229 protein-coding genes, 1 tRNA gene, 1 pseudogene and 1 riboswitch (2 of these 232 cut by a window edge) are annotated in these 222,285 nt (G+C 72.0%); of the genes and pseudogenes, 138 read left to right on the top strand and 93 right to left on the bottom strand.

Features of this window, described 5'->3' with window-relative positions:
- Positions 1 to 27, bottom strand: the 5' portion of a protein-coding gene (locus tag VA596_RS29915) for a hypothetical protein (protein ID WP_323331516.1). 621 nt of this gene lie to the left of the window's left edge; the window shows 27 of its 648 coding nt (coding positions 1-27); it begins with the start codon at positions 25 to 27; the stop codon falls past the left edge of the window.
- Positions 28 to 104: 77 nt separating this feature from the next.
- Between VA596_RS29915 and VA596_RS29910 the strand changes: the two genes are divergently transcribed.
- A complete protein-coding gene (locus VA596_RS29910) occupies positions 105 to 1,067 on the top strand; it encodes a hypothetical protein (protein WP_323331515.1) in 963 nt (320 codons plus the stop codon).
- A 378-nt stretch (positions 1,068 to 1,445) separates the two neighbouring features.
- Here the strand turns inward: VA596_RS29910 and VA596_RS29905 are convergent, their stop codons facing one another.
- Positions 1,446 to 1,718 (bottom strand): hypothetical protein, encoded by a 273-nt coding sequence (locus VA596_RS29905; protein WP_323331514.1) that lies wholly within the window; start codon positions 1,716 to 1,718, stop codon positions 1,446 to 1,448.
- A gap of 189 nt (positions 1,719 to 1,907) precedes the next feature.
- Here VA596_RS29905 and VA596_RS29900 point away from each other — a divergent pair.
- Positions 1,908 to 1,981: transfer RNA gene (locus VA596_RS29900), tRNA-Ile, on the top strand.
- 139 nt (positions 1,982 to 2,120) lie between these two features.
- Here the strand turns inward: VA596_RS29900 and VA596_RS29895 are convergent.
- Entirely contained in the window at positions 2,121 to 3,086 is a 966-nt protein-coding gene (locus tag VA596_RS29895; RefSeq protein WP_323331513.1) for a bile acid:sodium symporter family protein, read from the bottom strand.
- Positions 3,087 to 3,182: 96 nt separating this feature from the next.
- On the opposite strand from VA596_RS29895, the gene VA596_RS29890 reads away from it, so the two are divergent.
- The gene (locus VA596_RS29890; RefSeq protein WP_323331512.1) at positions 3,183 to 4,016 is read left to right on the top strand and encodes a LysR family transcriptional regulator; all 834 of its coding nucleotides are present in this window, start codon (positions 3,183 to 3,185) and stop codon (positions 4,014 to 4,016) included.
- Here VA596_RS29890 and shbA read toward each other — a convergent pair whose 3' ends face one another.
- Together shbA and VA596_RS29880 are read right to left on the bottom strand one after the other, a co-directional pair.
- Positions 4,017 to 4,613 (bottom strand): RNA polymerase sigma factor ShbA, encoded by a 597-nt coding sequence (gene shbA, locus VA596_RS29885; protein WP_323331645.1) that lies wholly within the window; start codon positions 4,611 to 4,613, stop codon positions 4,017 to 4,019. It abuts the gene before it with no gap.
- 147 nt (positions 4,614 to 4,760) lie between these two features.
- Entirely contained in the window at positions 4,761 to 5,252 is a 492-nt protein-coding gene (locus VA596_RS29880; RefSeq protein ID WP_323331511.1) for an RNA polymerase sigma factor, read from the bottom strand.
- 575 nt (positions 5,253 to 5,827) lie between these two features.
- On the opposite strand from VA596_RS29880, the gene VA596_RS29875 reads away from it, so the two are divergent.
- Complete coding sequence (locus tag VA596_RS29875; protein WP_323331510.1) at positions 5,828 to 6,091, top strand: WhiB family transcriptional regulator; 264 nt, start codon at positions 5,828 to 5,830, stop codon at positions 6,089 to 6,091.
- Between the two features lie 352 nt (positions 6,092 to 6,443).
- Here VA596_RS29875 and VA596_RS29870 read toward each other — a convergent pair whose 3' ends face one another.
- Genes VA596_RS29870 through VA596_RS29860 form a run of 3 tightly spaced genes read right to left on the bottom strand, consistent with a single transcriptional unit; the run spans position 6,444 to position 9,640 of the window.
- Positions 6,444 to 7,412: an RNA polymerase subunit sigma-70 gene (locus VA596_RS29870; RefSeq protein ID WP_323331509.1), complete on the bottom strand. Its 969-nt coding sequence runs from the start codon at positions 7,410 to 7,412 to the stop codon at positions 6,444 to 6,446.
- 9 nt (positions 7,413 to 7,421) lie between these two features.
- Entirely contained in the window at positions 7,422 to 8,984 is a 1,563-nt protein-coding gene (locus VA596_RS29865; RefSeq protein ID WP_323331508.1) for an MDR family MFS transporter, read from the bottom strand.
- Positions 8,985 to 9,019: 35 nt separating this feature from the next.
- Positions 9,020 to 9,640, bottom strand: coding sequence for a TetR/AcrR family transcriptional regulator (locus VA596_RS29860; protein WP_323331507.1), 621 nt, complete (start codon positions 9,638 to 9,640; stop codon positions 9,020 to 9,022).
- Positions 9,641 to 9,736: 96 nt separating this feature from the next.
- Here VA596_RS29860 and VA596_RS29855 point away from each other — a divergent pair, with 96 nt between their 5' ends.
- On the top strand, positions 9,737 to 10,480 hold the full coding sequence (locus VA596_RS29855) for an SDR family NAD(P)-dependent oxidoreductase (RefSeq protein ID WP_323331506.1): 744 nt from the start codon (positions 9,737 to 9,739) through the stop codon (positions 10,478 to 10,480).
- A 208-nt stretch (positions 10,481 to 10,688) separates the two neighbouring features.
- Positions 10,689 to 11,903: an LCP family protein gene (locus VA596_RS29850; RefSeq protein ID WP_323331505.1), complete on the top strand. Its 1,215-nt coding sequence runs from the start codon at positions 10,689 to 10,691 to the stop codon at positions 11,901 to 11,903.
- Positions 11,904 to 11,909: 6 nt separating this feature from the next.
- Here the strand turns inward: VA596_RS29850 and VA596_RS29845 are convergent, their stop codons facing one another.
- From VA596_RS29845 to VA596_RS29815, 7 genes are all read right to left on the bottom strand, one after another.
- On the bottom strand, positions 11,910 to 13,100 hold the full coding sequence (locus tag VA596_RS29845) for an acyl-CoA dehydrogenase family protein (protein WP_323331504.1): 1,191 nt from the start codon (positions 13,098 to 13,100) through the stop codon (positions 11,910 to 11,912).
- 1 nt (position 13,101) lies between these two features.
- Complete coding sequence (locus VA596_RS29840) at positions 13,102 to 14,007, bottom strand: 3-hydroxyacyl-CoA dehydrogenase NAD-binding domain-containing protein (RefSeq protein ID WP_323331503.1); 906 nt, start codon at positions 14,005 to 14,007, stop codon at positions 13,102 to 13,104.
- Complete coding sequence (locus tag VA596_RS29835) at positions 14,004 to 14,750, bottom strand: acetoacetate decarboxylase (protein ID WP_323331502.1); 747 nt, start codon at positions 14,748 to 14,750, stop codon at positions 14,004 to 14,006. Before VA596_RS29835 ends, VA596_RS29840 begins: the two co-directional genes overlap by 4 nt.
- Position 14,751: 1 nt before the next feature.
- Positions 14,752 to 15,495 carry a crotonase/enoyl-CoA hydratase family protein gene (locus tag VA596_RS29830; RefSeq protein WP_323331501.1) on the bottom strand — a complete coding sequence of 248 codons (744 nt, stop codon included), beginning with the start codon at positions 15,493 to 15,495 and terminating at the stop codon, positions 14,752 to 14,754.
- 15 nt (positions 15,496 to 15,510) lie between these two features.
- Entirely contained in the window at positions 15,511 to 16,656 is a 1,146-nt protein-coding gene (locus tag VA596_RS29825; RefSeq protein WP_323331500.1) for a CaiB/BaiF CoA transferase family protein, read from the bottom strand.
- Positions 16,657 to 16,772: 116 nt separating this feature from the next.
- The gene (locus VA596_RS29820; RefSeq protein WP_323331499.1) at positions 16,773 to 17,669 is read right to left on the bottom strand and encodes a LysR family transcriptional regulator; all 897 of its coding nucleotides are present in this window, start codon (positions 17,667 to 17,669) and stop codon (positions 16,773 to 16,775) included.
- 357 nt (positions 17,670 to 18,026) lie between these two features.
- Entirely contained in the window at positions 18,027 to 18,563 is a 537-nt protein-coding gene (locus VA596_RS29815) for a TetR/AcrR family transcriptional regulator (RefSeq protein ID WP_323331498.1), read from the bottom strand.
- A gap of 81 nt (positions 18,564 to 18,644) precedes the next feature.
- Here VA596_RS29815 and VA596_RS29810 point away from each other — a divergent pair, with 81 nt between their 5' ends.
- Positions 18,645 to 19,049, top strand: coding sequence for an ester cyclase (locus tag VA596_RS29810; protein ID WP_323331497.1), 405 nt, complete (start codon positions 18,645 to 18,647; stop codon positions 19,047 to 19,049).
- A gap of 208 nt (positions 19,050 to 19,257) precedes the next feature.
- Here VA596_RS29810 and VA596_RS29805 read toward each other — a convergent pair whose 3' ends face one another.
- The 5 genes from VA596_RS29805 to VA596_RS29785 all read right to left on the bottom strand — a co-directional run bounded on the left by VA596_RS29805 (position 19,258) and on the right by VA596_RS29785 (position 22,603).
- The gene (locus VA596_RS29805; RefSeq protein WP_323331496.1) at positions 19,258 to 20,646 is read right to left on the bottom strand and encodes a sensor histidine kinase; all 1,389 of its coding nucleotides are present in this window, start codon (positions 20,644 to 20,646) and stop codon (positions 19,258 to 19,260) included.
- A complete protein-coding gene (locus tag VA596_RS29800; RefSeq protein WP_323331495.1) occupies positions 20,643 to 21,329 on the bottom strand; it encodes a response regulator transcription factor in 687 nt (228 codons plus the stop codon). Before VA596_RS29800 ends, VA596_RS29805 begins: the two co-directional genes overlap by 4 nt.
- 45 nt (positions 21,330 to 21,374) lie before the next feature.
- On the bottom strand, positions 21,375 to 21,563 hold the full coding sequence (locus VA596_RS29795; RefSeq protein WP_323331494.1) for a hypothetical protein: 189 nt from the start codon (positions 21,561 to 21,563) through the stop codon (positions 21,375 to 21,377).
- The gene (locus VA596_RS29790) at positions 21,560 to 21,982 is read right to left on the bottom strand and encodes a hypothetical protein (protein WP_323331493.1); all 423 of its coding nucleotides are present in this window, start codon (positions 21,980 to 21,982) and stop codon (positions 21,560 to 21,562) included. The genes VA596_RS29795 and VA596_RS29790 overlap by 4 nt, the downstream gene beginning before the upstream one ends.
- Positions 21,983 to 22,075: 93 nt before the next feature.
- Positions 22,076 to 22,603: a TetR/AcrR family transcriptional regulator gene (locus VA596_RS29785; RefSeq protein WP_323331492.1), complete on the bottom strand. Its 528-nt coding sequence runs from the start codon at positions 22,601 to 22,603 to the stop codon at positions 22,076 to 22,078.
- 23 nt (positions 22,604 to 22,626) lie between these two features.
- On the opposite strand from VA596_RS29785, the gene VA596_RS29780 reads away from it, so the two are divergent.
- The 4 genes from VA596_RS29780 (at position 22,627) to VA596_RS29765 (ending at position 24,939) form a co-directional block, all read left to right on the top strand.
- Entirely contained in the window at positions 22,627 to 23,067 is a 441-nt protein-coding gene (locus VA596_RS29780; RefSeq protein WP_323331491.1) for an SRPBCC family protein, read from the top strand.
- Between the two features lie 66 nt (positions 23,068 to 23,133).
- Positions 23,134 to 23,709: a TetR/AcrR family transcriptional regulator gene (locus VA596_RS29775; protein ID WP_323331644.1), complete on the top strand. Its 576-nt coding sequence runs from the start codon at positions 23,134 to 23,136 to the stop codon at positions 23,707 to 23,709.
- Between the two features lie 40 nt (positions 23,710 to 23,749).
- Positions 23,750 to 24,121, top strand: coding sequence for a winged helix-turn-helix transcriptional regulator (locus VA596_RS29770; protein WP_323331490.1), 372 nt, complete (start codon positions 23,750 to 23,752; stop codon positions 24,119 to 24,121).
- 101 nt (positions 24,122 to 24,222) lie between these two features.
- Complete coding sequence (locus tag VA596_RS29765; RefSeq protein ID WP_323331489.1) at positions 24,223 to 24,939, top strand: M50 family metallopeptidase; 717 nt, start codon at positions 24,223 to 24,225, stop codon at positions 24,937 to 24,939.
- Here VA596_RS29765 and VA596_RS29760 read toward each other — a convergent pair.
- Together VA596_RS29760 and VA596_RS29755 are read right to left on the bottom strand one after the other, a co-directional pair.
- Positions 24,936 to 25,586 carry a response regulator transcription factor gene (locus tag VA596_RS29760; protein WP_323331488.1) on the bottom strand — a complete coding sequence of 217 codons (651 nt, stop codon included), beginning with the start codon at positions 25,584 to 25,586 and terminating at the stop codon, positions 24,936 to 24,938. The two genes, VA596_RS29765 and VA596_RS29760, sit on opposite strands and share 4 nt — an antisense overlap.
- Positions 25,561 to 26,796, bottom strand: coding sequence for a sensor histidine kinase (locus VA596_RS29755; RefSeq protein ID WP_323331487.1), 1,236 nt, complete (start codon positions 26,794 to 26,796; stop codon positions 25,561 to 25,563). The genes VA596_RS29760 and VA596_RS29755 overlap by 26 nt, the downstream gene beginning before the upstream one ends.
- 165 nt (positions 26,797 to 26,961) lie before the next feature.
- Between VA596_RS29755 and VA596_RS29750 the strand changes: the two genes are divergently transcribed.
- The 5 genes from VA596_RS29750 (at position 26,962) to VA596_RS29730 (ending at position 31,970) form a co-directional block, all read left to right on the top strand.
- Positions 26,962 to 28,413, top strand: a complete 1,452-nt coding sequence (locus VA596_RS29750; RefSeq protein WP_323331486.1) for an ArnT family glycosyltransferase — start codon at positions 26,962 to 26,964, stop codon at positions 28,411 to 28,413.
- Positions 28,414 to 28,423: 10 nt separating this feature from the next.
- Positions 28,424 to 29,089: a GOLPH3/VPS74 family protein gene (locus VA596_RS29745; protein ID WP_323331485.1), complete on the top strand. Its 666-nt coding sequence runs from the start codon at positions 28,424 to 28,426 to the stop codon at positions 29,087 to 29,089.
- A 367-nt stretch (positions 29,090 to 29,456) separates the two neighbouring features.
- The gene (locus VA596_RS29740; RefSeq protein ID WP_323331484.1) at positions 29,457 to 30,221 is read left to right on the top strand and encodes an isocitrate lyase/PEP mutase family protein; all 765 of its coding nucleotides are present in this window, start codon (positions 29,457 to 29,459) and stop codon (positions 30,219 to 30,221) included.
- A 32-nt stretch (positions 30,222 to 30,253) separates the two neighbouring features.
- Positions 30,254 to 31,264 carry an aminotransferase class V-fold PLP-dependent enzyme gene (locus VA596_RS29735; protein ID WP_323331483.1) on the top strand — a complete coding sequence of 337 codons (1,011 nt, stop codon included), beginning with the start codon at positions 30,254 to 30,256 and terminating at the stop codon, positions 31,262 to 31,264.
- A 112-nt stretch (positions 31,265 to 31,376) separates the two neighbouring features.
- Positions 31,377 to 31,970 carry a hypothetical protein gene (locus tag VA596_RS29730; protein ID WP_323331643.1) on the top strand — a complete coding sequence of 198 codons (594 nt, stop codon included), beginning with the start codon at positions 31,377 to 31,379 and terminating at the stop codon, positions 31,968 to 31,970.
- 27 nt (positions 31,971 to 31,997) lie between these two features.
- On the opposite strand, the gene VA596_RS29725 is transcribed toward VA596_RS29730, so the two are convergent.
- A complete protein-coding gene (locus VA596_RS29725) occupies positions 31,998 to 32,939 on the bottom strand; it encodes a ferritin-like domain-containing protein (protein ID WP_323331482.1) in 942 nt (313 codons plus the stop codon).
- A 128-nt stretch (positions 32,940 to 33,067) separates the two neighbouring features.
- On the opposite strand from VA596_RS29725, the gene rimP reads away from it, so the two are divergent.
- From rimP to VA596_RS29690, 7 genes are all read left to right on the top strand, one after another.
- The gene (gene rimP, locus VA596_RS29720) at positions 33,068 to 33,601 is read left to right on the top strand and encodes a ribosome maturation factor RimP (protein WP_323331481.1); all 534 of its coding nucleotides are present in this window, start codon (positions 33,068 to 33,070) and stop codon (positions 33,599 to 33,601) included.
- Complete coding sequence (gene nusA / locus VA596_RS29715) at positions 33,598 to 34,644, top strand: transcription termination factor NusA (RefSeq protein WP_323331480.1); 1,047 nt, start codon at positions 33,598 to 33,600, stop codon at positions 34,642 to 34,644. The genes rimP and nusA overlap by 4 nt, the downstream gene beginning before the upstream one ends.
- Positions 34,641 to 35,036, top strand: coding sequence for a YlxR family protein (locus tag VA596_RS29710; RefSeq protein WP_323331479.1), 396 nt, complete (start codon positions 34,641 to 34,643; stop codon positions 35,034 to 35,036). The genes nusA and VA596_RS29710 overlap by 4 nt, the downstream gene beginning before the upstream one ends.
- A gap of 78 nt (positions 35,037 to 35,114) precedes the next feature.
- On the top strand, positions 35,115 to 38,132 hold the full coding sequence (infB, locus tag VA596_RS29705) for a translation initiation factor IF-2 (RefSeq protein WP_323331478.1): 3,018 nt from the start codon (positions 35,115 to 35,117) through the stop codon (positions 38,130 to 38,132).
- 80 nt (positions 38,133 to 38,212) lie between these two features.
- Positions 38,213 to 38,506 carry a DUF503 domain-containing protein gene (locus tag VA596_RS29700; RefSeq protein WP_323331477.1) on the top strand — a complete coding sequence of 98 codons (294 nt, stop codon included), beginning with the start codon at positions 38,213 to 38,215 and terminating at the stop codon, positions 38,504 to 38,506.
- A gap of 19 nt (positions 38,507 to 38,525) precedes the next feature.
- On the top strand, positions 38,526 to 39,002 hold the full coding sequence (gene rbfA, locus VA596_RS29695; protein ID WP_323331476.1) for a 30S ribosome-binding factor RbfA: 477 nt from the start codon (positions 38,526 to 38,528) through the stop codon (positions 39,000 to 39,002).
- A 3-nt stretch (positions 39,003 to 39,005) separates the two neighbouring features.
- Positions 39,006 to 39,839 (top strand): alpha/beta hydrolase, encoded by an 834-nt coding sequence (locus tag VA596_RS29690; protein ID WP_323331475.1) that lies wholly within the window; start codon positions 39,006 to 39,008, stop codon positions 39,837 to 39,839.
- Here the strand turns inward: VA596_RS29690 and VA596_RS29685 are convergent.
- The 4 genes from VA596_RS29685 to VA596_RS29670 are packed head-to-tail and all read right to left on the bottom strand — an operon-like array spanning position 39,823 to position 41,898.
- Positions 39,823 to 40,233, bottom strand: coding sequence for a VOC family protein (locus tag VA596_RS29685; protein ID WP_323331474.1), 411 nt, complete (start codon positions 40,231 to 40,233; stop codon positions 39,823 to 39,825). The genes VA596_RS29690 and VA596_RS29685 overlap by 17 nt on opposite strands.
- A gap of 5 nt (positions 40,234 to 40,238) precedes the next feature.
- Complete coding sequence (locus tag VA596_RS29680; protein ID WP_323331473.1) at positions 40,239 to 40,682, bottom strand: helix-turn-helix transcriptional regulator; 444 nt, start codon at positions 40,680 to 40,682, stop codon at positions 40,239 to 40,241.
- A 26-nt stretch (positions 40,683 to 40,708) separates the two neighbouring features.
- Complete coding sequence (locus VA596_RS29675) at positions 40,709 to 41,341, bottom strand: class I SAM-dependent DNA methyltransferase (protein ID WP_323331472.1); 633 nt, start codon at positions 41,339 to 41,341, stop codon at positions 40,709 to 40,711.
- On the bottom strand, positions 41,338 to 41,898 hold the full coding sequence (locus VA596_RS29670; protein ID WP_323331471.1) for a TetR/AcrR family transcriptional regulator: 561 nt from the start codon (positions 41,896 to 41,898) through the stop codon (positions 41,338 to 41,340). The genes VA596_RS29675 and VA596_RS29670 overlap by 4 nt, the downstream gene beginning before the upstream one ends.
- A 135-nt stretch (positions 41,899 to 42,033) precedes the next feature.
- Here VA596_RS29670 and VA596_RS29665 point away from each other — a divergent pair, with 135 nt between their 5' ends.
- Positions 42,034 to 42,273: a hypothetical protein gene (locus VA596_RS29665; RefSeq protein WP_323331470.1), complete on the top strand. Its 240-nt coding sequence runs from the start codon at positions 42,034 to 42,036 to the stop codon at positions 42,271 to 42,273.
- 20 nt (positions 42,274 to 42,293) lie between these two features.
- Positions 42,294 to 43,457 carry an SPFH domain-containing protein gene (locus VA596_RS29660; protein WP_323331469.1) on the top strand — a complete coding sequence of 388 codons (1,164 nt, stop codon included), beginning with the start codon at positions 42,294 to 42,296 and terminating at the stop codon, positions 43,455 to 43,457.
- Here VA596_RS29660 and VA596_RS29655 read toward each other — a convergent pair.
- On the bottom strand, positions 43,454 to 44,485 hold the full coding sequence (locus tag VA596_RS29655; protein WP_323331468.1) for a TRM11 family SAM-dependent methyltransferase: 1,032 nt from the start codon (positions 44,483 to 44,485) through the stop codon (positions 43,454 to 43,456). The two genes, VA596_RS29660 and VA596_RS29655, sit on opposite strands and share 4 nt — an antisense overlap.
- Before the next feature lie 25 nt (positions 44,486 to 44,510).
- Between VA596_RS29655 and VA596_RS29650 the strand changes: the two genes are divergently transcribed.
- From VA596_RS29650 to VA596_RS29640, 3 genes are all read left to right on the top strand, one after another.
- A complete protein-coding gene (locus VA596_RS29650) occupies positions 44,511 to 45,500 on the top strand; it encodes a DHH family phosphoesterase (protein ID WP_323331467.1) in 990 nt (329 codons plus the stop codon).
- Between the two features lie 81 nt (positions 45,501 to 45,581).
- Positions 45,582 to 46,901: an MATE family efflux transporter gene (locus tag VA596_RS29645; RefSeq protein WP_323331642.1), complete on the top strand. Its 1,320-nt coding sequence runs from the start codon at positions 45,582 to 45,584 to the stop codon at positions 46,899 to 46,901.
- 322 nt (positions 46,902 to 47,223) lie between these two features.
- On the top strand, positions 47,224 to 48,549 hold the full coding sequence (locus tag VA596_RS29640) for an MFS transporter (protein ID WP_323331466.1): 1,326 nt from the start codon (positions 47,224 to 47,226) through the stop codon (positions 48,547 to 48,549).
- On the opposite strand, the gene VA596_RS29635 is transcribed toward VA596_RS29640, so the two are convergent.
- Complete coding sequence (locus VA596_RS29635; protein WP_323331465.1) at positions 48,520 to 49,017, bottom strand: GNAT family N-acetyltransferase; 498 nt, start codon at positions 49,015 to 49,017, stop codon at positions 48,520 to 48,522. The two genes, VA596_RS29640 and VA596_RS29635, sit on opposite strands and share 30 nt — an antisense overlap.
- Before the next feature lie 123 nt (positions 49,018 to 49,140).
- On the opposite strand from VA596_RS29635, the gene truB reads away from it, so the two are divergent.
- The 10 genes from truB to VA596_RS29585 all read left to right on the top strand — a co-directional run bounded on the left by truB (position 49,141) and on the right by VA596_RS29585 (position 58,487).
- Positions 49,141 to 50,046: a tRNA pseudouridine(55) synthase TruB gene (gene truB / locus VA596_RS29630; protein WP_323331464.1), complete on the top strand. Its 906-nt coding sequence runs from the start codon at positions 49,141 to 49,143 to the stop codon at positions 50,044 to 50,046.
- Positions 50,047 to 50,074: 28 nt separating this feature from the next.
- Positions 50,075 to 51,037 carry a bifunctional riboflavin kinase/FAD synthetase gene (locus VA596_RS29625; RefSeq protein ID WP_323331463.1) on the top strand — a complete coding sequence of 321 codons (963 nt, stop codon included), beginning with the start codon at positions 50,075 to 50,077 and terminating at the stop codon, positions 51,035 to 51,037.
- A gap of 120 nt (positions 51,038 to 51,157) precedes the next feature.
- Positions 51,158 to 51,631, top strand: a complete 474-nt coding sequence (locus VA596_RS29620; protein ID WP_323331462.1) for a helix-turn-helix transcriptional regulator — start codon at positions 51,158 to 51,160, stop codon at positions 51,629 to 51,631.
- Positions 51,631 to 52,134, top strand: a complete 504-nt coding sequence (locus tag VA596_RS29615) for a 2'-5' RNA ligase family protein (protein WP_323331461.1) — start codon at positions 51,631 to 51,633, stop codon at positions 52,132 to 52,134. Before VA596_RS29620 ends, VA596_RS29615 begins: the two co-directional genes overlap by 1 nt.
- Positions 52,135 to 52,277: 143 nt before the next feature.
- A complete protein-coding gene (gene rpsO / locus VA596_RS29610; protein ID WP_003084034.1) occupies positions 52,278 to 52,547 on the top strand; it encodes a 30S ribosomal protein S15 in 270 nt (89 codons plus the stop codon).
- A 249-nt stretch (positions 52,548 to 52,796) separates the two neighbouring features.
- Complete coding sequence (locus VA596_RS29605; RefSeq protein ID WP_323331460.1) at positions 52,797 to 55,043, top strand: polyribonucleotide nucleotidyltransferase; 2,247 nt, start codon at positions 52,797 to 52,799, stop codon at positions 55,041 to 55,043.
- 97 nt (positions 55,044 to 55,140) lie between these two features.
- Entirely contained in the window at positions 55,141 to 56,505 is a 1,365-nt protein-coding gene (locus VA596_RS29600; RefSeq protein WP_323331459.1) for a M16 family metallopeptidase, read from the top strand.
- A complete protein-coding gene (dapB, locus tag VA596_RS29595; protein ID WP_323331458.1) occupies positions 56,502 to 57,242 on the top strand; it encodes a 4-hydroxy-tetrahydrodipicolinate reductase in 741 nt (246 codons plus the stop codon). Before VA596_RS29600 ends, dapB begins: the two co-directional genes overlap by 4 nt.
- On the top strand, positions 57,239 to 57,685 hold the full coding sequence (locus VA596_RS29590) for a tetratricopeptide repeat protein (protein WP_323331457.1): 447 nt from the start codon (positions 57,239 to 57,241) through the stop codon (positions 57,683 to 57,685). Before dapB ends, VA596_RS29590 begins: the two co-directional genes overlap by 4 nt.
- 19 nt (positions 57,686 to 57,704) lie before the next feature.
- Positions 57,705 to 58,487 carry a hypothetical protein gene (locus VA596_RS29585; protein WP_323331456.1) on the top strand — a complete coding sequence of 261 codons (783 nt, stop codon included), beginning with the start codon at positions 57,705 to 57,707 and terminating at the stop codon, positions 58,485 to 58,487.
- Here VA596_RS29585 and VA596_RS29580 read toward each other — a convergent pair.
- Complete coding sequence (locus VA596_RS29580; RefSeq protein WP_323331455.1) at positions 58,435 to 58,953, bottom strand: hypothetical protein; 519 nt, start codon at positions 58,951 to 58,953, stop codon at positions 58,435 to 58,437. The two genes, VA596_RS29585 and VA596_RS29580, sit on opposite strands and share 53 nt — an antisense overlap.
- Here VA596_RS29580 and VA596_RS29575 point away from each other — a divergent pair.
- Positions 58,907 to 59,548 (top strand): annotated as a pseudogene (locus VA596_RS29575) (GtrA family protein); the annotation flags it as partial. The gene VA596_RS29580 and the pseudogene VA596_RS29575 overlap by 47 nt on opposite strands.
- 18 nt (positions 59,549 to 59,566) lie before the next feature.
- Here VA596_RS29575 and VA596_RS29570 read toward each other — a convergent pair.
- Positions 59,567 to 60,124 (bottom strand): GNAT family N-acetyltransferase, encoded by a 558-nt coding sequence (locus VA596_RS29570; protein WP_323331454.1) that lies wholly within the window; start codon positions 60,122 to 60,124, stop codon positions 59,567 to 59,569.
- 57 nt (positions 60,125 to 60,181) lie between these two features.
- On the opposite strand from VA596_RS29570, the gene VA596_RS29565 reads away from it, so the two are divergent.
- Positions 60,182 to 61,396: a winged helix-turn-helix domain-containing protein gene (locus tag VA596_RS29565; RefSeq protein WP_323331453.1), complete on the top strand. Its 1,215-nt coding sequence runs from the start codon at positions 60,182 to 60,184 to the stop codon at positions 61,394 to 61,396.
- Positions 61,397 to 61,468: 72 nt separating this feature from the next.
- Here VA596_RS29565 and VA596_RS29560 read toward each other — a convergent pair whose 3' ends face one another.
- From VA596_RS29560 to VA596_RS29550, 3 genes are all read right to left on the bottom strand, one after another.
- Positions 61,469 to 62,554, bottom strand: a complete 1,086-nt coding sequence (locus tag VA596_RS29560; protein WP_323331452.1) for an ADP-ribosylglycohydrolase family protein — start codon at positions 62,552 to 62,554, stop codon at positions 61,469 to 61,471.
- Positions 62,555 to 62,637: 83 nt separating this feature from the next.
- Positions 62,638 to 63,603, bottom strand: coding sequence for a DUF4097 family beta strand repeat-containing protein (locus tag VA596_RS29555; RefSeq protein ID WP_323331451.1), 966 nt, complete (start codon positions 63,601 to 63,603; stop codon positions 62,638 to 62,640).
- A gap of 12 nt (positions 63,604 to 63,615) precedes the next feature.
- Positions 63,616 to 64,134: a toxin-antitoxin system HicB family antitoxin gene (locus VA596_RS29550; RefSeq protein WP_323331450.1), complete on the bottom strand. Its 519-nt coding sequence runs from the start codon at positions 64,132 to 64,134 to the stop codon at positions 63,616 to 63,618.
- A gap of 132 nt (positions 64,135 to 64,266) precedes the next feature.
- On the opposite strand from VA596_RS29550, the gene thyX reads away from it, so the two are divergent.
- From thyX to VA596_RS29510, 8 genes are all read left to right on the top strand, one after another.
- On the top strand, positions 64,267 to 65,019 hold the full coding sequence (gene thyX, locus VA596_RS29545) for an FAD-dependent thymidylate synthase (protein ID WP_323331449.1): 753 nt from the start codon (positions 64,267 to 64,269) through the stop codon (positions 65,017 to 65,019).
- Entirely contained in the window at positions 65,019 to 65,417 is a 399-nt protein-coding gene (locus tag VA596_RS29540) for an ACT domain-containing protein (protein ID WP_323331448.1), read from the top strand. The genes thyX and VA596_RS29540 overlap by 1 nt, the downstream gene beginning before the upstream one ends.
- 169 nt (positions 65,418 to 65,586) lie before the next feature.
- Entirely contained in the window at positions 65,587 to 66,828 is a 1,242-nt protein-coding gene (locus VA596_RS29535; protein WP_323331447.1) for an Nramp family divalent metal transporter, read from the top strand.
- 25 nt (positions 66,829 to 66,853) lie between these two features.
- Entirely contained in the window at positions 66,854 to 67,294 is a 441-nt protein-coding gene (locus tag VA596_RS29530) for a hypothetical protein (protein ID WP_323331446.1), read from the top strand.
- 77 nt (positions 67,295 to 67,371) lie between these two features.
- Positions 67,372 to 68,853 carry a serine/threonine-protein kinase gene (locus tag VA596_RS29525; protein ID WP_323331445.1) on the top strand — a complete coding sequence of 494 codons (1,482 nt, stop codon included), beginning with the start codon at positions 67,372 to 67,374 and terminating at the stop codon, positions 68,851 to 68,853.
- Positions 68,854 to 68,954: 101 nt separating this feature from the next.
- On the top strand, positions 68,955 to 69,968 hold the full coding sequence (gene dapA, locus VA596_RS29520; RefSeq protein ID WP_323331444.1) for a 4-hydroxy-tetrahydrodipicolinate synthase: 1,014 nt from the start codon (positions 68,955 to 68,957) through the stop codon (positions 69,966 to 69,968).
- Entirely contained in the window at positions 69,965 to 71,662 is a 1,698-nt protein-coding gene (locus VA596_RS29515; RefSeq protein ID WP_323331443.1) for a ribonuclease J, read from the top strand. Before dapA ends, VA596_RS29515 begins: the two co-directional genes overlap by 4 nt.
- Positions 71,663 to 72,024: 362 nt before the next feature.
- Entirely contained in the window at positions 72,025 to 73,677 is a 1,653-nt protein-coding gene (locus VA596_RS29510; RefSeq protein WP_323331442.1) for a VWA domain-containing protein, read from the top strand.
- On the opposite strand, the gene VA596_RS29505 is transcribed toward VA596_RS29510, so the two are convergent.
- The 4 genes from VA596_RS29505 to VA596_RS29490 form a co-directional block, all read right to left on the bottom strand.
- On the bottom strand, positions 73,631 to 74,944 hold the full coding sequence (locus tag VA596_RS29505; protein ID WP_323331641.1) for an amino acid permease: 1,314 nt from the start codon (positions 74,942 to 74,944) through the stop codon (positions 73,631 to 73,633). The genes VA596_RS29510 and VA596_RS29505 overlap by 47 nt on opposite strands.
- Before the next feature lie 120 nt (positions 74,945 to 75,064).
- Positions 75,065 to 76,012: an EamA family transporter gene (locus tag VA596_RS29500; RefSeq protein ID WP_323331441.1), complete on the bottom strand. Its 948-nt coding sequence runs from the start codon at positions 76,010 to 76,012 to the stop codon at positions 75,065 to 75,067.
- Positions 76,013 to 76,061: 49 nt separating this feature from the next.
- Positions 76,062 to 76,679, bottom strand: a complete 618-nt coding sequence (gene wrbA, locus VA596_RS29495; RefSeq protein ID WP_323331440.1) for an NAD(P)H:quinone oxidoreductase — start codon at positions 76,677 to 76,679, stop codon at positions 76,062 to 76,064.
- A 32-nt stretch (positions 76,680 to 76,711) separates the two neighbouring features.
- Positions 76,712 to 77,527 (bottom strand): lysophospholipid acyltransferase family protein, encoded by an 816-nt coding sequence (locus VA596_RS29490; protein ID WP_323331439.1) that lies wholly within the window; start codon positions 77,525 to 77,527, stop codon positions 76,712 to 76,714.
- A gap of 126 nt (positions 77,528 to 77,653) precedes the next feature.
- Here VA596_RS29490 and VA596_RS29485 point away from each other — a divergent pair, with 126 nt between their 5' ends.
- From VA596_RS29485 to VA596_RS29470, 4 genes are all read left to right on the top strand, one after another.
- Positions 77,654 to 80,134 carry a DNA translocase FtsK gene (locus VA596_RS29485; protein WP_323331438.1) on the top strand — a complete coding sequence of 827 codons (2,481 nt, stop codon included), beginning with the start codon at positions 77,654 to 77,656 and terminating at the stop codon, positions 80,132 to 80,134.
- A gap of 86 nt (positions 80,135 to 80,220) precedes the next feature.
- A complete protein-coding gene (locus VA596_RS29480; protein ID WP_323331437.1) occupies positions 80,221 to 81,438 on the top strand; it encodes an AAA family ATPase in 1,218 nt (405 codons plus the stop codon).
- Positions 81,435 to 81,998, top strand: coding sequence for an RloB family protein (locus VA596_RS29475; protein ID WP_323331436.1), 564 nt, complete (start codon positions 81,435 to 81,437; stop codon positions 81,996 to 81,998). Before VA596_RS29480 ends, VA596_RS29475 begins: the two co-directional genes overlap by 4 nt.
- A 41-nt stretch (positions 81,999 to 82,039) precedes the next feature.
- Positions 82,040 to 82,468, top strand: coding sequence for a hypothetical protein (locus tag VA596_RS29470; RefSeq protein WP_323331435.1), 429 nt, complete (start codon positions 82,040 to 82,042; stop codon positions 82,466 to 82,468).
- On the opposite strand, the gene VA596_RS29465 is transcribed toward VA596_RS29470, so the two are convergent.
- From VA596_RS29465 to VA596_RS29455, 3 genes are all read right to left on the bottom strand, one after another.
- Positions 82,461 to 83,081, bottom strand: a complete 621-nt coding sequence (locus VA596_RS29465) for a nitroreductase family protein (protein WP_323331434.1) — start codon at positions 83,079 to 83,081, stop codon at positions 82,461 to 82,463. The genes VA596_RS29470 and VA596_RS29465 overlap by 8 nt on opposite strands.
- Before the next feature lie 46 nt (positions 83,082 to 83,127).
- Complete coding sequence (locus tag VA596_RS29460) at positions 83,128 to 83,562, bottom strand: phospholipase (RefSeq protein ID WP_323331433.1); 435 nt, start codon at positions 83,560 to 83,562, stop codon at positions 83,128 to 83,130.
- A gap of 158 nt (positions 83,563 to 83,720) precedes the next feature.
- A complete protein-coding gene (locus VA596_RS29455) occupies positions 83,721 to 84,239 on the bottom strand; it encodes an amino-acid N-acetyltransferase (RefSeq protein ID WP_392762851.1) in 519 nt (172 codons plus the stop codon).
- Positions 84,240 to 84,326: 87 nt separating this feature from the next.
- Here VA596_RS29455 and rimO point away from each other — a divergent pair, with 87 nt between their 5' ends.
- The 7 genes from rimO to atzF all read left to right on the top strand — a co-directional run bounded on the left by rimO (position 84,327) and on the right by atzF (position 92,033).
- Positions 84,327 to 85,763 carry a 30S ribosomal protein S12 methylthiotransferase RimO gene (rimO, locus tag VA596_RS29450; RefSeq protein ID WP_323331432.1) on the top strand — a complete coding sequence of 479 codons (1,437 nt, stop codon included), beginning with the start codon at positions 84,327 to 84,329 and terminating at the stop codon, positions 85,761 to 85,763.
- A complete protein-coding gene (gene pgsA, locus VA596_RS29445) occupies positions 85,760 to 86,416 on the top strand; it encodes a CDP-diacylglycerol--glycerol-3-phosphate 3-phosphatidyltransferase (RefSeq protein ID WP_323331431.1) in 657 nt (218 codons plus the stop codon). The genes rimO and pgsA overlap by 4 nt, the downstream gene beginning before the upstream one ends.
- A 2-nt stretch (positions 86,417 to 86,418) precedes the next feature.
- Positions 86,419 to 86,880 carry a CinA family protein gene (locus tag VA596_RS29440; RefSeq protein ID WP_323331430.1) on the top strand — a complete coding sequence of 154 codons (462 nt, stop codon included), beginning with the start codon at positions 86,419 to 86,421 and terminating at the stop codon, positions 86,878 to 86,880.
- Between the two features lie 98 nt (positions 86,881 to 86,978).
- Positions 86,979 to 87,446, top strand: a complete 468-nt coding sequence (locus tag VA596_RS29435) for a helix-turn-helix domain-containing protein (protein ID WP_323331429.1) — start codon at positions 86,979 to 86,981, stop codon at positions 87,444 to 87,446.
- 246 nt (positions 87,447 to 87,692) lie between these two features.
- The gene (locus VA596_RS29430; protein WP_323331428.1) at positions 87,693 to 88,538 is read left to right on the top strand and encodes a PspA/IM30 family protein; all 846 of its coding nucleotides are present in this window, start codon (positions 87,693 to 87,695) and stop codon (positions 88,536 to 88,538) included.
- A gap of 32 nt (positions 88,539 to 88,570) precedes the next feature.
- Positions 88,571 to 89,560, top strand: a complete 990-nt coding sequence (gene pspM / locus VA596_RS29425; RefSeq protein WP_323331427.1) for a phage shock envelope stress response protein PspM — start codon at positions 88,571 to 88,573, stop codon at positions 89,558 to 89,560.
- Positions 89,561 to 90,278: 718 nt separating this feature from the next.
- Complete coding sequence (atzF, locus tag VA596_RS29420) at positions 90,279 to 92,033, top strand: allophanate hydrolase (protein ID WP_323331426.1); 1,755 nt, start codon at positions 90,279 to 90,281, stop codon at positions 92,031 to 92,033.
- Here atzF and VA596_RS29415 read toward each other — a convergent pair.
- The 5 genes from VA596_RS29415 to VA596_RS29395 form a co-directional block, all read right to left on the bottom strand.
- The gene (locus VA596_RS29415) at positions 92,005 to 93,042 is read right to left on the bottom strand and encodes a quinone-dependent dihydroorotate dehydrogenase (RefSeq protein ID WP_323331425.1); all 1,038 of its coding nucleotides are present in this window, start codon (positions 93,040 to 93,042) and stop codon (positions 92,005 to 92,007) included. The two genes, atzF and VA596_RS29415, sit on opposite strands and share 29 nt — an antisense overlap.
- A gap of 65 nt (positions 93,043 to 93,107) precedes the next feature.
- Positions 93,108 to 93,668 carry a GNAT family N-acetyltransferase gene (locus tag VA596_RS29410; protein ID WP_323331424.1) on the bottom strand — a complete coding sequence of 187 codons (561 nt, stop codon included), beginning with the start codon at positions 93,666 to 93,668 and terminating at the stop codon, positions 93,108 to 93,110.
- Between the two features lie 442 nt (positions 93,669 to 94,110).
- The gene (locus tag VA596_RS29405; RefSeq protein WP_323331423.1) at positions 94,111 to 94,950 is read right to left on the bottom strand and encodes an adenosine deaminase family protein; all 840 of its coding nucleotides are present in this window, start codon (positions 94,948 to 94,950) and stop codon (positions 94,111 to 94,113) included.
- Positions 94,951 to 95,047: 97 nt separating this feature from the next.
- Positions 95,048 to 95,857 carry a DNA-formamidopyrimidine glycosylase family protein gene (locus VA596_RS29400; RefSeq protein ID WP_323331422.1) on the bottom strand — a complete coding sequence of 270 codons (810 nt, stop codon included), beginning with the start codon at positions 95,855 to 95,857 and terminating at the stop codon, positions 95,048 to 95,050.
- A 3-nt stretch (positions 95,858 to 95,860) separates the two neighbouring features.
- A complete protein-coding gene (locus VA596_RS29395; protein ID WP_323331421.1) occupies positions 95,861 to 96,754 on the bottom strand; it encodes a ParA family protein in 894 nt (297 codons plus the stop codon).
- Between the two features lie 115 nt (positions 96,755 to 96,869).
- Here VA596_RS29395 and VA596_RS29390 point away from each other — a divergent pair, with 115 nt between their 5' ends.
- The 3 genes from VA596_RS29390 (at position 96,870) to VA596_RS29380 (ending at position 99,570) form a co-directional block, all read left to right on the top strand.
- A complete protein-coding gene (locus tag VA596_RS29390; protein WP_323331420.1) occupies positions 96,870 to 97,598 on the top strand; it encodes a class I SAM-dependent methyltransferase in 729 nt (242 codons plus the stop codon).
- Between the two features lie 146 nt (positions 97,599 to 97,744).
- Positions 97,745 to 98,959 (top strand): DNA polymerase IV, encoded by a 1,215-nt coding sequence (gene dinB / locus VA596_RS29385; protein WP_323331639.1) that lies wholly within the window; start codon positions 97,745 to 97,747, stop codon positions 98,957 to 98,959.
- A 206-nt stretch (positions 98,960 to 99,165) separates the two neighbouring features.
- A complete protein-coding gene (locus tag VA596_RS29380) occupies positions 99,166 to 99,570 on the top strand; it encodes a DUF3040 domain-containing protein (protein WP_323331419.1) in 405 nt (134 codons plus the stop codon).
- A gap of 291 nt (positions 99,571 to 99,861) precedes the next feature.
- Here VA596_RS29380 and VA596_RS29375 read toward each other — a convergent pair whose 3' ends face one another.
- From VA596_RS29375 to VA596_RS29365, 3 genes are read right to left on the bottom strand one after another with little or no spacing between them, the layout of a single operon-like run.
- The gene (locus VA596_RS29375; protein ID WP_323331418.1) at positions 99,862 to 102,351 is read right to left on the bottom strand and encodes a transglutaminase family protein; all 2,490 of its coding nucleotides are present in this window, start codon (positions 102,349 to 102,351) and stop codon (positions 99,862 to 99,864) included.
- Positions 102,348 to 103,622, bottom strand: coding sequence for a DUF58 domain-containing protein (locus VA596_RS29370; RefSeq protein ID WP_323331417.1), 1,275 nt, complete (start codon positions 103,620 to 103,622; stop codon positions 102,348 to 102,350). Before VA596_RS29370 ends, VA596_RS29375 begins: the two co-directional genes overlap by 4 nt.
- Positions 103,623 to 103,650: 28 nt before the next feature.
- Positions 103,651 to 104,724 carry an AAA family ATPase gene (locus tag VA596_RS29365; RefSeq protein ID WP_323331416.1) on the bottom strand — a complete coding sequence of 358 codons (1,074 nt, stop codon included), beginning with the start codon at positions 104,722 to 104,724 and terminating at the stop codon, positions 103,651 to 103,653.
- 304 nt (positions 104,725 to 105,028) lie between these two features.
- On the opposite strand from VA596_RS29365, the gene VA596_RS29360 reads away from it, so the two are divergent.
- From VA596_RS29360 to VA596_RS29280, 17 genes are all read left to right on the top strand, one after another.
- On the top strand, positions 105,029 to 105,379 hold the full coding sequence (locus tag VA596_RS29360) for a hypothetical protein (RefSeq protein WP_323331415.1): 351 nt from the start codon (positions 105,029 to 105,031) through the stop codon (positions 105,377 to 105,379).
- Positions 105,372 to 105,923 carry a DUF3558 domain-containing protein gene (locus VA596_RS29355; protein WP_323331414.1) on the top strand — a complete coding sequence of 184 codons (552 nt, stop codon included), beginning with the start codon at positions 105,372 to 105,374 and terminating at the stop codon, positions 105,921 to 105,923. The genes VA596_RS29360 and VA596_RS29355 overlap by 8 nt, the downstream gene beginning before the upstream one ends.
- 83 nt (positions 105,924 to 106,006) lie before the next feature.
- Positions 106,007 to 106,510: a PPE domain-containing protein gene (locus VA596_RS29350; RefSeq protein WP_323331638.1), complete on the top strand. Its 504-nt coding sequence runs from the start codon at positions 106,007 to 106,009 to the stop codon at positions 106,508 to 106,510.
- Positions 106,507 to 107,280 carry an ESX secretion-associated protein EspG gene (locus tag VA596_RS29345; protein ID WP_323331413.1) on the top strand — a complete coding sequence of 258 codons (774 nt, stop codon included), beginning with the start codon at positions 106,507 to 106,509 and terminating at the stop codon, positions 107,278 to 107,280. Before VA596_RS29350 ends, VA596_RS29345 begins: the two co-directional genes overlap by 4 nt.
- Before the next feature lie 595 nt (positions 107,281 to 107,875).
- Positions 107,876 to 108,307 carry a division/cell wall cluster transcriptional repressor MraZ gene (gene mraZ / locus VA596_RS29340; protein WP_247054593.1) on the top strand — a complete coding sequence of 144 codons (432 nt, stop codon included), beginning with the start codon at positions 107,876 to 107,878 and terminating at the stop codon, positions 108,305 to 108,307.
- A gap of 211 nt (positions 108,308 to 108,518) precedes the next feature.
- Complete coding sequence (gene rsmH / locus VA596_RS29335; RefSeq protein WP_323331412.1) at positions 108,519 to 109,472, top strand: 16S rRNA (cytosine(1402)-N(4))-methyltransferase RsmH; 954 nt, start codon at positions 108,519 to 108,521, stop codon at positions 109,470 to 109,472.
- Complete coding sequence (locus VA596_RS29330) at positions 109,469 to 110,218, top strand: hypothetical protein (protein ID WP_323331411.1); 750 nt, start codon at positions 109,469 to 109,471, stop codon at positions 110,216 to 110,218. Before rsmH ends, VA596_RS29330 begins: the two co-directional genes overlap by 4 nt.
- On the top strand, positions 110,218 to 112,143 hold the full coding sequence (locus VA596_RS29325) for a peptidoglycan D,D-transpeptidase FtsI family protein (protein WP_323331410.1): 1,926 nt from the start codon (positions 110,218 to 110,220) through the stop codon (positions 112,141 to 112,143). Before VA596_RS29330 ends, VA596_RS29325 begins: the two co-directional genes overlap by 1 nt.
- A gap of 286 nt (positions 112,144 to 112,429) precedes the next feature.
- On the top strand, positions 112,430 to 113,974 hold the full coding sequence (locus tag VA596_RS29320) for a UDP-N-acetylmuramoyl-L-alanyl-D-glutamate--2,6-diaminopimelate ligase (protein WP_323331637.1): 1,545 nt from the start codon (positions 112,430 to 112,432) through the stop codon (positions 113,972 to 113,974).
- A complete protein-coding gene (locus VA596_RS29315; protein ID WP_323331409.1) occupies positions 113,971 to 115,473 on the top strand; it encodes a UDP-N-acetylmuramoyl-tripeptide--D-alanyl-D-alanine ligase in 1,503 nt (500 codons plus the stop codon). Before VA596_RS29320 ends, VA596_RS29315 begins: the two co-directional genes overlap by 4 nt.
- A complete protein-coding gene (mraY, locus tag VA596_RS29310; RefSeq protein ID WP_323331408.1) occupies positions 115,470 to 116,546 on the top strand; it encodes a phospho-N-acetylmuramoyl-pentapeptide-transferase in 1,077 nt (358 codons plus the stop codon). Before VA596_RS29315 ends, mraY begins: the two co-directional genes overlap by 4 nt.
- Before the next feature lies 1 nt (position 116,547).
- Positions 116,548 to 117,954, top strand: coding sequence for a UDP-N-acetylmuramoyl-L-alanine--D-glutamate ligase (gene murD / locus VA596_RS29305; RefSeq protein WP_323331407.1), 1,407 nt, complete (start codon positions 116,548 to 116,550; stop codon positions 117,952 to 117,954).
- Positions 117,941 to 119,440 carry a putative lipid II flippase FtsW gene (ftsW, locus tag VA596_RS29300; RefSeq protein WP_323331406.1) on the top strand — a complete coding sequence of 500 codons (1,500 nt, stop codon included), beginning with the start codon at positions 117,941 to 117,943 and terminating at the stop codon, positions 119,438 to 119,440. Before murD ends, ftsW begins: the two co-directional genes overlap by 14 nt.
- On the top strand, positions 119,437 to 120,561 hold the full coding sequence (gene murG, locus VA596_RS29295; protein ID WP_323331405.1) for an undecaprenyldiphospho-muramoylpentapeptide beta-N-acetylglucosaminyltransferase: 1,125 nt from the start codon (positions 119,437 to 119,439) through the stop codon (positions 120,559 to 120,561). The genes ftsW and murG overlap by 4 nt, the downstream gene beginning before the upstream one ends.
- Positions 120,554 to 121,951: a UDP-N-acetylmuramate--L-alanine ligase gene (gene murC, locus VA596_RS29290; protein WP_323331404.1), complete on the top strand. Its 1,398-nt coding sequence runs from the start codon at positions 120,554 to 120,556 to the stop codon at positions 121,949 to 121,951. Before murG ends, murC begins: the two co-directional genes overlap by 8 nt.
- 4 nt (positions 121,952 to 121,955) lie before the next feature.
- On the top strand, positions 121,956 to 122,786 hold the full coding sequence (locus VA596_RS29285; RefSeq protein WP_323331403.1) for a cell division protein FtsQ/DivIB: 831 nt from the start codon (positions 121,956 to 121,958) through the stop codon (positions 122,784 to 122,786).
- A 322-nt stretch (positions 122,787 to 123,108) separates the two neighbouring features.
- Positions 123,109 to 123,933, top strand: coding sequence for an NAD(P)H-binding protein (locus tag VA596_RS29280; protein ID WP_323331402.1), 825 nt, complete (start codon positions 123,109 to 123,111; stop codon positions 123,931 to 123,933).
- Here VA596_RS29280 and VA596_RS29275 read toward each other — a convergent pair.
- From VA596_RS29275 to VA596_RS29260, 4 genes are all read right to left on the bottom strand, one after another.
- Positions 123,930 to 124,076: a hypothetical protein gene (locus VA596_RS29275; protein ID WP_323331401.1), complete on the bottom strand. Its 147-nt coding sequence runs from the start codon at positions 124,074 to 124,076 to the stop codon at positions 123,930 to 123,932. The genes VA596_RS29280 and VA596_RS29275 overlap by 4 nt on opposite strands.
- Before the next feature lie 77 nt (positions 124,077 to 124,153).
- Positions 124,154 to 125,137 (bottom strand): LuxR C-terminal-related transcriptional regulator, encoded by a 984-nt coding sequence (locus tag VA596_RS29270; RefSeq protein ID WP_323331400.1) that lies wholly within the window; start codon positions 125,135 to 125,137, stop codon positions 124,154 to 124,156.
- A 116-nt stretch (positions 125,138 to 125,253) separates the two neighbouring features.
- Entirely contained in the window at positions 125,254 to 125,982 is a 729-nt protein-coding gene (locus VA596_RS29265; RefSeq protein ID WP_323331399.1) for a hypothetical protein, read from the bottom strand.
- 89 nt (positions 125,983 to 126,071) lie between these two features.
- Positions 126,072 to 127,247 carry an MFS transporter gene (locus VA596_RS29260; protein WP_323331398.1) on the bottom strand — a complete coding sequence of 392 codons (1,176 nt, stop codon included), beginning with the start codon at positions 127,245 to 127,247 and terminating at the stop codon, positions 126,072 to 126,074.
- Between the two features lie 81 nt (positions 127,248 to 127,328).
- Between VA596_RS29260 and VA596_RS29255 the strand changes: the two genes are divergently transcribed.
- From VA596_RS29255 to VA596_RS29240, 4 genes are all read left to right on the top strand, one after another.
- Positions 127,329 to 127,868 (top strand): CGNR zinc finger domain-containing protein, encoded by a 540-nt coding sequence (locus VA596_RS29255; RefSeq protein WP_323331397.1) that lies wholly within the window; start codon positions 127,329 to 127,331, stop codon positions 127,866 to 127,868.
- Positions 127,869 to 127,943: 75 nt separating this feature from the next.
- Complete coding sequence (locus VA596_RS29250; RefSeq protein WP_323331396.1) at positions 127,944 to 128,108, top strand: hypothetical protein; 165 nt, start codon at positions 127,944 to 127,946, stop codon at positions 128,106 to 128,108.
- Positions 128,105 to 128,629, top strand: coding sequence for a DUF6879 family protein (locus VA596_RS29245; protein ID WP_323331395.1), 525 nt, complete (start codon positions 128,105 to 128,107; stop codon positions 128,627 to 128,629). The genes VA596_RS29250 and VA596_RS29245 overlap by 4 nt, the downstream gene beginning before the upstream one ends.
- Complete coding sequence (locus VA596_RS29240) at positions 128,595 to 129,467, top strand: helix-turn-helix domain-containing protein (RefSeq protein WP_323331394.1); 873 nt, start codon at positions 128,595 to 128,597, stop codon at positions 129,465 to 129,467. Before VA596_RS29245 ends, VA596_RS29240 begins: the two co-directional genes overlap by 35 nt.
- Positions 129,468 to 129,978: 511 nt before the next feature.
- Here the strand turns inward: VA596_RS29240 and VA596_RS29235 are convergent.
- Entirely contained in the window at positions 129,979 to 130,413 is a 435-nt protein-coding gene (locus tag VA596_RS29235) for an OsmC family peroxiredoxin (RefSeq protein WP_323331393.1), read from the bottom strand.
- Entirely contained in the window at positions 130,400 to 130,858 is a 459-nt protein-coding gene (locus VA596_RS29230; RefSeq protein WP_323331392.1) for a MarR family winged helix-turn-helix transcriptional regulator, read from the bottom strand. The genes VA596_RS29235 and VA596_RS29230 overlap by 14 nt, the downstream gene beginning before the upstream one ends.
- Positions 130,859 to 130,940: 82 nt before the next feature.
- Here VA596_RS29230 and VA596_RS29225 point away from each other — a divergent pair, with 82 nt between their 5' ends.
- A complete protein-coding gene (locus tag VA596_RS29225; protein WP_323331391.1) occupies positions 130,941 to 131,447 on the top strand; it encodes a DinB family protein in 507 nt (168 codons plus the stop codon).
- Here the strand turns inward: VA596_RS29225 and VA596_RS29220 are convergent.
- Positions 131,434 to 132,210, bottom strand: coding sequence for a DUF1295 domain-containing protein (locus tag VA596_RS29220; protein WP_323331390.1), 777 nt, complete (start codon positions 132,208 to 132,210; stop codon positions 131,434 to 131,436). The two genes, VA596_RS29225 and VA596_RS29220, sit on opposite strands and share 14 nt — an antisense overlap.
- Positions 132,210 to 133,481: a cyclopropane-fatty-acyl-phospholipid synthase family protein gene (locus tag VA596_RS29215; protein ID WP_323331389.1), complete on the bottom strand. Its 1,272-nt coding sequence runs from the start codon at positions 133,479 to 133,481 to the stop codon at positions 132,210 to 132,212. Before VA596_RS29215 ends, VA596_RS29220 begins: the two co-directional genes overlap by 1 nt.
- A gap of 82 nt (positions 133,482 to 133,563) precedes the next feature.
- On the opposite strand from VA596_RS29215, the gene VA596_RS29210 reads away from it, so the two are divergent.
- From VA596_RS29210 to VA596_RS29160, 11 genes are all read left to right on the top strand, one after another.
- Positions 133,564 to 134,832: an NAD(P)/FAD-dependent oxidoreductase gene (locus VA596_RS29210; protein ID WP_323331388.1), complete on the top strand. Its 1,269-nt coding sequence runs from the start codon at positions 133,564 to 133,566 to the stop codon at positions 134,830 to 134,832.
- A complete protein-coding gene (locus VA596_RS29205; protein ID WP_323331636.1) occupies positions 134,826 to 135,560 on the top strand; it encodes a DUF1365 domain-containing protein in 735 nt (244 codons plus the stop codon). Before VA596_RS29210 ends, VA596_RS29205 begins: the two co-directional genes overlap by 7 nt.
- Positions 135,553 to 136,161: an ECF RNA polymerase sigma factor SigK gene (gene sigK, locus VA596_RS29200; RefSeq protein ID WP_323331387.1), complete on the top strand. Its 609-nt coding sequence runs from the start codon at positions 135,553 to 135,555 to the stop codon at positions 136,159 to 136,161. The genes VA596_RS29205 and sigK overlap by 8 nt, the downstream gene beginning before the upstream one ends.
- Complete coding sequence (locus VA596_RS29195) at positions 136,158 to 136,922, top strand: anti-sigma factor (RefSeq protein ID WP_458364020.1); 765 nt, start codon at positions 136,158 to 136,160, stop codon at positions 136,920 to 136,922. The genes sigK and VA596_RS29195 overlap by 4 nt, the downstream gene beginning before the upstream one ends.
- 253 nt (positions 136,923 to 137,175) lie before the next feature.
- Positions 137,176 to 138,480, top strand: a complete 1,305-nt coding sequence (gene ftsZ / locus VA596_RS29190) for a cell division protein FtsZ (protein ID WP_323331386.1) — start codon at positions 137,176 to 137,178, stop codon at positions 138,478 to 138,480.
- An 84-nt stretch (positions 138,481 to 138,564) separates the two neighbouring features.
- A complete protein-coding gene (pgeF, locus tag VA596_RS29185; protein WP_323331385.1) occupies positions 138,565 to 139,272 on the top strand; it encodes a peptidoglycan editing factor PgeF in 708 nt (235 codons plus the stop codon).
- Positions 139,269 to 140,003 carry a YggS family pyridoxal phosphate-dependent enzyme gene (locus tag VA596_RS29180; protein ID WP_323331384.1) on the top strand — a complete coding sequence of 245 codons (735 nt, stop codon included), beginning with the start codon at positions 139,269 to 139,271 and terminating at the stop codon, positions 140,001 to 140,003. Before pgeF ends, VA596_RS29180 begins: the two co-directional genes overlap by 4 nt.
- A 97-nt stretch (positions 140,004 to 140,100) precedes the next feature.
- Positions 140,101 to 140,700: a cell division protein SepF gene (locus VA596_RS29175; protein ID WP_323331383.1), complete on the top strand. Its 600-nt coding sequence runs from the start codon at positions 140,101 to 140,103 to the stop codon at positions 140,698 to 140,700.
- Positions 140,701 to 140,815: 115 nt separating this feature from the next.
- Complete coding sequence (locus VA596_RS29170; protein ID WP_013224824.1) at positions 140,816 to 141,091, top strand: YggT family protein; 276 nt, start codon at positions 140,816 to 140,818, stop codon at positions 141,089 to 141,091.
- Between the two features lie 52 nt (positions 141,092 to 141,143).
- On the top strand, positions 141,144 to 141,989 hold the full coding sequence (gene wag31 / locus VA596_RS29165; protein WP_323331382.1) for a DivIVA-like cell division protein Wag31: 846 nt from the start codon (positions 141,144 to 141,146) through the stop codon (positions 141,987 to 141,989).
- A 135-nt stretch (positions 141,990 to 142,124) separates the two neighbouring features.
- Positions 142,125 to 142,766, top strand: coding sequence for a hypothetical protein (locus tag VA596_RS29160; protein ID WP_323331381.1), 642 nt, complete (start codon positions 142,125 to 142,127; stop codon positions 142,764 to 142,766).
- Positions 142,767 to 143,017: 251 nt separating this feature from the next.
- On the opposite strand, the gene VA596_RS29155 is transcribed toward VA596_RS29160, so the two are convergent.
- Positions 143,018 to 145,720 carry a hypothetical protein gene (locus tag VA596_RS29155; RefSeq protein ID WP_323331380.1) on the bottom strand — a complete coding sequence of 901 codons (2,703 nt, stop codon included), beginning with the start codon at positions 145,718 to 145,720 and terminating at the stop codon, positions 143,018 to 143,020.
- Positions 145,717 to 147,489: an HSP90 family protein gene (locus VA596_RS29150; RefSeq protein ID WP_323331379.1), complete on the bottom strand. Its 1,773-nt coding sequence runs from the start codon at positions 147,487 to 147,489 to the stop codon at positions 145,717 to 145,719. The genes VA596_RS29155 and VA596_RS29150 overlap by 4 nt, the downstream gene beginning before the upstream one ends.
- A gap of 376 nt (positions 147,490 to 147,865) precedes the next feature.
- On the opposite strand from VA596_RS29150, the gene ileS reads away from it, so the two are divergent.
- From ileS to VA596_RS29100, 10 genes are all read left to right on the top strand, one after another.
- A complete protein-coding gene (gene ileS / locus VA596_RS29145; protein WP_323331378.1) occupies positions 147,866 to 151,033 on the top strand; it encodes an isoleucine--tRNA ligase in 3,168 nt (1,055 codons plus the stop codon).
- A 131-nt stretch (positions 151,034 to 151,164) separates the two neighbouring features.
- Positions 151,165 to 152,793, top strand: a complete 1,629-nt coding sequence (locus VA596_RS29140; RefSeq protein WP_323331377.1) for a penicillin-binding transpeptidase domain-containing protein — start codon at positions 151,165 to 151,167, stop codon at positions 152,791 to 152,793.
- Between the two features lie 173 nt (positions 152,794 to 152,966).
- On the top strand, positions 152,967 to 153,647 hold the full coding sequence (locus VA596_RS29135; RefSeq protein ID WP_323331376.1) for an ArsR/SmtB family transcription factor: 681 nt from the start codon (positions 152,967 to 152,969) through the stop codon (positions 153,645 to 153,647).
- Positions 153,648 to 153,744: 97 nt separating this feature from the next.
- Positions 153,745 to 155,223 (top strand): potassium/proton antiporter, encoded by a 1,479-nt coding sequence (locus VA596_RS29130; RefSeq protein WP_323331375.1) that lies wholly within the window; start codon positions 153,745 to 153,747, stop codon positions 155,221 to 155,223.
- A 167-nt stretch (positions 155,224 to 155,390) separates the two neighbouring features.
- Positions 155,391 to 156,047: a M23 family metallopeptidase gene (locus VA596_RS29125; protein ID WP_323331374.1), complete on the top strand. Its 657-nt coding sequence runs from the start codon at positions 155,391 to 155,393 to the stop codon at positions 156,045 to 156,047.
- A gap of 93 nt (positions 156,048 to 156,140) precedes the next feature.
- A riboswitch (SAM riboswitch) is annotated at positions 156,141 to 156,255 on the top strand.
- Positions 156,256 to 156,292: 37 nt separating this feature from the next.
- Complete coding sequence (locus VA596_RS29120; RefSeq protein WP_323331373.1) at positions 156,293 to 157,630, top strand: aminotransferase class V-fold PLP-dependent enzyme; 1,338 nt, start codon at positions 156,293 to 156,295, stop codon at positions 157,628 to 157,630.
- 16 nt (positions 157,631 to 157,646) lie between these two features.
- Positions 157,647 to 158,282 carry a hypothetical protein gene (locus VA596_RS29115; RefSeq protein ID WP_323331372.1) on the top strand — a complete coding sequence of 212 codons (636 nt, stop codon included), beginning with the start codon at positions 157,647 to 157,649 and terminating at the stop codon, positions 158,280 to 158,282.
- Positions 158,222 to 158,863 (top strand): hypothetical protein, encoded by a 642-nt coding sequence (locus VA596_RS29110; RefSeq protein ID WP_323331371.1) that lies wholly within the window; start codon positions 158,222 to 158,224, stop codon positions 158,861 to 158,863. The genes VA596_RS29115 and VA596_RS29110 overlap by 61 nt, the downstream gene beginning before the upstream one ends.
- An 87-nt stretch (positions 158,864 to 158,950) precedes the next feature.
- Positions 158,951 to 159,511, top strand: a complete 561-nt coding sequence (lspA, locus tag VA596_RS29105; RefSeq protein ID WP_323331634.1) for a signal peptidase II — start codon at positions 158,951 to 158,953, stop codon at positions 159,509 to 159,511.
- On the top strand, positions 159,508 to 160,437 hold the full coding sequence (locus VA596_RS29100; RefSeq protein WP_323331370.1) for an RluA family pseudouridine synthase: 930 nt from the start codon (positions 159,508 to 159,510) through the stop codon (positions 160,435 to 160,437). Before lspA ends, VA596_RS29100 begins: the two co-directional genes overlap by 4 nt.
- On the opposite strand, the gene VA596_RS29095 is transcribed toward VA596_RS29100, so the two are convergent.
- Positions 160,434 to 161,387, bottom strand: a complete 954-nt coding sequence (locus VA596_RS29095; protein WP_323331369.1) for an AsnC family transcriptional regulator — start codon at positions 161,385 to 161,387, stop codon at positions 160,434 to 160,436. The genes VA596_RS29100 and VA596_RS29095 overlap by 4 nt on opposite strands.
- A gap of 134 nt (positions 161,388 to 161,521) precedes the next feature.
- Between VA596_RS29095 and VA596_RS29090 the strand changes: the two genes are divergently transcribed.
- The 4 genes from VA596_RS29090 (at position 161,522) to VA596_RS29075 (ending at position 170,136) form a co-directional block, all read left to right on the top strand.
- Entirely contained in the window at positions 161,522 to 166,504 is a 4,983-nt protein-coding gene (locus VA596_RS29090; protein WP_323331368.1) for a DUF885 domain-containing protein, read from the top strand.
- A 3-nt stretch (positions 166,505 to 166,507) separates the two neighbouring features.
- A complete protein-coding gene (gene fahA / locus VA596_RS29085; RefSeq protein ID WP_323331367.1) occupies positions 166,508 to 167,719 on the top strand; it encodes a fumarylacetoacetase in 1,212 nt (403 codons plus the stop codon).
- A 390-nt stretch (positions 167,720 to 168,109) separates the two neighbouring features.
- The gene (locus tag VA596_RS29080; protein WP_323331366.1) at positions 168,110 to 169,054 is read left to right on the top strand and encodes a YihY/virulence factor BrkB family protein; all 945 of its coding nucleotides are present in this window, start codon (positions 168,110 to 168,112) and stop codon (positions 169,052 to 169,054) included.
- A 41-nt stretch (positions 169,055 to 169,095) separates the two neighbouring features.
- Complete coding sequence (locus VA596_RS29075) at positions 169,096 to 170,136, top strand: LLM class F420-dependent oxidoreductase (RefSeq protein ID WP_323331365.1); 1,041 nt, start codon at positions 169,096 to 169,098, stop codon at positions 170,134 to 170,136.
- 3 nt (positions 170,137 to 170,139) lie between these two features.
- On the opposite strand, the gene VA596_RS29070 is transcribed toward VA596_RS29075, so the two are convergent.
- On the bottom strand, positions 170,140 to 170,745 hold the full coding sequence (locus tag VA596_RS29070) for a class F sortase (protein WP_323331364.1): 606 nt from the start codon (positions 170,743 to 170,745) through the stop codon (positions 170,140 to 170,142).
- Between the two features lie 252 nt (positions 170,746 to 170,997).
- Here VA596_RS29070 and VA596_RS29065 point away from each other — a divergent pair, with 252 nt between their 5' ends.
- Both VA596_RS29065 and VA596_RS29060 read left to right on the top strand, forming a co-directional pair.
- On the top strand, positions 170,998 to 171,948 hold the full coding sequence (locus tag VA596_RS29065) for a Ppx/GppA phosphatase family protein (RefSeq protein ID WP_323331363.1): 951 nt from the start codon (positions 170,998 to 171,000) through the stop codon (positions 171,946 to 171,948).
- Positions 171,949 to 171,997: 49 nt separating this feature from the next.
- The gene (locus VA596_RS29060; protein WP_323331362.1) at positions 171,998 to 172,180 is read left to right on the top strand and encodes a hypothetical protein; all 183 of its coding nucleotides are present in this window, start codon (positions 171,998 to 172,000) and stop codon (positions 172,178 to 172,180) included.
- A 10-nt stretch (positions 172,181 to 172,190) separates the two neighbouring features.
- Here the strand turns inward: VA596_RS29060 and VA596_RS29055 are convergent, their stop codons facing one another.
- The 3 genes from VA596_RS29055 to VA596_RS29045 are packed head-to-tail and all read right to left on the bottom strand — an operon-like array spanning position 172,191 to position 175,726.
- On the bottom strand, positions 172,191 to 174,590 hold the full coding sequence (locus VA596_RS29055; protein ID WP_323331361.1) for a glycoside hydrolase family 65 protein: 2,400 nt from the start codon (positions 174,588 to 174,590) through the stop codon (positions 172,191 to 172,193).
- Complete coding sequence (locus VA596_RS29050; protein ID WP_323331360.1) at positions 174,587 to 175,318, bottom strand: HAD family hydrolase; 732 nt, start codon at positions 175,316 to 175,318, stop codon at positions 174,587 to 174,589. The genes VA596_RS29055 and VA596_RS29050 overlap by 4 nt, the downstream gene beginning before the upstream one ends.
- Positions 175,319 to 175,327: 9 nt before the next feature.
- Positions 175,328 to 175,726: an ArsR/SmtB family transcription factor gene (locus VA596_RS29045; protein WP_323331359.1), complete on the bottom strand. Its 399-nt coding sequence runs from the start codon at positions 175,724 to 175,726 to the stop codon at positions 175,328 to 175,330.
- Positions 175,727 to 175,852: 126 nt separating this feature from the next.
- Between VA596_RS29045 and VA596_RS29040 the strand changes: the two genes are divergently transcribed.
- Positions 175,853 to 176,356 (top strand): PaaI family thioesterase, encoded by a 504-nt coding sequence (locus VA596_RS29040; RefSeq protein ID WP_323331358.1) that lies wholly within the window; start codon positions 175,853 to 175,855, stop codon positions 176,354 to 176,356.
- Here VA596_RS29040 and VA596_RS29035 read toward each other — a convergent pair.
- On the bottom strand, positions 176,353 to 176,682 hold the full coding sequence (locus tag VA596_RS29035; RefSeq protein ID WP_323331357.1) for a nuclear transport factor 2 family protein: 330 nt from the start codon (positions 176,680 to 176,682) through the stop codon (positions 176,353 to 176,355). The genes VA596_RS29040 and VA596_RS29035 overlap by 4 nt on opposite strands.
- A gap of 51 nt (positions 176,683 to 176,733) precedes the next feature.
- Positions 176,734 to 177,216: a MarR family winged helix-turn-helix transcriptional regulator gene (locus tag VA596_RS29030; RefSeq protein WP_323331356.1), complete on the bottom strand. Its 483-nt coding sequence runs from the start codon at positions 177,214 to 177,216 to the stop codon at positions 176,734 to 176,736.
- Here VA596_RS29030 and VA596_RS29025 point away from each other — a divergent pair.
- On the top strand, positions 177,215 to 177,676 hold the full coding sequence (locus VA596_RS29025; RefSeq protein ID WP_323331355.1) for a pyridoxamine 5'-phosphate oxidase family protein: 462 nt from the start codon (positions 177,215 to 177,217) through the stop codon (positions 177,674 to 177,676). The two genes, VA596_RS29030 and VA596_RS29025, sit on opposite strands and share 2 nt — an antisense overlap.
- 19 nt (positions 177,677 to 177,695) lie before the next feature.
- On the opposite strand, the gene VA596_RS29020 is transcribed toward VA596_RS29025, so the two are convergent.
- Positions 177,696 to 178,895 (bottom strand): ROK family protein, encoded by a 1,200-nt coding sequence (locus VA596_RS29020; RefSeq protein WP_323331354.1) that lies wholly within the window; start codon positions 178,893 to 178,895, stop codon positions 177,696 to 177,698.
- An 87-nt stretch (positions 178,896 to 178,982) separates the two neighbouring features.
- Between VA596_RS29020 and VA596_RS29015 the strand changes: the two genes are divergently transcribed.
- Positions 178,983 to 179,723, top strand: coding sequence for a DUF427 domain-containing protein (locus VA596_RS29015; protein ID WP_323331353.1), 741 nt, complete (start codon positions 178,983 to 178,985; stop codon positions 179,721 to 179,723).
- A gap of 4 nt (positions 179,724 to 179,727) precedes the next feature.
- On the opposite strand, the gene VA596_RS29010 is transcribed toward VA596_RS29015, so the two are convergent.
- Both VA596_RS29010 and VA596_RS29005 read right to left on the bottom strand, forming a co-directional pair.
- Positions 179,728 to 181,026 (bottom strand): carotenoid oxygenase family protein, encoded by a 1,299-nt coding sequence (locus VA596_RS29010; RefSeq protein ID WP_323331352.1) that lies wholly within the window; start codon positions 181,024 to 181,026, stop codon positions 179,728 to 179,730.
- A 4-nt stretch (positions 181,027 to 181,030) separates the two neighbouring features.
- Positions 181,031 to 181,591, bottom strand: a complete 561-nt coding sequence (locus tag VA596_RS29005; RefSeq protein ID WP_323331351.1) for a hypothetical protein — start codon at positions 181,589 to 181,591, stop codon at positions 181,031 to 181,033.
- A gap of 90 nt (positions 181,592 to 181,681) precedes the next feature.
- Here VA596_RS29005 and VA596_RS29000 point away from each other — a divergent pair, with 90 nt between their 5' ends.
- Entirely contained in the window at positions 181,682 to 182,194 is a 513-nt protein-coding gene (locus VA596_RS29000) for a PadR family transcriptional regulator (RefSeq protein ID WP_323331350.1), read from the top strand.
- Between the two features lie 369 nt (positions 182,195 to 182,563).
- On the opposite strand, the gene VA596_RS28995 is transcribed toward VA596_RS29000, so the two are convergent.
- Entirely contained in the window at positions 182,564 to 183,265 is a 702-nt protein-coding gene (locus VA596_RS28995) for a zf-HC2 domain-containing protein (RefSeq protein ID WP_323331349.1), read from the bottom strand.
- A gap of 58 nt (positions 183,266 to 183,323) precedes the next feature.
- On the opposite strand from VA596_RS28995, the gene VA596_RS28990 reads away from it, so the two are divergent.
- The 5 genes from VA596_RS28990 to VA596_RS28970 all read left to right on the top strand — a co-directional run bounded on the left by VA596_RS28990 (position 183,324) and on the right by VA596_RS28970 (position 189,000).
- Positions 183,324 to 183,881: a sigma-70 family RNA polymerase sigma factor gene (locus VA596_RS28990; protein ID WP_323331348.1), complete on the top strand. Its 558-nt coding sequence runs from the start codon at positions 183,324 to 183,326 to the stop codon at positions 183,879 to 183,881.
- 230 nt (positions 183,882 to 184,111) lie between these two features.
- Positions 184,112 to 186,349: a xanthine dehydrogenase family protein molybdopterin-binding subunit gene (locus VA596_RS28985; RefSeq protein ID WP_323331347.1), complete on the top strand. Its 2,238-nt coding sequence runs from the start codon at positions 184,112 to 184,114 to the stop codon at positions 186,347 to 186,349.
- An 8-nt stretch (positions 186,350 to 186,357) separates the two neighbouring features.
- Positions 186,358 to 186,813, top strand: coding sequence for a (2Fe-2S)-binding protein (locus VA596_RS28980; RefSeq protein WP_323331346.1), 456 nt, complete (start codon positions 186,358 to 186,360; stop codon positions 186,811 to 186,813).
- Positions 186,814 to 186,952: 139 nt separating this feature from the next.
- On the top strand, positions 186,953 to 188,182 hold the full coding sequence (locus tag VA596_RS28975) for a PucR family transcriptional regulator (RefSeq protein WP_323331345.1): 1,230 nt from the start codon (positions 186,953 to 186,955) through the stop codon (positions 188,180 to 188,182).
- A gap of 98 nt (positions 188,183 to 188,280) precedes the next feature.
- The gene (locus VA596_RS28970; protein ID WP_323331344.1) at positions 188,281 to 189,000 is read left to right on the top strand and encodes a G1 family glutamic endopeptidase; all 720 of its coding nucleotides are present in this window, start codon (positions 188,281 to 188,283) and stop codon (positions 188,998 to 189,000) included.
- 38 nt (positions 189,001 to 189,038) lie between these two features.
- On the opposite strand, the gene VA596_RS28965 is transcribed toward VA596_RS28970, so the two are convergent.
- From VA596_RS28965 to mgrA, 4 genes are all read right to left on the bottom strand, one after another.
- The gene (locus VA596_RS28965; protein WP_323331633.1) at positions 189,039 to 189,236 is read right to left on the bottom strand and encodes a cyclic-phosphate processing receiver domain-containing protein; all 198 of its coding nucleotides are present in this window, start codon (positions 189,234 to 189,236) and stop codon (positions 189,039 to 189,041) included.
- 65 nt (positions 189,237 to 189,301) lie between these two features.
- Entirely contained in the window at positions 189,302 to 190,171 is an 870-nt protein-coding gene (locus VA596_RS28960; protein ID WP_323331343.1) for a TIGR03564 family F420-dependent LLM class oxidoreductase, read from the bottom strand.
- A gap of 14 nt (positions 190,172 to 190,185) precedes the next feature.
- On the bottom strand, positions 190,186 to 190,851 hold the full coding sequence (locus tag VA596_RS28955) for a TetR/AcrR family transcriptional regulator (RefSeq protein WP_323331342.1): 666 nt from the start codon (positions 190,849 to 190,851) through the stop codon (positions 190,186 to 190,188).
- An 89-nt stretch (positions 190,852 to 190,940) separates the two neighbouring features.
- The gene (gene mgrA, locus VA596_RS28950) at positions 190,941 to 191,969 is read right to left on the bottom strand and encodes an L-glyceraldehyde 3-phosphate reductase (protein WP_323331341.1); all 1,029 of its coding nucleotides are present in this window, start codon (positions 191,967 to 191,969) and stop codon (positions 190,941 to 190,943) included.
- A 78-nt stretch (positions 191,970 to 192,047) separates the two neighbouring features.
- Between mgrA and VA596_RS28945 the strand changes: the two genes are divergently transcribed.
- Both VA596_RS28945 and VA596_RS28940 read left to right on the top strand, forming a co-directional pair.
- The gene (locus tag VA596_RS28945) at positions 192,048 to 192,929 is read left to right on the top strand and encodes an AAA family ATPase (protein WP_323331340.1); all 882 of its coding nucleotides are present in this window, start codon (positions 192,048 to 192,050) and stop codon (positions 192,927 to 192,929) included.
- Entirely contained in the window at positions 192,926 to 194,287 is a 1,362-nt protein-coding gene (locus VA596_RS28940) for a vWA domain-containing protein (protein ID WP_323331339.1), read from the top strand. The genes VA596_RS28945 and VA596_RS28940 overlap by 4 nt, the downstream gene beginning before the upstream one ends.
- Here the strand turns inward: VA596_RS28940 and add are convergent.
- Positions 194,265 to 195,239, bottom strand: coding sequence for an adenosine deaminase (gene add / locus VA596_RS28935; RefSeq protein WP_323331338.1), 975 nt, complete (start codon positions 195,237 to 195,239; stop codon positions 194,265 to 194,267). The genes VA596_RS28940 and add overlap by 23 nt on opposite strands.
- A 132-nt stretch (positions 195,240 to 195,371) precedes the next feature.
- On the opposite strand from add, the gene VA596_RS28930 reads away from it, so the two are divergent.
- The 3 genes from VA596_RS28930 (at position 195,372) to VA596_RS28920 (ending at position 197,164) form a co-directional block, all read left to right on the top strand.
- A complete protein-coding gene (locus VA596_RS28930) occupies positions 195,372 to 195,827 on the top strand; it encodes an SRPBCC domain-containing protein (RefSeq protein WP_323331337.1) in 456 nt (151 codons plus the stop codon).
- Positions 195,824 to 196,159 (top strand): ArsR/SmtB family transcription factor, encoded by a 336-nt coding sequence (locus VA596_RS28925; RefSeq protein WP_323331336.1) that lies wholly within the window; start codon positions 195,824 to 195,826, stop codon positions 196,157 to 196,159. Before VA596_RS28930 ends, VA596_RS28925 begins: the two co-directional genes overlap by 4 nt.
- Positions 196,160 to 196,939: 780 nt before the next feature.
- A complete protein-coding gene (locus VA596_RS28920; RefSeq protein WP_410171935.1) occupies positions 196,940 to 197,164 on the top strand; it encodes an antitoxin in 225 nt (74 codons plus the stop codon).
- Between the two features lies 1 nt (position 197,165).
- On the opposite strand, the gene recQ is transcribed toward VA596_RS28920, so the two are convergent.
- Positions 197,166 to 199,004 (bottom strand): DNA helicase RecQ, encoded by a 1,839-nt coding sequence (gene recQ / locus VA596_RS28915; protein WP_323331334.1) that lies wholly within the window; start codon positions 199,002 to 199,004, stop codon positions 197,166 to 197,168.
- A gap of 82 nt (positions 199,005 to 199,086) precedes the next feature.
- Between recQ and VA596_RS28910 the strand changes: the two genes are divergently transcribed.
- Positions 199,087 to 199,527 carry a DUF6314 family protein gene (locus tag VA596_RS28910; RefSeq protein WP_323331333.1) on the top strand — a complete coding sequence of 147 codons (441 nt, stop codon included), beginning with the start codon at positions 199,087 to 199,089 and terminating at the stop codon, positions 199,525 to 199,527.
- Here VA596_RS28910 and VA596_RS28905 read toward each other — a convergent pair.
- Both VA596_RS28905 and VA596_RS28900 read right to left on the bottom strand, forming a co-directional pair.
- Entirely contained in the window at positions 199,508 to 200,401 is an 894-nt protein-coding gene (locus VA596_RS28905) for an SDR family oxidoreductase (protein WP_323331332.1), read from the bottom strand. The genes VA596_RS28910 and VA596_RS28905 overlap by 20 nt on opposite strands.
- A 28-nt stretch (positions 200,402 to 200,429) precedes the next feature.
- Positions 200,430 to 201,170 (bottom strand): SDR family oxidoreductase, encoded by a 741-nt coding sequence (locus VA596_RS28900; RefSeq protein ID WP_323331331.1) that lies wholly within the window; start codon positions 201,168 to 201,170, stop codon positions 200,430 to 200,432.
- Between the two features lie 257 nt (positions 201,171 to 201,427).
- Between VA596_RS28900 and VA596_RS28895 the strand changes: the two genes are divergently transcribed.
- The 3 genes from VA596_RS28895 (at position 201,428) to VA596_RS28885 (ending at position 203,414) form a co-directional block, all read left to right on the top strand.
- Entirely contained in the window at positions 201,428 to 202,210 is a 783-nt protein-coding gene (locus VA596_RS28895) for a hypothetical protein (protein WP_323331330.1), read from the top strand.
- A 2-nt stretch (positions 202,211 to 202,212) separates the two neighbouring features.
- Positions 202,213 to 202,824, top strand: a complete 612-nt coding sequence (locus VA596_RS28890) for a hypothetical protein (RefSeq protein ID WP_323331329.1) — start codon at positions 202,213 to 202,215, stop codon at positions 202,822 to 202,824.
- Positions 202,825 to 202,898: 74 nt separating this feature from the next.
- Positions 202,899 to 203,414: a mycothiol transferase gene (locus tag VA596_RS28885; RefSeq protein WP_323331328.1), complete on the top strand. Its 516-nt coding sequence runs from the start codon at positions 202,899 to 202,901 to the stop codon at positions 203,412 to 203,414.
- On the opposite strand, the gene soxR is transcribed toward VA596_RS28885, so the two are convergent.
- Positions 203,402 to 203,881 (bottom strand): redox-sensitive transcriptional activator SoxR, encoded by a 480-nt coding sequence (gene soxR, locus VA596_RS28880; protein WP_323331327.1) that lies wholly within the window; start codon positions 203,879 to 203,881, stop codon positions 203,402 to 203,404. The genes VA596_RS28885 and soxR overlap by 13 nt on opposite strands.
- 97 nt (positions 203,882 to 203,978) lie before the next feature.
- Between soxR and VA596_RS28875 the strand changes: the two genes are divergently transcribed.
- Complete coding sequence (locus VA596_RS28875) at positions 203,979 to 204,536, top strand: NADPH-dependent FMN reductase (RefSeq protein ID WP_323331326.1); 558 nt, start codon at positions 203,979 to 203,981, stop codon at positions 204,534 to 204,536.
- 146 nt (positions 204,537 to 204,682) lie between these two features.
- Entirely contained in the window at positions 204,683 to 204,910 is a 228-nt protein-coding gene (locus tag VA596_RS28870) for a hypothetical protein (protein WP_323331325.1), read from the top strand.
- On the opposite strand, the gene VA596_RS28865 is transcribed toward VA596_RS28870, so the two are convergent.
- From VA596_RS28865 to VA596_RS28855, 3 genes are all read right to left on the bottom strand, one after another.
- Positions 204,898 to 205,386: a hypothetical protein gene (locus tag VA596_RS28865; RefSeq protein WP_323331324.1), complete on the bottom strand. Its 489-nt coding sequence runs from the start codon at positions 205,384 to 205,386 to the stop codon at positions 204,898 to 204,900. The two genes, VA596_RS28870 and VA596_RS28865, sit on opposite strands and share 13 nt — an antisense overlap.
- Positions 205,383 to 206,723: an ATP-binding protein gene (locus VA596_RS28860; RefSeq protein ID WP_410171938.1), complete on the bottom strand. Its 1,341-nt coding sequence runs from the start codon at positions 206,721 to 206,723 to the stop codon at positions 205,383 to 205,385. Before VA596_RS28860 ends, VA596_RS28865 begins: the two co-directional genes overlap by 4 nt.
- Positions 206,724 to 206,788: 65 nt before the next feature.
- On the bottom strand, positions 206,789 to 207,478 hold the full coding sequence (locus VA596_RS28855) for a response regulator transcription factor (protein ID WP_323331322.1): 690 nt from the start codon (positions 207,476 to 207,478) through the stop codon (positions 206,789 to 206,791).
- 110 nt (positions 207,479 to 207,588) lie between these two features.
- Here VA596_RS28855 and VA596_RS28850 point away from each other — a divergent pair, with 110 nt between their 5' ends.
- Both VA596_RS28850 and VA596_RS28845 read left to right on the top strand, forming a co-directional pair.
- A complete protein-coding gene (locus VA596_RS28850) occupies positions 207,589 to 208,494 on the top strand; it encodes a phosphatase PAP2 family protein (RefSeq protein ID WP_323331321.1) in 906 nt (301 codons plus the stop codon).
- Positions 208,495 to 209,312: 818 nt separating this feature from the next.
- Positions 209,313 to 210,458, top strand: a complete 1,146-nt coding sequence (locus VA596_RS28845; protein WP_323331320.1) for a pyridoxal phosphate-dependent decarboxylase family protein — start codon at positions 209,313 to 209,315, stop codon at positions 210,456 to 210,458.
- Here the strand turns inward: VA596_RS28845 and VA596_RS28840 are convergent.
- Positions 210,455 to 212,113, bottom strand: coding sequence for a thiamine pyrophosphate-dependent enzyme (locus tag VA596_RS28840; protein ID WP_323331319.1), 1,659 nt, complete (start codon positions 212,111 to 212,113; stop codon positions 210,455 to 210,457). The two genes, VA596_RS28845 and VA596_RS28840, sit on opposite strands and share 4 nt — an antisense overlap.
- 2 nt (positions 212,114 to 212,115) lie before the next feature.
- On the opposite strand from VA596_RS28840, the gene VA596_RS28835 reads away from it, so the two are divergent.
- The gene (locus VA596_RS28835) at positions 212,116 to 212,805 is read left to right on the top strand and encodes a GntR family transcriptional regulator (protein ID WP_323331318.1); all 690 of its coding nucleotides are present in this window, start codon (positions 212,116 to 212,118) and stop codon (positions 212,803 to 212,805) included.
- Between the two features lie 201 nt (positions 212,806 to 213,006).
- Here the strand turns inward: VA596_RS28835 and VA596_RS28830 are convergent, their stop codons facing one another.
- The 3 genes from VA596_RS28830 to VA596_RS28820 all read right to left on the bottom strand — a co-directional run bounded on the left by VA596_RS28830 (position 213,007) and on the right by VA596_RS28820 (position 214,972).
- Positions 213,007 to 213,996, bottom strand: a complete 990-nt coding sequence (locus VA596_RS28830) for a pirin family protein (protein WP_323331317.1) — start codon at positions 213,994 to 213,996, stop codon at positions 213,007 to 213,009.
- Between the two features lie 65 nt (positions 213,997 to 214,061).
- Positions 214,062 to 214,352, bottom strand: a complete 291-nt coding sequence (locus tag VA596_RS28825) for a hypothetical protein (RefSeq protein WP_323331316.1) — start codon at positions 214,350 to 214,352, stop codon at positions 214,062 to 214,064.
- Positions 214,353 to 214,531: 179 nt separating this feature from the next.
- Positions 214,532 to 214,972, bottom strand: a complete 441-nt coding sequence (locus VA596_RS28820; protein ID WP_323331315.1) for a single-stranded DNA-binding protein — start codon at positions 214,970 to 214,972, stop codon at positions 214,532 to 214,534.
- Between the two features lie 125 nt (positions 214,973 to 215,097).
- On the opposite strand from VA596_RS28820, the gene VA596_RS28815 reads away from it, so the two are divergent.
- Positions 215,098 to 215,682 carry a phosphate uptake regulator PhoU gene (locus tag VA596_RS28815; RefSeq protein WP_323331314.1) on the top strand — a complete coding sequence of 195 codons (585 nt, stop codon included), beginning with the start codon at positions 215,098 to 215,100 and terminating at the stop codon, positions 215,680 to 215,682.
- 3 nt (positions 215,683 to 215,685) lie between these two features.
- Here VA596_RS28815 and VA596_RS28810 read toward each other — a convergent pair whose 3' ends face one another.
- The gene (locus tag VA596_RS28810) at positions 215,686 to 216,096 is read right to left on the bottom strand and encodes a zinc-ribbon domain-containing protein (RefSeq protein ID WP_323331313.1); all 411 of its coding nucleotides are present in this window, start codon (positions 216,094 to 216,096) and stop codon (positions 215,686 to 215,688) included.
- Positions 216,097 to 216,256: 160 nt separating this feature from the next.
- On the opposite strand from VA596_RS28810, the gene VA596_RS28805 reads away from it, so the two are divergent.
- Positions 216,257 to 216,685: a nitroreductase/quinone reductase family protein gene (locus VA596_RS28805; RefSeq protein ID WP_323331312.1), complete on the top strand. Its 429-nt coding sequence runs from the start codon at positions 216,257 to 216,259 to the stop codon at positions 216,683 to 216,685.
- A gap of 6 nt (positions 216,686 to 216,691) precedes the next feature.
- On the opposite strand, the gene VA596_RS28800 is transcribed toward VA596_RS28805, so the two are convergent.
- Entirely contained in the window at positions 216,692 to 216,817 is a 126-nt protein-coding gene (locus VA596_RS28800; protein ID WP_323331311.1) for a hypothetical protein, read from the bottom strand.
- Between the two features lie 50 nt (positions 216,818 to 216,867).
- Here VA596_RS28800 and VA596_RS28795 point away from each other — a divergent pair, with 50 nt between their 5' ends.
- On the top strand, positions 216,868 to 217,284 hold the full coding sequence (locus tag VA596_RS28795; RefSeq protein ID WP_323331310.1) for a hypothetical protein: 417 nt from the start codon (positions 216,868 to 216,870) through the stop codon (positions 217,282 to 217,284).
- A 4-nt stretch (positions 217,285 to 217,288) separates the two neighbouring features.
- Here the strand turns inward: VA596_RS28795 and VA596_RS28790 are convergent, their stop codons facing one another.
- The 5 genes from VA596_RS28790 to VA596_RS28770 form a co-directional block, all read right to left on the bottom strand.
- Positions 217,289 to 219,319 carry a transglycosylase domain-containing protein gene (locus VA596_RS28790; RefSeq protein ID WP_323331309.1) on the bottom strand — a complete coding sequence of 677 codons (2,031 nt, stop codon included), beginning with the start codon at positions 219,317 to 219,319 and terminating at the stop codon, positions 217,289 to 217,291.
- A 126-nt stretch (positions 219,320 to 219,445) separates the two neighbouring features.
- On the bottom strand, positions 219,446 to 220,267 hold the full coding sequence (locus VA596_RS28785) for an ABC transporter permease (protein WP_323331308.1): 822 nt from the start codon (positions 220,265 to 220,267) through the stop codon (positions 219,446 to 219,448).
- Entirely contained in the window at positions 220,227 to 221,030 is an 804-nt protein-coding gene (locus VA596_RS28780) for an ABC transporter ATP-binding protein (protein WP_323331307.1), read from the bottom strand. The genes VA596_RS28785 and VA596_RS28780 overlap by 41 nt, the downstream gene beginning before the upstream one ends.
- Positions 221,027 to 221,467, bottom strand: coding sequence for a MarR family winged helix-turn-helix transcriptional regulator (locus tag VA596_RS28775; protein ID WP_323331306.1), 441 nt, complete (start codon positions 221,465 to 221,467; stop codon positions 221,027 to 221,029). The genes VA596_RS28780 and VA596_RS28775 overlap by 4 nt, the downstream gene beginning before the upstream one ends.
- Before the next feature lie 79 nt (positions 221,468 to 221,546).
- On the bottom strand, positions 221,547 to 221,873 hold the full coding sequence (locus VA596_RS28770; protein WP_323331305.1) for an ArsR/SmtB family transcription factor: 327 nt from the start codon (positions 221,871 to 221,873) through the stop codon (positions 221,547 to 221,549).
- An 81-nt stretch (positions 221,874 to 221,954) separates the two neighbouring features.
- Between VA596_RS28770 and VA596_RS28765 the strand changes: the two genes are divergently transcribed.
- Positions 221,955 to 222,285, top strand: the 5' portion of a protein-coding gene (locus VA596_RS28765) for a zinc-dependent alcohol dehydrogenase family protein (protein ID WP_323331304.1). Its footprint extends 674 nt past the window's final position; 331 of the gene's 1,005 nt are visible here — the first part of the coding sequence; the start codon lies at positions 221,955 to 221,957; its stop codon lies off the right edge, out of view.

Below are 222,285 nucleotides of genomic sequence, written 5' to 3'. Positions count from 1 at the left end.
GCCGCGCCGCTTCCGGTGCGCGTCCACGGTCGCCCGGAACCACCTGTTCGGTCCAGCGAATACGACCGATCGCGCGGAAGTCCGCGTGCCACAATCGGTTTCCGATGGCACATGACGGCGGCCTGAGCCGCGAACTGACCGCGCTGCGGCGGGGCTGGGGGCTGGAGACCGAGGGCCTCCGGGGCCGCGTCGGCCCGCTGCTGTCCGCCTGGTGCGAGCTGCACCGCACGAAGAACGACCGGGAGGCGCGGCGCGTCCTGCGCGACGCGGTCGAGGCCGCGATCAAGGACTTCCCCGAGGGCGACCAGCTGGCGGTCCGGTTCGCGCTGTGCATCGAGCCGGGCGCGCAGCACCCGCAGCTGAGCGACCGCGTCGAGGTCCTGAGGGGACGCCTGCGCGTCGCCGAGCGCACGGCCCGGCGGCGCATCGACCGCGCCTTCGCCCGGCTGGCCGCCGAGATCGAGGCGGAGACGCAGTGCGACCCGGCCGAGCCGGACCCGGACAAGGGCTGGTTCGTCCGGCGGCTCAAGGCCGTCGTCCAGCTGGACAAGCCGGTGCCGACGCTGGTCGAGGAACGCCTGATCGTCGCGACCCGCGACGGCCTGAGCCGGATTTCCGCGCAGTTCACCGTGCCCCGCACCGAAGACGTCCGCGACGCCGAGCGCCACGTCGCCGCCGGCGTCCAGTACGGCGTCCGCATGGGCGAGCCGATCCGCGAGGGCCAGCGGCACTTCCGCTGGCTCCTCGATCTGCCGCGCCCGCTTGACAAGGGCGAGCAGCACTCGTACGCCCTGGAGTTCCAGGTCGACGACGGCCTGCCGATCCGCTCGTCGTACGCGTTCATCCCCCTGGTGACGTGCGAGTCGTGCTCGGTCCGCGTCCGCTTCCACCCGGACCGCCTGCCACGCGTGGTCTGGCGGCTGGACAAGGTCCCGCAGTCGGTCCTGTCCGACCCACCCCAACCGGGCGCGGCCCTGCCCCTCGACGGAACGTTCGAGGTGAAGCAGGACTTCGTAGCCCCCCAGCTCGGCTACGCCTACGGCATCCGCTGGCTGCCGCACCCGTAACAGGGTGCTCGCTTACGGCAACGGTTCTGCACGCGATCGGCCCGTCATGGAAACAGGCATCGGCCCGCGCCGGCCGATGCATCGGTGGTGGCCGCGGGCGTGTGGTCTCCGCAGGCGCCGATCGGTCAGGCGGTACCGTCCGGCTGCCCGACTGACGGCAACGGTTTCTGCACCCACAAAGCGACCACGTTCCAGGTGCGCAATGTCCGCCCGGACGACGCCGAAGACCTTCGGCCAGATCTGGTTCACCGATGCCGCATACGGTTCCCCGGCACCCACCTCGTCGGACTTCCTGTTTCCGACCACCAGCACACCGGCAGGTGGTTGATCGGCACTGCGGAATCCGGGGCGAAACCCTTGCCCGGCAACGACCTCAGGTCACCTCGGCCGCGGCGACGGCTTGTCCCGCAGTTCCTCGGCGAAGATGGCGTCGACGCGTGAGCCGGCGCGCAGCAGGACTCGCGCCGCCGCGCGGATGCCGTAGCCCAGGGCGAACAGCAGCAGCAGGCCCAGGCCGATGGCCGCGGAGTTCGCCACGAGCGCCTCCCGGTACTGGTGCGCGAGGTAGCCGAGGCCGGCTCCCGCGATCAGGGCGTCGAGCAGGGCCAGCTGGAGCGCTCGCGACGGCACGGCCTGGAGTGCAATGGCCATCGGGTCACCCTCCGCCGGGGCCGTTCAGCGGCAACGTCCTTGCAACTTAGACGAGCGTGCCCCCGTCCGGCAGCCACGACAACCTGTTTGGCCTACCGGATCAGCCCGGATGGCCGCTGTGATAACTTGAACCGAACTGGGTCTTCTTTGCAACAGCAAATCCCCGTGCCGTCACGCGCACCGGGGCCGGGGGCGGTAGCTCAGTTGGTTAGAGCAGGGGACTCATAATCCCTTGGCCGCGGGTTCGAGCCCCGCCCGCCCCACGAGGTGGGTCTTGCTGTTCGCAAGCCCCTTCGGGACTTACTCCCGGTGCCCGCGGTATCTACCCGGGGGGCGACCCCCGGACCCCCGGTGCGCAAACGCGTGTCACCTAAGGCGGCGCTGACTGTCCACAATGGACCTTTAGGCGGCGACTAGTTCTTCGGCGGCGTAGCGGCGGGCCATTGTTGCGCAGATGATCAGCTGTAGCTGGTGGAACAGCATTAGGGGGAGCACGATCAGGCCTACCTGGGCGTGCCCGAACAGCACTGTTGCCATCGGGAGGCCGCTGGCCAGGCTCTTCTTCGAGCCGCAGAACACTATGGTGATCCGGTCGGCGCGCGCGAAACCGAGCAGCTTCGCGCCCCAGCCGGTCGCCCACAGCACCGCCGCGAGCATCACGACGCACACCGCCGCCAGCACCAGCAGGTGACCGACGTCGAGCCGGTGCCAGATGCCCTCGGTCATGCCCGCGCTGAACGCCGTGTAGACCACCAGCAGGATCGACCCGCGGTCGAACAGCTTGAGCGGCGCGGAGTTCCGGGTGATCCAGTCGCCGATCCAGCGCCGCGCCAGCTGACCCGCGACGAACGGCGCGAGCAGCTGCAGCACGATCCCGAGCACGGCCGAGCCGTCGACACCGGCGCCGTCACCGGACAGCAACAGCGCCACCAGGACCGGCGTCAGCACGATCCCGGCCAGGTTGGACAGCGACGCGCTGCAGATCGCGGCCGCGACGTTGCCCCGCGCGATCGACGTGAACGCGATCGACGACTGCACCGTCGAGGGCAGCACGGACAGGAACAGCACCCCGGCGGCGAGCTGCCCGGGCAGCACCGACGACGGCAGCAGCGTCACGGCCAGGCCGAGCAGCGGGAACAACACGAACGTCGAGGCGAGCACGACCGAGTGCAGCCGCCAGTGCCGCAGCCCCTCGAGAGCCTCCTGCGTGGACAGCCGGGCGCCGTAGAGGAAGAACAGCAGCCCGACGGCGACCGTCGTGGCGGTGCCGAACCCGCTGGCCACGGCCCCCGAAGCGGGCAGCAGCGTGGCGACGCCGACGGTGGCGAGGATGGCGACGATGAACGGGTCGAGACGCAAGCGGGACATGGATCTCCTTCCACGGCCATTCTCGAACGCCCCGCGCTCATAGTGAACCCCGATGACCGGACTGACTGTCATCGCGAATCGCGATAAAGTGACCCGATGCTGGACCCGCGGCTGTGCCGTTCCTTCCTCGCCGTCGCCGAGACGCGCAGCTTCACCGCGGCCGCGCGCCGGCTCGGCGTCGGCCAGCCGACCGTCAGCCAGCACGTCCGGCGGCTGGAGCGCGACGCCGGGGGGACGCTGTTCGCCCGCGACACCCACACCGTCGAGCTCACCGCGCGCGGGCAGGCGATGGTGGGGTTCGCGCAGACCATCGTGGACACCGAAGAGCGCGCGCAGCGGCACTTCCGCGGGGCCGGGCTGCGCGGCCGCGTCCGCTTCGGGGTGTCCGAGGACTTCGCGCTGGGCGAGCTGCCGGAGATCCTGCACCGGCTGCGCCGCAGTCACCCGCTGGTCGACGTCGAGCTGACCGTCGAGCTGTCGGACGTCCTGGCGCAGCGGCTGCGGGCCGGGCAGCTGGACCTCGTCCTCGGCAAGCGCCGCCCGGGCGCGCACCACGGCCGGCTGCTGTGGCGGGAACCGCTGGTGTGGATCGGTTCGGCGGCCACCGCGCTGGAGCCGGGGGAGCCGGTGCCGCTGGTGCAGTACCCGATGCCGTCGATCACCCGGCAGCTCGCGGTGGAGTGCCTCGAGCGCGCCGGCCTGGAGTGGCGGGCCGCCTGCCAGACCTCGAGCCTGACCGGCCTGCGGGCCGCGGCGGCGGCCGGGCTCGGCGTCACGCTGCACGCGCGCAGCCTCGTCCCGGCCGACCTCGTCGAGCTCGACGGCCTGCCCGAGCCCGGCGACATCGAGTTCATGCTGCTGGCCCGCGAGTCGATGGAGGAGCCCGCGGCGGCCCTGGCGGAGTTCGTCCTGGACCGCGTGGGACGCTGACTACTCTTCGTCACCGGTCAGCAGGCGCCGGAGCCGGGCCAGCGCGCGGTGCTGCGCGACGCGGACCGCGCCCGGCGTCGAGCCGACCACGCCGGCCGTCTCCTCCGCCGACAGGCCGACGACCACCCGCAGCACGACGATCTCGCGCTGCTTCTCCGGCAGGATCTCCATCAGCCGCGTGAGCCGCTCGTTGAGCTCGAACTGGAGCGCCCGCTGCTCCGGCCCGGCGGTCTCGGCGACGCCGTCGGGGACGTCGGCCACCGGGTCGGTGCGGTTGCGGGCCGCGGCGCGGTGCGCGTCGGCGACCTTGTGCTGGGCGATGCCGTAGACGAAGGCGAGGAACGGGCGGCCCTGGTCGCGGTAGGACGGCAGCGCGGTCAGCACCGCGAGGCAGACCTCCTGGGCGACGTCGTCGGCCGAGGCGAAGGTCCGCTCGTTGCGCCCGACGCGGGCCCGGCAGTAGCGCACCACCAGCGGCCGGATCGTCGCGAGCAGCCGGGCGATCGCGGCGTCGTCGCCGGCGATCGCGTCGGCGACCGGCTCGTCGTGCCGTCGCCAGTGGGACGGGAACTCGGCGGCCGGTTGCGCCGCGGCTATCTCCCGGACCAGCGCCCGGCCGCGGACCCGCAGCAGCGTGCCCTCCACGTCGAGGCCGACGCGCAGCGAGTCGTGCAGCGCGGCGTTCGACTCCCGCAGCTGCTCGGTGATCGCGCGATCCCCGTACTCGGTTGCCGGCATTTCAGCTCACCTTCCCCTGTCCCGCTGATCTTCGGGTGGTGCGGCCCGGTGACGCCGGAGGCGTTCCCGTACGTGGCGGAGGTTCGAGCGCACGGTCGCCGGGGCGACCCGGAGCGCCTTCGCGATCTGCGCGGGGGTGAACCCGTCGAGCGACCACGCGAGGACCAGCCGCTGCTGGCCGGGGAGCGTCGCGAGCAGCTCGATGAGGTCGCCGTGCGGCTCCACCAGCGCGGACAGCTTTTCGTCGTCCCGAGGGTCGGCGATCGGGGCCCAGTCCACGCGCGCCTCGGGGTCCGGCGTGCCGATCAGCCGCCCGGCGACGCGGCGCACCCAGGCCCGCGGTTCCTCGATGGCCGGCCACTCCTCGAGCGCGTGCAGCATCGCCTCGGCGGCCACGTCACGCGCGGTTTCGACCTCGAACCCGGCCTTGCACAGGAACGCCACGAGTGGCGGGAAGTCGGCGCGGAAGAACGCGTCGAACTCGTCTCGACCGCACACGGCCGTCTCACCACCCCTCGCCTCCACAGGGACAGGTGCGGTGAGGTGACCGCTACGTGTAACGATTCGATCACGACTACACGGTAGGAGTAATGCGGTGCGCCATCCGGGTCACGGAAAGTGACGGGTTAGCCCGGCGATCTTGGGTACCCGGCCGGGATGAGTCACGGAGACCGAAACCACGGGCGCCCCGGCTCCAGCCGAAGACGCACCCGCGAACGGTGACTTCCGGTCACCGGCCGGCGACCGCGCGTCCCGGTGCGCGGCCGTCGCGGCCGAGCCGGAAGTCGTTGCCGTCGCGGGAAACCGGCGTCGGTGATGGGGCCCGGGCGCGGGGGTGCAAGGGGACGCGCCGGGGCCGGTGCCGTCGATCGGGTGACGTGATCGACATCGAGATCCCCGGAAGAAAGGCGTACTCTCACGTGTTGCAGTCTTGGTTGCCCGGAGGGTGAGCCGGGGACCGACGCCAAAACCCCCTTGACCCACGCGGATACGCTTGCGCGCCCGCGGCGGTCAAGTCGGTTGACGCGCCATGACAATGGGAAACAAGAGAGCTAGGGAGGTGAACGAAGGAAATGGAAGCCACGATGACGGGCTGGGCGGAACTCGCGGCCTGCAAGGACGAGGACCCGGAACTGTTCTTCCCGATCTCCGAGGTCGGTCCGGGCGCCCGGCAGACGTCCCACGCGAAGGCGGTGTGCGGTCGCTGCCCGGTACGCGCCGAGTGCCTCGGCTACGCGCTGGACAACGGCCTGGACCACGGCGTCTTCGGCGGGTACACCGCAGTCGAACGCCGGCAGCTGGTGCGCACGGCGCCCCAGCGGGACCGAGTGGCCTGACCGCCGCCCGGTGACCTCTTCCCGGCGGCCTGAAAGCAAACACCGAATCCGGAGAAACGAATACCGGATGTGCGTGCGCCCGGGTGGGTGATTCCCGCGGGAATCACCCACCCGGGCATTTCTTTTGCCTGGTGTGGGTGACGCATTGTCGGCGCCCCATTCACGGCGTTTCCGGCCTCACCGCGGGATCCGCGATCGTGCCCTGCGCGGGCACTCCGGGAGACCCGGCACACTTCCGCGCGACCCGAGCCGTGACTCGCGTGACGGAAGCCGGGTCGCGCGAGTCCCGTCCCGAGCACGCGAGCCATGGGCCCGGACACGCGGGATCCGCGTTCGTGCTCTCCCAGCGGGCTTACTCCGGAGTCGGGAAGCCCTCCGCGGGCCAGGTTTCCGGCAGGCCCCACGGCGCCGGCGAGGAGGCCTCGAAGGCCGCCATCGCCGCGACCAGGCCGCGTTCGACGGTCAGCAGCGTCACGCCGAACCAGCGGTAGCCGTCTTCGCCGGGGCGGCGCAGGTACGTCGCCACCGCGGGCTGGCGGTTGGCGTGGATCGGTAGCATCCGGAACCGGCCGACGCACGTCGGCGCGGCCGGGTCCAGGCTGAGCGAGAGGGCCCGGACGATCGCGTCGCGCGAGCCGAACCACAGCGTGTACGGCGGCATGATCGCCTGCGCGTCCTCGTGCAGCAGCCGCGCCACGGCGTTCGGGTCACCCTGCTCGTACGCCGCGACGAACCGCTTGAGCAGCGCGGCCTCCTCGGCCGTCGGATCACCCGCGGACCACTCGGCCCGGCGAGCGGGCAGCCGCTCGCGCAGCGTCGTCCGGGCCCGCTGGAGCGCGCTGTTCGCCGACGCGACGGTCGTTTCCAGCACCGACGCCGTCTCCTTCGCCGGCCAGCCGAGCACGTCCCGCAGCATGAGCACCGCCCGCTGCCGCGGCGGCAGGTACTGCACGGCGGCGAGGAACGCCAGCTCGATGGTCTCGCGCTCGACGACCAGGTCGTCGAGCAGCCGGTCCGGGTACGGCTCCAGCCACGGCAGGTCGGCCGACGCGAGGGGCCCGTCCGGTTCCCCGGACGGGCCCAGCTGGTCGGGCAGCACCCGCCGCGGACGGCGGGCGAGCGTGTCGAGGCACGCGTTCGTCGCGATCCGGTAGAGCCAGGTGCGCACGCTCGCGCGGCCTTCGAACCCGTCGCGGCTCTTCCACGCCCGCAGGAACGTCTCCTGCGTGAGGTCCTCGGCGTCGCTCAGCGAACCGAGCATCCGGTAGCAGTGCACCTGGATCTCCCGGCGGTGGCGCTCGACGACGCTTTCGAAGTCCACCCGGGCAAGCTAGCGCACCGCGGGCTCCTCGTCCGCCAGCCGCTCCAGGCCGCTCTGCGTCTTGAGCGGCAGGTGCTTGAGGAACGCCACCGCGACGACCACCAGCAGCGCGATCGGCGCCGCGATCAGGAACAGGTCGCTGGTCGCCGTGCCGTACGCCTCGCGGATCACTCTCGCCACCGGCTCGGGCAGCGTCGCCAGGTTCGGCACCGTCTCCGAGCTGCCGCCGCCCGGCAGCGGGCCGAGGCCCGCCGTGATCAGCGTCGTCACGCGGTCGGCGAGCACCGCGCCGAGCGCGCTCACCCCGATCGAGCCGCCGAGGCTGCGGAAGAACGACAGCGTGGACGTCGCCGCGCCGAGGTCGTGCGCCGGGACGTCGTTCTGGGCAACGAGCACCAGGTTCTGCATCAGCATGCCGACGCCGACGCCGAGCACCACCATGAACAGGCTCAGCATGAGCACGCTCGTGTGCGCGTCGATCGTGCCGAGCAGCCCGAGCCCGGCCGCCAGCAGGATGGCGCCGAGGACCAGGTGCGCCTTCCACTTGCCCGTCCGGCTGATCAGCTGGCCCGACACGGTCGAGGAGACGAGCAGGCCGAAGATCATCGGCAGGCTCATCAGCCCGGCCACCGTCGGCGACTTGCCCAGCGCCAGCTGGAAGTACTGCGACAGGAACACCGTGCCGCCGAACATCGCGACGCCGACCAGGAAGCTGGCCACCGTGGTCAGCGTGATCGTGCGGTTGCGGAACAGGCCCAGCGGCAGGATCGGCTCGCGCACCTTCGCCTCGACCAGCACGGCCAGCGCCAGCACGACCAGGCCGGTGGTCACCAGCACGGCGGTCTGCCAGGAGCCCCAGGCGAACTGGTGCCCGGCCAGCGACGACCAGACCAGCAGCGTCGAAACCCCGGCCATGATGAGGAACGCGCCCAGGTAGTCGACCTTCACGTCCCGGCGCACCGTCGGCAGCTTCAACGTCCGCTGCAGCAGCAGGATCGCGGCGACGGCGAACGGCACGCCGAGGAAGAAGCACCAGCGCCAGCCGAGCCACGACGTGTCGACCAGGACGCCGCCGATCAGCGGGCCGGCGACGGTGCCGACGGCGAACACGCCGCCGAAGATCCCGGAGAACTTGCCCAGCTCACGCGGCGACACGATGGCGGCCATGATCACCTGGGCGAGCGCGGTGAGCCCGCCGCCGCCGATGCCCTGCGCGACCCGGCTGGCGATCAGCACCTCGATGTTGCCGGCGAACCCGGCCACGAGCGAGCCGACCACGAACAGCGCCAGCGAAACCTGGATCAGCAGCTTCTTGTTGTAGAGGTCGGAAAGCTTGCCCCACAACGGGACCGTCGCCGTCATCGCCAGCAGCTCGGTGGTGACCACCCAGGTGTAGGACGACTGCGAGCCGCCCAGCTCGCTGACGATCCGCGGCAGCGCGTTGGCCACCACGGTCGAGGCCAGGATGGCGACGAAGATGCCCATCATCAGCCCGGACATGGCTTCGAGCACCTGCCGGCGGCTCATCGGGCCGGCCGTCGTCGTCTGCGGTGGGTCGGCGGTCGTGGACATGGGTGTCCCCCCCTGGGTGTCGGATCCGGACCGGGTCAGCGGGTCCGTGGCGGGTCGGGCAGGCCGGCGGCGACGCTCGCCACGGCCTCGTCGAAGAGCTCGGTGACCGTGGTGTCCTTGCCGTCCAGCTCACGCCACCGCAGCAGCGCGGCGCTCATCGCGCCACCGACCACGGCCAGCAGCAGCGACGGGAACAGGTCACCCTGCTCGCACCCGGCGCGCCGGGCGATCGCCGCGGTCAACGGCTCGGCCTGCTGGGCGTTCATGGTCACCGCGCGGTGGAACAGGGCCGGGTTCTTCTTGATCGCGGTCATCCGGGCCAGCCACTCCCGCGGGTTTTCCCCGACGTCGGCGACCTCTTCGCGCATGACGGCGACCAGTGCGTCCATTGTGGACAGCTCGGCCGGCTGGGCGAGGAACCGCTCGACGGCGCGCTCGGTGCGTTCGAGGTGGTCCGGGAAGGCGATCACCACCGCGTCCTCTTTGGACGCGAAGTAGTTGAAGAACGTGCGGACCGAGACGCCGGCCGCGGCCGCGATGTCCTCCACCGTGACGGCGTCGAGGCCGCGCTCGGCGACGAGTTCGACGGCGGCGACGGCCAGCGCGCGGTGCGTTTCGTACTTCTTGCGCTCACGCAGGCCGGGAGGTGGGGGCACGTCACTACGGTAGCGGAACTTGCACGTCATGCAAAGTTGCATCTCGTGCACCGACCTGCCTTCGCGGGTGGTGGTCCCGGCTGGGAGACTGCCCGGGTGAGCGGAACGGTGCTGGTGCTCGGTGGACGCAGCGAGATCGGGCTGGCCGTGGCGAAACGCCTGGTCAACGGGGACACGCGGCGGTTCGTGCTGGCCGCGCGGCCGGGCGCCGACCTGGCCGCGGAGGTCGCCGCGCTGCGTGAAGCGGGTGCCGAAACCGTCGAAACGGCCGAGTTCGACGCCGACGACCTCGCCGCACACGGCGCATTCCTGGAGAAGGTCGCGGCCGGCCACGGGCCCCTGGACGTCGTCGTGCTCGCCTTCGGCATCCTCGGCGACCAGGAGCGTGCGGAGGCCGACGCCGCCCACGCCGCCGCGATCGTCCACACCGACTACGTCGCCCAGGTCGGCGTCTTGACCCACGCGGCGAACCTGCTGCGCGCGCAGGGGCACGGCCGTCTCGTCGTGTTCTCCTCGGTGGCGGGGGTGCGGGTGCGCCGCGCGAACTACGTCTACGGCTCGGCGAAGGCCGGCCTCGACGGTTTCGCCAGCGGCCTCGCCGACGCGCTGCACGGCTCCGGCGTCCACCTGCTGCTGGTGCGCCCGGGCTTCGTGATCGGGCGGATGACCGAGGGCATGTCCCCGGCGCCGTTCTCGAGCACGCCGGATCAGGTCGCGGACGCGACGGTCGCCGCGCTGCGCCGTGGGCGCGGGGTCGTCTGGGTGCCGGGAGTACTCCGTCCGGTCTTCTTCGGAATGCGCTTGCTGCCCCGCGCGATCTGGCGCAGGATGCCGCGTTGACCCGGTAACCGGGACGTGTGTGGCAGGCGCCACAGCACTTTCCCGTGCCCGCTCCGGCACGGTGCGTCGCGAAATCGGCCGATGGGCTCGTTCTCGCTCGGCCGATCGGGCAGCGTCACAAGCTTTCAACAAGTTTCTCAGGTAATTCCCAGCTAGCGCGGTGATCCTCGAAGACAGGGGCTCATCGAGGGAAGCAGGGGAAACTGTCGTGCTGTGGTCGTCCCGGGGGAGCCGCGTCGGCGGCCGCGTGGTGCTCGGCGTCGTGTCGACGCTGGTGCTCGCCGCGACCGGGTACGCGTGGTCGCAGCTGAGCAAGCTGGACGAGGGCATCGTCACGGCCAACGTCATCCCGCCCGCCGCCCAGATCGACGCCGAAGACACCCCGCCCGGCGAACCGCTCAAGGTCGCCCAGAACATCCTGCTCGCCGGGATCGACGCGCGGACCGACGCGTACGGCAACCCGTTGCCGCAGAACGTTCTCGACGCCCTGCACGCGGGCAGCAGCGACGACGGCGGCGACACCACGGACACGATCATCGTGGTGCACATCCCGGCCGGCGGCGCCGCGGCGACCGCGATCTCGATCCCGCGCGACTCCTATGTGGACATCGCGGGCGGCTACGGCAAGCACAAGATCAACTCGGCGTACAGCCGCGGCAAGAACGCCTCGATGTCCGGTCTGCGGGCTCAGGGGCTGTCCGGCGCGCAGCTGGAGGTGGCGGCGAACGAGGCCGGCGCGAAGACCACCATCCAGACCGTCGAGAAGTTCACCGGCCTGACGATCAACCACTACGCGTCGATCAACCTCGCCGGGTTCGACGCGCTGTCGCAGGCCGTCGGCGGCGTCGAGGTCTGCCTCAAGGCGCCGGTGCACGACACCTACTCCGGCGCGGACTTCCCGGCCGGGCCGCAGACGCTGTCCGGCGCCCAGGCGCTCGCGTTCGTCCGGCAGCGCCACGGCCTGCTCAACGGCGACCTCGACCGCATCGCGCGGCAGCAGGCGTTCCTGTCCGGGATGGCGAAGAACATCCTCAGCGCGGGCACGTTCACCGACCCGGCGAAGCTGAACGCGCTGGTCAGCGCGGTGCAGGGCGCGGTGGTGCTGGACCGCGGCTGGGACGTGCTGAGCTTCGCGCAGCAGCTGCGGGGGATGACGTCGGGCGCGATCGGGTTCGCCACGATCCCGGTGCAGAGCCTCTCGCTGGCGACGCCGTCCGACGGCGACGCGGTGAAGGTCGACCCGGGCCAGGTCCAGCAGTTCGTGCGCACGGCGATCAGCACCCCGTCGGTGCAGGCGTCGGGTGACGCGGCGGCCGGTGTCCGCCCGGTCGCCGCGACCGGGACGACGACACCCACGCCGGGCGCTCTGGCCTCCACGCAGAAGCAGCCGGCGACCTCGACGGCCGCCGGCTGCGTGAACTGAGCGTCTTTACACGAATGCGGACTGCCCGGTGATCGCCTTGCCGACGATCAGCGTGTTCATCTCGCGCGTGCCTTCGAACGAGTAGATCGCCTCCGCGTCGGCGAAGAACCGCGCGACGTCGTAGCCGAGGACGATCCCGTTGCCGCCGAAGATCTCCCGGCTCCAGGCGACGACCTCGCGCATCCGGGACGTCACGAACGCCTTGGCCAGCGACGAGTGCTCGTCCTTGAAGATCCCGGCGTCCTGCAGGCGGGCGAGCTGCACGAGCATGCCCCACGACGCGGTGATGTTGCCGAGGCTCTTCACGAGCAGGTCCTGCACCAGCTGGAAGCGGGCGATCGGCCGGCCGAACTGCTGCCGCTCCTGGGCGTAGGCGAGCGCGGCTTCGTAGGCGCCGATGGCCACGCCGAGCGCCTGCCAGGCGACACCGCCGCGGGTGGCGCGCAGGATCTCCGCGACGTCGCGGAAGCCGTTGATGCCCTGCAGGCGGTTGGCCTCCGGCACCCGGACGTCGGTCAGGGTGATCTCGGCGTTCTCGACGATCCGGAACGCGATCTTGCCCTCGATCTTCTCCGGCACGAATCCCGGCATGTCCTTCTCGACGACGAAACCCTTGACGTGGTTGTCGTCGACGTCCCGCGCCCAGACGACGATGTAGTCCGCGAAGGTCGCGTTGCCGATCCACTTCTTGGCGCCGTTGAGGATCCAGCTGTCGCCGTCACGCTTGGCGGTGGTGCGCATGCCGCCCGCGACGTCTGAACCGCCGAGCGGCTCGGTCATCGCGAACGCGCCGATCTTGTCCATCGCGGCCATCTCCGGGAGCCAGCGGTCACGCTGCTCCTGGCTTCCTCCGCTGTAGATCGAGTACATCGCGAGTCCGTTGTGGACACCGAAGAACGTCGCGACCGAAGCGTCGGTGCGGCTCATCTCCATCGCCATCATGCCGGTGAGCAGGTGGCTGACCGCGGGCTTGTGCTCGCCGTAACCCTCGTAGGGCAGGCCCGCGAGCCCGCTCTCGCGGAACATCCCGATCAGTTCCTTCGGGAAGGTGCCCTTCTCCCAGTTCTCGTTCACCAGCGGCTTCACGTCGTTCCGCATGAACTCGCGGGCCTGGACGAGCAGCTTGCGCTCGTCGTCCGGGAGCAGCGCTTCGAAGTCGTAGAAGTCGGCGGTCAACTTGTCCTTGAGCGGTTCCATGTCAGTTCTCCTCCACTGCGTGCAGAACGGCGAGCTGCTTGCGGTCGCGCGTCTCGGCGAGTTCCGAGTACGTGGAGGAGCCGTAAGCCTTTTCGACGGCTTCGATCAGCCGTTCCTGCTCTTCGGGGCTCTGGCTGGGGTTGCCCAGCCCGGCCCACATCTTCTTCATGGACTTGCCGATGTGCTCGGCCATGTGCCGGTACCCGCCGGGACCGCCACCGAGGTGCGAGCCGAGGAACGGCCCGACGGTGGCCCAGCGGATGCCCAGCGAGTTCGTGATCACCTTGTCGAGGTCTTCTGGCGTCACGACACCCTGCTCGACGAGGTAGATCGCCTCGCGGCTCAGCGCGTTCTGCAGCCGGTTGCCGACGAACCCGGGGATCTCCTTGCGCTCCACGACCGGCGTCCGGCCGAGGGAGGTGTAGAAGGCGACGGCGGTTTCGACGCTTTGCTCGCTGGTGCGCTCGCCGGGGACGACCTCGACCAGCGGGATCAGGTGCGGCGGGTTGAACGGGTGTCCGATGAGGACCCTGCTTGCGTCGATCTCGCCGGTGAACGCGGTCGACGGGATCGCGCTCGACGAACTCAGCAGCAGGGCGTGCTGGGGGGCTTCCGCGACGAGCTGCTTGAAGAGGTCCTTTTTGAACTCGACGTTCTCGGGACCGTTCTCCTGCACGACATCCGCGTCCTTCACGGCTTCGGTGACGTCGGCGGCGACGTGCACCCGGCTCGCCAGCTCGCCGGCGGTCGTGCCGAGGTGCGGGGCGAACGTCTCGAGCGCGTCGGTGATGGCCTCGGCGAGGTCGGGTCGCGGGTCGGTGACCCGGACGGTCAGGCCGTGGTGGGCGAACAGCGCCGTCCAGGACAGGCCGATGGTGCCGGCGCCGATGACTGCTGCGTTCTTCATGACTGGGTCTCCTTCAAGTAGTCGAAGACCGGCTTGACCGGAGCGAGCGTCAGGTCGGTGAGGATGTGGCTGGCCGACACGACCTCCAGCACGGGCAGGTCGGCCAGCGGCGCCAGGACGTGCTGGAACAGCTGCAGCCGCGCGGGGCCGGTGTAGGCCTCCTTGACCACGACGTCGGTGATCTCGGTGCGGACCAGCTCCTGCACCCGCGGGGTGCCGTCGTAGTCCGGGATGGTCTTGAACATGAACGTCGGGACCGTGATCTGCTTCTCGGCCTCGCGGACGTCCAGCTCGTGGTGCTTGTAGCCCATGGTCGCGGTCGCCACCCGGAGCGTCCCGTAGTCCAGCGTGCCCACCAGGACGCCGTTGTCGACATACAGACTCGGGCTGCCGACCGTCTTCGGGTACGCGCTGACCTCGCGCCCGGACGCCGTGGCCGGGAAGTTGTCGAGGTACATCGCGTGCAGGTACTCGCCGCGTTCGCCGTCGAAGGTGACCTCGATCGCCTGGCCGGACTCGGTGTACGGGCCGTAGCCGGAGACGTCGCCCATCTTCATGACCTCGAAGCGCACCAACGGTTCTTCGACCTGGAGCGGCTCCGGCACGACGGCGCGCAGGGCGTCGGCGTCGGTGCGGTAGACGATGTTCAGGTACTCGCGGTTGGTGAACCTCGGGACCACGGGCGCGAACGCCGGGGCGGTCAGAGGCGTCGTCACGTGCTGGCGGACTTCGTCGATCTTCATGTCACTCACCGGTCCACTTCGGACTGCGGCGCTCGGCGAAGGCGGTCATGCCCTCGCGGACGTCGTGGGACTGCATCAGTTTCTGGATTTCTTCGCGCTGTACGGCTGCGGGATCCGCGGCACGCACGATCTTCTTGACGGCGGCCAGCGCCAGGGGCGCGTTCTCCGCCAGCTTCTCGGCCAGCTGCAGCGCGACGGCGGCGGCGTCGCCACTCGGCGTCACGCGGTTGACCAGGCCCAGCTCACCCGCGCGGCGGCCGGTGACCGGCTCGCCGGTGAGCAGGAACTCCATCGCGAGGTGGTGCGGGATCCGCTTCGGCAGCCGGATGACGCCACCGCCGGCGGCGATCAGGCCGCGCTTCACTTCCGGAAGGCCGAACTTGGCGTCTTCGGCGGCGACGATCAGGTCGCAGCCCAGGGCCAGTTCGAACCCGCCGCCCATGGCGAACCCCTCGACGGCGGCGATCAGCGGCTTGGCCAGCTCGGCTTCGGTCAGGCCGCCGAACCCGCGTCCCGGGATCTCCGGCGACTCGCCCTTGAGCGCGGCCTTGAGGTCCATCCCGGCGCTGAAGGTGTTGTCGGCGCCGGTCAGGACGCCCGCCCGCAGCGTCGGGTCGGCTTCCAGCTCGTCCAGCGCGGCGGCCAGCTGCGTCGCGACGGCGGCGTTGACCGCGTTGCGGGCCTGCGGCCGGTCGATCGTGATCAGCAGGGTGCTGCCGATCCGCTCAGTACGTACTTCGCTCATGGTGCTGCTTCTTTCTCAGAGTTCCGCGAGGACTTCGGCGGTGTCCTGGCCGGCCAGCGGGGCCAGGCGGCGGATCGAGCCGGGCGTCGCGGAGAACTTGACCGGGATGCCGACGGTGCGGATGGTGCCCTCGCTCGGGTGCTCGACGGTGTCGAGCAGGTGGCCTTCGCGGACGTAGCCGTCCTCGTGCGCCCGGTCCAGTTCGAGCACCGGCGCCATCGGGATGCTGTGCTTCGCGCAGACCTCCGCCCACTCGCCGGTGGTCAGCGCCGGGGCGCACGCGGCGATCTGCTCGGTGAGCCACTCGTTGTCGGTGCGGTCGATGGCCTCGCCGTTGACCCGTGGGTCGGCGGCCAGCTCCGGGCGTCCCGCCGCGGCGAAGAAGTCGCGGAAGTTCTTGGGGTTGTAGGGGATGACGCAGGCGAGGCCGTCCTTGGTGTGGACGGCGGCGTGGCCCTTCGTCATCGACAGCCCGAAACCGGTGGGGCCTTCGGCGGGCTCGTAGGTGTGCCCGGCGAGGTGCTCGACCAGGTTGAACGCGAGCAGCGTGTCCGTCATCGGGATCTCGATCTGCTGGCCCTCACCGGTCTTGTCGCGGTGGATCAGCGCGGCGAGCACGCTGTAGGCGATGGTCAGCGACGACACCTTGTCGCCGATGATCGTCGGCAGGTAGACCGGCCGGCCGAGCGCGCGGTTGGCCACGTCGACGAGGCCGGAGGAGGCCTGCACGGTCTCGTCGTAGGCGGCGTTGCCGGCCTGGTCGGAGTCGCTGCGGAAGCCCTGCGCGTGGGCGTAGACCAGGCGCGGGTTGCGCGCGGCGACGTCGGCGTAGTTCAGGCCGAGCCGGGCCAGCGCGCCGGGGCGCATGTTGGTGATCAGCACGTCGGCCGTGTCGATCAGCTTGAGGGCCTGCTCGCGCTCGGCCTCGTCCTTGAGGTTGAGGGCCACGCTGCGCTTGTTGCGGTTGACGTTGAGGTTCAGCGGGGTCATGCCCGGCGTGGTGCGGTACTGGCCGACCCGCACGGTGTCCGCGGGGGACTCGATCTTGATCACGTCGGCGCCGAGGTCGCCCATGATCTGGGCCGCGTACGGGCCCATCACCACGGTCGAGAGGTCGATCACACGCACGCCGTCCAGCGGGCCGGCGGTGATGTTCGTCATCGTTCGTCCTTTCGCGCCTTGCTGTTTCGCTCTACTTACGAACGTAGGCGCGGGCGGCGCGAAAGGGAATGATCATGATGCGCACAATGGTATGACTGCGGTGGTCATACCATTGTTCACGTGATGATCGGCTCCGCGAAGATGTCTTTCGCGGCTTCGACGAGCCCTTCGAGATCGCGGTCCCGTCGCCACAGCAGGCCCGTGTCCAGCTGTGGCTGGAAGTCGCTGAACGGCAGCACGATCACGTTGTCCAGGCGGTAGCCGTGCATCGGGCTCCGGTCGTCGAGCATGGAAATCGAGAAGGCCTCGCCGCTGGAAATGATTTCGGACGTCCCGCCGTAGCCGGTGTTGGTCAGCCGGATACGTTTCTTGATGCCCAGCTCGGTCAATTGATGGTCGAGCTGGTCGAAGTACGCGGGCGTGATTTCCCCAGGTGAGGCCACGTACGGGAATTCGGCCAGCTCGGCCAGGGCGACGGAGTCCCGTCCGGCGAACAGGTCGGCCGGCACGACCGCGCCGAGCCGTTCCGACATCACGGGCAGCTGCTCCAGCGCCGGATCGGTGACCGGCAGCCGGGCGAGGGTGAGCGCGAGCTTCCCGTCGTGCACGCCCTGGACGAGGTCGGCGGTGGTGCCGGGCCAGCGCTTGAGCTCGTAGCGCGCCTTGACCCGCTCGGCCAGGGCGTTGACCCGCTCCCGCAGGTCGGGGTGCACGCCGGCGGGCATGCCGAGGAAGACGGTGCTGCGCTGCGGCCGCATCGCTTCTTCGAGCTTCCAGGGGATGGTGCTCACCTGCTCGAGCACGTCCCGCGCGAGCGGCAGCAACGCGCTCCCGGCGCCGGTGAGCGTGACGTGGTGGGTGCTGCGGTCGAACAGCTGCTGCCCGAGCTCGTGCTCGAGGTCCTTGATCCGCTGGCTCAACGGCGACGCGGCCATGTGCAGCTTCCGGGCCGCCGCCGAGAAGTTCAGCTCCTCGGCGACCGCGACGAAGTAGCGCAGGTGCAGCATCTCCATCCCCAGACCCTAACGACCCACCGTGTCGCCCTCCCGATCACGTGTCGACCCCCAATCACACGTGTCGTCCCTTCAATCACGCGTGATGTCCCTCCAGTCACGCGTGATGCCCGTCCAATCACGCGTGATGCCTGCCTAATCACGCGTGATGCCCGTCCAATCACGCGAGTCGACCTCCCATTCACAGGTGATGCCCCTTCAATCACGCGTGATGCCCGCCCAATCACGCGAGTTGCGCGCCCAATCACGCGAGTCGCGCGGCTGATCACGCAAGTTACGTCTCCGGTCACGTGAGCCGACCCTCCGGAAGCGCGAGCCGACCGTCCGGGTGCGCCAGTTCGCCGTCCCGATACCGGGTCAGCGGGCCGACGCGCCGCGGCGGACCAGGGTGAGCAGCCGGGAGGGCTCGCCACCCGAGAGGGCGATGCCGGTCGCGAGCAGGAGGAGGTCCAGCTCGGTGACGTCGGGGGCGACGGCGCCGGCGGCCCGGGCGCGGCCGAGCAGGGTGGCGGCGGTCGTGTTCATCGCGGCGTGCCAGCCGGCGAACAGGCTCTCGTGGTCACCCGCGGGATCGGCCAGCGACAGCGCGAGCGCGCGCTTGGTCCGGACGTGCTCGACGAACAGCCCGAGCCAGGCGAAGAGCGCTTCGCCGGCGTCGTCCGCGTCGAGGTCTGCGCGGCTTCGCAGCTCCGCGACTTCGTCGGCGTACACCGCGACGACCAGTTCGCGACGGTTCGGGAAGTGCCGGTACATCGTCGCGTTGCCGACGCCGGCGCGGCGGGCGACGTGGTCGAGCGGCGCGTCCGGCCCGTCTTCGGCGAAGACCTCCTTCGCGGCGGCGAGCAGCAGCGCCTGGTTGTCCCGCGCGTCCGCCCTGCGGGCCCGTGCCGTCATGCTGCTCCCTTGCCAAGTGGGGATCTCCCCAGTTAGCGTAGCCGAACACTAACTGGGGAGATCCCCACTTAAGGAGTGAGCATGGACGCCGCCGATGTGCACCGCCGGTTGATCGCGCTGACGCCGTTCACCGCCGAGAGCGTCGCCGAGGGCCTGCGCTACATCGACCCGGACGTGGTCGACCACCGCGGCGGCGCCGGCGGCGACCACCACGGCATCGACGCCTGGCGCACGAAGTGGGAAGCCATGCTGGACGGCGAGTTCTTCGCCGACTTCCGCGACGTGGGCGTCCGGGTCGAGCAGAACGTCGCCGACGGCGAGTACTCGGTGAACCGCTACACGAGCACGGGAACGCAGATCTCGACCGGCCGCAGTTACGCCGTGACCAGCATGGACATGATCCGCGTCCGCGACGGCCGGGTCGTCGAGCACTGGGCCGTGATGGACGTGACCGACCGCGCGGCCCAGCTGGCCCCGCCGGCCTGACCGCCGCGCGCTTGGCCCGGATCTCGCGCGATCGAGAGCGGAACTCGCGTGATTGGGCGCGTAACTCATGTGATTGAGGAGGCATCTCGCGTGATTGAGCGGGCATCACGCGTGATTGGAGGGTCGACTCGTGATTGGAGGGTCGACTCGCCCACTCAGAAGGCTGGTTCCCGTACCTGGTGGGTTAGTCGTGAGGTGGGAGGGCGGGTCAGGGGCGGGGGATGGGGACTGTGGCCGTGGACGCGGCCAGGGGGAGCGTGATCGTGAAGGCCGCGCCGCCTTCGGGCGCTGGGCCCGCGGTCAGGGCGCCGCCCATGCGGGTGACCAGGCCGTGGACCAGGGCCAGGCCGATGCCGGAGCCCACCGGGCGGCGGTCGCGGTAGCGGGCGTTCAGGACGCCGCGTTCGAACGCCACCGGGTAGTCCTCCGGGGCCAGGCCCGGGCCGCCGTCGCGGACCGAAAGGCAGGCGTCGGAGCCGGAGACCGAAAGGGCGAAGACCATCGGGGCACCCGCGGGGGTGACCCGGAGGGCGTTCTCGGCCAGGCCGTCGACCACCTGGTGCAAGCGGCGGGCGTCGGCGGTCACCGGCACCGGGCCCGCCGGAGCGAAAACCTGAAGCTGGACGTTTTCGCGTGCGCACCGCAGCTGCCAGACCTCCGCGCAGTCGCGCAGCAGCGCGCCCAGGTCCAGGGTCGTGACGTCCAGGCGGAATTCGTCGGCACCCAGCCGGGCCAGTTCCAGCAGGTCCGTGACCAGGCGTTCCAGCCGCTGGGCCTCCCGCTGGATCGTCTGCCCGGCGCGCTGGGCGTCGTCGCCCGACGCGACGCCGTCCGCGATCGCCTCCGCGAAGCCCGTCACCGCCGTCAGCGGCGTCCGCAGCTCGTGCGACACCGACAGCAGGAAGTCCCGCTGCCGCGCCTCACTGTGAGCCAGCGCGTCGGCCAGCGAGTTCAGCGAGCCCGCCACCTCCGCGACCTCCCGCGGCCCCTCGACCGGCACCCGGACGTCCCGCCGGCCGGCCCGCAGCGAACCGGCGGCCGCGGCCGCGCGGCGCAGCGGACGGCCCAGCAGCCGCCCGGACGCGAACCCGGCGGCGGCCGCCACCAGCAGCCCGATCCCCAGCGCGAACAGGATGTTCCGGACGAGCGCGCGCTGCGTCGTCTCGGCGTTGCGCGCCGGCAGGACCAGCGCGAACGCCGCCCCGCGCGTGCCGACCGGCCGCGTTTCCACCAGGTACTGCGAGCCCGCGACGACCACCCGCTCCGAGCGCCGCGCGCCGAGCCCCGCCTTCGCCGCCGCCTGCACGGACACCGCGTCCCCGGCGGGCTGGCCGCCCGCGCGCCGCACGACGACCGAGATGCCCTGGCCGCGCACGACGTCGGCGACCTTGCCGACGCCGAGCCGGTTGCCGATGCCGGTCTCGTCGAGCTGCGACGCGACGACGTCGGCCTGGGCCGAGAGCGACGTCTGCAGCACGTTGTCCGCCGTGGTCCGGATCAGCCGCGCCGCCACGAACCCGGCCACGATCACCGCGATCCCGGCGACGGCGAGGCAGACGAGCGTGATCCGCCCGGCCAGGGTGCCGCGGTACCTCATGCCGGGTCCGCCGCGTAGCCGATGCCGCGGACCGTCCTGATCGGACTGGACGCGCCGAGTTTCGCCCGCAGCTGCGCGACGTGGACGTCCACCGTGCGCGTGCCGGCCGCCGCGGCGTATCCCCAGACGGCACTGAGCAGCTGGTCGCGCGAAAGCACCTGCCCCGGGTGCCGGAGCAGGTGCGTGAGCAGGTCGAACTCCGTGGACGTCAGCGAGATTTCGACGTCTCCGGCCCACGCGCGGCGGCTCGTGAGGTCGACCCGCGCCGCGCCGACGCTGAACGCCGCCGGGGCCGGCGCCGCGCCGGAAGCGCGCCGCAGCACGGTCCGGACGCGCGCGGCCAGCTCACGCGGGCTGAACGGCTTGGTCAGGTAGTCGTCAGCACCGATCTCCAGGCCCAGCAACCGATCCAGCTCGTCGTCGCGGGCGGTGACGAACAGCACCGGCGTCCAGTCCCCGGCCGCGCGCAGCGTCTTGCAGATCTCGATACCGTCCATTCCGGACAGTCCGATGTCGAGCACGATCGCCACCGGCTTGAGCCGCCGGACGGCGTCGAGCGCGCGCCCGCCGTCCGCCTCGACGTGCACCCCGAAGCCGTCGCGCTTGAGGTACAGCGCCGCCAGTTCGGCGATCGCGGCCTCGTCCTCGACCACGAGGACGAGGCCGCGCCCCGGTGACCCCATGCCTGCTCCTGTCTCCACCGTCGTCAGAGGGGAGACGCTAGCCGGTCAGGGTGAGCCATCGCTGTTCATGTCGGACTCGACGCCGTTGAGTGTCGACTCGATGCCGCTCAGTTCGGACGACGCCGGCGAGGTCCCCGAGTCGGGTGAGCCCACCAGGTTGTCGCGGCAGGCCGAGCAGCCGAGCGTGATCAGCGCGGCGGCCCCGACCGCCGCCGCGATCCTCGCCGCCCTCACTTGGTCGGCGCCGGGGCGGCCGGCTTGCAGTGGGCGGACGCGAAGGCGTCGAGCTTCTGCTTCGCGGTGGTCAGCTCGCCGACCTTGCCCTGCCGCTTGGTGGCGCGCTCGTCGAGCTTGGTGGCGCGGTCGTTGTGCCCGGCCGTGCGCTGGTCCTGCGCGCGGGCCTTGAGGTTGGCGACCGAGCCGGCGACCTCCGGGCCGCCGTTGATCCGCTTCTCCAGGCTGTCGGCGCGCTTCTGCAGCTTCGGCACCCAGTCGCCGCAGACCTGCTGCGACTCCTCGGGGCTGAGCGTGATCGGCGCGACCGGCGCCGGGGACGTCGTCTGGGCCGAGGCCAGCGGCGCCAGCGCCAGCAGGCAGGCCGCGCTCCCGGCGCCCGCCAGCGCCAGCCGCCGCGTCCAGATGGGTCCTCGCATGGTGTCTCCTTCAGGGAAGGTGTCCGGTACGAGGAGAACTTTCGCGGGCGGGTGTTCGGACGGCGTGCGCCGAATGTTCGGGCTCTGTAAGGCCTACTCGTACATCGCGAGGAACCGCTCCATCGCGGCGTCGACGGCCTCGCGGTCGCCGGTCGTGACGAGGTCCAGCAGCAGGCCGCGGGTGACGGCCAGCCCGAGCCGGGCGTGCGCGGGCCGGTCGGCCTCGGGGACGCCGTAGCGCGCGAGCAGGGCCTCGATCGGGTCGAGCCAGTCGTCGATCACGCCGTCCAGGAACTCCGTCGTGCCCGGGGTGCCGCCGAGGGCCTGGCCCCAGAGCTGGAAGAAGAGCTTCTCGTTGGCGCGCAGGTCCTCGTCGGTCAGCCGCCGCCAGAATTCACGGCCCTCGCCGACGTCGGCCAGTGCCGTGCGCTGCCGGGCCTCGACCTCGCGCGCGACGGCCGTGAGCAGGCCTTCCTTCGAGCCGAAGTGGTAGATGAGCATCCGGTGGCTGGTACCGAGGCCGGTCGCCAGCGCGCGCAGGCTCTTGCTCGCCCCGCCGTGGTGGGCGATGTGGTCGATCGCCGCGTCGAGCAGCCTGTCCCGCGGGCTTGTGTCGATCATGTACCAGATGGTACACGTACCAAATGGTACAGAGCATTTCCGTCCACGGCCGGACGTCCGCCTCGGCCGACACCGTCTACGCCCTCCTCCGCGACGGCGCGAGCTGGCCCACCTGGTCGCCGCTGGGCTCGTTCGAGCTGGTCAGCGAGGGAGACGAGGAGCGCGAAGGGCTCGGCGCGGTCCGGCTGTTCCGCACCGGCCGCACCCGCTCGTACGAGAAGATCGTCGCGCTGGAGCCCGGCCGCCGGTTCGGTTACGCGCTGGAGCACGGCCTGCCGCTTCGGGACTACGTCGCCTACGTCGACCTTTCGCCGAGTGACGGCGGCACCGACGTCCACTGGCACTCGACGTTCACCGCGAAGATCCCCGGCACCGGCTGGTTCTACCGGCGGGTCCTGGGCGGGTTCGTCAAGCGGGTGGTCGCCGGGCTGGTCGCCGCGACCGAGGCGCGCGTCGCCCCATAAAGTGGGTGCATGTCAGCGCCACGACGGGGATCGACCGGCCGCACCCAGGAGGAGCGCAGCGCGGCGATGCGCGTCCGGCTGCTCGACGCGACGATCGACTGCCTGGTCGAGTACGGCTACGCGGGCACGACGACCACCCGCGTCGCCGACCGCGCCGGCGTCACGCGCGGCGCGCAGGTGCATCACTTCCCGACGAAGGCCGACCTGGTCACCTCGGCGATCCGGCACCTGGCCGCGAAACGCACCGAGGTCGCGATGGCCGAGCTGGATCGCCTCCGCGCGTCCACCGACCCGGTCGGCGACGCGCTGCAGCTGATGTGGGAGATGCACCAGGGGCCGGTGTTCTCGGCGACGGTCGAGCTGTGGGTCGCCTCGCGGACCGACGCCGAGCTGCGCCGCCAGATGGCGCTCGTCGAGCCGATCGCGACGTCGAGTCTCGTGGAGTTCGGCAAGGCACTGCTGCCCGAGCACGCGGCGCACCACGAGTTCCTGCACGCGGTGTACACCGCGATGGACGTCGTCCGCGGCATTCTCATCGCCAGCTGGGCCACCCGCGACCAGGGTGAGCTGGACGCGCGCTGGGAACGCGGGCGCCGCCACCTGCGGCTCCTCTTCACCACGCTGATGGCTCCCACCGCCTGAAACGCGTGTTACTCTCTTTGGGAAAGTGAGGAGACGCGCTGTGCACCCGGACCCGTACGACCGCGACTGCCCGACCCGCCAGCTGCTCGACCGCATCGGCGACCAGTGGACGGTCCTCATCGTCGGCGCGCTCACCGGCGGCCCGCTGCGGTTCACCGAGATCGCCCGCCGCGTCGACGGCATCTCCCAGAAGGTCCTGACGCAGACCCTGCGCAGCCTGGTCCGCGACGGCATCCTCACCCGCACGGCGTACGCGGTGATCCCGCCGAAGGTCGAATACGAGCTGACGTCGTTGGGGCGCAACCTTTCCGAGCCGCTGGAGATGCTGGACCAGTGGGCGCGGCAGCACATGACGTCGGTCCAGGACGCCCGCGACGCCTACGACGCGGAGCACACGCCCGCGTCCGCGTGAGGCTGGACAGCTCAAGGACAATCCGCCGCTGAGGTTCCGCCCGGAATCCCGCTCCGGTGACACTGTGGAGGACGGCTCCACGGCTCCGGGGGAGGGAACCCATGGCGTCCGCTTTCGCTGTGCTCAACGAAACCGTGCCACCGCCGGGGCCGGCGCTCGTGGGCACGACCGCCTCGATCGCCGCCGTGGCCGTCGTGATGTCCTTCGTCAGCGGCCGGCGCAATGTCGTCTATGGGGCCAACTTCCTCGGCACGCTCTTCCACGAGGGCGGCCACGCGCTGGTGAGCATCCTGACCGGCGGCGGCGTCCTCCGGGTCCGGATCACGAGCGCGGAATCCGGCGGCACCCTGCAGTGGAACCCGTCGGCGCTCGCCGCGGTCCTGACCATCGCCGCCGGGTACGCGATGCCGCCGCTGGCCGGCCTGGGCGCGGCGGCCCTGCTGCACCGCGGGCTCGTCCCCGCCGTGCTCACCCTGACCCTGGCCGCGATGGTGTTCCTCCTGCTGTTCACCCGGGACGCGCTCACCTTCGGCGTGGTCGTCGCGGTCGGGGCGATCGTGTTCTGCGCGGTGCGGTGGGCGCCGCTCTGGCTGAAGAACGGCGTCGCGTACGCCGAAGCGTGGCTGCTGCTGACCAGTGAGATCGGCGGACTGCGCGTGATCGTCTCCAACCGGTTCCGGGGCGGGTTCCGCGATCAGGAGGACGACGCCGCCATGCTCGCCCGGAGCACCGGAATCCCCGGGTTCGTGTGGATCGCCGCCTGGCTCGCGCTCATCGGCTGGGCGGTGTGGCGCGCCTTCCCGATGCTGTGGCCCTAGCGGGCGACCAGGCCGGCTTCGTGGGCCAGCAGTCCCGCCTGCGTCCGGTTCGTGCAGTCCAGCTTCACCAGCATCCGCGACACGTAGCTCTTCACCGTCGCCTCGGCCAGGTGCAGCCGGCCCGCGATGTCCGCATTGGACAGTCCTTCTCCCAGGCACGCCAACACATCCCGCTCGCGTTCCGTGAGACCGGACGTACGGCGGCGGGCGTCGTCGCCGCGTTCGCGGCCGTCCGAGGACAGCGCCACCAGGCGGCGGGCCGCGGACGGCGACAGCACCGTGTGGCCGTCGGCCGCCACGCGGACCAGGCCGATCAGGTCCTCCGGCGGGGTCGACTTCACCAGGAAGCCCGCCGCGCCCGCGCGCAGCGCGCGGATCACGTACGTGTCCGCGTCGAACGTCGTCAGCGCCACCACAGCAGGCGGGTCCGGCAGGGCCGCGATCCGCTCGATCGCGGTCAGGCCGTCGACGCCCGGCATGCGCAGGTCCATCAGCACCACGCGCGGCCGGTGCCGGACCACGGCCTCGACGGCTTCGGCGCCGTCGCCCGCCTGGGCCACGACCTCGATGTCGCCGGCCGAACCGAGGATCGTGCGCAGGTGGGCGCACACCATCGGCTCGTCATCGACCACGAGCACCGGGATCACTGTGCGTGCCTTCCGCCGTCGGTACGTAGGCGGGCAGTATCGCACCGACCCGGAACCCGCCGCCGGGTACCGGGCCCGCGTCGAACCGCCCGCCGACCAGCTCCACGCGCTGCCGCAGCCCCGCAAGCCCCGCCCCGGAGCCGCTGCCCGCCAGCGCCGGGTCGGGCCGCCGCGACGCTGCGGTGTTGCCGACCGAGACGTCCAGGCCGCCCGGGTGGTAGCGCAGCGACACCGTCGCCGACGCGCCCGGCGCGTGCTTGCGGATGTTCGTCAGCGCCTCCTGCACCAGCCGGTACGCGGTCCGCGCGACGGTCGGCGACACCTGCGCCGGGTCGCCGTCCACCTCGAGTTCGGTGACCACGCCGACCGAGCGGGACTCCTCGACCAGCCCCGCCGGGTCGCCGGGCTGCTCCGGGCTGAGCGTCCGCGGCCCCAGTTCGGTGCCGTTGCGCAGCACGCCGACCAGGTCGCGTAGCTCGTCGAGAGCCAGCGCGCCCTCGCGGCGGATGTCCTCGGCCGCCGTCCGCACCGGCTCCTCGTGGGACGTCACCCCGAGCGCCCCGGCGTGCAGCACCATCAGGCTCAGCCGGTGCGTGACGACGTCGTGCATCTCGCCCGCCAGCCGCCGCCGTTCCTCCGCGCGGGCCTGCTCGGCGAGCAGGTGCTGCTCGCGCTCGGCGCGCTCCGCGCGGTCCCGCAGCGACCGCAGCAGCTGGCGCCGCGCCTCGCCGTACAGCCCGAGCATCGCCGGCAGCGTGGTGCTGAGCAGGGCGAACGGCGTGGTGCTCCAGGTCGGCACCCACGGCCGCGCGGCGATCAGCGTGAGGATCCCGGCCAGCCAGAGCACGGTCCGCCGGTCCAGCACCCGCGGCAGCTGCGACAGCACGACCGGGCTGATGGTCGGCACCGTCGTCAGGGCGAGCTGGCGCACCGGCACGAGCAGGCCGGGGGTGAACAGGTCGGACGCCAGCATCAGGCCCGCCGCCGCGACGACGAACCAGGCGACCTGGCGCGGGAACCGGAACAGCAGCACCAGGGAGAAGTCGCAGGCCAGCTGCAGAACCAGCCCGGCCGCCGGGCCGAGCGGCCCGGTCGTGACCTCGCCCAGTGTGTAGAGCAGGACGTTCAGCCCGGCGAACGCGGACGCCGCCAGCACCAGCCAGAAGACGTCGGCGCGGCTCGGCCACCACGGCCGCTTGGTGCTGGTCACGCGGTCACGGTAACTGTTCGCGCGGGCCGTCGCGCCGGATGCGCAACCAAAGTTGCGGGCGGTGCGCCGGTGCGCAACTTTCGTCGCCGCGACGACCTTCCTTGCCCCGTTTCGCCGGTGCCGCCGATCCGGTGGAGTGAACGCACCACAGCGAGGGAGGCAACCGTGGTGACTGTCCCAACGCGACAGACGACGAGCGTGGCGTTCGCCCGCGGCCCGGTACTGGCGATCGCGGGCCTCGCCGGGCTCGCGCTGCTGCTGACCAGCGGACGCTACGCCGGCGGGTTCGACGAGCTCTACTTCCTGGTGGCCGGTCGGGATCACCTGAGCTGGGGGTATTTCGACCAGCCACCGCTCATCCCGGCGCTGGCGGCGGCGATGGACTGGCTCGCGCCGGGCTCGCTCGTCGTGCTGCGGCTGCCGATGACGCTCGCCGCGGCCGCGGGGGTGGTCGTCACGGCGCTGATCGCACGCGAGTTCGGCGGCGGCCGCGGCGCCCAGGCGATGGCGGCGGGCTGCTACGCGACGTCCAGCATCGTCATCGTCAGCCACTGGATCGGGACGTACGTGCTGGACCCGTTCCTGTGGACGGTCGTGGCCTGGCTGCTGGTCCGCTGGACCCGCACCCGCCGCGACGGCCTGCTGGTCTGGGCCGGCGTCGTGACGGCGGTGTCGCTGGAGACGAAGTTCCTGATCCCGGCGCTGTGGGCAGCGGTGCTGCTGGCCGCGGCGGTGTTCGGGCCGCGGGAGCTGCTCCGGCGCCCGAAGCTCTGGCTGGGCGCGGCGATCGCCGTCGTAGTCACGATCCCGACGCTGGTCTGGCAGGCCGCGCACGGCTGGCCGTACACCCACATGAGTGAAGTCGTCGCCGCGGAGTTCCCCGGCTACGGCCCCTGGGTGCGCGACGGGCTGCTCGGCGCCGGGATCGGGGTCGGCGTGCTCGCCCTGCTCTACGGCGTCTGGCGGCTGCTGCGGTCGGCGGAGCTGCGGCCGTACCGGTACCTCGGCGCCGCCCTGATCCTCGTGGCGCTGGCCGTGGTCGCGACGCAGGGGCGGTCGTACTACCTGATGGGCTGTTACGCCGTTCCGTTCGCGGCAGCGGCCACCGAGCTGACCCGGCGAAACCTGGTGAGCTGGTGGAAGGCCGTCGCGTGGCCGGTGTTCGTGCTGTCGGCGGTGGTCACGCTCGTCGCGCTGCCGGTGTGGCCGGCTTCGGCGCGGACGTCGTTCGGGCCGTTTTCCCTCGGCAGCGCGTTCGCGCAGGGGGAGCTGCCGCAGCAGGACCTGGCCAAGGCGATCGGGCAGACGTACGCCGCGCTGCCGCCGGCCGTCCGCGCGCGGACGGCGGTCTACTCCGAGATCTACCCGTTCGCGGCGGTGACGGAGTTCTACGGGGCGCCGTACGGCATCCACACCGTCTACAGTGGACATCGGGCGTACTGGTACTTCGGGCCGCCGCCGGAATCGGCCGACGCGGTGCTGTTCGCCGGGTTCGACCCGGGGCTGCTGCGGCCCTACTTCGCGCATGAGACCCAGGTCGTCGACGGCCTGGTGTGGGAGTACGACGGCCGGACGGCACCCTGGTCGCAGATCTGGCCCGCGCTGAAGCGGCAGTGAGAGGAACACGATGAGCACATTGTCCTTGCCCGCCCAGGCTTACCTGCTGGCGTGCGACACCGGCCGTGACCGGCTGGCGGACCGGCAGCGGGTCGCGCCGCTGGTGCGCGCGGCGGCGCTGACCGACCTGGTCCTGCGCGGCCTGGTCACCGACGGTGACGGGCGTCCCGTGGTCACCGGCGCCGGCGGCACCGGCCACCTGGTGCTCGACGACCTGCTGGGCGACCTCGCCGCGGACCCGCACCGCAAGTGGCGCGGCTGGGTCCGCCGCGACGCCCGCGCCACGCTCCAGTCCCTGGAGACCCAGCTCGAGGCGGCGGGCACGATCACGCTGAAGACGTCGCGCGTGCTGGGGCTCTTCCCGCGCCGCCGCCCGGTGGTCCGCGACCGCGCCGAGGTGGCCCGGCTGCACGAGGCGGTGACGGCCGCGCTGCGCGGCACCGAACCAGCATCCCGGGTCGACCCGGGGGTGGCGGCGCTGACGTCGCTGGCCGCGGCGGCGGAGCTGGGCACGGTCTTCCCGCGCCGCGAACGGCGTCAGCACAAGGCCCGGCTCGCCGAGCTGGAGGACCGCGCGGGCGCCGCGGTCCCGGCCCTGCGCAAGGTGGTCCGGGAGCTGAAGGCGGCCCGCACCGCCGCGATCACGGCCGCCAGCTCAAGCGGCAGCGGCGGCTGACCCGTACCGAACCGGACGACACGCGTACCCAGGTGGACGACACGCGTACGCAGGTGGACGACACGGCGGACAGGGGAGGTCCCGCCGTGTCGTCCTCCCAGGTACGCGTGTCGTCCATCCAGGTACGCGTGTCGTCCTCCCGGGTACGCGTGTCGTCCCCGCAATCACGCGTGTCGACCCGGCAATCACGCGTGTCGGCTTCGCAATCACGCGGGTTGGCCGATCGATCGCTCGAGGGGTGTGATCGAACGGCCGACTCGCGTGATCAGGAGGTCGACACGCGTGATTCGGGGGTCGACTCGCGTGATTGGAGGGTCGACACGGTGGTTCGGCGGCGGCCGAAGCGTTGCCGTCCTACCGTCGGGGCATGGACGAATTCCGTGCACTGCACGTCCCCGGTTCTCCGCTGCTGCTGCCGAACGCCTGGGAGTTCGGGGTCGGCGCACACCTCGTCGCGCAGGGGTTCCGCGCGCTCGGCACGACCAGCCTCGGCGTGTCCGCGGCGGCGGGGGAGGCCGACGGCGCGCCGTCGACGCGGGACGTGACCGTCGCGCTGGCCGCCCGCCTGGCTCGGCTCGAAGCGCTGGTCAGCGTCGACATCGCCGACGGCTTCAGCGCCGACCCGGCCGCCGTCGCCGACTTGGCCGAGGAGCTGGCCGCGGCCGGCGCGGTGGGCGTCAACCTCGAAGACGGCCGCGCCGACGGCTCCCTCGCCCCGGTCGAGGTCCAAGCCGCGCTGGTCGAAGCGGTGAAGGAACGGACGCCCCAGCTCTTCCTCAACGCCCGCACCGACACCCACTGGGCGGGCGACCATTCGGCGGCCGAAGCCGAGACGCGGGCGCGGGCCTACGTGGCGGCGGGCGCGGACGGCGTGTTCGTGCCCGGCCTCGCCGACCCGGCGGACGTCGAGCGGATCGTCGCGGTCGGCGTCCCGGTCAACCTGCTGTTCCTGCCCGGCAAGGTGACCCTGGCCGGGCTGGCGGAGCTGGGCGTCGCGCGGGTCAGCCTGGGTTCGCTGCCGTACCGGATGGCGCTGGCCGCGGCGGCCGAGACGGCGCTGGCCGTGCGCGACGGCCGTGACCTGCCGCTGACACCGCCGTCCTACGCCGACGTCACGGCGTTCCTGCCCTAAACGGGTTGCGCCGGTCTGGTTGGCTCGGGGGCATGCACGCCTTCGGAGCCGACTTCGCCGCCCCGTCCGGGTACCTCAACACGCCGAGCATGGGCATCCCGCCCGCGCCGGTCGCCGCGGCCGTGGCCGAGTCGGTCGAGAACTGGCGGACCGGGGCGAGCCGGCCGGGGGACTTCGACGAGTACGTCGCCCGCTCGCGGGCCGGGTTCGCCCGGCTGCTCGGGGTCGAGGCGGGGCGGGTCGCGATCGGCGCGTCCGTCTCGCAGGTGATCGCGAACGTCGCCGCCGCGCTGCCGGAGCGCACCCGCGTGCTCACCGCCGAAGGCGACTTCACCAGCGTGACCTTCCCGTTCGCGGCCTGCGGTCACCACGTCACCGAGGTTCCGCTGGACGAGCTGGCCGGGCGGGTCGAGGGACACGACGTCGTCGCCGTCAGCGTCGTCCAGTCCGCCGACGGCCGGATCGCCGACCTCCCCGCGCTGCGGGCCGCCGCCGAAGCCGCCGGCGCGGCGGTGCTGCTCGACGCGACCCAGGCCGCGGGCTGGCTGCCGCTGCAGCTCGCTTGGGCGGACTGGGTGGTCGCGGCGGGCTACAAGTGGCTGCTCGCGCCGCGCGGCAGCGCGTGGCTCGCGGTGCGGCCGGACGCCCAGGACCGCACCCGCGCCGTCGCGGCCAACTGGTACGCGGGGGAGGACCCGTGGGCCACCGTCTACGGCCTCCCGCTGCGCCTGGCCGGCGACGCCCGCGCGTTCGACCTCTCCCCGGTCTGGCTGGCCCAGGTGGGCGCGGCCGCCGCGTTGGAGTACCTCGGCGGGCTGGACCTCGCCCAGGTCAGGGCGCACAACGTGGGGCTGGCCGACACGCTGCTGGAGAAGCTCGGGCTGCCGCCGCGGGGCAGCGCGATCGTGTCGCTGGAGGCCGACCCGGACCGGGTGGCCGCGGCCGGGATCGTCTCCGGGCTGCGCAACGGGAAGGTGCGGGTCGGCTTCCACCTCTACAACACCGCTGACGACGTCGAACGCGTCTTACACGCATTCGAGTGAACGCCGCCGAGCGAGTGAACTACCGTATGGCGTCGTGGTTGGTGCGCATTTCACCCCAGGCCCGTCCGACACGGCCCCGCTGGGCGCGGTTCCCCCGCAGCCCCGCCCGCCCGTGCCCGGTCCACCGGCGCGTGACACCCGGACCCTGGCTCTCAGGGGCGCCGGGCTGGTCGCGATCGCCGTGATCTCGGGACTGCTCTGGTTCCTGATCCGGCACGACTCGTCGCCGGACGAGCCGGCGGCGCAGCCGCCGGCCAAGAGCACCGGGCAGTACACGTTCACGCCGGTCGCCGGGCCGGTGCGGTCCACCGACTGCGCCGCGAAGTCCTACGGCAGGACCCAGGCCTTCTTCCAGGACAGCCCGTGCCAGTCGCTGGTCCGCGCGCTCTACACGACGGAGTCGGGCGGCGCGAAGGCGCTGGTGTCCGTGGTGCTGGTGGGAATGCCGGACTCGACGAAGGCGAAGGCCCTCAAGACGCTGACCGAGCAGGACGGCACCGGCAACGTCACCGACCTGGTCAAGGACAAGACGTTCGCCGGCTCCGGCACCCCGAGCGTGAGCAGCGAGAACGCCGCGTACGCCTCCCGGGTCGAGGGCACGAACACGACGATCGTGCTGGGCGACTTCTACGACAAGCACAAGGACAAGGCGCTGCTCGACAAGATCGTCAAGGACGCGCTGCGCCTGTCCTCGGACTTCGGCTGAGCCAGGCTCGAGCCGTACCGACGCCGGTCAGCTCGCCTGGCCGGGCATCGCGACGGCGGCGGGCTTCTCGCCCGCCTCGGAGCGCCACGGCGTGCCGCGCCGCGACGCCGCCACCAGCGCGTGCAGGGCCGTCGTGCGCAGGCCCGCGTCGTCGGTGTGGTTGACCACGGCCAGCCACGCCGACGCGCAGTCGGCTTCGGCCGTCGCGACCACCAGCGCGGCCGACGCCGTGTCGGTCACCGGCTTCTTCGGGTTGTACGCCGCCTCCGGCGCCACCGGGGTCGCCCCGGCGGCCGCGAGCATCGTCTGCAGGAGGTCGCGCCGCTGGGTGTGCTCGGCGACGCCGCCCTTCTCCGCGTCGCCGAAGTCGGCCGGCAGGAACGCGCCGACCAGCCCGTAGACCCAGACCGCGGCGTGCTCGGCGGCGAGCGCCTGCTGCAGCGGGTCGACGGCCTCCGCGGGGACGGCGCCGGACGGCGCGGCCGCGGCCGGGGCGTCCTCGCCCGGGCCCAGCGCCGGGGCGATGCGCTGCAGGGCCGCGCAGCCCGCGGCGATGGCCGCGACCATCCCGGCGCGGTACCGCGGCAGGCCGGCGACGAGGTCTTCGGCCTGCTTGCGCGAGGTCGCCAGCCGTTCCTTCAGGTCGCTCAGCGCCGCCGCGGCCGGCGGTGGCGCCGTGGACGACGGCTTCGGCCGGTTCAGCCGGTCCACTTCGGACTTGAGCGCGGCCGCGTGCGCCGCGCGCGCGTCGGCCAGCTGCCCGGCGGTGTCGGCGTCCTTGCCCTTGGCCAGTGCGCGCGCGGCCGCGGCGTCCGCGTCGGCGGCGGCCAGGAGCGGCTGCAGCGGGTCGGCGCTTTCGTCGTAGCCGGGCCCGCAGGCGGCCAGCGGCACGGCCAAAGCGGCCAGTGAGGCCGCCGCCCCGAAGCGGAGGGCGGCACGGCGGGTCAGCTCGGTCGGTCTTCCGGTCACGTCGGCCCATCCTGCCAGGCCCCGGGGCGGGACCGCCGCTCGCGCGTCGTGACGGGGCGACCGGATAAGCTGGTCCACCACCGACCCGAACGCGAACCCCACCCCATCCCGACCGAGGAGAGCCCCACGTGCCAGGAGAACTCGCCAGCCGGCTTCAGCCGATCGTGGCCGAAGCCGTCACCGCCGCGGGTTTCGACCTCGACTCCTTCGAGGTGCAGCAGGCCGGCCGGCGGCAGCTGGTCAAGGTCGTCGTCGACGCCGACGACGGCATCGGGCTGGACGAGGTCGCCGAGGTCAGCCGCAAGGTCGCGGCGGCGCTCGACGAAAACGAGCACGTGCTCGCGAGCGCGTACACGCTGGAAGTCACTTCGCCGGGCCTGGACCGGCCGCTCACCGAGCAGCGGCACTGGCGCCGCGCGCGGTTCCGCCTGGTCAAGGTCACCCCGGCCGAGGGCGACGCCTTCGTGGGCCGGGTCGGTCACGCGGGCGCGGACGCCGCCCGCATCCTCGTCGGCAGCGAGCTGCGCGACGTCCGCTACGCCCACGTGGCGAAGGCGGTCGTCGAGATCGAGTTCAAGCAGCCGCCGGCCGAGGACCTGAAACTGCTGGAGAACGACGCGTCCGGCACGATCGGCGCCGAGACGGAGAAGGGGTCGAAGTGAACGTCGACATCGCCGCACTGAGGGCGATCGAACGGGACAAGGACATCCCCTTCGAAACGGTGATCGAGGCCATCGAGACGGCCTTGCTCACCGCGTACAAGCACACCGAGGGGCACCAGCCGCACGCCCGCATCGACATCGACCGCAAGACCGGCCTGGTGCGCGTGCTCGCGCGCACGCTGACCCACGACGGCGAGACCGACGAGGAGTGGGACGACACCCCCGAGGGGTTCGGCCGGATCGCCGCCACCACCGCGCGCCAGGTCATCCTGCAGCGGCTGCGCGACGCCGAGCACGAGAAGACCTTCGGCGAGTTCTCCACCAAGGAGGGCGAGATCGTCGCCGGCGTCATCCAGCGCGACGCCCGCGCCAACGCGCGCGGCATGGTCGTGGTCCAGGTGGGGGACACCGAGGGCGTGCTGCCGTCGGCCGAGCAGGTGGCCGGCGAGTCGTACGAGCACGGCAGCCGGATCAAGGCGTACGTGGTCACCGTCTCGCGCGGCAACCGCGGCCCGCAGATCACGCTCTCGCGCTCGCACCCCAACCTGGTGCGCAAGCTGTTCGCGCTGGAGGTCCCGGAGATCGCCGACGGGACGGTCGAGATCGCCGCCGTGGCGCGCGAACCGGGACACCGCACCAAGATCGCCGTGAAGTCGACCGTGCCGGGCGTCAACGCCAAGGGCGCCTGCATCGGCCCGGTCGGCGCGCGCGTGCGCAACGTGATGAGCGAGCTGGCCGGTGAGAAGATCGACATCATCGACTACTCGGAGGACCCGGCCCGGTTCGTGGGGAATGCGCTGTCCCCCGCGAAGGTTGTGTCTGTTCGAGTAGTGGACGAGCGGGGCAAGACCGCCCGCGTCGTGGTGCCGGACTTCCAGCTGTCGCTGGCGATCGGCAAGGAGGGCCAGAACGCCCGCCTCGCCGCCCGCCTGACCGGCTGGCGGATCGACATCCGCAGCGATGCCGCACCGGTCGAGGACGAGGGTGATCAAGACCACGCCGGTCCGTCGCGGCCCGCCGCGACAACCGGTTCGGCTGAGTGAAGGTCGAAGCGCTAGACTCAGGAGTGGTTCGAAGCCCGCGGCGGGTAGCCGAGCACCAGCCCCACCGAGAATCCCCGGTGCGGACTTGTGTCGGCTGCAAGCGGCGGGCATTGATCGGTGAGCTGCTGCGCGTGGTCGCGGTGGCCGGACGGGTGGTCGTCGACGGACGTCGTCGGCTCCCGGGCCGGGGGGCATGGCTGCACCCCGACCCGGACTGTCTGGCCAAGGCCGAACGGCGGCGGGCTTTCCCGAGGGCTTTGCGAGCTCCGGGTGCGCTCGACGTACGCGAGGTCCGCGAGTACGTCGAGCACGCTGCGCATCACGAAGCCGGGACGTCCCCGGCTCCGCGAGGAACGAAGGAAGCAGGTCGACCCGTCATGAGTCAGCCGTGAAGCTGAAGCCATGAACGCGAGACAATAAGGACGAGGTCAGCGGGTCACCCGCCTGGCCTCCCCTAGATGAGGAGAGCTGTGCCAGGCAAGGCCCGCGTACACGAGCTCGCTAAGGAGCTCGGCATCACCAGCAAGGACGTTCTCGCCAAGTTGAAGGAACAGGGCGAGTTCGTCAAGTCCGCGTCGTCCACGGTCGAGGCGCCCGTCGCCCGCCGTCTCCGTGACGCGTACGCCCCCAAGGGCGCCAAGAAGCCGGGGCCGACCCCCGGCCCGTCGGCGCGCCCCGGGCCCCCGGCCGCGAAGCCGGGCGCGCCCGCCCCCAAGCCCGCGTCGCCCGCTCCCCAGCAGCAGGTGCCCGCGGCCAAGGCCGCCCCCGCGGCGGCCCCGCAGCAGCAGGCACCGGCCTCGAAGCCGGCCGCCGCCCCGGGTGGTGCCCGTCCCGCGGGTCCCGGCCCCCGGCCCGGCCCGCGTCAGCAGCCGGCGGCGCCCGCTCCCCAGGAGCAGCTCCCGGCCGCGAAGGCCGAAGCGCCTGCCGCACCCCCCAAGCAGGAGACCCCGGCCGCGCCCCCCGCGGGCAACACCGGTTCGGTCGTCCCGCCGAAGCCGCAGGGCCCCAAGCCCGGCGGTCCCAAGCCCGGTCCGCGCACCCCGCGGGTCGGCAACAACCCGTTCGGCGTCGGTTCCGGCGCCCCGCCGCGTCCGCAGGGCCCGCGCCCCGGTGGCGGCGGTCAGGGCGGCGACACCCGCCCGCCGCGTCCCGGTGGTACCGGTGGCGGCGGTGACCGCCCGGCCCCGCGGCCCGGTGGTGGCGCCGGTGGCAACCGGCCGAGCCCGGGCAACATGCCCCCGCGGCCGAACCCCGGCATGATGCCGGGCCGTCCCGCCCGTCCCGCCGGTGGTCCCGGTGGCGGCGCGCGCGGTGGTCCCGGTGGCGGTGCCCGTGGCGGCCCCGGTGGCGGCGCTCGTGGCGGCCCCGGTGGCGGTGGCGGCGGTTTCCGCGGCGGTCCCGGTGGTGGCGGCGGCGGTGGCTTCCGCGGCGGTCCCGGTGGCGGCGGCGGTGGCGGCGGCTTCCGCCCGGGTGGCGGCGGCCCCGGTGCCGGTGCCCCGGCCGGTGGCGGCGGCGGTTTCCGCGGTGGCGGCGGCGGCCGTGGCGGCCCCGGTGGCCGTGGTGGCACGGCGGGTGCCTTCGGGCGCCCGGGTGGTCCCTCGCGCAAGGGTCGCAAGTCGAAGCGGCAGAAGCGCCAGGAGTACATGGACAACATGCAGGCGCCCAGCGTCGGCGGCGTCCGCCTGCCCAAGGGGCAGGGCGAGACGATCCGGCTGCCGCGTGGCGCTTCGCTGACCGACTTCGCCGAGAAGATCGACGCCAACCCGGCTTCGCTGGTGCAGGTGCTCTTCCACCTCGGCGAGATGGTCACCGCGACGCAGTCCGTGTCGGACGACATCCTCGAGCTGCTCGGCGGCGAAATGAACTACAACGTTCAGGTCGTCAGCCCCGAGGAGGAGGACCGCGAGCTGCTGGAGACCTTCGACATCACCTACGGCGACGACGCGGGTGGCGAAGAGGATCTGCAGGTCCGGCCGCCGGTCGTGACCATCATGGGTCACGTCGACCACGGTAAGACCCGCCTGCTCGACACGATCCGGAAGACGAAGGTCCGCGAGAGCGAGGCCGGCGGCATCACGCAGCACATCGGTGCCTACCAGATCGAGACCGAGCTCGAGGGCAACCCGCGCCTGATCACCTTCATCGACACCCCGGGCCACGAGGCGTTCACCGCCATGCGTGCCCGTGGTGCGAACTCGACCGACATCGCGGTGATCGTGGTGGCGGCCGACGACGGTGTGATGCCGCAGACGGTCGAGGCGATCAACCACGCGCAGGCCGCCAAGGCCCCGATCGTGGTCGCGATCAACAAGATCGACAAGGAAGGCGCGAACCCGGACAAGATCCGGCAGCAGCTGACCGAGTACGGCCTGGTCGCCGAGGAGTACGGCGGCGACACGATGTTCGTCGAGATCTCCGCGCGGCAGAACATCAACATCGACGGCCTCCTCGAGGCGATCCTGCTGACCGCCGACGCCGCTCTGGACCTCCGGGCCAACCCGGACATGGAGGCCCAGGGTGTCGCGATCGAGGCGCACCTCGACCGCGGCCGCGGCCCGGTGGCCACCGTCCTGGTCCAGCGCGGCACGCTGCGCGTCGGTGACTCGGTCGTGGCGGGTGACGCCTACGGCCGCGTCCGCCGGATGGTCGACGAGCACAACGTCGACGTGACCGAGGCGCTGCCGTCGCGTCCCGTCCAGGTCATCGGGTTCACCTCGGTGCCGGGCGCGGGCGACACCTTCCTGGTGGTCGACGAGGACCGCGTCGCCCGGCAGATCGCCGAGCGCCGCTCCGCTCGTACTCGCAACGCGCTCAACGCGTCGCGCCGCAAGCGGGTCAGCCTCGAGGACCTCGACTCCGCCTTGAAGGAGACGAACAGCCTCAACCTGATCATCAAGGGTGACAACTCGGGTACCGTCGAGGCCCTCGAAGCATCGCTGCTGCAGCTGGACGTCGGCGACGACGTCGAGCTGAACGTGGTGCACCGCGGTGTCGGTGGCGTGACCGAGTCGGACATCGACCTGGCGACCGCGTCCGACGCGATCGTCCTCGGGTTCAACGTCCGCGCCCAGGGCAAGGCGACCGAGCGGGCCACCCGCGAGGGCGTAGACGTCCGCTACTACACGGTCATCTACCAGGCGATCGACGAGATCGAGCAGGCCCTCAAGGGCATGCTCAAGCCGGAGTACGAAGAGGTCGAGCTGGGCCGCGCGGAGGTGCGCGAGGTCTTCAAGTCCTCCAAGATCGGCACGATCGCGGGTTGCCTGGTCATGTCCGGCGAGATCCGGCGCAACGCGCGGGCCCGGCTGCTGCGCGACGGCACTGTCGTCGCGGAGAACCTGCCGGTCAGCTCGCTGCGACGGTTCAAGGACGACGTGGTCGAGGTCCGCGAGGGCTACGAGTGCGGTCTGACGCTGGGCTCGTACGGTGACCTCAAGGTCGGCGACCTGATCGAGACCTACGAGCAGCGCGAGAAGCCGCGCGCGTAACGCGTTCGGTCCCGGGTGTGCGGTTTCGGCCGCACACCCGGGCTTTCGCTTCTCATCCCTACGACACCACCACAATGCCTATGTTCGTCGGAGCTCTTGAGCTCGACATCCTGCTCGGCGACGTCCATTCGCTGAAGCAGAAGCGATCCGTGGTCCGGCCGGTGCTGGCGGAGGTGCGCAAGCGCTTCGCCGTGTCGGTGGCCGAGGCCGGTCACACCGACCTGCACCGGCGGACCCTCATCGGGGTGGCCGTGGTCGCCGAAGGTGGCGAGCACGTCCGTGACGTGCTCGACTCGTGTGAGCGGTACGTGGCGAGCAGGCCGGAGTTCGAACTGCTCTCCGCGCACCGCCGGTTACTCGGTCCCGACGACTGAATCTTTCTAGGAGAACGACATGGCTGATCCTGCTCGGGCTCGCAAGCTCGCCAAGCGGATCTCGCAGATCGTGGCGTCCGCGATCGAGCACGAGGTCAAGGACACCCGGCTGGACTACGTGACCATCACGGACACGAAGGTCACCGGCGACCTGCACGACGCCACGGTGTACTACACGGTGCTCGGCGAGAAGCTGGACTCGGTTCCGGACTTCGCCGGCGCGGCCGCCGCGCTCGAATCGGCGCGCGGGATGCTCCGCACCAAGGTCGGGCAGGGCACCGGGGTCCGCTACACGCCGACCCTGACGTTCGTGGCCGACACGATCCCCGAAGAGTCGAAGCGCATCGAAGACCTGCTCGCGAAGGCCCGTGAGGCCGACGCGGAGGTCGCGCGCCGTTCGGCGGGGGCGCAGCACGCGGGCGAACCCGACCCGTACAAGGCGCCCCGCGAAAGCGAAGACGAAGACGAGCTCGCGGAGGAGGAGAGCCGGGGCTGACCCGTGCTCTCCCGCCGCGGCCTGCTCACCGGCAGCGCGCTCGCGCTGCTGGCGGGCTGCTCGTCGGCGCCGTCCGGTCCGCCACCCGGCCCGTCCGCGGTGCCGGTCCCGTCCGGGCCGGCGCCCCTGCGCGAGCCGGTCACGGTGCAGCGGATGCCGTCGGCGGCCCGCGGCACCGACGTCGACCTGGTCCTGATCAGCCCCGAAGGCATCCCGCCTTCGGGGCTGCCGGTGTGCCTGGCCCTGCACGGCCGGGGTGCGCGCGCCCGCACGTTCCTGGAGCTGGGCGTCCCCGCGGCGCTGACGGCGGCGGTGCGCGCGGGTGTCCCGCCGTTCGCGATCGCCGCGGTCGACGGCGACCACTACTGGGTGGCCGTCGGCGACGAGGACGACCCGCAGAAGATGCTCACCGACGAGGTCCCGGCGTGGGTGCAGCAGCGTGACCTGCAACCGCCGTCGGCGGTGCTCGGGATTTCGATGGGCGGGTTCGGGGCCCTCCGCTACGCCCGCGCCCACCCGGACCTGAAGGCGACGGCCGTGGCGAGCGCCGCGCTGTTCGTCAGCTGGCCGGACGCCCGCGCCCGCAAGGTGTTCGCGGATGAAGCCAACTGGCGAGCCGAAGAGCCGCTGCTGCACCCGGCCGAGCTGCGCGGCGCGGACCTCGGGGTGTGGTGCGGCGAGTCGGACCCGTTCGAGGGCGCGGACCGCAAGCTCGTCAACGCGGTGTCCCCGGCCGTGGCGCGGTTCTCGCCGGGCAAGCACGAAGACGCGTACTGGCGCGGGGTGCTGCCCGACGTCCTCGACTTCGTCGGGCGGCGGATCACCCCAGCTGGCTGATGCGGACCATGTTGCCCGCGGGGTCGCGGAACGCGCAGTCGCGGACGCCGTAGGGCTGGTCGAGCGGCTCCTGGACGACGTCGGCGCCGCTGGCCTGGACCTTGTCGAACGTGCCCGCCAGGTCCGAGGACGCCAGCACGATCGACGCGTAGCTGCCCTTGGCCATCAGCTCGGCGATCGTGCGGCGCTCGTCGTCGGTGAGCCCGGGGTCGGCCGCCGGCGGGTGCAGGACGATCGACGTGTGCGGCTGGTCGGCCGGGCCGACGGTGATCCAGCGCATCTCACCGTACCCGACGTCGTTGCGCACCTCGAAGCCCAGCGCGTCACGGTAGAAGGCGAGCGAGGCGTCCGGGTCGTCGGCCGGGAGGAACGTGTGCTGGATGATGAGGTTCATGCCGGTCACGATAGGTCGGCGCGGCTGTTCGCCGCTTCTCGATTCCTGATCGGCCGCATGACCTGTTTGGCCAGGCAAGTGGGGATGCCCTCGCCGTCGCCGGCCGCCATCCGCTTGTAGACGCTCGGCGAGATGCCGACCAGCTCGGAGAACCGCGTGCTGAACGTCCCCAGCGACGAGCACCCGACCGCGAAGCAGACCTCGGTGACCGACAGGTCACCCCGGCGCAGCAGAGTCATGGCCCGTTCGATCCGCCGGGTCATCAGGTAGCTGTAGGGCGACTCCCCGAAGGCGGCGCGGAACTCCCGGCTGAGGTGCCCGGCGGAGACGTGCACCCCGCGCGCCAGCGCCTCGACGTCCAGCGGCTGCGCGTAGTCCCGGTCGATCCGGTCGCGAACGCGGCGCAGCAGCACGAGTTCACGCAGGCGCGCGTCTGATCTGCCGGTCACGCCCTCAGCATGCCTGCTGGGTCGCGTCACCGCAAAGGCGGTCGCCGGGCGAACAGGATCGCCTGCGGAACGTCGTCGTCGGGGCTCAGCAGCCACTCCGCCTCGATCTCGAACCCCGCGTCGCGCACCAGCGCGCCCACCTGCTCCGGGCGGCGGCGGTGGACGTGCACCTTCATCGGGTGGCCGCCGTAGCCCTGCGTCTTCAGCCGGGACTCGTCGCCGACGTGGTAGCCGATCACCGCCCGGCCGCCCGGGCGCAGCACCCGGTGGAAGTGGCCGAGCACGCCGGGGACGGCGTCGTCCGGGACGTGGATCAGCGACCAGAACGCGAGCACCCCCGCGACCGACGCGTCGCCGAGCCGCAGGTCCGTCATCGAGCCCACCTCGAACCGGATGCCGGGGTACGCCTCGCGGGCCAGCTCGATCATCGACGGCGAGAGGTCGACGCCGGCCACGTCGAGACCCAGCGAGGCCAGGTGGGCGGTGAAATGTCCCGGACCGCAGCCGACGTCCACGACCGGGCCGTCGGCCTGCCCGGCGAACAGCGCGAGCGCCGTCCGCAGGTACGGCTGGGTCGTGACGGCGTCGCGCACGATCTCGGCGTAGCTCGACGCCACGGTGTCGTACGACGTTCGCGTGTCCGCGAGCCAGCCGGTCACGGCAGCGGGTGGGCGGCCGGGGCGCGCAGGCCGTCGAGGACCAGGGCGAGCCCGCGCCGCCAGTCCGGGGCCGCGGTCGCCGCCGCGAACACGACCGCCAGGTCCGGCAGGCGGAAGTCCGGCCGCAGCGCGCCGGCCTCCTGCGCCCGCGTGATGATCCGCTCCATCCGGGAACCGTTGGCACGCTTGGCCTTTTCCAGACCCGAGGACGGGTCGAACGTCCGTGAGCACACCTCGGTGAAACCGCGGTCGGTCACCTGCATCCGGATCGAGCGCTCGAGGTACCGCACGAAACCGTCCCACGGGTCCTCGCACGCGAGGGCCTCGTCGCCGATCACCTGCGCCTCCTCCAGCGTCGGCAGGAACGCCGCCTCGACGAGGTCCGCCCGGGTCGGGAAGCGGTTGTAAAGGGTGCCGATCGCGACCTCGGCGCGGCGGGCGATCTCGTCCAGCGGGGCGTCGAGGCCCTTGGCGCCGAACACCTCCCGCGCGGCCGCGACCAGCGCCTCGCGGTTGCGCCGGGCGTCCGCGCGCAGGGGGCGCTGCTCCACTGTCACGTTTCGGAGTCTAACCATCCTGGTCGCCTCCTGATCGGAACGTCACAGTGCCCACGCGCGGCCGCCGCCGGGAGCACAATGGGGTGAGCGGGGGTCACCCGCGTCGAGGCAGCCCACCGAGGGGAGGTCGGCCGTTTGCACTCCGATCTCTCGCCGTCGGGCCGCACCGGGGTCCTCCTGGTCGGGACGCGCGGGCAGCGCGGTCCCGGGGAGGTGCTGATCAGGATCCGGGGTGGCTTGGAAACCTTCCTGGCCTGGTCCGAGACGGAGCTGCCGAAGGGGACGACCGTGCTGGTCGTCGAAACCCGGGGACGGCGCACGGTCGACGTCGTGGCGTGGGACGTCCCCGAACCCACGCCGGAACCCACTACCTAGTGCTCGTCTAAGGACAGTCGATGTTCGGTTATCGCGTTCCCGCCCCCAACGAAGCGATGCTCATCTCCGGCGGGAAGAACAGCAGTGGCGCGGCGCCGTTCCGGGTCGTCACCGGTCACGGCGCGTTCGTCATGCCGATCTTCCGGAAAGTCCGGTTCCTGACGCTGGCCATGAACGAAGCCGAAGTGACCGAAGTGTGCGTCACGAAACAGGCCATCGCCCTGACCGTGCGGGCGGTGATCGCGTTCAAGGTCGGCAACGACACCGAGAGCATCGTCAACGCCGGCCAGCGGTTCCTCTCCGACCAGGACCAGATGTCCGTGCTGACCGGCCGGATCTTCTCCGGTCACCTGCGCTCGATCATCGGGTCGATGACGGTCGAGGAGATCATCACCGAGCGGCAGAAGCTCGCCACCGAGGTGCTGGACGGCTCGGCGGTGGAGATGGCGAAGATCGGCCTTTCCGTCGACGCGCTGCAGATCCAGTCGATCGACGACATGAAGCTCGGCTACATCGCCGCGATGGCCGCGCCGCACAACGCCGCCATCCAGCGGGACGCCCAGATCGCCCAGGCCGTGGCGAACAAGCGGGCGGCCGAGGCCGAGCAGGAGTCGCAGCGGACGCAGGCGGAGTACGCCCGGCAGACGTCGATCGTGCAGGCGCAGTACCGCGCCGAGGTCGAGGCGGCGCAGGCGGAGGCCGCCCAGGCCGGGCCGCTCGCGCAGGCGAGGGCGCAGCAGGAGGTCATCGACGCGCGGACCGAGCTGGCCCAGCGCGAGGCCGAGCTGCGCCAGCAGCAGCTGGTGGCCGAGGTCATCAAGCCGGCCGACGCGGAGGCCGAGCGGATCCGCATCCTCGCGCTGGCCGACGCGGAGAAGATGCGCGTGCAGGCGGAAGCGGCGGCGTCGAACAACCGCGTCGCGCTCGACCGGATGCTCATCGACCAGCTGCCCCTGATCGTCAAGGAGGCCGGTCGCGGCCTGGCCGGCGCGAACGTCAACATCCTCAACGGCGCCGACGGCCTCGGCGAGATGGCCGCGGGCCTCGTCGGCCAGGGACTGTCCATCTTGGACTCGGTGAAGCGCGGCCTGAGCACGTCGCCCGCCCCGGCCCCGGCGCCCGCTTCCGCTTCCGAGACGAACGGGCAGGCGCTGCCGAAGCCGGGTGAGCTGACGCAGTCCTAGGAAGCCGGTTTCGCCGCGACGACCAGGTCGCGCAGGATGGCCTGGTCGACGCGGTGGACGAACCCGTCGTACGGGCCGCCTTCGCGGACGTCCAGCCCGGCCTTCTGCAGGATCGCGACCAGCTCCTCGCGCGGCAGCACGGTGGTGTTCCACGAGATGCCGAGCGCGCCGCCCGGTTTCAGCACCCTCGTCCACACCGGGATCGCCGCCGCGAGCAGGTCGCGCGGGCTGCGCTGCAGGCCGGCTTCGCGGTGGCTGCCGTGCTGCACGCCGTACGGCGCGTCCGTGACGATCACGTCGCAGGAGTTCGCGCGCAGGATCTCGTCCGTGGTCAGCGTGTCCGCGTTGAAGAACGCGAGCTTGCGGGTCTCGCCCGCCTTGTAGTCCTCTTTGGTGAACGCGTACTCGATGTCGAGGCGGCGCCCGAGCCGGACCTTGTTGCGGCGCAGGAAGCCCGACTCGGCCGTGTGCTTGACGCGCTTGTTCCGCAGCCACGTCTTGATGAACGCCTCGTACGCCTCGAAGTCCTTGGCGTCGACGTCCAGGCCGGTGGCGTGCAGGCCGTACATGATCGCCTGGTTGAGCGTGGTGCCGCGGCCGCACAGCGGGTCGAGCAGGTAGCGCGGCTTGTCCGACAGCGCGTCCGCGGTGGCCAGCAGCGTGACGTTCAGCAGGAGCTTGGTGAACGACTCGTTGGTCTTGCCGGCGTACTTCTGGATGGTCAGCAGGTCCGAGTCGGCCTTCGCGAGCGGGGTCACGGTCACCGGGCGCAGGACGTCGCCCTCCAGCTCGAACAGGGCGTACAGCGACGACAGGTTCGACAGCAGCGCGACGTCGCGCTCGCCGAGCGGCGCGGAGGTGGTGAACCGGACGTAGCCGACCCCGCCGAGCTCGACGTCCTCGATGCCGGACAGCTCGGCCGCCAGCGCCGTGCCGAACACCGCCAGCTCGGCGCGCAGCAGCGCGGGGGAGGCGGCGGCGTAGACCCGGTTGGCGGACGGGTGGACCAGGATCACGTACTCGGACATCCCGCAGAGCGTAGCGTGACGCACCGTGACCCCTACTTTGGCGCAGGACATCCGGGCCGCGGCCGCGCTGCTGGCCTCGGCCACCGACGTGACGGTGCTCGGGCACGTCCGCCCGGACGCGGACGCGCTCGGCAGCGCCCTCGCCCTCGGCCGGGCCCTGCTCCAGCGGGGTGCCCGGGTGCGCGTGTCCTTCGGCGAGCCGGACGAGGCCCCGGAGACGCTGCGGTGGCTCGACGAGGACGCCCTGCTCACCCACCCGGACGACCTGCCCGACACCGAAGCGCTGCTGGTCTGCGTCGACACGCCGGTGCCGAAGCGGCTGGGCCGGCTCGCCGGGCGCGTCGAGCTGGCCGGTGACGTGCTGGTGATCGACCACCACGCGACCAACACGGGCTACGGCACCTGCAACGTCGTCGACGAGAGCGCCGAGGCCAGCGCGATTCTCGTGTTCCGGATCCTGGACGAGCTGGGCGTCGAACTGGACGAGCCGATCGCGCGCGGGCTGTACGCCGGGATCGTCACCGACACCAGCGGGTTCCGCCGCGCGAGCCCGGAGACCCACCGGATGGCGGCGCGGCTGCTCGAAGCGGGCGTCGACCCGGAGTCGGTTGTGCGGCGGATCGTCGACGAACGGCCGTTCGCCTGGCTGCCGATGCTGTCGTCGGTGCTGGCCGGGGCCGAGCTGGAGCCGGAAGCCGCGCAGGGCAAGGGTTTCGTGCACGCGATCGTCGGGGTCGACGCCGCGGGCACGGTACGGGCCGAGGAGGTCGAGTCGGTCATCGACGTCGTCCGCTCGGTGCGCGAAGCGGCCGTGGCGGCGGTGCTGAAGCAGGACCCGTCGAACCCCGGGCAGTGGCAGATTTCGCTGCGCTCCCTCGGGATCGACGTCTCCGCGGTGGCCACGGAGTTCGGCGGCGGCGGGCACCGGCAGGCCGCGGGGTGCACGATCGCGGGCACCGCGGAGGCGGTTTTGGCGGGCCTGCGCGACGCGCTGGAACGGGCACCGCTGCTCTAGACGTCCACAGTGGACTTCGGCGGGCTCTCGCCTTCCCACCGGCCGGGATTGTCGGTGGTGGCGGTTAGAGTCCGGTTCGTGGTGAACGTGGAGGAGAACGAGCGGGTCCCGGCCCGGCGGGTGCTGGGCCTGGCGGTGCCGGCGCTGGGCGTACTGGCCGCCGAGCCGTTGTACGTGCTGGTCGACACGGCGGTGGTCGGCCACCTCGACGCGCTCTCGCTGGCCGGGCTCGCGCTCGGCGGCGTGGTGCTGGCGCAGGTGTCGAGCCAGCTGACGTTCCTGTCGTACGGCACGACGTCGCGCACCGCCCGGCTGCACGGCGCCGGGCGCCGGGCCGACGCGGTCCGCGAGGGCGTCCAGGCGACGTGGCTGGCGGTGTTCGTCGGGCTGGTCGTGCTGGTCGCCGGCCAGCTGCTGGCCTGGCCGATCGCGCGGGTGCTCTCGGGCAGCGACCAGATCGCCGAAGCGGCGGTGTCGTGGGTGCGGATCGCGCTGTTCGGGGCGCCGCTGATCCTGGTCACGATGGCCGGCAACGGCTGGATGCGCGGGGTGCAGGACGCCGCGAAGCCGCTGCGGTACGTCCTGGCGGGCAACGGGATCTCGGCCGTGCTGTGCCCGGTGCTCGTCTACTGGGCCGGGCTCGGCCTGGAGGGCTCGGCGATCGCGAACGTCGTGGCGCAGGTGATCTCGGCGTCGCTGTTCTTCGCGGCCCTGGTGAAGGAGAAGGTCGGCCTGCGGCCGGACTTCAAGGTGATGCGCGCGCAGCTCGGCCTGGGCCGGGACCTGGTGCTGCGCAGCCTTGCGTTCCAGGCGTGCTTCGTCTCGGCGGCGGCCGTCGCGGCCCGGACGTCGACCGAGGCGGTGGGCGCGCACCAGGTGGTGCTGCAGCTGTGGACGTTCCTGGCGCTGGTGCTGGACTCGGTGGCGATCGCGGCGCAGTCCCTGGTCGGCGCCGCGCTCGGCGCGGGCGCGGCCCGCCAGGCGCGCGGGGTCGCGAACCAGATCACCGGCTACGGCCTGCTGATGGGGTGCTTCCTGGGCGTGCTGTTCGCGGCGCTGGCGTGGGTGCTGCCGCACGCGTTCACCTCCGACGCGGGCGTGCTCGCGGAGATCCCGCACGCCTGGTGGTTCTTCGTCGCGCTGCAGCCGATCGCCGGGGTGGTGTTCGCCCTGGACGGCGTCCTGCTCGGCGCGGGTGACGCGGCCTTCCTCCGCAACGCGACGCTCGGCAGCGCGGCCCTGGGTTTCCTGCCGCTGATCTGGGCGTCCCTCGCCTTCGGCTGGGGCCTCACGGGCATCTGGACCGGCCTCTCGCTCTTCATGGTCCTGCGGCTCGCGTTCGTCCTGGCCCGCTGGCGCTCGGGCAACTGGGCCGTAACCGGCGCCGTCCGCCCCGCGTAACCCGCGTGATCAGAGGGTCGACACGCGTGATTGAAGGGTCGACACGGCGGAGTCCGACCCCGTAAGCCGTGTCGGCGCCTCAATCACGCGTGTCGGCGTTCCAATCACGCGAGTTGGCGTTTCCGTCACGGCCGCCATCGGGCGGATCGTGCCGCTGATGGCCGCCGGTGATCACCGCGTGCGGCCCCGTGCAGCCCCATGTGGTGAACGCCACCGGGGTAACGGCTAGGTTTCGCCGTTGCTTAGGCGCTACAAGTAGTGGGGACGGCAGTGAGGGCGTCCCGCACCGCAAGCCCCGAACGCCGAAATCCTGGAGGTCCCCGTGCCGCCCGCCACCGGCCGCGCCACCGCCCGGTCCTGGCTCATCTGGTCCGCCGCCGTCACCGTCTACCTCCTCGCGGTGTTCCACCGCACCTCCTTCGGCGTCGCCGGGCTGCAGGCGGCCGAGCGCTTCGGCGTCGGCGCGGCCGCGCTCGGCACGTTCACCGTGCTCCAGGTCGGCGTCTACGCCGCGATGCAGATCCCGACCGGCGTCCTGGTCGACCGCTACGGCCCCCGCCGCGTGCTCACCGTCGCCGTGCTGATCCTCGGGGCCGGCCAGCTCCTGCTCGGCGTCGCGCACTCCTACGGCCTGGGCCTGCTCGCCCGCGGGGTGCTCGGCCTCGGCGACGCGCTCACCTTCGTCAGCGTGCTGCGCCTGGTCGCGGCCCACTTCCCGGGCCGCCAGTACGCGCTGCTGACGTCGTTCACCGCGGCCGTCGGCTACATCGGCAACCTCGCCGCCACCGTCCCGCTGTCCCTCGTGCTCGACAGCGCAGGCTGGACGCCCACCTTCCTCGCCGTCGGCGCGCTGACCGTGCTCTACACCCTCGTCGTGACGCTGCGGGTGCGCGACGTCCCGGCCGGCGTCGAGGTGCCGGCCCGCGAAGCCGTCCGCCCCCGCGAGCTCGCCCACCAGGTCGCCGAGGCCTGGCGGACGTCGGGGACGCGCCTGGGGTTCTGGGTCCACTTCAGCACGATGTTCGCGCCGAACGCGCTGACGCTGCTGTGGGGCGTGCCGTGGCTGGTGCAGGGCCAGGGCCAGTCGAAGGCCACCGCGAGCGCGCTGCTGACGGTGTTCGTCTTCGGCTCGATGGCCGGCGGCCCGCTGCTGGGCGGCCTGATCGGCCGCCGCCCGTCGCTGCGGATGCCGCTGGTCGGCGGGTACATCGGCGGCGCCGCGCTGCTGTGGGCGGTGCTGCTGAGCTGGCCCGGCCCGGTGCCGGTGGCGCTGCTGGTGCCCGCGTTCGCCTTCCTCGCGCTTGGCGGCCCGGCGTCGATGATCGGCTTCGCGCTGGCCCGCGACTACAACCCGCTCAGCCGGGTTGGCACCGCGACGGGCGTGGTCAACGTCGGCGGTTTCGTGGCGACGACGATCGCCGCGCTCGCGGTCGGCGTGCTGCTGCAGTGGACCGGCGGCAGCTTCCGGCTGTCGCTGCTGGCGATCGTCGCGATCCTGGCGTTCGGCACCTCGCGGATGCTCGTGTGGTGGCGCCGCACCCGGACCCACCTGTTCCTGGCCGAAGCCCGCGGCGAACAGCTGCCGGTCCGGATCACCCGCCGCCGCTGGGACGCGGCGCTACCGGAGACGCCGATCGTGGCCGCTTGACCGGCCGGGCGGGAGCACGGCCTGCATGAGGTGCCGGGCCACCGCGAACCCGCGCCGTTCGTAGGCCGGCACGGCCCGTTTCGACGAGTGCACGGTCACGCGCTCGAGCCCGAGGTCCGCCGCCAGCCGCAGGACGCCGTTGATGAGCAGGCCGCCGAGGCCGCAGTCCCGGGCCTCCGGCGAGACGTAGACGCTCTGCACGTCGCCGGCGGCCCGGGTGAACGCCGTCGGCGTCGGCACGCGCGCGGTGATCGCGAGGAACGCCATCCCGAGCACCAGGTCTTCGCGCACCACGACCAGGCACCGGTGGGTGGCCGCGTTCGCCAGCGCCCACGCGGCGAACTCCCGGACGAACTCCGCGCGCCCGGCGCCGGGGAGGCCGTCGCGCTCGGCCACCCACCGCCATCTCAGCCCGGCGACGGCTTCGAGGTCGGCGGGACGGGCGGGCCGGACTTCGATCTTCGCCACGTCCTCATCCTGGCCCGCCGCCGCGCCGCCGCTCAAGCACCCGGCCGCCATACCCGAAGGCGCCGATCGCGCCGCCGAACGCACCCGATCGGCCGACGATCGGCGGCCGCTAGGGTTTGCCGCGTGTCGAGCCCCAAACCGCCCCGCCGTCCCGCCCCGCCGCCCGGTCTCGTGATCGTCGACAAGCCCGCCGGGATGACGTCGCACGACGTCGTCGCCCGCGCCCGCCGGATCATGGGCACCCGCAAGGTCGGGCACGCCGGCACGCTCGACCCGATGGCGACCGGCGTGCTGGTGCTCGGCATCGAGCGCGCCACCAAGCTGCTCGGCCACCTGGCGCTCGACCGCAAGACCTACCTGGCCACCCTGAGCCTCGGCAGCAGCACCACGACCGACGACGCCGAGGGCGAAGTCCTCTCGAGCGCGGACACCAAGGCCGTGGAAGACGACGCCATCGCGCGCGGCATCGCGAAGCTGACCGGCGACATCCAGCAGGTGCCCAGCGCGGTCAGCGCCGTCAAGATCGACGGCAAGCGCGCCTACGCCCGGGTCCGCGCGGGGGAGGACGTCGTCATCCCGCCGCGCCCGGTCACCGTCTACCGCTTCGACGTCCTGGGCATCCGCCACGAGGACGACCACGTCGAGGTCGACGCCGTCGTCGAGTGCTCGTCCGGCACCTACGTCCGCGCGCTGGCCCGCGACCTGGGCGCCGACCTCGGGGTCGGCGGCCACCTGCAGGCCCTCCGCCGCACCACGGTCGGCCCGTTCACGCTGGCGAAGGCGAAGACCCTCGACCGGCTCGAGGAGACCCCCGAGCTGAGCCTGGACCTCGACGCCGCCGTCGCCGCCGCCTTCCCGCGGCGCGATCTCGACGCCGCGACGGCCAAGGCGGTCCGCCACGGCCAGCGCATCCCGGCGGCCGGGCTCGAGGGCACCTACGGCCTCTTCGGACCGGACGGCCGGGTGCTCGCATTGGCGGCCGATGAACAAGGCGTGTCCAAAGCAGTGGTCGTGCTGCTGCCCGCCTAGGGTGGGGGCGAGAAGACGGGAGTGTGACGTGCTGCGGTGGCGTGGGCTGGGGGACCTTCCCGGCGGCTGGGGCCGGTGCGTGGTCACCATCGGCGTGTTCGACGGGGTGCACCGCGGGCACCAGGAGCTGATCAACCGGACCGTGGCCGCGGCCGCCGAGCGCGGCCTGCCGGGCGTGGTCCTGACGTTCGACCCGCACCCGTCGGAGGTGCTGCGCCCGGGGAGCCACCCGGCGCAGCTGACCACGTTGCGGCGCAAGGCGGAGCTCGTCGAGGGCCTCGGCGTCGACGTCTTCTGCGTGCTGCCGTTCACCCTCGAGCTGTCCCGGCTGCAGCCGGAGGAGTTCGTGCACGAGGTGCTCGTCGACCGGCTGCACGCGGCCGCCGTGATCGTCGGCGACAACTTCACCTTTGGCGCCAAGGCGGCCGGCACGGTCGAGCTGCTGCGCACCCTCGGCCGCCGCTTCGGCTTCGCCGCCTACGGCGCCGAGCTGCAGGGCAAGGAACTGTCCGAAGAGGACCAGTCGGCCATCACGTTCTCCAGCACGTACGTCCGCTCGTGCATCGACGCCGGCGACGTCGTGGCCGCCGCCGAGGCGCTCGGGCGCCCGCACCGGCTCGAGGGCATCGTCGTGCGCGGCGACGGCCGGGGCCACGAGCTCGGCTACCCGACGGCGAACCTGTCGACGCCGCGCTTCGCCGCCGTCCCGGCCGACGGTGTCTACAGTGCCTGGTTCACCCGCTCGGCGGACCCGTCGCGCCGGCTGCGCGCCGCGGTCTCGGTGGGCACCAACCCGACCTTCTCCGGGCGCGAGCGGACCGTCGAGGCCTTCGTCCTCGACGTCGACGAGGACTTCTACGGCCAGCACGTCGCGATCGACTTCGTCACCCGGCTGCGCGACCAGGTGCGGTTCGCCGACTCCGCCGGGCTGGTCGCCCAGATCGACGAGGACGTCGTCGCCACGCGCACTGCCCTTCCGGACACCCGGTAGCGCTCGACCGGGGCGGAATCGGTGATTTCGCGTTCACGGAGGTGACGGTGATGGCAAGATGCTCACGTACGGTGTGCGCGCGGACTGTGCGGGCGAAGCGGGTTTAGGGGAGCGGGACTGGTGGAGGACCACAAGATCGTCCAGCGGAACATCGCGCTGCAGCGGGAGTGGTACGGCGAGCCGCTGGGCGACCGCGTGCGCCGGCTCGTCGTCGCCTTCGATGTTTCCCAGGCGTTCCTGGCCGAGGTCCTCGGGATCAGTGCCCCCATGCTCAGCCAGGTGATGAGCGGGCGGCGCGCGAAGATCGGCAACCCGGTCGTGCTCGCCAGGATGATCATGCTCGAACGCAAGATCCTGGTTCCCGAGGTCGCCGCGGGCAACCGCGACGCGATGCTGGCCGCGATGGAGGACGTCCGCGACGCCCGCCCGACCGTCGGCCGCGACAACATCCCACTGGGCAACGACGACCAGTCCGTCCTCGCCTACCTGCGCGACCTGGCCGAGGACGAGGACCTGGGCGAGGCCGCCAAGCGCCTCGACGACGACTTCCCGGCCATCGCCGACCTGCTCCGCCGGGCCGGTCACGGCGGCTGATGACGGCCCTGTTCAGCGCGCTGCTGCCGCCGGACGACGTCGTCGAAGCGGTCGCCGAGGCCCTCGGGAGCCCCGGTGACGGCCTGGCCTGGGAGCCGCCGGAGCGGTGGCACGTCACCCTCGCCTACTACGGCCGCGACGACCTCGGCACGCGGGCGGCCTGGCTGGCCGGGCGGCTCGCCGGCCGGCCCGCGGTCGACGTCCGGCTGGAAAAGGCCGCGACCTTTCCCGGGGTGCTGTGGTTGACTGCCGCCGGACCGGAGCTGACGCCGCTCGCGCACGCCGCGGGCGCCGGCGCCGAACCGAGACCGTACGTGGCCCACCTCACGCTGGCGCGGTTCCCCCGGGAAGAACCGGAGCTCGCGCGGCGTTGGACAGCACAGCTGGCCGGCTTCACGAGCCGGAGCTGGCGGGCCGCGGAGGTGGCGCTCATGACGAGCGAGCGCGAGCCGGGCGGAACCCGTTACCGGGTGGCTCGCTCGTTCGGGCTGGACCACGCCTGAAGGCCCTGCTCAGAGCGGCAGATGGCCAGAATGGTAACGTCAGGATCGGGTCCGGCTGCAGTCCGTGGCGGCCGTGACCGACTTCCCGGCGTTCTTCCGCGTCCGGGGCCGCACGGCACTGATCATTTCGAGGAGTAACACAAGTGGCGCTGTCCACCGAAGAGAAGAAGTCGATCCTGGCCGAGTACGGCGTGCACGACTCGGACACGGGATCCCCCGAGGCCCAGGTCGCGCTGCTGACCAAGCGGATCGTCGGCCTCACCGAGCACCTCAAGGCTCACAAGCACGACCACCACTCGCGTCGCGGGCTCCTGCTGCTGGTCGGCCGTCGCCGCCGGCTGCTGAACTACGTGATGAAGGTGGACATCGAGCGTTACCGTGCGCTGATCCAGCGCCTCGGCCTGCGCCGATAGCTGTTGCCCGAAGGGGAGCGACCGCCTCACAGGTCGCTCCCCATCGGGTGAAGAACACCGTCCAGCAGGAGAAAGAAACGGCGCGAGCGCGCCCGGGGAACCGTCCGCCGGTCCTCGGTAGTGGCTTCCGGGAAGAGTCCCGGGGGCTTCGATCGAAGACCGGCATCACTCCTCGAGCGTCCTCAGGCGAAACGGGTCCCAGGGTGGGAGACTCGCGCCGTACGAAGGAACCAAAGAGGAGAAGCATTTATGACCGACTCCACCGGAGTCACCGTGCACGAAGCAGAAGCCGTGATCGACAACGGCCGCTTCGGCACCCGCACCGTCCGCTTCGAGACGGGCCGCCTGGCCAAGCAGGCCGCCGGCGCCGTCGTCGCGTACCTCGACGAAGAGACGATGCTGCTCTCGGCGACGACCGCGTCGAAGCACCCGAAGGACCACTTCGACTTCTTCCCCCTGACGGTGGACGTCGAGGAGCGCATGTACGCGGCCGGCCGCATCCCCGGCGCGTTCTTCCGCCGCGAGGGCCGTCCCTCGACCGACGCGATCCTGACCTGCCGCCTGATCGACCGGCCGCTGCGCCCGTCGTTCACCGACGGCCTGCGCAACGAGATCCAGGTCGTCATCACCGTCCAGAGCCTCAACCCGGACGACCCGTACGACGTGCTGGCCATCAACGCCGCCTCGGCGTCGACCCAGATCGCCGGCCTGCCGTTCTCGGGCCCGGTCGGCGGTGTCCGCGTCGCGCTGATCGAGGACCAGTGGGTCGCGTTCCCGACCTGGTCGCAGCTGGAGAAGGCCACGTTCAACATGGTCGTGGCCGGCCGCATCGTCGGCGACGACGTCGCGATCATGATGGTCGAGGCCGAGGGCACCGAGAACACGCTCGACCTGATCGCCGCGGGCGGCAAGGCGCCGGACGAGGTCTCGGTCGCCGAGGGCCTCGAGGCCGCCAAGCCGTTCATCAAGGTGCTGTGCGAGGCGCAGCAGCGCCTGGCCGCCGAGGCCGCCAAGCCGACCGGCGAGTTCCCGGTCTTCCTGGCCTACGAGCAGGACGCCTTCGACGCCGTCGCCGCGATCGCGACCGACGACCTGGCGAACGCGCTGCAGATCGCCGGCAAGCAGGACCGCGACAACGCGACCGACCAGGTCAAGGCCGCCGTCCTGGAGAAGGTCGGCATCGGCGAGGGCGAAGCCTTCGAGGGCCGCGAGAAGGAGATCGGCGCCGCGTTCAAGGCGCTGTCCAAGAAGGTCATGCGCAAGCGCGTCCTCACGGACAAGATCCGCATGGACGGCCGTGGCCTCACCGACATCCGGTCGCTCTCGGCCGAGGTCGCCGTGATCCCGCGGGCGCACGGCTCGGCGCTGTTCGAGCGCGGCGAGACCCAGATCCTGGGTGTCACCACGCTGAACATGCTTCGCCTGGAGCAGCAGATCGACTCGCTGTCCCCGGAGACGCACAAGCGCTACATGCACCACTACAACTTCCCGCCGTTCTCCACCGGCGAGACCGGCCGCGTCGGCTCGCCGAAGCGGCGCGAGATCGGCCACGGCATGCTCGCCGAGCGCGCCCTGGTGCCGGTGCTGCCGAAGCGTGACGAGTTCCCGTACGCGATCCGCCAGGTCTCCGAGGCGCTGGGCTCCAACGGCTCGACCTCGATGGGCTCGGTCTGCGCGTCCACCATGGGCCTGTACAACGCCGGCGTGCCGCTGAAGGCGCCGGTCGCGGGCATCGCGATGGGCCTCATCTCCGACGAGGTCGACGGCGAGACCCGCTACGTCGCGCTGACCGACATCCTCGGGGCCGAGGACGCCATGGGCGACATGGACTTCAAGGTCGCCGGCACCAAGGACATCATCACCGCCCTGCAGCTGGACACCAAGCTCGACGGCATCCCCTCCGAGGTGCTCGCCGCCGCGCTGAAGCAGGCGAAGGACGCCCGGCTCACCATCCTGGAGGTCATCGCCGAGGCGATCGACGGCCCGGACGACATGAGCCCGTACTCGCCGCGCGTCACCAGCGTGAAGATCCCGGTGGACAAGATCGGCGAGGTCATCGGCCCGAAGGGCAAGATGATCAACTCGATCACCGAGCAGACCGGTGCCGACATCTCCATCGAGGACGACGGCACGATCTACGTGGGCGCGGCCGACGGCCCGTCGGCGGAAGCGGCGATCGACCTGATCAACGCCATCGCCAACCCGCAGCTGCCCAAGGTCGGGGAGCGCTTCCTCGGCACCGTGGTGAAGACGGCCGCGTTCGGCGCGTTCGTCTCGCTGCTGCCGGGCAAGGACGGCCTGGTGCACATCTCCAAGCTGGGCAACGGCAAGCGGATCGCCAAGGTCGAGGACGTCGTCAACGTGGGCGACAAGCTCCGCGTCGAGATCGCCGACATCGACAACCGCGGCAAGATCAGCCTCATCGTCGTCAAGGAGGACGAGGCCCCCGCCGAGGGCGCCCCGGCCGACGCCGACGCCGAGAAGGCCGACGCCTAGTCAGTCAGCATTGCGCGAGCTACCTGTCCGTGAAGGCCACATTGAGGGACTCTGAGTCCCTCGATGTGGCCTTCACGGCTGGTTGAGTAAGGAACCCATGGCACGGCAGGTTTCCGGGCACGAGCAGCCCGTCGGCACCACCCGCACGCTGGAGTCCACTTCGGACGGTGCGGTCGTCAAGCGCAGCGTGCTGCCCGGCGGCCTGCGCGTGATCACCGAGCACGTGCCGGCGTCCCGCTCGGCGACGGTCGGGCTGTGGGTCGGCATCGGCTCCCGTGACGAGCCGGACGCCGTCGCCGGCGCCGCGCACTACCTCGAGCACCTGCTGTTCAAGGGCACGACGCACCGCGACGCGAAGACGATCGCCGAGGAGATCGACGCGGTCGGCGGCGAGTTCAACGCCTTCACCGCGAAGGAGCACACCTGCTACTACGCACAGGTGCTCGACGCGGACCTCCCGCTCGCCGTGGACCTGGTCACCGACGTCGTGTTCGAGGCGCTCTGCACCGACCGCGACATGGACATGGAACGCAGCGTCGTCCTCGAAGAGATCTCGATGCGCGACGACGACCCCGAGGACCTGCTGCACGAGACGTTCGTCAACGCGATCCTCGGCGAGCACCCGCTCGGCCGCCCGGTGCTCGGCACCGAGAAGTCGATCATCGGCATGTCACCGGCGGCCCTGCGCGGGTTCTACAAGCGCCGCTACACGCTGCCGCGCATGGTGCTGGCCGTGGCCGGCAACGTCGACCACAGCCAGGTGCTCCGCCTGGTGCGCAAGGCGTTGAAGGAGCGGCTGACCGGCACCGCGACACCGGTCGCGCCCCGTGAGGGCCGCGCGCGGATCAAGACCCCGCCGAAGCTCGCGCTGCACACCGACGACACCGAGCAGGCGCACGTCATGCTCGGCCTGCGGTCGCTGTCGCGGCACGACGACCGCCGCTTCGCGCTGTCGGTGCTCAACGCGGCCCTCGGCGGCGGCATGAGCTCGCGGCTGTTCCAGGAGATCCGCGAGGAGCGCGGGCTGGCCTACCAGGTGTACTCGTCCGTCGCGAGCTACGCCGACACCGGCCACATGTCCGTGTACGCGGGCTGCCAGCCGGAGAAGCTCGGTGACGTCGCGGGCGTGATCCGCGAGGTGCTCGACAAGGTCGGCGTCGACGGACTGACCGAGGCCGAGGTGGCCCGCGCCAAGGGCCAGCTGCGCGGCGGGATCGTGCTGGGCCTGGAGGACACGTCGTCGCGGATGTCGCGGATCGGCAAGAACGAGCTCAACTACGCCCACTACCTGGGCGTCGACGACACGATCGCCCGCATCGACGCCGTCACCACGGACGAGGTGTGTGCGCTCGCTCGCACTTTGTTCGCGCGGCCGGGCGGGGTCTCGGCGGCGGCGGTCGTCGGGCCGTACGCTCACGCCGACGACCTTCCGGACGACCTGCACGAGGTGATCGCTTCATGACCGTCAACGTCGGTGTGCTCGGTGCGCGCGGCCGGATGGGCGCGACGGTGGTGAAGGCCGTCGAAGGCGCCGGCGACATGAAGGTCGTCGCCGCGCTGGACGCGGGTGACGACTTCGCGGCGCTGGCCGAGGCCGAGGTCGTCGTCGACTTCACCCATCCCGACGCCGTGATGGACAACCTGAAGTACCTGGTGGCGCACGACATCCACGCGGTCGTCGGCACCACCGGCTTCAGCGAGGAGCGGCTCGCCGAGCTGCGCGGCCTGCTCGAACCGAAGCCGTCGCTCGGGGTGCTGATCGCGCCGAACTTCGCGCTCGGCGCGGTGCTCGCAATGCGGTTCGCCGCGCAGGCGGCCAAGTTCTACGCTTCGGCCGAGATCATCGAGCTGCACCACAACCGCAAGGCCGACGCCCCTTCGGGCACCGCCGCGCACACCGCCCGGATGATCGCCGCGGCGCGCGCGGAAGCGGGCGTGGCGCCGGGTCCCGACGCCACGACGTCCGAACTGGACGGTGCCCGCGGTGCTTCGGTCGAGGACGTCCGGGTGCACTCGGTCCGGCTGCCCGGGCTCGTGGCGCACGAAGAGATCCTGTTCGGCGGCGAGGGGGAGACGCTGACCATCCGCCACGACTCGCTCGACCGGACGTCGTTCATGCCGGGTGTGCTGCTCGGCGTGCGCACGGTCCTGACGCGCCCCGGCCTGACGGTCGGCCTGGAGAACGTGCTCGACCTGTGAAGGCCCGCAACGTCGCGCTGCTGATGACGGCGGCGCTGGTCGTCTACCTGGTGCTGCTCGCGGACCGGGCGTTCGCGCTGTTCGCCTCCGGCACCGGGGCGGGCATCGCGCTCGGGATCGGCGTGCTGCTGCTGCCGATCCTGGGGATCTGGATCGTCGTCGTCACCTGGCGCAACGGCCTGCAGATCCAGCGGCTGTCCCGCCGCCTGGACAGCGAGGGCCAGCTCCCGGACGTCTCCGACCTGCCGCGCCGCCCGTCGGGCCGCGTCGACCGCGACGCGGCCGACGCCTGGTTCGACCAGCGCCGCGCCGAGGTCCAGGCCGACCAGGAGAACTGGCGCGCCTGGTACAAGCTCGCGTACGCCTACGACATCGCGGGCGACCGCCGCCGGGCGCGGGAGACGATGAAGAAGGCCCTGGAGCTGGAAGCCGCCGACCGCTGAGCCCGGCGGACTGGCGCCGGTGACGCTGCTGCTGAAGCTCGTGCTCGCGCCGCTGCTGGTCGTCGGGTCGTCCCTGGCCGGGCGCCGCTGGGGCCCGGGCGTCACGGGCCTGCTGGTGGCCCTGCCCGTTGTGGCCGGGCCGATCCTGGTCGTCACCTACCTGGAGCACGGCGCGGCCTTCGCCGCCCGGGCCGCGTCGGCCTCGTTGCTGGGGCTCGTGTCGCTGGCGGTGTTCTCGGTCGTCTTCGCCTTCGTGGCCCGCGCGCGGTCCTGGCCGGTGACGCTGCTGACCGGCTGGGCGGCCTGCCTCGCCGTCGACCTCGGGCTGTCCTTCACACCGGTACCGGCGTGGGTCGCGCTCGTCCTGGCCGCGCTCGTCGCCTGGGGCGCGGCGAAAGTCGTGCCCGCTGCTCGCGGCGAAGCGCGGCCGGTCGCGTTGCCGTGGTGGGACCTCCCGGCCCGCGCGGTGGCGACCGCCGTGCTCGTGGTCTCCCTGACCGCGGCGGCCGGCCGGCTCGGCCCGGACCTCACCGGGGTGCTCGCCCCGTTTCCGGTCGGCACCAGCGTCGTGGCCGTGTTCGCCCTGGTCCAGGGCGGTCCGGCGGCCGCGGTCGCGACCACGCGCGGGGTGCTGCGCGGGCTCGGCGGGTTCGCGGCGTTCTGCTACCTCGTGGCCGTGCTGGCCGAGCCGATCGAGGGCTGGGCGTTCCTGGTGGCCGCGGCCGGCGTGCTCGTGGTGCAGGCCGGCGTCAGTGGTGCATCCAGCCCGCGAAGACCGCGGGTGCGGCGGCGATCAGGCTGAAACGGATCCAGCGCCCGGTCAGCCCCGCCGTCAGGAACGTCATGAGGCGCATGCGGACCAGCCCGGCCAGCACGCTCGTCGCCATGAACGGCGGCAGGCCCACCAGCGAGCTCACGCCGTACGTGCCGGCCATCCAGTGCGGGTGGCGGTGGCAGCGCTCGCGCAGGGCGTCCACCCGGGCGCGGATCTTCTTCGTCCGCAGCTCCCAGCGCACCCTGCGCGCGGTCATCGGGCGTTCGCGGTGCAGGCGGTCGTGCAGCGGCTTCGGCAGCTTGATGGTGCCGCGCGCGGCCAGGTAGTACAGGGTCTTGCCGGCGATCTGCCCGACCGCGACGGCCGCGCCGAGCCACAGCCAGTGCAGGCCGGGGTGGCTCGCGCACAGCCCGATCAGGAACACCTCGGCGTTGATCAGCGGCACGATGGCCGAGCCGAACGCGACGCCCAGCGTCAGCAGGATCCAGCTCATCGTGTCACCTCCTGATTTGCTCCCGGTCTTTCAAGTTATCAGTTCGAAATCTCCGCGCACGGGGGTTGGCCCTACTCTTCGGCCGGTGGCAGGCACCAGAAGATCACCTGCCGGACGGTTTCCGGCCACCTGCCGCTGGAAACCTGACGGCGTGGCCGCCGAGCAACCTCCTACGCCCGCTGACCGGTTCGGCGCCCTGTGCCGGACCGTCGTGCGGTTCCTTCCCCTGGGTCTGTCGCGGATCGTGGCGCCGACGTTTCTGGGCTTCTGCCTGATCAACGGGTTCACCTTCGGCGTCGACCTGGGGCTGCTGACCGTTTTCCACGGACTGCTGGGCTGGCCGTTGTGGCTCGGCATCACGCTGGCCTACCTGTGTGCGTTCGCGGTGAGTTTCGTGCTCAACCGGACGTTCAACTTCCATTCCCACGCGGCCGTCGGATTCCAGCTGGTGCTTTACATCGGGGCGATCGCCGTCAATTACGCGGCGTTTCTGCTGGGTGTGGGCGCGGGACTGACCGCGCTCGGCCTGGAATACCACCTCTCGCGGGTGCTGGCGGGCGCCTGCGAGGGCGTCTTCATGTACTCCGTGATGCGCTGGGTGATCTTCCGGGACTCAGGCGAGGGACAGCGCGAGGGTGCCGGTGAGCCGGACCTCGCGGAGCATGCGTTCGCCGGTGTCGAGGGTGCGGACCGTGCCGTCGGGGTTCCAGCCGGCCCGGCGGTAGAAGCCGAGGGAGGCGTGGTCGCCCTGGGCGACCCAGGCGATGCCGCGGGTGGCGCCGTCGGCCCGCAGCCCGGCGGCGGCCGTCGCGAGTAGCCGTCCGGCGTGGCCGCGGCGGCCCCACCGCGGCTCGACGAGCAGGGTGGCGATCAGGCCGGTGGTGCCGGCGTCCTCGGGCAGGGACCCGTCGGCGGCGGCGACCTCGCCTTCGGGGGCGCGGCCCGCGACGCAGAACCCGACGGTGTACTCGCCTTCGGTGGCGACGTAGACCAGGCTGCCGGGGTAGTCGATGGTCTCGGCCCAGGTGCCGGCCAGGTCGGTCGCGTCCAGCTCGGCCAGGGCCTGCTTGCCGAGGAGGTCCTCGTAGGCGGCGTGCCAGGTCTCGCGCTGGATGCGGGCGATCTCCGCGGCGTCGGGCAGGTCGGCGGGGCGGACGGCGGCGTCGCTCATGGGCCTGAATCTAGCGGTGCGGTTTTTGTCGGTGGTGCCTGGCACCATGTGGTCATCATGCAGACGATCAGTGTCGCGACGGCCCGGAAGACCTTCCTGGCCGCGCAGGGCTTCGCCGACCCGCGTCCCTCCGGTGTGCCGTCGCGGCGGCACCTGAAACGCGTGCTTTCGCGCGTCCAGCTGCTGCAGCTGGACTCGGTGAACGTCGCGGTCCGGGCGCACTACATGCCGGTGTTCTCGCGCCTGGGTGCCTACGACCCCGCGTTGCTGGACAGCGCGGCGTGGTCGCACTCGGCGAAGCAGCCGCGCCTGCTGGTGGAGACCTGGGCGCACGAGGCGAGCCTGCTGCCGGTCGAGGACTGGCCGCTGATCCGCTCGGGCGCGAAGCGGGACGGCTGGTGGAAGAACTACGGGCCGCTGATCGAGAAGTCGCCGGGGCTGGTCGACGAGATCCTGTCGGTGGTCAAGGAGCTGGGCCCGATCGGCGCCGGCGGCATCGAGCGCCAGGTGGAAGCGGACGCGCAACGGCGCGGCCCGGGGTCGTGGTGGGAGCGCTCGGAGGTCAAGCGCGTCTGCGAGTACCTGTTCGGCGTCGGCCAGCTGACCACCGGCACGCGCCGGTCGTTCGAGCGGCTGTACGACCTGACGGAACGGGTGGTCCCGCCGGAGATCCTGTCGGTCTCGGTGTCGGCCGAAGAAGGCGCGCGCGGCCTGATCGAGCGTTCGGCGCGGGCGCTGGGCGTCGCGACGGAGACGGACCTGCGCGACTACTACCGCCTGGGCCCGGCCCCGGCCCACCAGGCGGTGGCGGAGCTGGTCGAGTCGGGCGTGCTGGAGCCGGTCGCGGTCCGCGGCTGGAAGGCGCAGGCGTACCGGCACTTCGAGGCGCGCACGCCCCGCGCGGTCACCGGCCGGGCGCTGCTGTGCCCGTTCGACCCGCTGATCTGGGAGCGGGCCCGGACCGAGCGGCTGTTCGGGTTCCACTACCGCATCGAGATCTACGTCCCGGAGCCGAAGCGGGTGTACGGGTACTACGTGTTCCCGTTCCTGCTGGACGGCGAGCTGGCGGCCCGGGTGGACCTGAAGGCCGACCGCGCCGCGGGAGTGCTGCGGGTCCAGGGCGCCTTCGCGGAGGAGGGCGCCGACGTGGCCCAGGTGCTCCCGGAACTGGCGGCGGAGCTGACGCACATGGCGGAGTGGCTGGGCCTGTCGGGCGTCGCGGTCGGCGCCCGCGGGGATTTGGCCCCGGCCCTGGCAAAGCTGGTCCGCTGACCCCTTCCACGCGTGTCGTCCATCCAGGTACGCGTGTCGTCCGCCTGAGTACGCGTGTCGTCCGCCGAGTCGCTAGTACCCGCGCGTCTGGGCGGACTCCGCCGCGAAGTCGTCCGCCAGCCGTGCGATCGTCGCGCGGCCCTCCACCTGGGACAGCCAGTCCCAGGGCAGCACGTCTTCGCCGTGCCACGCGCCGAGCAGGTTCCCGCAGATCGAGCCGGTCGAGTCGCTGTCGCCGGAGTGCGTGACGGCCAGCCGCAGCCGGGCGCGGAACGCCGTCTCCGGGTGCGCATCCCGCACGCTCACCGGCGCCAAAGCCGCGTACACGCCGATCGCCAGCGCCTCTTCGGCCACCCAGCCACCGCCCAGGGACTCGACCTTCTCGGGCGACGTATCGCCGGAGGACGCCAGCTCCAGGGCCAGGCGCAACGCCGCCAGCGTCTCCTCGTGCGACGGGTAACGCGAGAGCAGCCGCATCGACCGCAGCACCGCGGCCTCCAGCGACTCGCCTTCGAGCAGGTACGCGATCATCGCCGCGAACGTGCCCGCCGCGTGGTAGCCGGTCGGGTGGCCGTGGGTGATCTGCGCGCAGTTGGCCGCGACCACGTACGCGTGGTGGGCGCCGCCGGCGAACCCGAACGGCGCCGAGCGCATCACCGTGCCGCAGCCCTTGGAGTCCGGGTTCACCGGGCCCGGACGGCCGCTCGGCTCGGCGAACGTGTCCGGGGTGTGGTCCGCGCGAAGGCCCGAGAGGCAGGCCATCCCCGGGGCCCGCCGCGCGTAGAGCCACGGCTCCAGCCGCAGCTGCCCGGACCGGTGCCGCCGGTCCTCCGCGGGCGGCGGCGCCGGGTTCTCCTGCGTGTCCAGCCAGCGCAGGTACGCGTCGCGCACCAGGGACGCCATCGCGCCGCCGATGCCCTTCGCCTGCGCGCGGACCCAGCCGCGGTGGAAGCCCTCCAGGCTGAACAGCGTCATCTGCGTGTCGTCGGTGATCTCCGCGACGCCTTCGGCGTTCGCCACCAAGCCGACGGGCTGCCGGATGGCGGTGAGCGCCTGGAACTCCACCGGGTTGCCCAGTGCGTCGCCGATCGCCCCGCCGAGCAGGCACCCGCGCAGCCGCGCCCGGTACACCGCCCGGCCGGTCTCCACCGTCGTCATGGCGTCATCCTGGCACCCGCCGGGCACGGGAACGGGCCGTTCCCGGCAACCCCCTGCCGGAAACGGCCCGTCACCCCCTTTATTCAGCCGGCCGCGCGCGTCACCACGGCGTTGCCGGAGCCCGTGCGGGCGCGGACCTTGAGCTTCACGCCGCCCTCGGGGGCGGCGTCGGCGACGTCCAGCTCGCTGGACACGCGGCCGCCGCTGGAGGTCAGGTCGACCTCGGCGGCCGTGCCGCCGCGGATGCCGATGCGGACCTCGCCCGAGCCGGTGATCAGGTCGAGCGAGCCGGCGCCGGCGTCGGCCACCGAAAGGTCGCCACTGCCGGTGCGGGCCATCACCTCGCCGGACACCGCGCCCAGCCAGACGTCGCCGGTGCCGGTGGCCAGGGTCGCCGACCCGGCCAGCGACGTCGCCTCGACGTTGCCGCTGCCGCTGCGCAGCTGCAGCCCGCCGAGGACCGGGCCGAGCTTGATGCCGCCGCTGCCGGTGCGCACGGTCGCCGCGCCGTCGGCCCGGTCGAGCTTCACCTCGCCGGAGCCGGTCAGCACGTCCACCCGCCCGGCCGAGCCGGAGACGGTGACGTCCGCCGCGCCCGCCCGCACCTCGACGTGCGAACCCGCCGGCGCGTGCACGATCACCGACAGCGCGACGTTGCGCAGCTGCCACGCCTTCGGCGCCTGGACGACGAGCCGGTTGCCCAGCTTCTCGATCCGGCTCTGCTTCACCGCTTCGGCGGGGGAGGCCGTCGGGTCGACGCCCAGCTGGTCGCCGAAGCGCTCGCCGACCCAGGACAGCAGGTTGTTGACGCCCTCCACCCACGGCTGCTGCTCGCCCCGGTCGTGCCGCACCTCGACGCGGGCACCGGACTCGCCGGTCAGCACCAGTTCCACGCGCCCGATCGTCACGGCGACGTCCAGCTCGAGCGGCCCGCCGGCCTCGAACTCCTCGACGCGCGCCGGCTTGTCGGCCGTGGTTTCCCCGGCCGGAGCCGCTGCGGGCTCTTCGGCGGGGATCTCTTCGTTCGGTGTCGTCTGCTCTTCACTCATGGTCGTTTCCCCTCAGCCCTCGACCCAGCCGTGCAGGCGGGAGCCGCTCTGGTTGCTCTTGGAGTGGTGCTGCCGGTGGCCGCCGCCGCCCAGCGCGCCGTGGCCCAGCGCCCCCTGCACCGCCTGGGAGACGAAGGTGTTCAGCGAGACGCCCTGCGCCTGCGCCGCGCGCTCGGCCTGCCCCTTGATCTGCTCGACCAGCCGCAGGGTGATGCGCGTGATGTCACCGCCGTCGATCGGTGGTGGTGGCGTGGTGTCACGTGGTGTCGCGCTCGGCGGCGGCTCCTCGGCCGCGCCGGTCACGACCACGCGGACGTCCCGTCCGTCGAGCCGGACGTCGACGACCTGTCCGGGTAGGGTGGCGGTGACCTCGGCGGCGAGGTCCGCGAGGGCGTTCATCAACGTCAGGCGGACCGCGGGTTCGAGCGCGGTCGAGAGCAGGGCGGCCGCACGCCGGGTGTGCTCGTCCCCGGCGGAGGCCGTGTTCGCGAGGTCCTCGCGGAGGTTGGCGATGTACGGCGTCAGGTCCATGACGCCACTATGACGTCATTAGTGACGTCGGTCAAGGAGACGGTGGTGTCACGTGTCCCCCGGGAGTGGCCGCTCGCGCGCGGTTAGGCTGCGCTGGGAGTCGTGGAGCCGGGCCGGAGAAGGAGTGCGGACGTGGCCGAAACCGTGTCACCGAGAGTGCAGCTGATCGCGAAGACGGAGTTCTTCCCGCCCGAAGACGTGCCGTGGTCCACCGACGCGGACGGCGGCCAGGCCCTCGCCGAATTCGCCGGCCGCGCCTGCTACCAGTCCTGGAAGAAGCCGAACCCGGCCACCGCGACCAACGCCGGCTACCTCGAGCACATCATCGACGTCGGCCACCTTTCGGTGCTGGAGCACGGAACCGTCACCTTCTACATCACCGGCATCTCCCGGTCGCTGACCCACGAGCTGATCCGCCACCGCCACTTCTCCTACTCCCAGCTCTCCCAGCGGTACGTGCCCGAGCGCGACGCCGAGTTCGTCGAGCCCGAGGTCATCGCGAACGACCCGGTGCTGCACGAGAAGTTCCTCGCCGCGGCCCAGGCGAGCGTCGACGCCTACACCGAGCTGCTCGCCGGGCTCGAGGAGAAGTTCGCCGACGTGCCGAGCGCGACCCTGCGCCGCAAGCAGGCCCGCCAGGCCGCGCGCGCCGTGCTGCCGAACGCCACCGAGACCCGCGTCGTCGTCACCGGGAACTACCGCGCGTGGCGCCACTTCGTCGCGATGCGCGCCACCGAGCACGCCGACGTCGAGATCCGCGAACTGGCCGTCGACTGCCTGCGCGAGCTGCAGAAGGCCGCGGCGAACGTGTTCGCCGACTTCACCATCTCGACGCTGCCGGACGGCACCGAGATCGCCACGAGCCCGAAGGTTTTCGAAGGCTGATGAAACGCCTCGCTATCGACGTCCGGCCCGGCGAGTACGCCGTCGTCCGGCTGCCCGCGGACGCCCCGGTGCCGGCGGAGCTGCTCGCTCCCGGCGAACCGGCGTTCGTCTCGGTGACCCGCACCCCCGAAGAGCTGTCGGTGATCTGCCCGGCCGGGCGCGAGCCCGGCGGCGGGACGGCGTCGGAGGACGGCTGGCGGCTGCTGTCGGTCCGCGGCCCGCTCGAGTTCACCCTCACCGGCATCATCGCCGCGCTGGCCTCCGAGCTGGCCGCGGCCGGGGTCGCGCTGTTCTCGATGTCCACGTTCGACACCGACCACATCCTGGTCCGCGCCACGGAGCTCGACCACGCCGTCAAGGCGCTGCGCGAATCCGGCCACGAGGTCGCGCACCCCTGACCCGACGTGCCGTGAAGGCCACCTTGAGGGACTCAGAGTCCGTCAAGGTGGCCTTCACGGCTTTTCGGGGTACCCGGCCGCGCGGGTGGGAGCGGTCGCCCTTGTCAGGGAAAGTTCGGCGTGCCTAAACTTCGGTTTAGGGTTACCGACACCAGGCGGAAGGGCAGACATGGCTGTGACCGAGGCCGCCCGGCCGAAACTGGCGTCGCGCCTGCGGACGGGCTCGGCGCTGCTCGGCCCGGCGTTCGTCGCGGCCATCGCCTACGTCGACCCCGGGAACGTCGCGGCCAACATCAGCGCCGGCGCCCGCTACGGCTACCTGCTGGTCTGGGTGATCGTGGTGGCGAACCTGATGGCCGTGCTCGTCCAGTACCTCTCGGCGAAGCTCGGCCTGGTCACCGGGACGTCGCTGCCGGAGGCCCTGCGCGCCCGGCTGTCCCCGGCCGCGCGGCTGGCCTACTGGCTGCAGGCCGAGGTCGTCGCCATCGCGACCGACCTGGCCGAGGTCGTCGGCGGCGCGATCGCCCTCAACCTGCTGTTCGACCTGCCGCTCGTCGCCGGTGGCCTGATCACCGGCGCGGTTTCGCTGACGCTGCTGGCGGTCCAGGACCGCGGCGGCCAGCGCACGTTCGAGCGGGTCGTCACCGGGCTGCTGCTGGTCATCGCGATCGGCTTCCTGGCCAGTCTCTTCGTCGAGCCGCCGTCGCCCTCGGGCACGCTCGGCGGGCTGGTGCCGAGGTTCGACGGCTCCGGCAGCATCCTGATCGCCGCGGCGATGCTCGGCGCGACGGTCATGCCGCACGCCGTCTACCTGCACTCCGGCCTGGTCCGCGACCGCCACGGCCGGGCGGACGCCGGCAGCCGCCGCCGTCTCCTGCGCGCCACCCGCGCCGACGTCGGCCTGGCGATGCTGCTGGCCGGCGCGGTCAACCTCGGCATGCTGCTGCTCGCGGCGACGAACCTGCAGGGCCAGACCGGCGTCGACAGCATCGAGGGCGCGCACGGCGCCGTCGCGCAGGCCCTCGGCCCCGGCATCGCGCTGATGTTCGCGATCGGCCTGCTCGCCTCCGGCCTGGCGTCGACGTCGGTCGGCGCGTACGCGGGCGCGATGATCATGCAAGGCCTGCTGCACAAGAGGATTCCGCTGATCCTGCGCCGCCTGGTCACCCTCACCCCGGCTATCGTGGTACTCGCGCTCGGTGCCGACCCGAGCACGGCGCTGGTCGTTTCGCAGGTGGTGCTGTCGTTCGGGATCCCGTTCGCACTGGTACCGCTGATCCGGCTGACGGCCGACCGTGATCTGATGGGCATCGACGCCAACCGCCGTTCGACGACCATCGCGGCGTCACTGATCGCGGTGGTGATCATCGCGCTCAACCTGGTGCTGATCTACCTCACCATCACCGGCTGAGCCCTCGAGCAGGGAGGCCGCTGCCATGGCCGGGATCTTCGCCCTCAACGCCGAATGCGGGGGACGGGAGACCCACGCACGGGACCTCGCCCGCCACTTCGACGGCTGGACGTCCCGCGTGTTCTCCCACGGCACCGGCTGGTGGTGCGGTGTCACGCCGGAGGGGCTCAGCGAAACGGGCATCGGGTCCGGCGCGGACGCCGCGGCCACGACCGCGGCGGTGCGCCGGCTCTACTGGCTGCTCCGGACCGCGCCGCCGGTCTACCGCTACGCCCTCGCCGGCGGCGGCGGCGAGGAACTGCGCAAGTACGACACGCTCATGGCCGAAGACCTGACGCTCGTGCCCGGCCTCGTGGTCAGCGAGGACATCTGGGCCGCGGCCGGGCGACGGCTGGAGTTCAGCGACTTCGCCCCGGGCTACCGGTGGATCCCCTACCACGGGGAGCGGTACACCCCGGCTCGGTGAGTCACGATTTTGCGGAACCCCGAGCGCTCCGCGACGGTCCGACTAGCATCTGCGCGACCGCCGCTTGAAGGAGCACCGTGACCGACGAACAGACCCGGCCCTATCCACCCCGGGCCCCCGCGACGCCTGGTCAGCGGGTGGTCGCGGGCCGTTACGCGCTGCTCGGTGAGCTCGGGCGCGGCGGCATGGGCGTCGTGTGGCGGGCGCACGACCAGGTCATCGGACGGCAGGTCGCGGTCAAGGAACTGCGGCTGCCCGACGCCGAGTCCGCCGCCGTGTTCTCCGAGCGCGCGCTGCGCGAGGTGCGCACCGGCGGGCGGCTCAACGACCCGGCCGTCGTCACCGTGTACGACGTCGTCACCGACGGCGGCACCACGTTCATCGTCATGGAGCTCGTCGAGGCGCCGTCGCTGGCCGAGCTGGTGCGCCAGCGCGGCCCGATGCACTCCGCGCAGGCCGCGCAGCTGGGGGAGCGGGTGCTCGCCGCCCTGCAGGCCGCGCACGCCGCCGGGATCGTGCACCGCGACGTCAAGCCGGCGAACATCCTGGTCGCGCCGGACGGCCGGGTGAAGCTGACGGACTTCGGCATCGCCCACGCCATCGACGACCCGCGCCTGACGACCAGCGGCATGATCGTCGGCTCGCCCGCCTTCATGGCGCCGGAGCGCGTCGAAGGCCGCGAAGCCATGCCCGAGTCCGACCTGTGGTCCCTGGGCGCGACGCTGTTCTACGCGGTCGAAGGCACCATGCCGTTCGAGCGGTCGACCACCGCGGCGACGCTGCACGCGATCATGACCGAGATCCCGTACCTCACCCGCGGCCACGGCCCGATCGCCGCGGTGATCCTCGGCCTGCTGGTGGCCAAGCCGGAGGCCCGGCTGACCGCGGCCCAGGCCCAGAACCTGCTGACCACGGCCCAGGGCGTGCGGCCGACCCCGCCGGGCGGCACGGCGCTGACCCCGCCGCTCACCCGCGTCACGCCGCAGCCGCCGAAGAAGAACCTGCGCGCGCTGTGGCTCTCGCTCGCCGCCGTGCTCGTCGTGGCCGCCCTGGTCGGCGGGTTCTTCGCGGGCCGGGCGTTCGAGAAGCCCCCGGTCGACGCGCAGAAGCTGCCGACGATGACCTTCGGCGTCGGTGGCCAGCTGAAGGCGGACATCACCGACTACGACCGCTGCTTCAACGCCACCGTCCAGGAAGGCGCCATCATCGGCGACAACAAGGGCGACTGCGACAAGACCCACACGCTCGAGGTCTACGAGATCGCCGACGTGCTCTCGGTCCAGAGCTGGACCACCGACGACGTCGCCGTCGCCGCCTACCCGGGGCTGGACGCCGTCACGGCGGTCGCCGAAGCCCGCTGCGCGACCGCGTTCCGCTCGTCGCTCGTGCCGGAGGCCAAGCGCGAGGGCCTGACCTACCGCGCGCTCGTGCCGACGCAGGCCGAGTGGCAGAGCGTGCCGCAGGAGAGCGGCGAATACCCGACCCGCTGGTTCTACTGCGTGCTCGCCAAGTCCGACGGCGGCCCGATCACCGCGCCGATCGTGACCAAGGTCAAGTAGAAGTTCCGCGACGAGCGGCGTCCTCGCGGAAATCCTCCGCACTTCGCGTACCCGACCAGGTCGGCGCGGTTTTCGCCGGACCGACGGGGTACCGTCTGGGCATGTCCAACCCACCTGCCGCAGCGCCCGGACGGCCGTTCGGGCGCGTGCTCACCGCGATGGCCACCCCCTTCGACGCCGACGGCGCCTTGGACCTGAAGCGGGCGCAGGAGCTGGCCGAGCACCTCGTGGACCTGGGGAACGACGGCCTGGTCGTCAACGGCACCACCGGCGAGAGCCCGACCACGACCGACACGGAGAAGCAGGAGCTGATCCGCGCCGTCGTCGAGGCCGTCGGCGACCGCGCGACCGTCGTCGCCGGCGCGGGCACCAACAACACGGCGCACAGCGTCGAGCAGGCGAAGCAGGCCGAAGCGGCCGGCGCGCACGGCCTGCTGGTCGTCACGCCGTACTACTCGCGTCCCAGCCAGGCGGGCCTGTTCGCGCACTTCACCACCGTCGCCGACAGCACCGGCCTGCCGGTGCTGCTCTACGACATCCCGCCGCGCTCGATCGTCCCGATCGAGGTCGACACGCTGCTGCGGCTGGCCGAGCACCCGCGGATCGTCGCGGTCAAGGACGCCAAGGGCGACCTCATCGCCGGCTCCGAGGTCATCGCCAACACCCACCTCGCGTACTACTCGGGTGACGACGGCCTGAACCTGCCCTGGCTGTCGGTCGGCGGCGTCGGCGTGGTGAGTGTGATCGGTCACGTCGTCGCGGGCCGGATCCGCGCGATGATCGACGCCTACGAGAACGGCGACACGTCCACCGCGCGCACCAACCACCGCGGCATGCTGCCGGTGCTGCGGGCGATGTCGCGGGTCGGCGGGGTCGCGTTCAGCAAGGCGGCCCTGCGGCTGCGCGGCTTCGACATCGGCGACCCGCGCCTCCCGATCGTGGCCCCGACCACCGAGCAGACGGCCCTGATCGCCGCCGATCTGGCCCAGGGCGGCGTGCCGCTGGGCGACACGGCGGCCCAGGACTGGCATGGTGAGCGGGTGGCACATGCAGACTCGAGGGCCGCCTACGTGGCGCCTACCTCGCACACCAGCGTTGGGACCCTGCCTCGGTGAGCTCACTTCCCCCAGGTCCAGGCCCCACCAACGCCCCTCCCGCGCTTCCCGACGGAGCCCTGCGCGTGGTCGCGCTCGGCGGCATCGGCGAGGTCGGGCGCAACATGACCGTCTTCGAGTTCGCCGGCCGGCTGCTCATCGTCGACTGCGGGGTGCTCTTCCCCGAGGACGACCAGCCCGGCGTCGACCTGATCCTGCCCGACTTCCGCGCGATCGAGGACCGGCTCGAGGACATCGAAGGACTGGTGCTCACCCACGGGCACGAGGACCACATCGGTGCCGTCCCGTTCCTCCTGCGGCTGCGGCCGGACCTGCCGATCTACGGCTCGAGGTTCACCAACGCGCTGCTCGCGGCCAAGGCCAAGGAGCACCGGCAGCGGCCGAAGCTGATCGAGGTCCGCGAGGGGGAGCGCCGCGACGTCGGCGTGTTCAACCTCGAGTTCTTCGCGGTGAACCACTCGATCCCGGACGCGCTGGCCGTGGCCATCCGCACCCCGGCGGGCGTCGTCCTGCACACCGGCGACATCAAGCTCGACCAGCTGCCGCTCGACGGGCGCCTCACCGACCTGGCCGGCTTCTCCCGGCTCGGCGACGAGGGTGTCGACCTGTTCTGCGTCGACTCGACCAACGCCGAGGTCCCCGGGTTCGTGATGCCCGAGCGCGACATCGGCCCGGTGCTCGACGACGTCATCCGCCGCGTGGACCAGCGCGTGATCGTGGCCTGCTTCGCCAGCCACGTGCACCGCGTCCAGCAGGTGCTCGACGCCGCGCACCGGCACGGCCGCCGGATCGCGTTCGTCGGCCGGTCGATGGTCCGCAACATGGGCATCGCCGCCGAGCTCGGCCTGCTCAACGTGCCGGACGGGCTGCTGGTCGACCTCGACCAGGCGAGCAACCTGCCGGAGAGCAAGGTCCTGTTCGTCTCCACCGGGTCGCAGGGTGAGCCGCTCTCGGCGCTGTCGCGGATGGCGCGCGGCGAGCACCGGCAGATCTCGATCCGCGCGGGTGACACCGTGGTGCTGGCCAGCTCGATGATCCCGGGCAACGAGACCGCGGTGTTCGGCGTGGTCAACGGCCTGACCCGGCTCGGCGCGAACGTCGTGCACCAGGGCAACGCCAAGGTCCACGTGTCCGGCCACGCGTCGGCGGGGGAGCTGCTCTACCTGTACAACGCCGTCCGCCCGAGCAACGTCATGCCGGTCCACGGCGAGTGGAAGCACCTGCGCGCCAACGGCGAGCTGGCGATCCGCACCGGCGTCGCCCCGGACAACGTGGTGATCGCCGAAGACGGCGTGGTCGTCGACCTGGTCGACGGCAAGGCCACCCGCACCGGCCGCGTCGAGGTCGGGCACGTCTACGTCGACGGCCTCTCGGTCGGCGACGTCGGCGAGTCGACCCTGTCCGACCGGCTGGTGCTGGGCGAGGGCGGGTTCATCTCGATCAGCGTGGCGGTGGACTCCAGCACGGGCCGCCCGGTCAGCGCCCCGACGGTGTCCGGCCGCGGCTTCTCCGACGACCCGAAGGCGCTCGACGCCGTCGTGCCGCTGGTGGAGATGGAGCTGGCGCGCACGGAGGCCGAAGGCATCACCGACACCCACCGCATCGCCCAGGCGGTCCGCCGGGTGGTCGGCCGCTGGGTCGCCGACACCTACCGCCGCCGCCCGATGATCGTCCCGACGGTCATCCCGGTCTAGACCTCGGCGCCCGTGAGGGGCACCTTCAGGGACCTGACGTCCCCGAAGGTGCCCCTCACGGCGTTTCAGCGCCCGGCTTTGGCGAGCAGCAGAGCGACGGCGACCGTGGCCGTCTGACGGGCCAGGTCCCACCGGGCCCGGCGCTGTTCGGTGCGTGTCGGCTTCATGCGAACCCCCTTCGACGGCACCCAGTGTTCCGTGGCGAGCGGCCCGGGACATCCCGCCGGAGTACGAATCGCCTCCGACCCGGGGATGAGGTTTCGCTGGGTTGCAGCGGTACTTACGCCGTCCGGACCACGTGCCGCCACTGGACCGCGGACTAGCCTGGGGGACCACCCGCCTCGGGAAGAGAGGCCGCACCGATGGGACGTCATTCGCCGGACGGGCGACGACGCCGCCTGCTCGTGCCCGCCTTCGCGACCGGTCTCGTGGTCGTCCTCGGTGCCACGGCCTGGGTGACTGTTTCGGTGGTGCGGTCCCGCCCGGCGTGCGAGAACCCGGCGCAGGTCCTCGTCACGGCGTCCCCGGACATCGCGCCCGCGCTGTCGCTGGTCGCCCGCGGCCTGGACCTCGACTGCGGGTCCGTCGAGGTCCAGACCCGTGAGGCGACGCTGGCCGCCGAAGCCCTCGCGATGTCCGACGGCAGCCCGCGGCCGCAGGTCTGGGTGCCCGACTCCACCCTTGCGCTGCGCCGCGCCCACCAGCTCGGCGCCGCCGACGTCCCCGACACCGGCGCGTCGGTGGCCAGCTCGCCGGTGGTCCTGGCGGTCGCGGAGGCGGCGGCGAAGGGCCTCGGCTGGCCGTCACGCACCTTGAACTGGGCGGACGTCCTCGCGCCGGACGCCGCGGGGGTCGTCCCCGGCATGCCCGACCCGGCCCGCGACGCGGTCGGCGCGACGGCCCTGCTCGGGATCCGCGCCTCGGTGCGGCCGGGCCCCGACGCCGCGGCGGCGTTCGTCGCGCAGCTGCGGCGGTTCTCGGTGAACACGCTCGGCGGGGACACCGACCTCATCGCGCGGCTGCCGGGCTCGAGCGACGGCACCGGCGCGGGGGCGGTGACGGCGTTCCCGGCTTCGGAGAACTCCTTGCTGCGCCACAACGTCGAGGACTCGACGTCGCCGCTGGTCGCCGTCTACTCGACCGCAGTGCCCACTTTGGACTATCCGTTCGCCGAGCTGGGCGGGATCACGCCGCCGCAGCAGCAGATCGTCGACAAGCTGCGCGACGCGATGCTCAACGGCTCGGGCGGTGACGCCATCGCGAAGACCGGCCTGCGGGCCGCGGGCGGCCAGGCGCTGCGCGAGCACACCGGCGACGCGCGGGTGGCGCCCGCGGGCTTCTGGACGGTCGGCCTGCCGGAGGCCGGCGACGTCGACCAGCTGCTCAGCCAGTGGGCCGGGATCAACCTGAGCGCGCGGGTGCAGGTGCTGCTGGACGTCTCGGGTTCGATGAACGCGCAGGTGCCGGGGACCGGGCTGAACCGGATGCAGCTGACGACCGAGGCCACGGCCAAGGCGTTGCACCTGTTCAAGCCGACGACGCAGCTGCGGATGCTGGAGTTCTCGACCCGCCTGGACGGCGACAAGGACTACCGCGAGATCCTCCCGATGGCCTCGGTCGCGCAGCACCTGGCCAGCGGCGCGCTCGACAAGCTGAACCAGCTCAAGGCCACCGCCGACGGCGGGACGGGCCTCTACGACAGCGTGCTGGAGACGTACCGCACGGCGCGCCGCGAGTGGGAGCCCGGCCGGCTGAACCTGGTGATCGTCGTGACGGACGGCCGCAACGAGGACCCGAAGGGCATCAGCCGCGCGGACCTCCTGACGGAGCTGGCCAAACTACAGGACCCCCGCCGCCCGATCCGCCTGATCGGAGTGGGCGTCGGCCCGGACGCGGACAAGGCGGAGCTGGACGACCTGACCAAGGCAACGGGCGGAAGCGCTTTCGTGGCCGCGGACCCGGCAAAGATCACCGAAGTGTTTTTCGGCGCCCTGAGCCGGATCGCCGGCGGATGAGGGCGTAGACCGCCAGGATCACGGCCAGGCTGATCAGGCTCAGGTACAGCTGGGCGCGGGTGTCGTCGTCGACGAACAGCATCGATGCCACCACGACCAGCGTCGCGGCCAGCGTCACCCAGCTCAGCCACGGGTAGCCCCACATCCGCAGCTTGAGCTCCGAAGCTTCGAGACGCCGTCGCATCCGCAACTGCGAGCCGCAGATGATGGCGTAGACGAACAGGGCCACCGCGCCCGCCGAGTTGATGATGAAGTAGAAGATCTTGTCCGGGGACAGGTAGCTCATCACCACCGCCACGTAACCGACCACAGTGGACACCAGGATCGCCTTCCACGGCACGCCGCGGCGGTTCGTGTCCGCGATCCACGACGGCGCCCAGCCGTGGCGGCGCAGCGCGAACAGCATGCGGGAAGCCGTGTACAGCCCCGAATTCAGCACCGACAGGGCTGCCGTCAGGACGACCGCCGACACGATCGTCGCCGCGGCGGGCACGCCGAAACGGCCGAACGCCGCGGCAAACGGGCTCGTCTCGCTCGGCACCTCACGCCAGGGCGTGATCATCACCAGCAGAGCCACCGAGCCGACGTAGAACACGATGACGCGCCAGACGATCGTCGACGTCGCCTTGCGCACTGCCGTCTCCGGCTCGTCCGACTCGGCCGCCGCGATGGTGACGATTTCCGCGCCGAAGTACGAGAAGATCACGATGACCACGCCGTGCACCACGGAGAACGGGCCGTTCACGACGAAGCCGTCGAGCCCGATGTTGCCGGCCGAGAAGTGCGCGCCCGGCCAGAGCCCGAGCACGAACAGCAGGCCCAGCACCAGGAACACGACGATGGTGGCGACCTTGATCGAGGCCAGCCAGAACTCCGTCTCGCCGAACGAGCGCGCCGACGCCAGGTTCGTCGCGGTCAGCAGGAGCATCAGCGCCAGCGAGAACACCCACTGCGGCACACCGGGGATCCAGCCCTGCAGGATCTTCGCGCCGGCGACGGCCTCGAACGCCACGACGCCGACCCAGAAGTACCAGTACAGCCAGCCGATCGTGAAGCCGGCCCAGCCGCCGAGGGCCTCCCGCGCGTACTCCATGAACGACCCCAGCGACGGCGCCGCGGTGGCCATCTCGCCGAGCATCCGCATCACCAGCACGACGAGCAGGCCGCCGAGGGCGTAGGACAGCACGGCCGCCGGGCCGACGGTGTGGATCACCGCGCCGCTGCCGATGAACAGGCTCGCGCCGATGATCCCGCCGAGGGCGATCATCCGGACGTGCCGCTGGCGCAGGGTGGGCCGCAGCCCCTCGGTGCCGGTCTTCGTCAACGCCGTACCTCCCCGGTTGGTGTGCGGAATTGTTCCACCCGGGGACCATTTCGTGAAGAACTGTCAGGCGGTGAGGATCTGCGAGTGGCGTTGCACGACGTAGGCGCCGGCCAGCAGGATCGCCGAGCCGAGCAGCTGCGGCCACGCGAGCTCCTCGCCGATCAGCAGCCACGCCGCGACGGTCGTGATCACCGGTTCGACCAGCCCGAGCACGCTCGCCACCGACGCGGGCAGGTGCCGCAGCGACGAGATGCCGCAGGCGTAGGCGAGCACCGTCGCGACCAGGACCAGCAGGGTCATCAGCAGCCAGACCGGCGGCTGCCAGGCGCCGAACTCGACGTCGGCGTCGAGCAGGCGCAGCGGCCACGTCCACGGCGGCGCGACGAAGCAGATCGCGACCGCGCCGAGCACCATGCCCCAGGTGACCAGGCCCAGCGGGTCGATGTCGGCGACGGCGCGTTCGCCGAGCAGGAAGTAGCCGGCCGAGCAGAGGGCCGCGCCGAAGCCGGCGAGCAGACCGACGCCGTCCAGCGTGACGCCCTGCCAGACCTGCGCGACCAGCGACAGGCCGACCATCGCCAGCGCGATGCCGCCCCACACCGCCCGCGGCAGCCGGTGGCGCCGCACGAACCGCACCCAGAGCGCGATGAGCACCGGCGAGACGAACTCGAGCAGGATCGCGATGCCGACCGGGATCCGGCCCGCGGCGACGAAGTACAGCAGCTGCACGCCGGCCACGCCGAGCAGCCCGTACCCGAGCAGCACCGGGACGTGCTCGCGGCGCACCTTCAGCTTCCGCGGCGCGAACAGCGCCACGCCGGCGAGCAGGACGAGCCCGGCCAGCGTGATCCGCGCCGCGGCGACCTGTTCCGGGGTGATCCCGGCGGACATCGCGGACTTGCCCAGCGTGCCCGACGTGCTGAAGAACAGGGCGGCGAGCAGGACGAGCGTGGTCCCGCGGGCGCGCGAGGCGACCCGGGGTGGTGCGACGACGGGCAGTTCGGTGGTCACCGTCGCGACTCTAGGGGCCGCCCGGTCACCACCAAAGCGGTTTTCCGGGTTACTCCTGGTCCTGCTTGAGCCCGGTCGCGACGTGCGTCGTGATCGTGGCCAGCCGCCGCCCCTGCACCCGCAGCGCACCGAGCGCCAGGTCGTCCGGCGCGGCCGACTTGCGCGAGACGAACGAGCCGCCGTACGGGTTGCCGGACTCCATCAGGTGCGGGTCGGTGTAGCCGAGCGGCACGACGATCGCGCCCCAGTGGTAGAAGACGTTGTTGATCGCCAGTAGCGTCGATTCGAGGCCGCCGTGCGAGGTCGACGCCGTGGTGAACGACGTCGCGACCTTGTCCGCGAGCTTTCCCTTCGCCCACAACCCACCTGTGCTGTCCAAATAGGACTTGAGCTGGGCGGCCGGCCCGCCGAACCGGGTCGGGCTGCCGACGGCGAGGCCGTCGGCCCACAGGAGGTCGTCGAGCGTGGCGAGCTCGTGGTGCGGCCCCGAGTCGATCCAGGCCTGCCAGCGCCGGTTCTGAGCGATGAACTCGGCGGGCACCGTCTCCGGCACGGTCCGCACCCGCACCTCGGCCCCGGTCTCGGCCGCCCCCGCGGCGAGCGCCTCGGCGAGGGCGGCGGTGTTCCCGGTCGAGCTGTAGTAGACGACGAGTATCCGTGTGCTCACGGGCCCGACTCTAGGGCAGCCGCGAGGGTGTCTCAGAGTCCGGACTTCGGCTTCCAGGGGCTGACGGTGTCCGTCGGCCGGGTCGGGTCGTGGAACCGCGGCCGGTCCAGCTCGCCCGTGCGCAGTGGGACCAACCCGTCCGTGATCGCCTGCATGATCTTCGCGTGCGCTCGTACGCCCGCTCCGGGGCGGGACGGCTCGACGTCCGACAGGTCCACCGGGTCGCCGAAGTGCACCCGGAACTTCGGGCGGCGCAGGGGCGCGCTCAGCCCGGAGCGGGCCAGGGGGACCAGGTCGGCCGGGCCGTTGACGGTCTCCGTGCCCCAGTAGACGGCCTCGTGCGCGCCCCACTGGCTGATCGGGATCACCGGGACGCCCGCGGCCAGCGCCAGGCGCGCCGCGCCGGTCTTGCCGCGTTCCGGCCACAGGCCCGGGTCGTGGCTGATCCGGCCTTCGGGGTAGACGATGAGCGGCTCGCGGGTGGTCTTCAGCGCCTCGACGGCCTCGGTGAACTGCCCGACGGCCGTCGCCGCAACCTTCCGGTCCACCCGCAGGTGCCCGCTGACGCGCAGCGCCGGCCCGATCACCGGGGCGTCCAGGATGCCGCCGGCCAGCATGAACACCGGGTTGATGCCGATCCGCTTGCACGCGGCCATCAGCACGAACGCGTCGAACACGCCGATGTGGTTCGCGGTCATCAGCAGCGGCCGCCCGCGCAGCTGCGCCGGGATCCGGCCGGTCACCGTGAGGCGCCCGACGAGGTTCACCAGCCCGCGGTCGATGTTCAGCATGGTCCGCCAGATGGCCGGGGCACGGCGGGACGAGTCGTCGGTGCGCAGCGCGAACATGCGCAGAGCATGGCAGACGCCGATTTCACCCGGATGGCCCCTCATGCCCCGGCTGTGAGGCAGAAGTTCACGATGCGCTGAGAGTGGCGCATGTGACGAAACGTCCTCGGCGGTTACCGTTGGGGCATGGCTGGGTCGGCGACGAGGAAGCGAAGTACGGGTAGCGGCGCGAAGGGAGCAGCGGCGCGCAAGCCCCGTACTCCGGCGAAGCCACGTACCTCCGCCGCCCGCAAGCCGGCCCCGCGGCGCAAGACGCCGGGGGTGTTCGGCAAGGGCGTCCGCGGCACGTGGAACCTGCTGGCCAAGGGCATCGGGACGCTGGCGCGCACCGTCGGCCGCACCCGGGAGCTGGAGGCCGAGCACCGTCGCGACGGCCTCGCGCTGGGCCTGATCGCCCTGGCCATCATCGCCGCGGTCGGCGTCTGGTGGCGCGCGGCCGGCCCGATCGGGGCGGCCGTCGAGATCGCCACGCGGACCGTCCTCGGGGCGGGTGCCGTCACGTTGCCGCTGGTCCTGGTGGTGGTCGCGGTCGCGCTGATGCGGTCCGAACCGCACCCGGAGACCCGGCCGCGGATGGTCGTCGGCACGATCATGGTCGTGCTGTCCGTGCTCGGGATGCTGCACATCTTCACCGCGCTCCCGGACACCAACGACGCCCGGATGTACGCCGGCGGCATCATCGGCGCGTTCTCCGGCGGGCTGCTCACCATGGGCCTCACCACCTGGGTGGCCGTCCCGCTGCTGATCCTCGCCCTCGTCTTCGGCATCCTCGTGTTCACCGGCACGCCGGTGCGCGAGATCCCGCAGCGCCTGCGCAACTGGGGCCTCGACGAAGAGGAGATCGCCGAGGCCGAGCAGAAGTCCGGCTTCGCCACCGACGAGGACGCCGTCACCGAGGCCGACCCGAAGACCGCGCGCCTGCGCAAGCCGTCGCGGCGCCGCCAGGCCGCCGACGCCAACCCCGAGCAGCTGGACCTCGACGCCGCGCTGGCCGAGATGCCGACGCCGATCAAGCCGCCGAAGGCCCTGCCCAAGCCGCCCGCCGAGGTGCCGGAGAAGAAGCCGAAGAAGCCTGCGGAACCACCGTTGGCGGTCACCCGGACGGTGGAAGGCGACTACCAGCTGCCGCCGCCGGACCTGCTGAAGCTCGGCGACGCGCCGAAGTCCCGCAGCAAGGCCAACGACGCCATGATCGAGGCGATCACCGGCGTGCTGGAGCAGTTCAGCATCGACGCGCAGGTCACCGGCTTCACCCGCGGCCCGACGGTGACGCGGTACGAGGTCGAGCTCGGCCCGGGCGTCAAGGTCGAGAAGATCACCGCGCTGACCAAGAACATCGCCTACGCCGTCGCGACCGACAACGTCCGGCTGCTGGCGCCGATCCCCGGCAAGTCCGCCGTCGGCATCGAGGTGCCGAACTCCGACCGCGAGATGGTCCGCCTGGGTGACGTCCTGCGCGCGCCGACCACGGTCAAGGACAACCACCCGATGGTGATCGGCCTCGGCAAGGACATCGAGGGCCACTTCGTCACCGCGAACCTGACGAAGATGCCCCACCTCCTGGTCGCCGGTTCGACCGGTTCCGGTAAGTCGAGCTTCGTCAACTCGATGCTGGTGTCGCTGCTCGCGCGGGCGACGCCGGACGAGTGCCGGATGATCCTGATCGACCCGAAGATGGTCGAGCTGACGCCGTACGAGGGCATCCCGCACCTGATCACGCCCATCATCACCCAGCCGAAGAAGGCCGCCGCCGCGCTGGCCTGGCTGGTGGAGGAGATGGAGCAGCGCTACCAGGACATGCAGGTCAACAAGGTCCGGCACATCGACGACTACAACAAGAAGGTCAAGTCGGGGGAGATCACGGCGCCGCCGGGGTCCGAGCGCGAGTACCGGCCGTACCCGTACATCATGGCGATCGTCGACGAGCTCGCCGACCTGATGATGACCGCCCCGCGCGACGTCGAGGACGCGATCGTCCGGATCACCCAGAAGGCCCGTGCCGCAGGTATCCATTTGGTCCTGGCCACCCAGCGGCCGTCGGTCGACGTCGTCACCGGCCTGATCAAGACCAACGTGCCCTCGCGGCTGGCGTTCGCGACGTCGTCGCTGACGGACTCGCGGGTCATCCTCGACCAGCCGGGCGCGGAGAAGCTGATCGGCATGGGCGACGCGCTCTACCTGCCGATGGGCGCCGGCAAGCCGGTCCGCATCCAGGGCGCGTTCGTCGGCGACGAGGAGATCTCCTCGGTCGTCAACTACGCCAAGGAGCAGGCGCAGCCGGACTACCAGGACGGCGTCACCGCGCAGAAGGCCGGCGAGAAGAAGGAGATCGACCCGGACATCGGCGACGACCTCGACGTGCTGATCCAGGCGGCCGAGCTGATCGTCACGTCCCAGTTCGGCTCGACGTCGATGCTGCAGCGCAAGCTCCGGGTCGGCTTCGCCAAGGCCGGCCGCCTGATGGACCTGCTGGAAAGCCGCGGCGTGGTCGGCCCCTCGGAGGGCTCGAAGGCCCGCGACGTGCTGATCAAGCCGGAGGAGCTGGAGTCGGTCCTCTTCATGATCCGCGGCGGCGACCCGGTGCCTTCGGACCCGGACGACGAGTAGAAACCGGCCCTGGTTGGTACTTCGAGCCGTTCTGTGCGGTTTACTGGTACAGAACGGCTTGGAGTTTCGCCAGGGAGGTGTTCGGGATGCTGCGCAGCTTCCGTCTGGGCAACCATCGCTCGTTCCGTGACGAGCAAGAGCTGCTGCTCATGCCGGCGATGCCCGGTGACGAGCGGCCCGCGGTGCCGGTGGCCGCTGTCTACGGCGCCAACGCCTCCGGCAAGTCGAACCTCTTCAAGGCCATGACCCTGGTGATGGGTGCCGTCCTGAACCGGCACCTCCCGAACCCCGCCGGTCGTCATGACGTCGTCGCTGTGCAAGATCCCTTCCGGCTCGACCCCGGCGCCGAGCCGCGCCCGTCGACGTTCGTCTTCGAACTGATCGCCGAAGGCACCCCGTACACCTACGGCTTCCTCCTGGACGGCCACGAGATCGTCGAGGAATGGCTCTACTCCTACCCGGAGAAGCGGAAGCGAGTCATCTTCGAGCGCGACCGTGGGGTCATCAAGTTCGGTACCACGGTGGCCGACAGCAAACCGAAGCTTGACGTCCTCGAAGAGCTGATCCGGCCGGCAGCGCTGTTCCTGAGCGTGTGCGACCGGCTCGAACTCGGCCCGTTGATGCCGGTTTACCGGTGGTTCTCCTCCGGGCTCCTGGTCAACGGCCTGGGCGGTGGGTGGTTCGACTCGGGTTTCGTGCAATGGGCCGTCGGCGACTACCTTCTCCGGCATCCGGAGAACCGGCACCGCATGGTGTCGCTCCTCGGCGCGGCCGATGTCGGCATCGCGGACGTCGTCGTGGAGGAGCGGCGCGATTCGCCTCGCCGGTTCACCGGAGCGTTCGACCTGGAGCTCAAGTTGCTCCACGGGCCCGCTCGTGAGCCCTTCGACTTCGACGACGAGTCGTCGGGGACGCGCAACTGGATCGGTCTTCTGCCCCAGGTGCTTTTGGCGCTGGACGAAGGGCTGGTCCTGCTGGTCGACGAGATCGATGCCAGCCTGCACCCGCTGCTGACGGCCAAGCTGGTGGGCCTGTTCCAGGATCCCGAGCTGAACACCACCGGCGCCCAGCTGGTCTTCACCACGCACGACACCAGCTTGCTCGGCACCATGCTCGGCGAGCAGGTCCTCGACCGGGACCAGATCTGGTTCGTCGCGCGGGACGCCGAGGGGGCGAGCAGTCTCTACCCGCTCTCGGACTTCAAGCCGCGCAAGGACCAGAACACCGAACGGCGTTACTTGGCGGGCAGCTACGGTGCCGTGCCGGTGCTCGGCGATTTCGCAGAGGCACTGCGCAGCCGATGAACCGTCGCGAAAACAGCGTTCGGCGGCGGCCGCCGTTCCGGGAACCGCACCGGTCGATCCTTCTCGTCTGCGGCGCGAAGGCGACTGAGCCCGCCTATTTCGCCGGGCTGAAGCGGTCGCGGCGAAACCCGGCCGTCACCATCAAGATCAAGTCGAAGCCGGCGGATCCCGAAGCGGTCGTGAAGTATGCGGCCGACTTCGGAAGGCACGCCGGAGCGGAGTACGACGAAGTCTGGTGTGTCGTCGACGTCGACGAGTTCGACCTCGACAAGGCAATGACGGCGGCACGGCGGCTGGACGTGCGCCTGGCGGTTTCCAACCCGTGCTTCGAGTACTGGCTGCTGTTGCACTTCGAGGCTTGCGCAGCGCCTCTGACCTGTTACGGCGACGTCGAGAAGCGGCTGCTGAAGCATGTCCCCGGCTATCGCAAGTCGGCTCTGCGGTTCGATGACTTCGCTCATGGCGTAGACAAGGCGGTCGACCGATCTCGGCATCCTGAGGCCGGGCACACCCGCAACCCCTCCACCCAGGTGGGCCTGCTCGTCGAGCAGATCGGCTAGCCCGGTGCAACCCACGGCCGGGGTCGTTCCGTCCTGAGCGCATGGACCTGCAGCGCATCGCAGCCGGAGTGTTCGCCCTCGCCGTCGTCGTGGTGGGCGCCGGGAGCTCGGCCGCCTCCGGGCAGGCCGTGCCGGCCCGTCCTGCCACGTCCTCGACCGTCAGTACCGCGCCTGGAGCCGAGGTGACGCTCCACGCCGGGCAGGAGGCTGCCGTGCAGGGGAAGGACCTGACCGTGCGCTACGTCCGCGTGGTCAGCGACTCCCGGTGCCGTCCGACCATGACCTGCGTCTGGCAGGGGGAGGCGTCGCTGGCGTTCCTGCTGAGCGAGCCCGGCCGCGGCGAGAGCACCACGGCCGAGCTGCACAGCGGCCCGCGCACCGGCCCGCAGGCGACGTCGTTCGCCGCGAGCCGGGTCGAGCTGGTGTCGGTGAGCGAGGACGGCCAGGAGGCCACCGTCCGGGTCAGCTGAGCGGCGTGCCCCAGTGGTCGAGGTAGGCGACCTCGGACAGCGGGACGCGCGTGGCCGGCTTGAAGTCCGGGACCGTCGTGTACGCCACCGGCAGCAGCCCGACCTGCGTGAAGCCGTCCGGGACGCCGAGGATCTCCGCTGCCTCGGCTTCGCGCGAGAGGTGGTACGTCGTGAGCGTCGAGCCCAGGCCGCGGGAGCGCAGGGCCAGCTGGAAGTTCCAGACGGCCGGGAAGATGCCGCCGTAGAAGGCCGCGTCCGTCGCGTTCTCGCCGCTCGGGCGGCCCTTCAGGCACGGGACGACGAACACCGGCACGCGCTCGATGACGTCGATCAGGTGCCGCCCGGACGCCAGCGCCCGGCTCTCGCCGTCTTCACCGGCGGCGACGCGGCCCGCCAGGTAGGCCTCGCCGACCTCGCGGAACAGTGCGCCGAGCCGCTCCTTCACGTCCTGGTCGCGCACCACGAGCCAGCGCCAGGCCTGGGCGTTGCCCGGGGTCGGCGCCTGCAGGGCCAGGTTCAGGCACTCCTCGAGGACGGCCGGCTCGACCGGGCGGCCGAGGTCGAGCTTCCGCCGGACGGCGCGGGTGGTGCTCAGCAGGTGATCAATCTCCATGACCCCATCCTGGCCCGGACCGCGACGGCCCGGGCCGGGAACGGGATCAGCCGCCGAACTTGCGGACCGCCTGGTAGTACGTCCAGGCCGTGCCCTTGCAGGCCACGTTGGAGCCGCAGACGCTCTTCAGGTCGTTGTAGAGGTTGTCGTCGATCGTCTTGCGGGTCGTTTCGTTGAAGCGGCCCTGCTTCTTGTAGTTGCGGTAGCCGAAGTCGTGCCGGTGGCAGCCCGGCAGGAACTGGAAGCCGAACGGGGTGTCCGGCGACCAGGAACAGCCGTCGGACGACCAGTCGAGCTGGCCGTTGTAGGGCTGCTGGGCCCGCGTCGACTCGAAGCCGGACAGCGAGGTGTGGAAGAGGTACTGGTCGGTGACCGTCGGGATGTCGACGGCCGCCGCGGTGCCGGCGCCCATCAGGACGCCTCCGCCGACAGAAACGGCCACCGCCACGGTGGCCCCCAGGTTCCGCAGTGTCGTGCGCATCGTGGTGTTCCCTTGCTGATCAGAAGGACGATTGCCCGATCAGCTTCGGGCTTCGGGTGGCGCTCGTCACCGCCCGAAAGAAGGTTTCCGGAAAACCTTTCTCAAGGCAGGGGTGCCGCGCGTGAATCGTTCAGGTGATCGGGGTTGACACCGGGGGGTCAGAGTTCGAGCAGCATGCGCGAATTGCCCAGGGTGTTCGGCTTGGCGTAGGGCAGGTCGAGGAACTCGGCGACGCCGGTGTCGTGCGAGCGCCGCATCTCCTCGTAGACCTCGTGCGACACCGGGGTGCCGTCGATCTCCACGAAGCCGTGCCCGGCGAAGAAGCCGGTTTCGAAGGTCAGCACGAACAGCCGCTTGAGACCGAGCTCACGCGCCTCGTCGACCAAACGGGCGACGAGCAGCCGCCCGACACCCTGGCCGCGGGCGGCCTTGTCGACGACCACGGTGCGCAGCTCGGCGATGTCCTCCCACAGCACGTGCAGGGCGGCCGCGCCGAGGACCTCGCCCGCCGCCTCGGCGACCCAGAACTCGTGGACCGCCTCGTAGAGCGTCACCAGGTCCTTCTCCAGCAGCACGCGGCCCGCGTCCGCGTCGACCAGGGCCTTGATCTTGCGGATGTCGGCGATCCGGGCACGGCGGACGGTCGGGCGGGGCGAGTCGGACGGCACGATCGTCAACTCAACCACACGCTCCCGGAGGCGGGGCGACACGACCGGGCTACGCCGTCGTCGGGCCGCCCGGGCCCGGCGGCTACCCTGAACGTCGTGCCTTCTCCTGCCACGGAACCTGCCGCCACCCGACGCGTCTCCCTGCTGACCCTGGGCTGCGCCCGCAACGAGGTCGACTCGGAGGAGCTGGCGGGCCGGCTGGCGGCCGGCGGCTGGGAGCTGGCGGCCGATCCGGAGGACTCCGACGTCGTGGTGGTCAACACCTGCGGCTTCGTCGAGTCGGCCAAGAAGGACTCCGTCGACACGCTGCTGGCGGCCTCCGACACGGGCAAGAAGGTCGTCGCGGTCGGCTGCATGGCCGAGCGCTACGGCCACGAGCTGGCCGACAGCCTGCCCGAGGCGGACGCCGTCCTCGGCTTCGACCACTACGCCGAGCTTTCCGACCGCCTCGACGACGTCGTCGCCGGGCGCAAGGTCGCCTCGCACACCCCGGGCGACCGCCGCAAGCTGCTCCCGATCAGCCCGGTCCAGCGGCCCGCCGCGGCCGAGAACGTCGAGGTCCCGGGCCACGCGCAGCACGGCTGGGGCCCGCGGGTGCTGCGCACGCGCCTCGACGACTCCCCGGTGGCCGCGCTGAAGATCGCCTCCGGCTGCGACCGGCGCTGCTCGTTCTGCGCGATCCCGTCGTTCCGCGGCTCGTTCGTGTCGCGCCAGCCTGACGAGATCGTCGCCGAGGCGATGTGGCTGGCCGAGCACGGTGTCAAGGAGCTGTTCCTGGTCAGCGAGAACTCGACGTCCTACGGCAAGGACTTCGGCCGCGACGGCGCCACCGCGCTGGAGCGGCTGCTGCCGCGCCTGGCCGACGTCGAGGGCGTCGAGCGCGTCCGCGTCTCCTACCTGCAGCCGGCCGAGACGCGCCCGCAGCTGGTCAAGGCCATCGCGACCACGCCGGGGGTCGCCGAGTACTTCGACCTGTCCTTCCAGCACTCCAGCGAGCAGGTGCTGCGCCGGATGCGCCGCTTCGGCTCCACCGACTCGTTCCTGGCGCTGACCGAGCAGATCCGCGAGTACGCGCCCGAGGCCGGCATCCGCACCAACGTGATCGTCGGGTTCCCCGGCGAGACCGAGCACGACCTGGCCGAGCTGGAGCGCTTCCTCACCGGCGCCCGGCTCGACGCGGTCGGCGTCTTCGGCTACTCCGACGAGGACGGCACCGAGGCCGAGGGCTTCGACGGCAAGCTCGACGAGGAAGAGGTCGGCCGCCGCGTCACCCGGATCTCGGCCCTGGTCGAGGAGCTGACGTCCCAGCGCGCCGAGGACCGGATCGGCACCTTCGTCGACGTCCTGGTCGAGCTGGACGACGACGGCGAGCTGACCGGCCGCGCCGCCCACCAGGCCCCCGAGGTCGACGGCGAGTGCATCATCCTCGACGCGCCGGAGAAGGTGCAGGTCGGCGACTTCCTCCGGTGCGAGGTCGTCGACTCGGCGGGGGTGGACCTGATCGTCCGCGCGTCACCGGACGCCGACCGGTGAGTGCGCTCCCGAGCGACGCCGCGGACGAGGGCCTGGCCCACGCCACGCCGGCCGGTGACGCGCCCGCGCAGGTTCCCGAACCGACCCCGGTTCCCACCCTGAACTTGGCGAACCTGCTGACGCTCTCGCGCCTGGTGCTGGTGCCGCTGTTCATCGCGGCCCTGTTCACCGGCGACGGCGTCGACACGACCTGGCGCGCGATCGCCACCGGACTGTTCGCCGTCGCGTCGGCGACCGACCAGCTCGACGGCTGGGTGGCCCGCAAGTACGGCCTGATCACCGACTTCGGCAAGATCGCCGACCCGATCGCGGACAAGGCGCTGACCGGCGCCGCGCTGGTGGGCCTGAGCATCCTCGGCGAGCTCGGCTGGTGGGTCACGATCGTGATCGCCGTCCGCGAGATCGGCGTCACCCTGCTGCGCTTCTGGGTGATCCGCCACGGTGTCATCCCGGCCAGCCGGGGCGGCAAGGCCAAGACGATGGCCCAGATCGCCGCGATCACGGCATACCTGCTGCCGCTGCCGGCCGGCGCCGACCCGGTGCGCTGGGCGTTGATGGGCTTGGCGCTGGTGCTGACCGTCGTGACCGGCGTCGACTACCTGGTCCGGGCCGTGCGGCTGCGCGCGGCCGGGCGCCGCGTCACCGGGAGCTGAGCGTGGACGAGAAGGCCCTGGTCGCGGCGCTGCGGGCCCGGGGCGAGACGGTCGCGGCCGCCGAGTCGCTGACCGCCGGGCTGGTCTGCGCCACCCTGGCCCGGGTGCCGGGCGCGAGCGCCGTGCTGCGCGGCGGCCTGGTCGTCTACGCCACCGAACTGAAGACGCGCTTGGCCGGGGTCGACCCCGAACTGCTGGCCGAACACGGCGCCGTGTACCCCGAGGTCGCGGCCCAGCTGGCCGCGGGCGCCCGCGAGCGCTGCGGCGCAACCTGGGGGCTCGGGCTCACCGGCGTGGCCGGGCCGGCGGCCCAGGACGGGGTCGCGCCGGGCACGGTGCACGTCGGCCTTGACGGGCCAGGGACACGCACAGTCCGTACGCTGGCCTTGAGCGGCGACCGGGACTTGATCAGGACCGAGTCGGTCCGCGCCGCGTTTGCCCTGCTCGGGGAACATCTGGCGTGAATCGGGCGTTCGCCCTTGGCGTACGGGCACCCAAATCCTGCGCCCGGGGCGCCGCTCTGGGTAACGTAGGGGGTACTTGTACGGAAGGGAGGCGCGTGATGACCGTGCTGTTGCGTGAGGCGATCGGTGATCGGCTCCGTCATGCCCGCACCAACCAGCGTCGCACGCTGCGCGACATCTCCCGCGCCGCCAGGGTCAGCCTCGGCTACCTCTCCGAGGTGGAGCGAGGCCAGAAGGAGGCGTCGAGCGAGCTGCTCGCGTCCATCTGCCAGGCCCTGGACCTTCCGCTCGGCGAACTGCTGCACAACGTGGCGGCGGACGTTTCGGCCCTCGACAACGTCGAGGTCGCACCGGTCGACGAGCGGATCGTGGAAGGCGCGGCCCGGGAGAAGCTGCCCGAACGCGGTGCCAAGGCCACGGCGGCCGGGATCGAAGGTGGCCGCCTGATGTCCGAGCTGATCGGCAACGACCTCGCTGACCTGCGGGTTTCGCCGGCGCCGCGGATGAACACCACGCTGCGCACGACGATCGGGCAGCCGAAGCTGGCCTCGACGATCGCGGCATAGAGACGAAGAATCACGGATCGGACACGACGACGGCCCCGGGCAACGCGCCCGGGGCCGTTTCGCGTGGGGATACCGGGGTGATCAGGGACGAACCCTGAAATCCCCCGGGGTCGCCTGGAATGGACGTGGCCGACCTGACACGATGGAACCCAACGCCGGGGTCGGTGCGTTGCATCAGCAGGGGAGCGACGCCCCACCACCCCGAGTACTCAAGGCCCGTGGGACGCAAGAAGGCAGGCGGAGGAGATGGCCAACCCGTTCGTGAAGTTCTGGAAGTACATGATGGCGGCGTTCTCGTCGAAGATCGACGAACACGCCGACCCGAAGGTACAGATCCAGCAGGCCATCGAGGAGGCGCAGCGCAACCACCAGGCGCTGACGCAGCAGGCCGCCTCCGTGATCGGCAACCAGCGTCAGCTGGAGATGAAGCTCAACCGGCAGCTCGGCGACGTCGAGAAGCTGCAGGCCTCGACCCGGCAGGCCCTCGTCCTCGCGGACGAGGCGCGCTCGAAGGGTGACGAGCAGAAGGCGACCGAGTTCGAGACCGCCGCGGAGAGCTTCGCGACGCAGCTCGTCACGGCCGAGCAGAACATCGAGGACCTCAAGACGCTGCACGACCAGTCGCTGCAGGCCGCGGCCCAGGCCAAGAAGGCCGTGGAGCGCAACTCGCAGATGCTGCAGCAGAAGCTGGCCGAGCGCACCAAGCTGCTCTCGCAGCTGGAGCAGGCGAAGATGCAGGAGCAGGTCTCCGCTTCGCTGAACCAGATGAGCCAGCTGGCGGCGCCGGGCAACACGCCGTCGCTGGAAGAGGTCCGCGACAAGATCGAGAAGCGCTACACCACGGCCCTCGGTCAGGCGGAGCTCGCCCAGAACTCGGTCCAGGGCCGCATGATGGAGGTCCAGGCCTCCACCACGCAGTTCGCCGGGCAGTCGCGGCTCGAGCAGATCCGCGCGTCGATGCGCGGGGACTCGGTCGCCCAGGTGACCGACGGCGGCGCGGCCGCGGCCCAGAAGCCGGCCAGCAGCTCGGCCGACATCCAGCGTGAGATCCAGGCGCGCGTGCAGGCCGAGCAGGGCAAGAACCCGGCCTGACGCCGGAGCCGGAGCCGATCCAGGGGGCGGACATGGGACAGCAAGGCAGAGGCCGGGACTTCAGCGAGTTCGGCGCCAAGCTCGACAAGCACATCGAGAAGCTGCCCGAATACGCCCAGCGTGCCCAGGAGAAGCTCCAGAAGGTCCAGAAGTACTTCCCGCCGGCCGATCAGGCCGGCGGGAAGGCCCGGCCGTCCTACCAGCGGCCCAACCCGCTGCAGCGGCCGCGGACACCCGTGCCGCGGATGCCGGACGTGACGTCGCTGGCCAACCAGGTCCCGGCCTTCGCCGAGGCGCGGGCCAAGTGGAACCGGTGGAACGAACCGGCGGCGAAGCTCGAACGCCGCAAGCGCCGGACGTCGCGCGCGCTCACCCTGTGGATCCTGCTGACGATCCTCTGCGGCGTCCTCGCCGTGGCCGCCGGTGTCGGCTGGATGAGCGCCACCGGGGCCGCGATGATGCCGCAGGCGATCATGGCGTTTGCCGGAGCGGTCGTGTTCGGCACCTTCAGCGTCCGGTCCGGGGTCAAGCTCCGGGCGCTCAACCGCGTCGAACTGCCGTCGGCGCCCGCCGGCCCGCCACCGCTGCCGCCCGCCGGCTCGGCCGCGCGGGAGCCGATGGAGCGCCTCGCCGAGGGTGAGGCGTCACTGGCGGAGCTGCTGCGTCAGCTGTCGGTGCCGTCTTCGGTGGGCACGACGCCGGTTTCCGGGGTGTCCGTCGAGGACGCCCGCCAGACCGCCAACGAAGCCGCGGCCGCCCTGCGCGGCCTGGCGGCCCGCATCCAGGCGATCGAACGCGGCCGCAACGCCGCCCCGGCCCGCGAGCAAGCTGCGCTCGACGCGGCGGTCACCAAGCTCCGCGAGCAACTCGACGACGGCCTCGAAGGCTACGGCGGCCTGGTAGCCGCAGCCGGCCACACGGTAGCCGCGGCCGGCGACGGCCTGGTCACGTCCAAACAGGCCCTCACCGACGCGACGGACCGCCTTGCCGGCCTGGCCATGGCCCTCCGCGAACTCTCCTAACGGGTCCACCCCGCCCCGCCCCTCGCGATCCCGGCTGGCACCCACGCACCCCAACCCGGACCTGCGTGGTCCGCGCTGGACCGGGTTGGACCGCGTGATCCAACCCGGATCTCGCGTGGTTGAGCCCGGGTCCCACGTGATCAGACCCGAAACTCGCGAGTCCCGGCCCCAGCCACGCGAGTCCCGGCTCCGATCACGCGACTCCCGGCTTCCGTCACGCGACTGATGTCCCCCGATCACGCGAGCCGACCCTCCCAGTACGCGAGCCGACCCTCCTGCACGCGTGTCGTCCTTCCAGATACGCGAGTCGTCCGCCTGGGTACGCGTGTCGTCCGTCCAAACACGCGTGTCGGCCCTCCAAACACACGTGTCGACCCTCCCGTCACGCGGGAAGCCCCGCCGATCACGCGGGAAGCCGCGCCGCTGCGCCGTTCAGGTGTTTCGCTCTGCCATCCGGGTGCCGTCACCCGGCTTCGGAGGCCGGTCGTCACGCGGCGTGCGTGATCGTGCGTTTCCCCCCGGCGTCGCCGCCTGTTCACCCCTTGGTTACGAAACACGCGCGTAATCGGAAACTGATGGCGACGGAAACGTGCACGACCTAACGTTTCTCCCATGCATGCAGTGGTGGCACTCGACGGAAGGCTCTCCGTGCACTGAGGTTCGCCGGCGCCGACCGTACACAGTGGACTTTCTGATCCGCCGAGGAAAGGACGCCCCCGTGAACACGCTCCCGCCGGAACCGGACCCTGCCCCGCCGACCCCGCCCACCGCTTCCCAGCGCGTGATCGCGGCCTTCGAGCGCGTCTCCGAGGTCGACCGCCCCGAACTCTGGACCACCCTGCGCGCCATCGAGGACGTCCTCGTCGACGCGAAGGCCGTCGACGAGCGGGTGAAGGCGGGTGAAGTCCTGCCCTTGGCGGGCACCGTCATCGCCGTGAAGGACGTGATCGACGTCGCCGGGCAACCCACCACCGCGGGCTGCCCGTCCTTCGGCCGGGTCCCGGAAACCTCCGCCACGGTCGTCGCGCGGCTCACCTCCGCCGGTGCGGTCGTGCTCGGCAAGACCAACCTCGACCAGTTCGGGTACGGCCTCACCGGCACCCGCAGCCCGTACGGCGCGGTGTCCGCGGCCTGGGACCGGACCAAGGTCGCCGGAGGCTCCAGCTGCGGCTCGGCCGTCGCCGTCGCACTCGGCATCGTCGACCTGGCCCTGGGCACCGACACCGCGGGCTCCGGCCGGATCCCGGCCGCGCTGAACGCCGTCGTCGGGCTGAAGCCGACCCTCGGCCTGCTGCCGATGACCGGCGTCCTGCCGACGTCCCGCTCCTACGACGCCGTCTCCGTGTTCGCGACCGGCCTCGCCGCCGGCCGCAGGGCGCTGGCCCTGATGACCGGCCCGGACGGCGTCGACCCCGGCACCCGCCCCTGGCCCGCCGACGTCCGCCTCGGCGCCGGCGACCACCCGCGGATCGCGATCCCGGACAAGGCCGGCCTCGCTCCGCTGAGCGCCGCGGCCCGGCTCGCCTTCCAGGACACCGTGACGCGGCTGGTGGCGTCCGGGGCCGTGGTCGAACCGATTGCCTTCGACGCCTTCCGCGAAGCGGGCGAACTGGTCTACACCGGCTCCCTGGACGCCGAGAGCTACGCCGTGATCGGCGAGTTCCTGGGCAAGGACCCGGCCGACGCCGACCCGACGGTCGCCGCGCTGGTCCACGGGGCCGGCGGGCACACCGCGCACGCTTTCGCCGCCGACAAGCACCGGCTCGCCGAGCTGAAGGTCCGGGCCGCACAGGCACTCGACGGCTTCGACGCGCTCCTGGTGCCGACCGTGCCGGACCACCCGGAGCTCGCCGAGGCGCTGGCCGACCCGATCGGCGTCAGCCACCGCATGGCCACCTACAGCTCGTTCGTGAACGTGCTCGACCTCGCCGCGGTCACCGTCCCGGTGCTGCCGGGCGACCGCCGCCCGTTCGGCGTCACCTTCGTGACGCGCGCCTTCGAGGACCAGATCGCCCTCGACCTGGCCACCGTCTGCACGGACGAGCCGATGACGCACTACCCGGAGCCCGGCGAGGACCTCGTCGTGTTCGGCGCGCACCTGCGCGGCCAGCCGCTCAACGGCCGCCTCACCGAGCTCGGCGCCCGCTTCACCGGCCCGGTCCGGACCGCCGAGCGCTACCGGATGGTGCTGCTGGCGACCGAACCGCCGCAGCCGGGCGTGCTCGAAGACGCCGACGGCAGCGGTCTCGACGGCGAGCGCTGGCGGCTGTCCCCGGCCGCGCTGGGCCGGTTCGCCGCGACCCTGCCGGAGCCGTTCGTGCTGGCCCGAGTGGAGCTCGAGGACGGGTCGCGGGTCCTGGCCGTCCGGTGCGAAAAGGACGCTGCCGCAACGGCGCCCGGCCTGGAACGCTACGAATCCTGGCGCGGTTACGTGCGCTTCACGTCTACGGCCGGGCTACGAGCCCCCGGCTGACGCGCCGCACCAGCCCCGGCCCGTGCAGCGCGAACCCGGTGTAGAGCTGCACGAGCGACGCCCCGGCGTCCACCAGCCGGACGGCATCGTCGGGGCCGAGGATGCCGCCGACGCCGATGATCGGCAGGCTCCCGCCGGTGTGGTCGTGCACGAACCGCACGACCTCGGCCGCGCGGGTGGTCAGCGGCCGGCCGGACAGTCCTCCCGCCTGTCCGGCCAGGCTGCTTTCCGCGGCCGCGATGCCGTCGCGCGACAGCGTCGTGTTCGTGGCGATGATCCCGGCGACGCCGTGCTCGAGGCAGACCTCCAGCAGCTCGGCCAGCGCGTCGTCGGTCAGGTCGGGCGCGACCTTCACCAGCACCGGCGTCGGCGTGCCGGAGCCGGCGAGCGCGACGGACGTCGACCGCAGCTCGCCGAGCAGCTCGGCCAGCGCCGCGCGGTCCTGCAGCTGACGCAGGCCGGGCGTGTTCGGCGAACTGACGTTGATCGCGAAGTAGTCGGCGTAGGGGTACAGCGCGCGCAGCGAGAACCGGTAGTCCTCGACGGCGTCCTCGAGCGGGGTGAGCTTCGACTTCCCGATGCTGATCCCGAGTGGGACGCCGGGTTTGCCGTCGCGGGCGAGCTTCGCCGCGAGCGCCTCGGCGCCGTCGTTGTTGAAGCCCATGCGGTTGATCACCGCGTCGGTCTCGGGGAGGGTGAACAGCCGCGGCTTCGGGTTGCCGGGCTGCGGCCGCCGCGTCACGGTGCCGACCTCGACGAAGCCGAAGCCCAGCCCCGCCCACGCGGGCAGCGCGCGGCCGTTCTTGTCCATCCCGGCGGCGAGGCCGACGCGGTTCGGGAACCGCAGGCCCAGCACGGTGACCGGGTCGTCGACACGGAGGACGCGGCTCAGCGCCGGAGCAGCCTTGCCGAGGCGGGAGAGGACGCCGATCGTGCGCTCGTGCACCAGCTCGGGGTCGTGGTAGGACAGCCGGTACAGCGCCGGGCGGACGATCTTGTCGAAGAACACGCCCTCATGCTGCCAAATCGCCCGGAAGGCGCGACCGGAGCGTCACCTGGGCGTGAACGGGCCCACTACTCGCGGGCCTTCCACTCGTCTTCGAGCATCCCGAAGACGAGCTCGTCGGTCCACTCGCCCTTGACGATCTCGTTCTCCCGCAGGTGCGCTTCCTCGCGCATGCCGAGGCGCTCCATGAGCGCGGCGGAGGCGGTGTTGCGGCCGTCGCACCGGCCGATGATCCGGTGCAGCCCCAGGTCTTCGAAGCCCAGGCGCAGCAGCTCGGTGGCCGCCTCGGCGGCCAGGCCCTTGCCGTGGTGGTCGGGGTGGAAGACGAACCCGATCTCGCCCTGCCGGTGCTCGCTGCTCAGCCACTCGAGGTTGAGGTCGCCGATCAGCTGCCCGGTCGAGGCCAGCTCGACCGCGACGGCGAGGAACTGCCCTTCCTTCGTCAACGTCGAGCTGTGCACCCGTTTCGCGAGCGCGGCGGCCGATTCGGCGCGGCTGCGGGGACCCCAGTACAGGTAGCGGGCGACGTCCGAGCGGGACTGGAAGGAGTTCAGCGCGTCGAGGTCGTCGGGCGTGAACGGGCGCAGGAGCAGGCGTTCCGTGGTGATCGGGTAGTCGGGCCTGAGCATGTGTTCCAGGCTAGCGACGGATACGCCGTTCGGGGGAGGGAACACCGAAATTGGATCGGCGAATGCGGAGGTCCGGTCGCCGGGCGGTCATCCGCCGCCGATCGGCGGCGTGACCTGCACAAATGAGCGTTTTTAAGGGTGCCTCCAGGGGGTCTCTCGAACGCCGTCAAACGCTCGAGCCCGGGCCGGACCGGTGCCCGGGAACCCTGGAGGCCCGGTGACTGCCTGGTATTCGCTATCAGGCAAGCACGGGAAGCAGGCGATGAGCCGAAGGTGGCTCCGTTGTATCGCTGCTCAAAGTCCCATCTCGTACCATCCGCTAGCGGACAGTCACCTCACGAGTCCTGTTGGAATACAACTTAGGACCACCTCCTCTCTCGTGTACCGCCACGCTATGCGAAGTTCGCGGTACCCGGCAACGTCATTTGCGAGATCTCACTTTTCAAGAGGGCTTTCCGTGCGTCACCGAGGAAGGACGCCCAGTGCCTCGGCCACGGCGACGTACTCGCCGGTGAGCGTCGCGCCGAACATCGGCGGGTCGTCGGTGTTGCACCGGGTGCTCGGCGACCGAGCGCACCTGGCCGGTGCGCACGTTCGACGTCGGGCACACTTCGAGCGGAATCCGCTGTACCGCAAGGTGTTCGAGCAGTGCGGGGTCGGCGGCGCAGCTCGTGCCGTGGCCGATCCGCTCGGCGCCGAGGTCGTGCAGCGCGCTGTGCGGCCCGGCCTCCCGCGCTCTTGTGAAGAACGACGCGAACGGCGCCCGCCCGACTCCCAGCTCGGGCCCGCCCAGACCGAACGACACCAGTCCTTCGGGGCGTTCGCGGAGCGCGAACACGAGGGTTTCGGCACCGGCCTGGGTGCCCTTTTCGCCGGGAATGTCGAAGCACCAGGCCCGTTCCACGCCCCGTTCGGCGGCGCGGCCCGGCCCGACTCGAGCCCGGCGAGCAGGTCGTCGCCGGGCATGCCGCCCGAGGAGGCGGTTGTAGGGCGTCGCGGGGACCTCGGCGTAGCGGCAGTTCTGCGCGGCGAGGTCGGTGGCCAGGCCGGCCACCAGCGACGTGCCCGCGAAGTAGACCGTGAGGAAATGGTCGAAGTCGCGGAAGGTGAAGAACGCCGCAAGCTCGCGTTCTCCGGTGGGGGCACCGGCTTCCGGGCGGCGCCGGGCCGGCTCCAGGACGGTCGGCAGGCTCGCCGAGCCGACCAGGTGGACGTGCAGTTCGACCTTGGGCGGGGCGCGGGCGAACGCGCGCAGCGCCGGCCCGGTGAGGATTTCGGGCATGGCAGAGCTCCCGGGCGCGGGCGGCTCAGGGAGCGAGGTCGCCGCGTTCGGTGTCGGTCCCGTAGAGCGGGAGCTTGAACGACGTCACCGGGCCAGCTCAGCTCGCGGGAGCCGGGCCGGACTGGCACTTCGGGCAGAACCAGGTGGGCCGCCGCTGGACGTCGTGGCCCTGCGTGCGCACCAGGGTGGGGCCGCCGCAGCGGAAGCAGCCCTGGCGGGTGCGGTCGTAGACCCAGTTCTTCCGGTTGCGGTCGAGGTGGCCGGTGGTGCTCTGGTCGAACCGGCCGGAGGCGGCGTTGGCCAGCAGCAGCTTGCGGCTGAGCGCGACCGTCGTTTCGGCGTCCACTTCGGACACCGGCGTCCACGGCGTCACGCCGAGCAGGAAGCAGATTTCGCACTTGTAGAGGTTCCCGACACCCGCCAGCACGCGCTGGTCGAGCAGGGCCAGCCCCAGCTCGCGCGCCGGGTCGGCGGCCAGTGCCGCCGCCGCGCGGGCCGCGTGCTCCTCCGTCCACTGTGGATCGAGCAGGTCCGGGCCGAGGTGGGCGACGAGGTCGTGCTCCTTCGCCGTGGGCACGAGCTTGAGGTCGTGGACGCGGAAGCCGATCACCTGGACGTCGGCCGCGGTCAGGACCACGCGGGCGTGGTGCCCGGGCCGGCGCCACTTCGCGCCGGCGGCGTAGACGTCCCACATGCCGTCCATCATCAGGTGCGAGTGCAGGGTCAGGTCGCCGGAGAAGCGCGTGAAGAGGTGCTTGCCGACGGTGCCGACGCCGAGCACGTCGCGCCCGGCGAGGTCCACAGTGGCCAGTTGCGGCACGCGGAACTGCCCGCGCAGCAGCGTCTTCCCGGCCAGGGCCCGCTCGAAGCGCTTCCCGACGAGGTAGACGGTGTCACCTTCGGGCACGGCTCACCCCGCTGATTCGGACACCTCGGCCGGGGCCGCCTCGGTCTCCGGCGCCGGACCTTCGGGCCAGTCCGGGCCCTCGGGCTCCTCGCCCTGGACGCGGTGGCGGCCCGCGCGGTTGGAGCGCAGGATCTTGGCCAGCACCATGTTGAACGTCAGCGCGATCTCCTGCGCGCCGGGGGAGTGCCACTCGTGGATCGGGCTGCACGCGCCCTGGGCCTGCTGCACGGCGAGCCGGTCGGTGATCGCCGTCGGCATCACCAGCGAGCCGAAGTTCTCGCGCAGCTCGGCGATCCGGAACTGGTGCTCGTAGGACCGCACGCGCAGCTTGTTCACCAGCACGCCGATCGGGCGCAGGTCCGGGTTGAGCTCCTTGCGGATGTTCTCGATCGCCTCCAGCGCCCGGCGGGCCCCGGCGACGGCGTACATCGTCGGCTCGGTGACGATCAGCGCGCTGTCCGCGGCGACCAGCGCCGACTTCGTCAGCCGGCCCAGCGACGGCGGGCAGTCCAGGATCACCAGCTCGTACGGCGTTTCGCGCAGCGGCTCGCGGTGCAGCTCGTCCAGCGCGCGGGAGAAGTTCGCGAGCCGGTCGCTGTCGGCGTCCGGGTCGTTGAGCAGCTCCAGCTCCTCGGCGCCGACCAGGACGTCGACGTCCTCGCTCCAGACGCTCGGCGCGATCGCGCGCTTCAGCGTCTCGCGGGTGGGGTCCTCGAGCACGTCGGCGAGGGTCGCGTCGGTGTAGGGCGGGTCGAGCGAGGTCGTGGCGTTGCCCTGCGGGTCCAGGTCGACCACCAGGGTCCGCGTGCCCCTTCGCAGGGCGGCGGAGGCCACACCGAGGGCGACCGTCGTCTTGCCGACGCCCCCCTTGAGGCTGAGTACGGCGACCGTGTGCACGGTGTCCAGCCTACGGGTGAGGGCCAGAGGGGCCACCGGGCCAGGCGCCGCGGCGGTTGTTCACCCGAAGGGACCAGCCGGGACGCGGGCCGGACCGGGCACTACCCTGTGCGACATGAAGACGGAGACCGTGGCCGCCCGGGGTTCGGGCGCCGTCCGCCGGGTGCTCGAGGCCGAGATCGAGGCCGCCCGCGCCCGGGGCGCCGAGCACCCCGGCGTCGTCGACGTGGGCGGCGGCAGCGGGGGCTGGGCGGTGCCGTTCGCGGCAGCCGGCTGCCGGGTGACCGTCGTCGAGCCGAGCCCGAACGCGCTCGCCACGCTCAAGCGCCGGGCCGACGAGGAGGGCGTCTCCGACCGGATCACGGTGATCGCCGACGACGCCGACGCGCTGGGCCGCCACATCCCGGACGGCTCGGCCGACCTGGTACTGGCGCACGGCCTGCTGGAGATCGTCGACGACCCGGCCGCGGTGCTGGCCGCGCTGGCGGCGGCGGTGGCCCCCGGTGGGGCGGTGTCGGTCCTGGTGGCCAACCGCCACGCGGCGGTGCTGCACCGCGCGCTGGCCGGGCGGGTGGCCGAAGCCCGGCAGCTGCTCACGAGCGCCGCCGGGATCGCCGCGGGCGACACGGTCCTGCGCCGCTTCGACGGCGACGGCCTGAAGGCCCAGCTGGAGGCGGCGGGCCTCGAGGTGACCCTGCTGCAGGGCGACCGGGTGATCGCGGACCTGGTCCCGGGCGACGTCCGCGACGAGGACCTGGCGGAGTTCGAGCAGGCGGCGGCCGCGTCGCCGGCCCTGCGGACGATCGCGGGCCGCCTGCACGCGGTGGCCCGCCGCCCGGCCTGAGGTGAGCTTCGCCGGGGAAGCCGGCGTCGGCGGGTTTCCGACTTCGTGTTCACGTCACACCCTGGTGCGGGGCTTGCCGCCCGGAACTGTCGGTGGTGGCCGGTAGCGTCCCCCTCGTGGGGCGAAACGCTGAACTTCCCGGCGGCATGGGCCGGTTCCGGGTCCGGCCGGGGGAACCGCCGCCGGACGACACCGGCTGCGGGATGCTGCATGTCGACATGGATGCTTTTTTCGTGTCCGTGGAGCTGCGCACCCGGCCCGAGCTGGCCGACCGGCCCGTCGTCGTGTCCGGGGGCGGGCCGCGGGCCGTCGTGGCCGCCGCGAACTACCCGGCGCGCAAGTTCGGCGTGAAGTCGGCCATGCCGTTCTCGACCGCGAAGCGCCTCTGCCCGCACCTGATCAACATCCCGCCGACCTCGGGGCTCTACGGCGAGGTCTCCCGCGGCGTGATGGGCATCTTCCGCGACCTCACCCCGCTCGTCGAACCGCTCAGCCTCGACGAAGCCTTCCTGGACGTCAGCGGCGCGCTGCGCCGCCTCGGCGCGACCCCGGCCCAGCTCGGCGCGCGGATCCGCGAGCGCGTCGCGGCCGAACACGGCATCACCTGCTCGGTCGGCGTCGCGAAGGTCAAGTTCGTCGCGAAGCTCGCCTCGGGCATGGCGAAGCCGGACGGCATGGTCGTCGTGCCCGCCGCGGAGACCCTCGCGTTCCTGCACCCGCTGCCCGTCTCGGCGCTGTGGGGCGTCGGCGCCCGCACCGAGGAGAACCTGCGGCGGCTCGGCCTCGACACGATCGCCGACGTCGCCGCGTTTCCACCCGAACGGCTGAAGAAGTCACTCGGCGTGGCCGTCGGCGAGCACCTCTACCGCCTCGCGCACGGCGTCGACGAACGCGAGGTCGTCACCGAGGCGCCGGACAAGTCGATCGGCGCCGAGCACACCTTCGACGTCGACCGGCACGACCGGGCCGAGATCGGCCTCGAGCTGCTGCGCCTCTCGGAGCGGGTCGGCGCGACCCTGCGCGGGCGGGGTGTGCGCGGCCGGACCGTCTCGATCAAGGTGCGGTTCGCGGACTTCCGGACCATCACCCGCGCCCGCACGCTGGTCTCGGCCACCGACGTCGCCCGCGAGATCACCGCCGTGGCCGTGGCGTTGCTCACCGAGCACGCGCCGACCGGCGCCGTCCGGCTGATCGGCGTCCGGGTCGAAGGGCTCGAAACGGGCGAAGCGGGCGAGCAGCTGGTGTTCGACTCGCCGGCGCCGCGGTGGCGCGACGCCGAGGTCGCGGCCGACGTCGCCCGCTCGAAGTTCGGTTTCGCGGCCGTCCGGCCGGCCTCGCTCCTGACCCCGCGAGACCCCTGAACCGGTCACGATCGGCGACGGTGACGGTCCGTCAGCCCTCCTCGGCCCGGATTTACCCCAATTCGATCCCTTCTGGATGCGGGATCGGGTAGTCGTCCGGGCGCGGGCCTCGTATCCTGGACAGTGCCACCCCGCCTGGGGTTGGCTGTTGGGTCCAGGACGTTGCGCGGCCCGGCGCCCGCGACAGCTGTGCCGGAGGAGGAAAGATGCCACTCTCCGAGCATGAGCAGCGGCTGCTCGATCAAATCGAGCGCGAGCTCTATGCCGAGGACCCCAAGTTCGCATCCACGGTGCGTGGCACCCGGTTGCGTCGCCCCGCTCGCCGACGGCGTATTCAGGGCATCGCCCTGTTCGTAGTGGGCGTGGCCCTGCTGGTGCTGGGCGTGGTGGTGCCGCAGTTCCGGGTGGCCGACATCCCGCTGATCAGCGTGCTCGGGTTCCTCGTGATGTTCTTCGGGGTCATGTTGGCCGTCACATCGATTCGGCACGGCGCCGAAGCGGACGGCAAGGGCGGCGGAGGGGGTGCCCGGGGCGGCAAGCAGCAAGGCCGCCGCAGCTCCTTCACCCAGCGGATGGAGGAGCGCTTCCGCCAGCGCTTCGAAGAGCAGTAGCGCCGTAAGACCTCGAGATCCGCGTCCCGCCCGTTCGGTGGGACGCGGATCTTCTTGTGTGCTCATCCGCCGCGGCCGGCCCGCCCGCCCCGGTGACAACGGTGGGTGACCCTCGCCCGGGTGACCCCCACCGCGCGACCGACGTGACCAAAGCCAGATCTCACGTGATCGGACCCGGATCTCGTGTGATGGACGCCGGAACTCGCGTGATTGAAGAGGCATCACGCGTGATTGGAGGGGCATCGCGAGTGATGCCCCTCGGGACACGGGTGATGCCCCGTGGGGTGCGGGTTAGTCGCGGTTGCGGAAGATCGAGCGGGGGAAGAGGCGGCCCTTCCAGGACATCGGGGCGTTGCGGTGCAGGCTCCGGCGCAGGTGGTCGAAGGCCGTCGGCAGGGTCGGGTCCGGGTCCGCGGTTTCGCCGTACCAGGAGCGTTCGACGACCCCGATGACTGTGCGCAGGCCTTCGCGGCCTTCGTCGTCCAGGTGGTGCTTCGCCGCCAGCTTCTGGCCGGCCACCCGGACCGTGTCGCTCGGGGGGATCGGCAGCCCGCGGTCGGCGCACTCGGCCCGCAGCTCGGACCACGCCGCGTCCGCCGCGCCGGGCCGCTGCCCGACGATCTCCTGCAGCCGCCGCCGCCTGCCGACGTCCCGGGCCGCCGACGGCCCGAGCAACCCGGCCAGCAGCAGCACGACGATCAGGCTGAACCACCAGGCCACCAGCCACGACAGCACGCCCAGCACGGCCACCCACAGCACCGCCGCGATCAGCGGCAGCCAGTTCTTGAGCACCGCGCCGAACCCCGTCGACGCCGGTGTGTTCTCCGGGAGCCGCCGTCGCCCGCCGGCGACCACCAGCGCGGTCGCCGCGAGCGCCAGCGCGGCCAGGACGCCGACCAGCACCCACTCCCAGGTCGGCGTGCCCTCGTCGGACTGCTGCGGGCCCTGCGCCTGCGTGTTCTGCTCGGTGTCGCGGGGCACGCCGGTCGGCGCGGCGCTCGACTGCACCGTGCTCGGCGCGATCTGCGTGTCGTCCGGCTGGTTGCCGTTCTCGCCGCCGGCCTGCAGGTACGGCGGGGTGATGCCGCGGCCGTCGGACAGCGGCGTCGGGTCGAACGTGACCCAGCCCTTGTCCCCGAAGTACGCCTCGACCCACGCGTGCGCGTCCTGGGTGGTGATCGACATGTAGTCGTTGACCGGGACGCCCGGGGTGAAGCCGATCGCCACCCGCGACGGGATGTCCGCGACCCGCAGCATCACGGCCATCGCCGAGGCGAACTGCTCGCAGAAGCCGCGCTTGCCCTTGAGGATGAAGTCGGCGAGCGCGTCGGCGTCGTTCGCCGGCGCGGTCTGGGTGTCGTAGACGAACCCGTTCTGCGCGGTGAAGTACTGCCAGATCGCGCTGGCCCGGTCGAAGTCGTTGGTCTTGCCCGCGATCAGCTGCTCGGTCTTCTGCCGGACGCGGTCGTCGACCCGGTCGATCTGCGTGTAGCGCGGCGGGAGGTCGTCGACCTTGTCGGTGACGCGCAGCTGCTGGGCCGTCGGCTCCTTCAGCGACGCGTATTCGGTGTAGGACGGCGGGACCTCGCTGCGCGTGGTGAACACCGTGCCGCTGACCTGGTCGTAGAGGTAGCCGTTGCCGGCGCCCTCGAGCACGCGCGGCGCGCCGTAGACCGGCAGCCAGTTGTCGCGCCAGCTCGTCGGCTCGACGTCGACCTTCCGGGCCGTGCCGCTGCCGTCGTCGCCCGGGGCGGGCGGCAGCTGCGGCCCGATCGGGCTGCCCTGCTGCGAACGGCCGTCGTCGTGCAGGCCCCAGCCCTTGTTGGGGTAGTAGGTGTCGAGCGTCATCGCGCGCAGCAGCCGCCGGTCGGTGCCGAGGCCGCGGACCTTGAACAGCTCCCGGTTCGCGCCCTGGTCGAGCATGCCGCGCAGCTCGGTGAACGGCTGGATGCCGAAGCCGCCGGCGCCCGCGCCCGGTCCGTCGCCGCTGGTGCCGAACGGGATCCGGCCGACCGTGCCGACCCAGGTGATCGCCCCGCCGAACAGGCCGAGCACGATCGCCGCGCAGACCACCGCGACCGGCGCCGACAGCACGCCCGGCTTGCCGCTGCGCCCGGGCGCCTCGCGGGTCCGCCAGCGCTGGTGGCGGTGGTTGCCGTCGACGGCGAGCAGGCCGGCGAACGCGGCCCCGCCGAGCAGGAACGTCCACCAGGGCAGCATTTCCTCGGAGAGCGCGGCCGGCACGGCGTAGACGCAGAGCAGCACCAGCCCGGTCGCGGCGGGCGCCGCGGCGGCCACCGTGAGCGTGTCGACCAGCACGGCGACCAGGCCGACCAGGATCGTCACGAGACAGAGGATCGGCTGGCTGCCCTCGACCGGTGGCAGCCCGACCCGGATCTGGTCGGCCGCGGCCGCGAGCGTGCTCCCGAGCTCTCCGAACGCGTCCGGGCCCGGGATGATCAGCAGGATCCCGTGCGTGGTGAAGGCGCCGGTGATGAGGAACAGCAGCACGAGCAGCTGGCCGAGGCCGACGAGCACGGTCGGCACCTGCAGCGAGCGCAGCGCGAGCCCGCTCGCGCCGATCAGCAGGACGGCGACGAACAGGTAGCCGAACCAGGCCAGGCCGGACACGACGCTCGTCACGGACGTCGCCGCGCAGAGCGTCGCGATCGCGGCGCAGGCCGGGGCCAGGAGACTGCCGCGCCAGGCGGACAGCGGGTGCTGGGTGGCAGGACGCCGGGGCGGCGTCGCGGACGGGCGCGGCGGGGCGGCGGTGCTCATCGGCTGCCGCCGATCAGCGTGCCGCGGCGGGCGCCCGCCTGGCAGAGCTCGGCCCACACCTGGGGCATCGGCGAGCCGGGGCCGGCGATCACCACGCCCCAGCCGGCCGCGCGCAGCAGCGCGGCCGAGTCCTCGGTGGCCGCGGCCCGCTGCTCGGGCGCGCTCACCCCGGCCGACCACGCCGGCGTGTCGAGCAGGACGGCGAGGCTGCGGATCCCGCGCGGGCGGTACTGGGTCAGCTCGTGCACGGCCTCGGTGCTGACCGTGCCGAGCACGGCGATCAGCTCCTGGCCGTCGGCCGGGTCGCGGGCCAGCGTGATGTCGCGCTGGTGCGCGGCCTGCAGCGCGGCGAGCGCGTCGAGCACGACGTGGTCGTAGTGGTCGCCGCCGTCGCCGGGGGTGTCGGCCAGGACGGCGCCGTGCTCGCTGACCAGCCGGACGCGGTGCCCGGCGCGGCGCAGGTGCAGTGCGGCGGACGCGGTGAAGGACACCGCCCACTCCAGGCTGGCGGCGGGACCGGCGCCGTGGTGCGCGGCCGCGCGGTGGTCCAGCAGCACCGTGGTGCCGCCGCGCCAGGGCCGTTCCTCGACGCGCACCATGATCTCGTCGCGGCGGGCGGTCGAGCGCCAGTGCACCTTCCGCAGGTCGTCGCCCTGGCGGTACTGCCGGACGATGACGTCGGCCTCGCCCTGCCCGGCGTGCAGCCGGACGGTGCCGTCGTCGCCGACGCCGATGCCCGCGCCGCTCGGCAGCCCCCACAGGGCGACCACGCGGGGGACGACGACCAGCCGCGAGTGCCCGATCAGCTCGCGCTCGAACTCGCACAGCCCGAACGGGTCGGTGATGGTCGCGCGCAGCGGCCCGACCTGCTGGATCCCGCGCAGCACCGGCTGCAGCGGGTAGCGCAGCGCGACGCGCCGGTCGTGCGGGAGCCGTTCGACGACGAACCGCGGCCGCGAACCCAGCGCGTACGGCACGCCGTCCTCGAGCAGGACCTCGCCGGCCGGCAGCCGCCCGCTGCGCCACAGCTCCAGCTGCACCTCGCCGTTCGCGCCGACCGCGACGCGCTGGGGGTGCAGCGCCCGGGTGGCGCCGATCCGCAGCCGGGTCGCCGAGATGAACGCGGCGACCAGCAGCGGCAGGGCCACCACGAACACCGCGACCCGCAGCAGGTCGCGTTCGTTGAGGACGAACGAGCACACCGCGGCCGCGAGCCCCGCGGCCAGGAGGCAGCGGCCGCGGGTGGTCAGGCCGGACAGGGCACGCAGCATGCGGTTCTCTTCACCTTCGCCGAAGGGACTACTGGCGCGGGCCGGAGCCCTGGGGCACCGGGACGCGGTGCAGGACCGCCCGCACGACGTCGGTCGCCGAGCGGCGGGCCGCGTGGGCCTCGGTGGTGAGCATCAGGCGGTGCGCGAGGACCGGGACCGCGACGGTGTGCAGGTCGTCCGGGACGACGTAGTCCCGGCCGGACAGCGCCGCCTGCGCGCGCGCCGCGCGGACCAGGTGCAGCGTCGCGCGCGGGGACGCGCCGAGCCGGATCTCCGGCAGCTGCCGCGTCGCCGAGACGAGGTCGACGGCGTACCGGCGGACCTCGGGGGCCAGGTGCACGCCGCGGACCGTCTCGATCAGGCGGTGCACGGTCTCGCCGTCGGACACCGGCTGCAGGTCCTCGATCGGGTTGTGCCCGGCGTGCTCGTCGACCATGGCCAGCTCGGCCTGCTGGTCGGGGTAGCCGATGGAGACCCGCGCGGTGAAGCGGTCGCGCTGGGCTTCGGGCAGCGCGTACGTGCCTTCCATCTCGATCGGGTTCTGCGTCGCGATCACCATGAACGGCTCTTCGAGCCGGTAGGTCGTGGTGTCGACGGTGACCTGGTGCTCTTCCATGCACTCGAGCAGCGCCGACTGCGTCTTCGGCGAGGCGCGGTTGATCTCGTCGCCCACCACGATGTTGGCGAACACCGGGCCGGGGCGGAAGTCGAACTCGCCGGACTGGCGGTTGTAGATGGAGACGCCGGTGACGTCGCTCGGCAGCAGGTCCGGGGTGAACTGGATGCGGCTGACCGTGCAGTCGATGGACCGGGCCAGCGCCTTGGCCAGCGACGTCTTCCCGACGCCGGGCACGTCCTCGACAAGCAGGTGGCCCTCGGCGAGCAGGGTGACCAGGGCGATCCGGATGACGTCGGGCTTGCCGACCAGCACGCGCTCGATGTTGGCGGCGATCCGCCGGGCGACCTCGTGCAGTTCGTCCAGCGACACTCTGCCGGGACGGCCGTGGGCCCGGCCGTTGCCCGAGGCGTCCGCCGGATAAGGCGGCCGCCCGGATGCCTGCTCGCCCGATCCGGGCGTCGCAGACTGGATTCTCGACGTCACTCGACCTCCTGGTGGCGCATGACTGGGCGCACTGTGCGCACAGCCGGGCCGAACGGCCCCCTGGCTGCTGTCCGCGCAGCGACCAGCCTTCCATCCAGTGTGTCAAACCCGGGCGAACCCAGGGGCCGGAACCCCGCGAAGCCCCGGTGCCGACGGTCGTCATGGCGGTCGATGACACTGCGCAAGCTGGGACGATACCCCGATCGGGTGTCCTGTCACCCGATTCTGGGCGCTCCCGCTGACACCCCGCACTGTCGTATGCTCCGATGCGAGGTCGCTCCGCTACTGAGAGGCGTAACCGCTTATGAGCGAGGTGCGAACGCAGCCGCCGTTCGACGTGCGCGGGTTCGCGGTCGCGCCCGAGCTGGCGACCGACGCCTACGCGAAGCTCGGCCAGCTGCAGGACGTCGTGGGCGAGATGGTCCGCGAGGCCAAGGTGCTCGGCCGCAGCGTGCCGCTCGGCGGCGGGTACGCCGGCGAGATCGGCAAGTTCATGGCCGAGTACGGCATCGGCGGCTCCGGCTCGGCCGTGCAGCAGCTGACCGCGTTCGGCCAGGAGCTCGAGACCCTCAAGCACCGGATCGGCCAGGCGCTGGCGAAGTACCAGCACGCCGACGAGCAGGCGGCCGACGGCGTGGACTGCACGGGTGGCTGAGCGCGTGCACCAGAAGTATCTGTGGGCGCCGGCCCTCCTGCTTCTCGCGGCTTGCGGATCGCAACCCGTGCAGCCGGCCGCAGTCGGGCACGCGTCCTCGCAGGCGACCGCCCCGGCGGTGCCGCCGCCGGTGGCCGAGCCCGGCACCCTGGCCGCGCTCGATCCGTGCGCGCTGCTCTCGCCGCAGGACCGCTCGGCGGCCGGGGTGAGCGTGCTCGGCCGGCCCAAGGACATCGCCGGGGCGCGGGCCTGCGACTGGACCGTGCCCGGCACCTTCGGCGTCACCGTGACCCTCGACGACCACAACGGCCTGGCCGACCTCGACGTCGCGAAGAAGACCGCCACCAAGACGACCGTCGGCGCCCACCCGGCGCTGCGCGTCTCGGACAAGAAGGCCGCCGACGGCACCTGCTCCGTGCTGCTCGGGGTGGGGGACGCCGGCAGCGTCCAGGTCGACGTCAGCAACACCGCCTTCACCGACACCGCGCTCGCCTGCCGCCGCGCGGCCACGGTGGCCGGGCTGGTCGAACCCAAGCTGCCCTGACCCGACGACCGGAAGGTTGCGCCGTGCCCGACGCCGAGCCCCCCGTCCCCACCGCGAGGTACGAGTCCTACAGCCACGAGGCGATGGCCGCCGAGGTCGAGCGGGACAACGACCCGGTCGCCGCGGGCGAGGCGGGCGCCCGCTGGGACGGGCTGGCGAAACGGCTGCACGAGTCGACCGCCGACCTCGCCGCGCTGATCGCCGGCACGCACGAGACCTGGCAGGGGCCGGCGGGTGACGCCGCCCGCGCGTCGCTCGACCGCGCCGCGAAGTGGCTCTCGCACTCCGCCGCGGTGTCGGCGTCGGTCGGCACCGCCGTCGGCGCGCAGGCGGAGACGTCCGCGCGGGCCCGGGCGGACATGCCGCCGCCGGTGACCTACGACCCGGCGGCGATGATCCGCGACGCCGCCGGCACCGGCAGCATCCTCGTGCTGGCCGGGCTGGCCGACGAGATGGAGGCCCGCCGCGCCGAGGCGGAAGCCGCGCGGCAGAAGGCGATCGACGTCCTCCGCACCCGGGACGCGGCCCTGCGCGGCCACGTGCCGGGCGAGACGTTCGCGGCCCCGCCGTCCCTGGGGCAGGCTTGATCCGCGTCTCCGCGTCCGCGTTCGACATCCTCTGGACGGACCTCGGGCACGACCGCCCGCCCGAGCCGCTGAGCGTGCGCAGCGTCGGCGGCACCGACGAGGAGCGCGCCGAGGTGCGCAAGGCCGTGTACGAGAACCTCGCCGGGCGCGGGCTCTACGACGGGTCCCGGCTGGAACCCGCGCTGGCGCACCGGCTGGAGCTGCTCGCGGCGGGGGAGGTGTACGTCGCCTGCGAGGCGCTGGCCGACATGACGGCGGAGCTGCCCTTCCGCGCGGTGACGGCCGTCCGCGGCCGCCGCGGCGTCCTGGCGACCCAGCCGGAGCAGACGATCAGCCTCGACGGGATCCGCGAAAGCGAGCTGTGCACGGCGATCGTCGACGTCCTGCCGGAGCTGACGGCGGGCCCGGGGTACGGCGTCAGCCTCGCCGCGGCCGCGCTCGGCTCCGGCGTCGAGGGCGTTGAGGGCGTCGAGGACCCGGTGTTCGCCGAGCGCGGCGCGCGGTCGGCGGCGTCGTCGGCCCAGCTGCGGGAGGTCCTGGCGATCCAGGCGCGCCCGGTGTACGCGGCGGGCCAGTTCAGCGTCAGCCGCCGGGGCGCGTCCGGCCGGGTCGAGCGCACGGGCGGGCTGACGTGGTTCGACACCGACGTCGGCGCGTACTGCGCGACGAAGAGCGCGGGCCGCGGCGGGCAGGACTGGGTGACGGTCACCCCGGTCGACAGCGCCCGGCTCGCGTCCCGCGTCGCCGCCCTGGTCACCCCCGAAGCCTGACCCGGGTGCCCGAAGGGGCAGGAACCGCGTCCGGACGGGCAGTCCCGTGATCCGGGCGCCGGCACGCGTGATCGACGGGTCGGCACGCGTGATTGGAGGGTCGACACGGCGCCTGAGGGTGTGTCGACCTTCCAATCACGCGTGCCGGCGTTTCCGTCACGGGTGATGACCTTCTGATCACGCGGGGAGCCGGGGCCGGACGGGTGATGCCTGGTCACCCGGGTTCCCCACTCCGCTCCACCCGGGCCCCCACCGCACCCCACCCGGATCCCCACCGGGCCCCACCGGTGTCCCCACTCGGCCCCACGGCGGGTGGTACTGGTTCTTTCGCGGCCGTTATGCGGACGTTTCGGGGGCAGCTGAGGTTGCTCCGGTCCACCACGGCGGGGGATCTTGGCCACGGTGCCCCACCACGCCCCCCACCAGGCCCCACCGTGCTGACCTGCGCAAACGCCTGACACGACGGAGTGAGGCGCGCGTTTGACGCGTTGACTGTGGTGAAAAGTGGGGTACGGTGGTGGCCAGTGGGGCGGAAGGGAAGCCCCGGAGCCGCAGCCAGTGGTCCGCCACCGGATGCGGTAGGGAGGTGGAGGCCGTGTTCCTCGGCACCCACACCCCGAAGCTGGACGACAAGGGGCGGCTCGCGCTGCCCGCGAAGTTCCGCGACGCCTTGGCCGGCGGGCTGATGCTCACCAAGGGGCAGGACCACTGCCTCTTCGTCTTCCCCCGCGCCGAGTTCGAGCAGATGGCGCGCAAGGTCGCCGAGGCCCCGTTCACGAACGAGGCCGTCCGGGCCTACCAGCGTTACCTGTTCGCCGGGACGGACGAGCAACGCCCTGACGGGCAGGGGCGCATCAGCATCGCGCCCGAGCTCCGCCGCTACGCGGGGCTCAGCAAGGAATGCGTGGTGATCGGGGCGATCACCAGGCTGGAGATCTGGGACGCCGAAGCGTGGCAGGGCTACCTGGAGGAACACGAAGACAGCTACGCGAAGGCTCGAGAGGAAGTACTGCCGGGCGTCTTCTAGGCGCGTGGACGCGGTGCACCCACGTCGTCGGGGGACGGGGGTACGCCACGCCCGCGCACCTCGCCGACGCCCACCCGGATGCCGTGAGGCCTCTGTCCGCTCAATGGCCCTGGTGCACCTTCCCCGGTACCAGGTCAGCAGCGGGCGGACAGGGACCTGACGGCATCCGCTGCATTTCCCCCGAGTCGCCATCAGAGAGGGGGGAGGGAACATGACGGCACCCGAGCACGTCCCGGTGCTGCTCGGCCGCATCGTCGAGCTGTTCGCTCCCGTGTTCGCCGATCGTGACGCGGTCCTGGTGGACGCGACCGTCGGCCTCGGCGGGCACTCCGACGCCATTCTCGAAGCCTTCCCGCGCCTGCGGCTGGTCGCGCTCGACCGCGACCCCGCCGCGCTGGAGAAGTCGGGCGAACGCCTGGCCCGCCACGGCGACCGCGTCGACCTCGTGCACACCGTCTACGACGGACTCCCGGAAGCGATCGAGGACCTGGGACTGTCCCGTGTGGACGGCATCCTCTTCGACCTCGGCGTCTCGTCGATGCAGCTGGACCGCACCGAGCGCGGGTTCGCGTACTCGAAGGACGCGCCGCTCGACATGCGGATGGACCCGACCACCGGGTTCACCGCCGCCGACGTCCTCAACACCTACGCACCCGGCGAGCTGATCCGGATCCTGCGCGACTACGGCGAAGAGCGGTTCGCGCAGCGGATCGTCCGCGCGGTCGTCAACGCCCGCGAGAAGGAACCGTTCACGATGAGCGGGCGCCTGGTCGAGCTGCTCTACGACGCCGTCCCGGCGGCGAGCAGGCGCACCGGCGGGCACCCGGCCAAGCGGACTTTCCAGGCGCTGCGGATCGAGGTCAACGGCGAGCTGGAGGTGCTGCGCCGGGCCATGCCCGCCGCGCTGGGCGCGCTCGCCGTCGGCGGCCGGATCGTCGTGGAGTCCTACCAGTCACTGGAAGACCGCCTGGTGAAGCAGGCGCTGGCCGAGCTCGCGAAGTCCCGCACGCCGGAAGGACTTCCGGTGGAGCTGCCGGGACACGGACCGGAGCTGAAGCTCCTGACCCGGGGGGCCGAAAAGGCCGGCGAAGAGGAGATCGAACACAACCCGCGTGCCGCTTCGGTGCGGTTGCGGGCCGCCGAGAGGATCGGAGAGCCGCGATGACCGCTCCCACGAAGCGCCGGGCCGGCGGGCCCGCGACGCGCAAGCGTGCCGAGCCCGCCCGCGGGACCACCGTCGAAACGGAACCGCGGCAGGCGGAACCGGGCCAGGCCGCGCCCCGGCGCGCCTCGCGCGGGCGCACGTCCGCGGCCGAGCGCGCCTACGCGCGCCGCGCCCAGCGCGCCGACCTGCTGAAGGAGCGCGATCCCCGTCCCGCGCCGAAGGCCGAGCGGGTGCCGGCCGAGCGCGACCAGGACGTGCCGAAGCCCAAGGTGAAGCTGCAGCTGCGGCTGCCGAAGTCGCGCGCGTCGTTCGTGCTGCTGATGATGGCGCTGCTGGCCGCCGGCGTGGCGACCACGCTGTGGCTGACCACGCAGGCGATCGCCGACTCCTACCGCCTCGAGCAGCTGCGCTCCACCAACTCGAACCTGGCGGAGACGAAGGAGCAGCTGCAGCGCGACGTCGCCAAGGCGGAGTCGCCCGCGTCGCTGGCCCCCGCGGCCCAGCAGCTCGGCATGGTGCCCGGTGGCGACCCGGCGCGGATCCTCGTCGGCCCCGACGGGAAGACGTCGCTGGTCGGCGAGCCGAAGAAGGCCAAGGCGGACACCCCGCCGGTGCCGGCCGCGCCGCCCGCCGCGCCCGCCGCGGGCACGCAGTCGGAGCAGGGCGCGCCCATCGAGGGCGACCAGCCCGCGGTGCCCGCCGAAGACCAGCCCGCGGCGCCGCCGGCGCAGCCCGGGGGCCAGTGATGGCGACGAGCCGGGGTGGGCAGTCCCGGGCCCGCGCCGCGGGCAGCGCGCGGCGGACCTACGCCGCCGGGACCCGCAGCGCCGCCGCGCGCCGGGGCAACGGCGGCCACCGCAGCCGGTTCTCCGCGGTGCGCCTCATCCTGGTCGCGGTGCTCCTCGTCGCGGGCGTGAAACTGGTGCAGGTGCAGTGGTTCGACGCGGGCGAGCTGTCGCTGGCCGCGGAGAAGCAGCGCACCCAGACCATCGACATCCCGGCCCAGCGCGGGTCCATTGTGGACCGCAACGGCGCCAAGCTGGCGTTCAGCGTCGAGGTCCGCACGCTGTCGGTGAACCTCAAGGCGTTCCGCAAGAACATGGCCGACCTGGCCGCGAAGGCGCCGGGGACGAAGAAGACGTTCGACAGCGAGACCGCCGCGGCCGCCAAGTACATCGCGGCCAAGGTGCCGGGCCAGCTCACCGAGCAGCAGCTGCTGGACCTGTTCCACAAGCAGGCGTCGTTCACCTACCTGGAGAACAACGTCGAGCCGTCGGTCGCCGCCGACATCGTCAAGCAGTTCGCGTGGATCGGCGTCGAGAAGCGCGCGCTGCGGGAGTACCCGGGCGGCAGCCTGGCCGCCAACATCGTCGGCGCGGCGAACTGGCGCTCCGACGACCCGGACGTCTCCAAGCACAACCTGCACGGCCTGGTCGGGCTCGAGGCGGTCCGCGACAACGACCTGGCCGGCACGCCGGGCCGGATGCTGGTCAACACCAAGAACGGCAGCGACAACGTCGTCATCCCGGGCACCGAGCGCGACCTGCAGGCCGCCGTCCCGGGGTCGGACCTGGAGCTGACGATCGACTCCGACCTGCAGTACGAGGTGCAGCGGCAGCTCTCGGACTACGTCCAGCAGTCGCACGCCAAGGGCGGGCAGGCCGTGGTCATGGACTCGAAGACCGGCGAGGTCTACGCGCTGGCCAACGACCGGACGTTCGACCCCAACGACCCGTCGACCTGGACGAACGAGGACCTGGCCAACCCCGCGGTCACCACGCCGTTCGAACCCGGCTCGGTCAACAAGATCGTCACCGCCACCGGGGCGATCGACTACGGCGTCGCGACGCCCGAGTCGACGATCCAGGTGCCCGGCGCGCTGCAGGTCGCGGACAAGACCGTGCACGACGCCTGGACCCACGGCACGCAGACGTTCACCACCGCCGGGATCTTCGCCAAGTCGTCCAACATCGGCACGCTGCTGCTGGCGCAGAAGATCGGCGAGGAACGCTACGTCGACCTGCTCAAGAAGTTCGGTCTCGGCCAGCGCACCGGCGTCGGCCTGCCCGGCGAGAGCGCGGGCTTCGTGCCGGCGCGCAGCCAGTGGTCGGCGACCACCTTCGGCAACCTGCCGATCGGGCAGGGCCTGTCGATGACCGTGCTGCAGATGGCCGGGATGTACCAGGCGATCGCGAACGACGGCCTGCGCGTCGAACCCCGGATCGTCAAGGCGAAGGTGAACCCGGACGGGACGACGGTGGCCGAGCCGGCGCCGAAGACCGTGCAGGTGGTTCCGCCGCAGACGGCGAAGACGGTGCGCGACATGATGCGCGCGGTCGCGCAGAACGGCAAGGGCCTGCAGAAGGGCACCGCGCCGACGGCGGCGGTCGAGGGTTACCAGATCTCCGGCAAGACCGGCACGGGCCAGCAGATCGACCCGCGGACGAAGCTGTACAGCGACCACCTCTACAACATCACCTTCGCCGGCATCCTGCCCGCGGACCACCCGCGGTTCGTGGTCGGCATCCGGCTGGACGCGCCGGACACGACGCTGCCGGTGGGCCACTCCGCCGCGCCGCTGTTCCACACGATCGCCTCGTACCTGACGCAGCGGTTCCAGATCCCGCTGTCCGACGGCCCGGCGCCGGAGGTCCCGCTCATCGTGCCGTGAGCACGATCCGTGAAGGCCCCCTTACCGCTCCGTGGTCCGTGAAGGCCACCTTGAGGGACATAGAGTCCCTCGAGGTGGCCTTCACGGCTTTTCCGCCGGTCATCGTCCACTTCGGCCGGACGCGCGCGGGAAAGTGTTGCGCCACAAGAGGGTCTGGCGCCGCATTTAGCACATGTGCCGGACCCGCACGCAATCGCCGTACCGCGTGAGGGCCCCCGAACCGCCCGCCGGTAGCCTCTTGGCCGTGTCCGTGTCCTCGTCCAGTTCCCCGGTGCCGGAAAGCCCGGTGAAAGCGGTCCCCGCACCGCCGCGCCCGGCGCGCATCGTCCCGGTCCCGCTGGCGACGCTGCTCGCCAGGGCGGACGCCCGGCTGATCGCCGACTCGCCCGACGCCGCCGACCTCACCGTCACCGGCACCACCCTGCGGGCGCAGCACGTGCTGCCCGGCGACCTGTTCGCCGCGCTGCCCGGCGCCCGCGCGCACGGCGCCGACTTCAGCGACCAGGCGATCGCCGCCGGCGCCGTCGCGGTCCTCACCGACGCCGAAGGGGCCGAGCGGCCCGCGCTGCGCGACGCCGGCGTCCCGATCCTCGTGCACGCCGACCCGCGCGCCGCCCTCGGCGAGATCGCCGCCTGGATCTACGGCGAGCCGTCGCTGCGGCTGTCCGTGCTCGGCGTCACCGGCACCTCCGGCAAGACCACCACCTCCTACCTGGTCGACGCCGGGCTGGAGGCCGCCGGGCTGACCACCGGCATGATCGGCACGGTCGAGACCCGCATCGCCGGCGAACGGCTGGTCAGCGGGTTCACCACGCCGGAGGCCCCGGACCTGCAGGCGCTGTTCGCGGTGATGCTCGAACGCGGCGTCACGCACGTGCCGATGGAGGTCTCCAGCCACGCGCTCGCGCTGGGCCGGGTCAACGGCACCCGGTTCGCGGTCGGCGCGTTCACCAACCTCTCCCAGGACCACCTGGACTTCCACAAGGACATGCAGGAGTACTTCGCCGCGAAGTCGCTGCTGTTCGACGGCCGCTCCACCACCGAGGTCGTCGTGGTCGACAGCGCGTGGGGGCAGGCGCTGCTCACCCCGCAGACGATCACCGTGAGCACCGACCCGGGCACCGACGCCGCGTGGAAGGCCACCGACCTGGAGGCCACCCCGCACGGTGAGCAGACGTTCACCCTGCACGGCCCGGACGGTGTCTCGGCGCCGGCGCGGATCCCGCTGCCCGGCGAGTTCAACGTCGCCAACGCCGTGCTCGCCGCCGCGATCCTGAGCACGGCCGGGGTGGGCTTGGAGCACATCGTCACCGGGCTCGCCCAGGTGCAGGTGCCGGGCCGGATGGAGCGGGTGCACGTCGGCCAGGACTTCACCGCCGTCGTCGACTACGCCCACAAGCCGGCCGCGGTCGCCCAGGGCCTGGACGCGCTGCGGGCGCGGGCCGAGGGCCGGATCATCACCGTGCTCGGCTGCGGTGGCGACCGGGACACCGCGAAGCGCCCGATGATGGGCGAGGCGGCGGCCCGCCGCAGCGAGGTCCTGATCGTCACCGACGACAACCCGCGGTCCGAAGACCCCGCGGCCATCCGGGCCGCGATGCTGGCCGGCGCCCGCGGTGTCGGCCCCGCCGAGGGCGGCGAGATCGTCGAAATCGGCGACCGCCGCGAGGCCATCGCCCACGCCGTGGCGCTGGCCGCGCCGGGCGACATCGTCTTCATCGCCGGCAAGGGGCACGAGACCGGCCAGGAGGCCGGCGGCGTCGTGCACCCGTTCTCCGACCGCGACGAGCTGGCCGCGGCCATCCGCAACAAACTCGAGGTGAGTGTGTGATCGTGCTCAGCCTGGCCGAGATCGCCGACGTCGTCGGCGGCCGGCTGCACCGCGCCGACCCGGGCGCGCAGGTGACCGGCAGCGTGGAGTTCGACACCCGGCAGCTCGTCCCCGGCGGCCTGTTCGTGGCCCTGCCGGGGGAGAAGGTCGACGGCCACGACTTCGCGGCCAAGGCCGCCGAGTCCGGCGCGGTCGCCGTGCTCGCCGCCCGTGAGGTCGACGCGCCCGCGATCGTCGTGCCGCCCCTGGCGCCCGGCGAGGCGCACGAGCGGTCGGTCGCGCTGACCGGCGACAAGGACGGCTCCGGCGCCGCGGTGCTGGCCGCGCTGGCCAAGCTCGCCCGGTTCGTCGTGCAGCGCCTGGCCGAAGGAAACCTGACCGTCGTCGGCGTCACCGGCTCGTCGGGCAAGACGTCGACCAAGGACGTCATCGCCCAGCTGCTCGAGCCGCTCGGCCCGACGGTCGCGCCGCCCGGGTCGTTCAACAACGAGCTGGGCCACCCGTGGACCGCGCTGCGGGCCGACGCGCAGACCCGGCACCTGGTGCTGGAGCTGTCCGCGCGCGGGCCGGGGCACATCGCCCACCTCGCCGAGATCGCCCCGCCGAAGATCGGCGTCGTGCTGAACGTCGGCACCGCGCACGTCGGCGAGTTCGGCTCCCGCGAGGGCATCGCGAAGACCAAGGGCGAGCTGGTCGAGGCCCTGCCCGAGGACGGCGTCGCGATCCTGAACCTGGACGACCCGCTGGTCGCGGCCATGGCGAGCCGGACGAAGGCCCGCGTGGTGTTCGTCGGCGAGAGCCCGTCCGCGCAGGTCCGCGCGGAGAACATCACCCTCGACGGCGAGGCCCGCGCGTCCTTCCGGCTGGTCACCCCGGCCGGCGAGGCGGACGTGACGCTGCCGCTGCACGGAGAGCACCACGTCGGCAACGCGCTGTCCGCCGCGGCGGTCGCCCTGGAGCTGGGCGCGACCCCGGCGGCGATCGCCGCGGTGCTCTCGTCGCTCGAACGGCGGTCCGCGCGGCGCATGGAGGTCGTCACCCGCGAAGACGGCGTCACGATCCTCAACGACTCCTTCAATGCCAACCCGGAGTCGATGCGGGCCGGCCTGAAGGCGCTCGCCGCGATGACGCGGGAGAGCGGCCGCCGGTCCTGGGCCGTGCTCGGCGTGATGGGCGAGCTCGGCGCGGACGCGGTCACCGCGCACGACGAGATCGGCCGGCTCGTCGTGCGGCTCAACATCGCCAAGCTCGTCGTGATCGGCCCCGAGGCGGCGGCCATGCACCAGGGGGCCCACCAAGAGGGTTCCTGGGGCGAGGAGTCGGTCCTGGTACCCGACGTCGAGGCCGCCGCCGCCCTGCTGCATGATCAGCTCCGTCCCGGGGACGTCGTGCTGGTCAAGGCCTCCAAGGCCGCCGGTCTCTGGCGTGTCGCCGAAGCCCTGCTCGAACCCCGGGAAACCGACAACTCCGAAACACGCTCGAACGGTGGTGACGCGTGATCAGCATCCTGATCGCGGCCGCGGCGGGCCTGCTGGTCTCCATCATGCTCACGCCCTACCTCATCCGGGTCTTCTCCCGGCAGGGCTTCGGGCAGGAGATCCGCGAGGAAGGCCCCCAGGGACACAAGTCCAAGCGCGGTACCCCGACCATGGGCGGTGTCGCGATCATCATCGCGATGGTCGTCGGGTACTTCGCCGCGCACCTGATCAACTGGATGGTCAACTCCAAGAGCGGCGCGCCGACGGTCTCCGGGCTGCTCGTGCTGATGCTCGCCGTGGGGCTGGGCGTCGTCGGGTTCCTCGACGACTTCATCAAGATCCGCAAGCAGCGCAACCTCGGGCTGAACAAGACCGCGAAGCTGGTCGGCCAGCTGGTGGTCACGGTCGCCTTCGCGGTCCTCGCGCTGAACTTCCCGAACGAGCAGGGCATCACGCCGGCGTCGGAGAGCCTCTCCTACGCCCGTGACCTCGCGCTGATCACGTTCCCGTCGATCATCTTCGTGATCTTCTGCTACATCGTGATCTCGGGCTGGTCGAACGCGGTGAACTTCACCGACGGCCTCGACGGCCTGGCGGGCGGCTCGGCGGCGATGGTGCTGGCGACCTACGTGGTCATCTCGTTCTGGCAGGAGCGGCTGTCCTGCGCGAACGGCCCGGCGCAAGCCTGTTACTACGTGCGGGACCCGCTGGACCTGGCGGTGGTCGCCGCGGCGGCGACCGGCGCGTGCGTCGGGTTCCTCTGGTGGAACGCGGCCCCGGCGAAGATCTTCATGGGCGACACCGGTTCGCTGGCCCTCGGCGGCCTGGTCGCCGGGCTGTCGATGACCACCCGCACCGAGCTGCTCGCCATCGTCATCGGCGGCCTGTTCATGGTCGAGATGATCTCGGTGGTCGCGCAGATCGCGGTCTTCCGGACGACCCGGCGAAGGCTGTTCCGGATGGCGCCCTTCCACCACCACTTCGAGCTCGCCGGGTGGGCCGAAACCACGGTGATCATCCGGTTCTGGTTGCTGTCGGCGATCTGCTGCATGTTCGGGCTCGGCCTGTTCTACAGCGAGCAGCTCGGAGGCTGACGTGGATTTGGCCGGTCGTCACGTCCTCGTCGCCGGTGCGGGTGTCACCGGCAAGTCGATCGTCCCCGTGCTGACGGAGCTGGGCGCGCGCGTCACCGTCACCGACGGCAACGCCGAGCGGCTCGCCGAGCTGGAGGGCCTGGGCGCCGAGCTGGTGCCCGGGCTGAGCGAGCCCCCCGAGGGGACCGCGCTGGTCGTCACCAGCCCCGGCTGGCGGCCGACGTCGCCGCTGCTGGTGGCCGCCGCCGAGGCGGGGGTCGAGGTCATCGGCGACGTCGAGCTGGCCTGGCGGGTCGGGCAGCTGCGCGAGCACCCGCCGTCGTGGCTGGTGATCACCGGCACCAACGGCAAGACGACCACGGCCGGCATGCTCGAGTCGATCCTCAAGGGGGGCGGCGCCCACGCCGTGGCCTGCGGGAACATCGGGTACGCGGCCCTGGACGCCGTCCAGGCCGGGTACGACGTGCTGGCCGTGGAGCTCTCGAGCTTCCAGCTGCACTGGTCCTCGACGCTGGCGCCGGACGCCGCCGTGGTGCTGAACCTGGCCGAGGACCACATCGACTGGCACGGCTCGATGGACGAGTACGCCGACGCCAAGGGGCGGGCCTACACCCACGCCAAGATCGTCGTGCACAACGCCGACGACGAATGGTCCGTGAAGATCGCCGACGACCACGCGCCCGAGGACGCCCGGCGCGTGGCGTTCCGGCTGGACACGCCGTCCGTCGGCGAGCTGGGCCTGGTCGAGGACCTGCTGGTCGACCGCGCGTTCGTCGCCGACCCGGCGACCAGCGCCGAGGAGCTGGCCACGCTGGCCGACGTCCGCCCGGCCGGCCCGCACAACGTCTCCAACGCCCTCGCCGCGGCCTCGCTGGCCCGCGCCCACGGCGTCACGCCCGGCGCCGTGCTGAAGGGCCTTCGCGAGTACCAGCCGGCCCCGCACCGGGCCGTCGAGGTCGCCGAGGTGGCCGGCGTCCGGTACGTCAACGACTCGAAGGCGACCAACCCGCACGCGGCCGCCGGGTCGCTGCGCGCGCACGAAAGCATCGTCTGGATCGCCGGGGGCCAGCTCAAGGGCGCCTCGGTGGACGAGCTGGTGATCACCATCGCGAACCGCTTGCGCGGAGTTGTGCTACTCGGTGTCGATTCACCCGTGATCGCCGCCGCGGTTGCGCGACACGCGCCGGATGTCCCGGTGAACAGCCTCCGTCCGGGTGACCATGAACCCATGACTGCGGCGGTGAGTGCGGCCAGCGCGATGGCCCGGCCAGGTGACGTGGTGCTGCTCGCACCCGCCGCGGCGTCGTTGGACATGTTCCGCAACTACGGCGAGCGCGGCGACGCGTTCGCCGCGGCGGTGCACGTCCTCCGCGACGACGCAGCGGGGGCGCCGAGTGACGGTCACTGAGCCCAAGCCCTCCGCCGCCCCGAAGCGGCCGCGCCGGGAGCGCAAGGAAAGCGGCTTCGTCGCCTTCCGCACCGCGCTGACCGCGTGGCTCTCGCGCCCGCTGGCCTCGTTCCACCTCGTGCTCGCCCTCACCGGCGTGCTCACCGTCATCGGCGTCGTCATGGTGCTCTCGGCGTCGTCGGTCGACTCCTACAACCCGAAGACCGGCAGCGGCGTCTACGCGCAGTTCACCAAGCACCTGATCTTCGTCGCGCTCGGCGGGGTCGTGTTCTGGCTGGGCATGCGGGTCAAGCTGGAGCGGATCCGGCGGATGTCGGCCACCGCGACGGTCGTCTGCCTCGGCCTGCTGGTGCTGGTGCTGACCCCGCTGGGCTCGACCGTGAACGGCTCGCAGGGCTGGTTCCGGCTCGGCGAGTTCACGTTCCAGCCGGTCGAGGCCGCGAAGGTCGCGCTCGCGTTCTGGGGCGCGCACATCCTGGTGATCAAGTACAACGTGATCCACCAGTGGCGGCACCTGCTGGTGCCGGTGGTGCCGATCGCGCTGCTGATGTTCGCCCTGGTCATGCTGCAGCCCGACCTCGGCGGCACGGTGACGCTGGCCGTGGTGCTGCTGGCCCTGCTGTGGTTCGCCGGCGCGCCGAAACGGCTGTTCGGCGTCATCCTCGCGGGCGGCCTGGCCGGTGTCCTCGTGCTGGCCCTGATCGCGCCCTACCGCCTCGTGCGCGTGATGTCGTTCCTCTCGCCGGACGCCGACACGAGCGCCGCGGGCTTCCAGGCCAACCAGGCCAAGCTGGCGCTGGCCGACGGCGGCCTGCTCGGGAAGGGCCTCGGCCAGGGCGCGTCCAACTGGGGCTACCTGCCGAACGTGCAGAACGACTTCATCTTCGCCCTGATCGGCGAGGAGCTCGGGCTGGTCGGCTGCGTCGTCGTGCTCGCGCTGTTCGCCGGGGTCGCCGTCGTGGGCCTGCGGATCGCCACCCGCAACATCGACCCGTGGATCCGGATCGTCTCCGGCACGCTGACCGTGTTCCTCGTGGCGCAGGCCGGCATCAACATCGGCTACGTCGTCGGCCTGCTGCCCGTCACCGGCGTCACGCTGCCGCTGATCTCCTACGGCGGCACCTCGCTGGTGATCACCATGCTCATCATGGGCGTGCTCGCGAACGCCGCCCGGCACGAACCGGAGGCGGTGGCCGCGCTGCGGACACAGGGGCCGGGTAAATTCGGGCGTCTGCTGCGGCTGCCCGCACCCGACCCGTACCGCCCGCCCGCCACGCGCAAGGGGGCGACGCGCAACGGGGCGAAGGCGGCCAGGCCCGCGCCCCGTGCGGCGCGGCCCGCCCCGGCGCAGGAACGGCGCAAGTCGGTCCGCGAGCCGGTGCGCCGCAGCGCGGCACGGCAGAGCACGGCCACGTCCCGCGGGGCCGCGCGGACAACAGCGAGCCGTGGTACCCGGAGTACCGCGAACCGGAGAGGTCATTGGTGAGTAAGCCCGTCAAGGGAACCGAGCGATCCGCCGCAGGCAGGCCGCCCGTGGTCGTGGTCGCCGGTGGTGGCACCGCAGGACACATCGAACCCGCACTCGCCCTGGCCGACGCCGTCATGCGGCTGCGCCCGGACGCGACGGTGGTCGCGCTCGGCACCGAGCGCGGCCTGGAGAACAAGCTCGTCCCCGCCCGCGGGTACGCGCTGGAGCTGATCCCGCCGGTGCCGCTGCCCCGCAAGCCGACGCCGGAGCTGCTGCGGCTGCCGCTGAAGGTCCGGGACTCGGTGCGCCGGACCCGTGAGGTCCTGGAGCGGGTCGGCGCGGACGTCGTCGTCGGCTTCGGCGGTTACGTCGCCCTCCCGGCCTACCTCGCCGCGCGCGGGCGCACCCCGATCGTCGTGCACGAGGCCAACCAGTCGCCGGGCCTGGCCAACAAGGTCGGCGCGCGGTTCGCCGCGCGGGTCGCGGTCGCCGTCCCCGGCACGCCGCTGCCGAAGGCCGAGGTCGTCGGGATCCCGCTGCGGCGGTCGATCACGTCGCTCGACCGGGCCGCGCTGCGCGCCGAGGCCCGCAAGCACTTCGGGCTGGACCCGGACGCGCCGACGCTGCTGGTGTTCGGCGGCTCGCAGGGCGCGCAGTCGATCAACAGCGCGGTGTCCGGCGCGGCGAAGGAGCTGGCCGACGCCGGCATCGGCGTGCTGCACGCGCACGGCCCGAAGAACACCCTGGTCGTGCAGGAGTTCCCGGGGAAGCCGGCCTACGTGCCGGTGCCCTACCTGGAGCGGATGGACCTGGCGTACGCGGCGGCCGACGTCGCCGTGTGCCGCTCGGGCGCGATGACCGTCGCCGAGGTGACGGCGGTCGGGCTGCCCGCGGTGTTCGTCCCGCTGCCGCACGGCAACGGCGAGCAGGCCACCAACGCCCGCCCGGCGGTGACCGCGGGTGCGGCGCTGATGGTCGAGGACGCCGACCTCACCGCGGCGAAGATCGCCGAGCTGGTGGTCCCGCTGACCGTCGACGCCGACCGGGTCGCGAAGATGGGCGCGGCGGCGGTCGGCATGGGCCACCGCGAAGCCGACGAACTGCTCGCCAAGATCGTCCTGGAGGCCGCAGGTGCCTGAGCTCCCCGAAGAACTGCGCCGCGCGCACCTGATCGGGATCGGCGGCGCCGGCATGTCCGGCATCGCGCGGATCCTGCTGGCCCGTGGGGCCTTCGTCTCGGGCTCGGACGCCAAGGAGTCCCGCGCGCTGCTGTCGCTGCGGGCCCAGGGTGCCGAGCTGTTCATCGGCCAGAGCGCTGCGAACATCTCCGCGCTGGCCGAGCCGCCGTCCGCGGTCGTCGTCTCGACGGCGATCAAGGAGACCAACCCCGAGCTGGCCGCGGCCCGCGCCGCCGGGATCCCGGTGCTGCACCGGGCGCAGGCGCTGGCCGGGCTGATGGAAGGCCACCGCGTCGCCTGCATCGCGGGCACGCACGGCAAGACGTCGACGACGTCGATGCTCACGGTGGCGCTGCAGCACTGCCGGCTCGACCCGTCGTTCGCCATCGGCGGCGACCTCAACGAGTCCGGCGCCAACGCCCACCACGGCGAGGGCGGCGTCTTCGTCGCCGAAGCCGACGAGAGCGACGGCTCGTTCCTGACCTACTCGCCGTCGGTCGCGGTCGTGACCAACGTCGAGCCGGACCACCTGGACCACCACGGCACCGCCGAGGCCTACACCAAGGTGTTCACCGAGTTCGTCGGCCGGATCGTGCCGGGCGGGCTGCTGATCGTCTGCGGTGACGACCCCGCGGCCGACGACCTGGGCAACCAGGCCGCGGACCTGGGTGTGCGCGTCCGCCGTTACGGCCGCACGGTCACCGGTGAAGGCGACGCCCGCATCCTCGACTACACGCCGGCACCGGACGGCGGCGTCGTTCGCCTGGAACTCGACGGTTCGGAGCTTTCGGTGCGGGTCGCGGTGCCGGGTGAGCACATGGCGCTCAACGCGGTCGCCGCGCTGCTCGCCGGGCTCGAGCTGGGCGCGCCCGCTGCCGAGCTGGCGGACGGGCTGGCCGCGTTCGGCGGGGTGCGCCGCCGGTTCGAGTTCAAGGGCCGCTCCGGCGACGTCCGCGTCTACGACGACTACGCCCACCACCCGACCGAGGTGGCCGCGCAGCTGCGCGCGGTGCGGACCGCCGCCGGCACCGGCCGGGTCGTCGTCGTGTTCCAGCCGCACCTGTACTCGCGGACCAAGCTGTTCTCGGCGGAGTTCGCTGCGGCGTTGTCGCTGGCGGACGAGGTCGTCGTGCTGGACGTCTACGGCGCACGCGAGGAGCCGGAGCCGGGCGTGAACGGCGCGCTGATCGCGGACGCCGTGACCGTGCCGGTGCACTACGAGCCCGCGTTCGACGTCGCCGCCGGCCTGGTCGCCGGGCTGGTCAAGGGCAACGACCTGGTCGTCACCATGGGCGCCGGCGACGTGACGCAGCTGGGCCCGGAGATCCTCGCCGAGCTGGACGAGCGCTGAGGCCATGAGTTCGACCAGCCAGCGGCGCCGTCCGTCCGAAGAGGACGAACGGGATCGTGCTGCCCTGGTGCGGGAGCGGCGGGGGCGGCGCTCGGACGAGGAGCGCCGCCGGACCCGCGCCACCACCCGCCCCAGCCCGCGCACGCGCCCCAACCGGCGGGCCGAGATCCGCCGGCGCTGGGTGGCGCTGCTCAGCGTGCTGACCGTGATCGCGCTGGTGTACCTGCTGTTCTTCAGCTCGATGCTGGGGGCGAAGGACGTCTCGGTCACGGGTTCGCGCACGGTGACGGCCGACCAGATCCGCGCGGCGGCGGCCGTCCCCGTCGACAAGCCGCTGCTGCGGCTGAGCACCGACGAGATCCGCGACCGGGTCGCGGCGATGCCGGGCATCGCCACGGTCGAGGTGTCCCGCTCGTGGCCGAGCACGGTCGAGATCACGGTCACCGAGCGCACGGCGATCGCGTTCTTCGACAGCGGCCCGGGCGGCGACGGAGTCCACCTGGTCGACGGCGGCGGCGTGGTCTTCAAGACGGTGCCCGCGCGCCCCGCGGGCCTCCCGGAGTTGAAGCTGCCGAAGGTCTCGGCGGACGACCCGGTGACCCGCGCGGTCACGGCGGTTCTGGGCGTGATCCCGGAGCAGCTGCTCAAGCAGGTCACCACGGCAACGGCGAAGACCCCGGCGAGCGTGGAGTTCACGCTGTCGAGCGGCAAGATCGTCCGCTGGGGAACCGCGGAGCAGACGGACCGCAAGGCCAAGGTCCTGGCGGCATTGCTGACCCAGGACGGCAAGGTCTACGACGTGGCGGCACCTGAGCTGCCGACGATCACTTCCTGACGCACGGCAGCGAAGCCTCGCGGCGACGTACGACTCCAAGAGATCGAGGTGGCCGACGTTGTACGCCCACGAGACCTCGCCGCGGCAGCTCACCTGAAGCCAGAGCGGAAGCCGGAAGAAAGATCCACCGGCGCGCCGACCAGCGGCGTCTCCGGGAAGCCGTCTTTGGCCAGACCGCAGACGAGGCACGCATCGCAGGCCGGATACCGCAGGAACACCTCGTCCGCGACGCCCGATCCGGACCAAGGTCCCCAAAACTCCGTGCACCCCATTCTCGTATGCCGTACGATCTCGTACGGCATACGAAACCGAGGAGGGTGTCATGACGATTCTGGTGACCGGGGCGACCGGCAGCGTCGGGCGGCTGGTCGTGGACGAACTGCTGGCCGTCGGTCAGTCCGTGCGGGCGCTGACCGTCGATCCCGGACGGGCAAGACTCCCCAGAGAGGCCGAGGTGGTCGTCGGGTCACTCGCGAAGCCGGAAACGTTGCCGCTCGAGGGGATCGACGCCGTCTACCTCGCGCCGATGGCCCGGACCGTGCGGCAGTTCTGCGAGCGGGCGGCCGATGCCGGTGTCGAACGGGTCGTCGCGCTCTCCGGTAGCAGTGTCGGTGACGGACACGAAGCCTCCAGCGGCAACGCCTACGCCGTCGTCGAAGGCGAGGTCGAGAAAGCCGGCTTCGCGTGGACCTTCCTGCGTCCCGGGTCCTTCATGGACAACACCCTCGACTGGGCCGGCATGATCCGCGCCGGCGAGGTGCGGATGGCTTACGGCGACTCGACGCAGACGCCGATCGACCTCGGGGACATCGCCGCCGTCGCCGCTCGTGTGCTCACCACCGACGGGCACGTCGGCGCCACGTACGTCCTCAGTGGACCGGAGGCGATCAGCCTGCGCGGCCAGGTCGAAACCCTCTCCACCGTGCTGGGCAAGGACATCCGGTTCCACGAGCTGACGCCGGACGAGCAACGCGCGCAGTGGCTCGGCTACGGCCTCCCCGAGCAGGTCGCCGACTGGCTGCTGACCGGCTTCGAGGCGACCGCCCGCCACCCGCAGGTGCCGACCGGGGTCGTCGAGGACCTGTTGGGACGGCCGGGAACGACCTACGCCGAGTGGGTCGCAGCGCGCCGGGCGCAGTTCGCCTAGCCGGCGCAGGGAACGCGGTCCCAGATGTTGTTGTCGGGGCAGGCCGCGAGGGCCGGCGGCGCGGCGGAGGCCGCCGGGACGACGGTGAACGCGGCGGCGATCGCCACGACGACGGGAAGCGTGATGCGGGCGAGCGTGGCCACGGTCGGCTCCTGGGTGCGCGGGGGAGTGCGGACGTACCGATTGTGACCGCCGCGGCACTGGCAGAAACCCGGGATCTTCAGATCCAGCCGCGTTCCTTGGCCAGCAGCGCCGTCTGGAACCGGTTGCCCGCGCCGAGCTTGAGCATCAGGTCGGCGACGTGCTTGCGGAAGGTCCGGACCGACACGCCCATCTCGCGGGCGCCGAGCTCGTCCTTGTCCGCCTGGCAGAGGATGGCCAGCACCTGCTTCTCCGTGGTGCTCAGCCCGGATCGCGCGGCGGTGTCGGCGGCGCCCACCGGCGTCGCCTGCCGCCAGACGCGCTCGAACAGGCTCACCATGCTCGCGACCAGGCCCGGCTGGGCGACGACGACGGCGCCGCTCTTGCTGTCCTCGACGTCGATCGGGGCGACGAACACCGAGCGGTCGTAGAGGATCAGCCGTTCGAGATCGGTGCCCTCGGCGGTGCGGACCTCGGCGCCGTGCGCGCACAGGTCGAGCAGGTAGGCGCGGGTCCGGTCGTCCTCGAGGATCTCGGCCCGCACCACCGTGCGCATCCGGACACCGCGGCGCAGGCAGCGCAGGTCGAGCGGCCGGGCGGCGGAGATCGTCTCGGGCGTCCACGGCCCGCCCGGCTGCAGGCCCATGATTTCGGTGCGGGCGAAGAACGACAGCTCGTCGAGCTTCTCCCGGATGTGGTCGATGCCCTGGATGTGCTGGATCTCGGGCCGGGACGCGCGGCTCGCGGTGGCCGTGAAGTCCTCGCTCAACGAACGGATCCGGCTGCGGCACGCGTCGAGCCGCGACACCTGCTCCCGCAGCCGGCCGATTTCGACCGCGATCAGGTTCTCCAGCGCGATCGCCGGGTCCAGCGCGTCGAAGGTCTGCGTGTCGGCCTGCCGCACCAGCCCGAGCCGGACGAGCTCGCGGACGATCCCGGCGGTTTCCGCGCGGTCGAGGTGCAGGGATTCGGCGAGACCGGCGACCGTCACGGTCTTTTCCCGCAGGCAACGGCGGTACGCCAGCTCGGCGGTTTCGTCGAGCCCGAGGTCCGCGAGGCTCATGGATCGCTCCCCTGGGTAGCTGCCCAAGGGCGTACGGTAGCAGTTTCGGATTACCCCGGCAGCGGCCATACCAGGGCGAGAACGGGGGAAACGGCACGGATTTCGGTGACGCTCCGTCAGCGCCGCAGGAACTCGGCGCGGACCTCCCGGACGGTGTCGGCGACGTCGGCGGTGCCGTCCAGCACCCGGACGTCGAGGGCGCCGAACTCGGCGAACATCAGCTCCCGCAGGTCCTTCTGGTAGGCGACGAAGCCGTCGCGCGTCGGGCGGGCGCCGTAGTGGGACAGCGGGCCGAGCCCGCAGCCGTACCCGCGCCGCCACGCCTTCTCCGGCGCGATGTCGAGGTAGAAAACCCTCGTGGGCTGGGGAAAACTCCGCCACCAGTCGAACATCGGGTTGTCCGCGACCCCGGAGAGCCGGCACTGGGCGAGCATCTTGTAGTAGTACGAGTCGACGACGACCGGGCGGCCGTCGCCGACCTGGGTCAGCCGGTCGCGCAGGTGGATCACCGCGGTCTGCAGCAGCGCGGCGAGGAAGTCGGGGGAGTACGCCGCGCCGAGCCCGGGCAGCACCCGGGTGTCGAGCTCGCGGCGCAACCGGGCGATCAGCTCCTGGCCGGGGCCGAGCAGCGCCTGGTCGAAGGACAGGACGTGGGCGTCCTCCCGCAAGGCGCCGAACGCGCTCGGGTCGCCCGCGCGGTCACCGCCCACCAGGACGACGAACTCGGCGGCGCCGGGCACCCGGTCACGGCCGGTGTCCACGCTGTGCAGCCGGCCGATCGGCCGCGCGAGAGCGCGGGCGGTCGCGCCGCCGTCGATGCTGGTCAAGCCGCCGTGTGCTGTCATGGCACCCTCCGGAACCCAGCGTCCCAGCCGGGCGGCAGGTGCGGCGGCTCGCCGTCCGTCAGGTTCCTGCAGCCCCGCTGCAGGAAGTTTCACGCCCGGGTGCGGGTCATCCCGGCCAGGGCGAGCAGCGGCAGCACGCCGGCGAAGACGGCGACGGCCGTCCAGCCGCCGAGGTGGTAGGCGATCGAGCCGGCCTGCGAGCCGATCGCGCCGCCGACGAAGAACGTCGCCAGGTAGATGCTGTTGATCCGGGCGCGGGCCGACGGGTCGAGCTGGTAGATCGTGTGCTGGCCGACGACGAGGGTCGCCTGCACCGCCGCGTCGATCGCGATCGCGGCGATCGCGAGCAGGACGACGCTGTGCGCGCCGAACCCGGCGACCGCGAAAGCCGCGGCGCACACGATGAACGCGGTCGTGGTGAGCCGCCGGCTGTGCCCCTGGTCGGCCCAGCGCCCGGCGAGCGGCGCGATCAGGGCCCCGCCCGCGCCGGCGAGCGCGAACAGGCCGACGCCGAGCTGGGAGTAGTTGAACGGCGGGGCCGTCAGCACGAACGCGATGGTCGTCCAGAAAGCGCTGAAGGCGCCGTACATCGCGGACTGGAAGAGCGCGCGGTGGCGCAGCGCGGGGTGTTTCCGCACCATCGCCAGCGTCGAGCGGATCAGCTGCCCGTAGCCGACGTCGGTCTTGGGTGCCCGCTTCGGCAGGCTGAAGCGCAGCACGAGCGCGAGCACGGCCATCGCCACGGCGGAGATGAGGAAGACCACGCGCCAGCTCGTGACCTCCGCGAGGAAGCTGGCGATCACGCGCGAGAGCAGGATGCCGAACACGAGCCCGCTGACCACGCGCCCGACGATCCGGCCGCGGATGTGGTCCGGGGCCAGGTCGGCGGCGAACGGGATGAGGATCTGCACGACCACCGACGTCGTCCCGACGAGCAGGGAAGCCAGCAGCAGCACGGCGAACCCGGGCGCGAGCCCGGTGACGACGAGGCCCGCGCAGGCGACGCCGAGCAGGGTGGAGACGAGTGTGCGGTTCTCGAGCCGGTCGCCGAGCGGGACGAGCAGCAGCATGCCCGCGGCGTAGCCGATCTGCGTCGCGGTGACGACCCCGCCGGCGGCCGCCTCGCCGACGCCGAACGTGTGCCGCAGCTCCGCGAGCAGCGGCTGGGCGTAGTACAGGTTGGCGACGGTCAGTCCACAAGAGACGGCCAGGAGCAGCACGAGCCAGCCGGGTGGTGCTTCCTGCTGCGGCTTCGTCTCGGTCATCTTCACCCCAGAACTCCGGCACCGGTTTGATCGGTTCCCGACGGTACCAGTCAAACCGGTTCCCGAGGTATGGTGACGTGCATGACAGAGCGGTTCCGGTCGGGCGCGGGCAGGCTGTGCCTCGATTTCGTGCGCACGCTGCGGTATCGGGGCACGTCCGATGCTACGGACGAGCTGCCGGACGGGGCTTCCTTGCGCGCGTGGATCGAGGAGTTCGGCAAGATCGGAGAGGCCGCCGTGCCGGAAGCCGCGGTCCGCGACGCCCGGACGCTGCGCGAAGCGATCCACGAGCTGCTCACCGAAGCTTCGGTGCGTCCCGCGGTGCGCCGGCGCCTGAACCGTTTCGCCGCCGCACCGGCCCCGGCGCCCTCACTCACGCCGTCGGGCGAACTCCGTTGGCGCGCCGAGGATCCCGCGTCGGCGATGTTCTCGTTGCTGGCTCGAGATGCCTTGGACCTGGTGACGTCCCCGGCGTTCGACCGGGTCCGCCACTGCGCGGGCCCGCGCTGCGGGGCGCTGTTCCTGGACACGTCGAGGCCGGGGACCCGGCGGTGGTGCTCGATGGACGTCTGCGGGAACCAGGCGAAGAAGTCGACTTATCGAGCCAAAGCCGCCCACTGAGTCAGGTTATGCGGATACGCGACTAGACTCTGAGTGACGTTGTATACACGTTGAGTTGCCGCTACCGTCCAGGTCATGAAGCTGAAGAAGCTCGCCGGCGACTGCGAATACGACAACTGCCCGGCGGTGCACCTGACCGACCGCGGAAGCGTCATCGTCATCGGTACGACGGTCGCCGACCGGGCCGGGCGAGGAAGCGGTGGAGCTGCCGTTGCGGATGCTGGAGGAGGCCATGGGTGAGCTCGGGCGCTGAGCGGATCGCCGCGCTCTTCCGGGACTTCACGACGTCGGCGTTCCGGCTCGAACTCCGGCAGACCTACAAGATCCCCGAAGAGCAGGAGCGGCTCGCGGGTTACCTGGCCGGGAAGCCGAAGCCGATCGTCGATGCTCCTTGGCGTCGTGCGGTGAAAGCTAAGACCGGTGCCGGGGCTTCGATGCTGCGGGCGAAAGTCGTCCGGCGGCCGCTGACCGACTACACCCGGTTCCTGATGGCCTGGGGCATCCCCGACAACATCGAAGCGGGGGAGCAGTACCGGATCGTCGACGACACCGACCGGCGGCTGGACCTGCCCGACCACGACTTCTGGTTCTTCGACGACGAGTACGTCGTTCGCCTGGACTTCGCCTCCGACGGCACTTTCCTCGGGCGTGACCTGGTGGAGGATCCCGACCTCGGGCGATACCGTGCGTGGCGGGACGAAGTTTCGAGTCACGGGGTGCCTTTCGGTGAGTGGACCGCTGGAGCCGGACCTGCAGGCTGATCAACGTGCGACGCTCGCCGGCTCGTTGCGGGAGTTGCGTCGCGCCGCAGGGTTGTCCGGCGAGCGGCTGGCCGCTCGCTGCGCGATGAGCCAGGCGAAGATCAGCCGTATCGAAACCGGGAGGACCCTTCCGTCGGTGGTCGACGTGGAGCAGATCGTCAAGGCGCTGGACGTGCCGGCCGAGGCGGCCGATCGGCTTCTGTCCCTCGCCCGGGTCGCGAACGTCGGGTACACCTCGTGGCGATCGGCAACGCGTGTCGGAAGCTGGCACCGGCAGCGGGAAATCAAGGCGCTGCAGGAGTCGTCTGCCGTGGTCCGGCAGTTCCTGCCCGCCATTCCGAGCGGAATCCTTCAAACGCCCGAATACGCTCGGGCGGCGCTGACTTCCCCGGTGCCGGGTGCGTCCGATCGCGACGTCGAGAAGATGATCGACGTGCGCATGGGCTGGAAGTCGAATTTGGCCGATTCCGGCCGGGCATTCAAGTTCGTCTTGACCGAACAGGCGGTCGTCTGGAGGCGGGCTCCGCTCGAGATCATGATCGGCCAACTCGAGCACATGGCGGATCTTTCGGCGCTCGATACGGTCGACCTGGCTGTCGTGCCGAAGGAAGCGGCGGTCTTCGCCGCGCCCTTGAACGTCTTCGTGATCTATGACGAGAGGCTGGTCACGGTCGAGCTCTTCTCGGGTGGTGTGGCGTTGCGTGATCCCCGTGATGTCGCATATCACCTCGAGCTGTTCGCCTTCTTCCGGGCGCGGGCGCTCGAGGGTGGCGAGGCAACCGGATTCCTCCGGTCGGCCGCCGACGATTTCAGGCGAGAACGGCGAACCGGAAAATAATGCGTACACGCGACTGGCTCTCGCGCACGGCGAACAAGTGGTTTTAGGTTTCCGGTATGGAAAACATCACCCGCACTTGTGGCGACTGCGCCGGAAAGGGCTGCGGCGGCTGCGATGGCATCGGCACGATCACCATTGTCGAAGACTGACCCGTTGCTGCGCCCCGGCCTCGTCCCCGAGGAGTTCCGGTTCGGTACCCGGACCCAGGTCTTCTACAGCGCGCCCTATCCGGCCGAAGGTCCCGTACATACAACCGATTCCCGAGGAAGGGCGGTCTGGCTGTACATGTACGCACACTTCGTCTTCTGCTGGGCCGAAGGTGCGTCGCAGGTCCTCGTCAGTCACGGAACGCTGGCCGGACCCAGGATGACTCTGTGGACCGACGTCAAGATCGCCGGGCGCTGGTCCGGAGTGGTGCTGGCGGACTTCGGGCGGGCCTGGGCGACCGAACACCTGGGCAAGTATGCGAAAGGCCGCCCAGCCTGAGCTGAGCGGCCAGTCGACGCAGACCTCAGACGAGGGCCGCGTCCAGGGTGATCGTCGTGCCGGCCAGGGCCTTCGACACCGGGCACGTCTTCTCGGCCGTCTCCGCGTACTCCGCGAACTGCTCCGCCGTGACGCCTTCCAAGGCAGCGCGCAGGGTGATCGCGATGCCGCTGATCTCGAAGCCGCCGCCGGCGGCCGGGCCGAGGGTGACCTCCGCGCTCACGTCGATCGAGTCCGCCGTCAGCTTCTGGGCCTCCAGCACGCCCGAGAGGTTCATCGCGAGGCACGACGAGTGCGCCGCGGCGATGAGCTCTTCCGGGCTGGTCTGGCCGTCCGGGTTGCCCGCGCGGGTCGGGAACGAGACGGAGAACGTGCCGGCGTTGGACGAGTCCAGGGTGACCTCGCCCTTCCCCTTCTGCAGTCCGCCGGTCCAGTGGGTGGTCGCGTCACGGCTGGGCATCATGGCCTCCAGGTGGGTACGCGGCGGCTGACGCAGTCAGCCGCCGCAGGGTTTCGATCAGGTGGTGCCGTTCGGTGTCGTCGAGGCCCAGTGCGCAGCCGATGGCCGGGGGGACGCCGGTGGCGCGCTCGCGCGTCGCCCGGCCCTCCTCGGTCAGGCTGACCACCACGGTGCGTTCGTCCGCGGGCAGCCGTGTCCGCGTCACCAGCCCGTTGGCCTCGAGTCGCTTGAGCAGCGGGGAAAGCGTGCCGTAGTCCAGGTGCAGCCGCTCGCCGATCTCCTTGACCGGCCGGTCGTCGGACTCCCACAGCACCAGCAGCACCAGGTACTGCGGGTACGTGAGGCCCAGCTCGCCGAGCAGCGGACGGTAGGTGTCCGTCACCGCCCGGTGCGCCGCGTACAGCGCGAAGCAGGCTTGCTCGTCCAGCAGGAACTCGTTGTGCACGTCCGCAAACCTAGCCCACGATTACATCGTGCGCAAGGTATCTGCCCGAAAGTGTCGGACCGCTGTGGCAGAGTCCCGGGACATGACCGAACGACCGGACCGCCCGAAGATCCCGCTCACCGGCGGCGAGCGGGAGATCCTCACCAGCCTGCTCGACTACCACCGCGCCACCGTCGCCTGGAAGAGCGGCGGGCTGAGCCCCGACCAGGCCCGGCGGGTCCACCTGCCCAGCGAGCTGACGACCGTCGCCGGCCTGCTCGCGCACCTCACGCTCAACGAGTGGTTCTGGTTCGCCGTGGTCGTCGACGGCGAGCCGGACACCTGGGAGGAGAAGCTGGCGCAGGACCCGGACGCGGAGTTCCGGGTCGCACCCGACACGACGGTGGAGCAGCTGCTCGCGGACTACGAGGTCCAGTGCGCTCGCAGCCGCGAGATCGTCGCGAAGCACGACCTGGCGGACGAGGTGACGCACAAGGACGAGACGTTCAACGTCCGGTGGGTCCTCGCGCACATGATCGAGGAGACCGCCCGGCACGTCGGCCACCTCGACCTCCTGCGCGAGCTGACCGACGGCCTCACCGGGGAGTGACGCGCTTGGGCGGCAACGGGAAGAACCCGCTGGTGCGCTCGACGTAGTGCGCGTACGCCGGGCGCGTGCGGGCCATTCCCTTCTCCAGCAACGGTTTCCCCGTGCCGCGAGCCAGGGTGAACGTCATCGCGATCGGGGAGAGGATCGTCAGCGCGCCCGGCCACGTCGAGCACGCCAGCAGGTACAGGCCCCACCAGACGCACGCGTCGCCGAAGTAGTTCGGGTGCCGCGTGTAGCGCCACAGCCCGGTGTCGAGCACCTTGCCCTTGTTCGCCGGGTCGGCCTTGAACCGGCGCAGCTGGTCGTCGCCGACCGTCTCGAAGCCGAACCCGACCAGCCACACGGCGACCCCGAGCCAGCCCAGCACGCCGAGCCCGGTGCCGTACTGCGCGAACTGCACCGGCAGCGACACGAAGTACAGCACCACGGCCTGCACCAGGTACACGCGCACGAACATCTTCGCCGGCGAAGCCTTCTTGGCCATCCGCACGTACCGCGGGTCCTCCGGCAGCTTGTGGTTGCGCAGGTGCAGGTGCACCGACAGCCGCACGCCCCAGACCACGGTCAGCGCCGTGACCACCAGCCGCAGCGGGAGCGGCCCGTCGCCGAACGGGAACGCGGCCAGCGCGACGATCGCGAAGCCGAGTCCCCAGAACGTGTCGATCGTGTCGTAGCGCTTGCGCGCCCGCGCGATCCCGAAGGTCACCACCACCGCCACGACCGTGACGCCGGCGGTGACCAGCAGCGTGCCGCCCAGGGGCATCAGAGCCACTCCCGCGTCGCCGGCATGCCGCTGACCCCGTTCACGTCGGGTCGCACGCTCAGGATCTGGTCCACACCCATCCGGTTCTCCTCGAACGCCAGCGCCCCGCCCACCAGGTACAGCCGCCACACCCGCGCGCCGGTCTCCCCGATGAGCGCGACGACGTCGGCCCAGTTCTCCTCCAGGGTGTCGGCCCAGGCGCGCACCGTCCAGACGTAGTGCTCGCGCATCGCGTGGACGTCGCGGACTTCGAGGCCGGCGGTCTCCAGGTGGTCGATCGTCCGGCCGACCGGGCGCATGGTCATGTCGGGGGCGATGTAGCGCTCGATGAACGCGCCGCCGCCGGGGGCGACGTTCCCGCGGGACATCTGCTGGATCAGCACCCGCCCGCCGGGCTTGACCATCTTGTGCAGCGTCGAGGCGTAGGTCGGGTAGTTGACCTCGCCGACGTGCTCGCCCATCTCGATCGACGCGACCGCGTCGAACGGCGCGTCCGGCAGCTCGCGGTAGTCCTGGCGCCGGACCTCGACGCGGTCTTCGAGGTCGTGCTGGGCGAGCCGGCCGCGGATGTGCTGCAGCTGCTCGGCCGAGAGCGTGATGCCGACGGCGTGCACGCCGTGGTGCTTGGCCGCGTGGACCAGCAGCGAACCCCAGCCGCAGCCGATGTCGAGCAGCCGCATGCCCGGGCGCAGGGCGAGCTTCCGGCAGATCATCTCCAGCTTGTCGGACTGCGCCTCGGCCAGGCCGTACCCCGGCTCGTCGGAGGTGAAGTACGCGCTGGAGTAGGCCATCGACTCGTCCATCAGCAACTGGTAGAAGGCGTTGCTCAGATCGTAGTGGTGGGCGATGGCGGACCGGTCGCGCAGCAGGCTGTGCAGCTTTCCGGACAGCCGCGCCTCCTCCGCGGGCGGCTTCGGCGGCAGCCCGAACACGCCGAGCTTCCCGGCGAGCGACGCGGCCTCCGCCCACTCGCGCGGGCCGAGCTTCACCCGGTTCAGCTCACCCGAGCGGGTGAGGGACCAGATCCGGCGGAAGCCGTCGGCGAGATCACCTTCGACGTCGAGGTCACCGGTGACGTAGGCGCGGGCGAGACCCAGCTCACCCGGCGCGAAGAGCAGGCGGCGGAGGGCGCGGCGGTTGCGCAGGACCACGGTGGGCGCGTCCACTGGTCCGGCGCGGGTTCCGTCCCACGTCCGGAGGCCGATGGGGAGCTGCCCGCCGAGGAGCTTTTCGGCGAACGAGGCGAGGCGGTGCGCGGTGCTGTTCGGCATGTCCGGGATTCGCTCCGTCCTGCGTGGTGGATTGGTGCCGCGTTCATCCAATCCACATCGGGCGCGGCGGCGAAGTACCGGTGTGGAGATCACGGGAGAACGCATCGCCGTCATCGGCAGCGGGGTGGCCGGACTGACTGCTGCCTACCTGCTGCAACGCAAGTACGAGGTTCTGCTCTTCGAGGCCGACGACCGCCTGGGCGGGCACGCGCACACCCACGACGTGCCCAGCGCCCACGGCGGCACCATCGGCGTGGACTCCGGCTTCATCGTCCACAACGAGCGCACGTACCCGACGCTGCTGAAGCTGTTCGGCGAGCTCGGGGTGCGCACCCGCGACACCGAGATGTCGATGAGCATCCGCTGCGACGGCTGCGGCCTGCAGTACGCCGGCGCGAAGGGGCTGCCCGGGCTGTTCGCCCAGCGCGGCAACCTCGTCCGCCCGCGCTACGTGCGCATGCTCGCCGAGGTGAAGCGGTTCCACCGGCACGCGAAGCGGCTGCTGGACGCGAAGGATGCCGGAGACGTGACGCTCGGCGCGTTCCTCGCCATCGGCGGCTACACGCGCTACTTCGTCGACCACTTCATGCTGCCGCTGGTCTCGACGGTGTGGTCCGCCGACCGCAGCGACACGCTGCGGTACCCGGCGCGCTACCTGTTCGAGTTCCTGCGCAACCACGGGATGCTGAGCGTCAAGGACTCGCCGTCGTGGCGGACCGTCGTCGGCGGTTCCCGCGAATACGTCGAACGCGCGGCGAAGCAGCTCACCGCCGTGCACCTGTCGACGCCGGTGCGGTCGGTGCTGCGGACCGCCCGCGGCGTGGAAATCCGCGACGACGCCGACACGCGCCACCGCGTCGACCGGGTCGTCATCGCCACGCACGCCGACCAGGCGCTGTCCCTGCTGGCCGGCCCGACCGACGCCGAACGCGACGTGCTCGGCGCGTTCCGCTACTCGGAGAACGAGGCCTGGCTGCACACCGACACCAGCGTGCTGCCGTCGCTGGCCGACGCCCGCGCGGGCTGGAACTACCGGGCCCCGGAGTGCGGCGCCCCGACCGGCGCGGTCCAGGTCAGCTACGACATGAACCGCCTGATGCGGCTGGACGAGCCGACCGGGTACGTCGTCACGCTCAACCCCGGCGACGGCCCCGGCCCGGACTCCCTCGTCGCGAAGATGCGCTACGAGCACCCGGTCTACACCCCGGAAGCCGTTGCGGCGCAACGACGTCTGCCCGAGCTGAACGACGGTGTGGTCGCCTACGCCGGCGCCTACCACGGCTGGGGCTTCCACGAGGACGGCTGCTCGTCGGGCGCCCGCGCCGCCGACAGCCTGGGGGTCGCCTGGTGACGACCGCGCTCTACGACGCCACCGTCGCGCACGTGCGGCGGATCGACCCGCCGCACTCCTTCGCCCACCGCGTGTACCTGTGGCTGGTCGACCTGGACGCGCCGCCGCGGCTGCCGTGGTGGGCGCGCCCGTTCGCCGGCTTCGACCGCCGCGACCACTTCGTCGCGAGCGACGAGCGGGGGATCCGGGAGAAGCTCGACGCGTGGCTCGGCGAGCGCGGGGTCGACCTGCGCGGCGGCAAGGTCGTGATGCTGGCCGCCGCGCGCGTGCTCGGGTACGTGTTCAACCCGATCAGCGTCTACTGGTGCCACGGCCCGGACGGGCGGCTCGAGTGCGTCGTCGCCGAGGTGCACAACACCTACGGCGGCCGCCACGCCTACCTGCTGCGCCCGGACGAGGCCGGGCTCGCCCGCGCGGCCAAGGAGTTCTACGTCTCGCCGTTCCAGGAGATGGACGGCGAGTACCGGATGCGCCTGCCTCACCCGGAAGCCTTGCTCGACATCACGGTGGCGTTGCGCCGTGGGGGCACCACACCCCTGGTCGCTACGCTTCGGGGAGTTCGCCGCCCGGCGAGCCCGCGGTGGCTGGCCCGGCTGGTTCTGGCCCGGCCCCTGCTGCCGCAGCGGGTGTCCGCGCTGATCCGCCGCCACGGCGTCGTGCTGTGGCTGCGGAAGGCGCCGGTCATCCCGCGCACCCCGCAGAACGCCGGAGGACAGCTGCATGGATGACGCGGCCCGCCAGCGCCACATGGCTCCCGTCCCCGAGGACGACGTCCCGGCGGCACCGACCGCCGAGGAGCTGATGGTGCGCGTCGCCAAGGGCGACGAGCGGGCGTTCGAGCTGCTCTACGACCAGTTCTCCGGGCCGATCTTCGGGCTCGTCCGCCGGATCGTGCGCGACTCCGCGCAGTCCGAGGAGGTCGCGCAGGAGGTGCTCGTCGAGCTCTGGCGCACCGCGACGCGGTACGCGCCCGAGAAGGGCTCGGCGCTGAACTGGGCGATGACGCTGGCGCACCGCCGCGCCGTCGACCGCGTTCGCTCGGCGCGCGCCAGCACCGAGCGCGAGCAGAAGGCGACCTTCGAAGCCGCCCGCGGCCGCCCGTTCGACGAGGTGTCCGAATCCGTCACCGCGCGCCTGGAACGCTCCCAGGTCCGCCGGTGCCTGTCCTTCCTGACCGACCTGCAGCGCGAGTCCGTGCTGCTGGCCTACTACCAGGGCTACACCTATCGCGAGGTGGCCGAAGTGCTTTCGACGCCGCAGGGAACCATCAAGACGCGGCTTCGGGACGGCCTGATCCGCCTGCGTGACTGTTTGGGGGTGACCGCGTGAGCACACCGGAGATGCACACGCTGGCGGGCGCGTTCGCGCTCGACGCGGTGTCCGACATCGAGCGCGCGGAGTTCTCGCGCCACCTCGAGCAGTGCGAGTCGTGCGCGGAGGAGGTCGCCGAGCTGCGCGCCACCGCGGCCCGGCTGGGCGCGGCGATGGCCGAGGAGCCGCCGCCGGAGTTCAAGGACCGCGTCATGACGGCCATGCACGCCACCCGGCAGCTGCCGCCGCGCACGCGGCCCGGCTCGGCCGAGCGGCACCGCCGGTCCGGGCGCGCCCCGCGCTGGGCGGTGCTCACGGCGGCCGCGGCGGCCGTCGTCGGCCTCGCCGCGGGCGGGGTGTTCGGCGGGATCGCGCTGACCCAGCAGCAGGAGCTGCAGTCCGCGCAGACCCAGCTCGACCAGGCGAAGGCGCAGTACGCGCCGGTGGCGGCGCTGCTCTCGGCGCCGGACGCGAAGACCGGCCACGGCGTGGCGCCGACCGGCGGCGGCGTGACGGTCGTGCTGTCCCGCTCCCAGAACCGCTTGATGGTGATGGACGCCGGCCTGCCGTCGCAGCCGGGCGGGAAGGTCTACCAGGCCTGGCTGCTCACCGGCACCGAAGCGCCGCGTTCGGCGGGCGTGCTCGCCACCGACAGCGGGCTGGTCGTGGCGGACGGCGTGGGCAACGCCGACAAGGTCGCGGTGAGCGTCGAGCAGGCCGGTGGATCGCCCAGCGGGGCGCCCACGGACGTCCTCATGAGCATGCCCGCGCCCGCCTGATCCGGGTGGTTTCGCGAGCCATAGCAGACGGGGTGCGGGGGCCGCTTCCGGCTCCTCGCTCTTGCGCGCACGAACGTGTTGTGGCAAAACACCTTTGCGACACACGGCGTGCCTACTGGATTAGAGCCTGCCTGGTGCCTACCGTCCTGCCTAACGTCGGCGGTTGACATAACTCTCAATCTGGGGTTTAGGTTGAGAGTTGATCACCGGCCGGCGGGCTGTACGGGCACAACGATCAGGAAGGCGGACTTCGATGACGCCCCCGCACAACTACCTTGCGGTGATCAAGGTGGTCGGCATCGGCGGTGGCGGCGTGAACGCCGTGAACCGCATGATCGAGGTCGGCCTCAAGGGTGTCGAGTTCATCGCGGTGAACACCGACGCCCAGGCACTGCTCATGTCCGACGCCGACGTCAAGCTGGACATCGGCCGCGAGCTGACCCGTGGCCTCGGCGCGGGCGCCGCCCCCGAGGTCGGCCAGAAGGCCGCCGAAGACCACCGTGAAGAGATCGAAGAGGTCATCAAGGGCGCCGACATGGTGTTCGTGACGGCCGGCGAAGGCGGCGGCACCGGCACCGGTGGCGCCCCGGTCGTGGCGCAGATCGCCCGCAAGCTGGGCGCGCTGACCATCGGCGTCGTGACGCGCCCGTTCACCTTCGAGGGCAAGCGCCGCGGCAAGCAGGCCGAAGACGGCATCCAGTCGCTGCGCAACGAGTGCGACACCCTCATCGTGATCCCGAACGACCGGCTGCTGCAGCTCGGCGACATCGGCGTCTCGCTGATGGACGCGTTCCGCTCCGCGGACGAGGTGCTGCTGTCCGGTGTCCAGGGCATCACCGACCTGATCACCACGCCGGGCCTGATCAACCTCGACTTCGCCGACGTGAAGAGCGTGATGTCCGGCGCGGGTTCCGCGCTGATGGGCATCGGCTCGGCGCGCGGCGAGGGCCGGGCCATCCAGGCGGCGGAGAAGGCGATCAACTCGCCGCTGCTGGAGGCGTCGATGGACGGGGCGCACGGCGCGCTGCTGTCCATCGCGGGCGGGTCCGACCTGGGCCTGTTCGAGATCAACGAGGCCGCGTCGCTGGTGCAGGAGTCCGCCCACCCGGACGCCAACATCATCTTCGGCACGATCATCGACGACTCGCTCGGCGACGAGGTGCGCGTCACGGTGATCGCGGCCGGCTTCGACGCCGGCGCGCCGACCCACAAGAAGCTCGACCCGTCGACGTTCGGCTCCGGCTCGCGCTCGGGCTCGGGCACGGCGTCGGCCTCGGCCGGGCAGGTCTCGAACCAGCAGGGGCCGCCGTCGGGGGCCACCCCGGTGCCGTCCGCCTCGGGTTCGGGCTACCCGGTCGCGCCGCCGCGGTCGCACACGCCGCTGCCGTCGGCGGGCGGCCAGAGCACCGGCGGGCTCCCGCAGCCCGGCGGCGGTTCGCGCGGCTACTCGCCGATGGGCTCCAACGCGACCCAGGGCAGCCTGCCCGGGCGCGCCATGCCGGTGCACGACGACCCGTCGGACGACGAGGTCGACGTGCCGCCGTTCATGCGGCGCTGACAACGCACTGTGGTCCGTGAAGGCCACCTTGAGGGACTCAGAGTCCCTCAAGGTGGCCTTCACGGCGTTTGGGAGGATGAGGGCATGCGGGTTCGGCGAGTGGTCACGACCAGGGCGGGCGGCGCGTCGCGGCCGCCGTACGACAGTTTCAACCTGGGGGACCACGTCGGCGACGACGAGGGTGACGTCTACGCGAACCGCAAGCGGCTCGCGGCCGAGCTGGGCCTGGCCGAGGACAAGCTGGCCTGGATGGAGCAGGTCCACGGCCGCACGGCGACCACAGTGGACGGCTCGGAGACCCGGGCCGCCGAGGCGACCGACGCGCTGGTGACCGCGACGCCGGGGGTCGCGCTGGTCGTGCTCGTCGCCGACTGCGTCCCGATCCTGCTGGCCGACGCCGAGGCCGGGGTGGTCTCGGCGGTGCACGCGGGCCGCGTCGGCACGCGGGTCGGCGTCGTCCCGGCCGCCGTGGCGGCGATGACGGAGGCGGGCGCCGAGCCGTCCCGGATCGAGGCGCTGCTGGGCCCGGCGATCTGCGGCGACTGCTACGAGGTCCCGGCCGCGATGGCCGCCGACGTCGAGAAGCACGTCCCCGGTACCGCGTGCAAGACCCGCAAGGGCACCCCCGGCCTCGACCTGCGCGCCGGGCTCTGGCAGCAGCTCGCCGGCCTCGGTGTCGGCAAGATCGGCGTCGACCCGCGGTGCACGAACGAGGACAAGACGCTCTTCAGCTACCGGCGCGACGGGACGACCGGGCGGATCGCCGGCATCACCTGGATCGACCCGTCGTGACCGGCGCCGACCGGAAGGCCGAGCTGGCCGCGAACCTGGCCGAGGTCGAGGAGCGGGTCGCCGCCGCGTGCCGCGCCGCCGGGCGCGCCCGCGACGAGGTCCAGCTGATCGCCGTCACCAAGACCTTCCCGGCGTCGGACGCCGCGCTGCTCGCCGACCTCGGCGTGACCCACGTCGGCGAGAACCGCGACCAGGAGGCCGGGCCGAAGGCGGCCGAGGTCGCCGAACTGCGTCCCGAAGCCGCGCTGCGGTGGCACATGGTCGGCCGGCTGCAGCGGAACAAGGCACGGTCCGTCGTCGAGTGGGCGCACGAAGTGCAGTCGCTCGACTCGGCCCGGCTCGCCGACGCGCTCGCGAAGGCCGTGCACACCGTGCGTTACGCCGATAAACGTGACGAACCGCTCGACGTCCTCATCCAGGTGAGCCTCGACGACGATCCCGGACGCGGCGGCTGCCCGCTCGGCGAGCTGGCCGCGCTCGCCGATCATGTAACTCACACGGGTGAACTGCGGCTTCGTGGCCTGATGGCCGTCGCGCCGCTCGGCGGCGACCCGTCGGCAGCCTTCGAACGCCTCGCCGCGGCGGGGGAGAAGCTCCGGAAAGATCACCCGAATGCCGCAGCCGTGTCCGCCGGGATGAGCCATGATCTCGAGCAGGCGATCACGCACGGCTCGACGTGTGTGCGTGTCGGAACCGCGCTGCTCGGCGGGCGCGGTTTAGCCTCGCCGTAGGGAGCTCGTGCGGTCGTCACGTTTAGTGGTCGTCCACACGGGGCACTGACGGCGTGGAGAATCGTTGGTGCGGGAGCGGCTAGGGCTAGGGAGAGGCATGAGCGCGCTGCAGAAGCTGAAGGCCTACTTCGGGATGGTGCCCGCTGACGACGAAGGTTACGACGTCGAAGACGACTATCGGCGCGGATACGCGGACGACGACTACGACTCCTACGAGGAGCCGGCCCCTCGGTCGCGTTCACGGTACCGCGACACCGAGGACACGTACGACGAGCCCGTCAGCCGCAGCCGTTCACGCTCCGTGGCCGGGTCGGAACCCGCGGTCCACGGCGCACTCGCCATGGACCGGCAGCCGGAACCCGTGGCCCGCCTCCGGCCGGTCACCGAGCCGGTCGTGCGCCAGCCGGTGCGTGACCCCTTGAGCCGGATCACCACGCTGCACCCGACCAGTTACGCGGAGGCGCGGGCCATCGGCGAGCACTACCGCGAGGGCATCCCGGTGATCATGAACCTCACCGAGATGGAGAACGCGGACGCCAAGCGGCTCGTCGACTTCGCCGCCGGGCTCGCTTTCGCGCTGCGCGGGTCGATGGACAAGGTCACCAACAAGGTGTTCCTTCTCTCACCGCCCGATGTGGACGTGACCGCCGAAGACCGTCGGCGGATTGCCGAGGGCGGATTGTTTCTGCGCGGCTGAAGTCGCGCGGACCGCTGAGCGCAAGCAAACGTGATTTTGTCGACCCGATGCCGCGTCGACCCCCTCAACTGCGTCTCAGGATCGGACGCCCGGTTAGAGTAGGTACGTGGAAGCTGTGTGGCTGGTCGTCTGGTACGTGCTGTTCGCATTCTGGTTGTTGCTGACGGCGCGCATCGTGGTCGAACTCGTCCGCACCTTTGCACGGGAGTGGCACCCGGCCGGAGGGGTTGCGGTGACGCTCGAGACCATCTACACAGTGACGGACCCGCCGGTTCGCCTGTTCAGGCGAATCATCCCGATGGTGCGGATCGGCGGCGTCGGACTGGACTTATCGATTATGGTGCTGCTGTTGGTTGTGTTCTTCGCGATGCAACTGGCGACTCCAAGTTGATCGGGGAGACTTGGGTGGACCCTGCAGGCCATGGAGTGCGTGAGGTGATCTGATGTCGTTGACCCCCGCTGACGTGCATAACGTCGCGTTCAGCAAGCCGCCCATCGGCAAGAGGGGCTACAACGAGGACGAGGTGGACGCGTTCCTCGACCTGGTGGAGACCGAGCTGGCCCGCTTGATCGAGGACAACAACGAGCTGCGCCAGCAGATGGAGCAGCTCGACGCCGAGCTCGAGTCGACTCGTAGCGAGCTCGACGGTGCCAAATCCGCACCCCCGATGCGTGAAGAGCCGTCCCGGCGTCTCGCGCCGGTGCCGCCGCCGGCGTCCGCGATGGAGCAGACCCAGGCCCACTCGATGGTGGGCGACAGCGGCGAGCCCAACGTGCAGGCGGCCAAGGTCCTCGGGCTCGCCCAGGAGATGGCCGACCGGCTGACCGCCGAGGCGAAGACCGAGTCCGACGGGATGCTGGCCGAGGCCCGCACCAAGTCCGAGCAGCTGCTCTCGGACGCCCGGGCGAAGTCCGACTCGATGGTCAACGAGGCGCGCACGCGCGTCGACACGATGCTGAACGACGCGCGGACCCGTGCGGAGACGTTGGAGCGCCAGGCGCGCGACAAGGCCACCACGCTGGAACGCGAGTCGCAGCGCAAGTACACCGAGACGATGAACAGCCTGAACTCCGAGAAGGGCGGGCTGGGCAAGAAGATCGAAGAGCTGCGCACGATCGAGCGGGAGTACCGCACGAGGTTGCGCGGGTTCCTCGAGTCCCAGCTGCGCGAACTCGACGACCGCGGCTCCGCCGCGCCGGCTTCGGCCTCCTCGAACTCCGGGCAGTCGTCCGGATCGTCGAGCGGCGGCCAGGGCTACTCGTTCGGCCCGCGGGCCGAAGCGGGCTGAGTTTCTTCGGGCACACCCCGTCGGCGTCGCACTTCCTGCGGCGCCGACGGGGTTCTGCCACGTTTCGGAGTCGATCCGGTACCGCACGTGGGCGGGTCGTAGACCGAACCGGGCCCGTTCATGCTGTAATTCAGCGTGCTTTACATCGTGCTGGTACTGGTACTGGCGGCTCTGGGGTTGCTCGTCTCCGCGCTGATCACGGCTTCGTCGCTGTGGGCGTGGGTTTCCATCGGCCTCTCGGTGCTCGCCGGGGTGATCCTGGTCGTCGACTGGCTGCGCCGCCGGCGCCGGTCCGCGACGCCCGCCGCCGAACCTCGCGAGGTTCCGGAGCCTGCCTCCGCCGAACCCGACGAGAAGCCGAGCCTGTTCACCGAACCGGAGAAACCGGCCGAAGAGGATCAGACCGTCCTGATCCCGGCCGCCGGTGAGCTGGGTGATCCGGCCGACACGCCGGAACCCGACCTTCCCGCCGAAGCACCCGAGCCCGAGAAGGCTCCTGAGGCTGACGCGCCGACGGCTGCTTCGGTCGTTGAGAAGGAACCCGACGAAGCCGAACCCGGCGAAGAATCGACGTCGGAGTCCGACATCGCGTTGCTGGCCGACCTGGACGACGAGGTCGTCGTCGTCGACGAGCACCCCCGCTACCACCTCCGCGTCTGCTCCTGGGTCGGCACCCGCGACACGATCCCCATCGGCATCGGCGAAGCCCGCCAGCTCGGCTTCACCCCGTGCGCCCGCTGCGGCCCGGACGCGACCCTGGTGGCCGCGCACCGTTAGCTCACGCCGAGGCAGGTTTCGAGCGCCCGCTCGCCCTCGGGCGTCAGGCGCAGGTGCGCCTCGGCCCACTCCCAGAGCTGGGCGGGAGTTCGGCCGGGCTTCCCAGAGCGGGCGACCTACGCAGCCCAACGGTTCCAAGGCCGGGTCGCCGGTGGGTCCGCCCCGCCCCGGCGATGAGGGGACACCTGGCCAGGCCCTCCCGGCGTGGACAGCCCAATGGTTCCAAGGCTGGCTCAGGAACCGGGCCCTCCTTATTCCGGTAGCTCCGCCAGCAATCCCTCGATCTCCGCGCGCTGCCGCTCTGAGTCCTCCGGCAGGCCGGTCGCCGCGGTTGTCAAGGTCTCCCTCGCCTCAGCGAACTTCCCGAGGTCGCGCAGCAGCCGTCCACAAAGGACGTCCGCCGCCAAAGCCGGTAGCTCCGCGCCCAAGGTTCGCAGGTCCGTTGCCGCCGCGGTGGCGCGTGGGTACGCGTCCTCCGGGCGGTTCAGGTTGGCCAGCAGGCGGGCGCCGTCGTAGGAGGTGAGGGCTCGCTCCCACGCCAGGTCCGGATCGTCCACCGCCGCCGCGGTTTCCGCTGCTGTCAACGCTTCCAGTGCCTTGCCGCTGTCGTCGGCCCAGAGCCAGGACAGCACCGCCCGGCGCAGGGTGCGGAGTTCGGACGTGGTCAGCCCGGCTGCCTTGAAGTACTCCGCCGCCTGGGCGTAACCGGCCGCTGCTTCGGCGTCGCGGTCCAGCTCGTCGAGGACGTCCGCCTGGGTCTCCGTTGCTTCACCCGCCGCGGCCGGGTCCTCCGCGCCGGTGAAGTACTCGGCCACCGTGCCGAACAAGGTCACCGCCTGCTCCGGGCGGCCCAGCTCCCGGTACGCCCGGCCCAGCATGAACCGGCCCTGCGTCAGCTCGCGCTCGGCGCCCGCCCGCTCCAGCACCGGCTCCGCGTCCTCGACGGCTTCCGCCGCCTCCTCCGGCCGGCCGAGGTCCAGGTACGCCATGGCGACGTCGACCCGCACCACCGCCGCGTCCACCGGCAGGCCGGCCGCCGTGAGGTCCGCGACCGCCGACCGGAACGCCGTGACGGCGTCCTCGGGCCGGCCCAGCCGCCCGGCCAGGTTCCCGCGGAACCGGCTCGCCTGCGCCCGCACGAGCAGGTCCGTGCCCGCGTCGATCCCCGTGGTGGCCGCGAACGCGGCCTCGAGGTCGCCCAGGCCGTGCCGGAACCGCGCGCCCAGCAGCCGGACGCGCGCCGCGCGCTCCGGCGACCCGGCTTCGGTGTAGCGCGCCACGGACTCGCCGGCCAGGTCGATCGCCGCCGGCAGATCACCGTGGTTGGCGAGCACCACCGCCCGGCGTTCGAGCCACAACGCCGCCAGCGCGGGCGAGCCACTCGCGCGGACCGGCCCTTCGGCGCGATCGAGGACCTCGCGCGTGGTGTCGAGGTCCTCCCGGATGAAGTGGGCGGTCGCCAGCCGCAGCAGGGCGAAGCTGTGCGCCTCGGTGTCACCCAGCTCCGCCAGCCGGCTCGCGGACGCCTCGAGCGCGACTCCGGCGGTCTCGTCGCCGGCCCGCGCGAGCACCAGGAGCCGGATGCCCCGCGCCGACTCGGCCAGCACGGCGTTGCCGGCCTCTTCGGCTGCCTCGGCAGCCCGTCCGAGATCGCGCGACGCGGCTTCGGGGTCGTCGTGGTCCGCGGCCGCCATCAGCCGCAGCGCCAGCAGTTCACCCGTGGGTTCCGGGCACAGTGCGTCGAACTCGGCCCAGATCGCCTCGGCCGGCCGGCCCAGCAGGAATTCCCGCTCGGCCAGCTCCGCGAGTTCCCCGGCCGTGGCCGGCAGAGCAGGCAGCGCGACAGGAACCGGGACGGGAGCCACCGGCCCGGACAGCGGCAGGTGCTCGACGAGCGGCTCGGCGGCCAGCAGCGCGCGGATCCGGTCGCCCTGCGCGGACGTGCCGTTGCGCGTGTCGAACCGGGCGACGAGCGCCAGCGCGCGGGCGGTCAGCTCGTCCCGCAACGCGGCCACGGTCGTGCCGCCCACCGGGGCGTCACCGTGCCCGGCCGCGGCCACCAGCCGCAGGTTCAGCGCCGCCACGGCGGCGAACTCCATCTCCGCGTACGGCGTCGGGGCGTCGTCCAGCCAGGGGAGGTGGCGCTCGACGAGATCCAGCCCGCGCGCGTGGTTGCCGGTCAGCGCGCAGAACTCGACGTGGCTCGCGACCTCCCGCAGCTGCGCCCGGTCGTGCCGGATCGCGCGGTAGGCCTGCCGGTGCGCCCGCGCCGCGTCGTCGAACCGTCCGATGTGGACGTACGGGAGCAGCAGCGACGTCAGGATGTCCTGTGGCTGCTCGACGCAGGTGAACTCCCCGCCCAGCACCGGTTCGGCCACCTCGACGGCTTCGGCGTAGCGCCCCATCGCGGTGAGGTGCCGGACCTTCGCCGTCGGCTCGCAGCCGACGCAGTCGGACATCTCGCCGCGGGGCGAGGCCGACCAGAGCCGGTACTGCTCGGCGGCGGTCTCCCGGTCGCCGACGTGCCGCGCGAGCGTGGCGCGGTACTGGTGCACCGGGTTCATCGAGTACCCGGCCAGCCGGTACCGGCGCTCCATGTCGTCCAGCACGGCGTGGGTCCGCTCGAGCGGCATCTCCGGGAAGCGGGTCATCGACCCGGCCATGAACTTGAAGTACCAGTACAGGTTGCTGTCCCAGTGCGGGTCCGCCTCGCCGCGGTCGTGCACGGCCAGGCACCACGCGAACGGCACGAACGCCTTCGCCGGCTCCCCGCCCTGCTGGTACGCGCTGGTGACGAAGATCCTTGCGGCATAACGGAGAGCGGGCGAGCCGTGGGCGTCGGCGTCGCGCACCACCGTTTCCACGGCGGCGATGTGGGCTCGCCCGCGGGGCAGCTGCTGGGCGGACCACAGCCGGTCCCACAGCACCTGCTCGTCGGCGGTCGGCGCGCTCATCGGGCCTCCTCGCCCGGCACGGCCTGCTCCAGCAGCCCGAGGAACGACCGGTTCAGCAGCGCCGCGTCCGCCGGGCGGATCGGGTGCCTGCCGAACAGCAGCGCCTGGCCGTACAGCGACTCGACGGCCAGGCCGCGCAGGGTGTCGTCGTCGAGCCGGGAAATCCGGCGCACCAACGGGTTCCGGTGGTTCAGCACCAGCTGCGGGCGGTCGTCGGCGGGCTTCTCGAACGCCGAGAGCACGCCGGCCCACAGCTCGTCGACCTGCTCCTTGGTGGCCCGCAGCTCGCCGGCGAACGCGGCGGCGCGGTCCAGCAGGTACAGCACCGGCAGGTTGACCGGCTCGAACTCGCGCAGCACGACCTCGCAGCCGAGCCGGTCGAGGTGGCGCTGCGCGGCGGTGACGAACGGCCGGGTGGCCAGCGCCGTCGCGCTGTCCAGCTCGCTGAACGCGGTGGTGAGGTCGCTCGGGTCGAGCCGGGTCACCGCGAGGTCCGGCTCCAGCGCCCGCATCCGCTCGGCCAGCTCGCTGTCGTAGGTGTACCCGCCGTTGATCACGGCGATGTCCTGCGCGGCGGCGACGCCGGCCAGCTGCTGGTACTCGTCGGTCGTGGCGCAGTAGCGCAGCACGCCGTAGCGGCCGCGGAACTCGGCCATGGTCATCCGGCCGACGTTCGTCTCCACCGGCCACCACTGGTCGACCAGCCGCAGCATCTCGTCGTCGTGCAGGGCGAGCGCCTTGACGCCGAGGTGGTGGATCCCGAGGAAGCGGTTCAGCCGCTCGGGCGCGGTCCGGGCCAGCCCGACGAGCCAGCCGCGCAGCTGGTCGCCGAGGGCTTCGCGGGTCGCCTCCAGCTCGCCGTCGTCGTAGAGCGCCTCCCGGCTGGCCGTCGGGCGCAGCTCACCCGCGTCGACGACGCAGCGCGCGAAGAACGCCCAGTCCGGCAGCAGCCCCGGCGCGCTCTCGGCCAGCAGCATCCGCTTGAGGTAGACGCGGTGGCCGCCGTGCTCGGCCGGGCTGGCCGGGAACGGCAGCACGTAGGCGACACCGGTCAGCCCGGCGGCCGGCACGGCGAGCTCGACGACGTCGAACGGCGTGAAGCCGAGGGTGTCCTGGGCGTAGCCGACCAGGTCGGCCTGCCGCTGCCCGGGAGTGCGGTCGTCGCGCGCCCACGGCGGGCCGCCGCCGCTGATCGCGCGGCCGTCGACGGTGACCTCGAACGGCAGCATCGAGCCGTAGAGCGCGGCGAGGTCGGCAACGGTCTCGGGCACGAACCACGGCTCGGCGCCGGGGCGCGCGGTGAGCGTGACCGTGGTGCCCGGGGCGTCCCGTTCGCCGGGGCCGATCGCGTAGGTGCCGTCGGAGCGGCCGGTCCAGCCGACGGCCGGGCCGCCGCCCGCCGCGCGCGTCACGACGCGGACCTCGTCGGCGACCAGGAACGCCGAGAGCAGCCCGATGCCGAACTGGCCGAGGAACTCGTGGCGCTGGAAGCCGAGCTCGTCCCGCTTGGAGCTGCGCCCGATCGTCGCGAGCAGCTCGTGCACCTGGGTTTCGGTGAGTCCGATGCCGCTGTCGGCGATGTCCAGGACGCCGTCGCCGGCGACGACGGTGATCGCCGCCGGGCAGGCGGGATCCAGCGCCCGCCGCGCGGTGACCGCGTCGACGGCGTTCTGCAGCAGCTCCCGCACGTACACGCGCGGGCTCGAATACAGGTGCCTGCTGAGCAGGTCGACGACCCCGCGAAGATCCACCTGGAAAGTACGGCTCACCGTGAATGTTCCCCCATGTTTTTCGGCCGCGGACCAGGAATGCGGCGCGTGGTCATGCTATCGGTGACGGGCTCGCGCGGGCGTCCCCATTTCCCGTCGTGCCCCTCGTGACAACCCGGTTGCACCGGGCGGTTAACCTGGTAGCAGCACAGCGTCGATCCGGCCATCACCGGGGAGCTTCCGGAAGAACCGAGCCTCACCGCTCGCAGTAGAACCGGACGGGTGCGGCCCGTGACAGCCGTCGAACGAGCGGCCCGGCAGGCACAGCGCCGGGCAAGCGGGGTGGTACCGCGGAACGCCGCAGGGCGTCTCGTCCCCGTGTGGGTGACCGGGAGCCGGTCGTCCGTACGAGAGCGACGAACCGAGGAGCACCCGGATGTACCCCCAGGCCAAGCTCGGCGACAGCGCGGGTGTGCCGTCGCAGCCGTCCTTCCCGGAGCTGGAGACCCAGGTCCTCGCCTACTGGGAGAGCGACCGGACGTTCCAGGCGAGCATCGACGCGCGGCCCGCGGGCGAGCACGGCGACAACGAGTACGTCTTCTACGACGGCCCGCCGTTCGCCAACGGCCTGCCGCACTACGGCCACCTGCTCACCGGGTACGTCAAGGACCTGGTGCCGCGCTACCAGACGATGAAGGGCCGCAAGGTCGAGCGCCGCTTCGGCTGGGACACCCACGGCCTGCCCGCCGAGCTCGAGGCGATGCGCCAGCTCGGCATCACCGAGACGTCCGAGATCGAAGAGATGGGCATCGCGAAGTTCAACGAGGCTTCGCGCGAGTCCGTGCTGCGCTACACCGACGAGTGGCGCGAGTACGTCACCCGCCAGGCGCGCTGGGTCGACTTCGACAACGACTACAAGACGCTCGACGTCTCCTACATGGAGTCGGTGCTGTGGGCGTTCAAGCGGTTGTGGGACAAGGGACTCGTCTACGAGGGCTACCGCGTCCTGCCGTACTGCTGGCGTGACGCGACGCCGCTGTCCAACCACGAGCTGGGCATGGACGCCGACGTCTACCGCAACCGCCAGGACCCGGCCGTCACCGTCGGGTTCCGCCTGGAGGGCAACGGCAACGAGCTGGACGGCACCTACCTGCTGATCTGGACGACGACGCCGTGGACGCTGCCGTCGAACCTCGCCACCGCGGTGCACCCCGAGGTGGACTACGTCGTCGTCGAGAGCGAAAACCTCCCCGGCAAGCGGTTCCTGCTCGCCGAAGCGCGGGTCGCCGCGTACGCGCGTGAACTCGGCGAAGAGCCGACGGTCGTCGCGCACTACACCGGCGCGCAGCTGCTCGGGAACCGTTACGCCCCACCGTTCCCGTACTTCACCGGCACCGAGAACGCGCACCGCGTGCTGTCGGCCGACTACGTCACCACGGACGACGGCACCGGCGTCGTGCACATCGCGCCCGCCTACGGTGAAGAGGACAAGGTCGTCACCGACGCCGCCGGGATCGTCCCGGTCACGCCGGTCGACGCGCACGGCAAGTTCGACGCCACTGTGCCCGACTACGAGGGCCAGCAGGTCTTCGACGCCAACCCGAACATCGTCCGCGACCTCAAGAACGGCACGGGTTCGGCCGGGCAGCAGGGTTCCGTGCTGCTGCGCCACGAGACCTACGACCACTCCTACCCGCACTGCTGGCGCTGCCGGAACCCGCTGATCTACCGCGCGGTGTCGTCGTGGTTCGTCGCGGTGACGCAGTTCAAGGACCGGATGGTCGAGCTGAACCAGCAGATCACCTGGTACCCGGAGAACGTCAAGGACGGCCAGTTCGGCAAGTGGCTGGAGAACGCGCGCGACTGGTCGGTCTCGCGCAACCGCTACTGGGGCACGCCGATCCCGGTGTGGCAGTCGGACGACCCGGCCTACCCGCGCACGGACGTCTACGGCTCGCTCGACGAGCTGGAGGCCGACTTCGGCGTGCGGCTGGACAACCTGCACCGGCCCTACATCGACGAGCTGACCCGGCCGAACCCGGACGACCCGACCGGGAGCTCGACCATGCGCCGCGTCCCGGACGTCCTGGACGTCTGGTTCGACTCGGGCTCGATGCCCTACGCCCAGGTGCACTACCCGTTCGAGAACGCCGACTGGTTCGAGCACCACTACCCGAGCGACTTCATCGTCGAGTACATCGGCCAGACCCGCGGCTGGTTCTACCTGCTGCACGTGCTGGCCACGGCGCTGTTCGACCGGCCGGCGTTCCGCACCTGCGTCTCGCACGGCATCGTGCTGGGCTCGGACGGCCAGAAGATGTCCAAGTCGCTGCGCAACTACCCGGACGTCAACGAGGTCTTCGACCGCGACGGCTCCGACGCCATGCGCTGGTACCTGATGGCGAGCCCGATCCTGCGCGGCGGCAACCTGGTCGTCACCGACAAGGGCATCCGCGACGCCGTCCGCCAGGCCGTGCTGCCGCTGTGGAACTCGTACTACTTCCTGGCGCTGTACGCGAACGCCGAGGGCGTCGAGGGGCAGTGGCGCACGGATTCGGCGAACGTGCTCGACCGGTACGTGCTGGCCAAGACGCACGAGCTGGTCACCGACGTCGAGTCCGCGATGGACCACTACGACGTGGCCGGCGCGTGCCAGACCGTCCGTGACTTCCTCGAAGTCCTGACGAACTGGTACGTCCGGCGCTCGCGGGACCGCTTCTGGGCGGGCGACAAGGACGCCATCGACACGCTGCACACGGTCTTGGAGGTGACGTCGCGGGTCGCGGCGCCGCTGCTGCCGCTGACCACCGAGGTGGTCTGGCGCGGGCTGACCGGCGGCCGCTCGGTGCACCTGACCGACTGGCCGAACGCGCTCGACCTGCCCGCGGACGCGGCGCTGGTGACGGCGATGGACCGGGTCCGGCAGGTGGCGTCGTCGGCGCTGTCGCTGCGCAAGGCGAACAAGCTGCGCGTGCGGCTGCCGCTGCCGTCGCTGGTCGTCGCGGCCGGCGACGCCGAGCTGCTCGGCGACTTCGCGGACATCCTGCGCGACGAGGTGAACGTCAAGGCGGTCGAGCTGACCACCGACGTCGCCGCGCACGGCGGGTTCGAGGTCGCGGTGAACGCGCGCGCCGCCGGGCCGCGGCTGGGCAAGGACGTCCAGACCGTGATCAAGGCGGTCAAGGCGGGGGACTGGTCGCTGCAGGGCGGCAAGGTGGTCGCGGCCGGGATCGAGCTGCAGGAGGGTGAGTTCGACCGTCGGCTGGTCGCCAAGGGCGGCGGCGCGGCGGCCGAGCTGCCCGGCGGCTCCGGCCTGGTCCTGATCGACACCGAGGTGACGCCGGAGCTGGCCGCCGAGGGCCTGGTCCGCGACCTGATCCGCGTCGTCCAGCAGGCCCGCCGCGACGCGGACCTCGACGTCGCCGACCGGATCGCGCTGACCATCGACGCCCCGGAAGACGTCGTCGAAGCGGCGAAGCGGCACGAGGAGTTCCTGGCCTCGGAGACGCTGGCGACGTCGGTGACCCACGCCGCGGTGGCCGACGGGTTCGCCGGCACGGTCGGTGACGGCACGAAGGTGACCGTCTCGGTCGCCAAGGCCTGACCCCCGCACCGGCCCGGAACCGATCACGAATCGGTTTCGGGCCGGTGGTTTTTCACCCGGAAGGGCGGGGAATCGGCAAGCTGGGCCCTTGTGCGCGCGGGAGGCGCGCACTGGGGAGGGGTACGCGAGAAATGAGTCCTGGCAGAAAACGCGGCATTCTCATCGGCGGCGCGCTGGCGGTGGTCGCGGTCGTGGTGGCGGCCTTCTTCCTCCTGAACGGCGGGAGCGCGCCGGAAGCGGCCGCGGGCTCGGGGGAGACGGCCGTCGAAAGCCCCGGCGCGGCCGACCCGAACTCGGCGATCACGGAGTACCTGCAGGACGTCGCCGAGAACAACCCGGACGCCGCGGCCCGGCTCACGGACGACAACGCGGCGGCCGCCGTCGCGCTGCGCGACGCGCGCAACACGCTCCAGCCGTCGACGGTGGCCGCGAAGCTGACCGTGCTGCAGCCGACCCCGGCCGGGGCGAAGCAGACCAGCGGGACCTACCACCTGTCCTGGACGCTCAAGGAGCACCAGGTCTGGTCGTACGACGCGCCGTTCACGCTGGCCCAGGCCGGCGGGAAGTGGCTGGTGCACTGGGCGCCGACGCTGCTGCACCCGAAGCTCGAAGCGGGCCAGCGGCTGGCGATCAGCACCGCCGCCCAGGACAGCACCGCCGTCGCCGACCGCGACGGCAAGCCCCTGCTCATCAGCGGGGCCGGCGGCCTGCACCCGGCCGACGGCAACCCGGCGCCGCTGCTGCGGTCCGCGTTGACCGGCCAGGTCACGGCCGCGGCGGGCACCGGGTTCGCGGTCGTCCGCACCGACACCAGCGGCAAGAACCTGGAGACGCTGTTCGGGAAGGCGTCGGACGAGGGCGCGAAGCCGCTGACGTCGAGCCTGAGCCTGGGCGCGCAGAAGTCCGCGCAGGCCGCGGTGGACGGCTACTCGGGGTCCGCGATGCTCGTCGCGCTCGACAGCGGCTCGGGCGACATCCTGGCCGTGGCCCAGAACTCGGCCGCCGGCCTGTCGCCGAAGGCCCTCAACGGGCTTTACGAGCCGGGGTCGTCGTTCAAGATCGCCACTTCGGTCGCGGCGATCCAGCAGAGCGGCCTCAACGCCGGCTCGCCGGTCGACTGCCCCGGCGTCGCGACGATCGGCACGCGCACGGTCAAGAACGAGGGCTTCGAACTCGGCGCGACGAACCTCCAGACGGCGTTCGCGCGCTCCTGCAACACGACGTTCGGGCAGCTCGCGCTGAACCTGCCCGCGGACGGGCTGGTGAAGGCCGCGAACGAGCTGGGCCTCAACGCCGACTACGAGATCCCCGGCCTCAAGACCGAGCTGGGCAAGGTCGAGCCGGCGGCGAGCAAGGACGAGCAGGTCGAGGACGGGTTCGGCCAGGGCCGGATCCAGGCCAGCGCCCTCGGCGGCGCGATGATGGCCGCGACGGTCGCCTCCGGCAAGGCGATCACGCCGAAGCTGTGGCACGACCTCGACACCGTCGTCGTCAAGGGGTACTCGCCGCCGCCCACGTCCGTGCTGGGCGAGGTGCGGAAGATGATGCGCGCGGTGGTCACCAGCGGCACCGGCAAGGCGGCGGCGGGCGCCGGGAGCGTCTTCGGCAAGACCGGCACCGCCCAGTTCGGCGACGGCCAGCAGGCCACCGGCTGGTTCGTCGGCTACCGCGGGAACGTCGCCTTCGCCGTCGTCCTGGAGAACTCGAACGACTCGGGGCCGGCGGTGCAGCTGGCCGCGAAGTTCCTCAAGGGCGTCTGACCCGTCCCTGGACGGACGACACGCGTACCCGCACGGACGACACGGCCCGGCCGCGCCGCTCGGCGGCGTGTCGTCCGCCGGGGTACGCGTGTCGTCCGGCTGCGTACGCGTGTCGTCCGCGTGGGCGGGTCGCTTCGGCGGCCGCCGAAGCGACCGGGTCGTACCGTGGGGGCATGGAGACGATCGCGCTGGCGGAGGTGGCCGCGGTGCTCGCCGACCCGAGCCGCGCCACCATGTGCCTGGTCCTGCTGGACGGGCGGGCGTGGACGGTCGGCGAGCTGGCCAAGGCGGCCGGGATCGCGCTGTCGACGGCGAGTGAGCACGTCACCCGGCTGGTCGACGCGGGGTTCGTCGCGCGGGTGAAGCAGGGACGGGCGAGCTACGTCCGGATCGCCGACCCGCGCGTGGCCGAGCTGATCGAGCACCTGGCCCAGCACGCCGAGCACCGGCCGGTCACCGGGCTCAAGTCGTCGGTGCGGGTGCGGCGGCTCGGGTTCGCGCGCACCTGTTACGACCACCTGGCGGGTCTCGTCGGCGTCGCGCTGCGTGACGGCATGCTGGCCGAGGGGCTGGTCAGCACGGACGCCGGGCTGACCCTGACCGGCCGGGGCCACGAGGTGCTCGGCGAGCTGGGCGTGCCGGTGCCGGACGGGCGGCGGGCGCTGCTGCGCGACTGTCTGGATTGGACGGAGCGCCGGGACCACCTCGCCGGGGCGTTGCCCGCGGCTTTGCTCGAGCGGGCCGTCGACGCCGGCTGGGTCGCCGCCGAGGGGAACCGCGCCGTGAAGGTGCTTCCCGCGGCCGAGAAGCCGTTCGCGGCGCTGGGCGTCGATCTCGCCGCGTTGCAGCCTTAACACACAGGGTGTCCGACTCGTCCCAGTGGTACACGAACGAGTTAATCCGGCCGCTTCACTATTCTGAGGGCCCCACGGCACTCGGGAGGGAGGCGGCATGGACCAGCTTCCCGTGCTGCTCGGCGTCGGCGGTGTCGTCCTGCTCGCCTCCGTGCTCGCCGTGCGCGTCTCGATCCGGCTCGGCCTGCCCTCGCTGCTGCTCTACCTCGGCATCGGCGTCGTGCTGGGGGAAGCCGGTTTCGGCATCCGCTTCGACAACCCCGGCCTGACCCAGTCGCTCGGCCTCGCCGCGCTCGTCATGATCCTCGCCGAAGGCGGGCTGACGACCCGGTGGTCGGCGGTGAAACCCTCACTGGGCATCGGAATCGTACTGTCCACAGTGGCCGTCGTGGTGAGCATCGCGGTCACCGGCGCGGCCCTGCACTGGCTGCTGGGCCTCGACTGGCGGCTGGCGCTGCTGTGGGGCGCGGTCCTCTCGTCGACCGACGCGGCGGCGGTCTTCTCGGTGCTGCGCACGGCCGGGATCGGCAAGCGCCTGGTCGGCGCGCTGGAGCTGGAGTCCGGCATCAACGACGCGCCGGCCTACATCGCCGTCGTGGTGCTGGCCGAGGGCACCACTGTGGACTGGACGCTGCCGTTCCTGGCGGTCTACGAACTTGCGGCGGGCCTGGCGATCGGGCTGGCGTTCGGCTGGCTCGGCGGGATCGCGCTGCGGCGGGCGGCGCTCCCGGCGACCGGCCTGTACCCGCTGGCCACGGTCGCGGTGTGCGTCGTCGCGTACTCGTCCGGGCAGCTGCTGCACGCGTCGGGGCTGCTCGCCACGTACGTCGCCGCGCTGGTGCTGGGCAACTCGCGGCTGCCGCACCGCTCGGACACCCTGTCGTTCGCCGAAGGCCTGGGCTGGCTGGCGCAGATCGGGCTGTTCGTGCTGCTCGGGCTGTTCGCGTCGCCGAGCCGGCTGCTCGAGACGCTGGTGCCGGGGCTGGTCGCGGGTGCGGTCGTGCTGCTGCTGGCGCGGCCGATCTCGGTGGTGCTGTCGATGCTGCCGTTCCGGCTGCCCTGGCGGGAACAGGCGTTCCTGTCGTGGGCCGGCCTGCGCGGCGCGGTGCCGATCGTGCTCGCGATGATCCCGCTGTCCGAGGGCCTGCCGGGCGCCCAGCGCCTGGTCGACGCGGTGTTCGTGCTGGTCATCGTGCTGACCCTGCTCCAGGGCGCGACCCTCGGGCCGCTCGCGCGCTGGCTCGGGCTGTCGAAGAAGTCCGAGGCGTACGAGATCGACGTCGACTCCGCGCCGCTGGACGAGCTGGGCGCCGAGCTGCTGCAGGTCCGCATCCAGCCGGGCTCGAAGCTGCACGGCGTCTACCTGTCCGAGCTGCGCCTCCCAGTGGGCGCGACGGTCAGCCTGGTCGTCCGCGAGGGCGCGGGCTTCACCCCGCAGAAGACGAGCCGCCTGCAGGAGCACGACCAACTCCTGGTGGTCACGACAGCCACGGTCCGCGACGACGTGGAGCGCAGGCTGCGCGCGGTGGACCGCGCGGGACGCCTGGCCCGCTGGCGCGGCGAGTCGGGCCTCTGACCACCCGTTGTCCAGTGCTTGTCCGATCTTCCCGCCTACCTGGTGATCTTTTCCCGCGAGGGTGAACAACCCGCACCAAGATCTTCCCCGCGTTCCTCCTTTTGGCTTACTCTGCGCTCCATTTGTTAGCTCGAATGGGTGAGCATTAAGCCAAAGGAGTACGCAGGGTGAGGAAACTTCACGTGCGCGCAGCCGGCCTGGTCGCGGCAGCGGTCCTGGGGCTCGGGCTTGCCGCCGTCCCGGACGCGGCCGCCGAAGCGGGACCGTTCCCGGTGCTGGCGCTGCCGTTCAAGGCGGGGCAGCAGGTGTACTCGGCCGGCATCCACTCCGACGACGGCAGTACCGGCGTGAAGAACGCCCTCGACCTCAGCCCGGCCGACAAGACCGTGCGGGCGCCGCTGGCCGGGACGGTCCACCTGCAGCACTGCGCGGGCGGCGACTGGGTGGCCATCGACCACGCCGGCGGCTGGCGCACCGGGTACTACCACATGGAGGGCATCAAGGTCACCGACGGTGAGCAGGTCGAGGCCGGCGACGTGCTCGGGTCGACCGGCAACGCCCTCCCGTGTGGCGGCAGCAGCACCGGCGCCCACGTGCACTTCACGCTCTGGACGCTGCCCGACGAGCCCGCCGCGAACTGGAGCGGCCTCGCCTACAGCCAGCTTTCGACGACGGTCGCGGTGGCGCACGGCGAGCCGATCGACGGGAAGACGTTGGGCGGCTGGCTTTTCACGGCGGGCGCGGACCAGTACACCGGCACCGCGACGCACCTCGCCGACCGCATGGTGACGCAGCTGCCGGGCCACTTTCGCGCGAAGCTCTGACCCTTCTCGGATCCTGCTGGACTTGTGGGCGGCGTCTCAAAATGTGAGGAGGGGTCTGGCCGCCGCGCCGATTCTCGGTTACCTTCTGTGTCAGGTCATGAGTGCCAGCGTCAAGCCCCGGCTTGCTGGCCGGCAACCCTCCTTCCGCGGTGGGGTGCCCCGGGTGAGGACCGGGTCGGTCGCGCCGTGCGACCGGCAAGCGCGGGCCCCTCGCCGGGGTCCCCCGGATCGCCGAGGAGGCACCGATGACTCTCGCCATCGACCGCACCAGCACACCCGAAACCCTTGCGCCGCAGGCTGTTCCGACGGTCGCGGGTGCCTCGCTGCGGGTCCCGCTCGTCACCGGCGGCGACATCGGCTACGCCAACCTCGACCACGCCGCGAGCGCGCCGTGTCTCGACGCCGTGCGCTCGGCCGTCGACGAGTTCCTGCCCTGGTACGCCAGCGTCCACCGCGGCGCGGGCTTCGCGTCCCAGGTCTCCACCAAGCTCTACGAGCGCACCCGCGACACCCTGCGCCGGTTCGTCGGCGCGCGGAAGACCGACACGGTCGTGTTCACCCGCAACACCACCGATTCCTTCAACCTGCTCGCCCGCAGCCTCCCGCCGCGCACCTCGGTGGTCGTGTTCGACACCGAGCACCACGCCGCGCTGCTTCCGTGGCGGGGCCCGAACGTCCGCCGGATCCCGACCCCGCGCACCCGGCTCGCCGCAGTGTCCGCTGTGGACGAAGCCCTCGCGGAATCCCCGCAGGGGCCCCGGCTGTTCGTCGTCACGGGCGCGTCCAACGTGACCGGCGAGCTGCTCCCGGTGGCGGAAATCGCGGCGGTGGCCCGGAAGCACGGCGCCCGGATCGCCCTCGACGCCGCGCAGCTCGCGCCGCACCGCCGCGTCTCGATCAAGGAGCTGGACGTCGACTACGTCGCGCTGTCCGGCCACAAGCTGTACGCGCCCTTCGGCGCCGGCGCGCTGATCGGCCGCGCCGACTGGCTGCGCGCCGCCCGGCCGTACCTCGCCGGCGGCGGCGCGACCAAGCTCGTCACCGAGGACGCCGTCGTCTGGAACACCGGCCCCGAGCGTCACGAAGCCGGTTCCCCCAACACCGTCGGCGTGTACGCGCTCGGCGTCGCGTGCGAAACCCTCAGCCGGAACTGGGACGCCGTCGAAGCGCACGAGCAGGCCCTGCTCACCCGGCTGCGCAAGGGGCTCGAAAGCATCCCGGGCTGCGCCGAGCTGCGGCTGTTCGACGCGCCGGTCGACCGCGTCGGCACGGTCAGCTTCGTCGTCGACGGCTTCGACCCGGGCTGGCTCGCGGCCGTTCTCTCGGCGGAGTACGGCATCGGCGTCCGCGACGGTGCCTTCTGCGCTCACATCGCGGCCCGGCGCCTGATCGGCGTCACCGGCGGCGAAGGCCGGCAGGCGGTGCGCGTCAGCCTCGGCCTGGGCAGCACCGAGGAGCACGTCGACCGCGTGCTGCTGGCCCTGCGCCAGATCGTCGCCCGCGGCGCCCGCTGGGAGTACACCAAGGCGGACGGCCGCTGGGCCCCGGCCGGCGACCCGCGGGAGCTGCCGCCGTTCTGCTGAGGGTTAACCTGGGCCGATGGGGAGGCACTGGGTTCCGTTGGCGTTGCTGGGTTTCGCAGAACTGGTCCTGGTCACGGCCGAGCTGTTCCACCGGTCGGCCGTGGCCGCGGAAATCTCGGAGAACCTGCCGTCGGCGGGGCGGTACTACGAGGGCCTGTTCGGCTTCCGGATCGAAGGGTCCGGGCGCACGCAGTTCCTCAGCGCCGCCGACATGGCCCGCGCGTACGCCGGGGGCACCGGTCCGGCGTGGCAGATCCTGCTCATGGCCGCGTTCCTCGCGGTCGTGGGCTGGTACGCCGTCGCCCGTCGGCTGGGCGCGAAACCCGTGGTGGCGATCGCGGCCGGTGTGCTCGCCGGCGTGCCGCTGGTGGACCTGCTGCTGTTCAGCCAGTTCGGCTGGGACGCGGCCACCCGCGGCCCGCTGCTCGTGACGCTCGGGCTCGCGCTGGTCGCCTGGTACGAACGCAGTCCGCTGGTGCTCGCGGTGGCCGTCGTCGCCGGGGTGGTGGCCGTCGCGATCGCGGACCTGCCGGGTGCGCTGATCTCCGCGACCGTGCTCGTCGCCGGGGCGTTCGCCGCTATCCTGCCCGGATGGGGAGTTCGCGAAGGTCCTGGTTCCCGTTGGCGGCGCTGGGGTTCGCCCAGCTCGTGATGGCCGTGGTCGCGCTGGTCCCGGCCGCTCCGGCGACCGGCGAGTTCGTGAACATGCGCGCCTATCCGATGACCCAGGAGCTCCACGGGCTGGGAACCGGCGGGGTCGGCGGTACCGGCCTCGCCGACGGCGGCTGGTACTCGACCGGCGCCCTCGCGGTGGACGTGGTGCCCCCGGCGGCGCTCGGCTGGCTCGTCGGCCTCGCCTGCGTGGTGCTCGCCGTCGCGGGCTGGTACTGGCTGGGCCTGCGCCGGGCCGGGACACCGCCGCGGCCCGTCCGGTTCGTGCTCGGCACCATGGGCGCGCTGGTGGCCCTTCCGCTGCTCGACCTGGTCGGCGCCGTGGAACTGCGGCTGCCCGGCGACGTCCGGGGCGAGCTCGTCGCGGCACTGGGGCTGCTGGTGCTGGCGGCCTACGAGCGCAGCTGGCCGGTGCTCGCCGTGACCGTGGTGTTCGTGCTGGTCAGTGCGCTGCTCCCGACTCCGGTGACCGGCACGCTGAGCGCGGCGGGCGTGCTGTTCGCCGGCGCGTTCGCGGTCCTCCTGCGGCGCCCCCGTGACACTGCCGCCGACGCGGTCTGACCAGGCGTGGACAATGGAGCGGTGAGCACCGAGCCCAGCCACTCCGAACCCGACACCGACGCCGCCGCCGAGGCGGTGCCCGAGCCCGTGCCGGAGACGCCGGAAACCCCGGCGAAGCAGCTGCCGAAGCGCCGTGTGGGCTGGGTGTTCGCCGTCGCGGTCGTGTTCTGGGCGATCGACCTGGTCACGAAGAACCTGGTCGCCGCCAACCTCGAGGGCAAGGAGCCGCTCCGGATCCTCGGCGGGCTGATCTACCTGCAGGTGATCCGCAACCCGGGTGCCGCGTTCTCGATGGCCACCGGGATGACGTGGGTGCTGGCGCTGGTCGCGGTCGCCGTCGTCATCGCGATCATCTGGCTGTCGCGGCGGCTGCGCTCGATCGGCTGGGCGATCGGCCTCGGCCTGGTGCTGGCCGGGGCCCTGGGCAACCTCACCGACCGCATCTTCCGCGCGCCCGGCGGGCTGCAGGGTCACGTCGTCGACTTCATCTCGGCGTTCGCCCCCAACGGCAAGGGCTTCGCGATCTTCAACATCGCCGACTCGGCGATCTGCGTCGGCGGCGCGCTGATCGTGCTGCTGTCCCTGCTGGGCAAGGACTACGACGGCACCTCCACCAAGGACAAGAAGAAGAAAGAGGACCAGGCGTGAGCTCGCGGATGCTCCCGGTGCCCGACGGGCTCGACGGGATGCGGGTCGACGCCGGCCTCGCCAAGATGCTCGGGCTGTCCCGCACGGTCGTCGCGGAGCTCGCCGAATCCGGGGACGTGCTGCTGGACGGCCGCCCGGCGGGCAAGTCGGACAGGCTGGCTGCCGGCGGCCTGCTGGAGGTCACGCTCCCGGAGCCGGCGAACCCGGTCGAGGTCGTCGCCGAGCCGGTCGAAGGCATGCAGATCCTCCACGACGACGACGACATCGTCGTGATCTCCAAGCCGGTCGGCGTCGCCGTGCACCCGAGCCCGGGCTGGACCGGCCCGACGGTGGTCGGCGGTCTCGCCGCGGCCGGCCTGCGCATCGCGACGTCGGGCGCGGCCGAGCGCCAGGGCGTGGTGCACCGGCTCGACGCGGGCACCACCGGCGTCATGGTGGTGGCCAAGAGCGAGCACGCGTACACCGTGCTCAAGCGGGCGTTCAAGGAACGCACGGTCGACAAGGGCTACCACGCGATCGTCCAGGGCCACCCGGACCCGACCCGCGGCACGATCGACGCGCCGATCGACCGCCATCCCCGCCACGACTACAAGTTCGCGGTGGTCCAGGGTGGCCGCCCGAGCGTGACGCACTACGAGGTCGTCGAGGCGTTCCGCTCGGCGTCGCTGGCGCACATCAAGCTCGAAACCGGGCGGACGCACCAGATCCGCGTCCACTTCTCGGCGTTGAAGCACCCGTGCGTCGGCGACCTGACCTACGGCGCGGACCCGGTGCTGGCCCGCAAGCTCGGGCTGAACCGGCAGTGGCTGCACGCGAAGACGCTGGGGTTCGCCCACCCGGCCGACGGCCGCTGGGTCCAGTTCGAGTCGGAGTACCCGGACGACCTGGCGAACGCGCTGAAGCTCCTGCAGGACGAGAGCTATTAATCCTCGATCGACCAGGTGAGCGTGCGCTCGTCGGGTTCCGGCCGCGGGCTCCAGCGGACCGAGACCACGCGGGTGGTGTCCGGCAGCACGTAAACCGTGTGGCCGCCCAGGGTTTCGCCCGGTTTGACGCCGATCTTGTGCGGCGGCCGCGAGGTCAGCGACACCGGGGCCTTGCCGACCGCCTGGCCGTCGGCGGTGAGCAGCTCGAGGTAGTTGTCCGGCAGGGACGCGAACGGGATCGCGCCGCGGTTGGTGATCTCCGTGTGCACGACCACCGAGCGTTCGCCCTCTTCCAGGCGGTAGCCGGCCGCGCCGAACAGGAAGTCCGCCGGGTCCTGGACCTCGAGCAGCTGCACCGTCAGCTGCTCGCCCTCCAGCCCCTGGGTCTCCATGACCTCGCCGAGCCGGCCCTTCTTGCCGCCGGGAGCGCCCCCGGCGCGCGAGGGTTCGTCGCCGCGGGCCCAGGACGCCGTCTGGGGCACGCCCCACGTGCTCACCACGGGGTCGGGCCGCGGCGGGGCGAACTGCTGCTGCTGTGGCGGCCGGGGCGGCGGGCCGGGATAGCGCCCGGACGGCGTGCCCTGGACGTTGTACGGCCCTGACGGCGCACCTTGCACGTTGTACGGCCCCGAGGGCACACCCTGCACGTTCTGCGGCGGCGGCATCTGCGGCACCGGGTGGGACGGCGGGGCCTGCGCCGGGAACTGCTGCGAGCCGGGCGGCCGGTTCGCCCACGACGGCGGTGAGCCCGCGATGGCCGCGCGCAGCCCGTTCGGGTCACTTTCGACGCCGACGAGCAGCGGCAGCCCACTGCCGGACAGCGCGACCAGCCGGTAGGCGACTTCGCGGGGATCCATGCCGACCTTGGCCGCGAGCTCGTGCACGGCCGCCTTGCCCAGCTCGGCGAGCGCGGCGAGCAGGCGGGTATCCACGGGATCGGTCACAGCCACTCGGTGCACGCTACCGCCTCGCCGATCGGCCCGCGCCGAAGCCCGTCCGCCCCCGGCGAACGGACGCGCGTTCCTGTCGGTGATCTCCGTTAGGGTCGCGGACGAGCACACCATCGACGCTGGGGGTCCTGCCCATGACCGCGGTCACCGAACTCGCCGACGAGTTCGTCGAAGCCCTGTTCGCCGCCGATCCGCTGACGCCGGCGCTGCTGGGCAACCGCCCGGCCGAGCCGGGGCTGCCGGACGTCACGGCCGGTGCCGAACAGGCCTTCCGCGCCCGGCTCACGGAGTTCGCCGAGCAGGCCCGCGCGCTGGACCCGGCCGGGCTGTCGGCCGAGGACCGCGTCACCCGTGAGGTCCTGATCACCTCGGCGGCCGACCGGATCGCGGGCATCGACTCCCGGATGACCGAGTTCACCGTGACCGACATCTTCACCGGCCCGGCGGCCATGCTGCTCACCGCGCTGCCGATGACCACGGTGACCGCGGGCGAAGCGGCCGAGGCCCAGCTCGGGCGGCTCGCCGCCGTCCCGGAGTTCCTGCGCCAGGCCGCGCAGCGGCACTCCGAAGGCATCGCCGGCGGCCTCACCCCGGTCGCCCGCCTGGTCGACGCCGCCGTCGCGCACCTCGACCGCTATCTCGCCGACCCGGACGCCGACCCGCTGCGCCGCCAGCCCGCGCCGGACGACGAGTTCGCGCGGCGTCGCGACGAGCTGCTCGCCGACGTCGTCCGCCCGGCCTTCGCCGAGTACCGCGAGTTCCTCGTCTCCGAGGTGGCCGCCCACGGCCGTCCCGACGACCGGCCCGGCCTGTCCTGGCTGCCCGGCGGCGAGGAGACCTACGCCCGGCAGGCCCGGCTGCACACGACCACCGACCGCACCCCGGTGCAGCTGCACCAGACCGGTCTCGACGTCATCGCCTCGCTCGCCGCCGAGTACCGCGAGCTGGGCGCCAAGGTGTTCGGCACCGAAGACCTCGCCGAGATCTTCGAGCACCTGCGCACCGACCCCGCGCTGCGCTGGACCAGCGGCGAAGAGCTGCTGGAGTCCGCCCGCGCGGCCATCGCCAGGGCCGACGCCGAGGCGCCGAAGTGGTTCGGCCGGATCCCGCCGCAGCCGTGGGCGGTGGAGCCGGTCCCGGAGGAGGCCGCGCCCGGCGCGCCCATCGCGTACTACATGCGCCCGGCCACCGACGGCTCCCGGCCGGGCATCTACTTCGCGAACACGTACGAGGCCACCGAGCGCTTCCGGCACGCGGCCGAGTCGACGGCGTTCCACGAAGCCGTGCCCGGTCACCACTTCCAGCTCAGCACCGCGCTCGGCCTGACCGGGCTGCCGCTGCTGCGCCGCATCGGCGACTTCACCGCCTACATCGAGGGCTGGGGCCTCTACAGCGAGCGGCTCGCCGACGAGATGGGCCTCTACTCCGACGACGTGGCCCGCCTCGGCATGCTCACCGGCGACTCGCTGCGCGCGGGCCGGCTGGTCGTCGACACCGGGCTGCACGCGCTGGGCTGGAGCCGCCAGCAGGCCGTCGACTACCTGGTCGAGCACACGCCGATGGCGCGGGTGGAGATCGAGGCCGAGGTCGACCGGTACATCGCCTGGCCGGGCCAGGCCCTGGCGTACATGGTCGGGCGGCTGGAGATCCAGCGGATCCGGGCGGACGCGCAGCGGCGGCTGGGCACCCGGTTCGACATCCGCGCGTTCCACGACGTCGTGCTGGCCGGCGGCGCGCTGCCGCTGTCGGTGCTCGCCTCGGTCGTCGACGAGTGGGTGGCCGGGCACGGCGACACCGTCGACGGCCTGGCGGCGGAGCTCGTCGAGCTGACGTTCGAGCACGACCCGCTGGCCCCGTCGATCTTCGGCCTGCCGGGGGAGCACGACCGGCTGGCCGACCAGACCCGGGAGGGCCAGGAGCGCATCCGCACCGCGTACACCGAGCTTGCTGCGCGCGCCCGGGCTCTCCCGGCCGACGCGCTGACCCCGGAAGAGGGCGTGACGCGCGAGGTCGTGATCGCCGCCGCCGAGGTCGAGGCCGATCGGCTCGCGTCGCGGATGACCGACATCGCGGTCAGCACCGGGTTCACCTCGCCGGCGCTGGGCCTGCTCATGCAGCTGCCCTTCTACCAGCTGGACGACGAGAAGAAGGCCCGCGGCTACCTCTCCCGGCTCGCCGCGATCGAGCCGTTCCTCGCGGACCTGACCGAGCGGCAGCGCGCAAGCCTGGCCGAGGGGCTGGTGCCCCCGGCCCACCTCGTCCGCGTCGGCGTCGAGTACGTCGAGCGCTACCTCGGCGCACCGGACGCGGACCCGTTGAAGGCGGCCACGACGGCGGACGTCGAAGGCTTCGAGGCCGAGCGCGACCGGCTGCTCGCCGAGGTCGTCCACCCGGCGTACGCGCGCTACCGCGACTTCCTGCGCACCGAGGTCGAGCCGGTGGGCCGGCCCGACACCGAGCCGGGGATCGGGCACGTGCCGGGCGGCGCCGAGCGGTACGCCGCGATGATCCGCGCGGAGACGACCACCGAGCGCACGGCGCAGGACCTGCACGACACCGGGCTGGCGATCATCGAGGAGCTCGCGGGCGAGTACCGCGAACTCGGCGGGAAGGTGTTCGGCACCACCGATCTCGCGGAGATCTTCGAGCGCCTGCGCACCGACCCGGCCCTGCGCTGGCGTGACGGCGAGGAGCTGCTCGCCGCCGCCCGGGACGCGATCGCGCGCGCGGAAGCCGTGGCGCCGCAATGGTTCTCGCGCATCCCGGCGGAGAAGTGCGTGGTCGCGCCGGTGCCGGAGGCCGACGCCGCCAGCGGCACGATCGCCTACTACCTGCAGCCGTCGCTCGACGGGTCCCGCCCGGGCACCTACTACGCGAACACCTACGAGGCGGACCAGCGCCCGCGGTTCACCAGCGAGGCGATCGCGTTCCACGAAGCCGTGCCGGGGCACCACTTCCAGCTGAGCCTGGCCCAGGAGCTGGGGGACCTGCCGCTGCTGCGGCGGATCGGCATGTTCAACGCCTACGCCGAAGGCTGGGGGCTCTACACCGAGCGGCTCGCCGACGAGATGGGCCTGTACTCCGACGACGTCTCGCGGTTCGGCATGCTGACCCAGGATTCGATGCGGGCGGGCCGGCTGGTCGTGGACACCGGCCTGCACGCGTTCGGCTGGAGCCGGCAGCAGGCGATCGACTACCTGGTCGAGCACACGCCGATGGCGCGCCTCGAGATCGAGGCCGAGGTCGACCGCTACACCGCCTGGCCGGGCCAGGCGCTCGGGTACATGGTGGGGCGGCTGGAGATCCAGCGGCTGCGCGCGGAAGCCGAGCAGGCGCTGGGAGACGCCTTCGACATCCGGGGGTTCCACGAGGTCGTGCTCGGCCACGGCATGCTGCCGCTGACGGCGCTCGCCAAGGTCGTCTCGGACTGGGTGGCGGCGAGCGCCGGCGACACCCCGGACAGTCTCGCCGACGAGCTGGTGGCGGTGAACTTCGAGCGGGAACCCCTGTACCCGTCGGTGTTCGGCCTGCCCGGCGACCCCGCCAAGCTCGGGGATCCCAGCGCCGCGGCCCTGGCGGGGTACCGCGCCCGGTACGCGGAGATCGCCGCCCGCGCCGAGGCGCTCGACGTCACCGGATTGCCGGCCGCCGCGCGGATCACCCGGGACGTCGTGATCTCCCAGGCGAACACCGAGATCGACCTGCTCGACTCCCGCCGGTCCGACATCGCGGTCAGCGACGGGCTCGACGCGCCCGCGCTGTCCCTGCTGATGTACCTGCCGCAGACGGTGCTCGACGACGAGCCGAAGGTCCGCGGTTACCTGACCCGGCTGGCGGGGCTCGGCGACCTCCTCGACGCGATCACCGTGCGGCAGCGCGCGGCCGTGGCCGAGGGGTTCGTCCCGCCGGAGTTCCTGGTGCGCATCGGCATCGGCTACGTCGAGCGTTTCCTGGGCGCGCCGGAGAAGGACCCGCTGAAGGTGACGCCGTCGTACGCGCTGGAGGGCTTCGAGGCCGAGCGCGACCGGCTGCTCGCCGAGGTGGTCCACCCGGCGTACGAGCGTTATCGCGCGTTCCTGGCCGACGAGGTCGCGCCGGTGGCGCGGCCCGAGACCTCGCCCGGGATCGGGCAGCTGCCCGGCGGTGCCGAGCGGTACGCGGCGCTGATCCGCGCAGAGACGACGACCGAGCGCACGGCGCAGGACCTGCACGACACGGGTCTGGAGATCATCGGGAAGCTCGCCGGGGAGTACCGCGAACTCGGCGGGAAGCTGTTCGGCACCACCGAGCTCGCGGAGATCTTCGACCGCATCCGGACCGATCCCGCGCTGCGCTGGCGCGACGGCGAGGAGCTGCTGGAAGCCGCGCGCACGGCCATCACGCGCGCGGAAGCCGTGGCGCCGCAGTGGTTCTCGCGGGTTCCGGCGCAGCAGTGCGGCGTCGCACCGGTGCCCGAGGCGGAGGCGACGAGCGGCACGATCGCGTACTACCTGCAGCCGTCGCTCGACGGGACCCGGCCGGGCGTCTACTACGCCAACACGCACGAGGCCGAGAAGCGCCCGCGGTTCACCAGCGAGGCCGTGGCGTTCCACGAAGCCGTGCCGGGGCACCACTTCCAGCTGTGCCTCGCGCAGGACCTCACCGGGCTGCCGCTGCTGCGGATCATCGCGCACGTCAACGCGTACGCCGAGGGCTGGGGCCTGTACGCCGAGCGGCTGGCGGACGAGATGGGGCTGTACTCCGACGACGTCTCGCGGCTGGGCATGCTGACCCAGGATTCGATGCGCGCGGGCCGGCTCGTCGTCGACACCGGGCTGCACGCGCTGGGCTGGAGCCGGCAGCAGGCCGTCGACTACCTGGTCGAGCACACGCCGATGGCCCTGCTCGAGATCGAGGCGGAGATCGACCGCTACGCCGCGAACCCGGGCCAGGCGCTCGGGTACATGGTGGGGCGGCTGGAGATCCAGCGGCTGCGGGCCGAGGCCGAGCAGGCGCTGGGCGACGGCTTCGACATCCGCGAGTTCCACGACGTCGTGCTCGGCAACGGGACGCTCCCGCTGCCCGTGCTCGCCACCGCCGTCACCGACTGGGTGGCCGAGCGCGCCGCCCGAGACTGAGGAGTGACCGTGACCTGGCTCGAACTCGCCGACGACACGCCGTTCGGCCTGGACAACCTGCCCTACGGCGTGTTCTCCGTGGGCGGGGCGCCGCAGCGGCGGATCGGCGTGCCGGTCGGCGACCACGTGCTGGACCTGACCTCGGCGGCCGCGGAGACGGCGGCTTCGTTCGCGCCGCTGCTGACCTCCGGCGTGCTGAACCCGCTGCTGGCCGCCGGGCCGGCGACGTGGCGGGAGGTGCGCGAGAGCGTCCGGGAGTGGCTGACGGAGACGCGGTACGCCGACCAGCTGCGGCCGCACCTGGTGCCGCTGACCGAGGTGACCACGCACCTGCCGATCGAGGTCGCGGACTACGTCGACTTCTACTCCAGCGAGCACCACGCGCTGAACGCGGGCAAGATCTTCCGGCCCGACGCGGTGGAGCTGCCGCCGAACTGGAAGCACCTGCCGATCGGCTACCACGGCCGGGCCGGCACGGTGGTCGCGTCGGGCACCCCGGTCGTCCGCCCGCACGGGCAGCGCAAGCCGCGCAACGCCGACACGCCGTCGTTCGGCCCGTCGCAGCGGCTGGACATCGAGGCGGAGGTGGGCTTCGTCGTCGGCGTACCGTCCACTTTGGGCACTCCGGTGTCCACAGAGGACTTCGCCGCGCACGTGTTCGGCGTCTGCCTGGTCAACGACTGGTCGGCCCGGGACATCCAGGCGTGGGAGTACCAGCCGCTGGGCCCGTTCCTGGCCAAGTCGTTCGCGACGTCGGTGTCGCCGTGGATCGTCCCGCTCGACGCCCTGGAGCACGCCCGCGTCGCCGGCCCGCCGCAGGACCCGGAGCCGTTCGAGTACCTGCGCACCAGCGAGAAGTGGGGGCTGGACCTGGCCATCGAGGTCCGGCTCAACGGCCACCTGGTGTCGAGCCCGCCGTTCGCCACGCAGTACTGGAACGCGGCGCAGCAGCTGGCGCACCTGACGGTCAACGGCGCCAGCCTGCGCACGGGCGACCTGTACGCGTCGGGCACGGTGACCGGCCCGGAGCCGCACCAGCGAGGCTCGCTGCTGGAACTCTCCTGGGGCGGCCGCGAACCACTCACCCTCCCGGACGGCGCCACCCGCACCTTCCTGGAGGACGGCGACGAGGTCACCATCAGCGCCACCGCCCCCGGCCCGAACGGAACCCGAATCGGCTTCGGCGACGTCCGAGGCACAGTAGTCCCCAGCTGACCCCGGATCTCACGTGACGGAAGGGGCATCACCCGTGTCCCAAGAGGCATCTCGCGTGTCTGGAGGGGCATCACGCGTGTCTGGAGGGGCATCGCACGTGATCCGGCGGGCATCACGCCGATGCCTCCTCCCATCACACGTGATGCCCCTCCAATCACGGGTGATGCCTCGCTGATCACGGGTGATGCCCCTTCAATCACGTGTGATGCCCTTCCCGTCACGGGTGATGCCTCGCTGATCACGGGTGATGCCCTTCCAATCACGTGTGATGCCCTTCCCGTCACGGGTGATGCCTGCCTGATCACGCGGGATTTGGGGGCGGGAGCGTGACGATTCGCTCGAGCCGGTGTCCGGAGTGCGGGGGACGGCGGTGGATGAGAGGGTCGGCGCGTGGAACGTGGAGCGGTGAAGGCCGTCGTGGGGAGGCCGTTCCGGCGGGCCGGGGCGACGCTGGCGCGGTACCGGGAACGCGACGGTGACCACTACGCCGCGGCGATGACCTTCTTCAGCCTGCTCGCGCTGGTGCCGTTGATCATGGTCGCCGTGTCGGTGGCCGGGTTCGTGCTGGCCGGCGACCGGCTGCTGTCCGCCGAGCTCGACCGGGTCATCGCCGCCTCGCTGCCGCCCGAGCTGGGCGGGCAGGTCACCACCGTCGTGCACACCGTCGTCGGGGAACGCGGGCGGATCGGGCTGCTCGCGCTGGCCGTCGCGGTCTACTCGGGGTGGAGCTGGATCAGCAACGTCCGGGACGCCGTCACCGCGATGCTCGGCCAGGAACGCACCCCGCGCCCGCTGCTGCGCGGCATCGCCGCCGACGTCCTGGCGCTCGCCGGCGTCGGGATCGCCATGGCCGTCTCCTTCGGGCTGGCCTCGCTCACCGGCGCGGCCGGCGCGTGGCTGCTCGACCTGACCGGCCTGACCGGCGGGTTCGCGCACGTCGTGCTCGTCGCGGGCTCGCTGCTGCTCGGGCTCGCCGCGAACTGGCTGGTCATCGCCTGGTGCCTGGCCCGGCTGCCGCGACGGCCGCTCCCGCTGCGCTCGACGCTGCGCCCGGCCGGGGCCGCCGCCGTCGGGCTCGGCGCGATCCAGCAGGCCGGCGGCCTCTACCTGCACCTGCTGGGCCGCTCGCCGGCCGTCGCGACGTTCGGCACGCTGGTCGGCGTCCTGCTCTTCGGCTACCTGATCGTGCGCTGGCTGCTCATGGTCACGGTGTGGATCACCGTCCGGGACGACCCGCCGGCCGGCACGCTCGGCGCCGACGTCCGCTACGCCGGCACGACGCTCGGTGCCGGTGCCTCGGCGGAGCTGGTGGTCCGCACGCTGACCGGCCGGTAACATACGCGGCTAAGCGCTTGCTCACCCCAGGAGGACGTTCGATGAAGATCGGGACCGCGGTCAGCTATGCCGGAGGCTTCGCCGAAAGCGTCGCGGACGTCGTCGAGCTGGAGAAGGCCGGTCTCGACGTCGTCTTCGTGCCGGAGGCGTACTCCTTCGACGCGGTCAGCCAGCTCGGCTACCTCGCGGCCAAGACCGAGCGCGTCCAGCTCGCGTCCGGGATCTTCCAGCTCTACACGCGCACGCCGAGCCTGACCGCGATGACCGCGGCCGGGCTCGACTTCGTCTCCGACGGCCGGTTCATCCTCGGCCTCGGCGCGTCCGGCCCGCAGGTCATCGAGGGTTTCCACGGCGTGAAGTACGACGCGCCGCTCGGGCGCACCCGCGAGATCGTCGAGATCTGCCGCCAGGTGTGGCGCCGCGAACGGGTCGTCCACGAGGGCAAGCACTACACGATCCCGCTGCCGCCGGAACAGGGCACGGGGCTCGGCAAGCCGCTGAAGCTGATCAACCACCCGGTGCGCGAGCGGATCCCGGTGCTGCTGGCCTCGCTCGGGCCGAAGAACGTCGCGCTCACGGCCGAGATCGCCGAGGGCTGGCAGCCGATCTTCTTCCACCCGGAGAAGGCGGCCGACGTCTGGGGCGCGTCCCTGGCCGAGGGCAAGGCCAAGCGCGACCCGGCGCTGGGTGAGCTGGACACCTACGTCACCGTCGCGCTGGCGATCGGCGACGACGTCGAGGCGCTGCTGGACCACGTCCGCCCGGTCGTGGCCCTCTACGTCGGCGGGATGGGCGCACGGGGCAAGAACTTCTACAACGACCTCGCCCGCCGCTACGGCTACGAGGCCGAGGCGAAGCTGATCCAGGACCTCTACCTCGACGGCAAGAAGGAGGAGGCCGCGGCCGCGGTCCCGCTCGACCTGCTGCGCGCGATCTCCCTCGTCGGCCCGGCCGGCTACGTGAAGGAGCGGCTGGCGGCGTTCGCCGAGGCGGGCGCGACGACGGTGATCGTCAACCCGCTGCAGCCGGGCCGCGAAGGCCGGGTGGCGGCGGTGTCGCAGCTGCGCGAGCTGGCCGGCTGACCCTCACACGGGCACGGCGTAGGCGGCGACCCGCGCGTTGCCGAGGCCGGCGTCGTCGAACAGCCCGTCGCTGGTGATCAGGCGCAGCTCCGGGCCGGTGCCCTCGGGCGCGACGAGCTTGCTGTCCGGGGTGTTCGACGGGAAGACGGCCGTCCGGCGCACGGTGAACCGGCTTTCGCGGCCGGTTTCGTCGCGCACCACGATCAGCGCGCCGGCCTTCAGCTTGTCCAGGTGGGCGAACGCGCCGTTCGCGTAGCCGAACCCGGAGTGCGCGGACAGCACCGCGACGCCGGGGCCGCCGGGGGCCGGGCCGTCGGGGAACCAGCCGACGCCGAGCGCGGTGCCGGGCTGCTCGCGGCGGCCGCCGACGTGCCCGAGGTCGACGAGGTGCTCGGCCGCGAGTCCGATGGCGGGGATCCGCAGCGCCACCGGCGGCGCGCCGGCGGTCTCGGTGCCGTCCTGGCCGCCCGCGGCGCCCGAGGGGACCGCGGTGCCCGGCGCGAGCACGAAGGAGACGCCGACGAGCACGCCGACCAGCCCGGCCACCACCGCGAGCACGGCACCGGCCGGCCGGACGAGCTCGGATCGCCGTTCGGGTCGCTTGGTCACTTCCGCCTGCTCCACACAGTTCCGATGTCTCAGGAGTCGGATTCGGCTGAGTGGCGTTACCGAATCGTGTCCAGGCGTGGTGAGGTTCACTCAATCGGGTTATCGGCCTGTGATCTGCGCGTCAGAAAGGCACGGCCGGAGGGGGTAAACCCGCAAAAGAACGGCAAACCGGCGCGAGATCCGACAGAATCGGTGGTTTCGACCGGTCGAACTGGGGATATCCATCCAGGCGGAAGTGAGGTGCGCCGGACTGTGCGAAAAATCGAAGAGCCTGCGGTGGGCGTGCTGGACGTCGGTTCGTTCAGCGCCCGGCTGGTCGTGGTGCCGGTCGGCGCCACCTCGCTCGAGCCGGTGCTCAACCACCAGACGCGCCTGCGCCTGGACCGCGAGCTCGACGGGCGCGGCCGGCTGACCGACCGCGGTGTCGCCGCGGTGACCGCCGCCGTCGCGGCCGGCATGACCACCGCCTACCGCCACGGCGTCACCGGGGTGTACCCGCTGGCGACGTCTTCCATCCGCGACGCGGCCAACTCGGCCGCCGTCGTCCGGCACGTCGCCGGGGAGACCGGCGTCGAGCTGCAGTTCCTGTCCGGCCGCCGGGAGGCGGAGCTGGCCTACCTGGCCGCGCGCCGCTGGTACGGCCCGAAGGCCGGCCCGCTGCTGATCCTCGACATCGGCGGCGGGACGGTGGAGCTCGCGGCGGGCTGCGGCCGGCAGGCGACGTTCGCGCGGTCGCTGCCGATGGGCGCGCGCTCCCTGACCCGTGACTGGCTGCCGACCGAGCGCGTCACGGGCAAGCAGGTGAAGGCGCTGCGGGCGTACGCGCTGGACAAGGCGGCCACCGCACTCGGCGCCGCGGACATCGCCGAGCACCGGACGGTCGGCTGCTCGAAGGTGCTCCAGCAGCTCGCGCGGCTGGCGGGCGCCCGGCCGGGCAAGTCCCGTGACCTGCGGCTCGACGACCTGCGCGCCTGGATCCCGCGGCTGGCCGCGATGCCGACGTCGAAGCGGGCCGAGCTGCCGGGCATCTCCCGCAACCGCGCCCACCAGGCCCTGGCCGGCGCGATCGTGGCCGAGGCGCTGCTGACGGTCGCCGGCGGCGCGGTGACGATCTGCCCGTGGTCCACCCGCGACGGCCTGCTGCTCGCCCTGCGCGACGACGCGGCCAAACACCGCCGCCGGGGTCCCGAGAAGGTCGCCTGAAGCCGGCGCCCCCTGGTCGTGGCCGGGAAAACGGGGTATTCCGGAAGACATGAGCCAGACGCAGCGATCGCACGGCAAGGACGACGAAGACGACGAGCTCCTCGAGCTGCCCACCGCCGGGCAGCTGACGCACGACGTGCCCACCGCCCCGGACCCGGACGTCAAGCCCGCCGGTACGGAGGAGACCCCCGACCCGCCGGGCCGGGCCATCGCGGACGACCTGCCGCGATGACCCGGCGCGGTCAGCGGCCTTCGGCGGTGATCGGGTTGGACGGTTCGGCGAACTGACGCACCTTCGTCGAGTCGCGCCGCATCGGCGCGCGGCCCGGGGGCTGGTGCGGCGGGTCGCCCGCGTCGATCTTCGGGATCGCGAACCGCTGGGGTTCGGCGGTGACCGTGACGCGCTCGCCGTGGTGCAGCACTTCCAGCGGCTCGCCGGCCAGCACGTGGTAGGTGGCCTGGTCGGGGTCGATCTCGACCTGGAACCGCGTGCCGCGGAACATCAGGCGGAAGGTGATCCGGTCCAGCTGCGGCGGCAGGCGCGGCGCGAACGCCAGGGTGCCGCCGTGGTCGCGCAGCCCGCCGAACCCGGCCACCGCGCCCTGCCACGCCCCGGCCAGCGACGCCATGTGCAGGCCGTTGCGGACGTTGTTGTGCACGTCGTGCAGGTCGGTCAGCGCGGCCTCGGCGAGGTAGTCGTAGGCCAGCTCCAGGTGACCCACCTCGGCCGCCACCACCGCCTGCGTCCCCGCCGACAGGGAGGAGTCGCGCACGGTCCGCGCCTCGTAGTAGGCGAAGTTGCGCGCCTTCTCCTCCGTGCTGAACGAGTCCCCGCACATGTGCAGGGCCAGCACCAGGTCCGCCTGCTTCACGACCTGCTTGCGGTAGAGGTCGAAGTACGGGAAGTGCAGCAGCAGCGGGTAGTGCGCCATGTCGGTGCCCTCGTAGTCCCACTCGTCGTGGTCGAGGAACCCCTCCGACTGCGGGTGCACGCCGAGCTCCGGGTCGTAGGGCAGGTACATCGCCGCGGCGGCGGCGCGCCAGGTGTCGAGCTCGACGGTGTCGACCTCGAACCGGGCCGCGATGTCGGGGTGGCGCCCGCACGACTCCGCGGCGGCCAGCAGGTTCCGGCGCGCCATCAGGTTCGTGTAGACGTTGTTGTCCGCCACCGCCGAGTACTCGTCCGGCCCGGTGACGCCGTCGATGCGGAACGCGCCGTGCCGGTCGTGGTGGCCCAGCGACGCCCACAGCCGCGCGGTTTCCAGCAGCAGCTCGACGCCGTACGCGCGTTCGAACTCCTCGTCGCCGGTCGCGTTGAGGTAGCGCAGCACGGCGTCGGCGATGTCCGCGCTGACGTGGAACGCCGCCGTGCCGGCCGGCCAGTAGGCCGAGCACTCGGCGCCGTTGATCGAGCGCCACGGGAACGCCGCGCCGCGCAACCCCAGCTGGTGCGCGCGTTCCCTCGCTTTGTCCATTGTGGAGTGACGCCAGCGCAGCGCGTCGCGCGCGGCGTCCGGCATCGTGTAGGTGAGCACCGGCAGCACGAACGACTCGGTGTCCCAGAACGCGTGACCGTCGTACCCCGGGCCGGTGAGGCCCTTGCCGGCGATCGCGCGGCTCTCCCCGCGGGCACCGGCCTGCAGCAGGTGGAACAGCGCGAACCGGACGGCCTGCTGCAGCTCCGGATCGCCGTCGATCTCGATGTCCGACGTCGCCCAGAACTCGTCGAGGAACGCGCGCTGCTCGGTGACCAGGCCCTTCCAGCCGGTCTGGCGGGCGCCCGCCAGCGCGGCCTCGACCTGCGACCGCAGTGCGGGCACCGAACGCTGCGCCGACCAGCCGTAGGCGAGGAACTTCGTGATGCGGAGCTTGCCGCCCTTGGGGACGTCGACCGCGACGGTGAGCCGCGCGAGGTCCTCCTCGGAGTGGATGCGGGCGCGGATCCCGTCGTCCACCTCGATCTTGTGGTCCATCGCCGCGGCCATCCGCAGCCCGGAGCGGCGGGTCTGGTGCACCAGCACGGCGTTGTAGTCGGTGGCGCGGTGGAACTCGCCCACGAGCGGCGACTCCAGGGCCGCCGCGACCCGCGGGTCGCGGGTGTCGGACTCGATCGGCTCGTTGGCCAGCAGGTCGGACTGGACGACCAGCTGCAGGTCCTCGTCGAGCGGCTCGACCTCGTAGCGGATCGCGGCGATCGCGCGCTGGGTGAAGGACACCAGCCGCTCGGTGCGCACGCGCACGCGGCGCCCGGTCGGCGACGACCACTCCGTGGTCCGGGTCAGCGTGCCCCGGCGGAAGTCGAGCACCCGGTCGTGCGCGGTGGCCGCGCCGTAGCGCATGTCGAGCGGCTCGTCCTCGACCAGCAGCCGGATGATCTTGCCGTCGGTCACGTTGACGACGGTCTGGCCCTCTTCGGGGTAGCCGTAGCCGGCCTCGGCGTAGGGGAGGCCGTGCTCTTCGTAGAACCCGTTGAGGTAGGTGCCGGGCAGGCCGCGCGGCTCGGCCTCCTCGAGCGTGCCCCGCAGCCCGATGTGGCCGTTCGACACCGCGAACGCCGATTCGGTGCGCTGCAGGGCGTCGACGTCCATGCCGCGCCACCGCAGCTCCCACGGCGAGCATTCGTAGCCGTGCGGCTCCGTCATCGGTCCTCCAGTAGTTCGGCGAGGTCGTCGACGACGACGTCGGCGCCGTGCGCGCGCAGTTCTTCGGCCTGGTCGGCCCGGTTGACGCCGACGACGTACCCGAACCCGCCGGCCTTCCCGGCCTGGACGCCGGACTGGGCGTCCTCGAACACGGCGGCGTTTTCGGGTTTCACGCCGAGGGCCTCGGCGCCGGCCAGGAAGGAGTCCGGGGCGGGCTTGCCCTTGAGGTGCCGTTCCCGGATGGTGAGGCCGTCGACGCGGGCTTCGACGTATTTGCTCAGGTCACCCGCGTCGAGCACCTTGGCGCCGTTCGCCGACGACGTCACGACGGCGATCCGGAGCCCGGCGGCCTTGACCGCTTCGAGATAGCGGATCGAGCCGGGGTACGGGCTCACGCCGCGCTCGTCGATGATTTTCAGGACCAGTTCGTTCTTCCGGTTGCCGACACCGTTGATCGTCGGGGCGTCGACCGCGTCGTCCGGGTCGCCCTCCGGCAGCTCGATGCCGCGCGACTTCAGGAATTCACGCACCCCGTCGGCGCGCGGGCGGCCGTCCACATAGGTCGCGTAGTCCTTGTCGGTGAATTCCTTGAACCCGGCGCCGTCACGCGCACGGAGAAATTCATCGAATGTCCGTTTCCAGGCCTCACGATGGAGAACCGCTGTTCCGGTCAGCACCCCGTCGAGATCGAAAAGGCACGCGGTGATGGTTTCCGGCAATCCCGTCATGCCCGCACGCTACCGGTCCGTGCCGGGGCCCGTGGGTTCCCCCGGGTGCTTTTCCGGATGCGCTTCGGGGTGGGGCCGCACGCGGTGGATCAGTTCGTGCACGGTCGCGTCCGCGAGCCGGTAGCGCACCACCCGCCCGTCGCGCCGGGTGGTGACCAGGCCGTGCGCCCGCAGCAGCCGCAGGGCCTGCGAAACCGCCGTGTCCGTCATGCCGGTGACCGCGGCCAGGTCGGTGACGCTGATTTCCCGCGCGTAGTGGATCGAGACGAGCAGCGCGAGCCGCGAGGGGTCGGCGACGACGGAGAAGCGCTGGGCCCACTGCTCGATGACGCCGCGGTCGCCGAGTCCGTCGACCGCCGCGGCCACCCGTTCCGGGTCGATCAGCTTGCGGGCGGGGTCGGTGCTCACCCCCGGATGATTCCACCCGCGGCCCGGGCCGACCACAGGTGGCCTGGGTCACGCGCCGCTTGACGGCGCCCGGGTGCCCGGACGACGCTGGCGTTAAGACGCTTGTCATAGTCCGAGGAGCCGAAGATGACCGATGTCGCCGCCGCCGAGACCCGCTCGAAGACGATCACCTGGCAGGACCCGCTGGCGACCGCCCGGCTCGGCCTGACGATGACGGGATTCGAGTACCTGACGGCGATCGCCGAGGGGCGCATCCCCGGCCCGCCGATCGCCGCGCACTTCGGGCTGCGCTGGGAAAGCATCGGCCGCGGCGAGGTCGTCGCCGTCGTCGAGCCGGACGAGTCGATGTACAACCCGATCGGCATGGTCCACGGCGGCGTCGCGGCGACGATGCTGGACTCGGTGGTCGGCTGCGCGGTGCATTCGACGCTGCCGGCCGGGGTCGGCTACTCGTCGGTGGAGCTCAAGGTGAGCTACCTGCGGGCGATCCACGCCGGCCGCGGCGAGATCCGGGCGACCGGGCGCGTGGTGAAGGAGGGCTCGCGGATCGCCTTCGCCGAGGGCGAGATCCGCGACGCCGACGGCAAGCTGCTCGCGACGGCGTCGGGGACCTGCGTCATCACGCGCTAGCGTCCTTCCTTCACGTCCCAGTGCTCGACTAGCAGGCCGTCTTCGACGCGAAGGATGTCGACGACGGCGTAGGTGCTCCCCGGCAGCCGGACGCTCAGGTGGACCGCGACGAGGTCGTCCTCGGCGACGACGTGCTCGATCGTCGTGGTCCCGCCCATCAGCGGCGAGTTCGCCACGGCTCCGGCGAACGCGTCACGGCCCGAGGGGAGGCCGGGGCTGTGGGTGACGAAATCGGGGTGCAGGACGGCTTTCGCGGCGTCGATGTCCTTGTGCACGAACAGGTTCTCAAGGCATTCGACGACGATTTCGCGGTTGGTTCGGTTCATGGGCTCGATGCTGGCTTTTCCGGGCGCGGCCGTCGATTACGCCGCGGGTAATCACCGCGGCGGGCGGACCCGGCGGCCGTGGACGGCGTCGCCGCCGCCGTAACGGCCGATGATCGAGGCCAGGAGCTTCCGGGCGTCCTCGACGTTCTCGGCGCCGTATTCCGCGAGCAGTTCTTCTTGGAGGTCTTCGCGGAGCGCGCGCGTCGCTTCGACGGCGTGGTGAGCGTGCTCGGTGAGGTGCAGGAGTTTGGTTCGCGCGTCGCCCGGATCGGGCTCGCGGCGCACGAGGTTCCGGCGTTCGAGGTCGGCGACGGCCTTCGACGCGGCCTGCTGCGTCACCCCCATCCGCTCGGCCAGCGCGGTGATGGACAGCGGCGCGGCCAGGACGTGCTGGATGACGACGCCGTCGTTGAAGCGCAGGTCGCCGAAGCCCCGCCCGGCCAGCCGCCGCTGGACCTCGTCGGTCATCGCCCAGCCCGCGAAGAGGGCGGTGAGTGACAGGTCGAGGGTGTCTGCCGTAGGATGCACAACCATGGTTGTGGAATCTAGCAGAGTTCCGGCCGAGCTGGCCGAGGAGTTCGTGCGCGTGGCGCATCGTGTCGTGTGGTGCACGCTGGTGACGGTCGACCGCCGCGGCCGCCCGCGGTCCCGGGTCGTCCACCCGATCTGGGAGCGGACGCCGGAGGGCCTGTCGGGCTGGCTGTTCACCCGCCCGACGCCGTTGAAGGTCGCGCACCTGACGGCCTCGCCGTACGTGTCCTGCTCGTACTGGGACCCGCAGCACGAGGTGGCGGTGGCGGAGTGCCGAGCGGACTTCGCCGACGACGAGGCGACCCGCAAGTACCTGTGGGACTTGTTCAAGTCGACCCCGGAGCCCTTGGGCTACGACCCGAAGATCCTGGGCGGCGAGGACCACCTGGACCCGCAGATCACGGTGCTGCGCTTGACCCCGTGGCGAGTGTCCACGGGCGGCGAAGCCTGGCGCGCGGCTTAGACAACGGCGCTTGGGAAAGTCAGGCGGCTCCGACACGGCGGTCGAAGACCAGGCCTTCGGCCGCCCGCAGTCCCACGCTGATCGCGCCCGTCAGGACCGCGTCCTCGCCCAGCTCGCCCTGGACCACCTTCGGGACCAGCGGCGTGAACGCGCGCAACGCCCGGTCGATCGGTTCCAGCAGCAGGTCGGCCGCCGTGCCCATGCCGCCGCCCAGGACGATCAGCTCCGGGTCGATCACCGCCGCCACGGAGGCCACCGTGTACGCCAGGCGATCCGCTTCCGTCTCCACCGCGCGGCGGGCGAGCTCGTCGCCTTCGCGGGCCAGGCGGAACACCTCGCGGGCCGACTTCGCCGTGCCCAGGCCGAGTTCGCGCGCGCCGCGGACGACCGACTGGGCCGCCGTCGCCTCCTCCAGGTGGCCGCGGGTCGGCGGCAGGCCCGGGGAGTCGGACGCGCGGGTGCGGCCGTACGGGAGGTAGCCGATCTCGCCCGCCGCGCCGGTGGCGCCGCGGAACACCCGGCCGTCGACCATCATGCCCATGCCGACGCCGGTGCCGATCGTGATGCAGCCGAACACGGACGCACCCCGCGCGGCGCCGCTCTCGCCCTCGCCGACGGCGGTGAGGTTCGCGTCGTTCTCCACCATCAGGTCCGGGCCCAGCGCGGCCTCGAGGTCGTCGATCAGCCCGGCCCGGCCCCAGCCCGGCAGGTTCGGCGCGTGCCGGAAGCAGCGCTTGTCCGGGTCGGCGACGCCGGGGGAGCCGACGACGCGGACAACGATGTCGCCGGCCGTCAGGCCCGCCTCGCCGACGGCGTCGGCCGCGATCCGGCCCACCGCGGCGACCAGCGCCGCGCCCGAGCGGGCCGAGTTGCGCTCGTCGCGGCGCGCCACGAGCGTCCGGCCGAGGTCCGAGACGGCGACGCGGATGTGCTCGCGGCCGATGTCGACGCCCAGCACGTACCCCGCGGTCGGGTCGGCCTCGTACAGCACCGCGGAGCGCCCGGTGCCGGTGGACGTGTGCCCGGTCGGGCGGGCCAGCCCGGCCGCCTCGAGCGCCAGCAGTGCCTGGCTGACCGTCGGCTTCGACAGCCCGGTGTCCTTCGCGACCTGCGGCCGGGTCGCCGGTCCGCTGCGGCGCAGCAGGTCCAGCACCGCCCGCTGGTTGATCTTGCGCATCCCGGCGGGGGTCCCGACCGTGGGTGTTTCTACGCCGGCCACCCGTGCCCGCCTCCAGTCTTCCTCGTACTCCCTGCCGACTTGACGGCCGAGAGGAATACGCCCCGGCCGGCGCCCGTTGACCGGCACATGAGCACTCCGGTGCGCGGGCGGGTCCGCGTGGCACAAGGCGCGAAGCGGGTACGGGTGTTCCTCGGCGGGCAGGTCGTCGCGGACACGGTGCACCCCCTCCTGGTGTGGGAAGTTCCGTACTACCCCACGTACTACTTCCCACGCGCGGACGTGGAGAGCGGTCTTCTCACCCCCTCCGGCCGGACGTCGCACTCGCCCAGCCGGGGAGAAGGTGTTCTGTCGACGATAAAGGTTGCCGGGTCCGAGGCGGTGGACGGCGCGCTGGAGTACCCGGATTCGCCCATCGAGGAGCTTCGCGACCACGTCCGGTTCGACTTCGCCGCCTTCGACTGGTTCGAAGAGGACGAACAGATCTTCACGCACCCGCGGGATCCCGGGGTCCGCGTCGACGTCCTGCCGAGCTCGCGGCACGTCCGGATCGAGGTGGACGGCGTGACCGTGGCCGACACGGTCCGCGCGCACCTGCTGTTCGAGACGAACCTGCCCACCCGCTACTACCTGCCGCGCGTGGACGTCCGGATGGACCTGCTCGAGAAGACCGAGACGGTGACGCACTGCCCGTACAAGGGGGCGACGGAGTACTTCACGGTGGCCGGGCACGAGGATCTCGCCTGGAGCTACCCGACGCCGCTGCCCGAGAGCACCCGCGTCGCCGGACTGGTCGCCTTCCTCGACGAGAAGGTCGACGTCTACGTGGACGACGTCCTGCAGGAGCGCCCCAAGACCAAGTTCGCCTGACCGCTCAGGCGTCCGGCAGCCAGTTCCCGTGGAAGCCCGCGGGCACGCGCTGCGGCAGGTGGACGGTGGCGACCGGCGCGCCCGTGACGTTCCCGGCGTCGAAGACCACGAGGTCACTGCGGTCTTCGGCGGCGTCGTAGACGTAGGTGAGCAGCCAGCCGTCGCCGCCTTCGGCCGGGACGAACACGGCCTCGCCGGGGACGTGCCCGGGCGCGAAGACGTGCTCCTCGGACGTGCCGGTGTGCAGGTCGTGGCGGCGTAGGAAGCTCTGCTCACCGTCCTTGCCGGACTGCGTGACGTGCCCGAAACGGACGTCGGAACCGGCGAAGCGGTCGTCGATCCGCGGGAACTCGGCGGGCCGGTCGTCGAGCCGTTCCTCGGTGACGCGGCCGGTCGCCGGGTCGAGCGTCCAGCGCCACAGCACCCCGCGCGCCGGGCCGTGCCCCTCCCACCACAGGTGGTCGTAGCGGACGACGGTCACCACGATCCGGCCGTCTGCGGTGTCGTGCGCGTTCAGCGTGTGGAAGACGTAGCAGGGCTCGACGTCGAACCAGCGGACGCCGCCGGCGGGGTCGTCGCGGCGCAGGACACCGAGGCGGGCGCCGTAGCCGGCGTCCCAGCGATAGGGCATGCCCTGGCCCACCGAAGCCCGGTCGAACACCACCGGCAGGTCGTAGAACACCGCGTGCGACGCGGTGAGCGCGAAGTCGTGCATCATCGTCAGGCCCGGCACGTCGATCGGCTGCCGGACGGCGAGCTTCCCGCTCGCGTCGGCGCGGTAGTAGCTCACGTGCGGCGCGGTGATGCTGCCGTAGCCGAAGAAGTGCAGCTCCCCGGTCGTGGGGCAGATCTTCGGGTGCGCGGTCATCGAGTCGGCCAGTTCGCCGCCGAAGTCGTACGCGCCCACGGTGTCCAGCTCGGTCGTGATCTCGTACGGCAGCGACGACTCGACGAGCGCGAGCGTCCGGCCGGCGTGGTTGACGACGTGGGTGTTCGCGACGCTGGTGCGCAGGTTCCGGGAGCCGTCGGTGTTGTAGAGCGTGGCGTCGTCGTCGCCGAAGCTTTCGGTGCGCACCCAGCGGTTGCGGTACCAGGCGGCGCGGCCGCCTTCGAGGCGGACGCCGTGGACCATGCCGTCGCCGGTGAACCAGTGCTGGCTCTCGGTGCGCGGGTTGGGGCCGTTGCGCAGGTACCAGCCGGTCAGCTCGGGCGGCAGCGCGCCGGTCACCGGCAGGTCGGACGCCGTCAGCTCGTCGTGGACGGGCGCGTAGGCCCCGGTCAGGTGGAAGTCGGTGGTGGTCATGGGTTCACGCGGCTTTCTCGGCGCGGGCTTGCACGATGCGCGGGTAGCGGATGGTGAAGGCGACGGGCACGGCGAAGCCCAGGACCTTGAGCGCGATCAGCGCGGCCGTCGCGTGCGGGGCGTAGTTCAGCAGGGCGATGCCGGCCAGGCCGGTGATCGTGAAGCTCAAGGCCCACACGAGCGTGATGATCAGGTTGACGCGCTTGAAGACCGGGTTGTCCCACATCTCCGGCGGGGTCATCGTCCGCGCGATGCCGAGGGTGAACGGGCGGCGCAGGAGGATCGAGCCCCAGGCGGTGAGCGCCAGCCAGGCGTCGGTGAGCGCGCCGGTGTAGGTCTTCAGCGGCGATGACGGGAAGCTGAACGCGACCGCGGTGAGCAGCACGAAGAAGGCGAGCGCGCTCAGCTCGATGATCAGTGTGTCCGCCTTGCGCCCCTCGCGGCGGGCCAGCACGAGCAGGCCGGCGGCCAGGACCAGCCCGGTCAGGCCCGACCAGCGCCAGTCGAACTGCGTGGCGACGATCGCGAAGGCGATCCACGGGACGAAGCTCTTGAGGAAGTTCATGTCCGGTCTCCCCGTGACGTTCCAATTGTGACAGGTCAAACGTAGAGGCTCCTGCTTTGACATGTCAATAGTGGAAGGTAGAGTGGGGTCATGAGCCTTCGACACGCTGTCCTCGGGATGCTGGACGAGGCGCCGGCCAGCGGCTACGACCTGCTGAGACGCTTCGAGCAGGCGATGTCCAACGTGTGGGCGGCGACGCAGAGCCAGCTCTACGGCGAGCTCGGCAAGCTCGAGAAGGCCGGCCTGATCCGGGTGCACGCGGAGGGCCCGCGCGGGCGCAAGGAGTACGAGATCACCGAAGAGGGCCGCGTCGAGCTGCGGCACTGGCTGGTCGAGGTCAAGCCCAACCGGTCCCCGCGCAACGAGGTCCTGCTGCGCGTCTACTTCCTGGGCTCGGTGTCGCCGGACAAGGCGAAGGAGTTCATCGAGTACATGGGCGAGAACAGCCGCGAGCGCGAAGAACGCCTCACGGAGCTGGAAGCATCGATCGACTGGGGCGACGACAACGCGGCGCAGTACGGCCGCCTGGTCCTGGAGTGGGGCAAACGCTTCTCCGCGATGAGCCGCGAGTGGTCGGAATGGGCCGTCAAGCAGATCGACTGACCAGCGTATAACGCCCTACACGGCGCCGCCCAGCCGTGTCGACCCCGCAATCACGTGTCGACTCTGCAATCACGTGTCGGCCTTGCAATCACGCGAGCCGACGCTTCAATCACGCGAGCCGACCCCGCAATCACACGTGTCGACCCCGCAATCACGTGTCGGCCTCGCAATCACGCGTGTCGACCCTTCAATCACGCGAGCCGGCTCTCCAATCACGCGTGTCGACCCTTCAATCACGCGAGCCGGCTCTCCAATCACGCGTGTCGACCCTTCAATCACGCGAGCCGGCTCTCCGGGCGCGCGGGCCGACCTCCGTGGCTATGCGGGCCGACCTTCCAGGTGCGTGAGCCGACCCTTTCGGACCGGTGATCAAGCCGCGTGGCGGCCGTGGGCCTGGCGGCGGAAGGGGCGGGACCGTGGCCGGGCCGCCGCCGGGGCGTCCACAGTGGACGCGGACGTCGTGGCGGAGTCGTCGGCCGTCGCCGCCGGGAGGGGCGCGGTGCGATCGCGGTGGCCGCGGTGCACCGCGTACAGCAGCGCCAGCCCGAGCACCACCAGCACGTGCGTCGCCACCCGGGCCACCGTGACCCGGCCCGTCGCCAGGTCGCCCGCCGACAGCGCGAACAGCACCCCGACGAACCCCGTCAGCAACGGCAGCTGGCCGCCCGCCAGGCGCGGGCGCAGCGCCGCCGTCAGCAGGCCGATGCCCACCGAGAGGTTCCACGCGCCGCTCTCGTGGGACAGGTGTCCGGGCATCGCGTCGTGCGTCATGCCCAGCAGCTGCGCGAACGCCGGCCCGAGCTGCGCGATCGCCACCACGGCCAGCGCGATCCGCAGGCCCCAGCCCTCACCCGCCGGAGCGGGCGTGCGCTCGAGGATCGACGCCGTGAGGTCCGGGACCGCCGGTGCCTGGCGCAGCAGCATCGCCCGCCGCAGCCGCTGCGCGCCGGTGAACCACTCGCGGCACGCCGCGCAGCCGTCCAGGTGCCGGTCGATCGCGCCCGGCGGACCCGGCTCGGTCTCGCCGTCGAGCCTCGCCGACAGCCCTTCGCGGCATTCTTCGCACCTCACCTCCCAGTAGTCGGAAGGGCGGAGCACACGGTTCCCGGTGACTGCTAGCGTCCCGATCATGACCCGTGGTGAGGACGACGAGCGCGTCACGGCCCTCGCGTTGGCGGCCGGTCGTGGCGACCGCCGGGCGCTGGAGGAGTGGGTCCGTGCGTCGCAGGCCGACGTCTGGCGCTTCCTCGCGCACCTCACCGACGCGTCCCAGGCCGACGACCTGACGCAGGAGACCTACCTTCGTGCCTTCGGCAGCCTTCGCCGCTTCGCCGGGCGTTCGTCTTCGCGGACCTGGCTGCTGTCGATCGCGCGGCGGGTCGTCGTCGACCAGATCCGGGCCGCGGGTGCCCGACCGAAGATCGCCGACACGGACTGGGAAGCCGCCGCCGAACGCACCCGCGACACCACGGCCGGCTTCGAGGAGCTCGTCGAGCTGGGCCTGCTCCTCGACGGCCTGGACCCCGAGCGGCGCGAGGTGCTCGTGCTGACCCAGGTCCTCGGCCTGTCCTACGCCGAGGCCGCCGACGTCTGCGGCTGCCCGGTCGGCACCGTCCGCTCCCGCGTCGCCCGGGCCCGCGAGGACCTGGTCCAGGCCCGCCGCGCCCGCGGCTCCGACGCCGGCTGACCCGCACGGCGCAAGCGTTTGCGCCGTCCGGCGCTGTGGCGGCGCACACATTCGGCGGCTTCCGCTGGCATCTCGTCACAGAGATCATCCGACACGACTACGCCGCGTTGACGCCCTGACAACGCCTGCTTAGCGTGACCCGGGTCACGAGGTCCCCGCCTCCCCACCACGCCGCTCCGCCTCGCGCCGCCGTGAAGCGCGCAACCCCGGAGCCCCCGAAGGGATTCCCGATGGCCAGTCCCACGACCGAGTCCGCCGACCCTGGGCAGGTCGGCCGCCGCCGCTTCCTGACCTACCTCGTCGCCGCGCCGACCCTCACCGTCGCCACCAAGCTGACCGCGGACGCCGTCGCGCCGTCCGTGGCCGAGGCCTCGATCCCGACGCTGCCGCAGCCCGCCGAGATCCTCGACCTCGGCGACGTGCTGACGCTGTCGTGCGTGCCGACCGCCGGGCTGCTGGTGCTCGAGATGACCGCCGACGGCCGGGCGCGGCTGCAGCTGCCCCGGTGCGAGGTCGGCCAGGGGATCAGCACGGCGAACGCGATGCTCGTCGCGGAGGAGCTGGACCTGCCGCTGGACCGCGTCGACGTCGTGCTCGCCGACGCCCGCACCGAGCTGCTGTTCAACCAGCTCACCGGCGGCTCCAACACGATGCGCTCGCTCTACGACCCGGTGCGCGTCACCGCGGCGACCGCGCGCGCCCGGATGATGGCCGCCGCCGGGGCGCAGTGGGGGACCGACGCGTCGCGACTGTCCACACGCGACGGTGCGGTGTGGGCGCCGGACGGCCGCAAGGCCGGCTACGGCACGCTCGCCGGGCCCGCGTCCCGCTCCGGTCTCAGCATCGGCGTCGTGCAGCCGAAGGCCGAGTCCGCGCACGCCCTGGTCGGCACGCCGACCTCGCGCAAGGACGCCCGCGCGATGGTCACCGGGAAGCAGGTCTACACCCTCGACCTTGACGTCCCCGGCGCGAACCCGGTGATGGTGCGCCGCCCGCCGACGATCAACGGCACGGTCAAGAAGGTCAACAACGAAGCCGCCGTGCGGGCCATGCCGGGGATCATCGACATCGCCGTCGTGAAGACCGGCGTCGCGGTGATGGCCGAGACGTTCGGCCAGGCCCTCGACGGCAAGGACGCCCTCGACGTCACCTGGGGCCCGGGCACCGTCGACGGCGAGAACAACGAGACGATCAAGAAGAAGCTGCACGACGCCGCGCTGCCGTTCGTCGTGCCGCCGCTGCTGACGCAGTACGTCGACGGCGAGTTCGACTTCGCCTTCGCCAGCCACGCGCCGATGGAGTCGAACTCCGCGGTCGCCGACGTCCGCGAGGGCAGCGCCACGATCTGGGCCGGGCTGAAGTCGCCGATCGTGGCGAAGCAGACCATCGCGCAGGAGCTGGGGCTGCCGGAGAACCAGGTCACCGTGCACGTCCAGCAGGGCGGCGGGTCGTTCGGCCGCCGGCTGTTCTTCGACGCCGCCCTGGAAGCCGCGCACATCTCGCAGGCGATGAAGAAGCCCGTCCGTCTCATGTGGAGCCGGATCGACGACATGCGCCACGGCCGGGCGCGCGCGGCGAGCCACCACAAGATCCGCGCCACCTTCGCCCTCGGGCAGGTGCTCACGTTCGAGCACCGCGTCGCCAGCGTCGAAACCGACTGGAGCCACGGGCTCGGCGAGATCCTCACGGCGTTCGCGGCGAAGCTGCCCGTCGCCGGGAACCTGAGCTTCGCGCAGACGGTGTTCCTGCTGACGATCAAGTCGCCGTACAACTTCGGCGTCACCACGCAGCTGCTCAACGAGGTGCCGCTGAAGTTCCACACCTCGGCGTGGCGCTCGGTGTACTCGGCGAACACCCGCGGCGCCGAGGAGATCATGGTCGACGAGATCGCCGCGAAGCTCGGCAAGGACCCGCTGCAGTTCCGCCGCGAGTTCATCAAGGCCGACCGCCAGCGCGCGGTGCTCGACAAGGTCGCCGAGCTCGGCCAGTGGGGCAAGAAGATGCCGAAGGGCTTCGCGCAGGGCATCGCGGTGCACGGCGAGTACAAGTCCTACACGGCCTGCCTGGTCGAGCTCGACGCGCGCGACCCGAAGCACCCGCGGGTCACCAAGGCGACCATCGCGGTGGACGTCGGCAAGCCGGTGAACCCGCGCGGCATCCAGGCGCAGATGCTCGGCGGCCTGACCGACGCGATCTCGACGACGCTCACCGCGGGCCTGCACATCGACAAGGGCCTGCCGCTGGAGGGCAGCTACTCGCAGTTCCACTACGCGCGGCAGAAGAACTCACCGCCGGACGTCACCGTGCACGTCATGCCGGCGGGCGGCAGCGACATTGGCGGCGCCGGCGAGCTCGGCCTGCCGGCGCCGGTCGGCGCGATCGCCAACGCCTACGCCAGGGCGACCGGGATCAAGCCCCGCAGCTTCCCGATCACGTTCCCGGTCGACTTCGAACCGTTCCCGCGCTGAGGAGAACCATGCCGAACTACACCTTCGTGGTGAACGGGAAGACCGTCACCGTGGACGCGCCCGCCGACCTGCCGATGCTGTGGGCGCTGCGCGACAAGCTCAAGGTCCGCGGGCCGAAGTACGGCTGCGGCATCAACGTCTGCAAGGCCTGCACCAGCCACCTCGACGGCGAGGCGTTCAACCCCTGCGTCACGCCGGTTTCGGACTGCGCCGGCAAGGAGGTCACCACGATCGAGGGGCTGGCCGACGGCGAGAACCTGCACCCGGTCCAGGAAGCCTGGCTGGAGCAGGACGTCGCGCAGTGCGGCTACTGCCAGCCCGGGCAGATCATGGCCGCCGTCGCGCTGCTGAAGAAGACGAAGAACCCGACGGACGCGGAGATCGACGCGATCGAGAACGTCTGCCGCTGCGGCACGTACTTCCGGATCCGCGAGGCGATCAAGAGCGCGGCGGCCAGGATGTGAGCACGCGGATGCGGAGGTTCTACAAAACAATCTCCGCATCCGCGGATCTTGGAGAAAGTTCACCCGGTCGTGGTGGGTGCTTTCGGGTTAGATGTCGGTCTCGGGCCCCGACGAAGAGGCCCGGGGTACCGGAGGCACCATGCACTACCAGGCGCTGCCGGCCGACGGGTTCGCGCCGACCGTGGCCACGCTGACCGTCGAGGTCGAGCGGAAGCTGCCCGAACTGATCGAGCGCACCGTCCGCCGGATCCGGGCCGAGATGCCGGTGTACCAGGACGGCCGGTTCGTCTCCCACGCCGAGCTGCGGAACTCCGTGCGCGCCAACCTCGACCACGTGATGCGGACGCTGCGCGGATCGGACGTCCCGGACCTGTCCCAGGCCCGCGCGACCGGCCGGGCGCGGGCGCTGTCGGGCGCGCCGCTGCCGGAGCTGCTGCGGGCCTACCGGATCGGGCTGACCGAGGTCTGGCAGGAGTTCGTGACGCTGACCGCCCGCGGCTCGTCGCAGGACCTCGCCGGGCTCGTCGCCGCGACGACGGCGATCTGGGCCCTCATCGACGATCTGGCCGAAGCGCTCACGACGTCCTATCGGGACACCACCGCGGAAGTACTGGTGGCACACCAGAACCGGCGCTCGGCGCTGGTCGAGGCGCTGTTCGCGGGCGGCTCCGCGACCGAGGGCACGCTGTGGGACATCGCCCGGGTGCTCGACCTGTCGCTGGACGGCACGTTCGTCGTGGTCGCGGCGGAAACCCCGCGGCTGGGCCAGGAACCGCTGCCGCAGATCGAGGCGCGGCTGCGGGAGCGCCAGCACGCGTCGGCCTGGCGGCTCACCCCGGACCTGCAGGTCGGCGTGGTGTCCCTGCGCGACCCGAGTGCGTCGAAGGCGATCGTGGACCTGGTGCGCGAAAATCCGGTCGGGCGCGTCGGCACGAGCCCGGTGTTCACCGGCCTCGCCCACACCGCCCGCGCGCTGCACCTGGCGCGGGTGGCGCTGTCCAGCCTGGCACCCGGCACGCCGGGGCTGGTGCAGTTCACCGAGTCGCCGCTGGCCGGGCTGGTGGCCAGCTCGCCGGAGGCGTCGGTGCAGCTGGCGCACCACGTGCTGCAGCCGGTCCTCGACCTGCCGGGTGACGACCGCAACGTGCTGCTGCTGACGCTGCGCGCGTGGTTCGACTGCCAGGGCTCGACGAAGCTGACGTCGGAGCGGATGTTCTGCCACCCCAACACGATCCGCCACCGCCTGAGGCGCATCACCGAGGAACTGGGCCGCTCCCTGACGGACCCGGCGGACATCGCCGAGCTGGGCGCGGCGCTGCGCGCGCTGAACCTCTTCCCCGAGGCGGCCCACCTCCCCGCGCCGCGCTAGGGACGTCTTCGTCCCGGTCGGCACTGTCGACGGATTGTCGACGGCCGGTGTCGCGGTGGTCCCGTCACCCGAGGCGGGAACCAGGGGGAGTGGGTCCGATGTCCAGCAAAGTCCTGCGTGCTTTCGCGGTCGTGGCGGTCGCCGCGGCCGGTGTCGCGTTCGCCGTGGCTCCGGCCGCCGGCGGTGTCACGGACGCCGCTTTCGTGCACGCCCACAACGCGTCCACGTCCACGAACTGGTCCGGGTACGCGCTCGCCGGGACCTACACCGCCGTGACCGGGCACTGGACCGTGCCGACGGTCTCCGGTTCCGGAAACCACTACTCGTCGCAGTGGGTCGGCATCGACGGGTTCGCCAATGCGAACCTGTTGCAAACCGGTACCGCGGCCTACGTCGAGAACGGCAAGGCGACCTACCACGCGTGGTGGGAGATCCTCCCGGCCGCCGAAACCGCGCTTCCGCTGACGATCCACGGCGGCGACGCGATGACCGCCACGCTGACCAAGAGCCGCACCAGCACCGCCTGGCGCATCACGCTCACCGACGACACCACCGGCGAAGCCTTCCGCGGCGCCCTCGACTACGCCGGCCCGGACGCGTCGGTGGAGTGGATCGAGGAAACGCCCACGGTCAACGGTGCCGCAGGCCCGCCGCCGCGGTTCTCGACGTTCAGCTTCACCGCCGCCACGGTCAACGGCGCCAATCCCGGCCTCACCGCGAACGACAAGATCACGCTGGTGCAGAACGGCATCACCTACTCGACACCCTCCGATCCCTCCGGCGGCAACGCGTTCTCGGTCTCCTACACCGGGCCGTGACACCCGCCCCGCACGGATCCAGCGGTGCGTGGGGCGCGTCAGGGGCGGACGCCCGGGCCGTAGCGGTGGGCCATGCCGGTGAGCCACTCGCGGCCGACCGGGTTCGCCGTGTGGACGTGCACCTCCGGCGGCCAGTGGTCGTGCTCGCACAGCCAGAGCATGACCGGGCGGGTGGTGTCGTCGTCGCCGAGGTCGTGGTCCAGGGAAATCGCGGCGAACTCGTCCGCTTCGAGCAGCTCGATCGTCTTCGCCTACGTCCAGCCGGGCGGCGCCGGTCGGAGGTCGTCGACCCAGAGGCGGCTCACGAAGCCAGCAGTTCGCGGGTACGGGCTTGGTCCTCGGCCGGGCCGAACGGCATCACCAGCAGCTCGGTCGCGCCCGCGTCTTCGAGCGCCTTCACCTGGCGCCGCACGGTTTCCTCGTCGCCGATGATCGCGCTGTCCGACACCCTTACGTAGCCGTCGCGGTCCAGGATCGCGCGGTACGCAGGCACGCTCGCGGCCGCGCCGTACGTCTCCTCGACCCAGGCGCGGCGTTCGTCCACTTCGGACGTCACGCAGATCAGCTGCCCGGAGACGACCCGCGACCCCGCACCCAGCGACGGCACCACGAACTCGCCGATCGCCCGCGGCCCAGCCCAGGTCGTGATCACGCCGTCGGCCAGTTCGCCGGCCAGCTTGGTCGACTTCGGGCTCACCGAGCCGACCAGCAGCGACGGCCGCCCGGCGCCCGGGGCGTTCACCCCGCCCGCCGCGGTGAGCGTCTCGCCGTGGACGTCCGCCTTTTCCCCGCGCAGCAACGGGTTCAGCGCCTCCAGGTACTCGCGCAGGTGCCGCAGCGGGCGGTCGTAGGAGTAGCCGAACTCGTGCTCGACGATGTACCGGTGGCTCAGCCCGACACCGAGGTGGACCGGCACCCCAGTGGCGGCCTGCACGGTCAGCGCCTGCGCGGCCATGGTGATCGGGTGCCGCGGGTAGGTCGGCACGACGCACGTGCCCAGCGCGATCCCGGGCGCCGCCGCGGCGAGCGCCGGCAACGCGGTGAGCGCGTCCCAGCCGCCGCGCTGCGCCAGCCAGAGCGTCTGGTAGCCGAGCTTCGCCGCTTCGCGCGCTTGCGTGGTCATGGCGTCGAAGCCGACGCCGAGTTCGTCGATCAGGATTCCGGTGCGCATCTGCATCCCCAGTTCTAGTAAGCCCGCTCGAGCCGCTTCCGGTCGAGTGCGGCGGATTCGGTGAACAGCGCGATGGCCCGCGGCGCGACGGCACGCAGCTGCGTCGTCGAGACGGCCAGCGGCTCGAAGGCGTGGGCGACGGTGTCGGCGATCAACGCGGGCTCCGGCGGGGGCGAGCCGACGAGGAAGCCGTGCAGCACCGCCCGGTAGGCGACGGCGAGTTCACGGGCCGGGCGGTCGGTGCGGAGCAGGTCGTGGGCCGCCAGCAGCTCGAGGTACTCGACGAAGGCCTCGTCGTGGCGCGGGTCGAGCTGGTCGTGCAGCTTCGGCAGGAGCTTGCCGAGCGTGCCGGCGTCGTCGGCGTGCCCGGCGCGCAGCAGGGGACGGGCCAGCACGTTCGTGTACTGGATCCGGGTGAGCGTGGCGAGCCGGGTGACGAGCGGGTCGGCCTCCATGGCCCGGACGAGGTCTTCGATGGCGCGCACGGACTCCCGCAGCAGCACGGCCAGGAAGAGGTCTTCGCGGTTCTTCCAGTGCAGGTAGACGGTCCCCTTGCCGATGCCGGCCCGCTCGGCGACGTCCTCGATCGTGGTGCGGCGGTAGCCGGCGCGCAGCAGCAGCTCGGCGGCGGCGTCGAGGATCCGCTCGGCCCGCTCGGCGCGGTCTTCGGCAGGGGGCATGACGCCATCGTATGACCAAATACGAAACCTGGTCAAACGTCAGGCCGGGAAAACGGCGAGGCGCGTGAGCACCCCGCCGTCCCGAGTGGTCAGCCGTCCGAGGACCGCTTCCACAGGTTGATGTCCGCGTCGGTCGCGTGCCCGTCGATCTCGGTCAGCTCCTCGGAGCTGAACTCGAGGTTGCCGAGCGCGCCGACGTTGTCCTCGAGCTGCTTGACGCTGCTCGCGCCGATCAGCACCGACGTCACGCGGTGGTCGCGCAGCGCCCAGGCCAGCGCGAGCTGGGCCAGCGACTGCCCGCGGCGGCCGGCGATCTCGTTGAGCGCGCGGACGCGGCCCAGCCGGTCGTCGTCGAGGGTGTCCGGGTCCAGGGACTTGCCCTGCGCGGCCCGCGAGTCCGCCGGGACGCCGGTCAGGTACTTGTCCGTCAGCAGGCCCTGGGCCAGCGGCGAGAACGCGATGCAGCCCGCGCCCGCCTCGTCCAGGGTGTCGAGGAGGCCGTCCTCCTCGATCCAGCGGTTCAGCATCGAGTACGACGGCTGGTGGATCAGCAGCGGCGTGCCGAGCTCGCGCAGCAGCCGCGCCGCCTCGGCGGTCCGCTCCGAGTTGTACGAGGAAATCCCGACGTACAGCGCTTTCCCGGCGCGGACGGCGCTGTCGAGCGCGCCGACCGTCTCTTCCAGCGGCGTCTCGGGGTCGAACCGGTGGGAGTAGAAGATGTCGACGTAGTCCAGGCCCAGCCGGCCGAGCGACTGGTCCAGCGACGAGAGCAGGTACTTGCGGGAGCCCCACTCGCCGTACGGGCCGGGCCACATGTCGTAGCCGGCCTTGCTGGAGATCACCAGCTCGTCGCGGTAGGGCTTGAAGTCGGTGGCCAGCAGCCGCCCGAAGTTCTCCTCGGCCGAGCCGTAGGGCGGGCCGTAGTTGTTGGCCAGGTCGAAGTGCGTGATGCCGAGGTCGAAAGCACGGCGGGTGATGTCGCGCTGGGTCTGCAGGGGCTTGTCGTGGCCGAAGTTGTGCCACAGCCCGAGCGAGATCGCGGGCAGCTTCAGCCCGGACCGCCCGCAGCGCCGGTAGGGGATCGATTCGTATCGGCCGGAAGCCGCAACGTAGGTCACGGGGCCGATGCTAACCGTCCTGGGCGGACCCGGCGGTCCGGTACAGTCCGGGGTGAGCGATCGCTTAGGAGGCCATCGGTGGGCACCGGATTCTTCACCTCCGTCGACGACGTGTCGGCGAAACTGGCCGAGGCCGGCTACCTGGCGTCGACGGCGGTGGCGACCACGGTGTTCCTCGCCGACCAGCTCGGCAAGCCGCTGCTGGTCGAAGGCCCGGCCGGCGTCGGCAAGACCGAGCTGGCCAAGGCCGTCGCCCAGGTCAGTGGCTCGCGGCTGGTGCGCCTGCAGTGCTATGAGGGCATCGACGAGGCCCGCGCGCTGTACGAGTGGAACCACGCGAAGCAGCTGCTGCGGATCACCGCCGGCCGCGACGAGACGTGGGAAGAGGCCCGCACCGACATCTTCGGCGAGGAGTTCCTGCTGCGCCGTCCGCTGCTCACCGCGATCTCCTCGGACGAGCCGACCGTGCTGCTGATCGACGAGACGGACAAGGCCGACATGGAGGTCGAGGGCCTGCTGCTGGAGGTGCTCGGCGACTTCCAGGTGACCGTGCCGGAGCTGGGCACGATCACCGCCACGCGCGCGCCGTTCGCCGTGCTGACGTCCAACGCGACCCGCGAGCTGTCCGAGGCGCTGCGCCGCCGCTGCCTGTTCCTGCACATCGACTTCCCGGACGAGGAGCTGGAGCGCGAGATCGTCCGGCTCAAGGTGCCCGGCATCAACGACGCGCTGGCGGATTCAGTCGTCCGGGTGATCGCCGCGCTGCGGGCGATGGACCTGCGGAAGCTGCCGTCGGTCGCCGAGACCATCGACTGGGCACGCACGCTGCTCGCGCTCGGCGCGTCCACGCTCAGCGAACAGGTGGTGCGGGAGAGCCTCGGCGTCGTGCTCAAGCACCAGGACGACATCACCAAGGCCGGCGCCGGGCTGCAGCTCGAACAGGTTCTGGACGCGTCGTGACCGGCGGCGTGCCGGAGCGGCTCGCGTCGTTCGTCAAGGCCCTGCGGGTGCAGGGCATCCCGGCGGGCCCCGCCGAGACGGTCGACGCCGCCGCGGCGCTGGAGGTCCTCGGGTTCGACGACCGCGAGCTGGTCCGCGAGGGCCTGGCCGCGGCCCTGGTCCGCCGCGGCGGGCAGCGCGCGGTGTTCGACGCCGCGTTCGACCTGTACTTCCCGGCCGGGATCGGCGCGCCCGAGCGGGCCCGCTCCGACACGACCCTCGAAGAGCTGCGGGAGCAGCTCGCGGCGGCCCTCACCGACGGTGACGAGCAGGCGCTCGCGCAGCTGGCCGGGCTCGCCGTCGACATGCTGGGGCAGTACGGCTCGTCGTCCGGCCCGGGCGGCGGCTTCTCGGCCCACCAGACGCTCGACCGGCTGCAGCCGCAGACGCTCATCGCCCGCGTGCTCGCGGCGATGCGCGGGGGCGGCGCGCGCGGCGAGTTCACCGACCGGCTCGACCGCGACGAGATCCGCCGCCGCGTCGAAGGCTTCCGCGGCCAGGTCCGCACCGAAGCCCGCCGGCGCGCGGCCGAGGTCCGCGGCCGGGAGCGCGTCGCCAAGCACGCCATCGCGCCCGCGGCCGACCGCGTCGACTTCCTCATCGCCAGCCGAAGCCAGCTCGCCGAGCTGCGGCGCACGATCCAGCCGTTGTCCCGCAAGCTGGCGACCCGGCTCGCGGCCCGTCGCAAGCGCACGACCCGCGGGCAGATCGACCTGCGCCGCACGCTGCGGCGCTCGCTCTCGACCGGCGGCGTGCCGCTGCGTCCCGCGTATCGCCACCGGCGGCCCGGACGGCCGGAAATCGTGCTGCTGTGCGATCTTTCCGGCTCGGTGGCGGGGTTCGCGAACTTCACCATGCTGCTGGTGCAGGCGCTGCGCGACCAGTTCAGCAAGATCCGCGTGTTCGCCTTCGTCGACAGCACCGACGAGGTCACCCACCTGGTCACCACCGGCGTCGCCGACCCGGAGCAGCTCGGGGCGCGGATGCTCGCCGAAGCCGCGGTGGTGCGCTGGGACGGCCACAGCGACTACGGCGGCGCGCTGGCGGGCTTCACCGCGAACTGGCTCGACGCGGTCGGCCCGCGCACGTCGGTGCTGATCCTCGGCGACGCCCGCACCAACGGCGGCGACCCGAACCTGGACGCCGTTCGCGCGATCAAGTCCCGCGCCCGGCACGTCTACTGGCTGAACCCGGAACGCCGGTCCCTGTGGTCGACGGGCGACTCGGCGGCCCTGGAGTACGCCGACCTAGTGGAGATGCACGAATGCCGTACGGTGCACCAGCTTTCGACGCTGGTCACCCGCCTGCTGCCGGTGTGAGCCAGGCGTCGATGTCCTGCAGCATTTGGGTTTTCGTCGCCCCGGGAGCGAACGACGCGTGCACGCCCGCCCGGGCGAAGTCGGCCATCGCGGCGTCGTCGTAGCCGAAAGCCTGTTGTACTCGGGCGTATTCCTCCGCCAGCTCCGCGCCGGTGACCGAGGGAACGTCGGTGTTCAGGGTGACCTGCAGACCCGCTTCGAGTAGCCGGGGGAGCGGGTGCTCGGGCAGCGATGGCACCAGGCCGAGCGTGACGTTCGACGACGGGCAGACCTCCAGCGCGAGCCCGCGGTCGCGGACCTCGGCGGTCAGCTCCGGGTCGTCGAGGACGCGGATGCCGTGGCCGAGGCGTTCGGTGTGGCCGATTTCGAGGGCTTCGCGGATGCTGTCCGGCCCGGCGTCCTCGCCGGTGTGGTGCAGCAGGTGGATCCCGGCCGCGCGGGCTTTCTCGAAGAGTGCGGCGAACGGCCGGAGCGAGTGGTTTTCCTCGCCCGCCATGCCGATCGCGAACACGTCGTCGTACTTCAGCGCGAGTTCGAGGGTGCGCTCGGCGCGTTCGACCGAGCGGCGGCGCGAGTGGTCCAGCAGCAGCCGCCACTCGATCTCGCCACTGTCCTTGAGTCCTTTGAGGACGGACGCGAGCGGCATCTCGAGGTCGCCCAGGCGTTCCCCGTGCGCGGCGGCGGTGAACGTGATCTCGGCGTAGCGCGTGCCCTGCGCGGCTTCGTCGGCGCAGTACTCGCGGGCGATCCGCTCGAAGTCCTCGGGCCGCTGCAGGCAGGACCGGATGAGCGCGTTGTAGTCGGCGAAGGCGCGGAAGCCGTCGAACGCGGGCTGCTCGGCCGGGGCGTCGACGCCGTTGGCCGCGCCGAGCTCGCGGAGCGTGCCCGGCCGGATCGTGCTCTCCAGGTGGACGTGCAGGTGGGCCTTCGGCAGGGCGGCCAGGTCGCGCATGATCGCGAGCCTAGGTCCCGGGGCCGGGGCGCGCTCGCGATTTTCCGGGGGGCAGACGCAACCGAGGGGTTGCGCCTGACGTCTTCTCGTGCAACCCTGTGGTTGCACCAGAAACTGAACCAAGGGGAAACGATGAACCAGGACCAGGTCGAGCAGGAGATCGTGATCGACGCGCCGATCGAGCGGGTGTGGGCGGTGCTGACCGAATCGGAGTACGTCGGCCAGTGGTTCGGCGACGGCACGCCGGCGCCGGTGGACCTGCGGCCGGGCGGGATCATCCAGCTCGACCACGGCGACCACGGCCAGTTCCCGACCAAGATCGTCGCGCTGGACCGGCCGCGTGCGCTGTCGTACCGCTGGGCCAGCGGGTTCCCGGGCGTGGTCGCCGACGAGGCCAACTCGACGCTGGTCGAGTTCACGCTGGCCGCGGAGGGTGGCAGCACGCGGTTGAAGGTCGTCGAGAGCGGCTTCACGACGCGGGCGCCGTCGCCGAACCCGTCGCCGGACGACACCCGCGAGAGCCACGAGGAGGGCTGGACGGCGGTGATCGCGAAGCTCGGGGAGCTGTCCGAGAAACTGGCGGTGTGACGACGGAGCCCGTTGCCGCCGAAGACGTCTTTTCGGCCCTGGCCGACCCGACCCGGCGCCGCCTGCTGGAGCTGCTGTCCGAGCGCGGCGACGCGACGGCCACGGAGCTGGCGGGCGACCTCCCGGTGAGTCGCCAGGCGGTGGTGAAACACCTGGTGGTGCTGGACGGAGCGGGCCTGGTGACGGCCCGCCGCGACGGCCGCGAGCGCCGCTACCAGGTCCGCCCGGACGCCCTGGCGGCCACGGCCCGCTGGATGAACCAGGTCGCCGCCCAGTGGTCCTCCCGCCTGACGGCGATCAAGCGGCTGGCGGAACAGGCTGAGGGAGACTGACGCCGCTGGGCCGAGCCGCTTGCCCGCCACTCGCGTTCCCGGGGCCGGACTTCGCGTGACCGGGCCGGGATCTCGCGTGGCTGGGTCCGGGAGTGGCGTGCCTGAGGCCGGGACTGGCGTGGTCGGGCTGGGGTCTCGCGTGATCGGGCCGGGATATCGTGTGGCTGGGACTGGCGTGCCGGGGCCGGAATTGGCGTGGTCGGGCTGGGATCTCGCGTGGCTGGGCTCGGGAGTCGCGTGCCCGGGGCCGGGGCTGGCGTGATTGAGTCCGCAACTCGCGGGACTGGGCCCGGGACTGGCGTGCCCGAGGCCGGAACTGGCGTGATTGAGCCCGCAATTCGCGTGGCAGGGCCCGGGGCTGGCGTGCCGGGGCCGGAACTGGCGTGGTCGGGCCCGGAACTCGCGTGCCCGAAGCCGGTTCTCGCGTGGTCGGGCCCGGAACCCGCGTGATCGGACCCGGAACCCATGTGATGGAGGCCGGAACTGGCGTGCTCGGGGCTGTGACTCGCCGGTCGCGGCCCCAATCACGTCGGTCGCGGCCCTGATCACGCTGGTCGCGGCTCTGATCACGCCGCTTCCGGCTCCGACCACGCAAGTCCCGGCCTCGAACACGGCTGTACGGCTTCGAACCCGCGAGGGCGGGGCCGGGGCGTGGGCCGTGGGAAACCGGGTGAGCGGCGGGGCCGGGGGTTTGGCGGCGGTCACACGGGGAACCTCTGGGGGGTTCGTCCGCGTTGTCAGGATGACCGCTACCGATGAGGGAGGACCACCGTGGCTTTCATGCGCAAGCTCACCGTGCTCGCCGGGGCTGCCGGCGCCGCCCGCGCCTACGCCAAGAAGAACCCCGAGAAGGTGAACCAGGCCGTCGGCAAGGCCGCGAAGTTCGCCGACGACAAGACCAAGGGCAAGTACCACCAGCAGATCGCCGGCGTCGTCCGGAAGGTCAGCTCGGTGACCGGGCCGGACGGCCAGCCGGGGCCGGGGCCGGGGCCGGCCACCCGCTAGGTCACTCGGCGCTCAGGGCATCGAGCACGCCTTCGCCGTACTTGGCGAGCTTGTTCTCGCCGACCCCGCTGACCGTGCCCAGGTCCGCCAGCGACGACGGCCGTTGCGTGGCGATCTGGCGCAGCGTGGCGTCGTGGAAGACGACGTAGGCCGGCACGCCCTGTTCCTTCGCGACGCCGGCCCGCCAGGCCCGCAGCCGTTCGAACAGCGGGGCCGCCTCCGCGGGCATGTCCACCGCGGGGGCGGCTTTCCTGGTGCCACGCGCCGCCTTGGCCGCGGCCGCCCGCTCGGGCTCGCGGCGCAGCATGACCTCGCGGTCACCGCCCAGCACCTCGGCGCTCGCCTCGGTGAGCACCAGCGAGCCGTAGTCACCCTCGACCGCGAGCCAGCCCTGGGCCAGCAGCTGCCGCACCACGGCGCGCCACTCCGGTTCGCGCAGCTCGGTGCCGATGCCGAACGTCTTGAGCGTGTCGTGCTGGAACTGCGTGACCTTCGGCGTGGACTTGCCGAGCAGGATGTCGATCACCTGGCCGGCGCCGAACTTCTGCCGCCGTTCGTTGCGCAGCCGCACGATCGTGGACAGCAGCTTCTGCGCCGGTATCGTGCCGTCCCACTTCTCCGGCGGGTTCAGGCACGTGTCGCAGTTGCCGCACGGCTCGGCCTTCTGCCCGAAGTAGTTGAGGATCTGCACCCGGCGGCATTCGACGGTCTCGCACAGCGCCAGCATCGCGTTCAGGTGGGCGCCCAGACGGCGGCGGTGCGCGTCGTCGCCCTCTGACGTGTCGATCATCTTCCGTTGCTGCACCACGTCCTGCAGCCCGTAGGCCAGCCAGGCCGTCGACGGCAGCCCGTCACGGCCCGCGCGCCCGGTCTCCTGGTAGTACCCCTCGACCGACTTGGGCAGGTCGAGGTGCGCGACGAACCGGACGTCCGGTTTGTCGATGCCCATCCCGAACGCGATCGTGGCGACCACGATCAGCCCGTCTTCCCGCAGGAACCGCGACTGGTGCCGCGCACGCACCCGCGCGTCCAGCCCCGCGTGGTACGGCACCGCCGGGATCCCGTTCTGCACCAGGAACTCCGCGGTCTTCTCCACCGAGTTCCGGGACAGGCAGTAGACGATCCCTGCGTCACCCTTGTGCTCGGTCTGCAGCAGTTCCAGCAGCTGGCGCTGCGGCGAGTTCTTGCCGACGATCCGGTACTGGATGTTGGGCCGGTCGAAGCTCGCGACGAAGTGGCGCGCCTCGTCGAGGTTCAGCCGGGCCGCGATCTCCTTGTGCGTGGCCTCGGTGGCGGTCGCGGTGAGCGCGATCCGCGGCACGTCGGGCCAGCGCTCGTGCAGCGCGGACAGCTGCAGGTAGTCGGGCCGGAAGTCGTGGCCCCACTGGGCGACGCAGTGCGCTTCGTCGATCGCGAACAGCGAGATCTTGCCGCGGTCGAGCAGCCGCACGGTGGATTCCACCGAAAGCCGTTCGGGCGCAAGGTAGAGCAGGTCGAGCTCGCCGGACAGGAACGCCGTTTCGACCTCTTGGCGCGCCGCGTAGTCCTGGGTGGAGTTGAGGAAACCCGCCCGGACGCCGGCGTTGCGCAGCGCGTCGACCTGGTCCTGCATCAGCGCGATCAGCGGCGAGACCACCACGCCCACACCGGGCCGCACCAGCGCCGGGATCTGGTAGCACAGCGACTTCCCGCCACCGGTGGGCATCAGCACGAGCGCGTCGCCGCCGGCGATCACGTGCTCGACGATCTCCGCTTGGTCGCCGCGGAAGCTGTCGTAGCCGAACACGCGCCGGAGGGTCTCCAGCGCGTCGGACACGGTCGCGAACTCGGTCTCTGCCACCCGCCCGAGTCTAGAGCGGGGGTCCGACAAGTTCCGTGCGCCCTCTCCGGCGTGCCGCGGCGCCGGTGCGACACTGGAGGAGATGGACGAATACTTCCCGGTGACCGACCTGGCCGCGTTTTTCGACGGCGCATGGCGGCTGGACCGTGAGATCCGCACCGCCGAGGGTGACCCGGCGGGCGAGGTGACCGGCACCGCCACCTTCACCGACGAGGGGGGCGTGCTCGTGTACCGCGAAGAGGGCGAGATGCGCCTCGGCGACTACACCGGCCCGGTGACGCGCACGCTGCACTACCGGCCCACCGCGCCCGGCCGCGCCGACGTCCACTTCGACCACGGCGGGTTCTTCCACGAGCTCGACCTGCGCTCCGGGCACTGGCGGACCGACCACCCCTGCCGCGACGACCTCTACCGCGGCAGCTACCGCGTGCTGGACGCCCTTCGCTGGGGGCAGGAGTGGGCGGTCCGCGGCCCGGCCAAGGACCACGTGATCGTCACCCGGTTCAGCCGGCCGACGGGCTGAGCAGGTCGGCCAGGTCGATCCGGCGCAGGAACTCGCTCCGGATCCGGTCGCCGACCTCCGCGACCAGCCAGCCGCCGTCGTCGGACGGGTCGATGTGCGTCCGGAACGGCCGCTTGCCCTTGGGCAGGTCCACGACCCGCGCCAGCTCCTCGGCGACCACCGCGACGTCGGCGTCGGCCGGGGTGATCTCGGCCAGCTTCCCGGCGACGTGGTCGGTCAGGCCCGCGTAGCGCTCTTCGTAGGCGGCCGCGACGTCCGTGTCGGCCGGGTGCCCGGAGTTCGGGAAGTGGTTGGTGCCCGAGGTGAACGCGCCGGGCACGACGATCGCGGTGTCGATGCCGAAGCGGGCCACCTCGGCGGCGTAGGAGACGGCGAGGCTGTCCATCGCCGCCTTCGCCGCGAAGTACGGCGCCAGGTACGGCGGGGTGCCGCCGCGCACGCTGCTGCTCGACACCCACACCAGCAGTCCGTCGCGCCGGTCCCGCAGGTGGGGGAGGGCGGCGCGGTTGACGCGCTGGGTGCCGATCACGTTCGTGTCGTACAGCTGCGCGTACTGCTCCGGGGTGAACGCCTCGGCCGGGCCGAGCACCATGTGCCCGGCGTTGTGCACCACGACGTCGAGCCGGCCGTGCTCGCCGACGATCGCCGCGATCGCGGCGTCGGCCGACTCCTGGCTGGAGACGTCCAGCTCGACCGACCGCAGGTCCACGCCGTGCTCGGTCGCGTACGCGGCGGCGGCCTCGACCTGCGGCGCGTTGCGGCCGGTGGTGGCGCGCATGCCCGCGTAGACGGTGTGGCCGGCGCGGGCCAGCGCCCGGGCGGAGAGGGCGCCGATCCCGCTGGAGGCGCCGGTGACGACGATGATCTTGGACATGGTTCTTTCCTTTCCAGGTAAGGGGTTCTCAGACGATTCCGCCGTTGGCGCGCAGCACCTGGCCGTTGACCCAGCGGGCCGGGCCGGCGAGGAACGCGACGACCTCGGCGATGTCCTCGGGCTGCCCGAGGCGCTCGAGCGGCGGCTGCTGGGCCATCCGGTCGATGGTTTCCTGGTCCTTGCCGTCGAGGAACAGCGCGGTGGCGGTCGGCCCCGGGGCGACGGTGTTCACGGTGATGTCGCGGCCGCGCAGCTCGCGCGCCAGGATCATGGTGATCGCCTCGACCGCGCCCTTGGTGGCGTTGTAGACGCCGTAGCCGGGCAGGTTCAGCCCGAGCACGGACGTCGAGGTCATGATCACCGCGCCGCCGTCGCGCACCCGCTTCGCGGCCTGCTGGGCCACGGCGAACGTGCCGCGGATGTTGGTGCGGTGCACCCGGTCCAGGACCTCGAAGTCGGTGTCCGCGATCGGCGTCGGCGCGGTCATCACGCCGGCCAGGTGGGCGACGACGTCGACACCGCCGAAGGTGCGCTCCGCCGTGTCGAACAGGTTCGCGACCGCGTCCAGGTCGGCGACGTCGGCGCGGACCGCGATCGCCCGGCCACCGCGCTCGGTGATGGCCGCGACGGCGGCGTCGGCCTCGGCCTGGTTGCCCGCGTAGTTGACTACGACGGCCATGCCGTCGGCGGCCAGGCGCTCGGCGACCTGGCGGCCGATGCCGCGGGAGCCGCCGGTGACGATCGCGACGCGGGGTTCGGTGGTGCTCATCGGTGCCTTCTTCCTCTCGGGTGGCGCTGGTAGCGCCGCTTCCGTCTTGCTGTTATCGACGATAGCACCATCGCGTTAACGACGCTAGTCGGTTCGTGTTATCACCGTTACACCCGGGCCGGGTGGGCATCCGGCGGTACCGGCACCGCCGGACGGCCGAATCGGGAAGTCCGCCCGTGCCAACGGGTTTCGGAGCTGCCGGGGCGGGAACCCTTGGCATATCGGGGAGCTCGACATCCTTTAAGGAGTTTTGTGCGATGCCCACATGGCTGATCGTCGTGATCGTCGTCGTGGCCGTCGCGGTGCTCGGCGCCGTGATCTGGCTGGTGACGCAGGAGATGCAGCGGAAACGCCTGCAGCAGCGGTTCGGACCGGAGTACGACCGGACGGTCGAGGAGAAGGACAGCCCGCGGGCCGCCCAGCGTGAACTGGCCGAGCGGGAACGCCGCCACAAGGAGCTCGACATCCGGCCGCTTTCGGCGTCGGCGCGCGAGCGGTACACCCGGGAATGGGCGCAGGTACAGGAAAAGTTCGTCGACCACCCCGCCAGCGCGGTCACCGAGGCCGACCGTCTCCTGGTCGCCCTGATGGCCGAGCGCGGCTACCCGACCGAAGGCTACGAGCAGCAGCTGTCCGACCTCTCGGTCCGGCACGCCAAGACGCTCGAGCACTACCGCGCCGCCCACGCGACGCAGCACGAGCGCAGCGGAGCGTCCACTGAGGAGCTCCGGGACGCGATGGTGCACTACCGCACCGTGTTCGAGGACCTGCTGACCGACGGCTCGGACGGCACCGACAACGCGGACGACGCCCGTCGCGACGACGACCACCACGACCGCCGCAACGGTCACGACCACGCCAACGGTCACGACCACAGCGAGCGCGTCGAGAGCGCCGAGCACGAAAGCACTGAGCACGACCGTGTCGAGCACGACCGCACCGAGCACGACCGCGGCGACAAGGTACGAGACCGCGACGGCGTCCTGCCCGAGCGTGAAGCAGCCGCGCAGCCGCGGACCGAGTGGAACGGAGGACGCTGACCATGACCGATCACCTGACCCGGCACAGCGCCGAACACGATGACGACTTCGCCCGCGAGGGTGATGTGCGCGAGACCGGCGGGCTCGCCGAGCACGACGGCGGCGCGGACTTCCGCGAGCCGGTGGCCGAGGAGCACGACGGCGACCACGCCCTGAGCACCGCCGACCTGGCGTCGGCCTCGAACCGGCCGGCGCACGGCACGGACGACACCGGCACCGCGACCGGCACGGACACCGTGGACGCTGCGGACCCGGTGGACACCACGAACACTGTGGACACCACGGACGCCGCCGACGCGGGTGCCGCGCCCCAGTCCGCCCGGCCGTCGAACGACACCGGCGACGACGAGCAGCCGCTGATCGACGAGGAGAAGATCACCGGTTTCCGCGACCGCTGGCAGAACGTGCAGGTCGGGTTCGTCGACGACCCGCAGAAGGCCGTCCGCGAGGCGGACGAGCTGGTCGCGGGCGTGATCAGCGCGCTGGCCACGACGTTCGCCGAGCACAAGAGCGAGCTGGAAGGCCAGTGGCGCCACGGCGAGCCGGCCACCGAGGACCTGCGTCTCGCGCTGCGGCGCTACCGCTCGTTCTTCGACCAGCTGCTGCCCCGCTAGCCACCACCGGTGCCGGCGTGCATGATCGATGGCACGCCGGCACACCGGTGTCCGCGAACGGGGAGGGCAAGCCGATGAACGTGGCCGATCTGCTCACAGACGGCTTCAGCAGGGTCCAGGGCTCCGTGCACGCGGCGGTGGAGGGTCTCACCGCCGAGCAGCTCGGGGCCCGCCTCGACGCCGAGGCCAACTCGATCGCCTGGCTCGTCTGGCACCTGACCCGGGTCCAGGACGACCACGTCGCCGACGTGGCCGGGGTCGAGCAGGTGTGGACCGCCCAGGACTGGGTCACCCGGTTCGGCCTGCCGTTCCCGGCGGGCGACACCGGCTTCGGGCACCGCCCCTCCGACGTTGAAGCGGTCCGGGTCGACGACGCCGAGCTGCTCACCGGGTACTACGACGCGGTGCACGAGCAGACCCTCAAATACGTCCAGGGCCTCGACGGCCAGGCGCTCGACAAGGTCGTCGACGAGGCGTGGGACCCGCCGGTCACGCTCGGCGTGCGGCTGGTCAGCGTGATCGACGACGACATCCAGCACGCCGGGCAGGCGCTGTTCGTCCGCGGGCTGCTGGAGCGTCAGTCCTCGTAACCGTCGCCGCGGTGGTCCGGGAGCCGTTGCGGCCCCGGGCCTTCGGCGCCCAGCCGGTCGCCCGGGTTGGCGAGCCGGCACTTCGACAGGGACATGCAGCCACAGCCGATGCAGTCGTCGAGCTGGTCGCGCAGCTGTTCCATCTGGCGGATCCGCGCGTTCAGGTCCTCCTGCCAGCAGCGGGAGATCCGGGCCCAGTCGGCGCGCGTGGGGGTGCGGTCGTCGGGCAGCAGTGCGAGCACCTCGCGGATCGCCGACAGCGGCATCCCGACCCGCTGCGACATCCGGATGAACGTCACCCGCCGCAGCGCGTCGCGGCAGTAGCGGCGCTGGTTGCCGGCGGTGCGCCGGCTGCGGATGAGTCCCTCGTCCTCGTAGAACCGCAGGGCCGACGCGGGCACTCCGCTGCGCCGGGACAGTTCGCCGACGGTGAGGTCGGGCAGCTTCCTGGCCGTGGCGTTCACCATGCGCCCAGCCAACCACAGCCGCGCGCTTGACTTCAAGCGAGCTTGAGGTTCGATCCTGACCCGGACGGCAACAACGCCGCTGTGTCAAGGAGGAAGCGTGTCCGAAGCTCCCGTGCGGGTCGCGGTGATCGTGGGAAGTGTCCGGGAAGGACGGTTCGGCCCGGTGGTGGCGGGCTGGCTGGCCGGCGTCGCGCGTGACCACGGCGGGTTCGACGTCGAGGTCGTCGACCTCGCGGAGCCCGACCTGCCGCTGGCGATGCCGGCGTCCGGGTCGGCGGTGACGCCGCGGCTCGAGGCCGCCGACGCGTTCGTCGTAGTCACTCCGGAGTACAACCACAGCTATCCGGCGTCGCTCAAGAACGCCATCGACTGGCACCGGGGCGAATGGGCCGCCAAGCCGGTCGGGTTCGTGTCCTACGGCGGGATTTCCGGTGGCCTGCGCGCGGTCGAGCACCTGCGGGCGGTGTTCGCCGAGCTGCACGCGGTCACCATCCGCGAGACGGTCAGCTTCCACGGCGCGCGCACGCGGTTCGACGATGACGGCGTCCCCACCGACGAAGGTGCGGCTGTCGCGGCGAAGGCCCTGCTGGACCAGCTCGAGTGGTGGGCGCGCTCGCTGGCCGAAGCGCGCGCGGCCCGGCCCTACCCCGGCTGAGCCACCGACGCGAGGAAGTGCGGGCAGGTCGTGCTCGCAGGTGAGGGCATGGTCGAGCAGGCCGAGGACGCCTGGTCGTGGGCGATCCGGCCCGGCCAGCTCGGCCCCGTGGCCAACCTTCCTGGCGGTACCCGGCGCTTGCGCAGGTGAGCGGTCAGGTCGGGGACACCTGGGCCCGCGCGCTCTGCGAGACCCACCCGGGACTCGATCTCCCGGAGGCGGCGACCATCGCCGGCGCGGTGATCGGCGGGGTGCAGGCCGCCCTGCACGCCAACCTCGACGACCACGGGCGGCCCCGCCGCCCGGAAGCCGAGGTCGGCCTCCGGGCGATCCAGGCCGTCATGCACGGCTTCGGGGCAGCTCAGAAGGCCTGACAGGTCTGCGACGGGAGCTGGACGTCCGACCCGCTGAGCGTGATGGCGCCGCCGTCGACGTAGCTGCCTTCGGCGGCCAGCGCCGCGAGCGCCGTGCAGACCAGCTGGTTGGTCGCGATCGGCGTCAGCTGTTTCAGCGGGAACGACAAGTTGATCACCGTCGGGCCCCCGGGAGCCAGCGCGATCGGCCCGGACTCCGGCGGGAGCACGGTCACGTACCCGTCGGACGACTCGGCGGAGGTCGGGCCGTCCAGCAGCGCCGTCAGCGCCGTCGTGACGCTCGCTGTGGCGCCGGTCGACCGCGTCACCGGCGCCACCCGCCCGTCGAGGACGAAGTAGAGGATCAGGTCGCCGCCGCGGCCGTCGGCCGCCGGGTTCCGCAGCGTCGGCGCGGGCCCGGCGGCGACCACCGGCGTCGGCTTGACCCCGCACGCGCTCACCAGGAGCACCGCGGCCAGGACGAGGAGCTTCTTCACCACGCCTCCCGGGGCAGGCGCAGCTCGAACCGGGCGCCGCTGCCGGTGTTGGCCGCGACGATGTCGCCGCCGTGCAGCCGCGCGTTCTCCCGCGCGATGGACAGCCCGAGCCCGCTGCCCTCCGACCGGGCGCGGGCCGTGTCGGCCTTGGTGAAGCGGTCGAACACCTGCGAGAGCATCGCTTCGGGGATGCCCGGCCCGTGGTCGGCGACGGTGAGGACGACGTCACCGCGCTCCGCCCGCAGCGCCACCTCGACCGGCGGCGCGCCGTGGCGCAGGGCGTTGCCGACCAGGTTCGCGACGACGATGTCGAGCCGCCGCCGGTCGAGCCGCGCCGTGACACCGGCCGGCAGGTCGGCGACCACGTCGGTGCCGGGTGCCCAGCCCCGCGCGGCCAGGCTGTCGGTGACCGCGGCGGCGACGTCCAGCTCCTCCCGCCGCAGCTCCGCGCGCCCGGCGTCGAACCGGGAGATCTCGATCAGGTCCTGCACCAGCCGGGTCAGCCGCCGCGTCTCCGCCGACACCAGCCGCGCCGCGACCGCGGTGTCCGGTGGCAGCTGCTCGGCGTCCTCGTCGAGGACGTCGGTGACCGCGTTCATCGCCGCCAGCGGGGTGCGCAGCTCGTGCGAGACGTCGGCGACGAACCGGCGTGCGTCGGCTTCCATGGTGCGCAGCGTGCCGACCGTGCGCTCCAGCTCCGCGGCGGTGTTGTTGAACGTCGTGACCAGCCGGGCCAGCTCGTCGGACCCCGTCACGCGCAGCCGGACGTCCAGCTTGCCCTGGCCGAGCTCGCCGGCCGCCTTGTTCAGCGCGCGCACCGGCCGCAGCACCTGGCGCGCGGCCAGCAGCGCCAGCACCACCGCGAACGGGAGCGCGAGCGCCGAGGTCTGCCAGGCCGTCGTGGACAGCGCGTCGATCGAGGCCTGCTGCTGGGTCAGCGTCGCCATCGTGTAGACCTCGAGGCCGCTCAACTGGCCGCTCGTCCCGGTCTGCACCGGGATCCCGACGAAGAACTGCGGGTAGCCCAGGTCGTCGACCCGCTGGAACTGGATCCTCGTGCTGGTGGACACGGCCCGGCGCAGGTCGGCGGGCACGCTGCGGGGATCGATGCCCGCCCCCGAGCGCATGCCGTGGTAGACGACGACGGCGTTGCTGGACTTGAGGGCCGTGCCGAACGCGTCGAGCGTCGCCTGGGTCGGCGGCAGGGTCACGGTCGGCAGGTACGCGGCGATCTGGTCGCGCAGGTTCAGCATCGTCTGGTCCTGGAAGCCGCCCAGGATGGCGTTGCGCGCGGAGACGTAGCTGGCGCCGGCCGCCGCGGTGGCGCCGATGATCATGATCACCGCGAAGGACGCGACCAGCCGGGGTCTCAGCCCGGTGAGCCAAGCCCGGACGCGCGACGTCACGACCGGCCGAACCGGTAGCCGAACCCGCGGACGGTCTGCACGTGCTCCGGTTTCGCCGGGACGTCCTCGATCTTCGCGCGCAGCCGCTGCACGCAGGCGTCGACCAGGCGCGAGTCGCCGAGGTAGTCGTGGTCCCACACCGCGGTGAGGATCTGCTGGCGGCTGTAGACCTGGCCGGGCGTGCGGGACAGCTCCAGCAGCAGCTTCAGCTCGGTCGGGGTCAGCGAGACGGGCGTGCCGCCCTTCGTGACCTCGAGCCCGGCCCGGTCGATCACCAGGTCGCCGTGGCGTTCCTCGGGCTCCGGCTGCTCGGTGGGCCGTTCGCTGACGGCGCGGCGCAGCACGGCGCGGATCCGCGCGTCCAGCACCCGGGGCTCGACCGGCTTGACCACGTAGTCGTCCGCGCCGGCCTCCAGCCCGGCGACGATGTCGAAGTCGTCGCTGCGCGCGGTGAGCATGACGATCGGGATCGGCCCCGACGCCCGCATCCGGCGGCAGGTCTCGAAGCCGTCCATGCCGGGGAGCATCAGGTCGAGCACGACGATGTCGGGTCTGCGGAGCACGAGCAGTTCGATGCCGGCCTCGCCGGATTCCGCGGTGTGCACGACGTGTCCCTGCCGGCGCAGGGCCAGTTCCAGTCCTTCCCGCACCGCCGCGTCGTCTTCTACCACCAGTACCTCGGCCACGGCGCCATTATTCGGAAAAGGGCACGTCGTGGCGACCCGAGCCGATCTTGTAGCAAAACCATGACATCGTGCTGACGGGATCTCGAAATGCCGGCTCCAGACTCGGGGACATGGCAGTGATGTACTCCGAGGCACCCACGTCCACCAGCGGTTCCGCCCGTCACGCGCTCGTGACGCGGGCCGCGTCCCGCACCGCCGTGCTCGTCGCGGGCACGGCCGGGTTCGCCCTCGCCTTCGTCGCGGCCTACCTGCTCTTCGTCCGCACCGAAGCCGGCCGCGGCGTCGAAAACGGCGTTGTCCGCAGCGCCCAGTCCGCGGGCTCGACGGTGGCCTGGGCGGCCCCGTTGCGGGACCTGGACCTGGTGGTCGCGCTCGGCGGGGTCGCGGTGCTGCTCGTGGTGCTCTCCCTGGTGCGGCGCCGGTTCGCGCTCGGCGTGACGGCCCTGCTGCTGCTCGCGGCCCCGCTGGTGGTGGCGCAGCTGCTCAAGCTGTACGTCCTGGACCGGCCCCTGACGGGTGACCGGTTCGGGGTGGCGAGCCACAACAGCTTTCCCAGCGGGCACGTCAGCGCGGCGATGGCCGTGCTGGTGGCGCTCGCGATCGTCCTGCCCCGCCGCTTTCGTCCCCAGGTCCTGGTGGCCGGCGGGCTCGGCGTCGCCTGGGTCTCGGCCGCGGCCGTGGCGCTGGGCTGGCACCGGTTGAGCGACACCGTCGGCGGCTGCCTCCTGGTCGCCGCGGTCACCTGCGCCGGGGCGGCGGTGGTCTCCGCCCGCCGCCCCGACGGTGACCGCGTGCCGCTGGTCCCGGTGCTGATCGCGCTGTTGGCCCCGCTCGCGCTGGTACTGGCGGGCTATGCGGTCCTCGCGACGGCGACGTCCGGCGCGGCCCAGTTCGTGGCCGCGATGGTGATGGCGGCGCTGTCCGCGATGGTGGTGGTGTTGCTGCTGACGGGGCCGTTGCGCCGGGTCAACTTCGACCCGGCCGAGGGACGGGTTCGGCGGCTTCTGCGCCGGTGATCGGTTCGGGTTGCCGAGGTACTGGGGTTCTCGGGCCGCATCCGGGGTGGTTGGGCCTCGTTCGGGCTGCCGGGCCGCTGGTAGCCGGGGCTGATCCGGTTGGTCTCGGTCGGTACGCCAGTGTCGGCAGGTGGCCGGCGAGGGCTGGGCTGATCCGGTCGCTCTGGCCTGTGGAGCGGAGAAGCACTGACTGGCTTTGGATCTTTGTGCTGGAGGCCGATCTTCAGTCGCCGTGCCTCTTCCGGCTCGCGTGTTGGAATAGCGACGAGCGCGATGGAGTGCGCTTGCGCTGCGAGGGGCATCGCGCGTGTGTGGGGAGGCATCGCGCATGTTCGGAGGGGCATCGCATGTGATTGGCCGGGCATCGCGTGTGTTTGGAGGGTCGGCACGCGTGTTTGGGGAGTCGGCACGGGTGTTTGGAGGGCGACACGGGTGACTGCGGGGCGACTCGTGTGATTGGGGGGCGACTCGTGTGGTGGGGAGGCGGCACGTGTGGTGGGGAGTTGGTGTGGGGTTAGGGGCCAGTTTTGGGGGATTGGTCCGCGACAGGGGTTCCGGGGAGCGTTTAGCGTCGGGGAATGGACCCGAGGCTTGCCGATGACTTGCGTTCTTTGCCCGATCTTCTTGATGCCACTCGGAAACTCGCCGGGGAGGCACTGGCCGGGCTGGGGGATCGGGCGGCTGCCGTGCCGCCCGGTGTGGTGGTTCCCGCGCCGTTGCCTGGGGTGGGGGTTGGGGGCCGGGGTGCGCTCGAAGAGTTTGCGCAGCGGTGGGAGCCTGGGTTTGCCGCCAGCGCCGGGCCTCGTTACCTCGGGTTCGTGACCGGTGGGGCGACACCGGCGTCGCTTGCGGGGGACTGGCTCACCTCGGCCTACGACCAGAACCCCGCCAGCGGTATGGACTCCTCGGCGCAGGACCTGGAACGCGAGACCGTCGGGTGGCTCGGCGAGCTCTTCGGGCTGGGTGCGGAGTTCTCCGGCGCGTTCGTCACCGGCGCCACGATGTCCACCGTGACCGGTCTCGCCATCGCGCGTGAGTGGCTCGGCGAGCGGGCCGGGGTGGCCGTCTCGGAAGCGGGGGCCGCCGCTCTTGGGCCGGTCGCCGTGCTGTCGGGCTCGCCGCATTCGAGCATCTCCAAAGCCCTGTCGTTCCTGGGGATGGGCCGCTCCGCCCTGCGGAAGGTGCCGGTGCTGCCGGGGCGTGAAGCCGTCGACGTCGCGAAGCTCGACGAGATGCTCGGGGCGCTGGGCGGGCCGGCGATCGTCGTCGCGAACGCGGGCACCGTCAACACCGTCGACTTCGACGACCTGCGCGCGATCGCGGCGCTCAAGGAGCGGCACGACTTCTGGCTGCACGTCGACGCCGCGTTCGGCGGGTTCGCCGCGCTGGCACCGGAGCACGCCGCGCTGACCGCGGGCCTCGACCAGGCCGACTCCGTCGTCGTCGACCTGCACAAGTGGCTCAACGTGCCCTACGACTCGGCCGTCCAGTTCACCCGGCGCCGCGACCTGCAGCTGCGGGTGTTCAGCAACAACGCGGCCTACCTCGGCGAGATCGGCGAGACCCCGGACTTCCTGCACCTCACGCCGGAGAACTCCCGGCGGCTGCGCGCCCTGCCCGCCTGGTTCTCGCTCGTCGCCTACGGCCGCGACGGGCACCGCGAGATCGTCGAGCGCTGTGTCGCCCTGGCCCGCGACCTCGGCCGGCGGGTCGACGGCTCGCCGCACTGGCAGCTGCTCGCGCCGGTGCGGCTCAACGTCGTCTGCTTCACCCTGGCCGGGGACGTGACCCAGGCCCGGGTCGACGCGCTGGTCGACAAGATCGCCAGGGACGGCACCACCTTCCTGACCCCGACGGTCTACGACGGCCGCCCGGCCCTGCGCGCCGCGTTCAGCAACTGGCGGACGACCGCGGCCGACGTCGAGCGGGTCTTCGGCGCGCTGGAGCGGGTGGCCGCCGGCTAGCTGCGGTCCGACTTCGGCATCAGGTACTTCCACGGCGACGCGCCGACGCCCAGCTCGCACGGCACGTGCACCAGCGCCGGCCGGCCCGAGGCGAACGCCTTGTCGAGCGCACTCCGCAGGTCGTCCGGAGTGCGGGCGGTGAGGCCGAGCGCGCCGAACGTCTCGGCCAGGCGGGCGAAGTCCGGGTTGCGCAGCTGCCCGCCCAGCGCCCGGCCCTCGAACAGCCGCTCCTGGTCGAGGTGGACGTTGCCGTAGTAGCCGTTGTCGAACACCACCGCGACGACGTTGAGTCCATATTGGACGGCCGTGGCGAGCTCCTGCGCGGCGAACATGAAGCCGCCGTCGCCGGCCACCGAAACCACCGGACGGCCGGGGAACGCGGCCTGCACACCGAGCGCCGTCGGGTAGCCGAAGCCGAGCGTGCCCTGGTGGCCGCACGTCACGAACGTGCGTGGCGTGTAGACCTCGAACCCGAAGTACGACGCGAAGCCGACCTGGCAGATCTCCTCGACGAAGAAACCGTCGCGGGGCAGCACGTCCCGGATCGCGCGGAGGTACTCCAGCTCCGGGCCGACGTCGGAGAACCGTTCGGCCACGGTCGTTTTCAGCGTGGTGAACTCCTCGGTCCGGTCCGTCCGTTGTGGACCGACGGCTTCGGCCAGCGCCGCCGCGGCGTCACCCGCGTCCGCGACGATCGCGACGTCCGCCTCGAGCCGGGTCGCCTGCCGCGGGTCGATGTCGAGCAGGATGGTCTTCAGGCCCGCCGGCTTCTCCGGCCAGCGGAACCAGGACAGTTCCATCCGTGACCCGATGCCGATCACGACGTCGGTCTCGGGCCACCGCTCGAACCCGGACACGCAGGTGAAGCCGAGCGGGTGGTCGTCGCCGACGATGCCGCGCCCGCCCCGGAACGGCACCACCGGCGCCTGCAGCCGCTCGGCCAGCGCGCGGACCGCGGCGGCCGCGTGCCGGGCGCCGCCGCCCACCATGATCATCGGGTTCTTGGCGCCGGCCAGCAGGTCCGCGGCCTCGTCGATGGCCTCCGGATCGACGATCGGGCGGGGCAGTGGCAGCGGGCCGGCCACCTCGGCGGGGGCGCGCAGGCCCAGCACGTCCCACGGGACGGCCAGCGAGACCGGCCGCGGCCGCCCGCCCGCGGCTTCCCGGAACGCCGTCGCCAAGGCGTCCGGGACCTCGGATGGGTGCTCGATCAGCGCCGACCACTTGGTGATCGTCCGGAGGGTGGCGAGCTGGTCGGGCATCTCGTGGAGGTGCCCGAGCCCGCGGCCGAGGTAGGCGCGCGGGATCTCGCTGGTCAGGCACAGCACCGGTGCGCTGGCCCCGTGCGCCGAGAGCATCGCGGCCGACGCGTTGAGGACGCCGGGCCCCGGCACGACCGTGTAGACGCCGGTCCGGCCGGTCGCCTGCGCGTACCCGAACGCCATGTACGCCACGGTCTGCTCGTGCCGCGCGCCGATCACCCGGATGTCGCCGGCGCGGGCCAGGCTGTCGAACAGGTCGTAGGTCTGCACGCCGGGCAGGCCGAACACGGTGTCGACGCCGTGGGCGCGCAGCCCGCCGACGATCAGGTCGGCGGCCGTCGGGGTCGTCGGCATCGGCAGGGCCTCCTGGGCTTCGTCCGTGGGCGGGACCATATATGGTTTCCTACATGATCAGCGCGTCCTCGGGAAGGCCCGCAGTCACCAAGTCCCAGCTGGCCTACGAGACGATCAAGGCCCGGATCGTCGACGGCAGCTACGGGCCCGGGTACCGGCTGGTGCTCGACCAGATCGGCCGCGAACTGGACGTCAGCGCGGTGCCGGTGCGCGAGGCCCTGCGCCGGCTCGAGGCCGAGGAGCTGATCGAGTTCGAGCGGAACGTCGGGGCCCGGGTGATCGCCATCGACCCGGCCGCCTACCGGCACGCCATGCAGACGGTGGCGATCGTCGAAGGCGCGGCCACCGGGCTCGCCGCGCCGCTGCTCACGCCCGAGACGCTCGCGCGGGCCCGCGCGCTCAACGACCGGATGCGCCGCAGCCTCGCCGAGTTCGACCCGCTGGCGTTCACCGCGCTGAACGCGGAGTTCCACGAGGTGCTGTTCAGCGCCTGCCCGAACCCGAACCTGGTCGAGCTGGTGCAGCGCTGCTGGACCCGGCTCGCCGCGGTCCGCGACAGCACGTTCTCGTCGGTGCCGGGGCGGGCGCCGCGGTCGGTGGAGGAGCACGACCGGCTGCTGGACCTGATCGAGACCGGGGGCGATCCGGGGGAGGTCGAGCAGTTTGCTCGGGGGCATCGGCTGGCGACTTTGGAGGCTTATCTGGCTCGGGAGGGTGAGGTCTTGCGCTGAGGGGCCGGCTTTGGGGCTGCCGCGTGCGGTGCTGGCTGTGACAGCGGGTGCCGCCTTTGAGGCGATGGTCACCGGGTAGCGCGATGCTCGCCGTGGCAAGCGATTGGCTTAGGCGGTGCTGCTCGTCGCGTGTGTGGGGTGGCTGAGTTTGGCGGTGGCATCGGGTGAGGCACTGCGGATGGTGTGAGGGTCTGGGGTGGGTCAGCGGGGTGGGTTGTGGCGGGGTTTGATGCGGACGGCGGGTAGTTCCGGGGCCGGCAGGCGTTGGGGGGTGCCTGTGTAGCCCGTGACGGTGCCGAACTGGTCGGATTCCGCTTGCCATGCTTCGCGGTAGGTCGCTATCTCTTCGTGCGTGCGGCCGACGAAGTTCCACCACATCAGGATCTCTTCGTCGAACGGGGTGCCGCCCAGCAGGAGGAAGCGTGCGGGCGCGGGTCCGTTGTTGCTCAGCGTCAGGCTTCGTACGCCGGTGCCGATGTAGCCCAGCTCTGCTGCGTGGACCTGGGTGCCGTCGACCGTTACCGTGCCCGTGTCCACCAGGACGCCGTGCTCGAAGGTGGGGTCTACGCCCAGGGACATGTGGGCGTCCGGGTTCAGGACCAGTTCCGCGCCCAGCAGCGGGGTGAACGCCGGGATCGGGGACGTGCGTCCGGCCAGCGAGCCGAGGAACACCCGGATCTCGGCGCCTTCGATCCGGTTCACCGACGGCACGTAGTGCTGGAAGTCGCGGGCCGTGTGGCGGTGGCGTTCGGGCAGGGCCACCCAGAGCTGGACGCCGTGCAGGGTCTTCGTGGCCGCCGTCGAGACCTCCGAGTGGCAGATGCCGTGGCCGCCGGTCATCAGGTTGAGCTCGCCGGGGCGGACCATCGCGTGCGTGCCCATGCTGTCGCGGTGCTCGATCTCGCCGGCGAACAGCCAGCTCACCGTCTGCAGGCCGGTGTGCGGGTGCGGGGCGACGTCCATCGCGCCGGCTCCGGCGACCTCGTCCGGGCCGTAGTGGTCGGCGAAGCACCAGGCGCCGATCAGCGAGCGGGCCCGCTGGGGCAGCGTCCGCCGCACCCGCATCGCCCGCGGGCCGCCCAGCGGGACCTCGCGCGGGGTGAGGACCTCGACGGCCGGGCGGTCCGGGTCGGCCGTCGCGGGCCGGTCGCCGCAGGCGAGCTCGGCGGGGTCGGCCTCGATGTTGCTCATGCCCGCCACGGTAGTCGCGGCCGCGGATCCTTCGCGTTCTGGAGTTGTCAAACACCTCGGCCGCCTCAGGCGGCGGGCCGCTGCTCTCCGCTGATGATCGCCTGGCCTGCCGCCGTCAGCACCGCCGGCACCAGCTCGCCCGGCCGCCCCGGGCCGGCCGCGCGCACCAGGCCCAGGTGGGCCAGCGTGTGCGCGGCGAACTGGTCGCCGCACGACAGCCCGTCGATGAAGAGGTCGGGTTCGCTGCTGCAGGACACCCGGCCCCGCCCGGCCCCGACCGCCCGGAGCATCGCCAGCATGCGGTGGTTCACCGAGGGGCGCGTGACCGTTGCCGGTGGCTGCTCGTTCCCGTCCATGTCGGTCCCTCCCGCTCGTGGTTCGGCCTCACTCACGCGTCGAACCGGATGACGGGATTTCGACATCGCGGACGGCGGCGGCCCGGCCAGAGCGTTCCCCTCATCGTCACTCGCGCCGGTCCAGGCGGGCTCGATTCCGTGTCAACGGTTGTTCGGAGGGGGACCGGGCGAGGATGGGGTCAGAACGGAGGCTCTCCCACCCCGGCGGCCACCGGTTCCGGTGTCCAGGCGCTGCTCCCGTCACCGCCGGTGACCCGGGCGGCCTTGGTCACCTTCGCCGTGGCGTACCGCAGCGACGGGCCGATCTCGTCGACCTCCAGCTCCAGCACGGTGCGCTTCTCGCCCTCCTTCGTGTCGAACGACCGCTGTCTCAGCCGTCCGTGGACGACCACGCGCGTGCCGCGCCCGAGCGACTCCGCGACGTTCTCCGCGTACTGCCGCCACAGGCTGCAGCGCAGGAACATCGCGTCACCGTCACGCCATTGGCCGGATTCGCGGTCGAACGTGCGCGGCGTGGAAGCCACCGTGAAGTTCGCTACCGCGGCGCCGGCGGGCGTGAACCGCAGCTCCGGGTCCGCCGTCAGGTTTCCGACCACCGTGACCAGCGTTTCGCCTGCCATCGGGTTCCTCCGTCTCCTCGGGTGCGGGGTGCACCGCTCTCGCCGACGAGGAGAGCACAGGGGACCGACAGTTCCGGGCCGGGCGACAAGATGCCGTCCCCGGTCCGGGGTGGTTGGGTGCCGCCATGCCGACGGCGTTGGAGAAGGAGCTCGTCACGCTGGCCCACCGGCTGGCGGACCTGTGCACCCTGACCGCGAGCGCGTTCGAAGAGGCCTCGCGTGCCCTGCTCGAAAACGGTCACACGCTGGGCGAACAGGCCGCAGCGGCGGCCGCGCTCGGTGCCGCGTGCGAGGACCAGGCGTGCGCGCTGCTGGCGCTGCACGCCCCGCACGAGGCGGACGTGAAGGCGGTCGTGGCCGCCGTCCACACCGCCGCGGATCTCACTCGTATGGGTGGTCTTGCCGCCGAGCTCGCGGGCCGGGTGCCACCGGACGCGCGGCCCGCGTTCGCGCGGCTGGGCGCGCACGCCGTGACCACCGCCCGGGAGCTGCGGCGGATCCTGGTCGAGCCCGGCGCGGAGAGTGGGCTCGATGACGCCGTCGCGGACGTCGAAGCGGCCGAACGGGAACTGCGCGCGTGGGCCGGCGGCCGTGACCGGCTCGGCGCCGCGGTCGACGTCGTGCTGCTGGCCGCGGTCCACGGCCGGTTCGCCGCGACCGCGGCCGGGATCGCGCGCCGGGTCCGCGCCTGCGCGCCCGTCAAAGCCTGATCTTCAGCGGCCCTGCTGCGGGAACTCGCCCTGCTGGGGGTGCCGGCCCGGCTGCGGGAAACCCTGCGGCTGGGACGGGTGCGGCGGCTGGAAGCCCTGCGGCTGCGCGAATCCCTGCGACGGGTGCTGCGGCTGCGACGGGTGCTGCGGGTAGGGCTGGGCGGCCTGCTGCTGCGCCTGCTCCTCCTGCGCCTGCAGCCGGACGGCGTCCTCCTTCGGGATCCGGTTCTCGATCCCGCAGAACGTGCACTGCGCGGTGTACTTCACGTGGATCGGGAACAGCGGGATGAAGAAGAGCGTGAACTTCGTGACCGACTTGCGGACGGCGTGCGAGGCGGGGTTGCCGCAGCGGCCGCAGAGGAACGTCGTCATCGCCAGCACGAAGATCCTCGTGCGGTAGCCCCAGATCAGCATCGGTCATCTCTCCTGTCGGTCCTGCGTTCGCGGGGGAGCGTGGCACACCGGCGGGACGGTCCGTGGGGGTTTCGGCAAACCCGTCCGGCCGGGTTCCGGGCGAAGCGGACATTCGACCCGTACCGCGACGGCGGCGGTGCCCGGGACTAGATTGAAGATCATGCCGAGCGACTTCAGCCTCAAAGCGATGAACGCCGTCCACCGCGGTCTGGTCAAGCTCACCGGCGGGCGGCGGGGCTGGAACGTCGCCGCCATGCCGGTCCTGGAGCTGACCACCGTCGGCCGCAAGAGCGGGCAGCAGCGGTCGGTCATGCTGACCTCGCCGCACCAGGAGGGTGACGCGCTGGTCGTGGTCGCCTCGCGCGGTGGCGACGACACGCACCCCGCGTGGTTCCTGAACCTGCGCGACAACCCGGACGTCGAGGTCTCGGTGAAGGGCGCGCCGCGGCGGCCGATGCTCGCCCGGATCGCCGACGGCGAGGAGCGGGCCCGGCTGTGGCCGAAGATCACGGCCGACTACAAGAACTACGCGAACTACCAGACGAAGACCGAGCGGGAGATCCCGCTCGTGTTCCTCGAACCGCGGTAAGGGGCCCTACTTCCGGGACACGTTGCCGCACGTCTTGTTGGGCGACGCGTCGTAGAAGCAGAGACCTGCGGGCCGGGTCGGCCAGGTAGTCTGCCCGGGATCGTCGCGCACGCCGAAGAGGGTCGTGTTCACCAGCTCCTGGACGAGCGCGCGCCCGCGCTCTTCGAGGGAAGGGAACGCTCATGCCCGACGACCCCTGGTTCCTGCGCGATCTCGCGCCCGACGTGCTGCTGGCCGGCTCGATCATGAACGGCAGCCTGCGCGGCGCCGACGCGGTCACCCGGCAGATCCGCACGGTGGTCGGCTTCTACCGCGACTTCACCCCGCGCTACCGGCACGACGTCGGCGACCGCACCGTGCTGGAGTACACCGCGACCGTCGACGGCCGGCCGATCACCGGTGTCGGCACGTTCCACCGCAACGAGGCCGGTCAGGTCGACGAGATCGTGGTCAACCACCGGCCGCTGTCGGCCCTGCTGACCCTCTCCCGCCTGGTGGGCGAAAGCATGGGCCGTGACCGCGACGAGTTCTTCCACGGCGAGCCGCAGACCCACGACGATCTCGTGCGGTACGCCGAAGGACACCGCCGGGAACTTTGACGGCTTACGAACGGGCGGTCAGGTAGGCCGGGTCCGGCCCGGGGATCGGCTGGTCCGGCACCCCGGCCAGCAGCTGGCTCATCGCGTGGAAGTACGGCGGCGCGGCGACCGTGCCGCCGAACGCGCCGTGACCGCAGTTGCCCAGGTGCACGGGATTGCCGGGGCAGATCTCCCGCGGGTGGGAGCCGTCGGCGAACACCATGGACGACACGGCGTAGCCGTCGACGCCGCCGACGAACGCGACCGATTCGCTCTGCTGGGTCGTCCCCGTCTTGCCGATGTCCGGGCGGGTCCAGCCGGCCGCGTGGGCGGCCTGGGCCGAGGTGCCGTCCGTGGTGTCCTTGCTCAGGCCCGCTTCGAGCGTGTTCGCGACGCCCGCGGGGATGACCTGCTCGCACGCTTGCTGCGGCACCGGCACGGCGTTGCCGTTCCGGTCGGTGACCGACAGGATCGGGTTCGGCGGGCACCAGACGCCGCCGCTCATCAGCGTCGCCGACACGTTCGCCATCTCCAGCGGGCTGACCGGGCTGTTGCCGAGGGTGAACGACAGCAGGTTCTGGAAGTACTGCGACTGCGGCTCGTTGTACTGCGGGCTCGGCGACTTCGGGTCGGGCGCGGCACCCGCGTCGTTGGTCGCGAGGGTGTTCCGCAGCCCCAGCTTCCGCGCCATGTCGAGCACCGTCGGCATGCCGACCTGGTTCTCGAGCCCGACGAACGCGACGTTCGGCGACGTCGCGAGCCCGTCGGCCAGGGTGATCGGATCGGCGTAGTGGCCGTCGTTGTGGACGGTGTAGCAGGCCGTGTGGCTGTTCGCGTTCGGCGGCGTGAAGCACTGGCTGTCCGGGTTCGGCAGCGGCGTCTGCAGGCCCGCCTTGCCGGTGACGAGGGCCGCGGCCGAGGTGAAGATCTTGAACGACGAGCCCGCGCCGAACTCGTTGCTCGCGTCGGCGACGATGTCCGTCGACGTCTCGCCCTGGGCCGGGTCGGTGCCGAAGTTCCGGTTGGCGACCATGGCGAGCACCTGGTGCCCGTTCGCGCCCGGCTGCACGACGGCGAAGGTGTTGGCCACGCCGTCCTGGGTGGTCGGCACGTTGGCGTCGACGGCGTCCTTCGTCACCTGCGAGACGCGGGGGTCCAAAGTGGTCTTGATCGTGTACCCGCCGGTGGCCAGCTGGTCCGGCGTGAAGCCGGCGTGCGCGAGGTAGCTTTCCGCGTAGGCGCAGAAGAACCCGGCGTCCGGGGCCGCGCCCATGCACGTGCCGGACGGGGTGACCGGGCCGCCGGCGAGGAGGCCGAGCGGGGCCGCCTTGGCCGTCGCGGCGTAGGACGCGGGGATCGAGCCGTTGGTGACCATGTCGTCGATCACCGTGTTGCGGCGCTGGGTCGCCTTGTCCGGGTGCGAGTACGGGTTGTAGATGCTCGGGTTGTTCACCATTCCGGCGAGCAGCGCGGCCTGCGGCACGGTCAGTTTGTCCGCGGTAGTCCCGAAGTACGCTTTTGCCGCGGCGCCGACCCCGTACACGGTTCCGCTGAATTCGACCACGTTGAGGTAACTGGCCAGAATGTCGTCCTTGCTCATCGTGTCGTTGAGCTGGACGGCCATTTTCGCCTCGCGCAGCTTGCGCGCCAGCGAATCCTCGCGGTCGGCCTGCTGGGCCACCGGATCGGTCCGGTCGACGACGTTCACGAGGTAGTTCTTGACGTACTGCTGCGTGATCGTCGACGCGCCCTGCAGCGACCCGCCGGCGCTGTCGTTGACCGCCGCGCGGGCCATGCCCTGCAGGTCGACGCCGCCTTCGGTGTAGAAGCGGCGGTCCTCGACGCCGATGATCGCGGCCTTCATCGTCGTCGCGATCCCGGCCGCGGTGACCGGCAGCCGGTACTGCGAATAGAGCGTCGCGATCGGGGCGCCGTCGCGGTCGGTCACCGTGGTCGTCAGGGGCGGATCGGCGGCGGCGAGCTGCGCGGAAATGGCGTCGACGGAATCGCTGACCTCATTCGACAGCAGGCCGGCACCGATGGCGGCGGGCGCCATCGTGCCGGCCGCCAGAACTCCGGCGAGAAGGCAAAAACCGACAAAGGGGATCACGCCCCGGCCACGATTCACGGAATCGAGATTAGCCATTACCGGATAAGGCTTCCGTTCGGTGAGACATGTGCCTCACCGGGCCAACCTGCCGAGCAGTGCGGAAGCGACCGAAATCGCGGCCACCGTCGCCACTACGAGCACAGCGAAGTCGAGGCCGAGGTGGGCGGGGGTGCCGATGAGCAGCCCGCGCAGGGCGTCGACCTGGTAGCTCAGCGGGTTGACGTGGCTGAGCACCTTCAGCCAGCCGGGCATCAGGTCCACCGGGTAGAGCGCGTTCGAGCCGAAGAACAACGGCATCGTGATCGCCTGCCCGATGCCCATCAGCCGTTCGCGCGACAGCACGACCCCGGCGATGACGATGGACAGGCAGCAGAAGAACGCCGACCCGAGCACCAGGACGACGGCCATCGCCAGCAGCTTCAGGGGATTCACGGTCAGCCCGACGCCCAGGATCGCGGCGAGGATCAGCACCATCAACGCCTGGACGAGCGCGCGGACCCCGGCGGCGAACGCCTTCCCGGCGACGAGGGCCGCGCGTGGGGTCGGTGTGACGAGCAGCTTGGCGAGCACGCCCGCGTCGCGTTCCCAGATGATCTGGATGCCGTAGAAGATCGAGATGAACAACGCCGACTGCGCGAGGATCCCGGGCGCCAGGTAGTCGAGGTAGGGCGTCGAGCCGGTCGGGATCGCCTTGATCCGGGTGAACGTCTCGCCGAAGATCAGCAGCCACAGCGCGGGCTGGATGGCCCGGGTGAGCAGCTCGGTCTGGTCGCGGCGCAGCTTCTGCAGCTCGATCAGGCACATGGCGCCGACGCGCGCGGCCAGGATCTGCAGCTGCCGCAGCGGGCCGGGGTCAGCCGAGACGGCGGGCGGTGCGGCGAGTGGCACGGACACTGCGGATCCCTCCTTCTTCGCTCTCGAGCCGGTCACCGGTGACCGCGCGGAACACGTCGTCCAAAGTGGACTCGGGACCGAGGTCGGCCTCGAGCTCGGCCGGGGTGCCCAGCGCGCGGATCTTGCCGGTGTGCATCAGGGCGACGCGGTCGCAGTACTGCTCGGCCTCGTCCATGTAGTGGGTGGTGACGAGCACGGTCATGCCGGTCTCGGCCCGGATCTGCGAGATCCGCTCCCACACGGCCGAGCGGGCGACCGGGTCGAGCCCGATCGTCGGCTCGTCGAGGATGAGCAGCCGCGGGGAGCTGACCAGGGCCTGGGCGAGCTCGAGGCGGCGGATCATGCCGCCGGAGTAGCCCTTCGCCGTGCGGTCGGCGTCGCCGGTCAGGCCGACCAGGTCCAGCGCGCGCCGGACCTCTTCGGCGCGCCGGGCGCGGGGGACGTCGAAGAGGCGGGCGAACAGGGAGACGTTCTCGCGGCCGGTCAGCGCGCCGTCGGCGGACAGCTGCTGCGGGACGTAGCCGATCAGCCGCCGTACGGCCATCTTCCGGCGGGCGACGTCGAGGCCGGCGACCGTGATCCGGCCGGGCTCGGTCGGCAGCAGCGTGGTGATCATCCGCAGCGTGGTGGTCTTGCCGGCCCCGTTCGGGCCGAGCAGGCCGAACACCTCGCCGGGGTGGATCTCCAGGTCGACGCCGTCCACCGCGCGCGTCGTGCCGAAGGAGTGCGTGAGATCGGTGCACCGCACCGCGGGTTCGGTCATGGCTGCTCCTTCAGGATGCCCATGAGTTTTTCCAGTGCCGGCAGCGCTTGCTCGATCACGGCTTTGTCCTCTTCGGACAGTCCGGTGAGGGCGTCGGCGACCAGGCCGGTCCGGGCGCGGCGCCAGGCGGCCATCCGGTCGGCGGCCGCGGGGGTCAGCTCCAGGCGGGTCGCGCGCCGGTCGAGGGGGTCGGGTTCGCGGTGCAGCAGCCCGGCCTCGACGAGCTGGTTGACCAGGGTGCTGACGGAGTTGGTGGCCAGGTGCAGTTCCCGCGCGGCGGCCGCGACGCCGACGCCGGGGTGGTCGGCGACCACGCGCAGGACCTCGACCTGGGCGCCGGGCAGGGGAAAGCCCGGGACGTCGGCGCGGACCCGGCGGCGCACGACCCGGCGGATGCCCTGGACGGTGCCCAGGAGCCGTTCGGCGAGTTCGGTCATGGCCCCAAGGTAGCTCTGACTCAGAACTATTAGCAACGCTAAATGTCCGGTTGGCGCCAAAGCCGGGGGAAGATCCGGATCAGGGCAGGCGGGCGGCTTCGGCGAGGGCCAGGCCGAGCAGGCCGGGGAAGCGCGCGTCGAACTCCTCGCGCCGCAGCGCGTTCAGTCGCTGCGTGCCGCTGTCCCACTGCTTCAGCAGGCCGGCCGCGCGGAGGATCTTGAAGTGCCGCGACGCCGCGGGCTTGCTGACCGGTGGCATGATGGCGCCGCACGACTGGCCGGGTTCGCGGGCCAGCGCGGCGATCATGGCCAGCCGGTGCGGGTCGCGCAGCGCTTCGAGCGCCTCGCCGAACGAGACGTCCTCGAGCGCCGGGTGCTCGAGTGGGGTCGCGGTGCGGCTGGCCATGGCCTGAGTATCCCTTGCGTGGCGGCGCGGACGTGTGCCAAGGTCGATGTTAGTCGATTGGTTAACATGAGAGGTGCGAGCGTGCGCGTCTACCGTCCCGGTCCGGCCGGAAGCCTGGTGCAGCACGAGGAACCGGTGCCCGAGCCGCAGCGCGGCGAGGTGCTGGTCCGGGTCCGGGCGACGTCGCTGAACTACCGCGACCTGCTCATCCTCGGCGGTGAGCACCTCACCAACGGTCCCGGGAACCTGATCCCGGTGTCCGACGCCGCGGGCGAGGTCGCCGCGGTGGGCGAGGGGGTCACGCGCTTCGCCGCCGGTGACCGGGTGATCAACACCTTCCACGCGAACTGGATCGGCGGCCGGCTGCCGGCCGCGGAAACCCTGCGCGGGTACGGCAACGCCCAGGACGGCT

The sequence above is a fragment of the Amycolatopsis heterodermiae genome (assembly GCF_034929455.1).
GTDB classification, from domain to species: domain Bacteria; phylum Actinomycetota; class Actinomycetes; order Mycobacteriales; family Pseudonocardiaceae; genus Amycolatopsis; species Amycolatopsis heterodermiae.
The sequence above is the reverse complement of the archived record's forward strand: the minus strand, read 5'-3'. Positions and strand labels throughout refer to the sequence as shown.

Excerpts from the sequence above, each read along its gene's own strand:
- VA596_RS29490 (WP_323331439.1), bottom strand. The coding sequence starts at position 77,527 with ATGTTCGCGCTGCGCACCGACGACTCGTCCCGCCGTGCCCCGGCCATC.
- VA596_RS29060 (WP_323331362.1), top strand. The coding sequence starts at position 171,998 with ATGAGCCAGACGCAGCGATCGCACGGCAAGGACGACGAAGACGACGAG.
- VA596_RS29565 (WP_323331453.1), top strand. The coding sequence starts at position 60,182 with ATGCAGACGATCAGTGTCGCGACGGCCCGGAAGACCTTCCTGGCCGCG.
- VA596_RS29825 (WP_323331500.1), bottom strand. The coding sequence starts at position 16,656 with ATGACGAACATCACCGCCGGCCCGCTGGACGGCGTGCGTGTGATCGAC.
- VA596_RS29685 (WP_323331474.1), bottom strand. The coding sequence starts at position 40,233 with ATGAACCTCATCATCCAGCACACGTTCCTCCCGGCCGACGACCCGGAC.
- VA596_RS29840 (WP_323331503.1), bottom strand. The coding sequence starts at position 14,007 with ATGAAGAACGCAGCAGTCATCGGCGCCGGCACCATCGGCCTGTCCTGG.
- VA596_RS29570 (WP_323331454.1), bottom strand. The coding sequence starts at position 60,124 with ATGAGCGACGCCGCCGTCCGCCCCGCCGACCTGCCCGACGCCGCGGAG.
- VA596_RS29820 (WP_323331499.1), bottom strand. The coding sequence starts at position 17,669 with ATGGAGATGCTGCACCTGCGCTACTTCGTCGCGGTCGCCGAGGAGCTG.
- VA596_RS29410 (WP_323331424.1), bottom strand. The coding sequence starts at position 93,668 with ATGCTCAGGCCCGACTACCCGATCACCACGGAACGCCTGCTCCTGCGC.
- VA596_RS29370 (WP_323331417.1), bottom strand. The coding sequence starts at position 103,622 with ATGCTGCGTGCCCTGTCCGGCCTGACCACCCGCGGCCGCTGCCTCCTG.
- VA596_RS29765 (WP_323331489.1), top strand. The coding sequence starts at position 24,223 with ATGGCGTCCGCTTTCGCTGTGCTCAACGAAACCGTGCCACCGCCGGGG.
- VA596_RS29055 (WP_323331361.1), bottom strand. The coding sequence starts at position 174,590 with ATGACGGAGCCGCACGGCTACGAATGCTCGCCGTGGGAGCTGCGGTGG.
- VA596_RS29115 (WP_323331372.1), top strand. The coding sequence starts at position 157,647 with ATGGGGAGGCACTGGGTTCCGTTGGCGTTGCTGGGTTTCGCAGAACTG.
- VA596_RS29540 (WP_323331448.1), top strand. The coding sequence starts at position 65,019 with ATGAAACGCCTCGCTATCGACGTCCGGCCCGGCGAGTACGCCGTCGTC.
- VA596_RS29615 (WP_323331461.1), top strand. The coding sequence starts at position 51,631 with ATGACGGCCCTGTTCAGCGCGCTGCTGCCGCCGGACGACGTCGTCGAA.
- dapA (WP_323331444.1), top strand. The coding sequence starts at position 68,955 with ATGTCCAACCCACCTGCCGCAGCGCCCGGACGGCCGTTCGGGCGCGTG.
- VA596_RS29735 (WP_323331483.1), top strand. The coding sequence starts at position 30,254 with ATGCACGCCTTCGGAGCCGACTTCGCCGCCCCGTCCGGGTACCTCAAC.
- VA596_RS29375 (WP_323331418.1), bottom strand. The coding sequence starts at position 102,351 with ATGAGCACCGCCGCCCCGCCGCGCCCGTCCGCGACGCCGCCCCGGCGT.
- VA596_RS29800 (WP_323331495.1), bottom strand. The coding sequence starts at position 21,329 with ATGGGGTCACCGGGGCGCGGCCTCGTCCTCGTGGTCGAGGACGAGGCC.
- VA596_RS29270 (WP_323331400.1), bottom strand. The coding sequence starts at position 125,137 with ATGAGCCTCGCGGACCTCGGGCTCGACGAAACCGCCGAGCTGGCGTAC.
- VA596_RS29530 (WP_323331446.1), top strand. The coding sequence starts at position 66,854 with ATGGCCGGGATCTTCGCCCTCAACGCCGAATGCGGGGGACGGGAGACC.
- VA596_RS29220 (WP_323331390.1), bottom strand. The coding sequence starts at position 132,210 with ATGCCCCTGGGCGGCACGCTGCTGGTCACCGCCGGCGTCACGGTCGTG.
- VA596_RS29015 (WP_323331353.1), top strand. The coding sequence starts at position 178,983 with ATGAGCACTCCGGTGCGCGGGCGGGTCCGCGTGGCACAAGGCGCGAAG.
- VA596_RS29865 (WP_323331508.1), bottom strand. The coding sequence starts at position 8,984 with ATGTCCACGACCGCCGACCCACCGCAGACGACGACGGCCGGCCCGATG.
- VA596_RS29030 (WP_323331356.1), bottom strand. The coding sequence starts at position 177,216 with ATGGTTGTGCATCCTACGGCAGACACCCTCGACCTGTCACTCACCGCC.
- VA596_RS29905 (WP_323331514.1), bottom strand. The coding sequence starts at position 1,718 with ATGGCCATTGCACTCCAGGCCGTGCCGTCGCGAGCGCTCCAGCTGGCC.
- VA596_RS29225 (WP_323331391.1), top strand. The coding sequence starts at position 130,941 with ATGACCGAACGACCGGACCGCCCGAAGATCCCGCTCACCGGCGGCGAG.
- VA596_RS29005 (WP_323331351.1), bottom strand. The coding sequence starts at position 181,591 with ATGAACTTCCTCAAGAGCTTCGTCCCGTGGATCGCCTTCGCGATCGTC.
- VA596_RS29050 (WP_323331360.1), bottom strand. The coding sequence starts at position 175,318 with ATGACGGGATTGCCGGAAACCATCACCGCGTGCCTTTTCGATCTCGAC.
- VA596_RS29895 (WP_323331513.1), bottom strand. The coding sequence starts at position 3,086 with ATGTCCCGCTTGCGTCTCGACCCGTTCATCGTCGCCATCCTCGCCACC.
- VA596_RS28985 (WP_323331347.1), top strand. The coding sequence starts at position 184,112 with ATGGCCAGTCCCACGACCGAGTCCGCCGACCCTGGGCAGGTCGGCCGC.
- VA596_RS29380 (WP_323331419.1), top strand. The coding sequence starts at position 99,166 with ATGCCACTCTCCGAGCATGAGCAGCGGCTGCTCGATCAAATCGAGCGC.
- VA596_RS29845 (WP_323331504.1), bottom strand. The coding sequence starts at position 13,100 with ATGGAACCGCTCAAGGACAAGTTGACCGCCGACTTCTACGACTTCGAA.
- VA596_RS29785 (WP_323331492.1), bottom strand. The coding sequence starts at position 22,603 with ATGATCGACACAAGCCCGCGGGACAGGCTGCTCGACGCGGCGATCGAC.
- VA596_RS28890 (WP_323331329.1), top strand. The coding sequence starts at position 202,213 with ATGACCGATCACCTGACCCGGCACAGCGCCGAACACGATGACGACTTC.
- VA596_RS28970 (WP_323331344.1), top strand. The coding sequence starts at position 188,281 with ATGTCCAGCAAAGTCCTGCGTGCTTTCGCGGTCGTGGCGGTCGCCGCG.
- VA596_RS29350 (WP_323331638.1), top strand. The coding sequence starts at position 106,007 with ATGGCCGCCGAGGTCGAGCGGGACAACGACCCGGTCGCCGCGGGCGAG.
- add (WP_323331338.1), bottom strand. The coding sequence starts at position 195,239 with ATGCGCGACCTGGCCGCCCTGCCGAAGGCCCACCTGCACGTCCACCTG.
- VA596_RS29435 (WP_323331429.1), top strand. The coding sequence starts at position 86,979 with ATGACCGTGCTGTTGCGTGAGGCGATCGGTGATCGGCTCCGTCATGCC.
- VA596_RS29075 (WP_323331365.1), top strand. The coding sequence starts at position 169,096 with ATGAAGATCGGGACCGCGGTCAGCTATGCCGGAGGCTTCGCCGAAAGC.
- VA596_RS29835 (WP_323331502.1), bottom strand. The coding sequence starts at position 14,750 with ATGAAGATCGACGAAGTCCGCCAGCACGTGACGACGCCTCTGACCGCC.
- VA596_RS29325 (WP_323331410.1), top strand. The coding sequence starts at position 110,218 with ATGGCGACGAGCCGGGGTGGGCAGTCCCGGGCCCGCGCCGCGGGCAGC.
- VA596_RS29485 (WP_323331438.1), top strand. The coding sequence starts at position 77,654 with ATGGCTGGGTCGGCGACGAGGAAGCGAAGTACGGGTAGCGGCGCGAAG.
- VA596_RS29655 (WP_323331468.1), bottom strand. The coding sequence starts at position 44,485 with ATGTCCGAGTACGTGATCCTGGTCCACCCGTCCGCCAACCGGGTCTAC.
- VA596_RS29040 (WP_323331358.1), top strand. The coding sequence starts at position 175,853 with ATGACCGATGTCGCCGCCGCCGAGACCCGCTCGAAGACGATCACCTGG.
- ftsZ (WP_323331386.1), top strand. The coding sequence starts at position 137,176 with ATGACGCCCCCGCACAACTACCTTGCGGTGATCAAGGTGGTCGGCATC.
- VA596_RS29120 (WP_323331373.1), top strand. The coding sequence starts at position 156,293 with ATGACTCTCGCCATCGACCGCACCAGCACACCCGAAACCCTTGCGCCG.
- soxR (WP_323331327.1), bottom strand. The coding sequence starts at position 203,881 with ATGGTGAACGCCACGGCCAGGAAGCTGCCCGACCTCACCGTCGGCGAA.
- VA596_RS28820 (WP_323331315.1), bottom strand. The coding sequence starts at position 214,972 with ATGGCAGGCGAAACGCTGGTCACGGTGGTCGGAAACCTGACGGCGGAC.
- VA596_RS29480 (WP_323331437.1), top strand. The coding sequence starts at position 80,221 with ATGCTGCGCAGCTTCCGTCTGGGCAACCATCGCTCGTTCCGTGACGAG.
- VA596_RS29140 (WP_323331377.1), top strand. The coding sequence starts at position 151,165 with ATGAGTCCTGGCAGAAAACGCGGCATTCTCATCGGCGGCGCGCTGGCG.
- VA596_RS28900 (WP_323331331.1), bottom strand. The coding sequence starts at position 201,170 with ATGAGCACCACCGAACCCCGCGTCGCGATCGTCACCGGCGGCTCCCGC.
- VA596_RS29155 (WP_323331380.1), bottom strand. The coding sequence starts at position 145,720 with ATGAGCGCGCCGACCGCCGACGAGCAGGTGCTGTGGGACCGGCTGTGG.
- VA596_RS29535 (WP_323331447.1), top strand. The coding sequence starts at position 65,587 with ATGGCTGTGACCGAGGCCGCCCGGCCGAAACTGGCGTCGCGCCTGCGG.
- pgeF (WP_323331385.1), top strand. The coding sequence starts at position 138,565 with ATGCGGGTTCGGCGAGTGGTCACGACCAGGGCGGGCGGCGCGTCGCGG.
- VA596_RS29255 (WP_323331397.1), top strand. The coding sequence starts at position 127,329 with ATGACAGAGCGGTTCCGGTCGGGCGCGGGCAGGCTGTGCCTCGATTTC.
- VA596_RS28825 (WP_323331316.1), bottom strand. The coding sequence starts at position 214,352 with ATGGACGGGAACGAGCAGCCACCGGCAACGGTCACGCGCCCCTCGGTG.
- VA596_RS29700 (WP_323331477.1), top strand. The coding sequence starts at position 38,213 with ATGTTCGTCGGAGCTCTTGAGCTCGACATCCTGCTCGGCGACGTCCAT.
- VA596_RS29790 (WP_323331493.1), bottom strand. The coding sequence starts at position 21,982 with ATGCGAGGACCCATCTGGACGCGGCGGCTGGCGCTGGCGGGCGCCGGG.
- VA596_RS29405 (WP_323331423.1), bottom strand. The coding sequence starts at position 94,950 with ATGCCCGAAATCCTCACCGGGCCGGCGCTGCGCGCGTTCGCCCGCGCC.
- VA596_RS28815 (WP_323331314.1), top strand. The coding sequence starts at position 215,098 with ATGCCGACGGCGTTGGAGAAGGAGCTCGTCACGCTGGCCCACCGGCTG.
- VA596_RS29600 (WP_323331459.1), top strand. The coding sequence starts at position 55,141 with ATGGCACGGCAGGTTTCCGGGCACGAGCAGCCCGTCGGCACCACCCGC.
- VA596_RS28920 (WP_410171935.1), top strand. The coding sequence starts at position 196,940 with ATGCGCAAGCTCACCGTGCTCGCCGGGGCTGCCGGCGCCGCCCGCGCC.
- VA596_RS28960 (WP_323331343.1), bottom strand. The coding sequence starts at position 190,171 with ATGCGCACCGGAATCCTGATCGACGAACTCGGCGTCGGCTTCGACGCC.
- VA596_RS29510 (WP_323331442.1), top strand. The coding sequence starts at position 72,025 with ATGGGACGTCATTCGCCGGACGGGCGACGACGCCGCCTGCTCGTGCCC.
- VA596_RS29025 (WP_323331355.1), top strand. The coding sequence starts at position 177,215 with ATGGTTGTGGAATCTAGCAGAGTTCCGGCCGAGCTGGCCGAGGAGTTC.
- VA596_RS29390 (WP_323331420.1), top strand. The coding sequence starts at position 96,870 with ATGAAGACGGAGACCGTGGCCGCCCGGGGTTCGGGCGCCGTCCGCCGG.
- VA596_RS29130 (WP_323331375.1), top strand. The coding sequence starts at position 153,745 with ATGGACCAGCTTCCCGTGCTGCTCGGCGTCGGCGGTGTCGTCCTGCTC.
- VA596_RS29010 (WP_323331352.1), bottom strand. The coding sequence starts at position 181,026 with ATGACCACCACCGACTTCCACCTGACCGGGGCCTACGCGCCCGTCCAC.
- VA596_RS28780 (WP_323331307.1), bottom strand. The coding sequence starts at position 221,030 with ATGACCGAACCCGCGGTGCGGTGCACCGATCTCACGCACTCCTTCGGC.
- pspM (WP_323331427.1), top strand. The coding sequence starts at position 88,571 with ATGGGACAGCAAGGCAGAGGCCGGGACTTCAGCGAGTTCGGCGCCAAG.
- wag31 (WP_323331382.1), top strand. The coding sequence starts at position 141,144 with ATGTCGTTGACCCCCGCTGACGTGCATAACGTCGCGTTCAGCAAGCCG.
- ileS (WP_323331378.1), top strand. The coding sequence starts at position 147,866 with ATGTACCCCCAGGCCAAGCTCGGCGACAGCGCGGGTGTGCCGTCGCAG.
- VA596_RS28895 (WP_323331330.1), top strand. The coding sequence starts at position 201,428 with ATGCCCACATGGCTGATCGTCGTGATCGTCGTCGTGGCCGTCGCGGTG.
- VA596_RS28905 (WP_323331332.1), bottom strand. The coding sequence starts at position 200,401 with ATGTCCAAGATCATCGTCGTCACCGGCGCCTCCAGCGGGATCGGCGCC.
- VA596_RS29285 (WP_323331403.1), top strand. The coding sequence starts at position 121,956 with ATGAGTTCGACCAGCCAGCGGCGCCGTCCGTCCGAAGAGGACGAACGG.
- VA596_RS28775 (WP_323331306.1), bottom strand. The coding sequence starts at position 221,467 with ATGACCGAACTCGCCGAACGGCTCCTGGGCACCGTCCAGGGCATCCGC.
- VA596_RS29775 (WP_323331644.1), top strand. The coding sequence starts at position 23,134 with ATGCGCGTCCGGCTGCTCGACGCGACGATCGACTGCCTGGTCGAGTAC.
- VA596_RS29360 (WP_323331415.1), top strand. The coding sequence starts at position 105,029 with ATGAGCGAGGTGCGAACGCAGCCGCCGTTCGACGTGCGCGGGTTCGCG.
- VA596_RS29035 (WP_323331357.1), bottom strand. The coding sequence starts at position 176,682 with ATGAACCGAACCAACCGCGAAATCGTCGTCGAATGCCTTGAGAACCTG.
- VA596_RS28835 (WP_323331318.1), top strand. The coding sequence starts at position 212,116 with ATGGTTTCCTACATGATCAGCGCGTCCTCGGGAAGGCCCGCAGTCACC.
- VA596_RS29780 (WP_323331491.1), top strand. The coding sequence starts at position 22,627 with ATGGTACAGAGCATTTCCGTCCACGGCCGGACGTCCGCCTCGGCCGAC.
- VA596_RS28860 (WP_410171938.1), bottom strand. The coding sequence starts at position 206,723 with ATGATCATCGGCGCCACCGCGGCGGCCGGCGCCAGCTACGTCTCCGCG.
- VA596_RS29470 (WP_323331435.1), top strand. The coding sequence starts at position 82,040 with ATGGACCTGCAGCGCATCGCAGCCGGAGTGTTCGCCCTCGCCGTCGTC.
- VA596_RS29660 (WP_323331469.1), top strand. The coding sequence starts at position 42,294 with ATGTTCGGTTATCGCGTTCCCGCCCCCAACGAAGCGATGCTCATCTCC.
- VA596_RS29260 (WP_323331398.1), bottom strand. The coding sequence starts at position 127,247 with ATGACCGAGACGAAGCCGCAGCAGGAAGCACCACCCGGCTGGCTCGTG.
- VA596_RS29605 (WP_323331460.1), top strand. The coding sequence starts at position 52,797 with ATGACCGACTCCACCGGAGTCACCGTGCACGAAGCAGAAGCCGTGATC.
- VA596_RS29475 (WP_323331436.1), top strand. The coding sequence starts at position 81,435 with ATGAACCGTCGCGAAAACAGCGTTCGGCGGCGGCCGCCGTTCCGGGAA.
- VA596_RS29555 (WP_323331451.1), bottom strand. The coding sequence starts at position 63,603 with ATGAGTGAAGAGCAGACGACACCGAACGAAGAGATCCCCGCCGAAGAG.
- sigK (WP_323331387.1), top strand. The coding sequence starts at position 135,553 with ATGGATGACGCGGCCCGCCAGCGCCACATGGCTCCCGTCCCCGAGGAC.
- VA596_RS29110 (WP_323331371.1), top strand. The coding sequence starts at position 158,222 with ATGGGGAGTTCGCGAAGGTCCTGGTTCCCGTTGGCGGCGCTGGGGTTC.
- VA596_RS29740 (WP_323331484.1), top strand. The coding sequence starts at position 29,457 with ATGGACGAATTCCGTGCACTGCACGTCCCCGGTTCTCCGCTGCTGCTG.
- VA596_RS28830 (WP_323331317.1), bottom strand. The coding sequence starts at position 213,996 with ATGAGCAACATCGAGGCCGACCCCGCCGAGCTCGCCTGCGGCGACCGG.
- VA596_RS29805 (WP_323331496.1), bottom strand. The coding sequence starts at position 20,646 with ATGAGGTACCGCGGCACCCTGGCCGGGCGGATCACGCTCGTCTGCCTC.
- VA596_RS28955 (WP_323331342.1), bottom strand. The coding sequence starts at position 190,851 with ATGCCCCCTGCCGAAGACCGCGCCGAGCGGGCCGAGCGGATCCTCGAC.
- VA596_RS29550 (WP_323331450.1), bottom strand. The coding sequence starts at position 64,134 with ATGGACCTGACGCCGTACATCGCCAACCTCCGCGAGGACCTCGCGAAC.
- VA596_RS29235 (WP_323331393.1), bottom strand. The coding sequence starts at position 130,413 with ATGCCCAGCCGTGACGCGACCACCCACTGGACCGGCGGACTGCAGAAG.
- VA596_RS28790 (WP_323331309.1), bottom strand. The coding sequence starts at position 219,319 with ATGGCGCCCGCCGCCATCGGTGCCGGCCTGCTGTCGAATGAGGTCAGC.
- VA596_RS28805 (WP_323331312.1), top strand. The coding sequence starts at position 216,257 with ATGCCGAGCGACTTCAGCCTCAAAGCGATGAACGCCGTCCACCGCGGT.
- VA596_RS29175 (WP_323331383.1), top strand. The coding sequence starts at position 140,101 with ATGAGCGCGCTGCAGAAGCTGAAGGCCTACTTCGGGATGGTGCCCGCT.
- VA596_RS29505 (WP_323331641.1), bottom strand. The coding sequence starts at position 74,944 with ATGATCGCCCTCGGCGGGATCATCGGCGCGAGCCTGTTCATCGGCAGC.
- VA596_RS29215 (WP_323331389.1), bottom strand. The coding sequence starts at position 133,481 with ATGCCGAACAGCACCGCGCACCGCCTCGCCTCGTTCGCCGAAAAGCTC.
- VA596_RS28975 (WP_323331345.1), top strand. The coding sequence starts at position 186,953 with ATGCACTACCAGGCGCTGCCGGCCGACGGGTTCGCGCCGACCGTGGCC.
- VA596_RS29090 (WP_323331368.1), top strand. The coding sequence starts at position 161,522 with ATGACCGCGGTCACCGAACTCGCCGACGAGTTCGTCGAAGCCCTGTTC.
- VA596_RS28980 (WP_323331346.1), top strand. The coding sequence starts at position 186,358 with ATGCCGAACTACACCTTCGTGGTGAACGGGAAGACCGTCACCGTGGAC.
- VA596_RS29890 (WP_323331512.1), top strand. The coding sequence starts at position 3,183 with ATGCTGGACCCGCGGCTGTGCCGTTCCTTCCTCGCCGTCGCCGAGACG.
- VA596_RS29430 (WP_323331428.1), top strand. The coding sequence starts at position 87,693 with ATGGCCAACCCGTTCGTGAAGTTCTGGAAGTACATGATGGCGGCGTTC.
- VA596_RS28885 (WP_323331328.1), top strand. The coding sequence starts at position 202,899 with ATGAACGTGGCCGATCTGCTCACAGACGGCTTCAGCAGGGTCCAGGGC.
- dapB (WP_323331458.1), top strand. The coding sequence starts at position 56,502 with ATGACCGTCAACGTCGGTGTGCTCGGTGCGCGCGGCCGGATGGGCGCG.
- VA596_RS29280 (WP_323331402.1), top strand. The coding sequence starts at position 123,109 with ATGACGATTCTGGTGACCGGGGCGACCGGCAGCGTCGGGCGGCTGGTC.
- VA596_RS29745 (WP_323331485.1), top strand. The coding sequence starts at position 28,424 with ATGAGCACATTGTCCTTGCCCGCCCAGGCTTACCTGCTGGCGTGCGAC.
- VA596_RS29250 (WP_323331396.1), top strand. The coding sequence starts at position 127,944 with ATGAAGCTGAAGAAGCTCGCCGGCGACTGCGAATACGACAACTGCCCG.
- VA596_RS29815 (WP_323331498.1), bottom strand. The coding sequence starts at position 18,563 with ATGACGGCACGGGCCCGCAGGGCGGACGCGCGGGACAACCAGGCGCTG.
- dinB (WP_323331639.1), top strand. The coding sequence starts at position 97,745 with ATGGGCCGGTTCCGGGTCCGGCCGGGGGAACCGCCGCCGGACGACACC.
- VA596_RS29460 (WP_323331433.1), bottom strand. The coding sequence starts at position 83,562 with ATGCGCACGACACTGCGGAACCTGGGGGCCACCGTGGCGGTGGCCGTT.
- rsmH (WP_323331412.1), top strand. The coding sequence starts at position 108,519 with ATGACGGCACCCGAGCACGTCCCGGTGCTGCTCGGCCGCATCGTCGAG.
- VA596_RS29580 (WP_323331455.1), bottom strand. The coding sequence starts at position 58,953 with ATGAGCTGGATCCTGCTGACGCTGGGCGTCGCGTTCGGCTCGGCCATC.
- VA596_RS28770 (WP_323331305.1), bottom strand. The coding sequence starts at position 221,873 with ATGGCCAGCCGCACCGCGACCCCACTCGAGCACCCGGCGCTCGAGGAC.
- VA596_RS29560 (WP_323331452.1), bottom strand. The coding sequence starts at position 62,554 with ATGACGACGGTGGAGACCGGCCGGGCGGTGTACCGGGCGCGGCTGCGC.
- VA596_RS28930 (WP_323331337.1), top strand. The coding sequence starts at position 195,372 with ATGAACCAGGACCAGGTCGAGCAGGAGATCGTGATCGACGCGCCGATC.
- VA596_RS28990 (WP_323331348.1), top strand. The coding sequence starts at position 183,324 with ATGACCCGTGGTGAGGACGACGAGCGCGTCACGGCCCTCGCGTTGGCG.
- VA596_RS28795 (WP_323331310.1), top strand. The coding sequence starts at position 216,868 with ATGCCCGACGACCCCTGGTTCCTGCGCGATCTCGCGCCCGACGTGCTG.
- rbfA (WP_323331476.1), top strand. The coding sequence starts at position 38,526 with ATGGCTGATCCTGCTCGGGCTCGCAAGCTCGCCAAGCGGATCTCGCAG.
- VA596_RS29830 (WP_323331501.1), bottom strand. The coding sequence starts at position 15,495 with ATGAGCGAAGTACGTACTGAGCGGATCGGCAGCACCCTGCTGATCACG.
- VA596_RS29465 (WP_323331434.1), bottom strand. The coding sequence starts at position 83,081 with ATGGAGATTGATCACCTGCTGAGCACCACCCGCGCCGTCCGGCGGAAG.
- VA596_RS29810 (WP_323331497.1), top strand. The coding sequence starts at position 18,645 with ATGGACGCCGCCGATGTGCACCGCCGGTTGATCGCGCTGACGCCGTTC.
- VA596_RS29265 (WP_323331399.1), bottom strand. The coding sequence starts at position 125,982 with ATGACAGCACACGGCGGCTTGACCAGCATCGACGGCGGCGCGACCGCC.
- VA596_RS28910 (WP_323331333.1), top strand. The coding sequence starts at position 199,087 with ATGGACGAATACTTCCCGGTGACCGACCTGGCCGCGTTTTTCGACGGC.
- VA596_RS28850 (WP_323331321.1), top strand. The coding sequence starts at position 207,589 with ATGGCAGTGATGTACTCCGAGGCACCCACGTCCACCAGCGGTTCCGCC.
- VA596_RS29910 (WP_323331515.1), top strand. The coding sequence starts at position 105 with ATGGCACATGACGGCGGCCTGAGCCGCGAACTGACCGCGCTGCGGCGG.
- VA596_RS29330 (WP_323331411.1), top strand. The coding sequence starts at position 109,469 with ATGACCGCTCCCACGAAGCGCCGGGCCGGCGGGCCCGCGACGCGCAAG.
- VA596_RS29000 (WP_323331350.1), top strand. The coding sequence starts at position 181,682 with ATGAGCCTTCGACACGCTGTCCTCGGGATGCTGGACGAGGCGCCGGCC.
- VA596_RS28810 (WP_323331313.1), bottom strand. The coding sequence starts at position 216,096 with ATGCTGATCTGGGGCTACCGCACGAGGATCTTCGTGCTGGCGATGACG.
- VA596_RS28840 (WP_323331319.1), bottom strand. The coding sequence starts at position 212,113 with ATGGTCCCGCCCACGGACGAAGCCCAGGAGGCCCTGCCGATGCCGACG.
- VA596_RS29875 (WP_323331510.1), top strand. The coding sequence starts at position 5,828 with ATGGAAGCCACGATGACGGGCTGGGCGGAACTCGCGGCCTGCAAGGAC.
- VA596_RS29135 (WP_323331376.1), top strand. The coding sequence starts at position 152,967 with ATGGAGACGATCGCGCTGGCGGAGGTGGCCGCGGTGCTCGCCGACCCG.